Source organism: Streptomyces rishiriensis (assembly GCF_030815485.1).
In the GTDB taxonomy this organism is placed as follows: domain Bacteria; phylum Actinomycetota; class Actinomycetes; order Streptomycetales; family Streptomycetaceae; genus Streptomyces; species Streptomyces rishiriensis_A.
Genome location: NZ_JAUSWV010000001.1, coordinates 170,783 through 401,468 on the forward strand (window position 1 = coordinate 170,783; position 230,686 = coordinate 401,468).

The 230,686-nt window shown below is 67.0% G+C and carries 174 protein-coding genes and 36 pseudogenes (2 of these 210 cut by a window edge); 98 read left to right on the forward strand and 112 right to left on the reverse strand.

Annotation, left to right across the window (positions count from 1 at the left end):
- The 8 genes and pseudogenes from QF030_RS00895 to QF030_RS00930 form a co-directional block, all read left to right on the forward strand.
- Positions 1–661: the 3' portion of a fumarylacetoacetate hydrolase family protein gene (locus QF030_RS00895; RefSeq protein ID WP_307160710.1), read on the forward strand. 299 nt of this gene lie to the left of the window's left edge; the window shows 661 of its 960 coding nt (coding positions 300–960); its start codon lies off the left edge, out of view; it ends in the stop codon at positions 659–661.
- Positions 658–1,422 (forward strand): SDR family NAD(P)-dependent oxidoreductase, encoded by a 765-nt coding sequence (locus tag QF030_RS00900; RefSeq protein ID WP_307160711.1) that lies wholly within the window; start codon positions 658–660, stop codon positions 1,420–1,422. The genes QF030_RS00895 and QF030_RS00900 overlap by 4 nt, the downstream gene beginning before the upstream one ends.
- Positions 1,419–2,198, forward strand: a complete 780-nt coding sequence (locus QF030_RS00905) for an SDR family NAD(P)-dependent oxidoreductase (RefSeq protein WP_307160712.1) — start codon at positions 1,419–1,421, stop codon at positions 2,196–2,198. The genes QF030_RS00900 and QF030_RS00905 overlap by 4 nt, the downstream gene beginning before the upstream one ends.
- Before the next feature lie 65 nt (positions 2,199–2,263).
- Positions 2,264–3,244 carry an ornithine cyclodeaminase family protein gene (locus tag QF030_RS00910; protein WP_307160713.1) on the forward strand — a complete coding sequence of 327 codons (981 nt, stop codon included), beginning with the start codon at positions 2,264–2,266 and terminating at the stop codon, positions 3,242–3,244.
- 8 nt (positions 3,245–3,252) lie between these two features.
- Entirely contained in the window at positions 3,253–4,731 is a 1,479-nt protein-coding gene (locus QF030_RS00915) for an NAD-dependent succinate-semialdehyde dehydrogenase (RefSeq protein WP_307160714.1), read from the forward strand.
- Between the two features lie 47 nt (positions 4,732–4,778).
- A complete protein-coding gene (locus QF030_RS00920; protein ID WP_307160715.1) occupies positions 4,779–5,798 on the forward strand; it encodes a dihydrodipicolinate synthase family protein in 1,020 nt (339 codons plus the stop codon).
- Between the two features lie 95 nt (positions 5,799–5,893).
- Positions 5,894–6,649 (forward strand): EthD domain-containing protein, encoded by a 756-nt coding sequence (locus QF030_RS00925; protein WP_307160716.1) that lies wholly within the window; start codon positions 5,894–5,896, stop codon positions 6,647–6,649.
- 407 nt (positions 6,650–7,056) lie between these two features.
- Positions 7,057–7,580, forward strand: a pseudogene (locus QF030_RS00930) (IS5 family transposase); the annotation flags it as partial.
- Positions 7,581–7,777: 197 nt separating this feature from the next.
- Here the strand turns inward: QF030_RS00930 and QF030_RS00935 are convergent.
- Together QF030_RS00935 and QF030_RS00940 are read right to left on the reverse strand one after the other, a co-directional pair.
- Entirely contained in the window at positions 7,778–8,155 is a 378-nt protein-coding gene (locus QF030_RS00935; protein ID WP_307160717.1) for an STAS domain-containing protein, read from the reverse strand.
- A gap of 328 nt (positions 8,156–8,483) precedes the next feature.
- Positions 8,484–9,290, reverse strand: a complete 807-nt coding sequence (locus QF030_RS00940; protein WP_307160718.1) for an IS5 family transposase — start codon at positions 9,288–9,290, stop codon at positions 8,484–8,486.
- 1,759 nt (positions 9,291–11,049) lie between these two features.
- Here QF030_RS00940 and QF030_RS00945 point away from each other — a divergent pair.
- The 6 genes and pseudogenes from QF030_RS00945 (at position 11,050) to QF030_RS00965 (ending at position 16,380) form a co-directional block, all read left to right on the forward strand.
- Positions 11,050–11,619, forward strand: coding sequence for a hypothetical protein (locus tag QF030_RS00945; RefSeq protein ID WP_307160719.1), 570 nt, complete (start codon positions 11,050–11,052; stop codon positions 11,617–11,619).
- Between the two features lie 154 nt (positions 11,620–11,773).
- The gene (locus QF030_RS00950; protein WP_307160720.1) at positions 11,774–12,235 is read left to right on the forward strand and encodes a DUF4383 domain-containing protein; all 462 of its coding nucleotides are present in this window, start codon (positions 11,774–11,776) and stop codon (positions 12,233–12,235) included.
- Positions 12,236–12,346: 111 nt separating this feature from the next.
- Positions 12,347–12,628, forward strand: a pseudogene (locus QF030_RS40735) (hypothetical protein); the annotation flags it as partial.
- 88 nt (positions 12,629–12,716) lie between these two features.
- Positions 12,717–13,008, forward strand: a pseudogene (locus tag QF030_RS40740) (IS630 family transposase); the annotation flags it as partial.
- 84 nt (positions 13,009–13,092) lie between these two features.
- Positions 13,093–14,196 (forward strand): annotated as a pseudogene (locus QF030_RS00960) (IS630 family transposase); the annotation flags it as partial.
- A 249-nt stretch (positions 14,197–14,445) separates the two neighbouring features.
- A complete protein-coding gene (locus QF030_RS00965; protein ID WP_307160721.1) occupies positions 14,446–16,380 on the forward strand; it encodes a CASTOR/POLLUX-related putative ion channel in 1,935 nt (644 codons plus the stop codon).
- A gap of 249 nt (positions 16,381–16,629) precedes the next feature.
- Here the strand turns inward: QF030_RS00965 and QF030_RS40745 are convergent.
- Positions 16,630–16,951, reverse strand: a pseudogene (locus QF030_RS40745) (hypothetical protein).
- A 411-nt stretch (positions 16,952–17,362) separates the two neighbouring features.
- A complete protein-coding gene (locus tag QF030_RS00970; protein WP_307160722.1) occupies positions 17,363–17,644 on the reverse strand; it encodes an HU family DNA-binding protein in 282 nt (93 codons plus the stop codon).
- Positions 17,645–17,943: 299 nt separating this feature from the next.
- Between QF030_RS00970 and QF030_RS00975 the strand changes: the two genes are divergently transcribed.
- Positions 17,944–19,158, forward strand: coding sequence for an IS110 family transposase (locus tag QF030_RS00975; RefSeq protein ID WP_307160653.1), 1,215 nt, complete (start codon positions 17,944–17,946; stop codon positions 19,156–19,158).
- Positions 19,159–19,422: 264 nt separating this feature from the next.
- Here the strand turns inward: QF030_RS00975 and QF030_RS00980 are convergent.
- A pseudogene (locus tag QF030_RS00980) lies at positions 19,423–19,758 on the reverse strand (lamin tail domain-containing protein).
- Positions 19,759–20,270: 512 nt separating this feature from the next.
- Here QF030_RS00980 and QF030_RS00985 point away from each other — a divergent pair.
- Positions 20,271–21,290, forward strand: a complete 1,020-nt coding sequence (locus QF030_RS00985; RefSeq protein WP_307160723.1) for a DNA-directed RNA polymerase subunit alpha — start codon at positions 20,271–20,273, stop codon at positions 21,288–21,290.
- Positions 21,291–21,478: 188 nt separating this feature from the next.
- Here QF030_RS00985 and QF030_RS00990 read toward each other — a convergent pair whose 3' ends face one another.
- The 3 genes from QF030_RS00990 to QF030_RS01000 form a co-directional block, all read right to left on the reverse strand.
- Positions 21,479–21,952, reverse strand: a complete 474-nt coding sequence (locus tag QF030_RS00990; RefSeq protein ID WP_307160724.1) for a lamin tail domain-containing protein — start codon at positions 21,950–21,952, stop codon at positions 21,479–21,481.
- A 120-nt stretch (positions 21,953–22,072) separates the two neighbouring features.
- Positions 22,073–22,552, reverse strand: coding sequence for a lamin tail domain-containing protein (locus QF030_RS00995; RefSeq protein ID WP_307160725.1), 480 nt, complete (start codon positions 22,550–22,552; stop codon positions 22,073–22,075).
- A gap of 210 nt (positions 22,553–22,762) precedes the next feature.
- On the reverse strand, positions 22,763–23,134 hold the full coding sequence (locus QF030_RS01000; RefSeq protein WP_307160726.1) for a DUF6417 family protein: 372 nt from the start codon (positions 23,132–23,134) through the stop codon (positions 22,763–22,765).
- Positions 23,135–23,583: 449 nt separating this feature from the next.
- On the opposite strand from QF030_RS01000, the gene QF030_RS01005 reads away from it, so the two are divergent.
- Positions 23,584–24,111 carry a hypothetical protein gene (locus QF030_RS01005; RefSeq protein ID WP_307160727.1) on the forward strand — a complete coding sequence of 176 codons (528 nt, stop codon included), beginning with the start codon at positions 23,584–23,586 and terminating at the stop codon, positions 24,109–24,111.
- Positions 24,112–24,657: 546 nt separating this feature from the next.
- Here the strand turns inward: QF030_RS01005 and QF030_RS01010 are convergent.
- Positions 24,658–25,434, reverse strand: coding sequence for a hypothetical protein (locus QF030_RS01010; RefSeq protein WP_307160728.1), 777 nt, complete (start codon positions 25,432–25,434; stop codon positions 24,658–24,660).
- Between the two features lie 703 nt (positions 25,435–26,137).
- Here QF030_RS01010 and QF030_RS01015 point away from each other — a divergent pair.
- Positions 26,138–26,231 (forward strand): annotated as a pseudogene (locus QF030_RS01015) (transposase); the annotation flags it as partial.
- Between the two features lie 638 nt (positions 26,232–26,869).
- Here the strand turns inward: QF030_RS01015 and QF030_RS01020 are convergent.
- Positions 26,870–27,061: pseudogene (locus QF030_RS01020) on the reverse strand (ATP-binding protein); the annotation flags it as partial.
- A 183-nt stretch (positions 27,062–27,244) separates the two neighbouring features.
- Here QF030_RS01020 and QF030_RS01025 point away from each other — a divergent pair.
- Together QF030_RS01025 and QF030_RS01030 are read left to right on the forward strand one after the other, a co-directional pair.
- Positions 27,245–28,243: a YdcF family protein gene (locus QF030_RS01025; RefSeq protein ID WP_307160729.1), complete on the forward strand. Its 999-nt coding sequence runs from the start codon at positions 27,245–27,247 to the stop codon at positions 28,241–28,243.
- A 108-nt stretch (positions 28,244–28,351) separates the two neighbouring features.
- Positions 28,352–28,858, forward strand: a complete 507-nt coding sequence (locus QF030_RS01030) for a GNAT family N-acetyltransferase (RefSeq protein ID WP_307160730.1) — start codon at positions 28,352–28,354, stop codon at positions 28,856–28,858.
- Positions 28,859–29,279: 421 nt separating this feature from the next.
- On the opposite strand, the gene QF030_RS01035 is transcribed toward QF030_RS01030, so the two are convergent.
- The 3 genes from QF030_RS01035 to QF030_RS01045 all read right to left on the reverse strand — a co-directional run bounded on the left by QF030_RS01035 (position 29,280) and on the right by QF030_RS01045 (position 32,524).
- A complete protein-coding gene (locus tag QF030_RS01035; RefSeq protein WP_307160731.1) occupies positions 29,280–31,568 on the reverse strand; it encodes a heavy metal translocating P-type ATPase in 2,289 nt (762 codons plus the stop codon).
- 108 nt (positions 31,569–31,676) lie between these two features.
- Positions 31,677–31,973: a heavy-metal-associated domain-containing protein gene (locus QF030_RS01040; protein WP_307160732.1), complete on the reverse strand. Its 297-nt coding sequence runs from the start codon at positions 31,971–31,973 to the stop codon at positions 31,677–31,679.
- A gap of 323 nt (positions 31,974–32,296) precedes the next feature.
- Positions 32,297–32,524, reverse strand: a complete 228-nt coding sequence (locus QF030_RS01045) for a hypothetical protein (protein ID WP_307160733.1) — start codon at positions 32,522–32,524, stop codon at positions 32,297–32,299.
- Between the two features lie 110 nt (positions 32,525–32,634).
- Here QF030_RS01045 and QF030_RS01050 point away from each other — a divergent pair, with 110 nt between their 5' ends.
- Complete coding sequence (locus QF030_RS01050) at positions 32,635–32,913, forward strand: tyrosinase family protein (RefSeq protein ID WP_307160734.1); 279 nt, start codon at positions 32,635–32,637, stop codon at positions 32,911–32,913.
- 6 nt (positions 32,914–32,919) lie between these two features.
- Here QF030_RS01050 and QF030_RS01055 read toward each other — a convergent pair.
- Positions 32,920–33,755 (reverse strand): annotated as a pseudogene (locus tag QF030_RS01055) (IS5 family transposase).
- 161 nt (positions 33,756–33,916) lie between these two features.
- Here QF030_RS01055 and QF030_RS01060 point away from each other — a divergent pair.
- Complete coding sequence (locus QF030_RS01060) at positions 33,917–34,261, forward strand: tyrosinase family protein (RefSeq protein WP_307160942.1); 345 nt, start codon at positions 33,917–33,919, stop codon at positions 34,259–34,261.
- Between the two features lie 230 nt (positions 34,262–34,491).
- Here the strand turns inward: QF030_RS01060 and QF030_RS01065 are convergent, their stop codons facing one another.
- On the reverse strand, positions 34,492–35,340 hold the full coding sequence (locus QF030_RS01065) for a class I SAM-dependent methyltransferase (RefSeq protein WP_307160735.1): 849 nt from the start codon (positions 35,338–35,340) through the stop codon (positions 34,492–34,494).
- A gap of 137 nt (positions 35,341–35,477) precedes the next feature.
- Here QF030_RS01065 and QF030_RS01070 point away from each other — a divergent pair, with 137 nt between their 5' ends.
- The 7 genes from QF030_RS01070 to QF030_RS01100 all read left to right on the forward strand — a co-directional run bounded on the left by QF030_RS01070 (position 35,478) and on the right by QF030_RS01100 (position 41,422).
- A complete protein-coding gene (locus QF030_RS01070; protein ID WP_307160736.1) occupies positions 35,478–36,062 on the forward strand; it encodes a TetR/AcrR family transcriptional regulator in 585 nt (194 codons plus the stop codon).
- Positions 36,063–36,556: 494 nt separating this feature from the next.
- Positions 36,557–36,802: a hypothetical protein gene (locus QF030_RS01075; protein ID WP_307160737.1), complete on the forward strand. Its 246-nt coding sequence runs from the start codon at positions 36,557–36,559 to the stop codon at positions 36,800–36,802.
- Between the two features lie 100 nt (positions 36,803–36,902).
- Entirely contained in the window at positions 36,903–37,823 is a 921-nt protein-coding gene (locus tag QF030_RS01080) for a hypothetical protein (RefSeq protein WP_307160738.1), read from the forward strand.
- A gap of 274 nt (positions 37,824–38,097) precedes the next feature.
- Positions 38,098–38,739, forward strand: a complete 642-nt coding sequence (locus QF030_RS01085) for a class I SAM-dependent methyltransferase (RefSeq protein ID WP_307160739.1) — start codon at positions 38,098–38,100, stop codon at positions 38,737–38,739.
- A gap of 271 nt (positions 38,740–39,010) precedes the next feature.
- Complete coding sequence (locus QF030_RS01090) at positions 39,011–39,439, forward strand: GntR family transcriptional regulator (RefSeq protein ID WP_307160740.1); 429 nt, start codon at positions 39,011–39,013, stop codon at positions 39,437–39,439.
- Positions 39,432–40,406 carry an ABC transporter ATP-binding protein gene (locus tag QF030_RS01095; protein ID WP_373428710.1) on the forward strand — a complete coding sequence of 325 codons (975 nt, stop codon included), beginning with the start codon at positions 39,432–39,434 and terminating at the stop codon, positions 40,404–40,406. The genes QF030_RS01090 and QF030_RS01095 overlap by 8 nt, the downstream gene beginning before the upstream one ends.
- Positions 40,403–41,422, forward strand: a complete 1,020-nt coding sequence (locus QF030_RS01100; RefSeq protein WP_307160742.1) for an ABC transporter — start codon at positions 40,403–40,405, stop codon at positions 41,420–41,422. The genes QF030_RS01095 and QF030_RS01100 overlap by 4 nt, the downstream gene beginning before the upstream one ends.
- 287 nt (positions 41,423–41,709) lie before the next feature.
- Here the strand turns inward: QF030_RS01100 and QF030_RS01105 are convergent, their stop codons facing one another.
- On the reverse strand, positions 41,710–42,753 hold the full coding sequence (locus tag QF030_RS01105) for a LacI family DNA-binding transcriptional regulator (protein ID WP_307160743.1): 1,044 nt from the start codon (positions 42,751–42,753) through the stop codon (positions 41,710–41,712).
- 162 nt (positions 42,754–42,915) lie between these two features.
- Here QF030_RS01105 and QF030_RS01110 point away from each other — a divergent pair, with 162 nt between their 5' ends.
- A complete protein-coding gene (locus QF030_RS01110) occupies positions 42,916–43,161 on the forward strand; it encodes a hypothetical protein (protein WP_307160744.1) in 246 nt (81 codons plus the stop codon).
- A complete protein-coding gene (locus QF030_RS01115) occupies positions 43,158–44,672 on the forward strand; it encodes a sodium:solute symporter family protein (protein WP_307160745.1) in 1,515 nt (504 codons plus the stop codon). The genes QF030_RS01110 and QF030_RS01115 overlap by 4 nt, the downstream gene beginning before the upstream one ends.
- 87 nt (positions 44,673–44,759) lie before the next feature.
- Here QF030_RS01115 and QF030_RS01120 read toward each other — a convergent pair whose 3' ends face one another.
- The 4 genes from QF030_RS01120 to QF030_RS01135 all read right to left on the reverse strand — a co-directional run bounded on the left by QF030_RS01120 (position 44,760) and on the right by QF030_RS01135 (position 48,621).
- Entirely contained in the window at positions 44,760–45,347 is a 588-nt protein-coding gene (locus tag QF030_RS01120) for a TetR/AcrR family transcriptional regulator (RefSeq protein ID WP_307160746.1), read from the reverse strand.
- Positions 45,348–45,459: 112 nt separating this feature from the next.
- A complete protein-coding gene (locus QF030_RS01125; RefSeq protein WP_307160747.1) occupies positions 45,460–46,500 on the reverse strand; it encodes an NAD(P)-dependent alcohol dehydrogenase in 1,041 nt (346 codons plus the stop codon).
- A gap of 112 nt (positions 46,501–46,612) precedes the next feature.
- Positions 46,613–47,023 carry a nitroreductase family deazaflavin-dependent oxidoreductase gene (locus QF030_RS01130; protein WP_307160748.1) on the reverse strand — a complete coding sequence of 137 codons (411 nt, stop codon included), beginning with the start codon at positions 47,021–47,023 and terminating at the stop codon, positions 46,613–46,615.
- 125 nt (positions 47,024–47,148) lie between these two features.
- Complete coding sequence (locus QF030_RS01135; protein WP_307160749.1) at positions 47,149–48,621, reverse strand: aldehyde dehydrogenase family protein; 1,473 nt, start codon at positions 48,619–48,621, stop codon at positions 47,149–47,151.
- A 672-nt stretch (positions 48,622–49,293) separates the two neighbouring features.
- Here QF030_RS01135 and QF030_RS01140 point away from each other — a divergent pair.
- A complete protein-coding gene (locus QF030_RS01140) occupies positions 49,294–50,181 on the forward strand; it encodes a helix-turn-helix transcriptional regulator (RefSeq protein WP_307160750.1) in 888 nt (295 codons plus the stop codon).
- Between the two features lie 247 nt (positions 50,182–50,428).
- Positions 50,429–51,286 carry a helix-turn-helix domain-containing protein gene (locus QF030_RS01145; protein WP_307160751.1) on the forward strand — a complete coding sequence of 286 codons (858 nt, stop codon included), beginning with the start codon at positions 50,429–50,431 and terminating at the stop codon, positions 51,284–51,286.
- A 32-nt stretch (positions 51,287–51,318) separates the two neighbouring features.
- Here the strand turns inward: QF030_RS01145 and QF030_RS01150 are convergent, their stop codons facing one another.
- Together QF030_RS01150 and QF030_RS01155 are read right to left on the reverse strand one after the other, a co-directional pair.
- On the reverse strand, positions 51,319–53,331 hold the full coding sequence (locus QF030_RS01150) for an ATP-binding protein (protein WP_307160752.1): 2,013 nt from the start codon (positions 53,329–53,331) through the stop codon (positions 51,319–51,321).
- Positions 53,332–53,383: 52 nt separating this feature from the next.
- The gene (locus tag QF030_RS01155) at positions 53,384–54,226 is read right to left on the reverse strand and encodes a helix-turn-helix domain-containing protein (RefSeq protein ID WP_307160753.1); all 843 of its coding nucleotides are present in this window, start codon (positions 54,224–54,226) and stop codon (positions 53,384–53,386) included.
- A 185-nt stretch (positions 54,227–54,411) separates the two neighbouring features.
- On the opposite strand from QF030_RS01155, the gene QF030_RS01160 reads away from it, so the two are divergent.
- From QF030_RS01160 to QF030_RS01195, 8 genes are all read left to right on the forward strand, one after another.
- Positions 54,412–55,446: a LacI family DNA-binding transcriptional regulator gene (locus QF030_RS01160; protein ID WP_307160754.1), complete on the forward strand. Its 1,035-nt coding sequence runs from the start codon at positions 54,412–54,414 to the stop codon at positions 55,444–55,446.
- A gap of 355 nt (positions 55,447–55,801) precedes the next feature.
- On the forward strand, positions 55,802–56,812 hold the full coding sequence (locus QF030_RS01165) for an alcohol dehydrogenase catalytic domain-containing protein (protein WP_307160755.1): 1,011 nt from the start codon (positions 55,802–55,804) through the stop codon (positions 56,810–56,812).
- Between the two features lie 60 nt (positions 56,813–56,872).
- Positions 56,873–57,760 carry an SDR family oxidoreductase gene (locus QF030_RS01170; protein WP_307160756.1) on the forward strand — a complete coding sequence of 296 codons (888 nt, stop codon included), beginning with the start codon at positions 56,873–56,875 and terminating at the stop codon, positions 57,758–57,760.
- Between the two features lie 131 nt (positions 57,761–57,891).
- Positions 57,892–59,367, forward strand: coding sequence for an aldehyde dehydrogenase family protein (locus QF030_RS01175; protein ID WP_307160757.1), 1,476 nt, complete (start codon positions 57,892–57,894; stop codon positions 59,365–59,367).
- Positions 59,368–59,457: 90 nt separating this feature from the next.
- Positions 59,458–60,009: a TetR/AcrR family transcriptional regulator gene (locus tag QF030_RS01180; protein ID WP_307160758.1), complete on the forward strand. Its 552-nt coding sequence runs from the start codon at positions 59,458–59,460 to the stop codon at positions 60,007–60,009.
- A gap of 31 nt (positions 60,010–60,040) precedes the next feature.
- Positions 60,041–61,402: an FUSC family protein gene (locus tag QF030_RS01185; RefSeq protein ID WP_307160759.1), complete on the forward strand. Its 1,362-nt coding sequence runs from the start codon at positions 60,041–60,043 to the stop codon at positions 61,400–61,402.
- 164 nt (positions 61,403–61,566) lie between these two features.
- A complete protein-coding gene (locus tag QF030_RS01190; RefSeq protein ID WP_307160760.1) occupies positions 61,567–61,893 on the forward strand; it encodes a nuclear transport factor 2 family protein in 327 nt (108 codons plus the stop codon).
- Positions 61,894–62,053: 160 nt separating this feature from the next.
- Positions 62,054–62,638, forward strand: coding sequence for a hypothetical protein (locus QF030_RS01195; RefSeq protein ID WP_307160761.1), 585 nt, complete (start codon positions 62,054–62,056; stop codon positions 62,636–62,638).
- Between the two features lie 274 nt (positions 62,639–62,912).
- Here the strand turns inward: QF030_RS01195 and QF030_RS01200 are convergent, their stop codons facing one another.
- From QF030_RS01200 to QF030_RS01220, 5 genes are all read right to left on the reverse strand, one after another.
- The gene (locus QF030_RS01200; protein WP_307160762.1) at positions 62,913–63,776 is read right to left on the reverse strand and encodes a hypothetical protein; all 864 of its coding nucleotides are present in this window, start codon (positions 63,774–63,776) and stop codon (positions 62,913–62,915) included.
- A complete protein-coding gene (locus QF030_RS01205; protein ID WP_307160763.1) occupies positions 63,773–64,678 on the reverse strand; it encodes a sigma-70 family RNA polymerase sigma factor in 906 nt (301 codons plus the stop codon). Before QF030_RS01205 ends, QF030_RS01200 begins: the two co-directional genes overlap by 4 nt.
- Complete coding sequence (locus tag QF030_RS01210; RefSeq protein ID WP_307160764.1) at positions 64,675–64,893, reverse strand: hypothetical protein; 219 nt, start codon at positions 64,891–64,893, stop codon at positions 64,675–64,677. Before QF030_RS01210 ends, QF030_RS01205 begins: the two co-directional genes overlap by 4 nt.
- A 651-nt stretch (positions 64,894–65,544) precedes the next feature.
- A complete protein-coding gene (locus QF030_RS01215) occupies positions 65,545–66,891 on the reverse strand; it encodes a tetratricopeptide repeat protein (protein WP_307160765.1) in 1,347 nt (448 codons plus the stop codon).
- Positions 66,892–67,238: 347 nt separating this feature from the next.
- Positions 67,239–67,880, reverse strand: coding sequence for a DUF6417 family protein (locus QF030_RS01220; RefSeq protein WP_307160766.1), 642 nt, complete (start codon positions 67,878–67,880; stop codon positions 67,239–67,241).
- 188 nt (positions 67,881–68,068) lie between these two features.
- Between QF030_RS01220 and QF030_RS01225 the strand changes: the two genes are divergently transcribed.
- Together QF030_RS01225 and QF030_RS01230 are read left to right on the forward strand one after the other, a co-directional pair.
- Positions 68,069–68,734 carry an HNH endonuclease family protein gene (locus tag QF030_RS01225; RefSeq protein ID WP_307160943.1) on the forward strand — a complete coding sequence of 222 codons (666 nt, stop codon included), beginning with the start codon at positions 68,069–68,071 and terminating at the stop codon, positions 68,732–68,734.
- Between the two features lie 55 nt (positions 68,735–68,789).
- Positions 68,790–69,056: a hypothetical protein gene (locus QF030_RS01230; RefSeq protein WP_307160767.1), complete on the forward strand. Its 267-nt coding sequence runs from the start codon at positions 68,790–68,792 to the stop codon at positions 69,054–69,056.
- On the opposite strand, the pseudogene QF030_RS40415 reads toward QF030_RS01230, so the two are convergent.
- The 5 genes and pseudogenes from QF030_RS40415 to QF030_RS01250 form a co-directional block, all read right to left on the reverse strand.
- Positions 69,034–69,233 (reverse strand): annotated as a pseudogene (locus QF030_RS40415) (telomere-protecting terminal protein Tpg); the annotation flags it as partial. The gene QF030_RS01230 and the pseudogene QF030_RS40415 sit on opposite strands and share 23 nt — an antisense overlap.
- Positions 69,234–69,316: 83 nt before the next feature.
- Entirely contained in the window at positions 69,317–69,718 is a 402-nt protein-coding gene (locus QF030_RS01235; RefSeq protein ID WP_307160768.1) for a DUF6009 family protein, read from the reverse strand.
- Positions 69,715–71,235, reverse strand: coding sequence for a DNA primase family protein (locus QF030_RS01240; protein ID WP_307160769.1), 1,521 nt, complete (start codon positions 71,233–71,235; stop codon positions 69,715–69,717). The genes QF030_RS01235 and QF030_RS01240 overlap by 4 nt, the downstream gene beginning before the upstream one ends.
- Positions 71,232–72,233, reverse strand: a complete 1,002-nt coding sequence (locus QF030_RS01245) for a bifunctional DNA primase/polymerase (protein ID WP_307160770.1) — start codon at positions 72,231–72,233, stop codon at positions 71,232–71,234. Before QF030_RS01245 ends, QF030_RS01240 begins: the two co-directional genes overlap by 4 nt.
- Before the next feature lie 801 nt (positions 72,234–73,034).
- Positions 73,035–74,024 carry a helix-turn-helix transcriptional regulator gene (locus tag QF030_RS01250; protein ID WP_307160771.1) on the reverse strand — a complete coding sequence of 330 codons (990 nt, stop codon included), beginning with the start codon at positions 74,022–74,024 and terminating at the stop codon, positions 73,035–73,037.
- 92 nt (positions 74,025–74,116) lie between these two features.
- On the opposite strand from QF030_RS01250, the gene QF030_RS01255 reads away from it, so the two are divergent.
- Positions 74,117–74,515: a VOC family protein gene (locus QF030_RS01255; RefSeq protein ID WP_307160772.1), complete on the forward strand. Its 399-nt coding sequence runs from the start codon at positions 74,117–74,119 to the stop codon at positions 74,513–74,515.
- A 354-nt stretch (positions 74,516–74,869) separates the two neighbouring features.
- On the opposite strand, the gene QF030_RS01260 is transcribed toward QF030_RS01255, so the two are convergent.
- Entirely contained in the window at positions 74,870–75,976 is a 1,107-nt protein-coding gene (locus QF030_RS01260) for a hypothetical protein (RefSeq protein ID WP_307160773.1), read from the reverse strand.
- 256 nt (positions 75,977–76,232) lie between these two features.
- Here QF030_RS01260 and QF030_RS01265 point away from each other — a divergent pair.
- A pseudogene (locus QF030_RS01265) lies at positions 76,233–76,603 on the forward strand (DNA polymerase III subunit alpha); the annotation flags it as partial.
- Between the two features lie 407 nt (positions 76,604–77,010).
- Positions 77,011–77,277, forward strand: a pseudogene (locus QF030_RS01270) (lamin tail domain-containing protein); the annotation flags it as partial.
- A 486-nt stretch (positions 77,278–77,763) separates the two neighbouring features.
- Here QF030_RS01270 and QF030_RS01275 read toward each other — a convergent pair.
- The 6 genes and pseudogenes from QF030_RS01275 to QF030_RS01300 form a co-directional block, all read right to left on the reverse strand.
- On the reverse strand, positions 77,764–78,210 hold the full coding sequence (locus QF030_RS01275) for a hypothetical protein (RefSeq protein WP_307160774.1): 447 nt from the start codon (positions 78,208–78,210) through the stop codon (positions 77,764–77,766).
- A 64-nt stretch (positions 78,211–78,274) separates the two neighbouring features.
- Positions 78,275–79,163 (reverse strand): annotated as a pseudogene (locus tag QF030_RS01280) (nuclease-related domain-containing protein).
- Between the two features lie 101 nt (positions 79,164–79,264).
- Positions 79,265–79,723 carry an SMI1/KNR4 family protein gene (locus QF030_RS01285; RefSeq protein ID WP_307160775.1) on the reverse strand — a complete coding sequence of 153 codons (459 nt, stop codon included), beginning with the start codon at positions 79,721–79,723 and terminating at the stop codon, positions 79,265–79,267.
- Positions 79,724–79,856: 133 nt separating this feature from the next.
- The gene (locus QF030_RS01290; RefSeq protein WP_307160776.1) at positions 79,857–80,672 is read right to left on the reverse strand and encodes an IS5 family transposase; all 816 of its coding nucleotides are present in this window, start codon (positions 80,670–80,672) and stop codon (positions 79,857–79,859) included.
- 80 nt (positions 80,673–80,752) lie between these two features.
- On the reverse strand, positions 80,753–81,097 hold the full coding sequence (locus QF030_RS01295; RefSeq protein ID WP_307160777.1) for a hypothetical protein: 345 nt from the start codon (positions 81,095–81,097) through the stop codon (positions 80,753–80,755).
- Between the two features lie 33 nt (positions 81,098–81,130).
- A pseudogene (locus QF030_RS01300) lies at positions 81,131–81,437 on the reverse strand (tyrosine-type recombinase/integrase); the annotation flags it as partial.
- A 172-nt stretch (positions 81,438–81,609) separates the two neighbouring features.
- On the opposite strand from QF030_RS01300, the gene QF030_RS01305 reads away from it, so the two are divergent.
- The gene (locus QF030_RS01305) at positions 81,610–82,233 is read left to right on the forward strand and encodes a transposase (protein ID WP_307160778.1); all 624 of its coding nucleotides are present in this window, start codon (positions 81,610–81,612) and stop codon (positions 82,231–82,233) included.
- Between the two features lie 123 nt (positions 82,234–82,356).
- Positions 82,357–82,935, forward strand: coding sequence for an ArsR/SmtB family transcription factor (locus QF030_RS01310; protein WP_307160779.1), 579 nt, complete (start codon positions 82,357–82,359; stop codon positions 82,933–82,935).
- 233 nt (positions 82,936–83,168) lie between these two features.
- On the opposite strand, the gene QF030_RS01315 is transcribed toward QF030_RS01310, so the two are convergent.
- On the reverse strand, positions 83,169–84,182 hold the full coding sequence (locus tag QF030_RS01315) for an NAD(P)H-dependent glycerol-3-phosphate dehydrogenase (protein WP_307160780.1): 1,014 nt from the start codon (positions 84,180–84,182) through the stop codon (positions 83,169–83,171).
- A 530-nt stretch (positions 84,183–84,712) separates the two neighbouring features.
- Between QF030_RS01315 and QF030_RS01320 the strand changes: the two genes are divergently transcribed.
- Positions 84,713–85,876 (forward strand): UDP-N-acetylglucosamine--N-acetylmuramyl-(pentapeptide) pyrophosphoryl-undecaprenol N-acetylglucosamine transferase, encoded by a 1,164-nt coding sequence (locus QF030_RS01320; RefSeq protein WP_307160781.1) that lies wholly within the window; start codon positions 84,713–84,715, stop codon positions 85,874–85,876.
- A 107-nt stretch (positions 85,877–85,983) separates the two neighbouring features.
- Here the strand turns inward: QF030_RS01320 and QF030_RS01325 are convergent, their stop codons facing one another.
- The 5 genes and pseudogenes from QF030_RS01325 to QF030_RS01345 form a co-directional block, all read right to left on the reverse strand.
- A complete protein-coding gene (locus QF030_RS01325; RefSeq protein WP_307160944.1) occupies positions 85,984–86,304 on the reverse strand; it encodes an arsenate reductase/protein-tyrosine-phosphatase family protein in 321 nt (106 codons plus the stop codon).
- Positions 86,301–86,582, reverse strand: coding sequence for a DegT/DnrJ/EryC1/StrS family aminotransferase (locus QF030_RS01330; RefSeq protein WP_307160945.1), 282 nt, complete (start codon positions 86,580–86,582; stop codon positions 86,301–86,303). Before QF030_RS01330 ends, QF030_RS01325 begins: the two co-directional genes overlap by 4 nt.
- Positions 86,545–87,192 (reverse strand): annotated as a pseudogene (locus QF030_RS01335) (dTDP-glucose 4,6-dehydratase); the annotation flags it as partial. The pseudogene QF030_RS01335 and the gene QF030_RS01330, both read right to left, overlap by 38 nt.
- Positions 87,193–87,532: 340 nt before the next feature.
- Positions 87,533–88,440, reverse strand: a protein-coding gene (locus QF030_RS01340; protein WP_373428715.1) for an IS5 family transposase whose coding sequence is annotated in 2 segments (ribosomal slippage) — positions 87,533–88,095 and positions 88,095–88,440 — 909 coding nt in all. Because the reading frame shifts where the segments join, the coding sequence is not laid out codon by codon here.
- A 429-nt stretch (positions 88,441–88,869) separates the two neighbouring features.
- Entirely contained in the window at positions 88,870–89,274 is a 405-nt protein-coding gene (locus QF030_RS01345; protein WP_307160782.1) for a hypothetical protein, read from the reverse strand.
- A 229-nt stretch (positions 89,275–89,503) separates the two neighbouring features.
- Between QF030_RS01345 and QF030_RS01350 the strand changes: the two genes are divergently transcribed.
- Both QF030_RS01350 and QF030_RS01355 read left to right on the forward strand, forming a co-directional pair.
- On the forward strand, positions 89,504–89,728 hold the full coding sequence (locus QF030_RS01350) for a hypothetical protein (RefSeq protein ID WP_307160783.1): 225 nt from the start codon (positions 89,504–89,506) through the stop codon (positions 89,726–89,728).
- A gap of 115 nt (positions 89,729–89,843) precedes the next feature.
- A pseudogene (locus QF030_RS01355) lies at positions 89,844–90,506 on the forward strand (IS701 family transposase); the annotation flags it as partial.
- Positions 90,507–90,840: 334 nt separating this feature from the next.
- Here the strand turns inward: QF030_RS01355 and QF030_RS01360 are convergent.
- Positions 90,841–91,617, reverse strand: a complete 777-nt coding sequence (locus QF030_RS01360) for a WD40 repeat domain-containing protein (RefSeq protein WP_307160785.1) — start codon at positions 91,615–91,617, stop codon at positions 90,841–90,843.
- 10 nt (positions 91,618–91,627) lie between these two features.
- Here QF030_RS01360 and QF030_RS01365 point away from each other — a divergent pair, with 10 nt between their 5' ends.
- Positions 91,628–92,026 (forward strand): hypothetical protein, encoded by a 399-nt coding sequence (locus QF030_RS01365; RefSeq protein ID WP_307160786.1) that lies wholly within the window; start codon positions 91,628–91,630, stop codon positions 92,024–92,026.
- A 494-nt stretch (positions 92,027–92,520) separates the two neighbouring features.
- Here QF030_RS01365 and QF030_RS01370 read toward each other — a convergent pair whose 3' ends face one another.
- The gene (locus tag QF030_RS01370; RefSeq protein ID WP_307160787.1) at positions 92,521–92,748 is read right to left on the reverse strand and encodes a hypothetical protein; all 228 of its coding nucleotides are present in this window, start codon (positions 92,746–92,748) and stop codon (positions 92,521–92,523) included.
- Between the two features lie 89 nt (positions 92,749–92,837).
- Positions 92,838–93,176, reverse strand: a complete 339-nt coding sequence (locus tag QF030_RS01375) for a histone-like nucleoid-structuring protein Lsr2 (protein ID WP_307160946.1) — start codon at positions 93,174–93,176, stop codon at positions 92,838–92,840.
- 386 nt (positions 93,177–93,562) lie between these two features.
- Here QF030_RS01375 and QF030_RS01380 point away from each other — a divergent pair, with 386 nt between their 5' ends.
- The gene (locus QF030_RS01380) at positions 93,563–93,868 is read left to right on the forward strand and encodes a hypothetical protein (protein ID WP_307160788.1); all 306 of its coding nucleotides are present in this window, start codon (positions 93,563–93,565) and stop codon (positions 93,866–93,868) included.
- Positions 93,869–94,304: 436 nt separating this feature from the next.
- A pseudogene (locus QF030_RS01385) lies at positions 94,305–95,767 on the forward strand (ISL3 family transposase); the annotation flags it as partial.
- A gap of 3 nt (positions 95,768–95,770) precedes the next feature.
- Here QF030_RS01385 and QF030_RS01390 read toward each other — a convergent pair.
- Positions 95,771–96,114, reverse strand: a pseudogene (locus QF030_RS01390) (ISAzo13-like element transposase-related protein); the annotation flags it as partial.
- A gap of 338 nt (positions 96,115–96,452) precedes the next feature.
- Between QF030_RS01390 and QF030_RS01395 the strand changes: the two are divergent.
- The 5 genes and pseudogenes from QF030_RS01395 to QF030_RS01415 all read left to right on the forward strand — a co-directional run bounded on the left by QF030_RS01395 (position 96,453) and on the right by QF030_RS01415 (position 99,182).
- Positions 96,453–96,980, forward strand: coding sequence for a hypothetical protein (locus QF030_RS01395; RefSeq protein ID WP_307160789.1), 528 nt, complete (start codon positions 96,453–96,455; stop codon positions 96,978–96,980).
- A gap of 135 nt (positions 96,981–97,115) precedes the next feature.
- Positions 97,116–97,436 (forward strand): transposase, encoded by a 321-nt coding sequence (locus QF030_RS01400; protein WP_307160790.1) that lies wholly within the window; start codon positions 97,116–97,118, stop codon positions 97,434–97,436.
- Positions 97,437–97,724: 288 nt separating this feature from the next.
- Complete coding sequence (locus QF030_RS01405; protein WP_307160792.1) at positions 97,725–98,492, forward strand: hypothetical protein; 768 nt, start codon at positions 97,725–97,727, stop codon at positions 98,490–98,492.
- Positions 98,393–98,662 (forward strand): annotated as a pseudogene (locus QF030_RS01410) (tyrosine-type recombinase/integrase); the annotation flags it as partial. The gene QF030_RS01405 and the pseudogene QF030_RS01410, both read left to right, overlap by 100 nt.
- A gap of 127 nt (positions 98,663–98,789) precedes the next feature.
- On the forward strand, positions 98,790–99,182 hold the full coding sequence (locus QF030_RS01415; RefSeq protein WP_307160793.1) for a hypothetical protein: 393 nt from the start codon (positions 98,790–98,792) through the stop codon (positions 99,180–99,182).
- Positions 99,183–99,399: 217 nt separating this feature from the next.
- Here QF030_RS01415 and QF030_RS40420 read toward each other — a convergent pair.
- A pseudogene (locus QF030_RS40420) lies at positions 99,400–99,573 on the reverse strand (transposase); the annotation flags it as partial.
- A 151-nt stretch (positions 99,574–99,724) separates the two neighbouring features.
- Positions 99,725–99,871, reverse strand: a pseudogene (locus QF030_RS40425) (transposase); the annotation flags it as partial.
- Between the two features lie 421 nt (positions 99,872–100,292).
- Here QF030_RS40425 and QF030_RS01425 point away from each other — a divergent pair.
- Complete coding sequence (locus tag QF030_RS01425; RefSeq protein WP_307160795.1) at positions 100,293–100,775, forward strand: hypothetical protein; 483 nt, start codon at positions 100,293–100,295, stop codon at positions 100,773–100,775.
- A 717-nt stretch (positions 100,776–101,492) separates the two neighbouring features.
- Here QF030_RS01425 and istB read toward each other — a convergent pair.
- The 3 genes and pseudogenes from istB to QF030_RS01440 form a co-directional block, all read right to left on the reverse strand.
- Positions 101,493–102,047 (reverse strand): IS21-like element helper ATPase IstB, encoded by a 555-nt coding sequence (istB, locus tag QF030_RS01430; RefSeq protein ID WP_307160947.1) that lies wholly within the window; start codon positions 102,045–102,047, stop codon positions 101,493–101,495.
- Positions 102,048–102,318: 271 nt separating this feature from the next.
- Positions 102,319–102,492, reverse strand: a pseudogene (cutA, locus tag QF030_RS01435) (divalent cation tolerance protein CutA); the annotation flags it as partial.
- Positions 102,434–103,144 (reverse strand): annotated as a pseudogene (locus QF030_RS01440) (IS701 family transposase); the annotation flags it as partial. The pseudogenes QF030_RS01440 and cutA, both read right to left, overlap by 59 nt.
- A 109-nt stretch (positions 103,145–103,253) precedes the next feature.
- On the opposite strand from QF030_RS01440, the pseudogene QF030_RS01445 reads away from it, so the two are divergent.
- Positions 103,254–104,186: pseudogene (locus tag QF030_RS01445) on the forward strand (transposase family protein).
- A 766-nt stretch (positions 104,187–104,952) separates the two neighbouring features.
- On the opposite strand, the gene QF030_RS01450 reads toward QF030_RS01445, so the two are convergent.
- Entirely contained in the window at positions 104,953–105,792 is an 840-nt protein-coding gene (locus QF030_RS01450; RefSeq protein WP_307160796.1) for an IS5 family transposase, read from the reverse strand.
- Between the two features lie 434 nt (positions 105,793–106,226).
- On the opposite strand from QF030_RS01450, the pseudogene QF030_RS01455 reads away from it, so the two are divergent.
- A pseudogene (locus QF030_RS01455) lies at positions 106,227–107,064 on the forward strand (IS5 family transposase).
- A 1,197-nt stretch (positions 107,065–108,261) separates the two neighbouring features.
- Here QF030_RS01455 and QF030_RS01460 read toward each other — a convergent pair.
- A pseudogene (locus QF030_RS01460) lies at positions 108,262–108,510 on the reverse strand (transposase); the annotation flags it as partial.
- Here QF030_RS01460 and QF030_RS01465 point away from each other — a divergent pair.
- From QF030_RS01465 to QF030_RS01475, 3 genes and pseudogenes are all read left to right on the forward strand, one after another.
- Positions 108,391–109,801: pseudogene (locus QF030_RS01465) on the forward strand (NF041680 family putative transposase). The pseudogenes QF030_RS01460 and QF030_RS01465 sit on opposite strands and share 120 nt — an antisense overlap.
- 383 nt (positions 109,802–110,184) lie before the next feature.
- Positions 110,185–110,928: a hypothetical protein gene (locus tag QF030_RS01470; RefSeq protein ID WP_307160797.1), complete on the forward strand. Its 744-nt coding sequence runs from the start codon at positions 110,185–110,187 to the stop codon at positions 110,926–110,928.
- A gap of 1,586 nt (positions 110,929–112,514) precedes the next feature.
- Positions 112,515–113,323, forward strand: a pseudogene (locus QF030_RS01475) (alpha/beta fold hydrolase).
- A 380-nt stretch (positions 113,324–113,703) separates the two neighbouring features.
- Here the strand turns inward: QF030_RS01475 and QF030_RS01480 are convergent.
- The 5 genes and pseudogenes from QF030_RS01480 to tap form a co-directional block, all read right to left on the reverse strand.
- A pseudogene (locus QF030_RS01480) lies at positions 113,704–113,850 on the reverse strand (IS110 family transposase); the annotation flags it as partial.
- Positions 113,851–113,872: 22 nt separating this feature from the next.
- Positions 113,873–115,099, reverse strand: coding sequence for an IS110 family transposase (locus QF030_RS01485; RefSeq protein ID WP_307160798.1), 1,227 nt, complete (start codon positions 115,097–115,099; stop codon positions 113,873–113,875).
- A gap of 484 nt (positions 115,100–115,583) precedes the next feature.
- Positions 115,584–116,651 (reverse strand): annotated as a pseudogene (locus QF030_RS01490) (IS110 family transposase); the annotation flags it as partial.
- A gap of 681 nt (positions 116,652–117,332) precedes the next feature.
- On the reverse strand, positions 117,333–117,893 hold the full coding sequence (tpg, locus tag QF030_RS01495; RefSeq protein WP_307160799.1) for a telomere-protecting terminal protein Tpg: 561 nt from the start codon (positions 117,891–117,893) through the stop codon (positions 117,333–117,335).
- A gap of 4 nt (positions 117,894–117,897) precedes the next feature.
- A pseudogene (gene tap, locus QF030_RS01500) lies at positions 117,898–120,046 on the reverse strand (telomere-associated protein Tap).
- A gap of 202 nt (positions 120,047–120,248) precedes the next feature.
- On the opposite strand from tap, the gene QF030_RS01505 reads away from it, so the two are divergent.
- From QF030_RS01505 to QF030_RS01540, 9 genes and pseudogenes are all read left to right on the forward strand, one after another.
- Complete coding sequence (locus QF030_RS01505) at positions 120,249–120,560, forward strand: Mu transposase C-terminal domain-containing protein (protein ID WP_307160800.1); 312 nt, start codon at positions 120,249–120,251, stop codon at positions 120,558–120,560.
- 711 nt (positions 120,561–121,271) lie between these two features.
- Positions 121,272–122,150, forward strand: a complete 879-nt coding sequence (locus tag QF030_RS01510; protein ID WP_307160801.1) for an alpha/beta fold hydrolase — start codon at positions 121,272–121,274, stop codon at positions 122,148–122,150.
- Between the two features lie 303 nt (positions 122,151–122,453).
- Positions 122,454–123,335: an MIP/aquaporin family protein gene (locus QF030_RS01515; RefSeq protein ID WP_307160802.1), complete on the forward strand. Its 882-nt coding sequence runs from the start codon at positions 122,454–122,456 to the stop codon at positions 123,333–123,335.
- A 126-nt stretch (positions 123,336–123,461) separates the two neighbouring features.
- Positions 123,462–124,133: pseudogene (gene tal, locus QF030_RS01520) on the forward strand (transaldolase); the annotation flags it as partial.
- Between the two features lie 153 nt (positions 124,134–124,286).
- The gene (locus QF030_RS01525; RefSeq protein ID WP_307160803.1) at positions 124,287–125,156 is read left to right on the forward strand and encodes an alpha/beta fold hydrolase; all 870 of its coding nucleotides are present in this window, start codon (positions 124,287–124,289) and stop codon (positions 125,154–125,156) included.
- Between the two features lie 206 nt (positions 125,157–125,362).
- Positions 125,363–125,833 carry a pirin family protein gene (locus tag QF030_RS40430; protein ID WP_373428718.1) on the forward strand — a complete coding sequence of 157 codons (471 nt, stop codon included), beginning with the start codon at positions 125,363–125,365 and terminating at the stop codon, positions 125,831–125,833.
- Positions 125,716–126,066: a carboxymuconolactone decarboxylase family protein gene (locus QF030_RS01530; protein ID WP_307160804.1), complete on the forward strand. Its 351-nt coding sequence runs from the start codon at positions 125,716–125,718 to the stop codon at positions 126,064–126,066. The genes QF030_RS40430 and QF030_RS01530 overlap by 118 nt, the downstream gene beginning before the upstream one ends.
- A 91-nt stretch (positions 126,067–126,157) precedes the next feature.
- Positions 126,158–126,472, forward strand: a complete 315-nt coding sequence (locus QF030_RS01535; RefSeq protein ID WP_307160805.1) for a GNAT family N-acetyltransferase — start codon at positions 126,158–126,160, stop codon at positions 126,470–126,472.
- Between the two features lie 805 nt (positions 126,473–127,277).
- Positions 127,278–127,772: a hypothetical protein gene (locus QF030_RS01540; RefSeq protein ID WP_307160806.1), complete on the forward strand. Its 495-nt coding sequence runs from the start codon at positions 127,278–127,280 to the stop codon at positions 127,770–127,772.
- Between the two features lie 377 nt (positions 127,773–128,149).
- Here QF030_RS01540 and QF030_RS40435 read toward each other — a convergent pair whose 3' ends face one another.
- From QF030_RS40435 to QF030_RS01550, 3 genes are all read right to left on the reverse strand, one after another.
- Positions 128,150–129,124: a DUF4232 domain-containing protein gene (locus tag QF030_RS40435; RefSeq protein ID WP_373428711.1), complete on the reverse strand. Its 975-nt coding sequence runs from the start codon at positions 129,122–129,124 to the stop codon at positions 128,150–128,152.
- Positions 129,125–130,218: 1,094 nt separating this feature from the next.
- A complete protein-coding gene (locus QF030_RS01545) occupies positions 130,219–130,371 on the reverse strand; it encodes a helix-turn-helix domain-containing protein (protein WP_307160807.1) in 153 nt (50 codons plus the stop codon).
- Between the two features lie 159 nt (positions 130,372–130,530).
- Positions 130,531–131,883 (reverse strand): hypothetical protein, encoded by a 1,353-nt coding sequence (locus QF030_RS01550; protein WP_307160808.1) that lies wholly within the window; start codon positions 131,881–131,883, stop codon positions 130,531–130,533.
- A 629-nt stretch (positions 131,884–132,512) separates the two neighbouring features.
- On the opposite strand from QF030_RS01550, the gene QF030_RS01555 reads away from it, so the two are divergent.
- The gene (locus QF030_RS01555) at positions 132,513–132,671 is read left to right on the forward strand and encodes a DUF6087 family protein (protein WP_307160948.1); all 159 of its coding nucleotides are present in this window, start codon (positions 132,513–132,515) and stop codon (positions 132,669–132,671) included.
- A gap of 329 nt (positions 132,672–133,000) precedes the next feature.
- Here the strand turns inward: QF030_RS01555 and QF030_RS01560 are convergent, their stop codons facing one another.
- Positions 133,001–133,447 carry a transposase gene (locus QF030_RS01560; RefSeq protein ID WP_307160809.1) on the reverse strand — a complete coding sequence of 149 codons (447 nt, stop codon included), beginning with the start codon at positions 133,445–133,447 and terminating at the stop codon, positions 133,001–133,003.
- Between the two features lie 462 nt (positions 133,448–133,909).
- Between QF030_RS01560 and QF030_RS01565 the strand changes: the two genes are divergently transcribed.
- Positions 133,910–134,839, forward strand: a complete 930-nt coding sequence (locus QF030_RS01565; protein ID WP_307160810.1) for a hypothetical protein — start codon at positions 133,910–133,912, stop codon at positions 134,837–134,839.
- Positions 134,840–135,132: 293 nt separating this feature from the next.
- Here the strand turns inward: QF030_RS01565 and QF030_RS01570 are convergent, their stop codons facing one another.
- Entirely contained in the window at positions 135,133–135,930 is a 798-nt protein-coding gene (locus QF030_RS01570; protein ID WP_307160811.1) for an alpha/beta hydrolase, read from the reverse strand.
- A gap of 720 nt (positions 135,931–136,650) precedes the next feature.
- Entirely contained in the window at positions 136,651–137,538 is an 888-nt protein-coding gene (locus tag QF030_RS01575; protein WP_307160812.1) for a 3'-5' exonuclease, read from the reverse strand.
- Between the two features lie 475 nt (positions 137,539–138,013).
- Between QF030_RS01575 and QF030_RS01580 the strand changes: the two genes are divergently transcribed.
- From QF030_RS01580 to ilvC, 5 genes are all read left to right on the forward strand, one after another.
- Positions 138,014–138,877, forward strand: a complete 864-nt coding sequence (locus QF030_RS01580) for an alpha/beta fold hydrolase (RefSeq protein ID WP_307160813.1) — start codon at positions 138,014–138,016, stop codon at positions 138,875–138,877.
- 173 nt (positions 138,878–139,050) lie between these two features.
- Complete coding sequence (locus QF030_RS01585; protein ID WP_307160814.1) at positions 139,051–139,770, forward strand: alpha/beta fold hydrolase; 720 nt, start codon at positions 139,051–139,053, stop codon at positions 139,768–139,770.
- Between the two features lie 119 nt (positions 139,771–139,889).
- The gene (locus QF030_RS01590) at positions 139,890–140,768 is read left to right on the forward strand and encodes an alpha/beta fold hydrolase (RefSeq protein ID WP_307160815.1); all 879 of its coding nucleotides are present in this window, start codon (positions 139,890–139,892) and stop codon (positions 140,766–140,768) included.
- Between the two features lie 325 nt (positions 140,769–141,093).
- Positions 141,094–141,561: a nuclear transport factor 2 family protein gene (locus QF030_RS01595; RefSeq protein WP_307160816.1), complete on the forward strand. Its 468-nt coding sequence runs from the start codon at positions 141,094–141,096 to the stop codon at positions 141,559–141,561.
- Positions 141,562–142,179: 618 nt separating this feature from the next.
- Positions 142,180–143,181 carry a ketol-acid reductoisomerase gene (gene ilvC, locus QF030_RS01605; RefSeq protein ID WP_307160817.1) on the forward strand — a complete coding sequence of 334 codons (1,002 nt, stop codon included), beginning with the start codon at positions 142,180–142,182 and terminating at the stop codon, positions 143,179–143,181.
- Between the two features lie 176 nt (positions 143,182–143,357).
- On the opposite strand, the gene QF030_RS40440 is transcribed toward ilvC, so the two are convergent.
- The 4 genes from QF030_RS40440 to QF030_RS01620 form a co-directional block, all read right to left on the reverse strand.
- Complete coding sequence (locus QF030_RS40440; RefSeq protein WP_373428712.1) at positions 143,358–143,918, reverse strand: 4-hydroxylaminobenzoate lyase; 561 nt, start codon at positions 143,916–143,918, stop codon at positions 143,358–143,360.
- A 655-nt stretch (positions 143,919–144,573) separates the two neighbouring features.
- A complete protein-coding gene (locus QF030_RS01610; protein WP_307160818.1) occupies positions 144,574–145,935 on the reverse strand; it encodes an FAD-dependent oxidoreductase in 1,362 nt (453 codons plus the stop codon).
- 788 nt (positions 145,936–146,723) lie between these two features.
- Positions 146,724–146,969, reverse strand: a complete 246-nt coding sequence (locus QF030_RS01615; RefSeq protein ID WP_307160819.1) for a DUF2630 family protein — start codon at positions 146,967–146,969, stop codon at positions 146,724–146,726.
- Positions 146,970–147,297: 328 nt separating this feature from the next.
- Entirely contained in the window at positions 147,298–148,077 is a 780-nt protein-coding gene (locus tag QF030_RS01620; protein WP_307160820.1) for a pyridoxamine 5'-phosphate oxidase family protein, read from the reverse strand.
- 977 nt (positions 148,078–149,054) lie between these two features.
- On the opposite strand from QF030_RS01620, the gene QF030_RS01625 reads away from it, so the two are divergent.
- The 3 genes from QF030_RS01625 to QF030_RS01635 all read left to right on the forward strand — a co-directional run bounded on the left by QF030_RS01625 (position 149,055) and on the right by QF030_RS01635 (position 152,497).
- Positions 149,055–149,717, forward strand: a complete 663-nt coding sequence (locus QF030_RS01625) for a hydrolase (RefSeq protein WP_307160949.1) — start codon at positions 149,055–149,057, stop codon at positions 149,715–149,717.
- Between the two features lie 201 nt (positions 149,718–149,918).
- Positions 149,919–150,539 (forward strand): YoaK family protein, encoded by a 621-nt coding sequence (locus QF030_RS01630; protein WP_307160821.1) that lies wholly within the window; start codon positions 149,919–149,921, stop codon positions 150,537–150,539.
- 68 nt (positions 150,540–150,607) lie between these two features.
- Entirely contained in the window at positions 150,608–152,497 is a 1,890-nt protein-coding gene (locus tag QF030_RS01635; protein ID WP_307160822.1) for an amidohydrolase, read from the forward strand.
- A 305-nt stretch (positions 152,498–152,802) separates the two neighbouring features.
- On the opposite strand, the gene QF030_RS01640 is transcribed toward QF030_RS01635, so the two are convergent.
- The 5 genes and pseudogenes from QF030_RS01640 to QF030_RS01660 all read right to left on the reverse strand — a co-directional run bounded on the left by QF030_RS01640 (position 152,803) and on the right by QF030_RS01660 (position 156,248).
- Entirely contained in the window at positions 152,803–153,714 is a 912-nt protein-coding gene (locus QF030_RS01640; RefSeq protein WP_307160823.1) for a lytic transglycosylase domain-containing protein, read from the reverse strand.
- Positions 153,715–153,829: 115 nt separating this feature from the next.
- A pseudogene (locus QF030_RS01645) lies at positions 153,830–154,081 on the reverse strand (WhiB family transcriptional regulator); the annotation flags it as partial.
- A 399-nt stretch (positions 154,082–154,480) separates the two neighbouring features.
- Complete coding sequence (locus QF030_RS01650) at positions 154,481–154,639, reverse strand: hypothetical protein (protein ID WP_307160824.1); 159 nt, start codon at positions 154,637–154,639, stop codon at positions 154,481–154,483.
- A 234-nt stretch (positions 154,640–154,873) separates the two neighbouring features.
- The gene (locus QF030_RS01655) at positions 154,874–155,485 is read right to left on the reverse strand and encodes a TetR/AcrR family transcriptional regulator (protein WP_307160825.1); all 612 of its coding nucleotides are present in this window, start codon (positions 155,483–155,485) and stop codon (positions 154,874–154,876) included.
- Positions 155,486–155,489: 4 nt separating this feature from the next.
- Positions 155,490–156,248, reverse strand: a complete 759-nt coding sequence (locus QF030_RS01660) for a tetratricopeptide repeat protein (RefSeq protein ID WP_307160826.1) — start codon at positions 156,246–156,248, stop codon at positions 155,490–155,492.
- 60 nt (positions 156,249–156,308) lie between these two features.
- Here QF030_RS01660 and QF030_RS01665 point away from each other — a divergent pair, with 60 nt between their 5' ends.
- The gene (locus QF030_RS01665; protein WP_307160827.1) at positions 156,309–159,722 is read left to right on the forward strand and encodes an ATP-binding protein; all 3,414 of its coding nucleotides are present in this window, start codon (positions 156,309–156,311) and stop codon (positions 159,720–159,722) included.
- Between the two features lie 132 nt (positions 159,723–159,854).
- Here the strand turns inward: QF030_RS01665 and QF030_RS01670 are convergent, their stop codons facing one another.
- From QF030_RS01670 to QF030_RS01680, 3 genes are all read right to left on the reverse strand, one after another.
- On the reverse strand, positions 159,855–161,150 hold the full coding sequence (locus QF030_RS01670; RefSeq protein ID WP_307160828.1) for a tetratricopeptide repeat protein: 1,296 nt from the start codon (positions 161,148–161,150) through the stop codon (positions 159,855–159,857).
- A gap of 772 nt (positions 161,151–161,922) precedes the next feature.
- Complete coding sequence (locus QF030_RS01675; RefSeq protein ID WP_307160829.1) at positions 161,923–162,939, reverse strand: helix-turn-helix domain-containing protein; 1,017 nt, start codon at positions 162,937–162,939, stop codon at positions 161,923–161,925.
- Positions 162,940–163,390: 451 nt separating this feature from the next.
- A complete protein-coding gene (locus QF030_RS01680; RefSeq protein ID WP_307160830.1) occupies positions 163,391–164,848 on the reverse strand; it encodes a hypothetical protein in 1,458 nt (485 codons plus the stop codon).
- A gap of 2,337 nt (positions 164,849–167,185) precedes the next feature.
- Here QF030_RS01680 and QF030_RS01685 point away from each other — a divergent pair.
- Positions 167,186–167,518 (forward strand): histone-like nucleoid-structuring protein Lsr2, encoded by a 333-nt coding sequence (locus QF030_RS01685; RefSeq protein WP_307160831.1) that lies wholly within the window; start codon positions 167,186–167,188, stop codon positions 167,516–167,518.
- 293 nt (positions 167,519–167,811) lie between these two features.
- Here QF030_RS01685 and QF030_RS01690 read toward each other — a convergent pair whose 3' ends face one another.
- Positions 167,812–168,462 carry a hypothetical protein gene (locus QF030_RS01690; RefSeq protein ID WP_307160832.1) on the reverse strand — a complete coding sequence of 217 codons (651 nt, stop codon included), beginning with the start codon at positions 168,460–168,462 and terminating at the stop codon, positions 167,812–167,814.
- A gap of 236 nt (positions 168,463–168,698) precedes the next feature.
- The gene (locus QF030_RS01695; protein WP_307160950.1) at positions 168,699–169,955 is read right to left on the reverse strand and encodes a glycosyltransferase family 4 protein; all 1,257 of its coding nucleotides are present in this window, start codon (positions 169,953–169,955) and stop codon (positions 168,699–168,701) included.
- Between the two features lie 1,026 nt (positions 169,956–170,981).
- On the opposite strand from QF030_RS01695, the gene QF030_RS01700 reads away from it, so the two are divergent.
- From QF030_RS01700 to QF030_RS01710, 3 genes are all read left to right on the forward strand, one after another.
- Positions 170,982–171,476, forward strand: a complete 495-nt coding sequence (locus QF030_RS01700; protein ID WP_307160833.1) for a peptidase inhibitor family I36 protein — start codon at positions 170,982–170,984, stop codon at positions 171,474–171,476.
- Positions 171,477–171,932: 456 nt separating this feature from the next.
- Positions 171,933–173,177, forward strand: coding sequence for an MFS transporter (locus QF030_RS01705; protein WP_307160834.1), 1,245 nt, complete (start codon positions 171,933–171,935; stop codon positions 173,175–173,177).
- A gap of 1,217 nt (positions 173,178–174,394) precedes the next feature.
- Positions 174,395–174,931, forward strand: a complete 537-nt coding sequence (locus QF030_RS01710; RefSeq protein ID WP_307160835.1) for a sigma-70 family RNA polymerase sigma factor — start codon at positions 174,395–174,397, stop codon at positions 174,929–174,931.
- A gap of 1,222 nt (positions 174,932–176,153) precedes the next feature.
- On the opposite strand, the gene QF030_RS01715 is transcribed toward QF030_RS01710, so the two are convergent.
- From QF030_RS01715 to QF030_RS01760, 10 genes are all read right to left on the reverse strand, one after another.
- Positions 176,154–177,473, reverse strand: coding sequence for a DUF418 domain-containing protein (locus QF030_RS01715; protein ID WP_307160836.1), 1,320 nt, complete (start codon positions 177,471–177,473; stop codon positions 176,154–176,156).
- Between the two features lie 299 nt (positions 177,474–177,772).
- Positions 177,773–178,063: a DUF4913 domain-containing protein gene (locus QF030_RS01720; RefSeq protein WP_307160951.1), complete on the reverse strand. Its 291-nt coding sequence runs from the start codon at positions 178,061–178,063 to the stop codon at positions 177,773–177,775.
- A 514-nt stretch (positions 178,064–178,577) separates the two neighbouring features.
- Entirely contained in the window at positions 178,578–180,338 is a 1,761-nt protein-coding gene (locus QF030_RS01725) for a type IV secretory system conjugative DNA transfer family protein (protein ID WP_307160837.1), read from the reverse strand.
- Positions 180,335–181,855, reverse strand: a complete 1,521-nt coding sequence (locus QF030_RS01730) for an ATP/GTP-binding protein (RefSeq protein WP_373428713.1) — start codon at positions 181,853–181,855, stop codon at positions 180,335–180,337. Before QF030_RS01730 ends, QF030_RS01725 begins: the two co-directional genes overlap by 4 nt.
- Complete coding sequence (locus QF030_RS01735; RefSeq protein WP_307160838.1) at positions 181,852–183,345, reverse strand: SCO6880 family protein; 1,494 nt, start codon at positions 183,343–183,345, stop codon at positions 181,852–181,854. The genes QF030_RS01730 and QF030_RS01735 overlap by 4 nt, the downstream gene beginning before the upstream one ends.
- Before the next feature lie 131 nt (positions 183,346–183,476).
- Positions 183,477–184,649, reverse strand: coding sequence for a hypothetical protein (locus tag QF030_RS01740; protein WP_307160839.1), 1,173 nt, complete (start codon positions 184,647–184,649; stop codon positions 183,477–183,479).
- A 1-nt stretch (position 184,650) separates the two neighbouring features.
- Positions 184,651–185,391 carry a hypothetical protein gene (locus QF030_RS01745; RefSeq protein WP_307160840.1) on the reverse strand — a complete coding sequence of 247 codons (741 nt, stop codon included), beginning with the start codon at positions 185,389–185,391 and terminating at the stop codon, positions 184,651–184,653.
- A gap of 19 nt (positions 185,392–185,410) precedes the next feature.
- A complete protein-coding gene (locus QF030_RS01750) occupies positions 185,411–185,677 on the reverse strand; it encodes a hypothetical protein (protein ID WP_307160841.1) in 267 nt (88 codons plus the stop codon).
- Positions 185,678–185,787: 110 nt separating this feature from the next.
- On the reverse strand, positions 185,788–186,063 hold the full coding sequence (locus tag QF030_RS01755) for a hypothetical protein (protein ID WP_307160842.1): 276 nt from the start codon (positions 186,061–186,063) through the stop codon (positions 185,788–185,790).
- Positions 186,060–186,785, reverse strand: coding sequence for a DUF6668 family protein (locus tag QF030_RS01760; RefSeq protein WP_307160843.1), 726 nt, complete (start codon positions 186,783–186,785; stop codon positions 186,060–186,062). Before QF030_RS01760 ends, QF030_RS01755 begins: the two co-directional genes overlap by 4 nt.
- A 1,819-nt stretch (positions 186,786–188,604) precedes the next feature.
- Here QF030_RS01760 and QF030_RS01765 point away from each other — a divergent pair.
- Complete coding sequence (locus QF030_RS01765) at positions 188,605–189,216, forward strand: hypothetical protein (protein WP_307160844.1); 612 nt, start codon at positions 188,605–188,607, stop codon at positions 189,214–189,216.
- 162 nt (positions 189,217–189,378) lie between these two features.
- Here QF030_RS01765 and QF030_RS01770 read toward each other — a convergent pair whose 3' ends face one another.
- A complete protein-coding gene (locus QF030_RS01770; RefSeq protein WP_307160845.1) occupies positions 189,379–190,143 on the reverse strand; it encodes a type 1 glutamine amidotransferase domain-containing protein in 765 nt (254 codons plus the stop codon).
- Between the two features lie 860 nt (positions 190,144–191,003).
- Here QF030_RS01770 and QF030_RS01775 point away from each other — a divergent pair.
- Positions 191,004–191,540, forward strand: a complete 537-nt coding sequence (locus tag QF030_RS01775; protein ID WP_307160846.1) for a sigma-70 family RNA polymerase sigma factor — start codon at positions 191,004–191,006, stop codon at positions 191,538–191,540.
- A 17-nt stretch (positions 191,541–191,557) separates the two neighbouring features.
- Positions 191,558–191,896, forward strand: coding sequence for a hypothetical protein (locus tag QF030_RS01780; RefSeq protein WP_307160847.1), 339 nt, complete (start codon positions 191,558–191,560; stop codon positions 191,894–191,896).
- Positions 191,897–192,015: 119 nt separating this feature from the next.
- Here QF030_RS01780 and QF030_RS01785 read toward each other — a convergent pair whose 3' ends face one another.
- Positions 192,016–192,726, reverse strand: a complete 711-nt coding sequence (locus QF030_RS01785; protein WP_307160848.1) for an anti-sigma factor family protein — start codon at positions 192,724–192,726, stop codon at positions 192,016–192,018.
- Positions 192,723–193,283 (reverse strand): sigma-70 family RNA polymerase sigma factor, encoded by a 561-nt coding sequence (locus QF030_RS01790; protein ID WP_307160849.1) that lies wholly within the window; start codon positions 193,281–193,283, stop codon positions 192,723–192,725. The genes QF030_RS01785 and QF030_RS01790 overlap by 4 nt, the downstream gene beginning before the upstream one ends.
- Positions 193,284–194,027: 744 nt before the next feature.
- On the opposite strand from QF030_RS01790, the gene QF030_RS01795 reads away from it, so the two are divergent.
- Positions 194,028–195,020, forward strand: coding sequence for a peptidoglycan recognition protein family protein (locus QF030_RS01795; protein ID WP_307160850.1), 993 nt, complete (start codon positions 194,028–194,030; stop codon positions 195,018–195,020).
- A 228-nt stretch (positions 195,021–195,248) separates the two neighbouring features.
- Here the strand turns inward: QF030_RS01795 and QF030_RS01800 are convergent, their stop codons facing one another.
- Positions 195,249–198,188: an AfsR/SARP family transcriptional regulator gene (locus QF030_RS01800; RefSeq protein WP_307160851.1), complete on the reverse strand. Its 2,940-nt coding sequence runs from the start codon at positions 198,186–198,188 to the stop codon at positions 195,249–195,251.
- A 317-nt stretch (positions 198,189–198,505) separates the two neighbouring features.
- On the opposite strand from QF030_RS01800, the gene QF030_RS01805 reads away from it, so the two are divergent.
- Positions 198,506–199,057: a hypothetical protein gene (locus QF030_RS01805; protein ID WP_307160852.1), complete on the forward strand. Its 552-nt coding sequence runs from the start codon at positions 198,506–198,508 to the stop codon at positions 199,055–199,057.
- Positions 199,058–200,468: 1,411 nt separating this feature from the next.
- Here the strand turns inward: QF030_RS01805 and QF030_RS01810 are convergent.
- Positions 200,469–200,797 (reverse strand): annotated as a pseudogene (locus QF030_RS01810) (IS5 family transposase); the annotation flags it as partial.
- A gap of 104 nt (positions 200,798–200,901) precedes the next feature.
- Positions 200,902–203,784 carry an AfsR/SARP family transcriptional regulator gene (locus tag QF030_RS01815; RefSeq protein ID WP_307160853.1) on the reverse strand — a complete coding sequence of 961 codons (2,883 nt, stop codon included), beginning with the start codon at positions 203,782–203,784 and terminating at the stop codon, positions 200,902–200,904.
- 416 nt (positions 203,785–204,200) lie between these two features.
- Here QF030_RS01815 and QF030_RS01820 point away from each other — a divergent pair, with 416 nt between their 5' ends.
- Both QF030_RS01820 and QF030_RS01825 read left to right on the forward strand, forming a co-directional pair.
- A complete protein-coding gene (locus tag QF030_RS01820) occupies positions 204,201–204,761 on the forward strand; it encodes a sigma-70 family RNA polymerase sigma factor (RefSeq protein ID WP_307160849.1) in 561 nt (186 codons plus the stop codon).
- Positions 204,758–205,468 (forward strand): anti-sigma factor family protein, encoded by a 711-nt coding sequence (locus tag QF030_RS01825; RefSeq protein ID WP_307160854.1) that lies wholly within the window; start codon positions 204,758–204,760, stop codon positions 205,466–205,468. Before QF030_RS01820 ends, QF030_RS01825 begins: the two co-directional genes overlap by 4 nt.
- Positions 205,469–206,186: 718 nt before the next feature.
- Here QF030_RS01825 and QF030_RS01830 read toward each other — a convergent pair.
- The 4 genes from QF030_RS01830 to QF030_RS01845 all read right to left on the reverse strand — a co-directional run bounded on the left by QF030_RS01830 (position 206,187) and on the right by QF030_RS01845 (position 209,939).
- Positions 206,187–207,164 carry a trypsin-like serine peptidase gene (locus QF030_RS01830; RefSeq protein WP_307160855.1) on the reverse strand — a complete coding sequence of 326 codons (978 nt, stop codon included), beginning with the start codon at positions 207,162–207,164 and terminating at the stop codon, positions 206,187–206,189.
- A gap of 235 nt (positions 207,165–207,399) precedes the next feature.
- Positions 207,400–208,389 (reverse strand): hypothetical protein, encoded by a 990-nt coding sequence (locus tag QF030_RS01835; RefSeq protein WP_307160856.1) that lies wholly within the window; start codon positions 208,387–208,389, stop codon positions 207,400–207,402.
- 265 nt (positions 208,390–208,654) lie between these two features.
- On the reverse strand, positions 208,655–209,401 hold the full coding sequence (locus tag QF030_RS01840; RefSeq protein ID WP_307160857.1) for a M23 family metallopeptidase: 747 nt from the start codon (positions 209,399–209,401) through the stop codon (positions 208,655–208,657).
- A gap of 289 nt (positions 209,402–209,690) precedes the next feature.
- Positions 209,691–209,939: a hypothetical protein gene (locus QF030_RS01845; protein ID WP_307160858.1), complete on the reverse strand. Its 249-nt coding sequence runs from the start codon at positions 209,937–209,939 to the stop codon at positions 209,691–209,693.
- A gap of 2,371 nt (positions 209,940–212,310) precedes the next feature.
- Between QF030_RS01845 and QF030_RS01850 the strand changes: the two genes are divergently transcribed.
- The gene (locus QF030_RS01850) at positions 212,311–212,508 is read left to right on the forward strand and encodes a hypothetical protein (protein WP_307160958.1); all 198 of its coding nucleotides are present in this window, start codon (positions 212,311–212,313) and stop codon (positions 212,506–212,508) included.
- A 2,693-nt stretch (positions 212,509–215,201) separates the two neighbouring features.
- On the opposite strand, the gene QF030_RS01855 is transcribed toward QF030_RS01850, so the two are convergent.
- From QF030_RS01855 to QF030_RS40445, 9 genes and pseudogenes are all read right to left on the reverse strand, one after another.
- Positions 215,202–217,919, reverse strand: a complete 2,718-nt coding sequence (locus QF030_RS01855) for an AfsR/SARP family transcriptional regulator (RefSeq protein WP_307160859.1) — start codon at positions 217,917–217,919, stop codon at positions 215,202–215,204.
- A 1,095-nt stretch (positions 217,920–219,014) separates the two neighbouring features.
- Positions 219,015–219,341: a hypothetical protein gene (locus QF030_RS01860; protein WP_307160860.1), complete on the reverse strand. Its 327-nt coding sequence runs from the start codon at positions 219,339–219,341 to the stop codon at positions 219,015–219,017.
- 572 nt (positions 219,342–219,913) lie between these two features.
- Positions 219,914–220,066: pseudogene (locus tag QF030_RS40750) on the reverse strand (zinc finger domain-containing protein); the annotation flags it as partial.
- A 12-nt stretch (positions 220,067–220,078) separates the two neighbouring features.
- Entirely contained in the window at positions 220,079–220,339 is a 261-nt protein-coding gene (locus QF030_RS01865) for a hypothetical protein (protein ID WP_307160861.1), read from the reverse strand.
- Positions 220,340–220,696: 357 nt separating this feature from the next.
- Complete coding sequence (locus QF030_RS01870) at positions 220,697–221,743, reverse strand: hypothetical protein (RefSeq protein WP_307160862.1); 1,047 nt, start codon at positions 221,741–221,743, stop codon at positions 220,697–220,699.
- A 996-nt stretch (positions 221,744–222,739) separates the two neighbouring features.
- A complete protein-coding gene (locus QF030_RS01875) occupies positions 222,740–223,129 on the reverse strand; it encodes a DUF6009 family protein (protein ID WP_307160864.1) in 390 nt (129 codons plus the stop codon).
- Positions 223,130–223,262: 133 nt separating this feature from the next.
- On the reverse strand, positions 223,263–224,837 hold the full coding sequence (locus tag QF030_RS01880; protein WP_307160865.1) for a DNA primase family protein: 1,575 nt from the start codon (positions 224,835–224,837) through the stop codon (positions 223,263–223,265).
- 365 nt (positions 224,838–225,202) lie between these two features.
- On the reverse strand, positions 225,203–226,138 hold the full coding sequence (locus tag QF030_RS01885) for a COG4315 family predicted lipoprotein (RefSeq protein WP_307160866.1): 936 nt from the start codon (positions 226,136–226,138) through the stop codon (positions 225,203–225,205).
- Between the two features lie 352 nt (positions 226,139–226,490).
- Positions 226,491–226,683, reverse strand: a pseudogene (locus QF030_RS40445) (ISAzo13-like element transposase-related protein); the annotation flags it as partial.
- 637 nt (positions 226,684–227,320) lie between these two features.
- Between QF030_RS40445 and QF030_RS01890 the strand changes: the two are divergent.
- Positions 227,321–228,463, forward strand: a complete 1,143-nt coding sequence (locus tag QF030_RS01890) for a glycosyltransferase family 4 protein (protein ID WP_307160867.1) — start codon at positions 227,321–227,323, stop codon at positions 228,461–228,463.
- Positions 228,464–228,603: 140 nt separating this feature from the next.
- On the opposite strand, the gene QF030_RS01895 is transcribed toward QF030_RS01890, so the two are convergent.
- Together QF030_RS01895 and QF030_RS01900 are read right to left on the reverse strand one after the other, a co-directional pair.
- Positions 228,604–228,834, reverse strand: coding sequence for a transposase (locus QF030_RS01895; protein WP_307160868.1), 231 nt, complete (start codon positions 228,832–228,834; stop codon positions 228,604–228,606).
- A gap of 1,802 nt (positions 228,835–230,636) precedes the next feature.
- Positions 230,637–230,686, reverse strand: the final stretch of a protein-coding gene (locus QF030_RS01900) for a helix-turn-helix domain-containing protein (protein ID WP_307160869.1). The gene runs 145 nt beyond the window's last position; 50 of the gene's 195 nt are visible here — the last part of the coding sequence; its start codon lies off the right edge, out of view; the stop codon is at positions 230,637–230,639.

Below are 230,686 nucleotides of genomic sequence, written 5' to 3' on the forward strand. Positions count from 1 at the left end.
GGCGCCCACCTTCTACTTCACCAACCCGCACGCCGTCTTCGCCCCGCACGACGACATCCCGATGCCACCCGGCGCCGCCGTCCTCGACTACGAACTCGAGGTCGCCGCCGTCATCGGCCGCGAGGGCCGCGACCTGACGCCCGAGCAGGCACGCGAGCACATCGTCGGCTACACCGTCTTCAACGACTGGTCCGCGCGTGACCTCCAGTCCGCCGAGATGAAGGTCGGCCTCGGACCCTGCAAGGGCAAGGACACCGCCACTACCCTCGGCCCCTGTCTCGTCACCACCGACGAGCTGGAGCCGTACCGCGACGCCGACGGCTTCCTGCGCCTGGCCCTGACGGCCGAGGTCAACGGCCAGGTCATCGGCAAGGACCTGCTCTCCAACATGAGCTGGACCTTCGAGGAGATGGTCGCCTACGCCTCGCGCGGCACCCGCGTCGTCCCCGGCGACGTCCTCGGCTCCGGCACCTGCGGCAACGGCGGCTGCCTCGCCGAACTGTGGGGCCTGCGCGGCGAGCAGACCCCACCGCCGCTCAAGCCCGGCGACACCGTCACCCTCACCGTCGAAGGCATCGGAACCATCTCCAACACCATCGTGCCCGCAGCAGAGCTCGTACCGCTGCCCACCGGCCGTCGCGCCAAGCGGGAGCGGCCGTGAACGTGCCGCATCCCCAGCGACTGCTGGGCAAGGTCGTCGTCGTCACCGGTGCCGCGCGCGGCCAAGGCGCGGCCGAGGCCGAGCTGCTCGCCCGCGAAGGCGCACGCGTGATCGCCACCGACATACGCCCCGACGGCGACCGCTGCCGCCGTCTCGACGTCACGAGCGAGAGCGGATGGGCCGCGCTCGCCGGCGAGCTGCGGGACACCTACGGGCAGGTTCACGGCCTCGTCAACAACGCGGGCATCACCTGGCGTGCCCGCGTCGGCGACGTGCGCCCCGAGGACTTCGACCGGGTCCACGCCGTCAACGTCACCGGCCCGCTCCTCGGCATACAGCACCTGGTCCCGATGATGCCCGCGGGCTCGTCCATCGTGAACGTGGGCTCCTCCGCGGCGCTCACCGCGCACTACCCAGTGGCCTACACGGCCAGCAAGTGGGGTCTGCGCGGCCTGTCGCATGCCGCAGCACTGGAGCTGGGGCCGCGCAATATCCGCGTCAACACCATCCACCCCGGCTACATCGAGACGGAGATGACGGCGTCGGCCGCACCGGCGTTCCGCGAGGCCAACGTCCGAGAGACACCCCTCGGCCGCACCGGCACGGCCGACGAGGTCGCCCCGTTGGTTGCCTTCCTGCTGTCCGACGAGTCCTCGTTCATCACCGGTGCGGAGATTCCTGTCGACGGCGGTATGACCGCCCACGGAGGCACCAAGTCCATCTCGGACGCGCTGCGTCCGCCCGCACAGGAGATGTCGTGAAGAGGCTCGACGGAAAGGTGGCGCTGATCTCTGGGATCGCCCGGGGACAGGGCCGGGCGGCAGCCCTGCGGTTCGCCGCCGAGGGAGCGCTCGTCGTCGGCGGCGACCTGCTGCACACGAAGGCCCTCGAAACCCAGCGCCTCATCGGGCGGAACGGTGGCACCGCGATCGTCCCGGGCCCCCTCGACGTCACCGACGAGGAATCCGTGCGGGCCTGCGTCGAGGAGGCGACAGCCGCCTTCGGCGGCATCGACATCGTGTACGCGAACGCAGGAGCCGTCCGATTCGGGGCAATCGACGAACAGTCCTACGAGGACTTCGCCTTCACCATGCGGGCCGAGCTGGACTCCGTGTGGCTCACCGTCCGCGCGGCCTGGCCCCATCTTGCGACCCGTCGCGGCTGCGTACTCACCGTAGGTTCCACAGCCGGCCTGACCGGCTCCCTCACCAACCGGCGCACCGCGCACTCCGCCTCCAAGGGCGCCGTGATCGCGATGACCCGCCAACTCGCCGCCGAGGGAGCGCCGCTCGGGATCCGGGCCAACTGCGTCAGCCCCGGCATGATCACCACCGAGGGCTCGCGCGACAACCTGCTCGCCGACGACCACCCCATGCGGACCATCGCAGGACACATCCCCCTCGGCCGGGTCGGAACACCGGACGACGTCGTCAACGCGGCCGTCTTCCTCGCGTCCGACGAAGCCGCCTACATCACCGGCGCCAACCTCGTCGTCGACGGCGGCTGGTCCACCGTCCTGCCCGGCGCCGCCACCTGACGTCCCTCCCGGCGCCAGCACCTGAAGGGAAATTCCCCGCACATGACCGAGAACGGCACCCCCCGATGACCCTGTTCCTCACCGATACAGACGTCCGGGCCACCTTCGACTGGGGCGAGGCCATCGCCGCACTCCGCAGCGCGTATTCCGCCCCACCCGACGAAGCCCGTTTCCCCGCACGCTCGATAGCCCGCGGGGAAGGCCTGTGGCTGCGCACGCTGAGCGGAGTGCCGGGCGACGGCAGCCCCATGGGCGCCAAACTGATCGCCGCCTCAACGCGCAACCGCCTCGCCTCGTACCTGATCCCACTGTTCGACCAGGAGACCGTGGAGCTCACGGCTCTCCTGGACGGACACTCGATCACCGGCTACCGCACGGCGGCCACCTCCGCGCTCGCCGCCGACGTGCTGGCACCGCCAGGACCGTTGCGGGCAGCGGTGATCGGCTCCGGTTTCGAGGCGCAGAACCACGTGCGCGCGCTCGCGGCGATCCGCACACTGTCGGCCGTCACGGTATTCAGCCCCAACCCGGCCAGCCGTCTCCGGTTCACCCGCGAACTCGCCGACCTGAACGTGCCGCTGGCCACGGCGGACAGCGCCGAGGCCGCCGTCGACGGCGCGGACCTGGTGATCTGTGCGGCCCGGTCACGGGACGAGCAGCCGACCCTGCGCACCGCACCGCCCGGGACGACGATCGTGTCGATCGGCTCCACGCTGCCCGAGCAGCGCGAGGTCGGCGTCGAGGTGGTCGCCCAGGCCACCGTGATCGTCGCGGACATGCCCGACGAGGTCGACCATGACACCGGCGACCTGATCGCCGCCAAGGACGCGGGCGTCGCCTTCGCCGACAAGCTCGTCCCCCTCGCCGACGTCGTCGCCGGCCGCACCGCCGGGCGTCCGGCCGGCCGGCCGGACGCGGTCGTGCTCTACAAGTCCGTCGGCTCAGCCGTCCAGGACCTCGCCGTCGCCGCCATGTGCGCCCGGCGAGCCGCCGAGCTGTCCATAGGCACGACGCTGCCCGTCACCCTTTCCCCCGTCCCGAAGTGAGCATCACCATGAGCGATCCCGCACGCGCCAAGCTCGACGATCCGGCTCTACTCAAGAGCACCGCCTACGTCGACGGCACCTGGATCACCACGCCCGGCACGCTTCCCGTGCACAACCCGTCCACCGGAGAGCTGCTCGCCACCGTGCCGCTCCTGGACCGCGCGCAGACCGCGGATGCCGTCCAGGCCGCCGACCGCGCGCTGCCCGGCTGGCGGGCCCGCCCCGCCAAGGAACGCTCCAGGCTGCTGCGCCGCTGGTTCGACCTGGTCACCGAGCACGCGGCGGACCTCGCCCGGCTGATCGTTCTGGAGGAGGGCAAACCGTACGCCGAGGCCTTGGGCGAAGTCGCCTACGCCGCCTCGTTCCTCGAGTGGTTCGCCGAGGAGGCCAAGCGGATACGCGGCGACGTGATGGAGGCCCCCGAGGCGTCCCGGCGGATCGTCGTCCTGAAGGAACCTGTCGGTGTCGTCGCGGCGATCACGCCGTGGAACTTCCCCGCCGCAATGATCACCCGTAAGGCGGGGCCCGCGCTGGCCGCGGGCTGCACGATGGTCCTCAAGCCCGCCGAACAGACCCCGCTCACCGCGCTCGCCCTCGCCGTGCTCGCCGAGCGCGCGGGCATTCCCGTCGGTGTCTTCAACGTGGTCACCGGCGACCCCCGCGAGATCGGCCCCGAGCTGACGGGCAACCCGCTCGTCCGCAAGGTGACCTTCACCGGCTCCACCGAGGTCGGCCGGCTGCTGCTCGCCCAGTCGGCGCAGACGGTGAAGAAGACGTCCATGGAGCTCGGCGGCAACGCCCCCGTCCTGGTCTTCGACGACGCCGACCTGGACGAGGCCGTCGAAGGCGTTATCGCCACGAAATACCGCAACACCGGCCAGGCGTGCATCAGCGCCAACCGGGTCTACGTACAGGACGGTGTCCACGACGCGTTCGCCGAGAAGCTCGCCGCGAAGGTCGCCGCGCTCGCCGTCGGAGACGGCTTCGACGAGGGCGTCCAGCAGGGCCCGCTCATCGACGAGGACGCGGTGGCGAAGGTCGAGGCCCACGTGGCGGACGCCGTCGCCCACGGCGCCGTCGTCATGCAGGGCGGCAAGCGCCACGCTCGCGGCGGCCTCTTCTACGAGCCGACCGTGCTCGCCGGAGTGACGGCCGAGGCGGTCATCACCCGCGAGGAGACCTTCGGACCGGTCACCCCGCTGGTGCGCTTCACCGACGAGCAAGAGGCGGTCCGCATGGCCAACGACACAGAATTCGGCCTGGCCGCCTATCTGTTCGCCAAGGACGCCGAGCGCATCTGGCGCGTCGGCGCCGCCCTGGTGGCAGGCATGGTCGGCATCAACACCGGACTGATCTCCAACGAGATCGCGCCCTTCGGTGGGGTCAAGCAGTCCGGACTCGGTCGCGAGGGCTCGGTCTACGGCCTCGACGAGTACCTCGAGCTCAAGTACCTCGCCTGGGAAGGCGCGAAGACCCCGCACCCCTGACCCTCCACGCCGCACTCCCCACCGCATCGCACGTAAGGAGCACCCTCATGGCACGTTACACCCGCGCGGAAGCCCGCGACTGGGCACGCGAGAACCTCGTCGGCGTCGTGAACTGCACCATCCCCTCGTTCACGAACGACCTGCGGCACATCAACGAGGAGGCGATCCGGCACGACACCCGCCTCGCCATCGAGCACGGCTTCGGCGGCACCCTGGCCGTCTCCGAGGTCGCCATCCAGCTTCCCGAATACCTGGACTTCCAGCGGATCATCAAGGACGAGGCCGGTGACCGGCTCCTCCTTGTCCACCACGCGAGCTGGAACAACCTGGAGCAGAACATCGAGGCGGTGAAGGGCGCGGAGGAAGCGGGCGCCGAACTGGTGTTGCTGTCCTACCCGCCGAACTTCTACCCGGAGTCCGAGCAGGACATCTACGACTACACCAAGGCCGTCTGCGACGCGACGAACCTCGGAGTCATGCTCTTCCCGATGTACCTGTGGGGCTTCAGCCCGCGCATCCACCCCTCCGACATACCCGTACCTCTGCTCCGGCGCCTCATCGACGACTGCCCCAACATCGTCGCCATCAAGGCCGAAGGCGGCTTCCCCAGCATCCAGTCCGTCATCGAATGCCACCGCCACTTCGGCGACGAGGTCGTCATCTCCATGCCCATCGAGGGCGAACTGCTGCCCTTGTCGCAGATCATGCCGATCCAGTTCTCCGCCACCAGCGACCATGAGTACTACGGCCCAATGATTCCGCGCGCCTTCCAACTGCTGCGCGAAGGCAAGTACGACGAGGCCACCGAGATCTACTGGCAGCTCCACCCCGCACGCAAGATCAAGTCCGGACTCGCGGCCACCCTGAACGGCGGCGCGTTCATCAACCGCCAAGCCTGGAAGTTCCAGGGCTGGCTCCAGGGCTACAACGGCGGCCCACTGCGAATGCCCACCCAGCGCATCCACGACGCCCAGATGACCTCACTGCGCAAGGGTCTCATCGACGCCGGCCTCAAGCCCAGCATGGACCCGTTCTGCGAATTCTTCACCGGCCGCAACCCGGCCTGACTTCGGCGCCGTGTGGGGCAAGGATCACGGCCAGACCATTTCGCATTTTTTAGTAATCCCATCAACCTGCAACATATGAACGCGAGGAGACCGACATGATCAAGTTGGTGGCCGCCGTCCGGCGACGTCCCGGGATGACCCACGCCGAGTACACCGATTACGTCGAGAACGTGCACGGGGGCATCGCTCTCGACAACAAGCTGACCATCCGCAAGTACGTGCAGAACCACGTCTTCGACGCCGCCTACGGCACGAAGGGTGACATCGGGTACCACCTGACGATGCCGCGTGACTCCGTCACCGAGCTGTACTTCGACGACCCCGCCGCCATGGAGCGGACCTTCTCGGATCCGTACACACGCGACGTGGTGGGGCCGGATGGAGCAAAATTCAGCGACGAGCCCGCGGCGCTCAGCCTCCTCGTCGAGGAGCAGCGGACCGGCGCGCCCGTGCCTGGGAACGGCACGGTGAAGGTGCTGCACTTCGTCAAGGCCGCGGACGGCACCGCGCCGGATGCCTTCCGTCAGGGCTTGCGCCGGGCCCACGAGGACGTGCTCGCGGACTCCTCCGGCCCGGCCCGTCACCTGCTGGGCCACGAGTGGAACGAGGCCCTTCCCGGTGACGGGATGGCCGACTATTTCGGAGGCGACGCGGAGACGGCCTACGAAGGCTACTCGGCACTGTGGTTCGACGAGGCCGAAGCTCTCACGGCGTTCCGCGCCTACGAGGAAGCCCTGGCCGCGCGCGCGGATCAGTACGGCGCCAAGACCGACCCGTCTGGGTCTTTCTTCCTCCTGACTCGCGAAGTCGTGATCTTCGACGACCTGGGAGAGGCGGACACCGCGGCATGAGCTCGTAGGATCGGCGCGTGCCCAGCGACCATGGCCGTACCGCCGAGCACCCCGTCGTACCTCAGGACGGGGTGCTCGGTCTGCTGGGACCTGTGTACGCTCAGAACCTGGGCTACGGGTCCCGACCCGCGCCTTGTCCGTCCTGGGCCGGCTGGACATCTCGGACTCCGCCACCCGCACCACGCTGCACCGCAGGGTCCAACGCGGTCTGCTGGACTCGCACCGGGAACGCCGGAGCCAGGGCGGTTGCAAGTTCCGGGATAGCGCGGCTGGTCGGGTTGCGACCGGTCGGGGCGCATAGCAGAGCTGGCACGGGCTTCGTGATCATTTTAAGCACCTGAATTTGGCTTTTGCCTCGCCCGATCGAGCGATATGCCCGATCGGGAGCCCCGTGCATGAGTATCCCCATGACCACTTCGCAGCAGCGCAAGCCGTACCTGAGTGATCTGTCCGACGCCCGCTGGGAGTGATCGAGCCGACCTTGACGGCCTGGCGGGCCGAGCGACAGAAGACCTCGCTCAACCTCGGCGGCAAGGTCACTGACCTGCGAGAAGTGATGAACGCGATCCTCTTCCTCAACCGGACCGGCGTCCCCTGGCGCTACCTGCCGCACGACTTCCCGCCGCACACCACCGTGTTCAGCTACTTCAGCGCATGGACCGCCGACGGCACCATCGAGAAACTCGGCGTCCGCCTGCACCGAATGGTCCGTGAGCAGGCAGGACGCACCGCCGAGCCCACCGCCTGCGTTCTCGACGCACAGAGCGTGAAGACCGCCACCAGCGTCCCCACCGACACCCAGGGCACCGACGCCGGCAAGAAGATCGTGGGCCGCAAACGCAGCATCGTCGTCGACACCCTCGGCCTGTTACTGCTGGTCATCGTGACCGCAGCCAGCGTCTCCGACAATGAGGCCGGCAAACAGCTCCTGCGTAGCAACCGGATCACGTGGTCCGCAGAAAGGACTGTGTGAGGGCTTCTGCCAGATGTAGATACACGGACCCCTTGCGCATCAGTACTTGACCGGCACCCTCTTGGCCCGTGCGGCTGTCACGGGGCTCGCTGGGCGAGCCGACGGGTGGGAAGGGATGACGACCCTGGTGGTGTCCGTCGGGCGACGGTTGAGGGTCAGACCTGATCCGCCAGATTCCGATCACCGTCTCCCGAAGTGTGGCGGTGCGTACTCAGCGCCTGCGCTAGGGAAGGAACCACGGCAAGGAGTGTGCTGAGCTGGGTGAGGCGCAGCATGCCGCTGATGAACGGGGGTGGTGCGGCCAGGGTGAGCGCGGTGCCTGTGGCCTGGCCCCACTGCCACACGTTCAGCAGCATGGACAGCCCGGAGGAATCGAATGAGTCGATGCGGGACAGGTCCAGCATGAGATGGCGACAGTCGCTCTCGTTCAGCAGCGCCAGAATGCCGACGCGCAGTGCCATGACCGTGTCAAAGTCCACGACATCAGGAAGCCGTGCCACGGTCACACCGTCATCGCGCAACTGAACCGTCACCACGCTCGTCTCCCTCCGTCGAAATCGACTTACGTCTTCCCCATTGCCCGACCAGTACGCCCACCCGCCCGGTTGCCCACCGTCATGCCGCCGATGACGTGGCCGACCAGTTTGCACCGCCCGCGTTTTGAGGACGCCGCCTGTTCCGGTGTGGGGGTAACGCGCGTTGCGGATTAGCGGTGTGGCCCGCGCGTTCGCCCAGGAGCGACTGAGGTGCCGCCACGCCGTGCGGCTGCGTCGCGTACGCGACGACGTGGTGCCTCGCACCAGGATGACTTTCCCGTCGGCACCGAAGACCGGTCGGCAGCCCTCGCGGTGCCGGATCGCGTCACGATTGAAATGCCGCCCGGAGACAGATGATGCCGCAGGCGAGTTGTAGTAGTCCGAGGTGGAGATCAGCACGCATCTCGTAGCGGATCCGGAGTCTCTTGAACTGGTGGAGCCAGGCGAAGGTGCGCTCGACAACCCAGCGGGTCTTGCCCAAGCCGGAGCCGTGAGGGGCACCGCGGCGGGCGATTTTGGGTGCTATGCCTCGGCGCCGGAGAAGTCGCCGGTACTTGTCGAAGTCGTAGCCGCGGTCGGCGTACAGCCGTTGCGGGCGATGGCGCGGCCGTCCGCGTAGTCCACGAATGCGCGGGATGGCATCGATGAGCGGGATAAGCTGGGTGACATCGTGTCGGTTGCCACCGGTGAGTGACACTGCGAGAGGTGTGCCCTTCCGGTCGACGATGATGTGGTGTTTGCTTCCTGGGCGGCCCCTGTCGACCGGCGATGGTCCGGTGTGAGCTCCCCCTTTCAGACTGCGGACGTGTGAGCCGTCGATGGCACAGTCGTCCGTCTCCAGCAGTCCGGCCTTCCGCAGCTCGGCGAGGATCGCAGCATGCAGGCGTGGCCAGACGCCGGCCTCGGTCCAGTCCCGTAGACGACGCCAGGCTGTGATCCCCGAGCAACCCATCTCCTGACGTGGCACGTCACGCCAGGCTGCACCCGTGCGCAGGACGAAGAGGATGCCTGCCAGGGCGGTGCGGTCGTCTGTCCGGCGTCGTCCCGGATGCCGATTCCGCCGCTGCGGAGGGGGTGGCAGAATTGGAGCGATGCGGGCCCACAGGTCGTCGGGCACGAGATCTCTGATCACGTCAAGATCGTGGCGGAAGAAGTCCGACCGGCGGGTCTGTTCACAGCGGACTCGTTTGATGAGTGTGAGCGGACAGCAGGGATTCTGCAGCGCCCCGTGATCTGTAGCCCGGCTTCTTGCCACTTGTTCGTTTCTGAGACTGGAGTGGGCGGACGTGCTCGTGGTTCTTGTTCCGGCAGCCGGGGCTGTCGTGTGGGCGGTAGCGCTGTTGGTGTCTGACGTGCGGAGTCGGCAGCGGCGGATCTCTCTGGAGGTCCCGTGTTCCGGGTATGGGCAGGGCCGGTTCTCCTCGGATGAGACGCGTTACCACTTGGGGCCGGTCGTGCACGAAGGGCGCGTGATAGAGGGCTCGCTGTACGGGAAGAAATTGCGGATCTCAGTCGGCCAGGCCGTGAAGGTGGAGCTCGACCCGCGAGAGCCGTCCCGCATGTATCTGCCGGACACCATGCCACTGTTCGCACACAAGGTGGCAGCCCTTTTGTACGGAGGGCTGGGAATCGCCCTGACTGGGGCTGCGTTGGCGATCGGCATGTGAGCTCATCAGCGTGACGGTGCGCGGGTTGGACCGCGGCGGTGCTCTGGCCATCACCTCCACGTCGCGCTCCTGGCCGACTCCTCAGAGACGGCAGGCTCGGACATGTTTCCACCGAGAGCCACGGAGACCACGTCCGAGCCTGCAGACAACGTCTGACTACGACGCCTCATTGTGAAACGGTCAGTAAATCAACCGGCTACAGCATCGATTGAGCGCCCTCCAGCTTCGTCAGACCCGGCGTGCGCCCCTGACGGATCCCGCCGGGCAGTGCTTGCCCGAGGCCGCGTACGGCAGGAAGTCCAGCAGCCTCTTCGCCTCAAGACGGCGTACGTCGCCCCCCTGCCAGCCTCCGCGTCACCGCGACCTGGAATCGGGGGCCTCGGGGGCAAGGACGCGTGGTTTGGGCGGCCGCAAGACGAGGACGCCAGCGCAGCGTCAGTGGCAACACGAGGGCACCTTGCCCTGGATGCCAGCCGCGAGCGGCATCCGCTCATGGCGCCACCCGCGCGCCGCTTCGAAAGCGCGCCGGCCGGCCCGGAGCGGATCCCCGACGGGCGGTGCACTCTCGGCAAATCCGTTCGGACATGCACGGAACGGCTGAAAAGTCCGGCGTCAGTTGGTGGACGGGCGGAAAGGGATGTCTCGGTCATCACGAAGGGAGAGCGCGTGGCACGACGAGACATCGAAAGAACCGTCGGCGAGCTAGGAGAAATCCGCCGGATGCACGCCGAAGCCGTCACCTCCGCCTCCAGCGCCACAGGGGGCCGGTACGGGGAACCCGGGTCACCCTTATCGTTTGGACGACAGCCCCTTTTTTGAGCCACACGACGGCCAGGGATGACGCGATGGCGGCTGGGGCACACCGGTCCACGTCCCTCCCGTCGGCCCCCACTGCGACGCGGTGTACCCGCTGCCGTGGCAGCGGCTGTACGCGCGGTTCAACGAGTCCAGTCCCGCTCAGAACCCAGGCACAACCTGAGCTCACGCACCCCAACATCCTCCCCCCTTTCTCTCGACCAATCAGCCACACACCAGGCCAGCCGCCTTCCAGTACACCGCCAAGCACCCTTCTCGTCAGCCGGCTCTTTTCTTCCGGCCCCTGGCCTCAAGGTGCACCCGTACGGCCCGCCGTGATGGCGGGGTGTACGCAGCCCGGCAAGAGTCAGACGCGGGCGCCGTCTTCGTCCAGCAGGCCCCTGCGACTGCCACCGAAGGAGTACCAAGATGTCCGAGCGCAACACCGTCATCCGCAGCCTGCACGATGTGGGGCTGGCGGCCTGGTTCGGCGGCTCCCTGATGGGCGCGATCGGCCTCAACGGCGCGGCCAAGGACGAGGGCGGCACGGAGGCGACCCGGGACCGGATCTCTTCCTCGGGCTGGGCGAAGTGGTCACCGGTGAACGCGGCCGCCATCGGCGCCCACCTGTTCGGCGGGGGTGGACTGCTCGCTGTGAATGCCCATCGCGTCGCCGCCCAGCGGGGCGTGGCCGGCTCCACTGGGGCTAAGACGGTTGTCACCGCCGCGGCTCTGGCCGCCACCGCCTACGCCAGGGTCCTGGGCAAGAAGGTGGAGCTGACTGCCTCCCGGGACCCCAAGGACACCGAGAAGGCGGACAAGCACCCGATCGACCTCGACAAGGCGCGGCGGCAGCTGGCCTGCGCGCAATGGGCGGTGCCAGCTCTGACCGGATGCCTGGTCGTGCTGAACGCCCTGCACGGCGAACAGCAGCGTCCGGCGGAGCAGATTCCCGGCATGTGGGAGCGGGCGCGTTCCGCTACCCACCTCATGTCCTAAGGCCTTGCGAGGCAGATGGTGCTGATCATCGGCTCAGTTCGCGTAGAGGTGCCGCGCGCAAGGTGCTGCTGCTGTGGCATGTCTGCGATGGCTGAGGGCATCCGGCGAAAACCATGACAGACCGGGCAACCGGGTCGTGAACAGGAAGTTCCCCGTGTCTACACACGCACGTACTGCCCGCCCTGCCGGTCGGACACCGATCCAGCAGGCCGCCCTGATCACGGGCGTTGTCTTCCTCCTGGTCGGTGTCCTCGGCTTCATCCCGGGTATCACTACGAACTACGACACCATGGAGTTCGCCGCCCACCACTCCGAGGCCAGGCTGTTGGGCATCTTCCAGGTGTCCATCCTGCACAATCTCGTGCATCTCGCCTTCGGCGTCGCCGGTTTGGTACTGTCGCGCACCGCAGCACAAGCACGGCTCTACCTCCTCGTCGGCGGTGCCATCTACCTTGTCCTATGGCTATACGGCATGCTCATCGATCGTGACAGCGCCGCGAACTTCGTCCCCGTCAACACCGCCGACAACTGGCTACACCTGCTGCTGGGTCTGGGGATGATCGCAATTGGTGCCCTGCTCACCCGCGGACGGAGCGCTACACGGACTGCCGTGTGACCGGTGCAGGGATTTGACCACCGAGGGGGCTACAAGAAGTGGCGGCCAGCAGCAGCCGACCGTCGGTAAGGCGATGCGGGCGGCCATGCGGTCCCCTGTCACCCCGCTTGGATGACCAGTGTTGGCAGCCCGTCGATCAGAGTCGGCGGGGTCAGGGACGGGTGTTACGCCCACGATGGGGACAAGGTCACCGTGACCGCGCACATCGCCCCCACCGACGCACCTGAACAGGACGTCGCGGCAAGCCGAGCGCAGGCGCGTGTTGGAGCCCGGGCGCTGGGGCAGGTACGGGAACATGCCGTTGCGGACCGGCTGGGCGTCGAGGCGCACGCGGTGAGCCGGTGGCGGGCCCGGTTCGCGCGGGACCGGTTGGAGGACCTGACCGACGAATCGCGTCCGGGCAGACCGCAGAAGATCACCGACGGCCAGGTCGAGGAAGTGGTCGTCAAGTCGCTGGCGGCCACGCCGAAGGACGCCACGCACTATCGCGCGGATCTGGCGGACCTTGGCCTCAAGCCGCACCTGGTGGGCACCTTCAAGCTTTCGGACCCGCAGTTCATCGAGAAGGTCCGTGACGTGGTCGGGCTCTATCTCGCCCCGCCCGAGCACGCACTGGTCCGTGCGTGGACGAGAAGATACAGATCCAGGCCCTGGACCGGTCAGCACCTGTGCTGCCGATGATGCCGGGCATGCCCGAGCGCCGCGGCGACGTCACCACGTTCGCCGCGCTGAACACGGCCACCGGCGAGGTGATCGGCCAGATCCATCGCCGTGCTGTGACCGGGAAGGTTCGCCGGGGTGGTGATGGCGGCGGTTGGATGTGCGTGTCGTCCGTTGATCCAGCCGTTGGGGGTGTGGTGGCCGAACCTGTCCGTGCGCAGGTTGACCGACCAGGAGGGGCAGAAGCTGCAGCAAATCGTGCGCCGCGGCAGTACCAACTCGGTGCGCTACCGGCGCGCGATGATGCTGCTGGCCTCGGCCGGCGGGAACCGGGTACCAGTGATCGCCCAGCTGGTGCAGGCCGACGTGACACTGTCCGGGGCATGATCCACCGGTTCAATGAGATCGGCTTGGCCTGCTTGGACCCTCGGTGGGCGGAAGGCCGTCCCCGCTTGCTCAGTCCTGACGACGAGGACTTCGAGATCCAGAAGGCCACCACCCGCCCGACCAAGCTCGGCCAGCCCTTCACCCGCTGGTCCACTCGCAAACTCGCCGCCTACCTGCGGAAAGTCCATGGCCGCGTCATATGCATCGGCCGCGAGGCATTACGTTGCCTGCCCGCCCGCCGCGGTATCACCTTCCAGCGCACCAAGACCTGGAAAGAGTCACCGGACCCCGAGCGCGACGCCAAGACCGACCGCATCGAGCACGTCCTGGACCGCTTCCCGGACCGGGTGTTCGCGTTCGATGAGTTCGGGCCCCTGGGCATCCGCCCGACCGCCGGGTCGTGCTGGGCCGAGCAAGGCCGACCCGAGTGGCATCCCGCGACGTACCACCGCACCCACGGGGTGCGCTACTTCCACGGCTGCTACTCGATCGGCGACGACACCCTCTGGGGCGCCAACCGCCGCAAGAAGGGCGCCGCGAACACCCTGGCTGCGCTGAAGTCGATCCGTACCGCCCGGCCCGACGGCGCCCCGATCTACGTGATCCTGGACAACCTGTCCGCCCACACGGGCAGCGACATCGGCCGCTGGGCGAAGAAGAGCAAGGTCGAGTTGTGCTGCACCCCGACCTACGCTTCGTGGGCCAACCCCATCAAGGCGCACTTCGGAGCGCTTCGCCGGTAAACCATCGCGAACTCGCACTACCCCAACCACACTGTGCAGACACGGGCCCTGCACGCCTACCTCCGCTGGCGCAACGCCAACGCCCGCCACCGCGATGTCCTGGCCGCCGCCGAGGCGGTGGAGGAAGCGGAGCGCAAGGCGCCGATCCTGTCGCCTGACGATCACTGGGGGCGAAGCCGTTCCTGCGGGGACAGAGGATCGCCGGCCGCTTCGACAGCGATCTCGCCGGTCACGACGCTCGCTGCCAACCTCCCCCGAAGAAGCTGGCCCCAACCAGAGGCATGCAACGTAACGCAGCACCACCAGCGGCTCTTCGACGGCGTCCCCCGAAGGAAGGAAAGATAGACGGTCAGCCGCGTGTCCGATCCGTCTCGTCTGCACACTTCGATGTGGGGAAACGGGGGGCGAGCCAGAAAGGGCATGGCTGCCGCCGCAGTGACTCCGGCGGAACAGGGGGCAGGCGTGGCACGAAGGGTTTCACTCGCAGACAGGGCACGCTACTGGTTCGACACCACCTTGGCCCGTGGCACCCCCGCGCTCGTCGGCTGGCTGGCTTTGGGCTGCCTTGTCGTCGTCTTCCCCGCGAGCGCCGTGCTGGTGTGGACGGACCCACATGCCCCCGCATCCCATTCGGGGAGGCTGGCAGCGATCTGGCGCCTCACTGGTGAGACGTTGCGGCTTGGCGGGGCGACGGGCCCGCTCGTGCACGTGCTTTTGTCGGTACTACTCGCCCTGGTCGCCCTGGTGTACGTCTCCACCCTCGTCGGCCTGATCACCACCGGACTGACCGAGCGGCTCACCGCGCTGCGCCGGGGCCACTCCACCGTCATCGAGCAGGGGCACGCGGTGGTGTTGGGCTGGTCCGAGCAGGTGTTCACGGTGGTGAGCGAGCTGGTGGCCGCCAACGCCAATCAGCGCTATGGCTCAGTGGCCGTACTGGCGGACCGGGACAAGACCACGATGGAAGAGGCCCTCAGCAGAAAGGTGGGGACCACCGGCCGTACCCGGCTTGTTTGCCGTAGCGGTCCACCCACCGACCCTGACCTGCTCGCCCTGACCAACCCCGGCGAGGCAAGCGCCGTGCTCGTGCTGCCCCAAGACGACCCGTCAGGGGACCCAGAAGTGGTCAAGACGCTTCTGGCACTGCGGTCCGCACTCGGCGAGGAAGTAGGTCCACCCGTCGTCGCCGCCGTCAGGGACGACCAGTACCGGCTGGCGGCCTCCATCGCCGCAGGACCGCGCGGCATCGTACTGGTAAGCGACGCGATCACCGCGCGGCTGATCGTCCAGTCCGCCCGCCGGCCAGGACTCTCCCTGGTGTACCGCGATCTCCTGGACTTCGCCGGAGACGAGTTCTACCTCGCCTTCGACCCGGCCCTGACTGGCCGTTCCTTCGGCGACACACTGCTGGCCTTCGCCACCTCCAGTGTGGTCGGCCTGCTGCGTGATGGCCGGCCGCTGCTGAACCCGCCGCCCCGCACCCTGATCGGCCCCCGCGACCGGCTGATTGTCATCACCCGGGACGACGACACCGCGCGACGCAGCGACTGCTCTGGACTGGTCGACGAGTCGGTGATGACGCCCTGGCAGCTGGCGAGCGCCCGGCCCGAACGGGTCCTGATCCTCGGCTGGAACCGGCGAGCCTCGCTCGTCGTCGGCCAGTTCGGCCGGTATGCCGTGCACGGCTCGGTCATTGCGGTGGTGGCGGACCGGAAAGAAGTGACGGCCGAGGAGGTACAGCAAACCGGTACGGACTTCGCACCACGGCTGACCACGACATTCCGGCCCGGAGACGTCACCCGGCCAGAGACACTCAGGAGTCTTGAGATCGACTCGTACGACAGCATCGTCGTGCTTGGTCCAGACCCCCTTCCGGGACAGCAGCCCAACGAGGCCGATAACCGGACACTCGTCACACTCCTCGTTCTGCACCTGCTGGAACAGGAGAACGGACGGGAACTGCCGGTGGTCACCGAAATGACCGACGACCGCAACCGGACGCTCGCGCCTATCAGTCCCGGAGCCGACGTGATCATCAGCGCAAAGCTTGTCGGCTTGCTGATGGCCCAGATCTCCCAGAACCGGCACCTAGCCGCCGTATTCGAGGAACTGTTCTCCCACACCGGCAGTCAGGTCCAGTTGCGACCGGCAGCGTCGTACGTCCTGCCTGGTTGTGAAGCGTCCTTCGCCACGGTCGTCGCAGCGGCGCAGCAACGAGGCGAATGCGCCATCGGTTACCGCTGCAACGACCGAGCCACAGCTGTTCCCGACCACGGAGTGCGTATCAACCCGGACAAGAGCGAGCGGCGACGCTGGAATGAGCACGATGAGGTCGTGGTGATCACGCAGGACTGACACAGCCCCTCACGACATGTTGGTCACGGGCAGGCGGCCGGGACCAACTCGGCGTTCGGGCCGAGGAAGCCCCTCGAGCCGGCCGAACGCGATCGGGGAGAGGACGCGCCTGGTTCCCCGGAAATCGTGGACCCTGCCCGGTTATGCCACGAGGTGTGCTTGCCACCCGCCGGTGAGGACCAAGGGGGTACGGGACGCCGAGGGCGATCACATCCGCCAGGACCCTCGTGTGCAGCTCCGGCATGTCTGTCACGCGCTCGCCCGGGCCCCGGCAGCCAGCTGAGGGAAGGCGCCCTCCCACAAGGCGCGCAAAGTGCGGCCGACGAGAGTGCACAGGACGGCCACATCTGTATGAGCAGGTCCTTCTGTTGAGGTAGCGCGAGACGTCTTGGCCCAGGCCCTCGTGCAGCACCGTGCGGTACAGGCCCATGCGCTGGCGCGGCTTGTCCAGGTTGTAGACGGTCATACCGGACCACGCCACATGCAACGGCAGTGCCACGTCCCCGTGCTCGGGACCCCGCAATTCCTCGAGCGAGGCCGGCAACCGCTGCCGGAACTTCTCCCGGTACAGCGCAAGGTCCTCGGCGCACGCACCGGTCGGGACCGGTGTCCGCGACGCTGATGGTCAAGCGCTGGCAACCATGACCCCATTGTGACGCCGTGCGCGGCACGGAGGTCGCGCCGCGCACGGTCGAGGGCGCACTCACTCCGAGCCCACCGGCGCACACCTGTCCCAGCGTGCTGCACCGCACCTTGGGCTCCCGTCCTGGGGTAGCCCTGAATGCCTCCTGGGAAGTTGCCCGCCGCGAGGTGCCAGCAGGGTCCGCGCGCGGGCCTGTCCGTGATCGGAAGTCGCTGTCCGTTCTGTCCCATAGACGACGGCGCCGTTACCGGCTATCGCGCCAATCGCTGTGTGCCCGAGGCCGGGCTCTGATGGGGCGGGATGCGGCGCAGGTCTCGGCTGTGTGGCCGCAGCGAGCGGTCACCGCCCCTTGGCGGATTCCTTGAGCTTAGAACCGGCGGAAACCTTCACGCTGTAGCCAGCCGGGATTTCGAGCGGCTCGCCGGTCTGCGGGTTACGTGCGGTGCGGGCGGCTCGATGGGTGCGTTCGAAGCTGAGGAAGCCAGGGATGGTCACCTTCTCGTCACCCTTTGCGACAATGTCGCCTACGGTCTCGGCGAGTGCGGTCAGCACAGCGTCAGCGTCCTTGCGAGTCACCTCGGCTCGCTCGGACAGCGCAGTCACCAGTTCAGAGCGGTTCATGTGAGTTCTCCATGTGCTTGGATCATGCCGGTCCAAGTCCTGGGCAGGACAGGACACCCCATCCTGACACCGGGCACTGACATTGATGCTGATACTCGGGTTCCGGTGGTCGTGACCCGGGCACTGACTGACGCCCTGCTGGACTGTCTTCGCGTTGTTCTGTCCGGCCGCCGGGATCTGTTCTCATGGCCCCGGCCGGGCGGAACATGACCTGATAGGAGCTTGGTCAGAAGCCCCTTCAATGTCCTGTCTGCGCCACCCGGCCGGCGCCTACCTTCGGCTGGGAAGGCTGTATCAGCATGACATCAGAGGGTGCGGCGGACATCGTGGACCAGGATGTGTTCGGCGGGGTCGACTCCCACACCGACACCGTCCACGTCGCTGTCATCAGCGACAACGGAGGCCATCTCGCCGACGCGGAGTTCGCCACCACCACCGCCGGATACGCGGCGGCCCTGGCCTTCCTGACCGCCCACGGGCGGGTGATCGCGGTCGGGGTGGAAGGCACCTCGTCCTACGGGGCCGGCTTCACCCGGACTGCCCGCTCCCACGGACACCAGGTCATCGAGGTCAACCGCCCCGACAAGGCCGAACGTCGCCGCACCGGCAAGTCCGACCCCATCGACGCCTACGCCGCCGCACGCGCCGCCCTGTCCGGACGCGCCACCAGTTCCCCCAAGGACGACACGGTCGGTGGGATACGCGCCTTGCACAACACCGCCCGCTCGGCCGTCAAGGCCCGCACCGCCGCGCTCAACCAGATCGGCCAGGTCCTCGTCACCGCTCCGGAGGCGATCCGCTCGAAGTACGGGCAGCTCAAGGGCACCGACCGCACCGAGGCCCTGGCTCGGCTGCGACCGGCCGGCGACGCCCTGCACACCGCTGTCCTGACCGCGCTGAAAAGCCTCGCCCGCCGCGTCAAGGAACTCACTGCCGAGCACGAGACGCTGACGCGGGCCCTGGATGCCGAAGTCACCACACACAACCCCGGCCTGCGGGCGACCTACGGTGTCGGCCCCGACACCGCCGCGCAGCTGCTGATCACCGCGGGCGGCAATCCCGAACGGATGCGAACCGAGGCGTCCTTCGCGGCTCTGTGCGGAGCCGCCCCGGTCCCCGCATCCAGCGGCCGAACCAACCGCCACCGCCTCTCCAGGGGCGGGGACCGGACCGCCAACTCCGCGCTCTACCGCATCGCCCTGGTCCGTATGTCCGGCGACGTCCGAACTCGCGCCTACGTCACACGGCAAGTCGCCGCCGGACGGACGAAGAAAGAGATTATCCGGATGTTGAAGCGGGCCATCGCCCGGGAGATGTTCCGCTGTCTCACCACCACGCTCAACATTCCAGGCATAGCCGACCTACGGCCTCTGCGGCAGGCCAAGAACATCACCCTCACCACCGTCGCCCAGCACTTCGGCGTCTGGCCCACCACCATCTCCAGACTCGAAAGGGGACTCAGCAGGGACGACGACCTCGCTCACGCCTACCGCGACTGGCTCCGAGCCGCTTGACAGCAATAGGAGCATCAGCGCTGGGGTGGAGGTGGGTCCGGAGACGAGCGCAGGTCGCTTTCAGTCCCGTGGAGGAGATGCTTGCCGCGTGAGTGTGACGTCCCCCGCACGGCGAGATCGGCGGAGATGCCCTTGCCGTGGACGCCTGCCGCCGCAACCCACGACCGCGCGGACTGCCCGGACGCTACCGCCACCTATGAGCAGGCACTGCAGTCCTGTCTGCTGCAGCCGCCGTGGCGCCCATCTGCCAGACGACGCGGCGCATCAGTGGCGGCCGCCGCGGCGGTGGCCCCAGGACTGGTCGTCGACGAAGCGGCCCTGGTCGTCGCGAAGGTCGAGGTGTCGTGGTCGTTGTTCCACACGTAGGCACGGCGGTCCTGGTGGAGGTCGGTGCGGATGTCACGGCCCTCACCGGTGTGGACAGGGACGGTGGCGCGGCCAGCCAGACGGCAATGATCGAAGTGGCTTGTGGCCGGACTCGTCCTTCAATGTCCAACCGTCCAGGTTGACCGCGTTGTGGGTGGTGTTGGTCAGCTCGACCCCCTCGCTGTTCAGCGACCGGTTGGAGCGGGTGTCACGCCCCTAGGAGTCGTACTGCACTTTTCTGCGGCCGAGGCCGAGTGCCTGGTGGTCGACGAAGTGCTGTACCAGCAGGTGTGGTCGTGGAGGGCGGTCGCCTACGCGGTGAAAGGCTCTGCGGGGCTTCAGCCGGACGATCGTCCGCAGGCAATAGGTGAGACCCGGGGACACTGTCCCCTCCACACCCACAACGCCCACAACACGACCCGCCACACCGGCATTCCGCGCCGTCCACCGGCCGGGCGGACTCCCGTCCCGGCTCGGGGAAACACAGGACAGAAGCCCTACCACCACCTTCCCCTCAACGTGGCCGTACGGACGCGTCACGCGCTGCGCGCCTCGCGCCGCCGTCTTCTTCGCCCATTTACCTGGTGGCCTGCGGCGTCTCCGCTGGGGTCGTGCGGCAGTTGAGGTTGCGGAAGCCGTGCACCACGAGGAAGTGCAGCGCAGCCACCGGAGGCCGTATCACCCGTACCCTTCGTGGTGTCTACGGCGTCGCATAGCGGGCGCCAAACCACTGGAGGCAATACCCCGTGCTGATTGCTCAGCGTCCGTCCCTGACCGAAGAGATCGTCGACGAGTTTCGCTCCCGGTTCGTGATCGAGCCGCTGGAGCCGGGCTTCGGTTACACCCTCGGCAACTCCCTGCGCCGGACCCTCCTGTCCTCGATCCCGGGTGCGGCGGTCACGTCCATCCGTATCGACGGCGTGCTGCACGAGTTCACCACCGTGCCGGGCGTCAAGGAGGACGTCACCGACCTGATCCTCAACATCAAGCAGCTGGTCGTCTCCTCGGAGCACGACGAGCCGGTCGTGATGTACCTGCGCAAGCAGGGCCCGGGCCTGGTCACCGCCGCCGACATCGCGCCCCCGGCCGGTGTCGAGGTGCACAACCCCGACCTCGTCCTCGCCACGCTCAACGGCAAGGGCAAGCTGGAGATGGAGCTGACCGTCGAGCGCGGTCGCGGTTACGTCTCCGCCGTGCAGAACAAGCAGCTGGGTCAGGAGATCGGGCGCGTCCCGGTCGACTCGATCTACTCGCCGGTTCTCAAGGTCACGTACAAGGTCGAGGCCACGCGTGTCGAGCAGCGCACCGACTTCGACAAGCTGATCGTCGACGTCGAGACCAAGCAGGCCATGCGTCCCCGTGACGCCATGGCCTCCGCCGGTAAGACGCTGGTCGAGCTGTTCGGTCTCGCCCGCGAGCTGAACATCGACGCCGAGGGCATCGACATGGGCCCGTCCCCCACGGACGCCGCTCTCGCCGCTGATCTCGCCCTGCCGATCGAGGAGCTCCAGCTCACAGTCCGTTCGTACAACTGCCTCAAGCGCGAGGGCGTACACATGGTGGGTGAGCTCCTGGCACGCTCCGAAGCCGACCTGCTGGACATCCGCAACTTCGGTGCGAAGTCCATCGACGAGGTCAAGGCGAAACTGGCCGGCATGGGCCTGGGCCTCAAGGACAGCCCGCCCGGATTCGACCCGACCGCCGCCGCCGACGCCTTCAGCGCCGACGACGCGGACGCGGGCTTCGTGGAGACCGAGCAATACTGAACGCTGCGCTGCGCCGGTCATAGAGACACCTCGCGAATAGGGACAGGCGAACCTCCACGCTGTTCCCTGCTCGCTGGGCGGCCTTCACCGGTCCGCGTTCGCGCGCAAACCCTGGCGAAGGCAGCCGACGATAGGGGTGGGAGTCCAGTGCGCAGCGGTCGCGCGACTCCTGCCGGCCGGCGTGCGGGTCAGTGGCGGCTGCCGCGGTGGTGGGCCCAGGAGTAGTCGTCGACGAAGCGGCCGTGGTCGTCGCGCAGGGTCGCGGTGTCGCGCTCGTTGTCCCAGACATAGGTGCGGCGGTTCTGGTAGAGGTCGCCTCGGGTGTCATGGCCCTCGCCGGTGTGGACGCGGACTGTGGAGCGGGGGGCCAGGCGGTAGTGGTGGAAGGTGTAGGTGTGGCCGTCCTCATCGGCGAGGGTCCAGCCGTCGAGGTTGACCGCGTGGCGGGTGGGGTTGGTCAGCTGCACCCGCTCCTTGTTCAGCGAGCGAGTGGAACGGTCGTCGCGCCCCGGGGAGTCGTACTGCACCGCCGAGATATCCACCGTGGGGCGCTGGGAACGTGTGTGGTCGGCCGCGGCGGCCGGCAACACCGACACCGAGGCCAGGGCACCAGCGGCCAGTGCGGCGGCGGCCAGACGGCGGGCGGTGACAGACGCGGACACGGAAGTCCCCCTGATGGAGCGAGCGCGCTCCCCCGTGCGGGAGCCGCGACGGCTGCCGCACGGGGACGCGAAGGTGGTGACGGCCGGACTGCCGTCTTTCGTTCCGGGCTACCGCACGGGTCAGTGGTGGCCGCTGCGGCGGTGGCCCCAGGACTGGTCGTCGACGAAGCGGCCGTGGTCGTTGCGCAGGGTGGCGGTGTCGTGGTCGTTGTTCCACACGTAGGCGCGGCGGTCCTGGTAGAGGTCGGTGCGGGTGTCGCGTCCCTCACCGGTGTGGATCCTGACCGTGGCGCGGCCGGCCAGGCGGTAGTGGTCGAAGGTGTACGTGTGGCCGGACTCGTCCTTCAAGGTCCAGCCGTCCAGGTTCATGGCATTGCGGGTGGTGTTGGTCAGCTCCACCCACTCGCTGTTCAGCGACCGGTTGGAGCGGGTGTCACGCCCCGGGGAGTCGTACTGCACCTTCGAAATCTCCACCACCGGGCGGCTGGGACGGGCGTGATCGGCGGCCGTCGCCGGCAGCGCCGCCACCGAGACTAGAGCACCAGCAGCGAGAGCGGCAGCGGCCAGACGACGGGCGGTAACAGAAGCAGAAGCGGACAAGGAAGTCCCCCAGATGGTGCGGGCACCCTTCCAGATGAGGCCTTATCGGCCGCCGTGGAAGTCGGTGCGGTGTGCGGGTGGCGACCGGGCCGGCCGCGCACCCACACTCTGTCCACCGTGTGAGGGAGTTGGGATGGAAACATGGGCTGTGTTACCTGTTGCCCGTATTTCTGTGACTCTTGAGTGCATCGTCCATTTATGCCAGTGGCGTCATGTTGACGGCTGGATGGATCCCACAGCCCTTGCAGCAGCTGGTTTTCCCCCGAGATCGTCACCGTGGCCCGGCCGGCCATCACCCGAAAGTGAGTAACAGCGTGCGCCCTCATGGCAGCTGGGCATGGGAGCAGAATTTGTGCCGCCTGCGGCCAGCGCCGTGTCAGCTTTTCGTCGGGATGCGCGCGCGATCTCGCGCGCCAGGCGGTCCGCGTCCCGCGCGGCCGCTCCGCCTTCCTCAGCGGCTGTGCGCAGCACTCTGACCAGCTCATACGCCTCGTCAAGCGTCAGCAGGCGCAACCGCTCGGTGTCGTGCTCCATGGGCGCGAAGCCGATCTCATCGAGGTCAAGGTGTTCGTAACCGTCCATGATCAAGGCAACGTCACAGACCGTTGGCAGGACACGGCCGGACAAGGCCTGCGGCCCCGGCCTGCCGTAGGTAGAGCCCACCCATTCCCGGGCTGCGTACTCGGCCGGCGGCGGCGCTTGCGGACCCGCGGCTGCCAGCGCTGCGGCACCGCCTCATCGACCTTCGACGCGCCTTGGGCGGTGGGTGCTTGCGGACGCCGCGCCGGTAGCGGTTGACGGAGTCGGCGGTGACACCGATCTCCGCCGCCACGGCTTTCGCACTGCCCAACTGGCGGATCAGCAAGCTGATCCGGGCCTTCAGCGTCCTGGGACGCTCCTGAGTGAACGACACGCGAGGGAGGTGGTAGCTGCTCGGCGAACCGCTGCAGCCCCCGGGCCTACGGCCTGCCAGCTCTCCCCCAAGGCGACGGGCCGGTCGGCCCGAGATGCTCGAGTAGGCTGCGCTGGCCATGGATACGCATGCCGACCCCGAGCAGCCACGGCACGACGCGATCGGTATCGGTCCGCCGATCCGACAGCTCTTCCGAGACGTCATCGCCGACCGCCTGCCGGGCCACAGTCCGCCTCAGGCGGCGATGTTGTTCGGCGCCGAGATCGCCCCCTGCTGGGACGACCGGAGCTTCCTCGGCGACTTCTACAACGAGATCCTCCACCAGGACACCTGCCAGCCCGCCACCGCTGACGGCCTCGTCCTGCTCGCGGCCCTCGCCGTCGACGAACGGATCCCCGCCCGACATCGATTCCAAACAGTCAACTTGCTGTTCAGGGCTGCCACCGTCGCCGAGCGTCACCTCGCCGAGACCTGGCCCGCCATCCCGCCACACGCCGATCTCGACAGCGAGGCGCGGGCCCGCAGCACGGTCCAGGACCGCACTCCAGCTCTACTGACCCGCTGGTCGGCCGAATGCCCTGCGGTTGGCTGGCCCTCGCCAGCCTCGCCGTCGTCTTCCCGACGGCCCGCACCCTGCCCGCCCTGAGACCGCGCCTGCAGACCTTCACGAACCAGCACCCCAGGGCACCGACATCGGCGACTACGTGCGGTTCGTCCTCGTGCTGGCATCCCAGGACGAGGACCGAATTCTCGCGGTCACAGAAGAACTCACCGACGCCTACTGGACGGGAACCGTGCGTGGAGTGCCCACACGTGCACGAGCCCTCCACCTCCTCGGCCAGATGTTGACCAAGGTGGAAACCGGACTCACCCGGCCACGCGCCGGGCAGTGACGCCCACAGGCACGACGAGGCGACGCACCGCGCATCGCTCGCGCTGCAATGTCTCGTGAACATTCACTGGCCTCAAGGTTCGCGGCTGCTGCCCAAACCGGCGGACAAAACGCTGCCCCTGGAAGTGAACGAAGCCAGGCGTGCGAGCGAGGGCGGGACCGCCCGCCTGGCCTCCTGTGCTGTCCGGGCAACCGCGATCGTCAGAACGCTCCGGCTCGAGCAGCGGTGTGGCGGAGGCGTTCACGAGCCCACTCCCCCGCATCTTCGCTCGGCTGCAGATGCGGGGGTGCCTTGTGATGTTAGGGGCAGGTCTCTTCGAACTTGACGGCGGTGAATTCGACGGGCTGCCCGCTCAACGCCGCACCCGCAGACGGGTTCTGCGTGCAGACCTTCCAGTTCGACTCGACCAGCACCCACCGGCCATCCGGAAGGGCGTCCTTCACGGTGATGGACGTACCGGAGTCGAGCGCGGCACGAGCCGCCTTCGCCGACTTGCCGGCGAAGTTCGGCATCTTGCCGCCTTCTGCGACCAGGGGCTTTTGCTCTTTTGCCGGGCATGCCTCAGCCAGCTTTACGGCGCCGAAGTCCAGTTGTGTATTCGTGGGCTTGGTGGCGCCGGCCTTCACGTTCTGGCTGCACACCTTCCAGTTCCGGTCGAATGCCTGCATCCGGTCCCGGCCGAGCGCGTCATGCGAGGTGAGCCTATAGAAGCCGGCCTCTTGTGCCGTGTCCTGGGCAGACTGCAGGCCCATCCCTGCGAAGTTGGGAACGGTCGCCTTCTTGTCCTCCTCAGGCACGACCTTGTTGCCGCTTGCCTGCTTCCCGTCTTCATCCGTGGCCGTCTTCGCCGTGGCGGTCTTCGTGACGGTGACAGTGGGCCGCGGCCCGGCTTCGCCGCTGGCGCTGGTCCTTTCCTGGTCGCTGCCGGAGGATCCGATCCCGACCCCGAGGAGAAAGATGACTAGCGCCGCCGGGATGACGATCCGCTTGCGCGCCCACCCCGGCTTGCCGCCCGACTGTCCGGCCGGGGATCCGATGAACGGCGGCTGGACAGGCGGCGGCTGGTTGTACGACATGTGTCCCCCATAGATCAGTTAAGGCCAGATGACCGTAAGGGACGAGATGTGCCGTCAGGACCTTTCTGAGAGGGAAGTGATGCAACTGTGACGGAAATATGAACATTGAACAACAGGGCTTTCGCCGCCACCCATAGTCGCTCGTCACCTTCCTTGGCTGTTACCGCCTTGGCAGGAAGGCAGCCGGTCCGTAGACGCCGCACGGGATGTGCGGTTCGCCCTGGTCCGAACTCTCCTGCCTCACGGACCCGGTGGCGTCCACCCTCCAGCGCATCAGCTGTCGCTCCGGGCTGGTGCCGCCTCAAGACGATGTGATCGCCTCACTCGAAGGAATCGCCCGCGAGTCCCGAGTCGTTGACGACAGGGTGCCGCTACAGCGATAGGGGCGCGTCGACGTACACGGGACAACCCTCATGGCGTCGCCACCGCTACACTCGGCCCCCGCCGTCTCGGCTCGCCCCACGACGACCAGTACTTCGACGCCGCCCGCAGACTAGACGTCGACCACCTCGTAGCCAACGACCAGGGACACCGACCTCGCTGATCTCGGTCTCAGGAAGCTCCAACCCCTCCCGAGCGATAGGGACCCGCGGACTGGCTGCCGGTCGAAGATTTCTGCTGCGAGTAGGCCACCACGTGAGCAGCGACCAAGCTGCGCTGCAGCTGTCGGCGGACCCGGCCGAACGCGACACCCTGCCCCACCCGGCTCTGGGAGAACGCGTGGGAGGAGTTCATGCCCTTCCTCCGATTCGACACCGAGATCCGCCGCAATCGTCTGCGCCACCAACGCGATCGAGGAAGGCGGCCTGACCCTTACCCGGTTCATCGTGGAAGCCGCGGCCGGTGAGCGGGTCCCGTTCCAGCGGGGCGGCCACCGCGGTTAGCTCCCCGCTCAGCAATGGCAGCAGTACCTCGAGGCGAACGGGCCCGCACTGGACGAGAGGGAGCGCCAGCCATCCGTACGACAGGGGGACCGGCGCGACAGGTGCACCGAGGACCGTCCGGCTTCAGAGGTGCGGGCTGAACCGAAGCAGAGACGTGGCAGCCGCGCGATCGTCCTTGAGTCCCGCCCCCGGGAAACCGAGACCGCCAGGGTTCCGGTCGACGCGTCGGGTCAAGCGATCCCACTCTGCCGCTTCGGCTGCGGTCAGCCCGCAAGCCTTCAAGGACCCGAAGGGCTACCCGAACACTTCTCGTGCCGCAGGAAGCATGAGGCGTGATCTATCGGCCACCGCTGACCGCCCTCGCTGCGTCACCTGATGCCAGAGCCCCCTGCCCCGTTCGGGTGGCGGGATGTCATGTTTCCGCCTGACATGTCAGTCTCCGGTGCCACAGGACGACGCCTACCGATCCTCGGCGCGAGGCTGAATACAAGGTCCGCGAGAGGAGCGGTGCGGGCGGCCACCCGGACAGGTGGCCGCCTGCCCGCGCGCTGTCACAAGCTGAGGTAGAAGCGCACGGTCGTGCCGTCGTCGCCGGTGTGCACGCGCACCAGGTCGGCCACGTAGTGGGCCAGCATCAGGCCCCGGCCGCCCAGCTGGCCGCGCTCCGGCGGGCGGCGGCCGGCCAGCGGATCGGCCAGCCGGCCCGTATCGCGGACCCCACACACCAGCTGCCCCTGCGCGGCCGCCGGGCAGCACACGGGCACGACATGCCGGTCCCGCCGAACGCACCACCGCCGCCCGCGTTCGGCGCACCACAGCAGGTCTGGGAGGATGGCCGGCAACCGTCCGTACCGGGTCGAGAACCTGCGGGCGGCGAGAGGCGGGCGGGTACGGGCAGCGGGCGGGAGAGCACAGCGGTGCGGCACATGCCGGAGTACCCGGAGTACCTCGCCGCGGTCGTGTTCGCCGCGGGCGGCGTCGTCAACGCCCTGCTGGCACCGCACCGGTTCTCCACCGCCGTCCTGTTCTGCCTCGCGGTGACCTCTGCCGGACTCGCCGTGGCCAGTCGAAGTGCGGCAGCCCACCCGACCATCGCCACCGTCCTCGCCATCGCCGCCCTGCTCCTGGCGCTCGCGCTGGGCCTGCTGCTGCTGGTCGACGGCGTCCTCCTGGTCCAGCGCTACGGACCGCAGGCAGCCCTGCTGGCGACCGGGGCCGCCGGCTGCGCGGTGCTGGCGGTGCTCGGCCTCGACGCGGTCTTCCACGCGATCGGCGGCGAGACGTTCGGTGCCCTCGTGGTCGCGGTGAACGCGGCTGCGGGATACCTCACTCTGCTCTTCCTCGTCTTCGCCGGCTACGTGTTCGTCCGGGGCCGTAGCACCCCCCTACCGGAAACCACCCATGTCGTCGTCCTGGGCGCCGGGCTCGACGGCGACCGGCCCGGCCCGCTGCTGACCCGCAGGCTGGAGTGCGCCCTCGCGATCGAGGCCGCCCGCACACCGGGCATGCCTCGTGTGGTGTTCGTCGTCTCGGGCGGCCAAGGCGACGACGAGGTCCGCTCCGAGGCGGACGCGATGGCCGACTATCTGCGCGGACGCGGAGTTTCCGCCGACCGGATCGTGCGGGAAGACCGCTCCGTCAACACCGGGCAGAACCTCCGCTTCAGCGCGGCCCTCGTGGACGGCACCACTCACGGCCACCGTGCCACGGTGGTCACCAGCGGCTTCCACGTCTACCGCACGACTTTGCTGGCCCGCCGCGTCGGCGTGCCCGTGCACGTCGTGGGCGCGCCGACCTCCCCCGCCTACTGGGTGGCCGCGACACTGCGCGAATTCGCCGCCATCCTGTGGCTGGACCGCCTCCCCCTGGTCGGACTCAGCCTGCTGCTGGCAGTGCCGGTGGCGACGGCAGTCTTCGAGCACTGAAGCGCCCGCGCCCCGGTCAGGCGCTGGCCCAGTAGTTCGCCGCCGTCGAGGTCCGTCCGCTGCCAGCGTGAGTGCTACGTCCGCGCTGCTGTCCGGAATACTCGGTCCATGCCGCTCATCCGTGACATCGCCCAGGCCGACTACTCGGTGGTGGAGGAGTTGCTTAACTCGAACGATCTGGGAGATGGCAGATTTTACGACCCCGAGGGCTTGGACGTCATTGTGGCCGAACTCCACGGATCCGTCGTCGGGGTCGCCGAGTTCCAGATTCACTGCGACTTCGGACACGATGAAGGCCGGGAGGCTCATCCTGGCGAGCAGACGTTCGTCTTGACCATGGCCGTCGCTGATACCGATCGTCGCAGCGGGGTCGGCCGAGCGCTTCTCACCGAGATCGCCCGCCGGGCCCAGGAAGCCGGCCACACATTCCTGGCCCTGGCCCCCCAGGACGGCGACGATGCGACCAGCCGACAGGCCTTCTTCCAGGCGTGCGGGCTCACGCTCTACGGATCCGACAAACCAGGTGCGGCATGGGGCTGCCCGGTCTCAAAAATCCTCGATGCGGACGCGACCAACTCCCGACCTCTCCCCCACCAGACGTCGCCGTCGCATTGACGCTGGCACGGGCGCGGCGGCTCCGCCGACGCACAACCGGCTGAGCGCCCGCCCCGATTCCCTCGCCCGCCGCCCGGGACCTGTCCCACCCACCCACTTCTCTTTCCTCCTGCTGTGGGCGTGGACTCGGGGGCGTAGAGGGGATGTCGGCTCCCGACCGCGGCCTAACCAGCGTGGTGACCGGTGATCACCCTGACGGTTTCCGCGACGGTCGGACTGGCTCTGCATGCAGTCGCAGTTCCCGCCATCCGGATCCAGATCCGCCGGTGAATCCCGGATGGCCGCAGTCCACGGACTGCGGCCATCCGGCCGTTCCCCTACCCGCCCAAGCGCAGAGCGCGCTGCCCAGATCATGGCTTAGCCGCCTGGCCAATGCCCTCTGGGACACGGGCCAAGCGGCGGGTCGGGTGGTTCGAAGGGTCTACTTGAAGGACCGCAGACGCAGGCTGTTGGTGACGACGAAAACCGACGAGAACGCCATCGCGGCACCGGCGATCATCGGGTTGAGCATGCCGGCGGCGGCGAGCGGCAGGGCCACGACGTTGTACCCGAAGGCCCAGAAGAGGTTGCCCTTGATGGTGGCCAGGGTCTTGCGGGACAGACGGATAGCGTCCGCCGCCACCCGCAGGTCGCCCCTTACGAGGGTCAGGTCGCCCGCTTCGATCGCCGCGTCCGTGCCGGTCCCCATGGCCAGGCCCAGGTCGGCGGTGGCGAGGGCGGCCGCGTCGTTGACGCCGTCGCCGACCATGGCGACCGTCCGGCCCTCGGCCTGCAGCCGCTTGACGACGTCGACCTTGTCTTGAGGCAGGACCTCGGCGATGACTTCGTCGATGCCGACGGCGCGGGCGACCGACTCGGCTACGCGTTGGTTGTCGCCGGTCAGCAGAACCGGCTTCAGACCCAGTCGGCGCAGCTGGGTCACCGCCTCGGCACTGGTCTCCTTCACTGCGTCGGCGACGGTGAGGACACCGCGCGCCTCGCCGTCCCAGGCGACGGCGACGGCCGTACGCCCCTCGGCCTCCGCCGCGGCCTTAGCTTCGGCCAGTTCACGGGGCAGCTCGATGATCCACTCCTTGAGGAGCTTCTCGCGGCCGACGAGTACGGCGTGCCCGTCGACGACGCCCTGGACGCCGAGTCCGGCGATGTTCTCGAAGTTCTCCGGCACGGGCAGGCTTCCTGCCTGCTGTACGGCGCCGGCCGCGATGGCCTGGGCGATCGGGTGCTCGGAGGCGTACTCGAGCGCGCCCGCCAGACGCAGCAGGTCGTCTCTTTCTACGCCCGGTGCGGTGAACACGTCCTGCATCTGCATCCGTCCGGTGGTGACCGTGCCGGTCTTGTCGAGGACGACCGTGTCGACGCGGCGCGTGGACTCCAGCACCTCGGGGCCCTTGATGAGGATGCCGAGCTGGGCGCCCCGCCCCGTGCCGACCATGAGGGCGGTGGGTGTGGCGAGCCCGAGCGCGCACGGGCAGGCGATGATCAGGACGGCCACGGCGGCCGTGAAGGCGGCGGCCACGTCACCAGTGACGGCCAGCCAGCCCCCGAGAGTGGCGGCGGCGATCAGCAGGACCGCGGGGACGAAGATTCCGGAGATCCGGTCGGCGAGGCGCTGCACATCGGTCTTGCCGTTCTGGGCGTCCTCGACGAGCCTCGCCATCCGCGCGAGCTGGGTGTCGGCACCGACGCGTGTGGCCTCGACGACGAGCCGCCCGCCGACGTTGACGGTCGCACCGGTCACGGCGTCCCCGACGCCCACGTCGACCGGGACGGACTCGCCGGTCAGCATGGAGGCGTCCACCGCCGACGCGCCCTCGACGACGGTCCCGTCGGTCGCGATCTTCTCGCCCGGCCGTACGACGAAGCGGTCGCCGATAGCCAACTGCGCGACGGGGATGCTTACCTCCTTGCCGCCCCGCAGTACCGTCACGTCTTTCGCGCCCAGTTCCAGCAACGCCCGCAGCGCCGCACCCGCCTTGCGCTTCGACTTCGCCTCCATGAAGCGTCCGGCGAGGATGAAGCTGGTCACCCCGGCCGCGGCCTCCAGGTAGACGGAGGAGGAGCCGTCCGAACGGGAGATGGTGAATTCGAAGCCGTGCCGCATGCCCGGCATGCCGGCGTGGCCGAAGAGCAGCGCCCACAGCGACCAGCCCAGGGCGGCAAGCGTGCCGATGGACACGAGCGTGTCCATGGTCGCGGCTCCGTGCCGGGCGTTCGTCCACGCGGCCCGGTGGAACGGATAGGCGCCCCAGACGACGACCGGAGCGGCGAGCGTCAGCGACAGCCACTGCCAGTTGTCGAACTGCAAGGCCGGGACCATCGCCATCAGAACGACGGGAACTGAGAGCACGAGCGACACGGACAGGCGCTTGCGCAGGGAGAGCAGTTCCCGGTCCGCGGCGGGCGGCCCTGCCCGGACCTCGCCTTCCTCGCCGGCCGGCGGAGTTGAGGGCGGCGGCTCGGCCGTATAGCCGGTCTTCTCGACGGTGGCGATGAGGTCGGCGATCTCAGTCCCGCCCCCGTACGCGACCTTCGCCTTCTTCGTGGCGAAGTTGACGGTCGCCGTCACCCCGTCCATACGGTTGAGCTTCTTCTCGATGCGGGCCGCGCACGAGGCGCAGGTCATGCCACCTATGGAGAGCTCGGCCTCGGAGGCGGGCGCCGGCTGGGGCGCCTGACGGGGACGTGTCTTCTCGGGAACCGTGCTGGTCATGGAGATTCTCCTGGGGAAGGCCGGGACGTACGGCGTCCGTATCAGCGGAGCGGCACGTCCCGGCTGAGAGGAAAACGCGTGGTCCGGGGCTTGTGGCCCCGGACGGGCTCACGCCGCGCCGACGAGCTCGTAGCCCGCCTCGTCGACAGCGGCGCGGACGGCCTCCTGGTCGAGCGGAGCGGCAGAGGTAACCGTGACCTCACCGGTCTTGGCGACGGCCGTGACCGCGGTGACGCCGTCCAGCTCGGATATCTCCTGCGAGACCGCGCCCTCGCAGTGCCCGCAGGTCATGCCGGACACCTTGTAGACGGTGGTGACAGCGCCGGCCTGGGTGTCGGTTGCCGCGCTGGAGTGGCACGAACCGTCGGTGGAGCAGCAGGAGCCGGAGTTCTTCTGGTCGCTCATGACTATTCATCCTCGGAAGTCGATGCGTGGACGACGCGTTTGGGGGAGCTCATCCCCGCTCCTCCCGAACGCATCAACAATATACCCCCCGGGGGTATTTCCGGGCTGCGGGTGTGCCCATGATTTGCCCGACGCCAGCACGTGCTACTGAGCGCGGCCGACCGCCCTGACCTCGACCAGGACCGACGGATACAAGATGTCTTGGACCCGGCCGAGTCCGGTCCAACCCCCGAACGGACGACGGCCCGTCCTTCCAGCCCGCCCCAGTCGCTGCCCGCCGACGTACCGCGCAGAGTGGGGAAGGGTGCAGCCGGACCGAAGGATCACGGGCTGCCGAGAGCAAGGAGCGAGCAGCGCATGACCACCCAGGAAGTAATGGCGGACCACTTCCCCACCGCCGAAGAGGCCCAGATCGCCGCCTCGAGGTGGGCGCCTGGCCAGATCATCGACAGCGAGGAGCTCGGGCTGCGCCTGAGCCGGATGATGGCGGCGGAACTGCCCGCTGGACCGGCCGGGTTCTTCCCCATGCCCACCCCACCCGGCTCTGTCATGCCTTCCGGGCCGGCGAGGGTGGGAGAAGCCGCGCTGGCCATGGCCGCAGGCACGCAGTCCATGCCGGCGGCGATGCCAGTGGAGCGGCCGTTCCCTGATCACCCAGCTCGTGCGGGCATCGCAGCGGATCCGCAAGGATCACCGGCAGCTGACCGACACCGAGCAGGACCTGTTCAACGACGCCCTGCGACAGGCCCGTGGCCCTCAGGAGTACAAGGAACTCGTGGACTCCCACAAGGACATGAGCCATCGACACCACGGAACCATGCCCAGGATGCCGTCGGAGTCCATCCAGCGTTTCCTGCCCTGGCACCGCGCCTACGGCCTCAAGTTCGAGGACCTGCTGCGCACCGTCCACCCCGCCGTCACGGTTCCCTACTGGGACTAAGAGGTCCTAACAAAGGCGTTGGACGTGGCGGTGTGTGATGAGGCAGGTGGCGAGGCCGAGGAAGGCTTCGTGGATGTCGTTGCGTCGTTCCCAGCGGATCCGCAAGCGGCGGAAGCCGTGAAGCCAGGCGATCGTGCGCTCGACCACGTAACGGAAGATGCCCAGGCCGGAGCCGTGTTCCGTGCCTCGTTCAGCGATCACCGGACGGATGCCGCGGGCCCAGAGCAGGCGCCGGTACTTGTCGTGGTCGTAGCCGCGGTCGGCGAGGAGCGCGTCGGGGCGGTGTCGGGGCCGGCCAACGACGCCGGCCACGGCGGGAATCTTGTCGAGCAGGGGCAGCAACTGCGTGACGTCGTTGCGGTTGCCGCCGGTCAGGGACACCGCGAGTGGGATGCCCTGGCCGTCGGTGAGGACGTGGTGCTTGCTGCCCGGCCGTGCGCGGTCGACCGGGCTGGGTCCGCTTTTGGGCCCCGCCGGGCTGCCCTGACGTGGGAGGAGTCGATCACCGCCCGCGACCAGTCCAGCTTGTTCGCTGCCCGCAGCTTCTTCAGCAGTACCAGGTGCAGTTCGTCCCAGACTCCGGCCTGGTTCCAGGCGGCAAGGCGACGCCAGCAGGTCATGCCCGAGCCGAAGCCCAGTTCCTGGGGTAGGTACTCCCACTGGATGCCGGTGTGCAGCACGAACAGGATCCCGCACAACGCCTGCCGGTCCGGGACTCTAGGTCGCCCCTCCACCAGCTTCGGACCCGGCACGGGCAGCAACGGCTCGATGAGCGACCACAGTTCATCCGACACAATCCAAGGCCGCGACTGTCGTTTCCCCACGACCAGACCAACGACCACCGAAGCCGAAAGTCACATGATCAACAACTTCTGTTAGGACCTCTAAGCCGATGACCACGCCCGTCCCGACTGGGTGCGGCAACCCTCCGGCGTGAACCGTCCGACGCCCGGTATCAGGCCGAACGGAAACGCCGACGCCGGCCCTTCAGACCCAGCCGACCATCGACGGCCTCCCGCAGCGCCCCACCTTCACGGCTTTCACCTATGGACGCGTGATGGGCGGCAGCATCAGAATCGATGGCGTGGAAATTACCGCCCACAACAACGTGCACGACTGGTGCCAGGGAACCCTGGGCAACCCGATGATCTCGGCGGAGGACCCGATCTTCTTCATGCTGCACGCCAACGTGGACCGTACCTGGGACCAGTGGCAGCTGACACACACCGGCAGCCCCAACATCACCGGCGACGACGCCGGACTGGACCCCTGGTGGACGCAGACGGCCGGCGGACTGACGGCCGACGGTGCCAAGGACATCACGGTCCTGGGCTACTCCTACCAATAACTGCGGCCGGGGCAGAAGCTCGCGATCAACACGTCTGTGCAGGCTGTGTGCCGAGGGGGCCACGCGTCACTCGCTGCGCCAGGCAGATGTGCCCATTGAAGACCGTGGCCGCTGCCATGGCGTAGCTGGTGTTCGCCGCCCTCGGCTATCCGCAGTCCAACCGCAATCGCGCCCCGGTCCTCTGCTGCGGTCGCGCAGCCCGGGATTCAGCCTCGGGCGTACGAGCGTGGTCATACCGGGCGGCCCGCCGTGACCAGCCACGACGTGCTGAGCAGCTGGACTGTGCCGTCCCCCACCTCCTGGGCGCGCAGATGGTCCGCCAGGGTGCGACAGGCGCGGGATCGCGTGGCCGCGTCGGCCTGCTCCATCAGATGGCGGCCGGGGCCGGTGCCCAGCAGGAACGCCGCCGCGTCCTCGGCTCCGTGCCCCCATGTCCCGTACGCCTGCACCTGGTGGATGCTGATGCCGGTGAATCCGGCCGCGGCGAGCACTTCGCGGATGCGGTCCGGGGCGGCAAGGGAGAACATGCCGGGCAGACCCGGCCGTCCGAAGTCGCCGACGGGCAGGAAGTCGCGCAGCGACGCGATCGCCGCAACCCAGCCGTTGAGCGTGGCATCGGCCGGGCAGACGAACGCCAGTTGGCCGCCGGGCCGCAGTGCCCGGGCGACGTTACCAAAGGCTGCTGCCGGGTCGGCGAAGAACATCACCCCATAGCGGCTGACCGCTGCGTCGAACGAGCCCTCCTCGAAGGGGTACACCTGGGTGTCGCCTTGCACGAAGGAGGCGTTGGTGATGCCCTCCCGCTCGGCGCGGGCCCGCGCCTCGGCCAGCATCGGGCCGGACAGATCGAGGCCGAGCGCGTGCCCTTGGGGCGCTCTGCGCGCGGCGAGGTGCGTGGTCTGCCCGGAGCCGCAACCAAGGTCGAGGACCCGATGGTCCCCGGTGATCCCGGCGGCATCGAGCAGTGGCTCGTTGAAGCCCTCGTTCACAGCGTTCCAGCGGTCCTGGTTGCGGGCCCAGTGGGAGCCTTCCGGCCCGTTCCATGCCTGTGCCTGCTCGGTGTTGACAACGTCCGGCACGGGGCCTCCTGTGGTGAACGACGGGTAATGGGCATGCGCCCAAACAGTATGGGCGCATGCCCAAACTGGCAATCCCCGCTACTCTCCACTGAGTTGCGGCCCTTGTGGGCGGCGGCACCAGAACGGAAGGAAGGCCCATGTCACCGCGCGGAGTGGCGACGCCGGACGTACGCGAGCGGCTGTTCGCGGCGGCCGAGCGCGTCGTGGAGAGGGACGGGCCCGGCGCGCTCACCAGCCGGGCCATCACCACCGAGGCGGGCTGCGCCAAGGGGCTGCTGCATGCGCACTTCGCGGGGCTCGATGAGTTTGTGGCCGAGCTCTGCCTTGACCGGTTCGCACGGACGGCGGCGAAGGCGCAGGCGCTGTCGCAGCTCACCGGGCAGGGCACGGTGGCGCGGAACCTCAACACCGTCGCCCTCGCGCTGTTCGACTCCGCCGGCCCGTCTCTCTCGGGCCTGGCCATGAGCCGGCCCGCCACCACGCAGCGAATCCGCGAGGCCCTGGAAGGCGGAGCGCCCGGCCTCACCGCGATCGAGGAGGCCATCAGCACCTATCTGGCGGCCGAACAGAGGCTCGGCAGGGTGGCGGAGACCGTCAACCCGAGCACCGTGGCCCTCGCCATCGTCGGCACCGCCCACCACCTCCTTATGACCAGTTGGCCGGGCACACCTGACCCACGGCCCGCCATGACGCGCCTGGTGGCCACACTGGTGGACGGCTAAGGACTGCCCCGTTGTCCTCATCGGAGCCATAGCCGGATCGCGGCGAGGCGACGGCGCCGAGGACGACATACGCTCGCTGCCCCCATCGGACGGACTTGAGTTGGCGAATCTGCGGGACGGTAGTTGGCAACCGGGTAACAGGAATCATGATGTTCATTCCAGGAATGCGGATGGGCCGCAGGAGCTTGCCATCCCGGGCATCAGATACCGGCCGGGGGTATTGTGGGGGCGGCTGCGTCACGCAGGCGCGCCCCAGATGACGTGGAAGGGAACCAGTGGTGGCAGGCACTGGACAGGCGCGCAGGCGGGGCATCGCCCGGCTGCTGGCGCTTTGCGCGGTCCTGCTCGGTCTGTTCCTCATGCACGGCTCACCGGCTACCGCCTCAGAAGGCTGCCACGGTGCGATGCCGGCCGCCGCTCCGATGCCCGAAGGCCATGACTCGGCCGCAATGACCTCCACGCTCCCTGCAGTGGTGATGTCTGCGACTTCAGCGATGGCTCTGCATCCCGGCGCGGAGCACATGTCCGGCACGTCGGCCATGGACGGGACGATGTGCGTCTCGACCCCCGCGCGGCACCGCATGTCGCTGCCGTTGGGCGGCCTGGTGGCCGTGGTCGCGGTCCTGGCGGCCAGTTCGGTCGCGGGCCGTCCTGTGGCGCTGGGCCGGACGGGGCGGCGCGGGCCGCCGCCACCGGGCGGGCGGATTCTGCTGCTGCAGGTGTGTGTCGCGCGGACGTGACAGGACCGTGCCGGCCCCGGCCCCCCCCGGGCCGGCGACGTCGTCCTGCTCGTACCCGCGCGCCAGGGGCGTGGTGCGCCCACCCGGAAAGACCACCTTCATGTTCACTTCTCGTCCCACCGTCCGCCGTCGTGCCCTCGCGGCGGCCGGCACCGCGGCCGCGCTCGCGCTGACCCTGGCCGCCTGCGGTTCCTCAGACGACTCCTCGATGCCGGGCATGGACCACGGCGCCAAGCCGTCCACGTCCGCCTCGGCGAGCACCTCACCGTCGACGGGCGACATGCCTGGCATGGATCACATGGCCAAGGGCAACGGCCTGTCCGACACCAAGGACGGCTACCGCCTCACCAGCCAGGACGCCACCCTCCCCGCGGGCAAGCAGGCCGCCTACCGGTTCGCGGTGACCGTACCGGACGGCAAGCCCGTCACCGGCTTCGCCGTCGACCAGACCAAGCGCATGCACTTTTACGCCATCCGCTCGGACCTGACCGGCTTCCAGCACATTCACCCGGCCATGGCCGCCGACGGAGCCTGGACCGCCGACCTGGCCGCCCTCGCTCCCGGCTCGTGGCGCATGTTCGCCTCCTTCAACCCCGACAGCGGATCCGGCAAGGGCAACGACTTCGTCCTCAGCCGCACCGTCACCGTCCCCGGCACGGCGACGAAGACCCCGCTGCCGGCAGCAGCCACCTCCGTCGACATCGACGGATACACCGTCACCCTCAAGGGCGAGCCGATGGCCGGAATGGCACACCCGCTGACCGTCACCGTCACCAAGGACGGCAAGCCCGTCACCGACCTCCAGCCCTACCTGGACACCTACGCCCACCTCACCGCCTTCCACGAAGGCGACACCGCCTTCGCCCACCTGCACCCCACCACGAAGGTCAACGGCGACCACGGCGGCCCCGACCTGTCCTTCCACGCCGAACTGCCCACGTCCGGGAACTGGCGGCTGTTCCTGCAGTTCCAGACCGGCGGCAAGCTCCACACCGCCGCGCTGACGTTGAACGTCGGCTGAACCCCCTGCGGGGCGCCGCCTACCCGGCGGCGCCCCGCGCCCGCCCGCCACGCGGCACCGCCCAGGTGCGAGGCATCGGTGCGTCCCAGGCCGTGCTCCTCTCGGAAGGCTTCCCGGAGCGGCGAAAATGAACATGTTGCGCCCTGTGGTCAGACACAGGAGCACCAGGATCACGATGGCCACCGTTGACAGCTGCGACTCCACCCGGGGGTGGAGTCCGGTTTCCATCCGCAGGCCGATCACTGCGGGTGCCGCGCGGAGGTACCACTGACTCATGAGCCTTACGCTGCCGCTGGTCCTGCCCAGCCCGGACGGCAAACCGCTGCCGCCCGACGACACAGCACGGGCGTTCCGTTCCTTCGCCCGTGATCTGGCTGCCGGTCGGCGCCAGTGGACCGCCGCGGAAGCCCACTTTCTCGGCGGCCTGTTCGACCAGCTCGCCGCTGGCTGGGACACCACCCAAGCCACCGGCCGCGACGAACCGCTGCGCGATGCCCTCACCCGCGGCGGGCCCCTGCCCTACGGCCCCTGCCTGGAAGTCGGCTCCGGAACAGGCCAGTTCAGCGCGCTCCTGGCCTCCGCCTTCCCAGCCGTGATCAGCTTGGATCTGTCCGAGCAGATGCTCCGCCAGGCCGCCGGACGCTCCCCGGCCCGCGTCCACGCCGATGCCAGCAGCCTGCCCTTGCCCGACGCGTCAATCGCCGCCGTCGCCGCCATCGACATGCTTCTCTTCCCCGCCGAGACCGCCCGTGTCCTGGCTCCGGACGGCGTGCTGCTGTGGATCAACCAACTCGGCCAGGACGGACCGCTGTACCTCCCGGCGGACGACGTCGCCGCAGCCCTGCCCGGCCAGTGGCACGCCACCGATGCCGCCGCGGGCTGGGGAAGCTGGGCCGTCCTGCGACGCACCCACTGACCGGGCGGGCGCAGCTCGCCTGTGCGCTGGTGCTCAGTGGGCGTGCCGCCGGTGGTGGTGCGCGTGCTGCTCCGCCTCGGCCGCTTCTTCATCGGCCTCCCTGGCTACTGGCGGCCTCGGCCACCGGTCCTCAGGGGCCTCGCCGTCCGGTCGCGGCCCTACACGTCGTCAAGGCCCGAGGCCGCTGGAGTGTAGGGCCACGGCCGCGTTTGACAGGTCTCTGGCAGGCCTTCATGATTTCACTAATGTAGTAGCTAATTGGTGGTGAGTCGTGCAGTTCCGTATCGACAGGCGAAGCGCGGTTCCCGCGTACCAGCAGATCGTTCAGCAGACCAAGGACGCTCTGCGGTTGGGCGTTCTGGTGCCGGGGGACCGGCTGCCTACTGCCAAGGAGGTCGCCGAATTCTCCGCGGTCAACCCGAACACCACGCTCAAGGCGTACCGGGAGCTGGAACGTGAAGGGCTGGTGGAACCTCGGCCTGGGCTAGGGACCTTCGTGCTGCAGTCACTGGCCCGGCCACAAGCGGCCGCGGACTCCCCGCTGCGCGGAGATCTGGAGACGTGGATGGAGCGGGCACACGAGGCGGGCTTGGAGCGGGAGGACGTCGCCGCACTGGTCGCCTCGGTTTTGGAGGAGCGGTATGCCGGGACCACGGCTGCCGCGCGAACAGCGGAAACATCGAGGGGAAAAAATGACTAGCTCCATGGACGCCGCGGGCCCGGCGCAGGAGTCGGCGATTGAGGCGTACCGAGTGGGCATGGAGTACCGGCGGGGGTGGGCCCTGCGGGATTGCTCGTTCCGGCTGCCGGCCGGGCGGATATGCGGTCTGGTAGGTCCCAATGGGGCGGGCAAGACCACGTTGCTGGCGATCACCGCCAATCTGCTGAAGCCGACGGACGGCACGCTCAAGGTGTTCGGCATGGCACCGGAGTCCGCTGAGGCCGGACGGCGTACCGCGTTCCTCGCTCAGGAGAAGCCACTGTTTCGCCGCTTCACCGTGGCCGAGACACTGCGTCTGGGCCGCGAGCTGAACCCCGGCTGGGACCAGCGAGCGGCCGAGAACATCGTCCGGTCGGGCAATGTGCCGATAAACGCGAAAATCGGGACGCTCTCCGGAGGACAGCGCACCCGGGTCGCTTTCGCTCTTGCTTTCGGCAAGCGCCCCGACCTGTTGCTGCTCGACGAGCCGATGTCCGATCTCGACCCTCTGGTGCGTCACGAGCTCATGGGCACGCTATTGGCCGAGGCCGCCGAACGCGGCACCACTGTGCTGATGTCCTCCCATATGCTCACCGAGCTGGAGAACGTCTGCGACTTCCTTCTGGTCATCTCCTCGGGCGGCCTGCGCATGGCTGGCGATGTGGACGAACTGCGCAGCGCTCACGTCCTGTTGCAGGGCGCACGGAGCAACGACGGTGAGCCACGGATCCCGGCGGAGCTCGCGGGCCACACGATGGTCGAATACCGCACCAGCGGACGTCAGGCCACCGCGCTCATACGCCCCGACGGCCCGGTCACCGGCCAGTGGCAGGCTGACACCCCGACTCTGGAAGAACTCTTGCTCGCCTACCTGCGATCCCCCGATGCACCACCTCTGATCAGCCCTGAAGCCCATGCCCCGGGCAAGCCCTACGGTTTCGGCGGTTCGGACGCGGTGGCGGCATGAACATCATGACCAACGTTGCCGGACCCGACAAAGCGACTGGATCCCCGCAGTCAGCTGCCCGTGGCCCTCGACTCAGCGGCGTAACGTGGCTCATCTGGCGTCAGCACAGGGCTGCTTACTGGACCCTTTTCGCTGCCACCGCCATCTCGGTAGCGTGGATCGCCCACCAGCGCACCGGCCTGATAGACCACCTGACCGCTCACGGCTGGCCTCGCACGGCACCCGAACAGTGGCTCGACGGAATCGACCCGTACGCCGAAGCAATCGACAAGGTCACCTTCGGTCTGGGCTTCGTCCCCGTCCTCCTCGGCGTCTTCCTCGGCGCTCCGCTGCTCGCGGGCGACCTGGAAAACGGCACCGCCAAACTTGTCGCCTCCCAGTCCGTCAGCCGCGTCCGCTGGCTGGCCACCAAGCTCGGGATCACCGCACTGGTGGTCGTTGTGTGTACGGCGGCGCTCTCCGTCGCCTTCGGCTGGTGGTGGAAGCCCGTGAGGAAAGAGGTCAACGTTCTGGAGTGGAGTAGCGGCGCCGCATTCGACAACAGCGGCCCCGTGCCCATCGCGCTCACGCTGTTCACGGTCGCGGGCGGCGTGGCGATCGGCATGCTCGTGCGCCGGACCTTGCTCGCCATGGTGGTCACCTGCGGCTTCGCAGTGGCCGTGCAGGGCGCGTGGGCCTACTTCCGGCTCGATCTCGGACAGGTCGTCACGGTGACCACGGGCAAGGGCATCGGAGCGGACGCGTTCCCGGCTACTCCCCATGCCGCGTACCAGGTCGACCAGTCGTACATCACAGGTTCAGGTCAGACCCTCCCTTGGAGTACCTGCGCGCATGAGGCGTCCGAGAAGGCCGCCGACGCATGCGTGAAGAAGGCCGACATCGTGGGCTGGTCGGTGGACTACCTGCCGATCTCGCAGATGAGCAGCATGCAGTGGCTGGGCGCCTCGATCCTGTTCGTCCTGACGGCCGCCATCGCGATGTTCATTTTCCTGTGGGGCCGCAAGCGGCTTGTCTGACGTCCGCAGGCCCGTCCCGCCTGGCCGTCTTCCACTGCCCGGTTTCCGCGATCGCCGCGGAGACAGGTAGGGACGGGCTCGAGTGCCACTGACTTTGCCGTGGCGTGCAGCGCGCGACGCCTGCGCGCTACGGGTCACGAGGTAGGGCCGCCTGTCGCCGGCGGGAGGGCGGTGTGCACGCCGTCCGCAAGAAGCCCCGCCGGCCGGTGAGCCAGAGGTCAGCCTCGCTGTTCCCGTTGTTCGGGCGGTCCTACGGCCGCCCGAACAGCCATGTGGGGTGATAGCTGTCAGCAGTCCTGGGGCGTCATGGGCGGCATCGTCTCGGTGGATGTGCGGGTGATGAGTTCGATGGGGTGGTGGCGTTCGGTGGGGGCTTGGGCGGTGCCGGTGAGGAGGTCGGTGAGGAGTTCGACGGCTTGGTGGCCGTAGGGCTGGGGGCGGAGGTTGATGGCGGTGACGGGGGGTGTGCACAGGGTGAGGGCGGGGGAGTCGACGCAGGCGGCGAGGAGGATGTCGCGGCCGATGGTGCGGCCGAGGTTTTGCAGGGTGTGGTGGGCGATCTGGGCGGTGCCGTCGGGTCCGCAGATGAGTGCGTCGGTGTCGGGCCGGCGGGTGAGCATGTCGGTGACGAGGGTGCTGGTGGCGGCGGTGGGGGCGTCGGTGGCGACGGCGCCGATGTGGGGGGTGATGTCGTGCTGGTGGCACCAGTCCTCATAGGTGCGGCGGATGAGGACGGCCCAGTCGGACTGGAAGTCGTCGTCGGTGCCGATGAAGGCGGGGGCGGTGGCGCCGGCCCGGGCGAGGTGGTCCATCAGCTCCCGCATCGCGGCACCGTGATCAGCATGCAACAACCCCGCCGGCGTGGAGCCCGTTGTCTGGAACTGGCCGACGCAGACCAGTGGCAGAGATACGCGGGCGAGGGCGGTGGCGACGGGGTCGGTGGGCATGGGGTCGATGAGGATGATGCCGTCGGCGCGGATCTGGGGGGTGCCGGTGGTGCGGTCGCCGGGCGCGAGGAGGGTGAGGTCCAGGCCGTGGTCCTGGGCCCGGCGGGCCGCGGCGAAGGCGAACTCCATGTAGAAGGTCAGGCCCATCGCACGCTGCGGGATGTGCAGAGCGATGGTGCCGGTGCGGGCGCTGCGCAGATGACGGGCGGCGGCATTGGGCACGTACCCCAGCTCCCCGGCCGCCTCCACGATGCGTCGGCGGGTCCCCTCCGACACCCGCCCCGACCCCGACAACGCATCCGAAGCGGTGGTCTTGGAGACATTGGCACGCCGGGCGACATCGACGATCGTGGCCGAGCGGGCTGGGGACACCGGCTCGTTCATATGCAGCTCCACTCGAAGGGCAAAATCTGCAAACACTTGCCGGAACGTTCCGGCCACCCTTAGATTACTGATGCCGGAACGTTCCGGCCACTTGCGGCCCCATTCTTCACCTAACCTGCCGGTCCGCATTGTGCCGAACCGCCCTGCAAAGGACATCTCAGCATGACTGTTCCAACGGGCAGGGCGGCCGCCCACTTGCCCAGCCTGTTCCGGTACCGCGTACTGTGCGGCCTACTGGTGGCGACCGACTCGGTCATCACCCTCTTTCCCCCGCTGTATTGGAACGTTGACGGGCCGGCAGCCGCACTCATCTACGTGATAGGCGGCAGCGCGCTGGTTGCCGCCTCGATCCCAGCCCTTTACCTCCTCGGCGCCCGCTGCGGCCGTGACCGGTGGGAGTCGATGTGAACGTTCTTGTGGGAGGCGGCGTGCTGGCCGTCTTCGTCGCCGGGCTCGCCGCGGTCCTGGAGCGCAGCAGAAGGGCTGCCGATCTGGACGAGTACACGCTGGCAAGCCGTTCCTTCGGCGCTTGGTACCAGACCATGTCGTTCCTCAACACCTGGATACCGGGCACGGTCTTCATCACGTTCGCAGGGATGGCAGCCTCGGCAGGTGTCATCGGCTTCTACTGGGTGCCTTACAGCCTGCTGACCCTGGTGCTGATGTATCTCATGGCGCATACCGTCCACGCCTGGGGAAAACGGTGGGAACTGCGCACGCAGGCGGATCTGCTCGGCATGAGGTACGGCTCTGCGGCGGTCCGCGTGGTCGCTGCGCTCATCGGAGTGGTTGCGTCGTTCCCATGGATCGTCCTGGGCATGCAGTCGCTCGGGCTGGTGTTCTCCTACCTGTCCTTCGGACATCTCTCGCCGCGCCAGGCTGTCGTGATCGGTATCGTCTTCCTGCTGCTGCGCCAGGCGTGGACGGTACGGATGGGCATGCGCGGCATCGTGGTGAGCGACGTCTACCAGGGCATCTTCGCCTACGGGCTCGGTGGGGTGCTGGTCTGCGGCCTGATCGTCTCCCTGATACGCGGTGGCCACGGCCTGGACGCGCTGCCGTCCAGCCATTTCCTCCTTCCGGGGCCGGGAAGCCCGGAGGGAGCGCTGTATCTCATGTCGCTGATCCTGACGGGTGCGCTGGGCAGCTGGTGCTGGCCCGACATGTTCGTGCGGCTGTTCACCGCACGCAGCGTGCAGGTCATCAAGAAGTCGGCCGTCCAGGCGACTCCCTGGCTTCTGGCGTTCGCCGTGGCTCTGTCGCTGCTGGCCATGCTGGGCGGCTCGCTGCCCGCAGTCGCCCAGGCCCCCGCCGAGGTCTTCTTTCTGATCGCCTCGCGCGGCGGACCGTTCGTCCTGGCCTTGGCCTGCGTGGTCGTTCTCGCGGCGACGATGGGCAACGTCGACTCCAATTTCCAGGCCCTCGGCGTGCAGGTCAGCCAGAACCTTCTGCCGGGCCACCGCGACCCGTCCGCTCAAGTCCGGGCGGCGAAGGCCTGTGTGCTTGTCCTGACCCTGCTGGCTTCCGCAACCGCCGCTCTCACGCTGGACACCACGACAGGCCTGGCCAGTCTGGCCATCGTGTCCTACCAGGGCATCTGCCAGCTGGCACCGGCCCTGTACCTCGGCATGGCATGGCGACGCGGCAACGCGGCCGGTGCCCTGGGCGGCATGGTCGCCGGCTTTGGCACCGCGGCAGCCCTGCAACTGGCGTACCCCACGTCCGTTCCATGGCTGGCAGGTCTGACTTCCGGTGTGGCCGGGCTGGTGGTCAACACCATGGTCTATCTGTTGGCCGCCTTCCTCCTTCCCCACAGGGACGAGGAAGCGGCCCGGCTGAGGACGCTGTTCGCGGCCCGTGCCGCAAAGTCTCAGCCCGCCGGGCTTGTCGGGGCGGCTCTGGAGACGGACCGCTCATGATCAGGGACGCGCAGCGGCCTGCTTCCCTGTGCCGGCGTACTCCGCACCCTCATCGGCCACTGTCCGGTCGCCGAACGTGCAGAGCCGTCAGGGTGCGAAGGCTCGTTGAACGGTGAGTGAGAGGGCGTTGCGGCGGGTGTCGTGAGCGGCCTCGGGCTCGTCTTTGTGGGCGGTGTGCATGGGGCTTGCGGGCGACCATGTCATCGACATGGCGGTGACGAGGGCGAGCACCTCGGCCGGCGCGATGGTGGGGTTGACGATGCCTTTCGCCTGGGCGTCGGCGATCGACTGGAGCTTCTCGCTGTCGTGTCCGGGCATGAAGTGGTAGAGGTCTCCGGCCGGTGTGCGTTCCAGACGGGCCCACGTGGCCAAGCGGACGAGTTCGGGGCGCACGAGGTAGGAGTCGTAGAGACGGACGGCGTAGCCAGGCAGGTCGTCGCCGGTGACCGGAACGGTCTCGACGATCATGTCCAGGTGTTCGGCGAAGACGGCGTCGAAGAGTTCGTCCTTGCTGCGGTAGTACTTGTAGATCTGCGCCTTGTTGACGTTGGCGTTGGCGGAGATCCGGTCGATGCGTGCGCCGGCGATGCCGTAGGCGGCGAACTCGACTGTCGCCGCGTCGAGCAGACGCCGACGCGACGCCTCGCCTGCGCTGGTGATCTGGCCCGTCTTCATGACACCATCCTAAACAAACCAGTTCGTTTATACCGATGGGGTCCGGCCGCCTCCGGTCTCCCTCTGCCGGGGAGGGCCAGGACGGCCGGAGGGTGCGGAGCTCGTATGGGGCTCAGCTTGCGGGGGTGCTCATGTCGAGGACGAAGCGGTACCGGACGTCGTTGCGGGCCAGTCGTGCCAGTGCTTCGTTGACCTGGTGAGAAGGCAGGACCTCGATCTCTGCGGTGATGCCATATTCGGCGCAGAAGTCGAGCATCTCCTGGGTTTCGAGGGTGCCGCCGCTGCCGGCGCCGGCGATGGTCTTGGCGCCCTGGATGAGGCTGAGCGGTTGCACCTCGATGGCGCTCTCGGGGATGCCGACCACGCAGAGCGTTCCGTCCATGGCGAGCGCGGTCATGTACGGCTCGACGGAGTGCGGTGCGCCGACGGTGTCGAGGATGAAGTCGAAACGGCCGGCCTGGGCGGCCATCTGCTTCTCGTCCGTGGAGAGCACCACGTCGTCGGCGCCCAGTGCGCGGGCTTCGTCGGCCTTGTCCATGGTCCTGGTGAACTGCACGACCTCGGCGCCGAGCGCGTGGGCAAACTTGAGGGCGATGTGGCCGAGCCCGCCCATCCCGACGATGCCGACTGTCTTGCCCGGGCCGACACCCCACCGCTTCATGGGCGCGTAGGTGGTTATTCCGGCACACATCAGGGGTGCGACACCGGCCGGGTCCAGGCCCTCGGGCAGGTGGTAGGTGAACTTCGCGGGCAGGACGTACTCCGAGGAGTAGCCGCCACGAGTCATCTGGCCGTCCTTCGGGTCGGTGTTCCCGTAGGTCAGGGTCGGGAACCGCAGGCACCAGTTCTCACGGCCCTTGAGGCAGGGCGGACAAGTTCCGCAGGAGTCGATGATGTTGCCCACGGCTACCTTGTCGCCCACCTCGAACCTGGTGACTGCGCTGCCGACAGCGGTGATCTCGCCTGTCATCTCATGGCCCGGCACGAGGGGGAAGGCGTTGCCGTGGCGGATGGCGGAGATGTCGCTGGCGCAGACTCCGCAGTACTCGACGCGTACGGCGACATCGTCGGGGAGCAGGTCGCGGCGGGTGAAGTCCCACGGGGCCAGCGGGCCGCCCTGGTGGTGTGCGGCCCAGCCGCTGACATTCCTCATGGTGAATTCCTTATCTACGAAGTGCGGGAGCGCAGAGGTGGTCCCCAGCGAGGCGTGCGGGGCGGCGCCGTCACGGCGCGCGCCGCGTCGAGCACCGGCTGGTGACGGGATTTCAGTCGTCGAAGACGATTTCGGCGAGGCGGCTGCCGGCCATCCAGTCCTCCACACGGGTGGGCTGGGCGATGCGGCCCGGGTTGTGGGGCTGGTTGAGGTCGGCGACGAACTGGGTGAAGATCCGTCGACGCTCGCTGTCGTCGGTGATCGGGACGGCGGTGGCGGGCAGATCGGCCCGGATGCCGTGCTTGAGGTGGAAGGTGAGGCGGGGGTTGGCCAAGATGTTGGCGTACCAGCTGGGGCGGGACGGCAGGCCGCTGAGGTAGATCTTGCCGTCGGCCCGGTAGAACCAGATTTCGATCCGCCGTGCTTTTCCGGTCTTGGCGCCGGTGGTGGTGATGTCGATGGTCCGGTCTCGGGCGGGCGACGCGGGAGTGATCGCCAGCGCCCGGCGTACGGCCTCATCCATAACGTTCTCCTTTATTCACGGGCGGGTCATTCGCGCAGGCCCGCCGCTGGGGCCGTCGCGGCCGCGCACCGGTGCGGTGCGTCGGCTGCAACGGTTGTCTTGGCGCGTTGACGCGGGAGGCTGGATCAGAGCTGGATCATGACGGTCTTGGTCTCGGTGAAGGAGTCCAGGACGTCGGTGCCGTGCTCGCGCCCGATGCCGGACTGCTTGAAGCCGCCGAAGGGGACGGTGCCGGCAGTCATCTGCCCGTAGGTGTTGATCCACACGGTGCCTGCTTGGAGGCCGGCGGCGACGCGGTGGGCACGGCTGAGGTCGGAGGTCCACACGGCGGAGGCGAGGCCGTAGTCGGTGTCGTTGGCCAGCCGCAGCAGTTCGGCCTCGTCGGTGAACGACATCAGTGTGGCGACGGGGCCGAAGATCTCTTCCTGGGCGACGCGCATGTCGTTGGTGACGTCGTCGATGACGGTCGGGGGGACGAACAGGCCGGGGTTGTCGGTGAGTTCGCCGCCCTGGCGCAGGCGGGCGCCTTCGCCCCGGGCGATGTCGAAATAGGAGGTGACGGTTTCGAAGTGGCTCCGGGAGGCCAGCGGGCCCATACGGGTGTCCGGGTGGAAGGGGTCGCCCATGGTGTACGTGGCGAGCTCTCCGGCCAGCAGCCGGCCGAACTCCTCGCGCACGGACTCCTCGACGAAGATGCGGGTTCCCGCGACACAGCCCTGGCCGGTGCCGGCGCAGAAGCCGGCGGCGGCACCGGCGGCGGCCTTGAGGTCGGCGTCGGCGAAGATGATGTCCGGGGACTTGCCGCCGAGCTCGAGCGTGACGCGCTTGAGATTGCTGGTGGAGGCTTCCAGGATGTGCTTGCCGACACTGGTGGAGCCGGTGAAGGTGACCTTGTCGATGCCGGGGTGGTTGATGATCGCCTCGCCGGCGATACGCCCGCTGCCGGTGATGACGTTGACCACGCCTGCGGGCAGGTCGGTCCTCTGCAGGAGTTCGCCCAGACGCAGGGCGGTCAGCGGTGACTGCTGCGCGGGCTTGAGGACCACGGTGTTCCCGGTAGCCAGGGCCGGCCCGATCTTCCAGGCCGCCTGGAGCAGCGGACCGTTCCAGGCCGTGATGCCTGCGACGACGCCCAGCGGCTGACGCAGGGTGTAGTGGAACTGGCCCGGCTCCGAGGGCGCAGTCTGCCCGTAGATCTTGGTGGGCCAGCCCGCGTAGTGCCGGATGACCTCGACAGAGTGCGAGACGAACCAGCGGCTCAGGTACAGCGGGGCGCCCATGTCGAGGGATTCCAGCGTGGCGAGTTCCTCGGCGTGGTCCTCCATCACGTCAGCGATCTGCAGCAGGATCTGGCTGCGCCGGTAAGGGGTGATCGCTGCCCAGGAGGGGTCCTCGAACGCCCTGCGGGCAGCCGCAACGGCGAGGTCGACGTCCTCGGCGCCAGCAGCGGCGGTGGAAGCCAGCACCTCTTCGGTCGTCGGGTCGATCGTATCGATGGTCTGACCGGAGCGGGCCGGAACCCACTGACCGTCAATCAGAAGCTGCTTCGGCGCACCCGTCAGGAAGGCCGGCGAGGGGCGTTCGGACGAAGCAAGCATGAGCGGAACAGACACAGAGACCTCCACAGCCAGGAAAACAAACTGGTTTGTTTACGTGTTGAGAAACGTACTCCTCGCTGACTCCAAGGTCAAACGAACTAGTTTGTTTTCTCTGTCTGGTCGAGCCGCCATACGATTTCGTCGTGCAGGACGGCGGCGGCCTTAAGTGCGCTGAGCTGCGGCGATGCCTTCCAGCATGGGGAGTGCGAGATGCCGCGGGTCTCCCCTGCCGGGATGCAGATCGCGGGGAGCCGACACGCCGTGCCCCCGGGAGCCCTTCTGCAACGCGCTGTGCCCACACGTACTGCGAGCCGCTGGCGTGCGGGCTTGCAGCCCGCAGCCGGTACGCCGGCCCCAGCGCCTATCGAGTGAGGCACCGGAGCCATGACACGAGGGCGGGGCCGCGCGTGGCGAACGCGTCCGGTGCGCGCCCGAAGTCCGCAGAACCGGTCTTGTGGCGAGCGAGGTGAGCACGCGTTGAGCATCTGGTGAGCACGCTGGACCTTCCCGCGCTCACGCTTGATCCAGGAGACTGGTGCTGCGCGGCGGACAGTGCCGTCCTATGCACCGGTGGGCAGCAGAACACGGCCCACGGCTGAGGAGGCCCTCTTGCCCATCACGGCCGGATCAAACCGACGTGGGCAGGGGCCGCTGAGAAGCAAAGGGGAGGGCATGGCCACGGACTTCACCGAACTCGGGGCGTTCTTGAAAACCAGGCGGGCACGCGTTTCGCCCCAGGAGGCAGGACTGCCACCAGGGTCACGCCGGCGGGTACCGGGACTGCGCAGGGACGAGGTGGCACGGCTTGCCGACATCTCCGTCGACTACTACATCGAATTGGAGCAGGGGCGCCGCCAGGGCCCCTCGGTGGCTGTACTCAAGGCTCTTGCAGTAGCCCTGCGCCTGGACGCCACGGAGACCGAGTACCTGATGCACCTGGCCGGCCATCCGGCACCGCTGGGCGGTGACACGCTGCGCATGCAGTCCACGCTGCAGCATCTGCTGGAACAGTTGCAGGACACTCCCGCCCTGGTGATCACCGATCTGTACGAAGTCGTCATGCAAAATCGCGCCTGCCAGGTCCTGGTCGGTCCGCATCGAGTGCGCAGCGGCCGAGGCGCCAGCTTCGTCTACCAGTGGTTCACGAACACTGGTGTCCGCCACGTGTACCCACAGGACGATCACGTTTTCCACTCCCGGCGCATGGTGGCCGACCTGCGTACGGCTGCTGCCCGACGCGGCCCGCACGACCAGGCTGTCCAGGCGGTGGTCAAGGCGCTGTTGGTGGAGAGCAGGGAGTTCGCCACGTTGTGGGCGGACCATCAGATAGCGATCTGTCACGAGGGCCGCAAGAGGATCGTGAATCCGGTGCTGGGGGTGGTGGAGGTGCAGTGGAACAGCTTCTTCACCGCGGACGCCGCGCAGCGCCTGATGTGGATGGCTCCGGTGGACAGTACGGTCTCCCAGCGGATCGCCGAGCTGGACCCGTACGAGGTCTGGCAGAAGACGCCGGCCCCTGCTGAGCCCGTATCCACGGTTGCGGCGGTGCAGGCATCCTGAGGCAGGTTCCGGCCGGCCGCCCTTTCACGGACCGCCCGAAGGCGTGCGTGGCTCACGTGCCACGCGGTGCGACAGGGCGGCCATCCCGCCCACGGGCGGGGATCGGGCAGTGGGCGGCCGCCGCAGGCACCACGCTTCACGACGTCGTGGCCTCGCACTGGGCTGCGCCGGACGTGGCACGGACCATGCCTGTGGGGGGTGCGAAGCGCCCCTGGTTGCGCCCCGGGCAGCACGCCAGACTCGCACCATGAATCTTCGACAGCTGGGAGAAATCCTCAAGGCGCACCGGGAGAGGATCCCGCCCGACGCCCTGGGTTTCCCGCTGAAGGCGGGGCCTGACCGCCGGCGCGTGAGCGGACTGCGGCGTGACGAGGTGGCTCGGCTGGCGGGCATTTCCCGGGACTACTACAGCAGCCTGGAACAAGGACGCGGCGCGCGTCCGTCGGCGGCCACTCTGGCGGGTCTTTCCCGAGCGCTGCGCCTGGAATGGGCTCAGCGCGCCGAGTTGTTCGATCTGGCGGGGCATCCACTGCCCGGTGGCGGGGGACTGCAGCATGTGCAGCCGGGAGTGCTTTTCTTGATGGACCGCATGAGCGCGTGGCCTGCCCTGGTGTTTGATGAGGCGGGCGAGGTCCTTGTACAGAACGAGCTGGCAATGGCTCTCCTGGGAGATCTCGTCTCCGGCCGCGGTGCCCGGGGCGGAATCGTGGAACGCTTCTTCACCGACCCCGCCTTCCGCGGCAGATTCGCACAGGCCGGCCACGAGGCAGTGGCACAGTTCCTGGCCGCCATGGTCCGCAGGGCTCAGAGTTCCTGGCCGGCCGAGGGCCCCGCTGCCGGTGCCGTTGCCCGGCTGGCCGCGGCGAGTCCTGAGTTTGCGCGCCTGTGGTCGGCAGCCGGACGCTTAGAGCAGGCCGGCCTGACAAGCGTGGAGTTCGCTCATCCCTCGCTGGGGCCGATCACTTTGAGCTGTTCCTGCATGCTCACTCCCCGGATGCGGCAGTGGCTGGTGTGGTTCACCGCAGCACCGGGCAGCGTCGCTGCGGACCAGCTGGCTCTGCTCGAGGTGATGGGAATACAGTCCATGCCCCCCTCGCAGCCCTGAGGCTGACCACAGGCGCCTGAGGGGGCATGCGGTCAGCCCAGCGTGTCGTACAGATGGTCGCTGATCCGGCTGAGTGCGTGATTGAGGTGCCTGCGGTAGGTGCTGAACGCCATCCCGAGACGGGCGGCCGCTTCCGGCTGGGTCGTGGGGCCCTGGAAGTAGGCGGCCGCCACAACGCGGTGGTATCCGGCGGTGGAGGGCTCGGCCAGCAATGCGTCGACGCCTTCCTCGACCGCCTCGCGCAGCGCGTCGAGTGCGGTAACTCCAGGCCGGGTGCGGACCGCGTTCCTCAGCAGCGGGTTGACGGCGAGCTTGGCCGGTTCCTGGAAGTACTTGACGGCCTCGCGTACGGCCTGGTCGAACTCTGCCCTGCTGAGGGGCATTCCGGGTTCCAGCTGTTCGGACGCCGGTTTGTCCTCGGGCAGCGCCTGGCGGTCGAGCTTGTCCAGCCACCTGTCCAGCGGCATCTTGGTCCAGTCGTGGGCCCACAGCGTATGGGTGCGGTCCCCCACCTGCGCGGTACCTGCCGGATGGTGCTGGGTGTAGGCAGCGACCGGCCCCCAGTACTCGGTGTCCTCGAAGGCGAGGAACGAGTGCGTCATGCCGGAGGCATGCAGCAGCTCGGCTGTATGCCTCACCGAGATCAGGCCCATGACCGGAGAGCGGGGGCTGTAGGCCTCGGGTCCGGCGATGATGAACCGCATCATCCCCAGGTGACGGCCCGCGGGGATGGAGGAGGTGTGCTGCCAGGCCGCGGCAACGACCGGGTCGGCCGTCAGGTGGCCGGCTTCCGGGGCGGTGAGCTGCAGCCAGCAGATGTAGGCGCGGGGGCTGTTGTCGTGCGGGTTGCGGTACACACGGAACCCCTGAGGCTGGTTGTCCATCCAGAACTCGGCGATCTGCGCGCTGTGCCTGCCGGCCTGGCTGGCCGTCAGGTCCAGCAGCGCGGCGCGGTCGGTGTGCCGCAGGGTGTCTTCGAAGATCCCGCCGGGATCGTCCCAGCCCAGGTATTCGGAGACGTCTTCTCCACTGCGGTGCTGGAGGTAGCTGTATTCCAGGGTGCGGTCCATGACGCTGTGCGCCGGCGCTGTGCGGACCTGGCCCAGCAGGTGGGAGCGCAGGCTCTGGTTGAGGGCGCGGTAGGTTCCCGGGTCACGCCAGCGCAGGTCGGTGTCCAGCAGATGACGCACGATGTCGTGCGGGAACAGTCCCTGGGGAGCCGGTTCCACGAAGGGCAGTTCCCTTAGCCAGCGAAAGAGTCTGCCGGCATCGGCGGGCAGGACGACCCTCAGCAGTTCCTCGGTGGTCGTGCGTGCGTGGGCGCAGACTTCCAGGGCGCGCCGGTGCTCGTCGGAGGGCATGTCACCGATGAGCTGGTCCAGGAGGCTGTGCACGATGTCGGCTCCCGGCTGCCAGCGCTGTGGAAGTGCGTTGGCGCCGGAGGCGACAGAGGCGGCCAGGGCGAGAGCGAGCGGGTTGCCGCCGGCGAACGCGAGGATGTCGTCGCGTGTCTTGGCCGGCAGGCGGCGCCGGACCAGGAGCTCCTCGGCATCCGTCCTCGGCAGGTCCGTCAGGCGCATCACCCGCAGCGCGGTCGACCATGCGCCGTCCACGCGCCAGGCGGGACTGGGCGGACGGCGTCCGGCGACCACGGTGATGGTGCCGGAAGGCAGCGTCGGCAGGACGGTTTCGTACAGCCAGCGCTCCAGTCCCTGGCACTGTTCGAACGTATCGAGCATCAGCACCAGGCGTTCTCCCGGAGGCTGATTGCCGACGGCGTCGGTGAGCGAGGCAGGCGAGACAGCCAGGGCGCGGCCGTCGAACCGCAGGACATGGCATCCCGCCGTGCGGGCCTGTTCGGCGATCATGTGCAGCAGCGTGGTTTTGCCCAGGCCTCCCGGCCCGTGCAGGTACAGCACGCACGGTCCGCTGTCGTTCGAGGCCAGCATGGCCTCGAAGGCTGCCAGCTGTTCCGCCCGGCCGACGAAGGTGTGTCGACGCTCCGCGGCGAGCTGGACACCGAGTGCGGGGCCATGGACGTTCATAGCGGTAGATGTCCTTCGTCGTTCTGTGCTCTGGCAGGCGGCAGGTCAGGAGTCAGGCGAAGGCCGGGGCAGCGCTTCGGCGCGCTGCCGTAACGCTCCGGGGAGGCAGCGGCGGCTGGGTCTGGTCGTGAGCGGCGGTGATCCATACCAGACGCTGTCCCGCGCCGGTGACGGTGAAGTGACGGAAGACCACGCCGACCACGCCCGCGTCCGGGTGCATCAGGCGCACCGGGCGGGCGGGCACGGATATCTCGTGGGCCTGCCACAGCCGCGCGAAGCACGGGCTGGCGTTTCGCAGCCTCGCCACGAGGTCGGCGACGGCCGGGTCCCCACGGCGGGTCGCGGCGGCACGGCGCAGGTCGGCCACGTAGGTGCGCGCGTAGTAGTCCCGGTCCTCGTCGATGACGCGGGCCCGGGCAGCGGGGTCGGTGAACCACCGGTAGGACAGGGTGCACGCGCTGCCGGTGCCTGCAGGCAGTTCTCCCAGCAGTTCCTCGGCCAGTTCATTGCGGGCCAGCACTTCGTGCAGGTCGCTCAGGATCATGGCCGGTGTGTGGTGCAGGCGGTGCAGGAGATCGTCGACTGCCGGGTGAATGCTGACTGGCGTGTGACGCGCCGGTGCCATGTGGCCGGCCAGGTTGAAAAGGAACATCCGTTCCTGGGTGCCCAGGCTCATGGCCTGGGCCAGAGCGTCCAGCACTGCGGGAGTCGGGGATCCACTGCGGCCCTGCTCGATGCGCGTGTAGTAGTCCACGGAGATGTCGGCGAGGTGGGCGACCTCGGCCCGGCGCAGGCCGGTCACTCGTCGGCGGGCGCCGGCGGGCAGCCCCAGGCTTGCGGGATTGGTCTGATGGCGGCGGGCGGTGAGGAACTGGCCGAGCTCGGCTGCAGTCATGGACTACCCCTTGGGACGTGGAGTGTTTGGGCTGCGGACTGCGAGCGGGCACTGCTCATTGCCGGAAGGTTCCGGCACGGACAACGCCCACACTGGCCGGAACGTTCCGGCAGCAGATAATCTAGACCGGCCGGAACGTTCCGGCAAGTTGTTCCGAAAGACGAACCCTTTCAGTGGAGCTGCATATGAACGAGCCGGTGTCCCCAGCCCGCTCGGCCACGATCGTCGATGTCGCCCGGCGTGCCAATGTCTCCAAGACCACCGCTTCGGATGCGTTGTCGGGGTCGGGGCGGGTGTCGGAGGGGACCCGCCGGCGCATCGTGGAGGCGGCCGGGGAGCTGGGGTACGTGCCCAATGCCGCCGCCCGTCATCTGCGCAGCGCCCGCACCGGCACCATCGCTCTGCACATCCCGCAGCGTGCGATGGGCCTGACCTTCTACATGGAGTTCGCCTTCGCCGCGGCCCGCCGGGCCCAGGACCACGGCCTGGACCTCACCCTCCTCGCGCCCGGCGACCGCACCACCGGCACCCCCCAGATCCGCGCCGACGGCATCATCCTCATCGACCCCATGCCCACCGACCCCGTCGCCACCGCCCTCGCCCGCGTATCTCTGCCACTGGTCTGCGTCGGCCAGTTCCAGACAACGGGCTCCACGCCGGCGGGGTTGTTGCATGCTGATCACGGTGCCGCGATGCGGGAGCTGATGGACCACCTCGCCCGGGCCGGCGCCACCGCCCCCGCCTTCATCGGCACCGACGACGACTTCCAGTCCGACTGGGCCGTCCTCATCCGCCGCACCTATGAGGACTGGTGCCACCAGCACGACATCACCCCCCACATCGGCGCCGTCGCCACCGACGCCCCCACCGCCGCCACCAGCACCCTCGTCACCGACATGCTCACCCGCCGGCCCGACACCGACGCACTCATCTGCGGACCCGACGGCACCGCCCAGATCGCCCACCACACCCTGCAAAACCTCGGCCGCACCATCGGCCGCGACATCCTCCTCGCCGCCTGCGTCGACTCCCCCGCCCTCACCCTGTGCACACCCCCCGTCACCGCCATCAACCTCCGCCCCCAGCCCTACGGCCACCAAGCCGTCGAACTCCTCACCGACCTCCTCACCGGCACCGCCCAAGCCCCCACCGAACGCCACCACCCCATCGAACTCATCACCCGCACATCCACCAGCCGGACGGCGTCTGCCCTGGCCTGACGCATCGAGGACAGCGCCGTACCAAGGCGACAGGCCGACCCGCCTTGCAAGGAGCGTCGGGCAGGCTCCGCCCGACTGCCGTTTCCAAAGGGGCGTCCGGTCAATCCGCGCTCTGGGCACCCGGGCGCCGCGGCCCCACAGTCAGCCCTCCCAGTGCAGGGGCCGGGTTTCCCGCATCCGAGCCCGCGTCTCCGCCGCGCCCCGCAGCCTCTCCTATCGGACCCTAGGACAGCCAGCCCTAGTCAAACCAGCCCTCTTTCTCCCTCCTGCTGTGGCTGGAAATGTCAGGTCCGACAGAGGAAGGCCGTGGTCAACGGTTATCCCTCGTACCACCTCACCTGCCTGGAGACCCACGATGCGTGCTGCCTTGGCTACTGCCGTCAACGCCCCCCTGTCCGTGATCGACCGTGAGACGCCCGAGCCGAAGGCCGGTGAGGTACTCATCAAGGTCACTGCGTGCGGCGTGTGCTTCTCGGACCTGAACCTGATCCGCGGCCACTACCCCTTCGCCCGCTTCCCGGTCATCCCCGGCCACGAGATCACCGGCACCATCGCCGCGGTCGGCGAGGGCGTCACCGGACTTTCCGTCGGCGACGCCGTGGGCGCCCAGTTCCTGTACGACTCGTGCGGGCACTGCGACTACTGCGTCGCCGGCGAGCAGATCCTGTGCCCGAAGAAGCGCATCACCGGCATCGTCGCGGACGGCGGATACGCCGAGTACGCCGTGTTCAAGGCCGGCTACGTCACCCCGCTCCCGGCCGGCATGGACCCCGTGGCCGCCGCACCGCTGATGTGCGCGGGCATCACCGCCTTCAACGGCCTGCGCAAGGGCGGCGCGAAGGCCGGCTCCCGTGTCGCCATCATCGGCGCCGGCGGTATCGGCGCCCTGGCCATCCGCTACGCCGTCGCCATGGGCGCCCGGGTGGCGGTCATCGGCCGCTCCCGCCGCGGGGAGGACCACGCCAAGTCACTCGGCGCGGAGCTGTTCATCCCCAGCGCCGACACCGACCCGGCGGCCGCGCTCAAGGCATGGGACGGCGGCGCCAACCTGGTGCTCAACGCCGCACCCTCCACCGCCGCCGCGGCCGCCACGCTCGGCGGCCTGGCCCCCGACGGCACGCTCCTGCTGTGCGGCTACGGCTCGGACCCGCTGACCCTGCCCACCCAGCCGATGGTCCTCAACCGGCTGCGTGTCATGGCCTCCCCCTCCGGCTCCCCCCACGACCTGCGCGACACCCTGGCCTTCTCCGCCGCCCACGACATCTTCCCCTCCGTGACGCCCATCAGCCTGGACCAGGCCCCCGACGCCCTGGACGCCCTGGGCTCCGGCGCCGGCGGCGGCCGGTCCGTCATCACCTTCGCCTGAGCCCGTCACGCCCCGCCCCTTCCACTGCTTCACCCCCCTTCCCACCGCAGGAGACATCCCATGAGCACCATCCTCATCACCGGCGCCGGTTCGGGCTTCGGCGCGCTGACCGCCCGCGCACTGGCCGACGCCGGCCACACCGTGTATGCCGCGATGCGCAACACGACCACCCGCAACGCCGAGCGGGTCACCGATGCCAAGAACTACGCCGCGGAGAACGGCGTCGACCTGCGCACCGTCGAACTCGACGTTCTGTCCCAGGAATCCGCGGACGCCGCCATCGCGACCGTCGTCAGCGAGGCCGGCGGCCTCGATGTGATCGTCCACAACGCCGGCCACATGGTGACCGGCCCGACCGAGGCCTTCACCCCGGACGAGATGATCGCCGTCTACGACACCAACGTGCTGGGTACCCAGCGCGTCAACCGCGCCGCCCTGCCTCACCTGCGCAAGCAGCGCAACGGCCTGGTGCTGTGGGTGGGTTCGACGTCCACCAAGGGCGGCACCCCGCCGTACCTGGCCCCCTACTTCGCCGCGAAGGCCGCGATGGACGCCCTCGCCGTCTCCTACGCCGCCGAACTGGCCCGCTTCAACGTCGAGACGTCGATCATCGTCCCGGGTTCCTTCACCCGCGGCACCAACCACTTCGCCACCGGCGGCCACCCCGGCGACCAGACCGTCATCCCCGACTACGAGGCGCACTACGCCGGGATGATGGACCAGGTCTCCCAGCGCCTGGCGGCCCTCGCTCCCGCCGACGCCGATGTCTCCCAGGTGGCCGACGCGATCGTCGAGGTCGTGGGTACCGAGCACGGCAAGCGGCCCTTCCGCGTCCACATCGACCCCGCCAACGACGGCTCCGAGACCGTCAGCGCGGTCGCCGACCACATCCGCGCCGAGTTCCTCACCCGGATCGGCCTGGAAGACCTGCTGCACCCGCACAACTGACGTCCGCCTGTATGGCCCCGCCGGACTCAGCGGGGCTGCCCAGGTGCCCTAGACCGCCGGTGCGGTGCGAAACCCCCGTTGCGCCGCACCGGCTTTTCACCCTGCCTCCTTCCGCCCTTTGGAGTTCCGCCATGCCTGCAAGCACCGCCTCTGCCGCCCGCGGCCTGTTGATCGGCGGCAAGGAGATACCCGCCGTCTCCGGCCGCACCACCGACGACCTCGACCCCCGCACCGGTGAGGTGTTCGTACGCGTGCCCGCCGCCGGGCCGGAGGACGTCACCCTCGCCGTCGACGCGGCCGACGCTGCCTTCGCCTCCTGGGCCGCCACCGCGCCCACCGCCCGCCGTGAACTCCTGCACCGCGCGGCCGACCTGCTGGAGCAGCGGGCCGACGAGTTCACGCAGATCATGCTCGCCGAGACCGGCGGCACCCGGACCTGGGCCGGCTTCAACATCCATATGTCGGCCACCCTCATCCGGCAGGCCGCCACCATGGCGACGGGCCCCGTCGGCAAGCTGCTGGCCAGCGACGTCAGCGGCGAATGGTCCATGGCCGTACGGGAGCCGGCCGGTGTGGTCGCCGCCTTCGTGCCGTGGAACGGGCCGCTGATCCTGTGTGCCCGCGCCGTCGCCGTCGCGCTGGCCACCGGCAACCCGGTCATCATCCGCCCCAGCGAGGACGGCCCCATCACCTCGGGTTACTTCCTGGCCGACATCCTCGCCGAGGCCGGCCTGCCGGCCGGTGTCGTCAACATCGTCACCAACGACCGTGCCGATGCCCCCGCCGTCGTCGAAGCTCTCATCGCCGATCCCCGCGTGCGCCGCGTCAACTTCACCGGCTCCACCCCGGTGGGCCGCATCGTCGGCCGTCTGGCGGGCGAGCACCTGACCCCCGTCATCCTGGAACTGGGCGGCAAGAACCCGATCGTCGTCCTGGACGACGCCGATCTGCAGTACGCCGCAGCCGGTGTCACGGTCGCCAAGTTCATGAACGCCGGCCAGATCTGCATGTGCGTGGACCGCGTCATCATCCAGGACAGCGTCTACGACGCCTTCACCGACGCCTTCCTTGCCAAGGTGAACTCGCTTGGCCAGGGCAACCCCGACGACCCGCACACCCTGGTGGGCCCCCTCATCAACGCCCGTGCCGCCGAACGCGTCGCCGGCCTGGTCGCCGACGCCGTCGCCAAGGGAGCCACCGTCCTGACCGGCGGCGGCGACGCCGACGGCGCCTTCTACCCCGCCACCGTCCTCGCCGACGTCACCGCGGACATGCGGATCTACCACGAGGAAGTCTTCGGCCCCGTCGCCACCCTGTTCCGCGTGAACAGCGCCGAAGACGCCGTCACCCTCGCCAACGACACCCCCTACGGCCTGTCCAGCGCCGTCTACACCGAGAACGCCACCCGCGGCCTCGCCGTCGCCCGCGCCCTGCGCCACGGCGCCGTCCATGTCAACGACCACTCCGTCTCCGACGAGCCGCAGGCCCCCGTCGGCGGCGTCAAGGACAGCGGCTTCGGCCACTTCGGCAGCGAATGGGGAGCGGAATTCTTCACCGAGACTTGCTGGATCACCCTCGCCGACCAGCACAGCACCTACCCCGTGTAACCCGCACCGGATGCGGTGCCGGGCTCACCCGAATCCGGCACCCTCCGGCTGCGCCCCGCATACCAAGTCACCATGCCGTGAGGAACCACCGTGCCCGAAGGCGCACTGCTGGCCGAGCAGATCATCGACGCCGCCGAACAGGCGCTGCGCCGCTTCGGCCCCCGCAAAGCCACCGTCATGGACACCGCCCGCATCCTGGGTGTCTCCCACGGCAGCATCTACCGGCACTTCCCCGACCGCGACGCACTGCGCGAAGCGGTCATCGAGCGCTGGCTCGCCCGGCTGCGTGACACCCTCCCGGCCGGCCAGGGCCCCCATCCGGCCGCCTGGCTGGATGCCCTGTACGCCGCCCACCAAGATGCCGCGCGCACCGATCCGGAACTGCACGCCGCCTACGCCCACCTGTCCGCGTACAGCCTGGTGGTGTCCCGCCACCACCAGGCCCTGGCCGCCACGTTGGCCGGGCTGCTGGACACCCGGCCGGCGCCGGCCTGGGCGCACGACCACCTGCATGCCGCGACGACCGGGCTCACCGCGCTCACCGCGTTCCTCGACCCCCGCCTCGCACCCGCAGCCGGCTCACCGGCTGAGTCCTTCACCGCCGCGCGCGACCTTGTCACCGCCGGCCTGACCGCCAACTGACCCGTCCCCAGGACAGGAGAGGAAAGACCCCGTGCCTGCCCTGGCCAGCAGCCTGCTGCCCCTTAAGCCCAACACGGCCCGCGTCCGGGTCGGTGTCCGCGCCGCCGTATGCGCGGCACTGCCGGTGGCGCTCGGCGCGGCCACCGGTCACACCGTCACCGGCCTGATCGCCAGCACAGGGTCCCTGGCCGCGCTCTACAGCGCAGACGCCGCCCCGCGCCGCGAAGCCTTCACCGTAGGCTCCGCTGCCGCCGTGCTGGTCCTCTCCCTTGCCTGCGGAACACTTGCGGCCCACCACCCGTGGCCGGCCGTCGCCGTAACAGCGCTATGGACCGCCCTGGTCAGTTACGCCTGTACCGCACTCGCCGCACGCCCACCGGGCATGATGATGTTCGTCCTGGTGTGCGCCCTGGGGACGGTCCTGCCCGGCAACGTTCTCCTGCTCGCCGCGGCCACCGCCGCCACCGGCGCCGCAGCCACCCTGCTGTCCGTCCTAGACCAGGCATGGCGCACCCGCCGCGGGCAACCTGAACCAGTGCACAACAACCGAGCGGCCAGGGCGCGAACGGCAGCCCGCCTCGCCGTGGCCTTCAACCCCGCCGGATCGCCCTTCGTTCTCATGGCGCTGCGCAGTGCCGGCGCTGTCGCCACAGCCGGCGCCGTCTCCATCCTCTTGGGCCTTGAACGGCCCTACTGGGCCATGGCCACCGCTGCCGCGGTCCTCAGCCGCGGCAACCAGACCTCCACCGCGGCGAACAGAGCCCTGCAACGGCTCCTGGGTACGCTGGCCGGCTGCCTGCTCGCCGCACTCCTGCTGATGGCGCACCCCCGCGCCTGGGCCGCCGCGCTGGTCCTGGCCGCCCTTACCTTCGCCACCGAACTCTTCGTTTCCCGCAACTACGCCTTGGCCATGGTTTTCGTCACGCCGATGGCGCTGCTGCTGGTCGACGCAGCCGGACCGGCCCAGCCGGTGGGAGCGCTGCTCACCTCCCGGGCCGTGGAGACCTTCTTGGGCTGTGCCGCGGCCCTGGCCGCCTCCTACGCCGTCACCTGGCAGTGGGCCCGCCGTCACCAGAACCAGGCGCTCGTACTCGTCCTGCACACCAGCGCCGACATCCTCGCGGCCGACGAAACGGCCGGCAGCCAGCGGCGGCTGGGTCGGCTGGCCGCCGCCGTACACCGGCTGCAACTGGTCAGCGAGCGCACCCGGGCCGAACGGGCGGCCGTCTCCGCCGCCACCGCACCCTTGCAGAAGGAAACCCTCCAGGCACTGGACCGTGCCGCACGACTTTTGCAGCACAGCGCCCCCGAGCCCGACCCCCACACTGCCCGGGCGCTGCGCGCCACGGCCCGCCAACTCGAGACACAGCCCCTGGTCAGAGGTGCTGCATGAACCGGATCCAGTTGCCCTCCACGGTCCCCGGCTTCAACCGGGCAGGACTGGCGGCCCTGCTCATCCTGACCTTCCTGATCACGTGGACTGTCCACAGCCTTCAGTCACCACCCGCCAGCGACGGTTCGACCACTACTGCCTCTCCGACCACGAAGGACCCCACCATGACCGCCTCCCCGCTGCCCCCCGTCGTCGCGACCGCCCTTGCCGCCGCGAACGCTCACGACACCGACGCATGGCTGGCCACCTTCAGCCCCAACGGCGCAGTCAACGACTGGGGCCGCGGCTTCACCGGCCATGAGGCCATCCGCGCATGGAGTGACGCCGAATTCATCGGCGTCGACGTCACGCTGCACGTCACCCAAGCCCACACCACCGGCGACATCACCACGGTGCTCGCCCAGGTCGGCGGCAACGGCTTCAACGGCCCCTCACACTTCACCTTCACCGTGCAAGGCGACCAGATCATCCTCATGCGGATCACCGCCTGAGGCAGCCCCCCGCCCCGGGCCGCCCGCACGGCCACCGCCCGACCTCGCCCGCCGTCCGCGCCCCGATCAGCGGCCGCGCCGAAACCTGCCCCCAAGCAGATACGCCGTTTTGATGCGCCATGCCCCGCTTCTGCGCCGTCCTCTCCCGCGGAGTACCTTCATGCGTTCCATCCGCTTCATCCTGGCTGGTATCCCGCTGAGCGGTGCCGCCTTTCTCCTCTGCGCGCTCCTGGCCCAGCCTCCCCACCGGGTGTCCGGCGTGGTCGCGGCAGCGATCTTCTGCCCTCTGTGGTTCGCGCTCTGCGCAGCCAACGCCCTGGGCGGGGTTGCCGACGGCCACAGTGCCCGCATCGAAGCAGGCCTGGCGGGGGCGATCTTCGCCGGACCGGCTGCTGTCTCCCTTCTGCTGTGGTGGGCCAGCCGCACCTGGTGGAACGACGGCCCGCTCATCACGGCGTCGCGCACCGCATGGGTCCTGACCGCCGGCATCCTGCTGTGGGCCGGAACAGCACAGCTCACAGCCGTCTGGCGGACAGCAGGTTCCCCGGTACGGGCCATGAGCGCGGCCGCTGCCGTCTTCAGCCCCCTGTGGGCAGCCGTCATGGTGGTCAACCTCCTGCTCGGCCTCAGCGTCGGCTACACGCTGATGGAAGAAATCCCTGTCCTCCTCGTCAACCTCGCAGTCCCCGTCGGCGTCGCACTGATCGCCCGCACCCTGCCGGTGCAGAACCGGATCCGGCGTTGACGGATCAAGGTACGCAGCGCGTGGCGCGCCGCCCCTCGCGCCTTCAACGCCTGGCGGGACGAGCGTAAAGACCACCTCGAGCCGGGTCATCGGTCTGTCACAGGACTGGGTCCCCGGCGCCCCGGGCCCATCGCGGCGGCCGACCAGCGCGAGAACCGGGCGGAGCTGGTCGGCGCCGACACCCCCCTCAAACCGACGGACGCACTGCACTCCGGACCTTCGCGAGTCGGCAGCCGAACCGCGTGAGGCAGATCCCGGGCCACGTGAGGTGATGTCACCCTGACCGTGTTGCGGTTTCTCCGAACTGCGGGTTTACCTCTTCGGCGGGCTTGCCGGCGGCGGGGCGCGGTGCGGGTTGGCCTGTGCCGGGCACGGGGCGTGGGCGGGGTGCTGGGCGGGCGGGGAGGCTGGTGTAGACGTCGGGCCGGTTGGCAGCTGATGCGAGCAGGGTGCTGATCCGGCGGGCGAAGTCGGGTCCTGGCATCGGCAGTTCCGTCTCGGGCTGACGGAGGTAGCCGATGGCGACGGCGCTGGGGACGTAAGTCATGAGTGCTTTGACGGCGGCGGGGCGGGGCCGCGCGGTGTACTTCGCGAGGTGGCGAAGGACGCGCAGGATCGTGGTGGTGGAGGTGCTGGTGACCCGGTGCTCGGCCGCCCTCCAGGGGCCCGGGGGTTCCGGGTTCGGGCGGTGTTCCGAGGCAGGGAGGTCTGGCGGGGGCTGGACGTCGTCGGTCTGGCGGTGCCACCAGTCGGCCGCGTCGCTCTCGCCCAGGGCCAGGTGGTGGAGGTAGAGGCAGTACGCGGCGGCGGCCTGGCCGGCTCCGGCGGCGTACTGCCACCAAAAGCGTGCGCCGTCGCTGGTGTCGGTCAGCTGCAGGACGCAGGCTAGGATCAGGGCGCTGCGGGGTTCGGGGACCTGGTCGGTGACGAAGTTGGCGACGGCGGTGGGCGGGGTGTGGGTGACGAGGGTTTCGCACAGTGCCCGCAGGTCCTCAGCTGCGGCGGTGGAGGTGCTCGCGGCGCCGGGAGGGCGGGCATCGGTGCTCGTCGGCGGTGCGGACGCCGGGACGATGTCGCGGGGCATGGTGCGGTCACGGACCAGCAGGGCCCTGGAAAGGATCTCTTCGATGCAGGTCATTCGGCGTTCCCTTCGGTCTCGGGCGGCGGGCAGATGACGCTCTGCAGGAAGTGGACGGCGTGGCGCTCGTCGGAGCGCACGGTGGCCAGCGGGACGCCGAGGAGTGCGGAGGCGCGCTCGGGAGTGATCCCGCACAGGCGGCGCAGCACCATGACGTCGAGCTGGTGGTCGGGCAGCCGGCTCATCGCCTTGAACAGCTGGAGGCTTTCGGCGATCTGGTCGAGGCGGTCGGCCTCGGTGGTCAGGGACTGGAGGGCGACGGTGTCGAAGGCGGCGCCGCCCAGTTCGGGCCGGCCGTCCAGGTGCAGGGTCCGGGTCATGACGGTGGCGCGCAGGATGTGCCAGGCGAAGCTGCGGGTGTCGGGGCTGGCGAGTGCGTCGTTCCAGCACAGCCAGAGGATGTCGAAGGTGTCGGACACGGCGGTGTCGCGCTGGTCGTCGTCGAGGAAGACCTGGGCGTAGAGGCCGTAGTCGTTCTCCACCAGCTCGCGGAACGCGCGGTGGTCCAGCGGCGGGGCCGTGTGAGAGGTGGTCAGCGCGGCCTTCTGACTGGAGCGTTCCACCCACTCCCGGCTCTTGTGGGCCTCGAACGCGGCCTGCCTCCACAGCCGGTACAGGGGCCAGCCGGGCATCTCAAGTTCCGTGGACAGGCTGAGGACGATTTCCCAGCGCGGATACAGGCCGGTTCCGCGCAGCAGCTCGGAGATCTTCGACTTGGCGAGCAGAACCCGCAGGCTGAGCTCGCTCAGTGTCAGACCGCTGCGCAGATACGTCTCCCGCATAGGCTCCAGCCAGGCGCGGTGGGCGCTGCCCACGTTCTCCGCGATCGGCCCCAGCTTGCGCCCGGGGCGCACGGGGGACGGACTGGCCGGCGGTACCGGCGGTTCGAAGGGCGTCGTCACGGGGCGTCGTCCTCCTTGTCCGGCACCGCCGCCACGCGGTGTCCCGAGGCCGGCGCGGCCTGCGTGCGGGCGGCATGGACGATCTGCTGCACGGCCAGCCCGAGGGCCGGGGCGAGCGTGGCGACCGCTGCCGTCTGGCCGATCGCCACCATCACCACACTCCAGACGAACACCGTGGCCGTCGCCACGATGATCACCGTCTGCTTCCGTTCCATCCAAACTCCTCTGGGGTCGGCCATATCCCGTACGGCCCATCCGGAAGCCGCAGGGCTCCCCGAAGACGGGTGCCGAAGCCGCCGACGGGAAGAGCAACCAGCATGGCCACAGAGGAAGTTGCTACGCCACGTGATCAGTGATTCACGGAACAATGACAGTCATAGGGCGCCGCCGGGCGCGCACGGATGACCGCTCAGGCGCAAAGAACGCCAGGTACGGCATGCAGGAGGGTGGAAGTTCCCGGTTCTCCTTGAAATTGCACGGCGTACCCGCGTCAATGGAACAAGACGCCTTCGGGTGTCGGCCTTCCATCCGGAAGGGCCCGCTCCCGTGCCGAGAACTTAGGGAGCGAGTGTCACCCGCTCCCGCCCGGCCGCTGTCGGAGGCCAGGCGGGAGCGGAGCGGTCCGCCAGGGACCTCCGCGACCGTAGTACAGGCCACTGACAACCGCTTACCGGCCCGCAGTTCACCGGATACCCATCCTGCGCTTTGCCGCCATGGTGCTGGGCAGGAAGCGCCCCGGTCAGGCGGAGGCCCGCCAGCGCGAACTCCTGGCGGAGCTGGCCGCTGAGAACACCCCGCTCAGCCCGGACGGGAGCCGCACTGGCTGCGAGACGACGCCGCAGGGCAACCCGGGCAACGGGCTGGGCTCAGAACGGGGGATCGTCGTGCCAGGGGCCGTCCGGCAGCTTGGGCGGGCTGGGGGCAGGCGGCAGGAGGATGGCCAATGCGTCCTCGACGCGACCGAGGTCGATGAGATAGCCGGCCAGGTCATGGCGATTCGAGGAGGAGTGCTGTTCGAGGACGGCGACGGCCTCCTCGGTACGTCCGGCGCCGGCGAGGAGCTCGGCGATGTACGACGCCGCGTACCAGGTGGCACCCTTGAGGTGGGAGCGCGCCTGTGCGACCGCTTCGTCGACGCCGTCGCGGGCGGCGATCAGCGGCAGCCGTATCCGGTACAGGTTCCACTCCTCCTCGCCCCCGCGGGCGGCGGTCAGGGCGTCGAGGTGTGCCAGGCCTTCCTCGGGGCGGCCCTGGCCGAGGCACAGTTCGGACAGCGTATGGAGGATCCAGTCGTCCCCGTTGCGTGCGTCGGCCTGGACCCGCATCACGTCGATCGCTTCGCTCCCCCGGCCGTGCCGGGCCAGGAGCTGCGCGAGTTCGAACGCCGAGTTGGGGTCGCCGGCCACGGCTTGGTCGGCCTGCCGGTATGCCGCGATCGCCCCTTCCACGTCGTCGGCCTCCTCCAGCAACCGCGCGAGGTGCTGTACTGCGCGCCCTGAGTCGTCAGTTGCCGCCATTGCCCGGAGCTCGTCGAGCCGACCGTGCCGTCCCAGGACCGCGGCCAGTTGCTCACGGTTGTTGAGCAGGCTGGTGCTGTTGGCGCGCAGCAGGGCGATCGCCTCGCCGGGACGGCCCTGGCGCTCGAGGATCGTGGCCAGGTACCCGAATGCCGTGTCGCGATCGAGGCCTCGGCAGCACCACGGGAAGTCGGTACACCGGTGTTCGGTCCGGGCAGCGACCAGCGCGGCGGCTTCCTCGTCACATCCGGCGGCGCCCGCGACGTCGACCAGTGTGCCGAGGGGCAGTTCGCCGATGTGCGCGCGCAGCAGAGTGAACGCCTCCTCGGCGCGGCCGTGCCGCGCCAGCAGGCGCGTGTAGGACTCCAGCGCCATCGGGTGTCCAACCTCCATGCGGACCCGGGTGATCTCGATCGCCTCATCGACGCGCCCCCATCCCTCCAGCAGCTCGGCCGCGGCTGCGACGGCCGTCCACCAGCCGGTCTTCAGATACGGGGCGAGCACGTCCAACGCGTCGGCCTGCCGACCCTGCTCCCCCAGCAACCGCACCCACGCCAACGCACAGAACCACTCCCCGCGTCCGGCGTACAGCTCCACCACGTCGACGTGACCGCGTTCGAGCAGCCGCGAGACCAGCTCCGGCGGAATGCACCCGGACCGCGTCCCGGAACGGTATTCAAGATCAGTAGCGTCCACGGCCACGCACCCTAGCGCTCGCCTCCGACACCCTCTCCGCCGTTACCGCCGCGTCCCAACGGTCCACGTCGACCAGGACCCCTGCTGCCTGACTCGGCCGGGCCAGTCTCCCGAGGCAACGCTGGCGGTTTTGAGGTGTCGACGTAGGACCTCGACGCGCGTGATGGCCATGTCCTCCGAACCCGTTCCGCCCCGGGCCCTTCTCGATCCGTCCCGCCGCGCAACGGCACACAACATGAGACGGCAGGTCCGCACTCGGCGAGCAGCTCCGGGCCTCCACATGGGGTCTCCCTGCCCAGACGGAAGGGGCCGTTCGTCGCAGGCTCGGAAGCGCTGCACCTGCACCGTCACGAGATGGCAGCCGAACCGCTGCTCTTCGGCCCCGGGGCGAACACGACTTTGTATTCACGGCTGAAGCGGTTGGCCTCCGCTGCGGAACCGGTCAGCCGGTGCAGCCAAAATCCGTACGCCGCCGACTCCATCTGCACCTGCGTCAGATGGAGCTGCCACCGCCTCACGCCCCGGTCGTACACGGCTGTACGCACTTGTTCGGCAAGCCCCGGCGCAGGTGGTGACTTCAGCTGGCCTGCCAGTCCGACGAACACCCGCAGCGCTGCCATCTGCGAGGGCGCCAGCTCCACCAGCCGCTCCCCCGGTCCCGGCCCCAGGCGCGTCGGAGCCGGCCGGACCCCGGCGTAGGCGAGCAAGTCGTGACCGGTCGCCGACAAGCGGACCGCCCAGCGCACCGGACGGCCTTCCCACGCCGACAGCTCCGCACGCGTCTCCCGGCCGGCTGTCTCCACCAGCCCCTCCCCCGCCAATGCACGCGCACGCCGCTGAAACGACGGCGCCGCAGCATCCAGTACCCAGCCGTGTTCGGCCTTCTCTTCCCACGCCCACACCGCCTTGAGCGTCTCGAGCGTTCTGTCTCCCTGCACCTCGCCACCCCGTACCGTCATCGACAGCGGCCTTACGGCAGACACGAGCATGCCGCACCGCCCGAAGTGCACGAGGTGTTCGCTGCCTATCTCATGCGATCGTGTGACTTGCCCACCGCGCGGGTGAACCCTGAGCCAAACAGCCGCTACGAAGGCGACGCGGCCAGTACGAAGATCACCAACCGTTTGTGATCTTCGAGAGGACCCGTCTCCGTGCGCACCCCCGCACCGCCGGCGTGATGGCCGCCGCGCTGTCTGCGCTCGCCGTCCTGCTCTCCCCCGCCGCCCACGCTGTCTCTCCCAATCCGGCATCGCTTCGGGCCCCGGGTGACACCATCACGCTTCCCGTCCGCGAGGCCCTGGCCGCGCTCACCGTGCAGGACGAGGACCCCACCGGCTACGAACGCACGAAGTTCAAGCACTGGATCGACGCCGACCGCGACGGCTGCAGCACCCGCAACGAGGTCCTCCTGGAGGAAGCCGTCACCGCGCCAGAACAGGGGGCCAACTGCACACTGAGCGGCGGCACCTGGTACTCGCGCTACGACGACACCGCCTCCACCCAGGCCCGCGCCCTCGACATCGACCACCTCGTCCCCCTCGCCGAATCCTGGGACTCCGGCGCCTCCGCATGGACGCCGGCCGAACGGCAGGCCTACGCCAACGACCTCGACGACCCCCGCGCCCTCATCGCCGTCTCCGCCACCAGCAACCGGTCCAAGGCCGACCAGGACCCGGCCACCTGGCAGCCACCCGCCCAGGGCTACCGCTGCACGTACGCCACCGACTGGACCGCCGTGAAAACCCGTTGGGAGCTTACCGTGGACCCTGCCGAACAGGCCGTGCTTACTGAAGTCCTCGACGGCTGCCCGGACACGGTCATCGAGGTCGTCCGAGCCCGCTGAAAGACGGCCCGAGTGCTGTTGGTGATCTTTTCCACTTGAGAATCGTTGGACGGGCGTGAAACTGTCGCCGAACCTGCCCGGGGTGGAGCACTATGCCGAGATGACGGCCGAGAACGCCTGCCACCGCGCCGATGCCGCAGGGCCGGAGAGCTGGAGCCCGGCGGCCACGGACGACGCCCTGGACGCGATCGACACCCTCACCGAGGCGCTGTCCGCGCTCGGGCCGGACGTCGCGGCGGCCCTCACGCCGGTGACGGCCGCCACCACCAATGCCCGTCGGCAGCTCGGACTTGACGACGACGAGCCCGCGTCTCCACCGTGACGCCGGTGGCGGTGGCGGCCTGCCGGCGGCGACGCTTGCGGACCCGCGGCTGCCAACGCTGCCGCACCGCCTCGTCGACCATCGCCGTAATGTTCGGGGGTTCTCGCGGGCACCGCTCCCATAGCGGTTGATGGAGTCAGCGGTGACCCTGATCTCCTGTGCGACGGCCTTCGCACTGGTGGGGGACCTGATCGAACCGGCGCCCGCCCTTCATCCAGGGCTTCGAAGAGCCAGTCAGGCAAAACGCTTGGGGCCGGGCGTTACAACGGCAGCTGTATGCCGAGTTCCTGCATGGCGAGAGAAGGCGGGCCGCCTTCGGAGCGTTCGGTTTTGTAGCCCTTGACGCGGGGTTCGAGGGTGCGCGGGTCGACAGCTTCGGCCGGGGCGCTTTTTGCGTAGAGGCCATCGGGCTCGGTGTCGCGGTCGTGGGGCAGGACCCAGAAGACTCGGCGGCGGAATGTGCCCGAGGCTCGGGATGCCTTGGCGTTGGGACCGAGGATGGCGTAACCGACCATGCGGCCGTCACGGTGGTAGGCGGGCTTGCCCTTGCGGGTGGGTAGTCGGTCCAGGCTCTGGCGCACGTAGTCGAGCTGGCCGACGTCTTCCAGCCATACGAGGTCGACTTCGTGGCTGATCTCGTCCGCATCGATCAGGGAACTCATGCGCTGGCTTCCCTCTCCTCGTCGGTGAGCAGTCCGATGCCCGGGTAGTACTTGCGCTGGTTGGACAAAATCATGCCCTTGGGTGAGGCCAGCCCGACCAGTTCTCTGGTGCGGGAGGCGAAGGCACGCGAGGACATGACCAGTGCGCCCTCATTGTTGCACCAGGTGGTGTAGGCGGCGTAGAGCGTCGTCTGCTCGACTCGTAGGTCGGGGCCGAGCCGGCAGCATTCCTCGTAGAAGCGGCCGGTGTGGTCCTCGGTTTCGGCGTAGGCGGTCGTGGCGATCCGGACGCGTTCGGGTCCGGTGAGGTCGCGGTCGCCGGCGAGGTAGCGGCGGGCGCCGTCGATGAGCCAGCCGAGGATACCGGGGCCTTCCTCCATGACGAGGAGGTCGGCCAGGTTGTCAATCTTGCGGTCGTCGGGGACGACGCGTTCGAAGGGGATCAGACGCATGCGCCGCCAGAAGGCGAAGCCGCCGGTGCCGACTTCGGGGCGGTGGTTGCCCAGCAGCCAGAGTTTGTGGGTGGGTTCGAAGCTGAAGGGGTCCTGTCGCATGCGGCGGGCTTTGATCCGGTCGCCGCCTGTGAGGTGTTTGACCCGGGCTTCGTCGAACTTGTCGCCGGGTTTGATCTCCGAGCAGACATAGACGCGCCGGCCGTGGAGTTCGGCGAGGTCTGTGGGGTGGCCTTCGAACGGCTTGGCCATCAGGAAGCCGGGAGGGGCCGCGTCCGCGTAGTCGCCGAGCAGCTTCATCATGACGTCCAGGAGGACGGACTTGCCGTTCTTTCCCGTGCCCCAGAGGAAGGGGAGGACCTGGGCTCCGACGTCGCCGGTGATCGAGTATCCGAGCAGCAGCTGCAAATAGTCGATCATTTGCAGGCCTTCGGCGTCGTCGCCGAAGGTGTCGGTCAGGAAGCGCAGCCAGCGCGGGATGGGTGTCTGCTGCGGGCCGACGGTGGTGGAGCGGGAGTGGAAGTCCTTGTTCGGGTCGGGGGCTCTGAGCAGCCCAGTGCGCAGGTCGACGACGCCCTGCGGCGTGCACAGAGCGTAGGGGTCGGCGTCGAGGCGGTCGGCTTTGAGTACCATGCCGGGCGCTGAGCGGGCCTGGGCGAGCATGGCGTTCATGCCTGAGGTCGACATGGCGCGGGTGCGGTGCTTGTGCAGGGCGGTGGTGGTGAACAGGCCGCGGGGGTCGTGGCCGGCGATCGTCTCGGCGAGGTCGCCGGCGGCCCATAGGACGGTTTCGTCTTCGTCGATCTGCCAGCGGGTGGTGTCCCAGCGGTACCAGCCGATGTTGGGGACGTGCCGGTAGTCGTTGGCGTAGAGCTTGACGAACAGTTTCGCGTTGCCGCGGTCGGTCAGCGTGTCCGGGAGAAGGCCGTTGGCGGTCGCTTCGCCGCCTGGCCGCTCGGCGGTTGCTTGGGCGGGCAGCGGCGTGGCGGGGTTCTGCGCGCGGATCTGGGCGGCGACGGCTTCGGGGTCGAACTCGAAGAGTGGCTCGATGCCGGGGGAGGTCACGGGCGCCTCCCTGTGGCGTGGAGGGGTTTCTTCAGGCCTGCGGTGAGGCCGCTGCGGATGATCTGTTCGATGCGCAGTTCCTGGCCTGGGCGGGCTGCGGCGGCGGTGTCTTTGAGTGCCTGTTCGGCTTCCTGTTGGAGGAGGCGACCGGCGGCGATGAGGCCGCCGAGGGTGTAGGCGGCCCGGTTGAGGGTGTCGGAGAAGCCTGCGCCCTGTGCGATCTGGCCGCAGGCTGCAACGGGCGCCAGGATCGCGGCGAGGGTGTGCTCGGTTTGGCTGCGTCGGCCGCCGGCGGCAAGGACAGCCTGCTGGGCGCGGGGCGGGACGGCCCGGGGAGCGGGAACGGCGGGCGCGGGCGAGTGTCCGGTGCGGTCGAGTTCTTGTGCGAGCCACAAGGGAAGGGCCGCTGGCTCGCGGGCTTCACCGATGGGGGTGTAACTGCCGTGGATGGTTGTGGTGCCAGGGGCAATGATGTAGCTGCCGTGGGCTCGGATGTCTACCTGCCAGGCCAGGGCGCGGCCGGGGCTGGAGCCGGCGGAGGACTTCCATTGGCGGTTGCTGGTGGCCCTGTACCAGACGTGGAGGCCTCCGGAGGGGGTGCGCACGCGCAGGGTGGTGGTGTCGTCGGCGGGGCTCTGCTGGCCGCGGAGGGCTGCGAGGACGGCGAGGGTGTGGAAGCCGTTGGCGAGGCCGGAGAGGTCGACTTGGTCGCCGATGGGGATGCCGGGCAGGATCCGGTCTCGCGCCGGGGGCTCGGTGCCGTGAGCGTCGATGTCGATGACGACCAGGCCTGCCGGGCCGCAGGAGACGCCGGTGCCGAACTCCGGGTGCTGCCCCCACCACTGCTGGATGCGGTCTTGGTTGAGGGTGGCCGCGTGGAAGCTGTGGCACCAGCGGCCTGAGCGCAGACAGGGGCAGCCGGTCGCTGCGTGGGCGTTGGCACGGCAGTCGCTGCAGTTCGCGGCCGGTGTCTTGCGGCCTGGGGCGAGGGGGTGCACGGGCCAGCCGCGCCGGGCGCAGGCTTGGGCAGTGGCAAGGGCTGGAGCGACTGAAGAAGCGGGGATGGCTGGGTCGGGAGAGTCGCTGCGGGAAAACTGCAGCTCAGCAGGCATCTGCACCCCCCACTAGCGACCGAAGCGACTCAATGACAGACACAGCCTAGCGAATGGGGGCGGTGGGGTTGTGGAGCACATGCAGAACAACGGTGCTCCTGTGTCGATGATGAGACCGGCTAGCACTCGTCCAGCGACCGGGGGAACAGCACAGCGACCCAGGGCAGTTCGGTCGCTGCATGTCGGCATCAGCAAACTTCCAGCTCAGGCGGGGCAAGAAGACCGAACAGCGACTGAAGCGACTGAAGCTCTCTGTATATAACGCACACGCACACACTCTCTGGAGTCGGTATATGCGTTGTCCGGTCGCTTGAGTCGCTTCGACTCCAAGAAGGACGCGCTGACCTGGCAGTCTGCTGGCTCCCCCAGTCAGTGACTGAAGAGCCGCTCAGTCGCTGACTGTTCAGTCGCTCTCTGCCGAGTACGACGACCTAAGCGACTCAAGCGACTGAAGCGACCGAGGCTCGGTCACCGGGGAACAACGCGTCCCCAGAGCAGGCAAGTTCTCTTCGGATCTACTGCTCGACGAATTGAGCCGCTAACTGGTCCAGCCGTCTGCCCCGATGCCCAGTCCTACCAGCTGACGCGACAGTGCGACGTCGAACCGTCCGGGTGCGCACAGCGACCGAAGCGACTGAAACTCAGGGCTAGCTAGCTGTGCCGTCACATGACATTGGTTCCTCGCTGTCAAGCTTGGCGGGCAGAGGACGTGAGGCGATCGGCGAGCGCGATGACGAGGTCGCGCAGTTCATCTGGGCCCTCAATGACGAACGGCCGGTCGAGTGAGGCGAGTACTGGAGGCAACCAGTCGAGCCGCTCCGCCCGTAGCTCGACGCGCAGCCAGGGCTCGGCCGCCGGGTCCTGGCCGGCCGCAGGCTCGTGCTCCTCCAGGCTCGCGATGCTGGCGGGGAGGTGCGCGCGGATCTGCTCAACTGTCCCGTGGATCCGCAAGGTCACCTCATGTCGGTACTCGGCCGTGGCGAATCCTGACAACACGCGCTGTGCCGGACCGGGACCCGCGGGCGCTTCGAATGAGCCGGGCAGGGCTCTCGCGGTTGCGATGCGATCGAGCCGGAAGGTTCGGTCCTCGCCGGCCTGGGCGTCCTTGCCCGTCACGTACCACCGGCCCGCATGGGCGACGATCCCGTACGCGTGCAGTGTGCGTTCGCTGCGCCGTCCGTCGCGGTCGGTGTAGCGGATCGAGACCGGTCGGCGGTGGCGCACTGCATCGGCGATGGTGAGCAGGAGCCCGGCGTCCGGGTGGTCCAACTCGCCGGGCTGATCCGTGAAGGCGAGAGCTTCCAGGAGTGTGTCGAGCCGGCGGGCGATGTGCTTGGGCAGCACCCGCCGGATCTTCGCTGATGCCGTCTCGTTTGCCGTGCGCTCCGTCGTCGTCAGCTCTGCCCGGCGGCCGGCGACCAGGCCGAGCAGCACGGCCAGCGCCTCGTCGTCGCTGAGCATGAGTGGAGGCAAGCGGTACCCGGGAGCCAGCCGGTACCCGCCGTAACGGCCGCGCACCGACTCCACGGGCACATCCAGCTCGATCAGCTGGGCCACATACCGCCGCACAGTGCGCCCTTCGACGCCGAGACGGTCGGCGAGCTCGGCCACAGTCCGGGTGCCGCCCGACTGCAGCAGCTCCAGGAGTCTCAGCACGCGGCCAGTGGGTCGGGGCATGTTCGCAGCCTAACGCGAATACAGGACCGATTCTGTCCACTATTTCTCCTAGCCTGCGACTGCACGCCTCCAGCACAGCCAAGGAGATTCCCATGGACTTCGTCTCGATCCGCATCATCACCAGCGACGTCGCACGCCTCGTCGAGTTCTACGAGCGAGCTACAGGGATGCAGGCCATATGGGCCACCGAGGACTTCGCCGAACTCAAGACCGCGGGCGCAACCCTCGCGATCGCCGGCACCCGCACCGTCCCGCTGTTCGCCCCGGGCTCTGCCCGCCCGGCGGACAACCACAGCGTGATCACCGAGTTCCTCGTCGACGACGTGGACCGTATTCATCAGAACCTGATCGGCTTCGTCACCGACTTCGTCAACGAGCCCACCACGATGCCCTGGGGCAACCGCTCGCTGCTGTTCCGCGACCCCGACGGCAACCTCGTCAACTTCTTCACCCCCGTCACCCAGAAGGCGATCGAAAAGTTCGCACACTGACGCCACTCACAGCCGCTCACGCGGGAGCCCCGAGATCCCAGGGCTCCCGGGGAACGCGGCCGCCGAGTCCAGGAGCGCCACCAGCAGGGAACATCGGAACGCACTGCTGATCCTCGAAGGACCTCTGCCTGGAGCCGCATCACGTCGATCGCTTCGTTCCCCCGGCCGTGCCGGGCGAGGAGTTGCACGAGCTCGAACGCCGAGTTGGGGACGCCAGCCACGGCTTGGTCGGCATGCCGGTACGCCGCGATAGACCTCCGAGACCTGTGTGGCACCGCGAGGCAGGTGTGAGCCAGCCCTCAGGATCGTAACCAAGTTACTTGGCGCCTTCCTCGAGTTTCGGTCTCGATGGCGCTAGAAAAGGCCGGTGGACATGTACTGCGTGAGGTTCGCAAGGATCTCGCGCAGCCACGGGCTGCGAACGGCTGGTAGCCGGACCAGGGTGTGCTGGAACGTTCCCCGGTCGGCCCGGAACAGGCAATTGGGGCGCGGCGGGAGCGGGTCGTCGCGGAGGACGTCTTGGGGTATGCCGCCCGACGCAGGAACCCGCAAGTGGGGCTGGGGAGAGGCCAACCACAGCCACACCCCCAGGGGCAGCGGCACCGGGTATGCCGATGCAGCCGGGCTGGCCGGGGTCCAGGTCTGACCCGTCTGCGGATGGACCGGCACCAGGAGGATGTCGACGCCCGCGTCGGGAGCGGGCCGTCCCGGTCCAGCCAGGACGGCGCGCCGCATCGGCGGGCCCGCGGGCAGCAGGGCGTCGAGCGCGCGTTGGAACACGTCCCCGGTCAGACCGCCCGGGACCTTCACCGGTTGCCCTTCGGAGGCCGCAAGTAGGTGGGCGAGCGCCTGGCCAGCTGCCGCCTCCCATTGCGGACTCCACGACCAGTAGTGCCTCGACCCGAGCCGTCCTCCCCACGCGGCAATCGGCTCGAACGGGGGCGTGCTCTCCCCCCTCTCCGTCAGCTCGTCCCAGGAAAGCGGCGCAGCGTCGACACCCTCAAAGAGGACGCGGTACACGGCGTCGGAGCTGAGCCGCACTGCCTGCCAGAGCGAGCAGTCGTCGATCCTGGTCGCCACAGGCTGGCCGCACGCCACGCAGGCCAAGTTGGGGCCGTCGGCCCCGTCGAGGCCACAGCAGGCACCGCCGCGATTCTCGGGGATCAGCCGGGTTCCGCGGATATCACCGGGCGCGATGACAATTGCTCCGGGCGCGCTGTCGGACAGGGCATAGACCGGCGCGTAGATGCCGCGTGCCTCCGCCTCGCCCGGATCGATCTCGTTCCACATCCGCCACGGTCGTCCCCAGGGGTCCGGGTCCACGGCGAACGTCCCTGACTCCATGAGCACCGGAAGCTGGACCCCGTTCCCGTAACTCTGACGGGCGTGGGCAGGAAGGGAGACCTGCGACAACGGGACGGTCAGCTCGGCGTCGCACCTCGCACAGACGAAAACGAACAAAGGCCCTCCGCATGGGAAACAGCTGCATCCTCGCACCTCGGTGGCAGTAGACAACGCGTTTTCGCGTCCATCACGGGGCCAGGACCGCCAACGCCCTACTGTTCTCAACGACGTCGATCCTGCACCCGCCACCGCCGCTACGCGATCGCAACTGGTGGCGCTGTCACGTGCGGCCGTCGTGCAACTTCCCTGTTGCTGACACGCACGTGACGCGTCCGCGCAGGTAGCGAACGTCCCGGTCGATCGAGCGGTCGGTAGAGAACGCTTCCTCAGTGAGCGGCGTACGTCGCTGCCGGATCGACCTCGATGTGGAGTCCGAGCGGCGCCTGGAGGTGTACGACGCGCCATCGAGCGGTTCGGGAAGGAGGGGACCGCGGTCACCGGCATGCCCGAGACCCAACGGGCGCGGCACGCCCTGCGCGACACCGAGCTCACCCTCGGCATCCCACCGCAGGTCATCGGGGACGTCGCCAAGAGCTTCCCGCACATCCGCGCCCGCGACATCCGCTCCGCTCTGGCCGGACTGCCGAGCTCCGGCAGCTCTCCGCACAGGCGAAGAAGTTCGGGCCACTGTGGGAGCGCGCCGAAGTCCTGGACGCACTGCCCCGCTGCTACGCCGTGCACCCCAGAAACCTGCGCGCCGCCCATTCTCATCCCCCGCGCTCCTGGGCCGGCAGGAACACACAGGAACAGTCCGAGGCCGCCAGTGGTTCAGGCCATGCATCTCGGGCTGCGTCTGAGGAGACACCCTGGGAGAAGCCCGCAGAACACGCCCGGCTCACCCTGCGAGCTCCTTCCGACCCGCGTGTTTCTCTTACTTCCCAGCAACTCAGCCCGGCCCAGAGCGGTCCACCTTCGGATGGCCGGGGCGGTGGTCTGTCGCCTGCTCTCCGCTCGGGCCAGTCCCTGACCGGCGTGCCGACGGGCACCGGCCTGACCGGGGCCTTCACGATATGTACACGACAGGCGCACTCGTTGATCACTTCCGGTATGCTCCAGGCGCTCCATTCGCACCACTGAGGGGGGATTTCCTCATGCGTATGCGCCACACCATGGCCGCAGTTGCCGCCGCGGGCACGATCGCCGTGCTCACCACCGGACCGGCCCAGGCCACCGAGTACACGTCCGCACTGAAGCTCAAGGGCGTTCAGTACGACGCCCCGGGCAGCGACTCCAACCGGTGCTCCGGCGGCAACACCAAGGACGAATACCTGACGATCAAGAACTACTCCCGCACCGCGACCGTCGACCTCAAGGGCTACGTCGTGAAGGACGCCACGGGCAACAAGTTTGCGGGGCGAAGGCAGGCGCGGCGCTGTCCCTCCCTGCAGGACTCGACAGGAAGAGACAGCATCGTTCTGGTCCACGACGGAGCCGTCCCCTGCGCCAACTCCAGCCATAAGGCGCAGAACGCCACCGCGTGCGGTGCGCACTCCTACCGCCTGCCCTCCGGAGCCGTGTGCGCAGGTTCGAATCCTGCCGGGGGCACCTTGCATGAGGTGCCCAAAGACCCCGCCACCAGCGCTTTCGCTGAGGACGAGGTCTTGGCGTATGTGCAGGCAGATGCAGCCAGAAGCTGCCCCATGTCGCGGTCTGTGGACGAGGCGTGGACGGGATCTTGGAGCATCGCCGCAGGTGACGTCCCCAAGTGACCAAGGACCCGCATCGGCTTCAGACGGCCGCTCCTGAACGATGGCCACGCTGCGGAGGCTGCCCGCGGTACCCGTGGAACGGCCAGCGCCGCGCTAACGACGTTGCTCACCATCGCTTGCGGCGATGCGGGCGGCTCAGGACATGTCGAGTGCGCCCACAGTCGCACGGATGTGGGCCGGCCCGAGACGCGGCCGCCCTCCGGCGCACCACCAGGAGAGCGGCCCCTCCACCTCGCGCGCATGCATGCCCAGGTTGTGTTCGACGCACAGAGGCCACGCCTGCCACAGACGCTCAGCGACGGTATCCTGCGCGGCGTCGGCAACGATCGCCAAGGCATGAGCAAGGTCTTCGGCCACCTTTGGGTACAAGTGACCGCCGTGCCACTCGCCATTGGCCAGCGCAACGTAGACACACTCCGGCTCGCCCGCCTCGTAGGAAGGCTGGGCCACCAGTTGCAGGGGCTCCTGCTCAGGAAGAGTCACTGCCAAATCCCGGTTGAGGAGCGCAAGAGCCTCGTCCCACAAGGGGTACTCGCCCAGCGAGACGCGACGGAGCCCAGGACTGTCGAAGAGAGCATGCATAGGGCCATCCTCCACTACGGACAGCCGACCCCAATCGCGCACCAGGTCGTAATAGGGCGCAGACTCAGGCCTTGCTCCAGGCCTGTCGATGGCGAGCGACGCTGTACACCTGCTCGACCTGCTCGGCCGTCAGCACCCCTGAGAGCGGGGCCAGAGCCGCTACTTGGCGCCCCTGGTACACCCGGACGCTGAGTTGCGTGGCGACCACCTTGAGATCGGTGACACCAACGAAGACGAGTACTGGCTCAACTTGCACGGGAAAGCCGCAGTAGTGCTCAAGCACCCGAACCACGCGCTTGGCCTCCGCTCGACTCTTGCGTGCGTAGGGCGCCGGCTTTCCGTGATCGACTTTCACAGCATCGTCGCCGACCCATACGGCCTTGTTGTGGTGGTGCTTCGTATTGATGCTGAACACCCCGCCAGGCCCGATCAGCAAATGATCGACGTCCACATCGTTGGCCAGCGGGATGGAATGCAGGACGCGCCATCCGCGACGCGCCAAGCGGTTCAGCTCGGCTCCCACTCTCCTCTCCCCCGCCAGGCCCCTACGCCACGAGTCCCACTCCGTAGGACGCCGCAGAAGCCGTGAGACGACTCCGCTCGATCAGACCTGGGCCGGATTTGTCGAGCAGGTCGCGGAGGGACTCACCGGGACGGTTGGCGGAAAGGTCATCGGCCGGTGTCAGAGGCGGCAGCATCAGAAGGGCTTCAGCCTCCGGTGCCCCCTGCGACAACACCGGCTCAGGGTTGTTGCGTAAGTGGGGTGTCAACACGGCGATCACGTCGTCGCGATACTCACCGACCAAGACGGTGATGTCCCCCGTCCTCACGTCCGCCCAGCCGACCGCGGTGCCATCCGGCAGATTCGCGTACCAGCGATCATGTCCGTACCGCTTCCAGCGCGTGACCTTCAGCTCCACGAGTCCCCCTCGTCCGCTCTCAGCCCGAAGCATCGCAGCAGGCAGGGCTCGAAACGAGAGAGGCCCCGGACAATATGCCGGGGCCTCACAGGTGGGCTTACAGCGGCTAACACAATGAAGTGCTGAGAACCCAGCTACAGGCATCCCGGCTCGCCGTTGGCCACGAACCGTGCCAGGGATCGCTCCAGCAGCTCGAGCAACTGCCGCAGGTCATCAGCCACCCGGTCGAGCTCCGGTTCGTCCAGCGACGCCGTTCGCGTCCGGTAGATCACTCCGCCAGGGCTAGCGACGTAGGACAGGCCGCCGCCGTTCGAGCCGATGACCAGACCGTCGGCCTTCCTGTCCGCGCTGACATCGACAGCGCCGTACTGCTTGAACCGTAGAAGGACGTCGCCCGCCGAGTCGACGAAGTAGCCGTTGCCGACGTCCGCCCAGGTGACGTCGCCGATGGTGTCGTAGAAGGTGACCAGGTCGGCAGGGATGATGCCAGCCTGAGCAAGCGTGCGAGCCGCGGCCTGGTCGGCGTGGTCGGCCAGCCGGACCTCATTGGCTCCCGGGGGAAAGCCGTGCCAGCGCTCGAACTCGTCTGTCATTGCCTTCAGGGTCTCCGAGACCCTGCTCGCCCATGAGGCCAGCCAGGTGGGCGAAGGCGAATGGTCACTCATGAGGCCGGATCATGGCACGGCCGCAGACATCCACGGTGCGCCCAACAACCCTGCCCAAAGGTCAGCGCAATGTCCTGAGCTGCCGGTGGGTGATGAGGCAGCAGGCGAGTTTGAGGAAGGCTTCGTGCATGTCGGCCCTGCGTTCCCAGCGGATTCGCAGGCGCCGGAAGCCGTGCAACCAGGCAATCGTCCTCTCGACCACCCAGCGGTAGGTGCCCAGGCCAGTGCCATGCCGTGTTCCTCGCCGAGCGATCGCCGGGACGATGCCGCGAGCCCGGACCTGATCACGGTAGACGTCATGGTCATAGCTGCGGTCTGCGAACAGCGAGTCGGGCTTGCGACGCGGTCGTCCGACGCGGCCACGGACGGGCGGGACCGCGTCGAGCAGGGGCAGGAGCTGGGTCACGTCGTTGCGATTGCCGCCGGTCAACAGGACGGCGAGCGGAGTGCCGTGTCCGTCGGTGATGATGTGGTGCTTCGAGCCGGCCCGCCCACGGTCGACCGGCGACGGGCCCGTCTGTCTCGCTCCCCCTTTTAGCGCCCTGACGTGCGAGGAGTCGACCACGCAGCGGGACCAGTCCAGCCGGGAGCCCGCGTTCAGCTCGGCCAGTAGGTCCTCATGCAAGCGTTGCCAGACCCCGGCCTCGTTCCCGTCCCGCAACCTGCGCCAGCACGTCATGCCGGAGCCGAAGCCCAGCTCTTGAGGGAGATGCTCCCACTGTATTCCGGTGTGCAGCACGTACAGGATCCCGCAGAGCACCTCCCGGTCCGGCAGCGGCTTGCGGCCGGGATACCGGAAGCGTCGCTCGCGCTGCGGCAGCAACGGCTCCAGGCGGTCCCACAGCTCTTCCGACACGATCCACGGTGACGTCCCCACAAGGGGGCGAACGCTCAACTCCCGCCCCGGACACGGCCGACACCGCCTGCCCACCTCATTGTGTTAGCCGCTGTTAGTGATCAGACGTGCATTTCACGGACCAGTGTGTCGTCTCCCTGGTAGAGCTCCAGGGAGTAGCTCAAACCGAGGCGGTGAAGTACGCCGCCGAGTTCGTCGAAGTGTTGAGGGTCGACGACTCCGTTCAGGAGGATGTCTGGACCCTCGATCGGCTCGACCTCCAGCTGGCACCAGCTGGTTTCGACTTCGTAGCTGTGCCAAGAAGACGACCTCGAACTCCACCCCGTTCGCACGAAGTGCTGGGCCACCGCAGAGGCATCCCGGCAACCGCGCAGGACACCGCATACGTTGTTGCCAACCTCCACCCACTCAGGATCGATCTTCTGGTCATCGTCGGATACGTCCACGCCGGAAGTATGAGGCCCAGGTTTCTCGTGCGATCACTCGTATTCGCGCAACAGATCCTCGATACGCCGGTTGGCGACGTTCTGCCGTCCGTCGAGGCACTTCGCGTAGCGGGTCAGCAGGACCTCGACGCTGTTGCCGGCGCGCTCGGCAACCTGGGTGCAATCGACTCCGGCATTGAGCCAAGTCGACAGCGCCGAGTGCCGGGGGTCGTACGGGCGACTCGCAGGCGGTGAGGAGGCGATGGCCGGCGGGAGCGCGAGGATCCGGGCCCTGCCACACGCGGTAGTGGACGACCGAGCCTTTCTCGCTGAAGAAGAGGCGCCCGTCGTCTGCGGTCCCGGGTGGCCAACTTCCGAATTCAGGTGCACATCGGCGGCGACGACGTCAGCGGATCCGTACCGCTGGTGGCCATGAACCCTTCGCGAGTTCATGGCCACCAGCGGTACTCAGGTGCGACCTCGTGGCACCACACTTGACCGGGGCGTGCCCGAGTGGTTAAAGCGCACGGGCGGTGTTGTTCGCGTTGCGCCTCCCACGTCCACCGAACTGCCCGAAGCGCGCTCGCATCGAGCGCTGTCACACGCCGGCTGGGCACCCCTTCACTCTGCCCATCCCGCTTCAGGGCCGCGCCCGGGGAACCGGCCACGGTCGCTCGGAGATCCGCCGGATCAAAGCCGCCACCGTCAACAGCCTCCTCTTCCCCGGAGCTCGCCAGGCTGTCCAGATCAAGCGCCGGCGCACCGACCACAAGACCGGCAGGACCACCGTCAGGACGGTCTATGCCGTCACCAGCCTGACCGCCGAGCAGGCCAACGCGGCCCAGCTCGCCCGACTCGTCCGCGACCACTGGGAGATCGAGGCCCTGCACCACGTCCGCGACACTACTTTCGCCGAGGACGCCTCTCAGCTGCGGACCGGCAACGCGCCCCGTGCGATGGCCACCTGGCGCAACCTCGCCATCGGAGCCCTCCGCATGGCAGGAGTGAGAAACATCGCGGCCAGCCTTCGCCGCAACGCCCGCGACCCTCGTCGCCCCCTCGCACGTGTGGGCCTCGAACCGAACGTCATGCAACTACACCGAAGCCCTGGGACTGACGTGACCATTGGAACGGCATTGCGCCCGGGTTCGCCATGACCTGCTGCTTGCGCACGCACCCGACCCTGTACCCGAACCCCTCCGCGACGCCACCGTCACCGAAGACGCACCTGTCGCCGGACTCCGTGACGCCATCTGCGACTCCTGCGGCAGTACTGGCAGGTGGCCATCGAGCCGGTCTGGCCGCAGATGCGACTGGTACTGGAAGCGGACATGACCTACCGCGCCCGCCAGCTCGCCCTGGGGGGCGCCCGACTGCTGTTCGCCGACATGCACCCGAACCTGCGCTGGCAGGACGGAGAGCTATATATCCGCAAGATGATCAGCAGACACCGGGTTGCGGCATCTGGCCGAGGACTGTTGCTCCTGCCGTCCGTGTTCGCACACAAGCCCGCGCCTCCCGTCAGCCCAGACGAGCCGCCGAGTCTCGTTTATCCCAGCCGGGGAGTAGCCACGCTGTGGGGCTCCGAGACGCCGACCGTCGACACAACCGCTCTGGTGTCTCTGCTCGGTTCATCCCGGACGAAACTGCTCAGCCTCCTGGAAGAGCCGCTGCCCACCGTAGAGCTCGCCCGCCGTCTCAACGTCACCCCCAGCGCCGTCTCCCAGCACCTGCGTGTCCTGCACTCCACAGGAGTGGTCACCCGGACACGTGACGGACGGCATGTGCTGTACCGGAGAAGCATGCTCGGCGACCGACTCACGACCACCGCTGCCAGACCGCGCACTCACGACACCTGAGAAACAGCAATCCGCCCCCGCCCGGCCGGGCGACCATCCACTCCCCCGAGCCCCGTATAGGTTCCCCACCCGCCCCGCCCGCTGACCACTTGAGCTCGCCATCGTTTGCCGACCGGCTGCGAGCATCCACCGAACCCGCGCCACCAGCGGGTTCACGGCGGCTCGAATCCAATCAGATTCGATGGTGATTCATAACAGAACGGGCTCGGCGCGCCCGCACTGGGGCGCCGGGGTCAGCGCTCGGGCTTGGCAGGCCGCTGCATCAGCGCGGCCGCGGCCTGGTCCAGGGTGACCTTCTCGTGCAGCAGGGCGGACATCACTTCCGTGATCGGCATCTCGACACCGTGGGCCTGGGCGAGGGCGAGGATCGCCTCGGCGGACTTGACGCCCTCGGTGGTCTGCCGGGTGGCGGCTGTGGCTTGCCCGACGCTCAGGCCGTGGCCGAGGTGGGTGCCGAAGGTGCGGTTGCGGGAGAGCGGGGAGGTGCAGGTGGCCACGAGGTCACCCAGGCCGGCAAGGCCTGCGAGGGTGGCCGGGTGTGCGCCCATGGCCACAGCCAGCCGGGTGGTCTCCGCCAGCCCGCGGGTGATGAGCAACGCGTCGGCGTTGTCGCCCAGACCCCTGCCCGAGGCGATGCCGACCGCCAGGGCGATGACGTTCTTCACCGCACCGCCCAGCTCGCAGCCGATGACGTCGGTGCTGGTGTAGGGCCTGAAGTAGGAGGTGTGGCAGGCCCGCTGGAAGCACTGGGCGGCGGCCTCGTCGGGGCAGGCGACAGTGGCCGCGGCCGGCTGCCCGGCCATGATCTCAGCGGCGAGGTTCGGGCCGGACAGCACCGCGACCCGGTCCGCGCTCACGCCTGTCACCTCGGTGATGACCTGGCTCGCCCGCAGCCCGCTGCCCAGCTCGATGCCCTTCATCAGCGACACGATCACCGTGGCGGGCCCGATATGGGGTGCCCACGCGGCGAGGTTGGCCCGCAGAGACTGCGCAGGGATGGACAGCACCAGGTAGTCGGCGCCGTCCAGCGCGGAGGCAGGGTCGGTCGTGGCCGTCAGGGAGGCGGGCAGCTCCACGTCCGGGAAGTAGCCGGGGTTGCGGTGACGGGCGTTGATCCCGTCAGTGATCTCAGTCCGGCGGGCGTGGACAATGACGTCGGTGCCGGCGTCGGCCAGGACCTTAGCGACGGCGGTGCCCCAGGACCCGGCCGACAACACCGCCGCGCGGGCGGAACGGTGCCGGCTCAACTCGGGGTCCTCTCGCTGGACGCGGGCCCGTCACCGGGGCGGCGGCCGAGCCCGCACATCGTATCGGCCCCACCTAGCCCGGCCGGAACGCTCACCGTGCGGCGCAGGGTGAGCAGGACGGCGCAGCGGCCCGGAAGGGCCGGGGTCTCGCTTAGCTCGCGCCGCAGTTCGCCGGCGTGGGAGAGCCACCGCAGGTAAAGGCGGTCCCACGTGGCAGGTTCAGCGGGGCGCCCGCCCGTGTGATCCACAGTGAGGCCGGCGGCGCGGGTCTGCTCCCCCAGGCAGGGTGGGTGCGCTGCCGCGAGGCCTGTGTGGGGACCACCAGCCGTCCGGCCAGGACGCGGAGATCTGACGATGCGGCAGTCCGCGCGCCGGACGGCCGCCCGGCGCGCGGAGACGGATGACCCGTGCGGCGTACCCACGAGACACTGAGTCGCGTCGCCCAGCACGCTGTTGTACCGGTCCCGCTTCGACAGGAGGCGCTACTGTGACGGCTCGTCTGATGCCCGCCGAGTCTTGGAGCAGTCCCGATGAGCAGCGCCGCATTCCGTCTCGTCGTCACGGGCGGCGGGACGGGAGGACACACGTATCCCGCCCTCACCGCGGTGGGTACCTTGCGAGCGAGACTCGCGGCTGAGGGGCGGTCGCTTGACGCTCTGTGGATCGGGACAGCCGAGGGCCTGGAGGCGCGTGTGGCGCCGGCCGAGGGCATTCAATTCGTCAGCGTCGTGACGGGCAAGATCCGCCGCTCCAAGAACCCGCTGAAACTCGTGTCCCCGGCGAACGTACGGGACATGGCGCAGGTGCCGCTCGGTGTCCTCCAGGCGCGCAGGGCGATCGAGCAGTTCCAGCCGGACGTGGTGCTGGCGACAGGCGGCTATGTTGCGGTGCCGGCCGGGCTGGCGGCGCGGATGTGCCGCCGCCCGCTGGTGCTGCACGAGCAGACGGTGCGCCTAGGGCTGGCGAACCGGAAGCTGGCATCGGCGGCTGCCCGGATCTGTGTGTCCTCGGAGTCGACGCTGGCGTTGTTGTCGGAGTCGGCACGGCAGATCGCCCTGGTGACGGGCAACCCGGTGCGGCCGGAGGTCCTGTCCGGGCACGCGGCCAAAGCGGTTGAGGCGCTGGGGCTGGTGGGCTTCGCCGGGCAGTTGCCGACGGTTTACGTCACGGGTGGTGCGCAGGGCTCGCAGCAGATCAACGAGCTGGTGGGCGAGGTGCTGCCGTGGCTGCTGCAACAGGCGAACGTGGTCCATCAGTGCGGCCCGGCTCATGTGGAGGGTCTGCGGGTGCGGGCGGCCGGGCTGCCCGGCGAGCTGGCCGGACGGTACTACCTGGCCGGGTACGTCGGTGCGGAGCTGCCGGACGTGCTCGCGCTGGCCGACGTGGTGATCTCGCGCAGCGGTGCGGGGACACTGGCGGAGCTGACGGCACTGGGCAAGCCCGCGGTGTTCGTGCCGCTGGCGTCGGCGGCGGGCAACGAGCAGGCGCACAACGCGCGCCACCTGCAGGAGGCCGGGGCCGCGCTCGCGCTCGAAGGCGAGGTGACGGGGGCCCGGGGGCGGGACGCGTTGGGCCCGCTCCTGGCCGATGCCCACCTGCGGCAGGCGATGGCGGAGCGGGCCCGTGCGCACGGCCGTCCGGACGCGGCCGACCGGCTCGTCGACGAGATCCTGGCCGCCGCAGCGTCCGGCTGAGCGGCGTCAGCCGATGTGCAGGGCCGTCCCCGCCGAGATGAGTACGGCGCACTGATTGAACGCCTCTTGGTCCTGGCCCATCGGTCCGGGACGTCCCGATCGCGCAGCTAGAGGGCGAGCTTGGACTGGTTACTCTCGCCGCACACGTCGATAAGGACATCTCGCACGTGGGTGTCCATCGCCACGATGGTGTCGGCCCAGGCCATCATCTCCAGGGTGATCTGGCGTGCTCGGTGGGTAGTGAGGTCGAGGCCGAGCCGGCCGGCGGCTTTGACCATCGCCATGTGGGCGGGTTCACCCTCCCACTTTCCGATCAGCCCGGCCGAGCGGACCTCCACCTCCGTGCCGCCGCGGTGGGCCAGGGCGAGCGCCGCGAACGGCGACCGGCAGTAGTTGCCGAGGCAGACGATCAGGACGCGGCGCATCATGCGGTTCCGACGCTCGTGAGGACTTCGCCAAGAGTGGTGACGACGTGGTCGATGTCGGTCTCGGCCAGGTGCTGGTGGAAGGGCATGGTCAGGATTTCCCCGGCGACGTGCTCGGTGGCGGGCAGGTCGCGCCGCCACCGGCCGAACGCGGGCTGCAGGTGGTTGGGCCGGTAGTGGACGCCGACGCCGATGCCCCGGGCCTTCAAGCAGCACGAGTTCGATGCCGGCGCAGTTGTCGGCGACGTGCAGCCAGTTCCGCATGTGCTGGCCGCGGTCATGGAGAGTGACCTTCTCCCCGCGCAGCAGTCTCGTGATGAACAGCGGGATGATCTTCTCAGGGTGTTGGCGGGGTCCGTAGTTGTTCGAGGACCTGGTGACGCAGACCGGCGCGCCGTAGGTGTGCCAGTAGCTGAGCGCCATGAGATCGCTGGCCGCTTTGGACGAGGCGTAGGGCACGGTCGGGCGCAGCGGGTACTCCTCGGTGGCCGCACCTTTCGTGAGCGGTCCGTACACCTCGTCCGTCGAGACGTGCACGAAGCGCTCGATGCCATGCCGCATGGCCGCGTCAGCGAGCGTCTGGGTACCGATGACGTTCGTGGTCACGAACCGGGCCGCCGTTTGGAAGGACCGGTCGACGTGAGACTCGGCGGCGAAGTGGACCACGGCGCCATGGCCGACCATGAGGGTGTCGACCAGGGCGCGGTCGTAGATGTCGCCGAGCGCGAATGCGAGTTTCGGGCTGAGGAAGGCCTCCCCGAGGTTCGCCCGGTCGCCCGCATAGGTGAGGGCGTCCAGAACGGTGACCAGCTCGACGTCCTCGGCGTCGAGCATGCCCTTGACGAAGTGCGAGCCGATGAACCCGGCTCCGCCAGTGACGAGCAGCTTCATGGGCACCTCCGCAGTGTGTATCCGGTCGGCGGCACGCACCTGCCGCACGCCTTCGGCGGCGCCGGACCGGTCACGGCCGTCCTGCCGGACGTCGCGTGCAGTCCGCTTGGTAGCCAACGCCGTGTGCGCGCCGGAGCGATCCTGCGCATCCGCCTCACCTCTGCATTCATCGGTCGAACGTTGCTGCGATGAAGGAATGAAAGCTCGGGGAGGCGGCAGCCAGGCAGGCTCACGAGGGTGCTCACGAACGTAAAATCGCGTCCGCCTCAGTACACAGAGCGCTACGTTCAGTGGTCACAACCGGCCCTGCCGGGCGAAGCACCCGGCACGGCCTTGGCCCCTAGGACCTGTCTGACAAATGATCTTGTTGGGGTTCGCGGAGCCAGAGGATGAGTGCCGCGAGGTGGAGTCCGGTCCGGTAGCGGGCGGCGAGTTTGTCGAAGCGGGTCGCGATGGCGCGGAACTGCTTGAGCCGGTTGAAGCAGCGTTCGACGACGTTGCGGGCCTTGTAGAGATCGCGGTCGAAGGCCGGTGGTCTGCCGCCGGCCCGGCCGCGCCGTATCCGGTTGGCTTTCTGGTCCGCTCTCTCCGGGATCACCGCCCGGATGCCGCGGCGCCGCAGCGTCTGGCGGATCGCCCGTGACGAATACGCTTTGTCGGCGATGACCGCGTCGGGCCTGCGGCGCGGCCGACCGACGCCGGTCCGGGGCACTCTCACCGCGTCCAGGACCGCGTCGAAGGCAGTGGAGTCGTTGACGTTGCCCGGCGTGACGAAGACGGCCAGGGGCAGGCCCCGGCCGTCACAGGCGAGGTGGACCTTCGTGGTCAGCCCGCCGCGGGACCGGCCGAGCGCCTGACAATCCGCCGCGCGTTCCGGATCTTCCAGTTCGTCCCTCGACGCCGCCCCTTTTTGCGGGCGCCAGCGGCGTGCTGGTGGGCACGGTTGATCGTGGAGTCGACCGACACGGTCCACTCCACCGCCCCGACCGAGTCGTCGCGGACCTGGACCTCCTCGAGCAGGCGGGCCCAGGTCCCGTCCGCCTCCCACCGGGCGAACCGCTCATACGCCGTCTGCCACGGCCCAAAGCGTTCCGGCAGGTCACGCCACGGAGCACCCGTCCGCAACCGCCACAACACCCCGTTGATCACCTGCCGGTGATCCCGCCACGGACGACCCCGCCCGTCAACACCCGGCAACAGCGGCGCCATCCGCTCCCACGCCGCATCCGTCAGCTCACCACGACCCACCACAAGATCAATTATCAGACAGGACCTAGGAGGCGTCTGTCTGCCATGGCGCTCAACCAGCACCCGAACCAGCTCGCGAACCCCGCCCTCGCCGAGTTGAGCAAGGCTTCCCAGCTCAGCCGCAACGAGCTGGCCCAGCTCGTCAATGCCCGTGCCCAGCAAGCTGGGCACACGCGCTCCTACACCCACACCAGCGTCACGAACTGGATAGTGCGCGGCATGATCCCCAAGCCTCCGGTGCCCGAATTCATCGCCCAGGTGCTGTCCGACCGGCTAGGACGCCCGGTCGGCCCCGCCGAGATAGGCATGCCTGAGGTCTGGGAGACGCCAGGTCAGGTCGGGCTGGACTTTCCCCGGGACACCCAAGAAGCCCTCCATACCGCCACTCGATTCTGGAGCACCGTGCACCGCCGCAAGTTCTTCGCCACCTCAAGCGCCTTCGCTATCAGCGCCTACAGCACACCGGTCACCCGGTGGCTTGCCGTCCCTACCGACCCGGACGCCGCACACCCCGGTGCCCGCCGCGTCGGCCGCCACGACCTGGACGACCTGTGGGCAGCCGCTGCTCACGCCCAGCGCTCGGACTCGAAATTCGGCGGAGGCGCCCGCGCAGCCTCCACGGTCACCCGCATCCTGCGCGAGCACGCCATCCCACTCCTGAACGGCGACTACACCGACGTCGTCGGTAAGGAGCTCTACGCCGGCACCGCCGAACTCGCCCGGGTCGCCGGATGGAGCGCGCTCGACATGGGCCACCACGACCTCGCCCAGCGCCACTTCGTCCAGGCCCTGCGGATGGCCAAAGCCGGAGGCAGCCTCAACGTCGGCGTCCACGTGCTGAGCAATCTGGCCCTCCAGACCACCCTGCGCGGCTACCCCGACCAGGCCGTGGACATGGCCCCGACGCGACACCTACCACCTCGACGACGGCGGCCGAGCCGCGTTCGACGAGATCGTCCGCCACTACCACGACCGGAGTTCGGCCTGACCGGCCCTCGTCCGCTCCGGACGGCTGCGAAGAATGCGCCGGATCTATCGGTGGACACCGGGGTATCCGCACCGCATGTATCTCTCGAAACCGGTGAAGGCTGCCTTACTCGGCGTCGGCGTCTATGCGTTGCTCGTGTTGATGTTCCGGTACTGGCGTGGCGGCATGGCCTGGGACAAGTCACTACTGGTCGCCCTGGTCGCAGCGCCGGTGGCGCTGTTTTGGGGATGGGTGCGGGACCACTGGAACGACCGGGCCCGAGAGGCTGGCGCGAGGTGGCGGCGGAAGAGGCAGAACTGACCCGTACACGACCGACCCGGCTTCCGGTGTGGCATCGGTCTGCGGACGCCAGGCGGAGCATCGTCACGGCCCGGTGCCAGCAGGTACCAGAGCAGGGAGTGTGCCCGCAATTGGCCGGGCGGCGAAGATCCCGGACAGGCGGGGCTTTGCGACCAAGGGTGAACTGGCCCGGGACATCGCCCGCCGGTGCCTCGGTGCGGGTCTGCCCGCCTCTTGGGTCACCGCGGACGAGGCCTACGGGCAGGACTGGAACTTCCGCCGTCTCCTCGAACAACTCGCCATCGGCTATGTGGTGGCGGTGCCCAAGTCCCAGCAGATCAAGTCCCTGGCCGGGATCTGGCGCATTGATGAGCTCATCGACGAAGCACCCGGTGATGCTTGGCAGCGGTTGTCCTGCGGTGATGGGGCGAAGGGCTCACGGGTCTATGACTGGGCCGCAGCCAAGCTGCCCGCCAACCTCATCTTCGAGCCGGAGCCGCCAACCCATCACCGGTGGGTGATGGTCCGCCGCAGTCTGTCCGACCCTGGCCAGGTCGCCTGCCACCTGGCCTACGCGCCCGTCGCAGTGGAGCTTGCCGAGCTCGTCCGCATCGCCGGTTCCCGCTGGGCGATCGAGGAGTGTTTCAAGGCCGCGAAGAACGAGTGCGGCCTGGAGTACGAGGTCCGCCGCTACGTCGGCTGGTATCGGCACATCACCCTGGCCATGCTCGCCCATGCCATCCTGGCCGCACTCGCGGCCCAGGCCGGCGGCGAGGCAGCAAAGGGGGCTGCAGAAACGGATCAACTGAAAATGGTCGGCCTGGCGAAGACACCGCCGGGCCTGCTGCGCCAAGCCGCAGAGGTGGCTTTGGTCAGTCGGCGCAGTATCACCGCGGTCATCACCCAATATTCAGGATGCATGCGGGGGCTTGCGTGCTTTCTGGGGATGTTTTGTAAAGTATGCGATTGTCCTGTGGCGTGTGTCCGGGTGTCCGTCATGGGGGGATCGTCGCGTGAGCCCTCCACAGGGCGATCTGCTCCTGCTGATCGGCGCGGTTCGCTGACCTGCCGAAATGCGGCACACATGACAGGAGTGGTCCCACGAGACGACCTGGTCGAGGCCTTACCCCGTGTCAGGTGAGCAGTTTGAAGAGATACAGCCCCCGCTCGCCTCCCACCGCAAGCTCCTGAGCGACATCCCAGGCACACGAGTACAGCGCCCCTTCAGCTCGTGCGATGGCCGCAACGCATCGTCCCCCGGTATTCCAGATTCGCACTGCGCCGTCGTGATCGGTGGTGGCGAGCCAGGTTCCGTTTGGTGCGATCGCCACCGAATGCACCCGGCTGGTGTGGCCGGTGAGGGTGGCTGTGCAGGTGCCGGTGGCCCGGTCCCACAACCGCAGAGTTCCGTAGTACCTGTCGCAGCTGATGGTGGCGAGCCAGGTGCCGTCCGGCGCGATAGCCACCGACCCCACCGGGCCGATGCGACCGGAGCTCGAGGGAGTTTGAGCAGCGAACGCTCCGTCCCAGATTCGCACTGCCCCGTCATGTTTGGTGGTGGCGAGCCAGGTTCCATTTGGTGCGATCGCCATCGCCATCGCCACCGACCCCACCCGGCCGGTGTGCCTGGTGAGGGTGGCTGTGCAGGTGGCGGTGGCCCGGTCCCACAACCGCACCGTCCAATCGTCGTCGGTGGTGGCGAGCCAGGCACCGTTTGGTGCGATCGCCACTGATCGCACTGACCTGGTGTGTCTGAGGATGGCTGTACAGGTGCAGGTGCCGGTGGCCCAGTCCCACAACCGCCCCGACCAGTAGCGAACCAGGTTCCGCTTGGTGCGATCGCCACCGAATGCACCGGGACGGTGTGGTCGGTGAGAGTGGCTGTGCAGCTTCCGGTGGTCCGATCCCACAACCGCACCGGTGCATTGGGACTGGGACCTGCGGGTGATCTTCTACCCGAAGAGCCACCCGGTGCTGGGCATGCCGGACTGCGTCGTGAACGGCTGCGTGCGCGGTGCCCGGTTCGGCCGGCCTCTGTGCATGGGATGCGAGGCCATCTGGAAGAAGTCGGGGCAGAGCATCGAGGACTTCATCAAGGTCGCCAAAGGGCGCATGCTCGGCGTGCGCCAGCAGCCATGCCAGGTGCCCGAATGCCAACGCCCATGGAAGACATCGAGCGTGGCGCTGTGCGATGCGCACCACCGCCAGCGGGTGGACACACTCAGGCTGCCGCTGGAGGAGTTCCTGCGCCACCCCGCCGTCAAGCCCCGCGAGAGCCTCGGCGAGTGCGAGGTCGAGGTCTGCTACCGACAGCGCTAGTACGCACGGGCCCGCTACTGCCAGGCACACCACCTGCGGTGGAAAGCCGCCAGGCGGCGCGGGGAGACCGCGGACGAGGAGACGTGGCGGCGCGGTGAGTCGGCAGTCAACGCGGACCGGGAAGTCAAGCTGCGGGGATTGCCGGAGAGGGTGGTCGCGGAGATCCTCTACGGCCTGCAGGCCCGCACCGAGGCGGGCTCCAAGACCTGGGACCACTTCCTGCGTCCGCTGTGCGACCGGCTGCGTGCCGACGGCGCACCGAGTCTGGAGGTGTTCGCCGACCCGGCGAAGTTCGAGACGCTCGCCCACACCAAGGCGATGCGCAGCGTGGTCCGGACAATGCTGGTCTGGCTGACCCGGCTGGGGGCAACCCCGGAGTCGGAACGCCAAAAGGACGTCTGGGACCTGCATATCTTCACCGGGTCCAGGGTCACGCTCCCACGCTCCACTACGACACGACTACTGGGACTGGGTCGCATGATCGTGTTACGAGCTCAAAGAGTGTCGACGACAACGAACCCGTACTGGACATCAGCTTCTGGCAAATCGCCGAGTTCCTCGGCAAGCTGCTGGAGCCACAGGAGGCCAACGACCAGGCTGCCCTTCCGGCTGTCGAAGTCGCGGACTTTTACCTGTCCGGCCTGCTGACGTGGATCGTGCAACACACCGGGCGCTCCGGCGAGGATGCTGCGCAACTCATTCTGTCCCAGCTCCTCTGACACAACCCACCACCCCGCATCCTGAAACGAGAGCACCCGCTGCCCGTTCAGGCTGGCGGGGTGCTTCTCATTTCTCGGGTTTGGAGTTGGCGCTACGTGACCTTGCCCTTCGCGTACGCCTCCTTGATTTCCGCCGGAACGCGACCACGGTCGTTCACGTCGTAGCCGTTCTCCTTGGCCCACGCGCGGATCAGGGCGGTGTCGCCGCCGGAGGCAGCTGCCTGCGTTGCACCTCCGCGCCTGCCGCCACGCGTCTGGTTCAGCTTCCTGCCTTTGTCTGCGTACGGGGCCAGCGCCTTGCGTAGTTTGGCTGCGTTCTTCTCGTTCAGGTCGATCTCGTACGTCCTACCGTCGAGGCCGAACACGATCGTCTCGGACGCCTCGGACCCGTCGAGGTCATCAAGCAGCTGGATAATGGTTTGCTGTGCCATCGTCGGTTCGTCCTTGTTCGGGTTCCAGGTGAACAACGTACTGATGTTGCTGAATTTTTATCAGCGCAGCAACCGCATGCGCAACGCGACGAGAAAATCAGTGTGGTGGAAGGCCGTCTGACGGTCGCGAGTTCTTCATTTCTGGGGGCACCGCTTGGAGCTGCTGTACCTTAAGAGCCCCACGCCGTCCGCTACACCCTGCTGACCGGGAGCAGCCTTCTCCTCGCCCAAGACCTCGGCCACGGCCCCGTCGTCGAGCACGGATCCAGCACGACGAACACGTGGGCCCAGTGCCTCCTTGTGCTGATCACCACCCACCTCTACTGGAACAGCGCCTGGCAGAAACTCCGCAGCCCCCAGTTCCGCAGCGGCCTCTACCTCGCCCAGTGGATCCACACCTACGCCCAGATCAGGAACAGCTCCCCTACCGGCGCCAGTACGCCGTCCCAGGCTTCGTCTATCGCAAGGCGGGCAACCTCACCACCCGCGACGTCCGTCTCTGGCGCGTCGTGGCGGCCATCGTCATCACGGCGGAGATCGCGCTGCCACCCACACTGCCCATCCCACAGACGATGCCCTACGCGGCCGTCGCCGGCATCACCATGCACGCCGCCTTCACCTGCCTCAAGCCCCGCCAGCTCATTACCTTCTCCGGCCTCACCCTCGGCACCTACGTCGCCTTTGCCATCTGACCGTTGTCGCCGCGGCCGACCCCGGAAGGGGTCATTTCCCTCCCCTTCTGGAACAGGCCCTGCGGGACGCTACGTCGGTCTCCGCCGAAGTCTGGGAACGCCTCTGCATCGGCCGAGCCAATCCAACTGAGCAGACTTGGTCGCCCTCATGTCGCTGATGCCGCAGGTCAGTCTTCACCGGCAGCTGATCCGAACCGGTCAAGGTGAAGCGGTCTACGGCTTGTTGCTCACAGTGTCGGCGTTTCGGCCATTTCCGGACCACAGCCGATCCAAGCCAGACCAGGGATCCCGCGCCCGCGAAGTTCCCCCGCCCAGAAAATAGGCGGCTCCCCAGCACGATCGAATGACGTGTGTCCACCTGGCAGGGACTGTAAATCGTTCGGCCCTGTCTCGCTTCCGGTGGTGACGGAGAGTTGTGAGGGTCGTTGACGTTCGCGTGAAGGATGTCAACGAGCTTGTGCAGACAGTGTTTTCGGGACTTTCCCCGCTGGTCATTGAGGATCTGGTCGACGAGGGTGAGCGGATCGTGATGCGGGCACGGACTCCGCGGGACACTGCGGTCTGCCCGGTGTGCGAGGCCCGGTCGGAACGCGTGCACGGCTATCACTGGCGGACAGTCGCGGACGTGCCGGTCGATGAGCGCCGGGTGGTGGTCCGCGTGCGGGTGCGGCATCTGGTGTGTCCCACGCGCGACTGCCGCCGCACCTTCCGCGAACAGGTGCCTGGCGTCCTGGACCGGTACCAGCGGCGTACGACCCGCCTGACCAGGCAAGTCAAAGCCGTGGTCAAGGAGTTAGCGGGACGGGCCGGGGCACGTCTGCTGGCGATATTGGCGGTGAGCCTGTCGCGTCACACGGCCCTGCGCGCCCTGCTGCGGATCCCGTTGCCCACCGGGCGGGTGCCCCGCATGATCGGCGTCGACGACTTCGCACTGCGCCGGCGGCACCGCTACGCCACCGTGATCATCGATGCCGAGACTCATGAACGGATCGATGTGCTGCGCGGCCGCACGGCCGACACCCTGGAGGCGTGGCTGCGCGAGCATCCGGGCATCGAGATCGTGTGCCGTGACGGCTCGACGACGTATGCCGAGGCGATCCGGCGCGCCCTGCCTGACGCGGTGCAGGTCGCGGATCGGTGGCATGTGTGGCACAACCTGTGCAAAGCGGCTCTGAGCGAGGTCAAGGCGCACAGTGCCTGTCGGGCCACCGGCCGGACGCGCCCATCTACGACGGGCTCCGCGCCCAGACCACCCTGGAACGCTGGCACCAGGTCCACGGGCTGCTCGACCAGGGCGTCGGCTTGCTCGAGTGCGCCCGCCGTCTCCAGCTGGCCCTAAACACCGTCAAACGCTACGCGCGAGCCGATCGGCCTGAGCTCATGCTCCGCGTCCCCAAGTACCGCGCCAGCCTCGTCGACGCCTACCGCGAGCACCTGCGCAAACGCCGAGCCGATGACCCCGGCGTCCCCGTCAAGCACCTCTTCGAAGAGATCAAAGCCTTCGGCTTCACGGGCTGCCTGAACCTCTTGCACAAGTACATCAACCAGGGCCGCGCGGACGCCGACCGCAACGATATCTCCCCGCGCAGGCTCGCCCGGATGCTGCTGACCAGACCCGACAACCTCAAGGCCGAGCAACACGAGCTCCTAGCCAAGCTCACCACCGCCTGCCCCGAGATGACCCAACTGGCCCCCGGTATAAGGGATTTCGCCCCGCTCCTTACGCCGCACGCCGACAACGCCGACTCGCTCACGCGCTGGATCGCCCAAGTCCGAGCAGCCGACCTGCCCCAACTACATGCCTTCACCCGGGGACTGGACCGGGACGTCGACGCCGTGATCGCCGGGCTCACGCTTCCGTACAGCAACGGCCCCACCGAGGGCGTCAACACCAAGACCACACTTCGAGGTGCCGGGAGGCAGGTGGCAGACGGTGATCGTCAGGCCGGAGGCGGCGAATTGGGCGAGTTCGGTCTTCCAGGTGCGGGTGCGGTAGCCGTTGGAGCCGCCTGCGTCAGCGGTGATCAGCAGCCGCCGGCCGTGGGATAGACGGCCCGCCCGGTTGCATTCCACCAGCGGCGGATGGACTCGACGGCGAACGCGGCGGTGTCATGGTCGGTGCCCACGTTGACCCAGCCGGTGTTCGCGGCGACGTCGTAGATGCCGTAGGGCACTGCCCTGCCCAGCTTGCGGTCGGGGAAGTCGTGGGTGCCGACCCGCACCGGCTCGCCTCGCGGCTCCCATTTGGGAGGCACGGTGTCACTGTACGCCGCCGCTGCTCGGCAGCGGAGCTTGTTTCATCGGAAAGATCCCGCCTGATCCCGACGTGACCATGGCCTGGCGTGTCTTCGACACGCTTTCGCCGCCCATCGGGCCCGCGCCAAGTTCTGGGCGCATGCGCAACTGGCCGGCCCTGGCAGCTGGTCTGGTTTTCCGCATGCGCATGGTCGTGTGCTTACACCGAGCACAGCCGCGCCCCGTCCCCGAATCCGAACTGAACCGGCTGCGTTCTTCGCTCGTAGTAACAAGCGAACCGTGGCGGAAGCCTCCAGCCACTACTACTTGCAATCGGGGAAGGGGAAAAATGGAACCCGATCAGCTCCTTGAGCAGGCAGAGCAAATCTCAGAAGAGCATGCACGAATGAGAGATGCGCTAACGGGAAAACAGATAGAAGAGCAGCTAGAGCTGCTCTCCGCAATGGAAAGAAAGCATGAATCACTTACGCGTCGCCAGGAAAAAGCTAAGGCCCACTCCTTGCCGTCAGCCACTCCTGCAAGATATTCATCTAGGATGATCGCTGATCACCTCGCGATTTACAATATGAGGCTCGCAGGAGATCATTACGACCAGGCCAAAGGGATGCGAGAAAAGTACGAAGCGATGCTGAATCGTCACGCGGAGCAGAGCGCGGCACTGGAAAAGAAAATTATCGACCAAATGGCATCAGGAGGCGACAGGGTGTCTTTTTCGGTGATAGCGAGTTTCCATCCTGTTCCGATCTCTCCGGAGGTAGCAAGTCTGCATTCGTTGCCCAGGCATCCCGATGCTCAGCAGCAGGTAATATCACACTACAGCGCCCCGGTGCTGGCGAGTCGGCCAGGGCATTCGTAGACGCTATTCAGTGGGTGTGAGCTTACGCTAATCGGGTAATTTTTCCCGCGCACGTCGAGTTAGAGGGCGTCTGAAAAGCCTGTCAGCGGGCAAGTGGCCTGGTAGCGGGGCGGCGACGCGCTACCGGGGGCTGGGGTGTGCGGGCTGCGTACCCGTTACTCGACAGATCTGTCCGATCCGGAGTGGGAGATCCTCCGTCCGCTGGTACCAGAGGTCAAGCCCGGTGGGCGGCCCGCGATACATGCGCGGCGGGAGATCCTCAACGCGTTGGCATACTGGCTGCGGGCCGGCTGCGCCTGGCGACTGCTGCCGCACGACCTGCCGCCCTGGCAGACCGTCTACCACTACTGGCGACGCTGGCAGCAAGAAGGCGTGTGGGAGCGGATGTTGACGGCGCTGCGCGAACGCGAGCGGGTACAGCTCGGCCGTGAGCCCGGCGAGCGTCGGCGATCGTGACGGAGTGGCAGTCCTGTTCGCTCGGGCTGCCGATGCCTTCCCGCGCCTTCGGCACGCGTGGGCGGACCAGGGCTACCGCGGCGCCGACTTCCACGCCTGGGCCCGGGAAGCCACCGGCATCACCGTGCAGGTCGTGCAGCGCCGCGACGGCGGATTCCGCTCGACCTGGGCGAAGGTGAGGGAACCGCCTCCGGCAGTACTGAGGCGTCCCCCGGAGTGTGGACACGGGGGTTCATGCCGCGAGCGTGAGTCTATGCTCTGCCCGGTGCTGCTGTTCGAACTCGACGGGTGAGAGGTAGCCGAGGCTGCTGTGGCGCCTGCGAGCGTTGCTCCCTGCTGTCGAAGATCGGACGGTGGCTCGCCGACGAACATCCCGAGATCACCGAGCCGACTCAGTGGACCCGCCAGACCTGCGCGGCCTGGGTCGCCGCGGTGGACAAGCTCCGCGTCGGGGACTACGTCCAACGAGTCGCCAGTCACGAGAAACGGGCAGGTCAGCCGATCACGCCGCACAGCAAGTCGGGCTACCTCACCGCGACCCGCGCCTTCTTCCGCGACCTTCAGGAATGGGAGTGGATACCCCGACGGTTCGACCCCGTACGCGCGCTGTCGACGCCCCGAACCATCGCGGCGATGCTCGGCCCCGACCCGCGGGTGATAGCCGATGACATCTGGGCCAAACTGCTGTGGGCCGGGCTCAACATCGGCCCCGACGATCTGCCGACCAGGCTCAACAGCCTGCGCTATCCGTTCGAGCTCCTCAGAGTGCTGTCCCTGACCTGGCTGTTCAGTGGCCTGCGCAGTGACGAGATCTCGCGACTTCGCGTGGGCTGCGTCCGCTGGCAGCACGAGGGGTTCCCGATCCCCGGCGACTCCGACGAGGTACTGGCGCGAGACGCCGGGACATCCCCACCCACAAGACCGGCACCTCGTTCACCAAGCCCGTCGATCCTCTGCTGGGCAAGGCGATCGAGGCATGGCAGGAACTGCGGCCGCAACAGCCGAAGATGCTGGACCGCAAGACCGGCGAACACGTCGATCTCCTCTTCACTATGAGGGCCCGCCGAGTCGCCAATACCTACGTCAACAAGACGATCATCCCGTCGCTCTGCCAGAAAGCCGGCGTCCCCACTACCGATGTCCGGGGCAACATCACCAGCCACCGGGCCCGCTCCACGATCGCCAGCCAGCTCTACAACGCCAAAGAGCCCATGACACTGTTCGAGCTGCAAGCCTGGCTCGGCCACAGAAGCGCGGAGTCCACTCAGCACTACGCCAAGATCACCCCGAACACGCTGGCCAGGGCCTACAACGACGCCGGGTACTTCGCCCGCAACGTCCGCACCATTCGAAGTGCTCGTCGACCGCGACGCGGTCGCCTCCGGCGCCGCCGCCAATGGCGAGGCATGGCAGTACTACGACCTCGGCCACGGCTGGTGCACCTACTCCTTCTTCGAGCAATGCCAGCACCGCATGGCTTGCGCACGCTGCGACATCTACACCCCGAAGAACTCCAGCAAGGGCCAGCTGCTTGAGGCCAAGGAGAACCTGCAGAAGATGCTCGCCAGCATCCCACTCACCGACGAGGAACGCGCCGCCGTCGACGACGGCCAAGTCGCCCTCGACCAAATGCTGGAACGGCTCGCCGACGTCCCCACTCCCGCCGGACCGACGCCGCAGCAGATCGGAGACCCTGCCACCGCGACGCTGCTGCCGGTCGTCGAGGTTCGCCAAGGCAAGCCTTGAGGCAGCAAGCAACCCCCGACGGCGACCCAAGCTCGATGAGCGAACTTTGAGTGAATGCCGACTCAAGACCCGCCGCAGGGGCGTCCCCTCCTCGCGCGGAAGGAACTTGACAAACCTGATTCCACAGAAGTTTGGGCAGCAGGACGAAGCCTTTGGCGTCCTTGGGCCGGGAGACGACCTTGACGGTGATGCCGAGGGTGCTCTGTGTCCAGGTGGCGAACTCCTCGCCGCCGTAGCCGTTGTCGGCCCAGACCAGCAGGATCTCGGGGTGATCGGTGTGCAGGCGGGTGAGGAGGATGCGGGCGGCATCGCGGTCCTGGACGTCGGCGGGGGTGACGAGGAGGTCGACGAGGAGGCCGTTGGTCGACCAGGAGATGTCTTTTCCTGCCATTGATGTGTTTGTTGGCGTCGTAGCCCCGGGTCGCTTTCGAGACTGTTTCGGCGCCCTTGACGGACTGGGATCGGATCGCTCGGACCTGCCAAGGACACCGCTGTCGCCGGATGCGAAGCCGCTGGCGGAGATGGTCCAGGACGTGCCGCAGGACGCCGGCCTTCGCCCAGCGGGCGAAGTAGCCGAACACGGTCCGCCAGGGGATGCCGAAGTCGGCGGGCAGCGCCCGCCACTTCGCGCCGTTGTTGGTGATGTAGCGGATCGCGTCGACGACGCGCCGGATCCCCCTGGGTGCCAGCTACCTCGTGATCGCCACCGTAGCCGCTCAAGTCCCCTGCGCGACAAGGGGATTCAACGCCAATCCCCCGCCCCGACCACGGCCCCTGCGCACCCGACCACAGACCCAACCATGCAGGTCAACGGGATGTGCAATCGCCACGTCCGAAACACTGCGCAGACTGCGCAATGCGACAGCCCAATGCCCAGCGGCCGAAGCCAGCCACCATAGCGCAACCGCGCAGCACTCCCGGCTGCACGCCCACGGACCGACCGGAAGAAGGCGGCTGCACAATGGTCGCAGCAGCGAATGCACAACCTACGCATACCGGTTACACAGGCACCCCTGGCGGTTCACTGAACCTTTTCATCCTCATGCACGTTGAACTGGTCGTAAGAACATCTACGGCAGAGTACGCAAAGCTGATACAGGAGATGCAATTATGCCTTATCTGGGCATAGACAGAGCAGCAGAAATTCACGCTTGGTATACTTCACATCCTGAACAGTTGGGATATCTTCCACCCGCCACCAGGGCTGCAAACGACCCTCAGTTTAATAATGTGCTGGGTTATTGGCTTTCGTTGGTTGCAAATAAAAGTGGAGGCCTTTCCGATGGCGAAGCAGGCGCCCTAAGAAAGTATGGTTTTGCAGAGCATTTGACCCCAAAGAGTAATCCTCGCGGCGAATTTCAATGGGAACTCAAAAATACTGTTCCGCGAAATTCAGATTTCGTCAGAATGCAGCAAATGAATTCAATTGCGGCTACTGCGCGACGGGGGCCAGACGTCCGTGGAGCGAATCCAGGTCCAACGCTACCCGGCCCTAAAGATCTCTTTCCAGACCTCTTTCCACGGGTGTCTGGACAGGGGCAGGAGCAGGGGCATCTGCCGCAAGGATCGGGGCTTTCCGGACCAGCGCGTTGATGTAGATCGCATCTAAAAGCCAGGCAGGGCGCCTTTACCAATACGCGGAGCAGTGCACGCTCTCGCCGAATTCAGCGTCCATCCGGACCTCGCGGCGCCATCCCGACCCCACGCAAGATCAACAACTGACTCATGCTGCACATGATGATCTGCGGCCCCAAGGATGTGGCTGCTGTTGGCGAAACAGTCCTCGGCGGCACGGCTCACGTCGGGGAGTCCTGGGGTGCGCACGCCTGGAGACCTGGTGTGTAAAGCATGGCGCCGCGGAAATGACAAGGTCCGCCGACTGGGCGAACAAAGTCGTGAAGCTCTGCGCCGGGCAACCGTCAGCACTGGGTCGGGGCCCCGTCGGCCACCTGCTGATCGACCGTGTTGGTCTGGAAGTGCTTCAGGCGGCTTTGAGAACGTGATGGGTGGCCTGGGCCCACTCACGCGTTGAGCAGTCGGCGTGACGTACGTCGAAGTGCTTGAGGAGTTCACTGTCGGCCGTGCCCAGACAGCATGAGTGGGATGATCCGCAGCATCTCTTCGCCAGCCGCTCGGACAGAGTGCGTCCCTCCCGGAAGGTCCCTGGGAGGGACGCCTCCGGGAGGAGTCGGGGTGCGACTCTTCAGTCGTTCAATCCCTCTTGGTCGATGAAGCCTGTCGGCGACGCTTGAAATGTGAGCCGATTCCGGCGGGCGAAAAGTAACCCCCTGCTGTGTCAGTTGATGTTGGTCATTCCCCGGTGTTGGCGGCGGGAACCCGTCCGAGGTCGCGGCCGCGCATGCGATAGCTGTCGCGCTTCAGCGAGATCACCTCGGCATGGTGGACGAGTCGGTCGATCATCGCGGCGGCGACGGTTTCGTCGCCGAAGACCTCGCCCCAGCGCCCGAAGGGCTTGTTACTGGTCAGGATCACCGAGGCTCGTTCGTAGCGGCCCGAGATGAACTGGAAGAACAGGTTCGCGGCCTCGGGCTCGAAGGGGATGTAGCCCACTTCGTCGACCACGATCAGCGGGATCCGTCCCAGCCGGGTCAACTCGTCGCTCAGACGCCCTGCTTGATGGGCCTCGGCGAGGCGGGTGACCCACTGGGCGGCGGTGCCGAAGGCGACCCGGTGGCCGGCCTGGCAGACCCGGATGCCGAGACCGGTGGCGAGGTGGGTCTTGCCGGTGCCGGGCGGCCCCAGGAAGATCACATTCTCCTTTCCGGCGACGAAGTCCACCGTCCCCAGATGAGCGATGACCTCGCGTTTCACGGACCGCTGGTGGTCGAAGTCGAAGTCCTCCAGCGAGCGCTTTTAAGGGACTGCCTGACTCTGGAGTGGCGGTCTCGGGGATCTGGCGTCTGCGCGGCGTCGACGCGGACCGTGGGGTCTACGTCGCGCGGCAATTCGCTGCAGCAGCGGAGTCAAAGCCGAACACCATGGGACGTCAGCGTGCGCAGAGCATCGCTGCCCGGCTCCCCGACACGGAGCGCGATCTGGCCGACCACTTGCTGGCGTTCGCGTCGTGAGCCATCGCGGCGTGCAGGCTCGGTAATGAAGTGCCGGATGGTGTGCCCTACTGCGAGTGAGTCTCCTCGACCACCCAGGACAGGTACGCCTCCGACCCGCCGGTTACGGGCAGCGTGATCCACTGGGGGACGTCATACGGATGCTTCTCGTGCAGCCACGCCTCCAGTACCGGAAGACGGTCCGCCGTAGTCATATACGAGATCCGCCACGTCCGAGCGGACGGCCAGGGCGTAGGCGAGCCCACGCTCGGACATGCGGTCCGCAGGTGTGTGTTGGTGCCGTAGACGGCGTCGGCCACCACGACCGGCGGCCTCATGCCCCAGCCTACGAGCGTGTCCAGGGCAAGACGCCACTTCTCGCGGTGCATGGCGTCCGCCAGGATCCGGGCCAGGGCCCGGCGGGCGGTGACCGACGTCCACTCCTGGGGCAGGAACAGGCGCCGCTGCAGCAGGCAGGAGGCGGCATCGGCGGCGGCGTGGACGCTAACCGCGACCTTGCAGTTCGCCCTCTTTCCCAAGGCCCCGCAGTACTGCGGAGCCACCAGCCGACATCCAGCCGTCCTTGGGCACCGACATATCGTCGATCGCCAACGCCACCAGACCGATCAACGGCAGCATCCGTTCGACGGTCCGCCGTTGCACCGGCACCGGATCCCACGTGGACTGGTTCACGAACTGCTGCAGGTTCTGCTCGTTGCCGTCCAGTAATCGCGAAGCCATGGCCTGGATGGACTTGCGGCGGCCGTCGAGCATCAGTCCGCGCAGGTAGCAGTCGCCCTTGGCCCGCTGGTCCTTCCGCGGCACCGAGGCGAATACATCCGCCACGAACAACACCAACTTCGCCCCAACACGGTTCACTTCATGTGCATCCACCCAACCATGCTCTCGAGCAGGCCGGACAGGAAGACCTAACGGAGTCCTACTAACGACCTCGTGCACGGTTGGCCGTTGCTTGGCACCAGGTGAACTCGTTGAACTGTGCATGATCGGGGTTGGGGCGCGTGAGTTGATCGTGGCGGAGTACCGGATCACCGGGCTGTCGCCGGATGTAATCGGTGAACTCATCGCAGAAGTAGGACCGTTGTGGCACGAACAGCATCAGGAACGCCTGACGGCTCGGCCGCGGCAACGGGCTGTAGGAGCTGGGGCGAAGCACACGTTCGTCTTCGTCGACCGCCTGCTGGCCACCCTCGTAAGCCTGCGCCATGGCACCACCCATGACGTGCTGGCCCGCTGGTTCGGAGTGGACCGCTCCACCATCACCCGCGCTATCGGCGAGGTGCGGCCCCTGCTCGCGCAACGGGGCTGCACCATCGCCCCGGGCGTCCGGTTGTGCACTCTCGCCGAGGTCATCGAGCAACTGGGCGCCGTCGGTCAGACCGGCATCATCGACGGCACGGAGATCCGCGTTCGACGCCCGGTCGCAGGCCGCAAGGACCAGGACAAGTACGTCTCCGGCAAGACCAGGCAGAACGCCGTGAAGTCCATGGTCCTCACGGACATCGAGGGGCGCGTGCTGTTCTGCAGCCCCGTCCGGCCGGGCTGCGCCGACATCACCCAGGCCCAACAGCTCGGACTGGCCCAGCTCCTGGCCGACGGTCCGTTCATGGAGAACCTCGCGGACGCCGGCTACCAGGGCATGGGCGCCGAGACAGGCAGACGAGTGGTGACACCGCCACATCGCAAGTTCTAGCAGACCGCTCCCGCCTGGTAGGAGGAACAGCACGAGCAGCAGCGCAAGGCGCACTCCTCACGGCGCATCCACGTCGAGCACGGCATCGCACACCTGAAAAACTGGCGCTCCCTCGCCCGCCACCACGGCCGCCGTGAGCACATGAGCGGCATCGTCCAGGCAGTCGCCGGATTGCTCTCACACCAGCAGACCGCCACCCGGCCCAGCGGCTCCCAGGCATGAACCGGGGGCGAATCCGCGTCCTTCGACGTGACACTGCCAACCGTGCACGAGGTCGTTAGTCCGTCATTGTCTTCCTATTGACCCCTGCGGGCCCTTGCTGAGGACGTTTCCGCATGCCTGGCTTTAAAATGGGCTGTCGCCTGCGGGTTCGGGTCGACGTCAGAATATTCGGGCGGGTTCACCGCGCTTGCCCTAGCTGCTGCCGCGCGACTGATTGGTCCCTGAGGATTGTGCCTGTAGAGAGTCTCTCTTCCCTGGCGGGGCTCCATATGAATGTCGCCGCTCCTGGTGAGTCCATCGAGGGCGGCCGAGAATTCTCTAATGTGTGCCGGATTAAGGGAAACAGCAGTCCTGATTACGGCACTGGACTGACTGTAAGGATTTTCCTGCAGGAATTTCAAAATATTCTGCTTGTGATCATCGATTGAAGGCATAGCATCCTCTTTTCCATCGTGGCGGGTGCCGCTCGCTGAGCGTTTCCGCAACGTGACGTTAGCGGTAGCCAGATTCTTGCCACGCACATGAGACTTGACCGTGAACGCCTAGCCGGCCAGGACTTCTGATGCTCACGGCGCTTGCAGGCGGGCTAACCAGGAGGGCACATCCCGTCAGACTCGGTAGTGCGAAAGGCTCACTGACTGCAACGGTCACCACAGCTCCCAGGTTCAGTACAGCGACCAAATCGTTTCCCACCCTCGCGGGTGACGATGAACATGTTGACCCCTTAAAGAGTGTTTTGTCCCGCAGAGGTTGTTTGGTTCGAGGTTCAGGTGTCGCGCCAGTTCAGGGTGGATTCGCGAGTGAGTCTGCGGCTTATGAGGTCGATCATCGCCACGTGGATTATCGCTTCGGAACGGTGAGGGTGGGTTTCGTAGTCGCGGGCGAGGCGGCGGTGGTGCATCAGCCAGCCGAAGGTCCGCTCGACGACCCAGCGCCGCGGGATCACCTTGAACCCTTTGACGCCCGGGGCGCGTTGGACGACTTCCACGTCGATGCCCAGGCGGGCGCCGTGTTCAATGGCTTTGGTGCGGTAACCAGTGTCGGCCCATGCCTTGGTCACTCGAGGGTGGGTGGCGGCGATGTGGGACATCAAGTGCATGCCGCCGGCGTTGTCAGAGACGCTTGCCGCGGTGACCCAGACGGCGAGGAGTAGGCCGAGGGTGTCCACTCCGATGTGTCGCTTACGGCCTGCGATTTTCTTGCCGGCATCGATGCCCTGGCTGGTCGCGGGCACGTTCGCGGAGGTCTTCACGCTTTGTGCGTCCAGCACGCAGGCGGTTGGCTCGCTGTCGCGGCCTTCGGCCTCGCGGACCAGGCGCCGCAGGAGGCCGTTGAGCTGGTCGAAGACGCCTTCCTTCTGCCAGGCGGCGAAGTAGCCGTAGACCGTCTCCCAGGGCGGGAAGTCGTGGGGCAGGTAGCGCCAGGCAATGCCGGTGCGGTCGACGTAGAGGATGGCGTCCATGATGCGGCGCAGGTCATGCTCGGGTGGGCGACCGATGTCGAGACCCTTGTTTCTGCGCTCGGCCCGCCAGCTCGTGAGCGTGGGACCGATCAGTTCCCAGCGCGCATCGGAGAGGTCGCTCGGGTACGGGCGGTGTCGCGTCATGTTTCGGTAGTACCGTCGAGCAGGCCGCCTCCCCAGGGCGCAAACGAGGTCAACCGGGGGCGCGTTGTGATCAGACAGGAGCGAACGGAACGAAACGGGTCGCCGAACGACGACACCAAACCCCAGCCCCACATCAGGCACGTCTGCCCCAAGGACCACACACCAGCTCGGTCTGCAAATCAACGCCAAACAACCTCTGCGGGACAAAACGCTCTTTTAGAGGGCTTTTTTTGATCCTAGCTGCGGTGCTTTGGGGTGACATTGGCGTCGGATCGAGTGGGGCCGATGAGGTTGATGTGGGCCGGGTTGGAGGAGGGGCGACCGGGCGGGCGTCTTGGTCTGCCTGCTCCTGTTTCATCCCAAGGTGCCGGATTACGCGCCGTGTGCTTCGAGCGCTGGCACGCGCGCCTGGGCCTGGCGGGTAGTCCCGGATCATGCCTGAACGCCGCCGTTACCCGAGCGATCTGTCCGATGCCCGGTGGGAGTTGGTCGAGCCGGTCCTGACCCCTTGGCGGGCCGAGCGTCGCGGCCGCGGACTGGACATCGGCCGCCCTCCGGACCATGACCTGCGCAGTCTGCTCAATCGGGTCCTCTATGTGAACCGGACCGGGATCCCCTGGCGCTATCTGCCGCACGACTATCCGCACTGGAACACTGTCTATGCCTACTTTGCCCGCTGGCAGGAAGAAGCAGTCTTCGACCAGCTCAACAGCCTCCTTCGCCGCCAAGTCCGCAGACAGGAAGGCTGCGGGGACGAACCAACCGCCTGCGTCATCGACTCGCAGAGCATCAAGACCTCCACCAACGTTCCCGCCTGCGAGCAGGGCATCGACGCGGGCAAGAAGATCGTGGGCCGCAAGCGGAGCATTGTCCGACACCATCGGACTTCTCCTCGGAGTCCTGGTCACGGCCGCGAGCGTGCAGGACTCCATCGCCGGCCAAGCCCTCATCGAGAAGGTCGCCGCCGAGCATCCCAATGTCCGCAAGACCTGGGTCGACGGCGGCTACGGCCAGCACCTCGTCGAGCACGCAGCAACCCTCGGCATCGACATGAACATCGTCCGCCGCGACCCCGCCACCAGGGGCTTCACCGTCCTGCCGCGCCGCTGGACGGTCGAACGCACCCTGGGCTGGCTGATGAACCGCCGCCGGCTGGCACGCGACTACGAGGCCAAACCGCATCGCTCCGAAGCCATGCTCTACCTCGCAATGATCAACCTCATGACGCGCTGGCTGACCGCCGAATCCACCCCGAGCTGGCGCGGCACCTGAATCGCTCTAAATCCGGTAATCCGGGATGAAACGACGGGAGAAAAAGCCCTCTTAGTCTCAATTGCGCAGATACAGCCACGTACGGGTGCGTACCGACGGTCAGGTCGGTGCGTCGGCGATGAAGTCGCAGACGGACTCCTGCTTCCTGCGGGGTTTGGACGGCGACCGCAAGACATCGACCGACGGCCGGCATCGGTACCGCCATCCAAGGCATCCTGCGACCGATGAGAGGCCAGTAAGCCACCCGCATCACGGCCACGAAGTGTTGTCATGGCGGATGAACCCTAGGAGGCGGGGTGCCGTAGAACCGGACAGGGAAGAGACTCGATAAACGTCAGGAGCTAGACGCTTATGATGCCCGAAGAACAAAATGTAGTGCTTTTAGCCCAGTTTTACGACTATGCAATCAACAATGGTGCTGACGAATCTGATGCAGCAACCATCTCCTTCTTGTCAGAAGGCTGCCAAATCGAAGAAGATACAACCGAAAGGCTCGCACGATCCGCTATCAAACTCGCCCTAACGGGCGGGCCGATCCTCGAGAGACACCGGACTTGGATCATGATTGGCGAGGGATACTCGAACCTCATTGGGTATCAGTCATCCGCCTATGACAGCCCCGACAGGCCATCTGCTCCTCATACCCCCTCACCGTCGTCTTGTCCGAACCACCCCATGCCCATCCAACACGCCCGGTCGGACCAGCAGTCCGGCGGTCAGCGACCGAACCCGCCAGGGCCGTTGACCGGAGTGCCTGCTTGCTGGCCTTCTGCTGCGGCCAGTCTGCATGCCGCAGCGCACCATATGCCAGTTACCAGCCAGGCGATATCGACCCGCAGTTCTCCGGCAAGCGGAGCAGAGCCGGGGAACGCACTGCAACTGAATGACCCCAAAGGCGAGCTGGAAAGAGCTCGCGAGCAATGGATGCGTCAGTCAACTATCGCTATTGGTCAGGTCTGTTCGCCCCGCAGCACAGTCCCAGGCCGCTGAGAGCCAATAAAGGGATGGATTTCCTGCACCGTAGGAAATAAGACTCCCAACCTGCACAGCCGCTAGTCTTCTGCGTCAGGAATCCTGTGTAAATAACCGGCGAGGCGTTCGAGGATCTCGTCTGCTGTCTTGGTCCAGATGTGGGGCGGGCCTGTCCAGCCAACGGTGTAACTCGGGTGGTGTGAATTGGCGGCGGCCGATGGAGAGTCGACCGTCAAAGGCGTGGTCGGAGGCCTGGAGTCCGGGCTTCCACCTCACTGTCCAGCGTTTGCGTCCCTGGCCGGTGAGGTCGAGGCTCATGACGGCCATGTAGAAGCATTCGAGGGCCGTGGCTTCGTGCGGGAAGAGCCCGCGTGCGCGGACGGCCCTGCGGATGCGCGCATTGACGCTTTCGATGGCGTTGGTGGTGCAGACGACGCGGCGGATCTCGGTGTCGAACTGGAGGAAGGGCACGAACTCGGGCACGGCAGCCTGCACTCCGCTCTGGCTTCGGGTCGGGTGGACGTGTCCCGGCTGCGGCGGGCCCTAGCCGGGGTTCCCTTGCCGCGGGCGGCCGACGGCCGGCTGGTACTGGCCGCGGACATCACCTGCTGGCTGCGGCCTGACGCGCACACCTCGCCTGAGCGGATCCTGTGCCACACCTACGGTCGTGGCAAAGGCCAGCACATTCCCGTTCCGGGCCGGCCCTACTCGGTGATCTGCGCGCTGGAGACGGGCCGCAGTTCGTGGGACCGCACCGCTGGATGCGCTGCGGCTGGCTCCGGGCGACGGGGGTGCCACGGTGACCGCGCGGCAGATGCGCGAGCTCGTCGAGCAGCTGATCGAGGCCGGACAGTGGGGTCAGGGCGACCTGAACATCCTCATCATGGTCGATGCCGGCTACGACGTCCCTCGCCTGGCCTTCCTTCTCGAGGACCTGCCGGTGCAGGTCCTCGGGCGGATGCGCTCGGACCGCGTTCTGCGCCGGGCCGCCCCGCGGCGCGAGCCGCACACCATGAGCCGCCCGCCGCGGCACGGCGGCGAGTTCGTCTTCGGCGACCCGGCCACCTGGGGCACATCCCAGGCCGAGACGGTGACCGAGACCCGCCTCGACGGGAAGGCCACCGTCCAGGCATGGGACCGGCTCCACCCGCGGCTGACTCACTGCTCTGCCTGGACCGCCAAGTTGGGTGCCCTCCCTGTCATCGAGGGCACCGTGATCCATCTGCGGGCCGAGCGGCTTCCCAGCGGAGCGACACCGAAGCCGGTCTGGCTGTGGTGGTCGGGCACCAGTGCCACCGCCGCGGACGTGGACCGACGCTGGCAGGCATTCCTGCGGCGATTCGACATCGAGCTCACATTCCGGTTCCTCAATCAGACCCTGGGCTGGACCTGCCCGAAGATCCGGACTCCCGAGACGGCCGACCGATAAACCTGGCTGATCCTCGCCGTCTATGCCCAGCTCCGGCTCGCCCGGCCGCCGGCAGCCAATCTTCGACGCCCCTGGGAACGATCCAGCGAACCGCACAAGCTCAATCCCGCCCGCGTCCGCCGCGACTTCCGGCACCTGCGCCCCAAGGCCGCGTGCCCGGCCGGCGCACCGAAACCCACCAGCCCAGGACCGGGACGGCCGCCAGGCCGCAAGAACACTCGCCCCACTCCGCGTCACGACGTCCGCACAGTCCACAAACGGACACTGGACAACGGACCTGTGTCCCTGCCCCGGTGCTGTCCAGATCGCCATCACGACGTGGTCGCCCAATGGTGATCACCGCCCTCCGCTGCCCCGGCTCTGGCTGCGGGCCAGCGCCGGGGCGAGGCACAGCGCGTGAAGGATCCGCTGGTCAGCCGCCGTCAGATGGAGCGAGGGACACGCTGTCGGTATCGGTCCCTCTGCCCCTACCGACGGGAGTGAACCAGTTTGAGCCGCTGCGCGTACCCCATATTGAGGCACCCACTCTTCGAGCCCGAGAAAACGCCGTAAAGATTTCCCTATCCGACAAAGATCAGAAGAGATCGGCACCCGAACCGCCCGAGTCTGCCCACGTACACGAATGGTCACAGGTTCGGGATGAGTACACCCAAGGCGGACACGCAAAAGACGAGATCGCACATGCGATCACATGAATTTCAGCATCAGAAAGTGACGGAATGCTGCAGAGAAAAATTCGCACGATCGCAGGCGCTCTACTGATGGCAGTGCTCGCCCTGTCCGCGTGTGACGCCAAACCGAATGCCGGGCAGACCGAAGAGCGCGGCACGATTTCCAACGCATCACCGCAAATAGGAACAAAGGATGGGGATCAAGAGCAGGATGACATCGCCGTAGTGGTTTGCACAGAGCAATCACTCAATGGCGAGTGTGATCAGCGCCTGCCCCTCGACAGTCCGGATCTCTTCAGGGTTTCCGACGGACGCTTCGTCGACAATATTACGTCGATAAAGACGCTCGATCACGCGATGTGCTTTTATACTGAGCCCCTGCACACCGGCATCCAGTTTACGGTGCCGGCGAACACCGAGGTATCGAATCTCGGTGACGGCAGCTTCGGCGACGTGGACAATCACATCCGATCTTTTGCGCCAGCGCCGTGCTCTACCGTCGTAGTCTGCGACGAGCCGCAACTCGGAGGGCAGTGCTACGAACATCTCCCCATCAGCATGCCTGAACTCTTTTCTTTTGGAATAGACTTCAACGATAAAACCACGTCGCTACAGACCCTCGAAACCGGCATGTGCTTCTACACCGACTTGAACTACAAGGGTCGCGCCTTCGAAGTCCTTCCCGGCAAGGAGATTGCAGACCTAAGCGAGAGTCTGCCCAAGTTCAACGACTCCATCTCGTCTTACGGCCCCGCACCCTGCTCAACCGAATCCGAAATCACCGTAGAGTGACGCCGGATCATCAACTCTGACGTGAGAGTCGGCAGTCGCATCAGAAGACCTGCAGTGATCGGTACCGCTGTCTTTGGCCGTGGCTGCAGTGCTCGGAGGGGTCGTTGATACCCGGCAGCTGCCGACGCGTCCGAGGCTCCCGCGCAACGGCCGGGGCCGTTAGCAGCACAGAAAGAACTGGGCGCCGACACTCTTGCGGTCGGAACCGTTGAACCGTCCTTCGCCTCAGTGCGTTGTAGCAGCAAGCCAGGCGCCCGAGGCCAGGGCAAAATCTCACGGATCCGGCACTTCAATTGCACGTCAAAACAGTGGAAAGAGTTCTCATGACCGATCGCCCTGGAGTGGCATTGATAGCCCTGGCAGCATCCAATACGGCTATTGCAGTCCTCAGTATGAATCGCCATGCTGAGAGCCGCGGCCACGGCGGCGGCGTTGGCGACAGCGAAGGCCGCAGCTACTATGCGACACAACCTGGCCCCACCCAGAAATAGCAGCCCCGGCGTGGGGGGGGCAGCAACCATACAGTACGCGGCCCTCGCTGCAGCGACCGTGCGCAGGGATCCGGTGACAGCGATCGGTGCAGCGGCGGTCAGCGCTACTGCGGCCATCGCGATGTGCGGGAACCCACCGAACCGTCCGGGAATTCAACGCTAGATGCGCCGTCCCCGCGCTCCATTCCGGCGGGGTGGCCCGGTAGTAGGTGTCGTTGTAGTCGCCGTCGCCGTCGCCGGCCAGCACGTACGCCTTCTGGTGCGAGCTGGTGCAACAGGTGGTGCAGGCGTGGCTGAGGTGGTGGTCGACCCGGACGATCCGGGCTGACTCGATTCCGAGGCGGGCAAGGCCATCTCGGTCAGGGTGTGCGGTATGCGGCCGATGCCGCCGACGTTCGCTTCGGCCATGATGAACTCGCCGGGCCCGTCCAGGTTCTGGCTGACTGTTCGGATTCAGCCCCAACGTACTCCCGGCACGCGCGCAGAACATCATCGGTGTACCGCGCACGGATCGACGACTGGGCCGGGCGGTGCATGCAAGCCCAGGCCACGCCGGAGCCGCTCACCCACGTTGCAGCTGCTGCACGGCGGCGTGGACGCCAATGCCTCCGTCGAGGATCACCGTGCCCTTCAGGTGCCCGAAGGCGCCTGCAAGTACTCGTACGCTCTGCGTTGGGGCTGCCGGGCGACCAGAGACAGGGCGGGCCACTTCTCGAAGAAGCGCCCGCCCCGGTCGGCTGGCTCGATGAAGTGGGCCGACAGCTCGACGCGCCGCTGGTGGATCCGGAGCCCGGCCGCCCCCGCCACCGGCCAGCGGTGGGGGCCCTGTGTGCGACGACCGCAGGCGCCCGGCCGTCAGCGCCTGCATCTGGACCCGCGTCACCGCAGGCGAGCCCGACTTCGCACCCTGCCCGCCGCACATCGCCCCCCGCCCCCCAACTACGCGCAGTCCGGACCCGGGAGCGACACAACGTCCTCCCCTGTGGCTTTAGCGGAACTTCCGCTCGCCGTGGAGACGGAAGTCCTGGCGATCGTCGGCCCCGTGACGACATTTGTACAAGACCGAGGACCGGCAGCCCGAGCACCCTCCTGTGCATGGGTACCTACGGCGGTAAGCATGTGCACGGGATACACATGGTCCACGACGGCCCGCGGGAGGCACCGCCGCTCGTGCTCATCCACGGATCGGGGGCCTCGGGCAGCTCCTGGGACCCGGTAGTGCCGGCACTGGCCAGCCGGTACCACGTCATCCGGATCGACCTCCCGGGCCACGGTCAGTCCCCGCCCGCGCCGTCGTACGACGTGCCTGAGCAGGCAGCCGGCCTGGCCGCGGTCCTCGATGAGCTCGGCCTTCGTCGCGTCACCGTGGCCGGGCACTCCAGCGGCGGATACATCGGCACCGCCCTCGCCGAACAGCGCCCGGACCTGGTGGGTGCGCTCGCACTGATCAGCAGTGGCCCGAGTCACGACGCACTCCTTCCGCGGCCCATCCTCCTGCGGGTCCTGATCGGCCCGCCGCTCGGCCCGCTCCTATGGAGAATCCGATCCGACGCGATGCTCCGCCGGGGGGTGACCGCGGTGTGCAACCGCCCGGTGGACGTCCCGGACGACCTGGTCGCCGACGTACGGGGCATTGGCTACCGCACGTTAGGGCGGTGCTGCGCCACAACGGCGCGTACATCGCCGAGAGACGCGTACCCGCGCGCCTGACCGCACTCGGCGTCCCGGTTCTGGTGATCTTCGGCGCTGCCGACCGCCGCTGGGATCCGTCTTCGGCGCACCAGTACGCCACGGTGCTGAACGCGCGAGTCGAGCAGCTGCCCGACGTCGGGCACTTCCCCATGCTCGAAGCGCCGGAGGCGACCGGCGAGTTGCTGCTGCGCTTCGCGGCGAACGGCCGCTGACACCCATCGCCTGGCCTGGTGCTGTGAAGTCCACCGAATCACCACCTGACTGGGCGTCGGTAGAGGTCGCCGTGCCCCGGCAGCCGGGCCGGCTGCCGGGGATCAGCATGGCTGGGTTCCGCCAACGTGCTCCGGCGCGCGTGGATATCGCCATGGTCGCGCACCCCTCGGTCACTCTGTTCGTGGACCTGAGCGACGGAGACAGCCTTGTCTACGACGCCCACGGCCGACGCGAATGCGGCAGCACGATCGTGGGACGGTACCGGGCGACCTTCGGCTCGGAGGCCGGGCGGCCGGGCGGCCGGGGGGGCCGGGGGGGCCGGGGGGGTGTCTCTATGTCCGTCAAGGACGTGGTGCCTGGTGTGCGGGTGTTTGGGGTGTCATGCGGCGAGGGTGATGGCGGGCGTTCTGGACTCGTAGTAGGTGCCGTCACGGAGCATGGCGAACAGGACGCTGATGCGTTGGCGGGCGAGTCGGAGGAGGGCCTGGGTATGGGTCTTTCCGCGTGCTCTTTGCCGGTCGTAGTAGACACCTCACGGTGTCAAGCCATCACGCGGCAACGGCAAGTTGGGTGGGGAAGGCCGTCTGTTCGTCGAACAGCTTGCGATGCTGCAGGCAGTGGTAGAGCTGGCCGATCATGCGGTTGAAGAGGTTGCGCTGCGCGGCTGCGTGCCAGTCGCCCTGCTCGCGTCGTCGCCGGTAGTGGTCGTTGGCTCCGGCGGATGCTCGGAGTGAGGCGAAGGCCCACAGGTATCCGGCGTGGTTGAGCCGATCGTTCTTGACCCAGCGCCGGGTGATGGACGACTTCTTGCCGGAGGCCCTGGTGATGGGCGAGGAGCCGGCGTATGCCTTGAGGCCGCGGGCGTCTGCGAAGCGGGTGTGGTCGTCCCCGATCTCAGCCAGGATCCGGGCGCCGAGTTGGATGCCGAGCCCGGGGAAGCTCAGCAGGATCTCAGCGTCTGGATGTCGAGGGAATGCTTCTTCCACCGCCTCGGCCAGCTGGTCGGCGCCGGCGCAGGCGGCTTCCAGCTGGATCAGCAGGGCGAGCATCTGCTTCCCAAGTGCCTCTTCGATGAGCGGAGCCTGGTGGGCCCAGTCGGCGCGGAGGACGTCACGCAGCCGGTCGGCCTCGGCCTCGATGCCGCGCTTGCGGCCGGCCCGTTTGAGGACGGCCTGGAGCTGGGCCCGTGACAAGTGCGCCGCCCGCGACGGAGTCGGCGCGGTCTTGAGGAGCTCGCGGGCCTCGGGGCGGCATAGTCCGTTTGTCCAGGTGGCGAATGCGTCCAAGGCGGCGGGGTAATACTCGCGCAGCAGGGAGCGGAGCTGGTTGGCGATCTGCTGGCGGTTCCAGGTCGCGTCCTGCTGGGCTCGAGCCAGGACTGCGATCGCCCGGCCAAGGTCTGAGTCCTCGGGCAGTGGCCGATGAGCGTGCATGTCAGTGCGCAGGATGTTCGCCAGCACGAAGGCGTCGCCAGGGTCGGACTTCTTGCGCGAGACCGAGTGGCGATCGCGATAACGGGCGGCGGCCATCGGATTGATCGCGAACACCTTCCGTTGCCCGGTCCTCAACACGGCGACCAAGAGGCCGCGGGAGGTCTCGATCGCGACCGGAATCGGGTTCCCCTCCGTGTCGCCGTACTCGGCGAGCAGGTCCAGTAAGACCTTGTATCCGGCGGCATCATCCGTGATGCGCCGCTTGGCTAACAACTCGCCGGTGTCGTTGACGATGGCAATGTCGTGGGTCCGTTCCGCCCAGTCGATTCCGCAGTAGATCAAGGTTTTCCCCTCCCAGCGTGCTGATGTTTGCGCTGGTCACGAGCGCATGCGGGCCACGCGAGCGACCTAATCCAAGGCCTCGACCATCAAGCGGTCGGGCCGCCACCTCACTAGCCGTTCGTGGCACCAGCGCACCGCACGGGCCCCGGTCTATGCAGGAGCTCAGACAGCTCGGGCCTATCAAGAGGTCACCATGCGGCGGGCTCGCACCACCAACACCAACGAGTGATCAAGCCGGTAGTTGTTGACGGCGGCGACGGCCGTGAAGGTGCCGAGCACTGCGCGATCTACTACTAGGCATCCAAGCCCGGTCCGGGACAGGCATCCACCCGGCGCTGCACGACCGCCACCACCACGAGTGCCAAGACCGCGCACCTGTCTAAAGCGAGGCGTTGCCCGCCCGGCAGCCACTAGATGTCACGATCCGGCACTCGAACATCCTTGGGAACAACCGCCCCAACAGGACGCTCTTAACAATGGATTAGGTGCGGGAGGCCGTGTCGGCGTTCATGCAGGCGAAGGCGGAGAGGAACATCGCGCGTTTGAGCTGCCGGTTTCCGCCTCTGGGTGCGTGTTCGCCGTGGATCGAGGTCCCCGACGACTTCGTCGTGGGGGCGAGGCCGGCGTAAGAGGCGAGGTGGGCGGCACTGGGAAAGGCGGTCCCGTCTCCGACGGTGACCAGTAGGACTGCGGCGGTCCTGACTCCGATGCCCGGCATCGAGGTCAGGACCGGGTGAAGAGGGTGGGCCTCCAGCAGGCTGCTGATCTGGGCTTCCAGTGCCCGGCGCTGGTCGTGGACCGCGGCGAGCGAGGCGGCCAGGGACGGGATCACGATGTCGAGGGTGCCGGTTCCTGGGACCACGACGGTCTGTTCGTCGAGGGCGTCGAAGATGTCGTCGATCAGCCGCGCGGCCATGCGCGGGGCCTTGGGCCTGATGAGTTCGGCGAGTCTGCGGCGGCCGGCTTTCCGCAGAGCTGCCGGGGAACCGTAGCGCTCGAGGAGCCAGGTGACAGCCGGGTGGTCGAGCCGGGGTCCGAGCACGCGCTCGAGGCTGGGGTGGAACTGCGTGAGCAGGCCGCGTATCCGGTTGCTGGTGCGGGTGGCCTCGGCCGCGAGGTCCTGGTCGAAGCCGGTCAGCACCGTGAGCTCGGCGGTGATCTCGTCGGTCAGCTCCAGCGAGCGCAGCGTGTGAGGCATCGTCCGGGCCGCGTCGGCGATCACTGCCGCGTCCTTCGCGTCGGTTTTCGCCTTGCCCGGATAGAGGTCGGCGATCCGCCGCATCGCGAGTCCGGGCAGGTAAGCGACCTCGCATCCGGTGTCGCGGGCGACGGTCAGCGGCAGAGCCCCGATCGAGGCGGGCTGATCCACGATCACCAGGACGGTGCCGAACTTGGCTTTGAGCTTGTCGAAGACGGCCCGCAGCTTCGGCTCGCTGTTGGGCATCGGCTTGTCGAAGACCCTCTTCCCAGCCGGGGTGAGCCCGTGACCGTGGTGAGCGGTCTTGCCGACGTCCATCCCGAGGAAGACGCCCACGCCTTCGATGTCGAACATCGCAGCCTTTCCAGGTCGTTGACCGTGCCGGCCAGGGCGGTGGCACCGTGCTCGCGCATCCACGTTATGCAGACCTGCCGCCCACGTCTGTGCCCGGCATTGCGCCGGACCGGGCGGTGGCCGGGTCTCTCATCAGCGTCTCCGACGGCACCCCACGGCCCGGGCGACACCACCCCCCAGGTCATTCCTTCGACAGAGGGGACACAGTCATACCGGGCCCGGAGGCCAGCAGCCCCATTGCAGGACCGCGAAGAACATAACGGGGGCCGGGGGGCCGGGGGCTCGAGTGCCTCCAGATCCGGCTGTCGCCGGTCCTGGCGGCTGCGGTGTTCGGCGCATCGACCGACCTCAGCGGGACGGTGCGAAGTGAGCTGAGGCCCCACGAGAGACGAGGCATCGCCTCTCAGCATGTGCCCGGATGAGAAGCGGACAGCACAAAACGAGAACGGGTGGGAATCCGACAGGTTCAGCGCGACGGGACACCCGCGAACAAAGCCGAAGGAAGAATCCGCAAGGTCGAGCTGCGAAGCACTGCGAATCTGCCACCTGCATTGCGACGGGACACCCGAGGTCGCACCCACGACGGCCCACGGCCCGACCGGTGACAACAAGCCTGCCTATGTGACAACTGTCGTGCCTCGGCTCAGCGGGGATGGTCAGATCGCTTTCTGTCCGGCGTGATCAGTAGTCCAGGTCGAGGTAGTCGATGTCGTTGATCTCGACGTCACTGAGGCCCCGGGCACGCACACCGCCGTCCTGGAAATAGACGTCCTTGAACCCTTCGGCGATGATCGCGCGCATCTCCTGGTCGCCGGCGCCCTGGTCGCGGGCGTCGAAGAGGCGCTGCGCGTAGGCCGGGGGAAGGTGGACGGTGAGACGGCGGAAGCGGCCGTCGTCGGTGGTGCCGACGGGTGCGGTGTAGCCGAAGCGGGCCCGCGTCTCCACCGTGACGCCTGTGGCGGTGGCGGCCTGCCGGCGGCGGCGCTTGCGAACGCGGGGCTGCCAGCGCTGCCGCACCGCCTCATCGACCTTCGCCGTGACCTCGGGCGGCGGGTGCTTGCGGGCGCCGCGCCGGTAGCGGTTGACCGAGTCGGCGGTGACACCGATCTCCGCCGCCACGGCTTTCGTACTGCCCAACTGCCGGATCAGGAAGCCGATCCGGCCCTTCAGCGTCCTGGGCGGCTCCTGGGTGAACGACTCGCGGTCGGCGCGCTCGATGGCGTCCCCGATCTCTCCCGTCACGGCCCTACTCCCCTTCGTCCAGGACGGCGTCGCCGCCCTTGATGTGACGGGCCGGATTCAGGCCCTGTTCCATCAGGTCGACCGCCCACAGCATCGTCTGCACACCCTCCAGCTTCGCCAGCCCCGGCGTCGGGCCGAGGCGGAACCCGCCGGGCTGCGGCTTGCCGGACGCGGCGTAGGGGAGGAAGTCGAGCGGGCTCTCCCCCGGGCTGGGGTAGACGACGCAGTCGGACAGCACCGCGAGCGGGAACAGGCCCGTCGTCCTGGCCATGTTGGAGAGCTTGCGGTGCATGTTCACCCGCGCCTTGGAGATGACGGCGGCGCGGATGTCGGGGCGCCAGGTCGGGCGTTCCAGCGCCGGCCACCGCTCCCCCGCCTTGTAGGACTTGCCCTGCGGGCGCTCGCGCAGCTTGCCGACGCCGTCTTTGACCGTCGCCTTGATCGCGGCCAGCACGGCGGCCATCACCGGGTCGTTCTGCTTGTGGTCGTGCATTGCGGCGAGAAACTGGCGGTCGTCCAGGTCCTTGGTGACGCCGAGGTCGGCGAGGGTGTCGACGTAGGCGGTCGTGCCACGGGTCCAGGTACGCACCGCTCTCGCGACGCAGGTAGGCCTCGATCGGTGAGACGTTGTAGCCGAGTTCCTGGGCGTAGGCGACGGTGTGCGTCTGATACCAGGCCGGCCCTGTGGGACGGGTGCCGTCAGGGACGAAAGGGCTGGGCAGGCGCGGGTCGAGCTCGACGTGCGAGAGGTCGACCCGCCAGGAGCCGGGGATCTTCGGATTGAAGGCGGGGGCGTGGAAATAGTCCGGGGCGGACAGGCCGACGACCAGGCGGGCCGCGGCCGCGAGGAACGCGGTGTTCAGGTCCAGGCCGACCGCGTACGGCAGCGTGCACTCCTCATCGCTGAGCAGGTCGACGTCGCGCACCCACTGGTAGGCCTCTCGTTGAGGAAGCCGCCGGTCCAGCCGGATTTGACGACGACCGGGTGTTCGGCAGTGGCCTCCGGCGGCGCCGGGTCCACCGGCTCCGACCCCAGACTCCCGGGATTGTGGCCGGACACCCAGTTCCCGGTCGCGCGGTCCTGCACGGCCCGGGTCGGCGGGCGAAGTGCCGTCATCAGCTCAAGGCCGGAAACAGCCGTGGAGCCCCGCGGGGTGATCACCCGCTGGGCATAGACGCCGAGTACACGGGCGATGTCGGCCGGCTCCATGTCCGCGACGCCGGGCCAGGACCGCTCATCGAGAGCGTCCCAGGACAGCAGCGCCAGCTGCACGCACTGCCGATGCCCAGCCTGCGCCTTGCGGTAGATCCGCGCCCACGGGCCGAAACCGCGCTGAGTGAGCTGCCACTTGGCCTTGGCCACCTGCTTGACGACGGCGTGGTCGGTGGGCAGACGCAGGGAGCGGCGCTGCTCGTGACCCTCCAGGCGCTCAGGGAGTCCGAGTTTCACGGCGGCCGCGGCGGTGAGGACGATCAGCGGATCGGAGTCCTTGCCGTTGCGGTGCAGCTTCGGCGCACCGAGGCCTGACTCCTTCAGGGTCCACTCCACCAATTCGGGGATGGTCCGGGCGGGGCAGTCCAGCACGACCCCGTCGACTCCGTAAGCGGAGCCGTCACCGTCCAGCACGGCGAGCGGCCCATGGGGGAACCGCGAGTTCAGGACAGGCCCGGCGGTCTTCTTCGGGGCCGGGCGACGCGACGATATCGCAGGGCGGGCGGCCGGACTCTCAGGTGCGACCGACACGGCAGGCACCTCCACCGCTTCGGTGATCTCCCGCGCGGGATCCACAGGTGCGGTCCGGCCGGTGGACGCCCTGGGAACCGCCGCAGAGGGGGATTCGGCAGCGGGGGCGGGAGTAGGTACGGAAGCGGCGCCGGGCGCCCGGTGCTTCGCGCCGGGCGCCGGGTGCTTACCAGCCCAGCCGTCCAGCAGCCGCCGGTCCGCCGACAGACGCGGCTCCTTCGGCTCGCTCCGGCCGTTCTCCCAGTTCTTGATGCTCTGCGTCGACGTCTTCATCGCGGCTGCCAGGCGGGCCTGCGTAATGCCCGCGGCCTCACGCAGCACGCGCACGCTCCGCAGGGGGCGGAAGCTGCGGCTCCTCCTCGAGCAGCGCGTCGACGGACGCGAACAACTCTTCCTCACTGGTTGCCATACACGCCTCCTCCCCCTGAACACTAGCATTATTTAACCAGTTATTTACCTGCCCGATTAGCCCGATCGGAGCAAGGTGACCGGCGGGCCGGCGGGTGGCTGCCTTGTGCCTCTCCTTGCCGCACCCGGAGCTGCCGCCGCCGGCTGCTCGGCCGACCTCTGTCCTGTCTCTGCGATGTGCAGGCAGTCCCGTTCTTCTGTAGGTGTCCGCGATCGAGCTGCTGCCCCGCTGCCGGCGGCGGATCAACTCCTACGGCATCCGTCTGGGTCACCGCACCTACGACAGCGCGGAGTTAAGCCCGTTGCGCCGCCAGCCGTCCGGTGCCGCCCCGGACGGGCGGAGCTGGGAGCTCCACTATGACCCCTGCGACATCTCCCGCATCCGGGTACGCAACCACCGCGAGGGCAGCTGGATCACCTTGATCTGGCGGCACCTTCGCACTGCCCCGATGCCGATGGGCGAGCCTGGGACCACGCCCGCCGCATCCCGGCCCAGCGCGGCATCGACCCGGTGACCGAGGAGGAGATCGCCCAGGCCGCCATCGTCCTGCTGGACCGCGCTGTCTACGGCCCGGGGAACGAACCCGCGAACTGATCTCCGTAGTGCGACGTGCCGCCGAGTCCTCCGGTACGCCGGATCGCCCTGGCGGCGGTGCGGCCACTCCTGCCCCGCTACGCGAGAGCGGGCATGACGTGCCGATGGCGGCCCCGCCAGGTGCGGCCTTCGAAGTAAGCGAGTCCGAGGACACAGCCCGAGGCCTGCCAGCCGCTGCGGGCCCGCCTCCGGATGGGGCAGCAGATCCTGACCGGTCGGCGATTCGGTCAGAAAGGGCAGCGGACCGGGTCATGAGACGGGCCGGAAGACGGTGGCGGAGCCGATGACGCGCGAGCCGAACCTTTCGCGAACACGGTCGACGGCTGCTACGACGTCCCCTCCGCAGCCCCACATTACCGAACGGAATAGCGAAACACGTGGGCCGGTAAGCCGATCACGAGCGGGGGAGCCATGACGGGGTTCACAGATCAGTCACTAGTCATCCACCGTAGCTGCGTAGTTTCATCCAGGCAGTGGCTTCCAGAAGCCGTCGGCAGGATCCAGCCCCGATGCCGGCCCGCTGTCCAGCAGCGTGCACAAAAACATCAGTACGCCGCTCGATGGTGCACGAGTTCCGACCAATTCGCCTCAAGTGCCAACCGCCACCTGCTCATTCCTCCGAGGAGAAACGATGCCCGATAACAAGCCGGTAGCTCAACACCGCACTGCTACCGTGAAGAATCGGAAGATCTTTTACCGCGAAGCAGGGGACCCGGACGCTCCGGCGATCGTGCTGCTGCACGGCTTTCCCGCTTCGTCCCACATGTTCAGGAATCTTATTCCAGATCTAGCGGACCGCTATCACATCATCGCTCCTGACCACATCGGATTCGGATTCTCCGATGCACCATCAGTCGATGATTTCGAGTACTCGTTCGAGAACCTTACCGCGCACACTCTGGAACTGATTGAACAGCTCGGCCTCCAAAAGTTCGCCCTCTATATCCAGGACTACGGAGCCCCCATCGGGCTGCGCATCGCCAGTCGCAATCCTGACCGAGTCACAGCGCTTCTCGTCCAGTCAGGGAACGCGTACCTGGAAGGCTTCACATCCTTCGCGGACACCCTCGTTGCGTACACGCAAAATCGTCAGGACAACGAGGCAGGCGCCCGTGAGTACCTGACGGCTGCGAAGACTCGGTGGCAGTACACGCACGGTGTCCCTGCCGACCGTATGCACCAAATCGCTCCGGAAACGTGGACTCTCGACCAGGTGTTGATGGACCGCCCCGGCAACAAGGAAGTTCAGCTGCAACTATTCTGGGACTACCAGTTCAACATCTCTCTTTATTCGGAGTTTCAGGAGTACTTCCGCAAGCATCAGCCTTCGACGTTGATCACATGGGGAAAGAACGACGAGATTTTCGGTGCTGCTGGAGCATACGCATACAAGAGAGACCTGCCCGATGCAGAGCTCCATCTTCTCGACGCCGGCCACTTCGCTCTTGAGTCTCATGGGTCCGAGATCGCGGATTTGATCCGAAACTTTCTCCAGCGAGCTTTCGCTTGAAAACGTCGCGACGGTGGTCGAACACTACGGCAATTCAGCGGGTCCCCGGTTGACGACGGTGCCACGGAGCGACCGTCAGCTGTCTGCGGACGGACTGGCTCATCCGGAGGGTGCACCTGAGCAGAGTGGCCGCGAACATGGGAGCAGTTCATACGATTCGGATTCCGACCCGGTGCGAATTACTCAAAGAATAGCGAACCGCCGGGTGTGAGCAGTCGACTCAACCGAGACCCGCGAGCCGCTTCAGAAATCACAGCTCTGCTCGAAGACTTCAAAGCACAACCTCATCCTTCGGAGTTCACGATGCCCGAATCCACAGTGTCGCCTTCTGCGACGGAGGGGTCCACGCGAGAGCGCGCGGAACGGACCCGGACATCTCAAGCATCAGCAGATCTTCGACAGAAAGCCCTCCTGCCTGGCGGTGCATGGCGTTACAGCGCCCTGGAGGGGCTGCTGTCGTTCACTTTGCTGTTCGGAGTCACCACCATTGTTCGATGGCTCGTGGGCCCGTCGTCTCTATCGATCAAGATCGGCGATGGACGCCTGAGCTTCTTGACTGTCGGCGTGACTGTTGGACTGCTCATTTCTGCCCTCATTTTGAGCCGACCTGGCAGAATAAGCGGCGGGCATATGAATCCCGCAATTTCGGTCGCCATGTGGCGTTTCGGAATATTTCCCGGCCGCCTGGTAATTCCTTATGTCGTCGCACAGTTCGCCGGATCCGTAGCGGGAGTGATAGTGGCCCGCCTCGTATGGGGTACGGCTACCGAGGAGCCACCCGTAACTTATGCGGTAATCCACCCCGCAGCAGGGTGGACGGCGACCTGGTTGTTTGCTGCTGAGGCCGTAACTACGGGCATCGTCATCTATGCTGTCGGCTACTTTCTCCAGTCTCCTCGACTTGCTCCTCTAGTTCCGTGGCTGGCGGGGATCCTGATCGGAGCCGCGATCGCGTTGCTGGGAAACGTCACAGGGGCGTCGATGAATCCAGTGCGCCAATTCGGACCGGCACTTCTTTCCGCCGAATATTCGTTCCTGTGGGTCTACCTGGCAGCACCTATGGCGGGTGCTCTTGCCGCCGCACTTCTCCTCGGCTTCACGAGAAGGCGTCGCGCCGTCCTGACGCATCGTCTGTGCGGCACTCAGGAGGACGGATCTGCCGTGCCCATCAGCCATGCGGCGTGAATTGCGGCATCGTGCGTTCTCGCCGCCGCCCAGCGCTGACGCTCACATACGACACGTAGGAGATGTCATTCCATGACAGACTCACTCAAGCGCCTCTGCGAAGAAGGCGTCGCGATCTGGCTGGGCGGCCTGCCGGCGATCACCGAGGTCATCGGCCTCGGCATCAGCGTCAACGTCACGCTGATCTTCTCGCTGGAGCGCTACCGCCAGGTCATGGACGCCTACCTGTCCGGCCTGGAGCATGCCAAGGAGCGCGGCCTGGACCTGTCGAAGATCCACTCCGTGGCGTCCTTCTTCGTGTCCCGGGTGGACACCGAGATCGACAAGCGGCTCGACGCGCTCGGCACCGACGAGGCCAAGGCCGCCCGCGGCAAGGCGGGCCTCGCCAACGCCCGGCTCGCCTACCAGGCGTACGAGGAGGTCTTCGCCGGCGAGCGCTGGGCCGCGCTGGAGAAGGCCGGCGCCAACAAGCAGCGTCCGCTGTGGGCCTCCACCGGTGTGAAGGACCCCGCCTACAAGGACACCCTGTACGTGGACGACCTGGTCGCCCCGAACACGGTGAACACCATGCCGGAGGCGACCCTGTTCGCCGCCGAGGACCACGGCTCAATCACCGGCAACACCGTCGCCGGCACCTACGAGCAGGCCCGCGCCGAGATCGACGCCGTCGAGAAGCTCGGCATCTCCTACGACGAGGTGGTCCAGCTCCTCGAGGACGAGGGCGTGGACAAGTTCGAGGCGTCCTGGAACGACCTGCTCAAGTCGACCGAGGCGGAGCTCCAGCGCCTCGCCCCCTCGATTCCCGAGACTCGCACCATCGGTTCGGTACGGAAACAGCGGGCTGCGTCTGCAGGTCATTCCCACTCAACAAGTCATGCATAAAAGAGTCAGCCCCTTCGCTCAGAATCTCTGGACGTACCGCTTGATCCCCTCAACCTCCCAGGAGCCACGGTGAAGATCTTCCGAGTACGACGAATGCGCACGATCAGCCTTCTCACCCTTGTAGGTGCGCTGGGCGTGACTGGCATATCCGGAACCCAGGCAGCGGACAACGCTGGCGATCGGCAGCCCAGGGCGAATACACAGCGCTCAAGCAGGACAGCGCCCAAGCCCACGGTGGTGCTCGTCCACGGGGCCTGGGCGGACTCCTCCGGGTGGGCGAAGGTCGCCCGTGACCTGCAGGCTCAGGGCTACCAGGTCCTCGCACCGCCCACTCCGCTTCGCGGGCTGAGCGAAGACTCGGAGTACCTGTCGGCGTTCCTCCGCGACCGAACTACCGGCCCGGTTGTCCTGGTCGGTCACTCGTACGGAGGGGCCGTCATCACGAACGCCGCCACGTCGGACAAGGATGTCGAAGCCCTTGTCTTCATCAATGCGTTCGTTCCGGACGCAGGTGACAGTGTCCTCGGACTGCTGGACCCGAATCACCAACTGGACCCGGCCGACCTCTTCGAGTTCATGCGCTACCCGGGTGCTCCGGACGGCGACTACGACCTCTACATGAAGCAGAACGTTTTCCCGGACGCCATCGCGAATGGGATCCCGGCGCGCGACGCGGCCGCGATGGCTGCGGCACAGCGGCCTGTCACTCTGAGCGCACTCACGGACAGGTCCGACACTCCGGCCTGGAAATCGCTGCCGAGCTATTACCTGCTGGGAACCCAGGATCACATCGTTCCCCCCACCCTCCAACGCGCGATGGCCGAGAACGCGGGAGCCAAGATCACTGAAGTGAAAGCCGGCCATCTCCCGATGATCACCAGCCCGCGCGCCGTTGAGAAGCTGATCATCGAGGCAGACCGGTCCACCCCGGCACGCTGAAGTGGATTGCAGGAGTCCGGGCACGCGTCTCCGCTGCAGCCGGCCCCGGTTCCTCTCGTCGCGCCACCTGTAATGACGCGAGGCCATGGCTGGGATCCCATCGGGGGCACCGCGGGAACATCCCGGCTCCATGCCGCCCTGGAGGCTCCACCAGCATCGCAGAATCCGAGACCAGAGCCATGATCCGCCAAAGCGAGGGAAGCCCGATGAGGGGTCCGGTCAGCATCGCGGATGCCTCAGCCGACAGGCCCGGGTTCGGCCATCCCGAACAGCATTGCCTCGAAGTGAGCGAAAGCCGGGACGACACAGCGTGCACCATCCGCGTACGTCGTGCCCTGCCACATCGCGGCCGCCGAACGGTCGGCGCACGGTGTTCTGCCGACCACATGGGTTCAGCGCACGTCACCGAGAACCGTGGCCCGGACGTGGGTCCCCATCCTCACATCGGGCCACAGACCGTCACATGCCTGACTGGTGGCCAGGTGTTGCACCATGACGGGCTGGGCTCAGAGCAGGTCGTCAAGCCCGGACAACTGAATTTGACGACATCCTCACGTGAGTGCGGAACTCGACCTGCACCGTCCAGTGCGGTACCTCTGCGCCGCGACTTCGAGTACGCTCTCGCGCTCCTTGCAATATGTGCATCTCCCAGCTCAATGCCTGCGCCTGCTGCCTGAGCATCCACGTGCGTGACGCCCTGGAGGCCGACAAGACACAGCAGCGCATCGTGGTCCTGCCGGCCTGGCGTGACACCGAGCTCTTCACCGATCAAGAACGCGCCGCCCTCACTCTGGCCGAATCGCTGGTCAGCTTCCTGACAGCCGCCGACAAGACCTCGACTACGGCGAGGCTGCCTGCTTCCTCAGCCCCGAGCAGCTGTCCGTCATCAGCTGGGCCTCGATCGTCATGAACGCTTTCAACCTGGCCTCGATCGTCAGCCGGCATCACACCCCTCCGCGCCACAATCCACCCTCTTCTCACCGTGATGGAGACAGCAGCCAATGAACCGCACTGTCCGCGACAACGCCGAGGCCAGCCGCTACGAGATCTTCGAGGACGGCCGGCTGGCCGGATTCACCGACTACAAGATCACCGGCAAGAAAATTGCGTTCAACCACACCGAGACCCTTGACGGCTTCACCGGACGCGGCGTGGCCGGTCACCTCATCGCCGAGGAACTGGCCGACGCCCGGCGCCGCAATCTGGCCGTCCTGCCCTTCTGTCCTGTGGTCCGCGGGAGAATCGCCCGCCAACCCGAGGAACACCTCGATCTTGTGCTCATCGAGGACCGGCAACGCTTCGACCTCCCCGCCTGACCGTTGACGCTCGCTTTCGCCAAAAGGCATGGTTCGTCGCAGAGGAGTTGGCCTCGAAGCGAAGTGGACAGGCAGGTGCATCCGGAGCGCGTAAGTGACGCCCCGGCGCTCTCAGTTGGGCGGGACCGCGTAGTCCGCGCCGGCTGGCTCCTCCCGTCTGGGGGGAGAGGTCAGGCCGGCGGTGAGGGGGGCGCTTGGGGGGTATGTATCGCCCCCTTGCTCCTCGTCTGTCGCCAATTCCGCCCGTCCTGTCGAGGGCGACGGCCACGGTGCCGTCCTCGATGAAGGAGAATGACCCTCCGTGGGAGACATCAGCGTCAGCCACTGACGCACACACCTCATACACCGTGGATGTGTCTGCGTGAGCCGAAGTCACGGGAATCGCACCAAGGCTGACGTGTTGTCACTCGGCGGCGTCGGCCGGCGTTGACATGAGGTTGGGCCGGAGCCCGCCTGGCAGGCCAGGACCTCTGTCGTTGAGGGACGAAGGCCCTCTCGGCAGTCACGGCGTCACGGGCAGGTCGGCATGCTGGCGTCTGGTCGCGAAGCATGACGATGAGGTCCTCGCGGGTCATGCTTTTGCCCCGGTGACGGGTAGCCGCCAATCGGCTCCGGGTGGCAAGTACCTCTGACCAGCTCTCCTCCTCGTGCCGACTGACCGATCGCGAGTGGCTCCGCGACCACCAGCAGCAGAGCCGGAGAGGTATCCGCGTCGGCTGCTTTCGCCGGATGTCTCGTCCGCCAACTCCATGTGAACCGGAACTCGCCTGCTTCGAGTATCACTGACGAACCTGGAGGTCGACTCATGCCTGACATCACCATGGCCTGTTCGCATGCGCCCGAATCCCCGCTCGCGTTGCTGCTGAGGACGGCCGCCGACGTGAATGGCCCCAGCGCGATCGAGCAGCGCGAGGACGCGGAGACTGCCGCTGCGTACCACGCCTGGGCTGCCTACCCGCGCACCATCGCCCAGGCAGTGGAGCCCGCGGACTGGCAGGGATTGTCGGCCACGGATCACGGCGGCAGGTACTTCAAGCCGTCGGCCGTGGCGTGGCTGGACGGCGGTCTGTGGCTGCACCACACCCTGCGCATCACCGAGCACGGGGCCGCGGCCGACGTCCTCACGCTGATCTTGCCGTGCGCCTGTGGCCGCTACACCGACATCACCGTGGACAGCGAGGGGAGGCTGCTTGAGTTGCTGGCGGAAATGACGGCAGCGGGCGGCCGGTCGGTGCATGACGAGACGAGGGGCGACTGCCACTGCACATCGGCCGTGCCGCGGCCGGACGGACTGCGTTGACATTTTCTCCCTCTCGAAGTGGGAAGGCATTCCTGCCGCGCCATTGAACGCTCCGATGTCGAGTGGGTTTTCCTGCTGTGCTGTGCGGAGCGGGTCCGGATGGCCTTCTTACCGGCGATCCGCCTGGGTCAGGGCCGCGGCTGTTCTCCGCCGTGGCCCGACTCGGCAGACCGCCCGCAGCCTCGCCGGACGCTGTCCACGACAGCAGGCGCCGGTCGAGCACGGCAGCTGAGGTCCTGGCGCATCTTCTGCAGGTATCGGCGCAGCCCCATCTGGGGATGCTGCGGCCGGCCCTGCTTGGAAAGGCAGGACCGACTCAATTAGCCGGCTACGCATGTCAGTCGATCGGGGACCACTCTGACGAAGCTTGGCGGATGTCATCGTTCGGAGTGGACAGCTCCTACGCGCAGGCCGTGTGCGGAGTGGTCGCTGCATTCGTTCGTGCTGAGCGGAATATTGAACTGATCTTTCGAACCCGGTGAGTACACGCGGAGGAAAGCCACACTCTTGATTTGGCATTCAGCTCCGGACAGGCCGGACTGTCCGTTGCGGGCCTGCACCTCCGCGACAGCGTGCCCGTTCGGGACCAGTGTGACCCTTGCCGCCGGGGAGTTCGTATCGCGAGATGCGGCGTCCCCGATCTGCACACCGTCACGTCCTCGAAACGAAACCCCCGGGAATCCGGTGAGTGAGCACGGATTGTCGCCGGTGTTCTGGAAGGAAAGTTGGAAATTTGTCATACCGCCGCCACCCTCACGGTTTTCCATAGCAACCTTCAGATTGCCTGACTCACACTGGGCTACAGCATCTCCATCTCCCTGCGATGTACTGTCAACATCCGAGTCGTCTCGTGCAGAATCTTCACTCGCCCCACTATCCTGTATTTCGTTACGCGGACCATTTGATGCGAGGGAATCCGCACTCGAATCGGCAGCACCGACCCTCGAAGGCTTGGGGGTGCTGCCAGCGTCGTCATTCCCCGGTCCACACGCTGTCAGTGCCATCCCAGCAACGGTGACAACGAGAGCAGATACAACTCGACGACCGGTTGCGATATTCATGCGCGCCTTCTTGTCCATAGAAATCGGTATGGAATTCTTTAAATTATCAGCCCCGGGCGAACGGGAGATGATCTCCCTTGATCGCGCTCCACAATGAGCTGTACGCGGCCCAAAGCGATTGAGTCGCTCCGACGGTTCGAGTGATGGCCGTGCGGTAAATTCGACCTGGATACAGCGGGAAGGGAACGGGCCAGGGTCGGCTCGTGCCAGGCTGCCCCACAGCGGACCTGATGGTTTTTCGGACTTCAAATCAAGTCTTGTCGGACCACACGGTGAACTACTGCGGTACATGTATATTTATCGCATCCGTAGGCCACGTCGTTCACCAGCTCGACCAGGGAGGCCGGGGCCGGAGGATACCGTCCTCTCGCTCTGCGAGACCGGACCCTCGGTGACTGGCTTCAGAATGGCAGCAGCCGCTACGGCGTAGCCGTTCATGGAACTTGCAACACGCATGGGTGTCGCGCCGGTCGGCGGCGTCTGGCCGCGCTCCAGGCAAGCCAGTGCGGCCGCGCGCTCATTATCCCGTCTGGCTGCCTGCGGGTCGGTGATCTGCAGAGAGGCCGGGATGAGTTCGCTGAATGGAGTCGTTCTGATGGGAATGTGGTTCAGCGAGGGAGCTACTGAGCGGAACATTGCATGCCTTCGATTCCCGAACTTGCGATCGAACAAGATCCGGAAGCGATCAATAGAGGCAGCGTCACGGGCGCGATAGGTGTCTGCCGCGCGTTCCGCGCGTGCCGCCTGCACCCTCCTGCTCTCCGGGTCGATCTCCACCTCTGTATGCACAGCAATTTTGATCCTCATAGAAGCCGCATCCTCCTCTGTCATCTTTCTTCTGCCGGCCCTCACGGAGGCTCTTTTCAGCTACTACGGATGCAGCGGCGTTTCGGTTCTCTTCTCACCCGACGATGTTCCACAGTCCGCGGGGCCGTCCTGGTTGTCAGCCACCGAGGTCGATGGTCGGTTCCGCAACGGGAGAAGGGGTCGTCGGCCCCTGAGTGGTCGGACAGGGGCCGGTGGGCGTGCATGTCGGTGCGGAGGATGTCGCCGAGGACCCTGGCATGTCATGGGTCGGACATCTTGACAGGCCTCGACCGCGTCGCGGTCGGGCCGCCACCTCACTAGCCATTCGTGGCACCAGCGCACCCCACGGGCCTCGGTCTATGCGGGAGCTCAAGCGGCTCGGGCGTGTCAAGAGGTCACCGTGCGATGGGCTCGCACCACCAACACCGACGAGTGACCGAGCGGGGAGTCAGTGACGCTCGACGGCGCAGGACGCCATCCGGTCTCAGCCGAGGCCTCGCGAACGGGTCGCACCGGCGTCGGCAGACCAGCGCGACGAGAGCACGCTGTGCGGCCGGAGCGTGCAGCGGTGTTCACCCTCAAGGGTGACGGTGAGCATCGTGCCCACCCGATCGCCAGGTGCGGACCGTGTCCGGAGCGATCCGCAGCCGACGCGACGCCTCCATGATCGAGTGGCCGTCGGCGCACTCCAGCACGATCCGCGACCGCTGAACCAGAGCCTGAGCCGTCACACGGCGGCGTCATCACACAAGGTGACCAGCCCGCCTCGCCCTACGGCACAGCAGGAATGAGACTCACCCGCCGCCGTCCCAAAGCGGCCCACGGTGAGCGGCCCCGCAGCCGATGCCGGAATACGACGACACCGCAGCCGTTGAATACCGCTTCCTGCCTTACCGGCGCTGCTGACCGTAGGAATTTCCTGTGCTGCTGGGCCCGTGGATCGGCATTGCACCCGCTGGCGCACAGGCATATTGCGGCTGGGATGTTCCGGTTCCCGAAGTGGGGGCATGACCCGGGGTCGAGGGGGTTGCCAGCATTGCCGCGTACGAGGCGTAGGCCGACGCCCCGGGAGTCATCGGCTGTTCCTGCCCATGGATATCCTGCTGCCGCGAGCCGGCGGCCTCCCGCCGGGGCGCCTGGCCATATGCCGGGCGCGCCGCACTTCGCTGCTGCTGAATAACCTTCACATAATCCAGCAGCACCTTGTCGGACGCCGCACCGCTCTTCAACTCTTCTCGCCATTCACTGAGCAGTTGCATGGACTGCGGCTGCGTCCAGAGATGCGGCTGCACTTTGCCCCACTCGTGGTAGTGCGGACGCGAAGTGTCCTGCCCAGGAATCCCTGTCGATACATGAAGGCGGGTGTAGTACATTCTTGCCGCAAAACGCATATTACTTTGCATCGCGAGAGCCCACTGCCGCAAAGAATGGTGCTCCGACTGCACGACACCGGAAACAGAGGCCGTGGCGACAGCCGGGGGGACAGGCGTGGGGACAGGCGTGGGGACAGGCCGAGCCACCGGTTCATGTCGTGATGGACCTGCTCCAGCCGTCGCCGTCGGGGAGTGCTGATGGACCGGGGGTACGGGGCGGAATCCCGAGTAGGAGGGCACGAAAGGCTCGGGCCCGACCGGGGCGGAGATGCGGGTTTGAGGCATGGAGGGTTGAGTCACACCTGAAATGCGAGTGGTTGGCATTCCAGACGTAGGTGTGTCCTCTGGCAGCAGTAGTTTGTCCCCGATCGCAATTACGTTGAAATTTCGCTCTCTCAGGGCCTTTGCCGCCTCAGGTAGCAGCGAAACATAATTCGGATCCTTTTTCCCTGCTGCACGCACTTTCGCTCTGTACAGGATCTGTCCGACATCGATGCCATTTACATGATAAGAACTGGGTGGCAGCTTGGGACGCCCGTAGTCGTCCTTAGCAAATGGATAACTCCTAATGAAGGCCGCGACCGCCAGGTCCTTCACGTGGCGCGCATATTCAGACTCCGTCTGCGTATCGTGCGCTAATGCCTGCCTGTCTCCGTGCGCCACGATGGAGAAACCCTTCACTCTAAGGCTTTCCACCTGGTAATGATCAAGATTCCTGTCAACGCTACCCAGGTGGTCGACCCGTGCACCGACCAATAGTCGCGCAAGAGCACCTATGTCATTCGGTGCGCTTGTACTTGGTATGAGAGGACGCCCGTTCGCATCCCTTTCAAATTCGAAATTTTCTATGACTTCCACAAAATCGCGCATCGGTACTCCCTTTTCCGTGATAATGGCGTGCCGGGTTCGGCCCCGCCCCGCTGCCCTGCAGGAGCCCTGCTCATAAGGGATACAGGCTTGTCGAGAGTTTCTGCTGGTACTACGGATGCGGCTCCGCAGAAGTTCGGTGCGACTCGTCTCTATCGCCGCGATGCGGTACGTGACGGCCTGCTGGCTGGGCTTCGCCCAAGGCTGGAAGTCAGCGTGTTTTTCAGTCGGCGGCAATGGTGTTGAGGTCCAGGTTGTGGCTGTGCAGAGGCCGGGTCCGAGTTTGTGGATGAGCCCGGTGTCAGCCCATAGGGACAGCTGCCGCTACATGGTGTGCAGGGTGATGTCGCCGGAGTGGGCGTCGATCTCCGCAGGTCTCCACAGGCGGGTCGGGTCGTCCTGCGGCGGCGCGAGAACGCGGTGCCGTCAGCGCTGGGCCGGGGCGGCGTGGCGGTCGTCGCGTGAGGCCGCGGGCAATGACGGTGGTCCGGGTTCGAGGACGGAGACGGTGAACTCGGCGATCAGCAGGCCCTCAATGAAGCGGCCCGGATCGACTCCGCCCTCGTTGTCTGTCGGCTCAACACACTGCCGGGCGCCGCCCGCCGCTCGACCTCGACCGCCGGCACCCCCCGCTGCACGGCGGCGGCGGTCACCTCCGCCCCGGGGAGCCGAGGGCGCTGGAGGAATGGAACGGATTCTCGTACGAAGCCGCGGGCACCGCCGCAACCCTCGCGGACGCCGAGCGGTGGGTCAACGAACAGACACCCAGTGCCCATCATTGGCAGGCCTGACCTGAGCGACCCACGGGCTGGACGGTGAAGTCGCGGGCCAAACCGGGTCCTGGGCCGGTACAGGCCGCCGCGTACAACGGCGGCTCGTACCGAACCGGGTCCTGGGCCGGTACGGGCCGCCGTACAACGGCGGGCTCGTACCTGCCGACAGGCACAGGCGGGCGTCCCCGGGCTGACCCCCAACCGGGCTATGACCAACAGAATGTCCCGCGAACTGACCGGAGAATCTCATCCGGCAAGGACGAGGTTGTGCAGGCGGGCAGTGGCGAGCATGGCGTGGTGGACGCCGTCGCCTTTCAGGCGGCAGTCTCGGAGGCTCTTCCGGCCCTTCATCCGGGTGAAGACGTGCTCCACGCGGGCACGGGCTTTGGGGTGTGAGGCTTTGTGTTCCTCCTTCCGGGCCGGGAGTTCGGCCTGGCCCTTCTCGCGGCGGTGCGGGATGACCAGGCCGGTGCCCCGGTAGCGCCGTCCGCGATGACCGTGGTCTTGCCGACGGCGTCCTTCGCGCCGGACAGTTCCCACGCCTTGCGGTCGTTGCGGTTGCCCGGCAGCGGTCGGCCTACGGCGACGACGAGCCGGGTGTCGGCGTCGATGACGACCTGGTGGTCGGTGGAGTACCGGTAGCTGGTCGACTGCTCGGCGATGCTGTGGTCCCGGGTGGGAACGAGGGTTCCGTCCACGATCAGCACGGCGTCGCGGCGGAACCGCTTGCGCCGCTGGAGGGCGAGCGTGGGGCCCAGGTGGTCGATGATGCGGTCGGCCGCGGACTTCGACACCCCGGACAACGGGGCGAGCTGGGGCGGGGGGAGGTTGGTGCGCCAGTACGCGGCGGCCGGCAGCCCGGTTCTCCAGCGGCAGGCTCCAGGGCCTGCCCTTGCGGACCGGATCCGCCCCCTTCGCGCCGCAACGCGGTAATCACGTTGTTCGAACTGACGCGGGCTCACCCGGTGAACGGAGCTGTCCAGGACGGCTCCGACGCCGTGATCTGGCAAGGAGGCACGGGAGACCGACGGCCGCTCGCATGTGCTGGAGTACCCCATCCGCGGAGACATCACGCTGATCAGCGCCCGCTGTTCGGCGGTTCTGGCGCTCTTCGGATATGTGAGCCAGGCATACGGCGCTCGGAGCGATGGTGAGGCCTTGAACCCGAAAGGCTCTACAGACGTCTGATGAAGGGACGGACATCCGCCCCCCCCGGATCGGCGTCAGCCGCGCCCCTCAAGAAAAGAATGAGAACAATGCGAAACCTTGAACAGAGGATAGCCGACAACATTCGCGCATGGAAGAATGACCAAAGGATCCGGAAACCACACGAACTCGACGGAAGACCCGTCGACGTGAAGGGAATTATCACAGAACTGACCCATCCCACTCCAATTGATTCATCGATGCCGAACAGCGTGGCCCCACCGATCGAGATGGCGCGAGCAGTAAAGGACTTCGCGCAGTACACGACAGAACTGGCCGCCGCGGTGAGTTCGAAAATCCACAAGGCAGTCGACATGCAGGCAAGTCACTGGCTGCAAGAAAACAAAAAGATTTTCGATGCGGAATATATCGACAAGAAAATTTCCCGCCTACATGGTGCAGCCGGACATGCACCGGAAGAGACGGTGATTTCAGTCATTGAGGGCGTGAGCGATGCACAGAATACGATGGATACCGCAATGAGCACCTTGCAAGTGGTCACCGAGACCGCGCGCAGCAATGTCGTGAAGCAAGCCGAGATTTTTCACAAGCGGCATGAGGACGGGGTCTCCAGGTTGAAGCACTGCAATCTGGAGGCAATGGGAGATCTGCGCGAAAACGCAGAATCGTTCATGACAGTGCTGCACGAAGAGACGCGTACATTGCTGAGCGCCAGAGCCGAGATGGATAATACTCTGAATGGAGTATCAAGGAAACTCAATGGATTGCTGAGCCAAGTGAAGCGATTCGTTCCACGTGTACGGCCCAGGCCCGCAGAAGGCACTGCTCGTTCTGAGAAAATGCCATCGAACAGGCCTCCTAGGCCTGTTATCGCCAGAGACTTCTACGTCCCCAAGGCTGCCGCAATGACCGTGCCCGGCACGGACAGGGACAGGGACAGCGGGCGGGCTGCTCATGCCGGACGGAACGATACGTCGAGAAGTCCTGTGCCCTCGGCCGCTGCACGGCCTCACAGGTGAATGATGTACCCGAGACATCGGGCGAGGACACGGCCCGGACTTCGCGCGGCGCGCACAGTGCGCTCGTACTGACCCTGCCAGGCGTCACAGAGCGGAGCATGCACTCAACGGTCGGCATGGGATTGGTGCCCGCCGGAGCCGTCCTCGTCCAAGGCCGGGCGGGGCTGGACGGCACGATCGGACGCGCTGCGCGGCGCCGGGCGTTGGAATCGTTCCGTCCTGGGTCCCTGATCGTCTCTGTCCGCAGAGTCCTCCGTACCCTGTCTCCGTATCCGGGTGGCTGGTCGGCACGGTCAGGGCTTCAGGTCGTGCTCACCGAGCCAGGCGAGTGTGTCTTCTGCAATTTCGAGCCAGCCATGGTCGAACGGAGCGCTATGACCGCGGTCTTCGTATGTACGCAGGTCGGCCGGCGCGCCTTGGCGGACGTAGAGTTGATGGGCCCCTCGGACGACGACGGACGGCACGGTGTGGTCCTGGCCCGCGGCGATCAGCAGCAGAGGTCCGCGGTCGCCGCGATGGGTATCGACCGCGGTCGGCGAGGTCTTGCGAAAGTTCGCGGTGGACGCCTCGAAGAGCGGCCGCCCTGGGGACGGGATCGTGAGCTCGTTGTACAGCTGTTCGGATTCCTCCGACGAGATTGCGTTGCCGAACGCGTAGGCGAACTGGCGTTCTGTCAGTGCAACGGTTCTGCGCTTGTTGGCGGGGCTTCTGAGTACGGGAAAGCTCGAACGCAGCAGACTCAGCGGCACAGCCCTGACTCCCTTGATGGGTGCGGGCGAGAGGCACACGGCGCCGGCAGCCAGACCACGGTCCAGGAGCTTCTGCGCGATCAGCCCTCCGAAGGAGTGACCGACCACGATCGGAGCGTTGGGCAGGTCCTTGACGACCTGTGCGTAGGAGTCGGTGATCTCGTCGACGCCGACGTCCAGGAGTCGTCCGGTGTCGGCGCGTGTTGCTGCGACGGTGTCTCTGTCACCCGGCCAGTGGGGCGCAAGGGTGTGGTATCCACGGTCCTCGAAGAGCTGGCGCCAGGGCAGCCACGAGACGGAGTGAATCCACAAACCGTGAATGAAGACAACGGACGTAGTCATGGGTTTTCGGCCTCGCTCACTGGGTGGGTACGTGCTGCTTGGGGCAGGACCCTCATGAGTGGAGAATCTAGAAGTGCACGGTGGATGGAGAGTGAAAGAACCCTGAACCGCGACACGTACGAGCGTTGGATGGCCGCGTCCGGAAGCCGTGCTGCCGATGATCGCGGCCTGACCGCTCACACTTAACTGGTCGACGGGCCCGGCGGGCATCGGCAGACGGACGTCGCGGGCTCCGGTGCGGCGGCCACGTCGTCGGCAGCGGTCGCGCTTCATCGATCGCTCGAGTGATGGTGGAACGACAGATACCGAGCACCGGACTCGACGGAAGGTCCGGCGCGAGTACCTCCTGCGCGTGCGTCGCGGTCACGAGCGGTAGGTGGTCTCGGCACAGGCTCCGAACCCGAACCGGAGTCAGCAGCCGGCTTCCCGCCGCCCCCCGGGGTGCACGTCACGCGGCGAGGCCGGTCTCCATTGACCGGGCTCCGCTCGCGTTGACCGTGCCGCCCAGGTTCCTTGGCCGGCCCGTACGCCTCGCCACCGTCATCATCGGCCTCTCACGCCGATCGGGTGACGCCTCGGGTGGTGGCTGGGAGCGACGCGTCCATGAAGAAGGACCGCCTGGCACCCGGAAAAGCACTCACAGAGTCGCTCAGCAGACGCCATTCCTTCGTGCGCTGGCCGTCCACGTGAGACGGAGAAATACCTGCTTCCAGTGGGCTCTTAGCTCACGGGTTCTTGCACGTCAGAAGAGTCAAAAGATCCGTAGGGTTCGCGGAAGGGAGGCGCGGTCATCTCTTTGAGCTTTGCCAGGAGCGATTGACAACCGGCAACTGCTGTTTCACAGTCATGCGACGGCACATTCAGATAAGTTTGATCCTTGTGAGACCACAGTCCGCGCCATATCGCATATTGCTGTATAGCGTCCTCCCACCACGCCTGCCCGAGCCAACCAGCAGCAGCATCGGATGAGCCAAAATGCCGAGTCAACTCCCGCTCAAGATCCCGGCGATCGGATTCCGAGTCGTACGATACCAGCGTGTGACCTTGAAGCACCTTGGAGAGCCGGGGCAAAATCTGTGCGAGTGTTGATTCTGTTGCAGCTCGTACTGATCCTGTGCCGTTCCTGCTGGTGGATGCAGGGTCGTCGACCGACTCAAATCTAATATCTTCATCGAGCAGTATCGTACCGCTTGCAGTTGCAGCAGCGATCTGCATCGTCAGGGCAGCCTTAAAATCAGTGGTCTTCATACTGATAACGACCAGCGAGTTGTCCGCGAGCATATTCGCTGCCCACCGGACAGATTGTGCGCGGTCCTCGCTCCACGATGCCGGGCGACGAAGTGCGCGCACCGCATCGTCCAGAATCCGGAATGACTCTCCAGTGGACTGAACTCGCCATACGGGCTGACCGTCACCCCGCCATATGTGCACTATCCCTATGTATGCTGCACCGTCATAGACAACCCATGTCGGCCGTTCGGTGCCGACTGGCATAACGAACTCCGCTCGCCGGCCGTCAACGTCACGGACGAAGACGTCTTTCATCTCTCCCAGATGTTCGATATCGGCGACAGTCGCCGGAAGCTGCTTTTCGAATGCAACAGGCATAGCCACTCCGAAACTTGGTGTCGGCGGCAAGCCCACCTTGGATCACCGCTTCTCAGGAGTGCAACGTGCCCTGAGCAGTATCAGTTCTTGACGGATCGTCTAATAACGGTGCGCGGCAAGTGAAGTGGCGGGGCCCGGTGCCGAGCGCCGCGGCGCGGGCCCGACCGGCCGGGCCGACAGCACCACGACGGTCGTCGGCAGCGGGTGTCCGCTGCGTGCCCACGAAGGTGGTCAGTGCCGATGTGCAGCGCGTAACGCTCGGTCGAGTCCGCAGGCCGGGCCACATCCCGAGATCCTGGCCGGTCACCTGACCGGGAGGCGACCGTCTCGCGGCCGCGATCCTCGTGGGCTGAGCCGGGAAGCCGCCGTACGGCCGCCGCACTGCCGCACGGTTCCACAATTCGTCCACAGCGGGCCCGTACGTTTTAGTGATCATGCTCGGAAACGGGCACACCGGGCGAAGGCGGCGCAAAGCATGGTCAGGATTCATCATCGGTACGCCGTGGTCAACGGCTACCAGATCTTCTACCGGGAAGCCGGGCCGAGAGACCGTCCCACCGTGCTGCTCCTTCACGGCTTTCCTTCCAGCTCACTGATGTTCCGGCACCTCCTGCCCCGGCTGGCGGACCGCTGGCACCTTGTAGCACCCGACCATGTCGGCTTCGGACTCTCTGATGCGCCGACGGCCGACACGTTCACGTACTCCTTCGACTCGCTCACCGACATCACGGCAACTCTTCTTCGGCAGCTCGGCATCGAGCGGTATTGCCTGTTCGTCCACGACCACGGCGCCCCGATCGGGTGGCGGCTCGCCCTGAGGACACCTGCCGCCGTCACCGCGATCATCACCCAGAACGGCAACGCGTACGACGAGGGCCTGCAGCCGGAGTTCTTCACTGCCGTGCGCGACTACTGGCGCGAGCAGATCCCCCGGACCGAAGCCGGCATTCGTGAGGCGCTCACCCTGGAGCTCACCCGCTGGCGGTACCTGGCGGGCGTGACCGACGAGACCCTGGTGGACCCCACCACCTGGACCCACGACCACGACCTGCTGTCGCGGCCCGACAACGACCGGGCGCAGCTCGCGCTGTTTCGGGACTACGCCACCAACCTGGCGCTCTACCCCGAGGTGCAGCGGTACTTCCGCGAGCGGCAGGCTCCACTGCTCGCCATCTGGGGAAGGGGCGATCCGATCTTCGGGCCGGCTGGGGCGCTCGCGTTCACCACCGACCTGCCGAACGCCGAAGTCCACCTGGTCGACGGTGGTCATTTCCTGCTCGAGAGCGCTCTCGACGAGGTGGTGCCTCTCGTGCGGGGATTTCTGGACAGGCATCTGTGATGGACGCCCTCGCCCGCCTGGGTGGTTCACAGATCAGTCACCGGTCATCCACTGCACTTGTCTAACTTCAGTGATGACACGAGCTCCCGCAAGGAGCACAGACCTCCATCTCACGGATACGCCGGACGGCGTATTTCCCCGACCGCCACCGGCGGTTGAACGAAGGAGAAGCCATGTCCGACACGCCTACCGTGGTACTGGTCCACGGAGCCTTCGCCGACGCCTCCAGCTACGCCCGCGTCGTCCCCGAGCTGCTCGCCGACGGCACCCGGGTAGTGGTTCCCGCCGTACCCAATCGCGGCCTCGCAGGCGACGCGGCGTACGTCGCCTCCATCGTCCGGCAGATCGAGGGGCCAGTGCTCCTCGTCGGGCACTCCTACGGCGGCGCGGTGATCACCGTCGCCGGACGTGAGGACAACGTGGTGGGACTGGTGTACCTGGCCGCCTACGTCCTCGATGAGGGCGAGAGCCTCGGTGAGCTGCAGGGCCGCTTCCCCGACTCGCCACTGGCCGAAGCTCTGGTCTACACGCCCTTCCCTGTCGCGGGCTCTGACGAGCCGGGCATCGATGTCTCGGTGGACGTCGCCAGGTTCCCTGAAATCTTCGCCGCCGATGTGGACACCGCGCTCACGCGTGTCCTGGCCGTCTCGCAGAGGCCGCTCGCCGGGGTCGCCTTCGGCGAGCCGGCCGGCGCGGCCGCCTGGAAGAACCACCCCGCCTGGGGAATCGTCGCGTCCGCCGACACGGCCATCAACCCCGAGGTACAGCGGTTCGGATATGAGCGCGCCCAGGCCAAGGTCACCGAGGTCGACTCTTCCCACCTCGTGATGCACGCCAACCCGGCGGTAGTAGTCAGGGTGATCCGTGAGGCACTCGCCTCCGTGCCCCGGTGACGTCGTCAGAACCCGAAGCAAAGCATGGGAAGAGAGCGAAGCTCCAGCTTACGAGTGGGCGGTTCGAAGAACCGACCCGGAAGAGAAAAAGGCCGATCCATCCCCTCCCAGGAGACGTTATGACCGACAGCAAGCCGGTAGTTCAGCACCGCACCACCACCATAAATGGTGTCAAGGTTTTCTATCGTGAAGCAGGAGATCCAGCCGCTCCGGCCGTGGTGCTTCTGCACGGTTTTCCTGCCTCGTCTCACATGTTCCGGAATCTGATTCCCGAACTTGCGGACCGCTACCATGTCATCGCTCCCGATCACATAGGATACGGGTTCTCCGACGCGCCCCCCGTCGACGAGTTCGAGTACTCGTTTGAGAATCTGACCACCATCACCCTGGCACTGATCGACCAGCTCGGTCTCCAGAATTTCGCCCTGTACATCCAGGACTACGGAGCCCCCATCGGGCTGCGCATCGCCAGCCGCAACCCGGACCGGGTGACGGCCCTCCTGGTTCAGTCGGGCAACGCCTATATGGAAGGCTTCACGCCTTTCTGGGACATTCTCTTCGCACACGCCAAGGACCGACCGGCCAACGAAGCAGCTGTGCGCGAATATCTGACGGCCGAGAAGACACACTGGCAGTACACGCACGGTGTCCCTGCCGACCGCTTGGACCGGATCGCCCCGGACACCTGGACTCTCGACCAGGCGCTGATGGACCGGCCGGGAAACAAGGAAATACAGCTGCAGATGTTCTGGGACTACCAGTTCAATCTCCCTGGGTACCCCGATTTCCAGGAGTACTTCCGTAAGCACCAGCCTCCTACGCTGATCACTTGGGGGAAGAACGACGAGATCTTCGGCGCCGCCGGAGCGCGCGCCTATGAGCGTGACCTGCCCGACGCGGAGATCCACCTTCTCGACGCGGGCCACTTCGCTCTCGAGTCCCACGGGCCCGAGATCGCCGGCCTGATCCGCGACTTCCTGGGGCGAGTCATCGTCTGACGGCATCAAGACAACGGGACACTGCCGACCGCGGTGTACGGATACTTCCCGGCACCTCTTCACCGGTCGAGGCTCAGCCGTCGCCCGGGGCCCTTGCCGACCCAGGTCCCCGGGCATCCTCAGAAACCGACAGAACGGCCGGGGCCTGCTGTATGGCGACCATGGCCATCCGACACGTCGTCCCTGCCAGGCAGCCAATCCGCGGAGGTGCGCCGCCCAGGGGCGCTCCTCCGCGGGACGGGGACTGGCAGGCAGCCGCGCCGCTCACAGCCGCCCCCATCGACGCTGGGCGCGCGGTTCATCATCCAATTCTTCGGAGCCCAATATGCCGAGCAGGCCCCCCGTACCTCCTTTCACACATGAGTCCGCCGTAGAGAAGGTGCTCAAGGCAGAGAATGCCTGGAACTCCCGGGACCCGCAGCAGGTAGCCCTGGCCTACTCACCGAACAGTGAATGGCGAAACCGTGCAAGTTTCCTTCGGGGCCGCGAACAGATCTTCGAGTTCCTGACCCAGAAGTGGAATAAAGAAAGGGATTACCGGTTGCTCAAGGAGCTATGGGCGTTCGACGGCGACCGTATCGCCGTCCGTTTCGCCTATGAATTCCACGACAACTCGGGTAACTGGTACCGCGCATATGGGAATGAAAACTGGGAGTTCGACGAGGACGGGCTGATGCGACGGCGCATAGCCAGCATCAACGATCTGCGAATCAGCGAGTCCGAACGCAAGTTCTTCTGGCCGCAGGGCCCCCGTCCAGCGGATCACCCCGGACTCTCCGAACTCGGCCTGTAGAAGGACCCGCCTCGAGCTGGGCCGGCGGGTGTGGAGCGCCTTCTGCGCAGACTGCACGGCAGCGGCACAACACCGTCCGCAGGTAGGGCGAGCGGGCCGTCCACGACTACGCCAGGATCGCCGTTGAGGCGCGTTGTGCGGAACGAGAAGCAGCACGCACCACCTCTTTCGGAACGCACTTGCACAGCGTGCGAAGTCACGTCCCCGAGAGGCAGCAATACCGCGCGTGTGACGCTGGTCTCTCGCTGTCCCATCTCAGCTGGTGTTGACGACGTCAGGCTTCCAAGAGTGCTGTCCACGGAGGCAGCCCCGCTTCTACGAGTGAAACGTCAATCTCGGTGCCACCCGGCGCCGTAACCGGGTCACGGTAGGGGACGACCGGCGACCCGACAGCCGTGTCAGACAAGGTCCACTCGCTCCAGATCAGGAGGGCCGGCCGGCTCCGCGGGTCGCCAGCGTTTTTGAACCGGCCGGCGGCTGCGGTACGTGTGATGCAGGGAGGGTCGAGCGACTTGGGTGAAGAGGTCCGCACGTCGACTGTCCGCGCCCTTGCCCTCGGACCCGTCTGCCTTCCACCAAGACCCTGAAATGTGCCTTCACTCGAGGAGAGAACCCAAAGTGGCCGAGCTGTTCTACGACGCCGACGCCGACCTGTCCATCATCCAGGGCCGCAAGGTCGCGGTCATCGGATACGGCAGCCAGGGCCACGCCCACGCCCTGTCGCTGCGTGACTCCGGTGTCGACGTCCGGGTCGGTCTGCACGAGGGCTCCAAGTCCAAGTCCAAGGCCAAGGCCGAGGAGCAGGGCCTGCGCGTGGTGACCCCGGCCGAGGCCGCCGCCGAGGCCGACGTCATCATGATCCTCATCCCGGACCCGATCCAGGCCCAGGTCTACGAGGAGTCCATCGCCCCGAACCTGAAGGACGGCGACGCGCTGTTCTTCGCCCACGGACTGAACATTCGCTTCGGCTTCATCCTGCCTCCGGCCGGCGTCGACGTCTGCATGGTCGCCCCGAAAGGTCCTGGCCACCTGGTGCGCCGCCAGTACGAGGAGGGCCGCGGCGTCCCCTGTCTGGCCGCTGTCGAGCAGGACGCGACCGGCAACGCCTTCGCGCTGGCCCTGTCCTACGCCAAGGGCATCGGCGGCACCCGCGCCGGCGTCATCAAGACGACCTTCACCGAGGAGACCGAGACCGACCTGTTCGGTGAGCAGGCCGTCCTCGCGGGCGGCATCAGCGCCTTGGTCAAGGCGGGCTTCGAGACCCTGGTCGAGGCCGGCTACCAGCCGGAGATCGCCTACTTCGAGTGCCTGCACGAGCTGAAGCTGATCGTCGACCTCATGTACGAGGGCGGCCTGGAGAAGATGCGCTGGAGCATCTCTGAGACCGCCGAGTGGGGCGACTACATCACCGGCCCGCGCATCATCACCGACGCCACCAAGGCCGAGATGAAGCAGGTCCTCGCCGAGATCCAGGACGGCACCTTCGCCCAGAACTGGATGGACGAGTACCACGGCGGTCTGAAGAAGTACAACGAGTACAAGGACGCGGACTCCGAGCACCTGCTGGAGACCACCGGCAAGCAACTGCGCAAGCTCATGTCGTGGGTGGAGTCAGCGTGAAGGTGATCGGCATTGTCGGCCCTCTCCCTTCTCGACGTGCGTTGACCGCACCGGTGAGAACGACACACTGAGGCAGCTCGCGGCCGGCTTGGGTATCAGCCGGGATACCGCTGATACCTGGGTCGACGCGGTGGCCGGTCGTCTGGGCGCAGCCGTCCCCGGGCCGACCTGTGCACTCAGGTCCACCCATGCCCGTTACGTGCTGCTGGACGGGATTCTCGCCGAGATCGCCAGGCCGGGTGCATGACCTGACCGCGGCCCGTCGACACCGGATCACCGCCACGTGCACCCCTGGGCATCCCGATACCGTCCCACCACGGCTGCCAGGGAGCCGGTGGCAGGGCGCCGCCGTCGGCCTCGGGATAGTGATGACTGCCAGGTTCGGGGGCGGTCCAGCCTGCGCCGCACCAGCCCCTGGCACCCAGGAGACGTGTCGCCCAGTGCACGACGAGGTGAAGTTCTCCGTAAGGAGACTGGTGGTACTGCCCGCGGTAACGTTCGATGCTTTCCCTGTACACCGCGGTGAGGCTGAAGCAAGGCAGCTTCGGGACCAGACTCGGCGATTCGACTGCGCCGGCACTTGGGGCCGTCGACCTCGACGTCGGCTGCCAGCCGCCCCGCACTCCGCCGGATACCAGGCGTTGCCAGGTCGTCGTAGACGGGTGTGCCCGGTCCGTGTCTGTCGTTGCGCCGATTTCATGGCGGAGGTGGAGCAAGCGCCCGGCCTCATGGAGCAACTGCGCGAGCTCGGCGTGCAGCTCGCCGCGAGGAGCTGCTACTCGCGTTCAGAGCTCTGCAGCGGCGCGGTTCCGTGCGCGTGGACGCCGACGTGTACCTGGTCGTGAGCCTCTGCTTCGGAAGTTGCCTCGCCGACTGTCTCCGAGTCGGTGGTGACGTTCCCGAGAGGTTCGCCGAACGCGTCGTGGCAAGGGTCTGGCCGTGAGGGAATCGATGACCGCACCGTCGCTGCGCTTCGCGCCGTTTCCCCGAGGGTGGAAGTTGAAGCGTCGGATCGTGCCGTGGCCCGGCAGGTCGGACGGCGATGACCGGGCCACGGCCAGATTCGCTCCGACCGTGCACTGCCGGAGCGAGGGGAGGCTCAGGGGTTGCTGCCCTCCGTGACGAGTGGCCCGGCAGGCAACTCACCCCTGTGTATCGTCCTCCAGTCATTAGCTACGTACGACAGGGCGAGTGGGTTCTATCGAATCTGCGGGCATCTTCGGTTCCGTGCCCACGACCGCAGCTCACCCTGACAACTTCGGCCTGGTGCCTGACCCACTGGACGTCCTCGTGCCCCTGCTCGTGAGCCGCTCTGGCTTGAAGGCGTCCGAGCTCAGTGACGGCTCGAAGCGAGCAGCGCGGCACCAGGTTGCCAGACGGCTCGAAGAGCGGTCAGGGAGTGGCCGGTGACGTTGGCAGCGTGCCCAGCCGCAATCGGTTCGCAGACGCCGGTGCCAGCTCCGCCGCGATCGTGAGCGCAGAGTAAAGGGCGCTTTCCTGACTGTCCACATCGAAGACGTGGCTGCCGGCGAACCACAGTCCGTCAGCGCCGTTACGACGCTGCAGTTGCCCCTGTGCCTGGATGAAGTCGGGCGTGATCAAGGGATGACGGAAATCCATGCTGGCCAGGAGCTGCTTCGGCTCCTCGCGCCGGTGCAGCACCCAGCTCTTGTACACGGGGGCATCACCGCGCAGCCGCGCATAGGAGATCGATGCCTCGCAGTACTCACCGTCGCGGGTGATGTTGAAAGAAGACCAGTCCGCTGGAGAAGCGGGCATGTAGATCGGGTCTCGGTGGATAGCGATTCGCGCCGGCATGTAACGGAAACGGCTGTAGGCGCTAAAGAGCGGTTCGGCTTGGGGCAGTTGCGCCACCAGCGCTGCGGCGGGCTCGGGGGGCAGGGCGAGAACGACCTGGTCGGCAAGGTGGACTCGCCCCTGAGAGTCGGTGATTTCATAGCAGTCGCCGCTACGGAGAAGTGCGACGGCCCGCGTGTTGACCCGCGTGGTGACGCTGGTGCATTCGTCAGCCAGAGTCGAAACGACCGCCTGCAGTCCGTCGCGAGCATTGACGTATTCGGTCTTGTCATTGACGAGCGGACGGACGGCGAGCGCCAGCGCCGCCCGCGCCGAAAACTCCTTGGCCTGACTGATCGTGGCGCCGTTCACCGAGGCCACGTACGGATAGACGAAGCTTTCCTTCAGCGTCTCGTCGACCGACATCGCCTCGACGAGGTCGGCGACGGTGGTGCTCCAGTCTCGGCGTGCCTCGAGATCTCTGGCTCTGTCCATCAGTTCCGCCACTGCCTGCAGTGCCGGCAGGTACTGCAGCAGATCGGTGATGGGCCGGTCAGCGCTGGGCGACACCATGAGGGGTGTCGGCACCCCGTACTGGAACACAGTGTTGTCCAGCTGATTCGGCACTGTGGGGACCTGCAGAACCGACGTCACGAGCTTGTTGTAGATCGGATGGGAGTACGGCCCGAAGAACTGTGCTCCGATGTCCACCATCACGTGGTGACCATCGACGTCGACAGGCACGCTGGTCGCGTGACCGCCCAACGAGGGTGCCGCCTCAAGCAGTGTCACGTCGTGCCGGCCGTCGAGCAGCCAGGCGGTCGCAACGCCGGCGATACCGCCTCCGATGACCACGACTCGCTGCCGTGTGGACACTGCCGTCGCGGCATGGGCGGGCTTCGCGCCGACCGCGATGCCTGTCAGCACCGCAGCCGCGCCCAAGCCGGCCGCGGTCACGAGGCTCCGCCTCGAAATCTGAGATCCAACAGCTTCATGAGGCATGAAAGACACCTTTCGTTGTTGTCGCACGGGAGCTCGGCAGCACCGTCAGACGCGACAGCGCGGACACCGCACCGCGGGAAGTCATCTCCCGCTGCCGAGCTCCTGCGCGCGTCGGGGAGGGGACCGGTGCGGCGGTCGCGGGCACGCTGGAGATCGGCCCGCTCCCGGGCATGGACGCGTGCCGCATGACGAGCGCCGACGTAGGTGGGGACTGCCCGCCGCGTGTCACGATCAGCACACTTCCTCGCGGGAACTGGATGAGATGCGGTGTGTGGCGCTTCGGAACAATCCCGTGCATCGCTCTTGGCGTGGTCGCGCCGGCCGCTGCCGCATCGCCTGCTGTCACTTGCTCCTTGCTCGCTGCCGCTGCTGCGACGGCCAGGGTCGCTACTACAACGCATCGCGGCGAAGGAAGGTTCAGGGGTTCAGGCCCCACCTGGGCTGACGGCGCCGGGTGGTGAGAAGGCGGGCCCGAGGTATGGAGCGCACTGGGCCTGGAGTGGAGCCCCGGAGCAGATCGCCACCATCTCAGGACGCGCTGGCTTCATCGTCCCGAGCGGCATCTCCTCTCTGTCACGAGACCATCTGCCGTGCCCACCGCCAAGGCGCCAAGGGCGGCTTGAGCAGGACCTGACCAGGAAGACTCCGCACTGGCCGGCAGCTGAGAAACATCTCCGCCGACCTGATCCGTGCATGCCCCGATTCGTTGCACCCGCCGTCATGGCCCGCCAGTCCTGATCCGTCTACTGCAAGTAGCTCTCGACGGCCGAAGCGGACCTGGGGACGGCGTCGTCGGGGTCTTCTCCGAAGTCCCGCTTCGCGCGTCGTTGCCGGAGGAGATCCCAGCACTGGTCGAGTTCCACCTCGGCCGCGTGCAGTTCCTGGCGCTCGGTGCGTTCGTCCAGAGCGCCGGCCTCCCGGCGGCCGCGCAACGTGTGTTCACGATCGACCAGTGCGGCGATCCGGCTCAAGATGTTGTCTTCGTTCACTGATTCTCCTCAAGACGCCCAGGCTTTCAGGCCGGGGACGAAAGGAAGCTCCCGCGTCGCGGGGCATGGAACAGGGCAATGGACGGGCGGACAAGCTGTTGTCACCGCCCACCGGTTCGAGCGCGGCCTCCCGCAGAGGACGATCTCGGAGGGCGAGCAGTGAGCGGGAGCCAAGGGGGTGCCGCTCAGTCGGGCCGGTTTCGACGGGGGCGTGGCTGCGAAATTGTTGCCAGGCAGGCGAGACTCGCTTCTCGCTTCGCGGGCGTCAGCCTTGCAGACGGCGCGTGAGCGCTCCTCCGCTGGTTGTCGCGGCAGCTGAGGGCAGTATTCAGGAGTCCGGCTGGAGTGCCGCCATCCGGGTACGAAGAACCTCGTTCTCGGCCTCCAGGGCGTCGACGCGGTCCCGAAGGGGCTGCACTGCGGACGCCACTTCCTCAGCCGTGTAGCGCGGAGTGATGTGCTGGGGGCAGTTCCAGTCGAAGGCGGTGATCTGGACGCGCACCTCGCGTTCCACGATCGCCCTGTACCCAGGAATCCCTGATGTTCCTGCTGAGGGTCCTCGGTGGCGTATGTCGTCGATGGTCGCGATGCCGAAGATCTTGAGGCGCGCCTGGCGGGCGTAGTCCATGAAGATGATGGATACGCGCGGGTCGTACGCCACATTGCCCGTGCTGATGTACTGACGATTGCCTCGGAAGTCGGGCCAGGCCAGAGTGTGCTCGTCAGGGGTCGTGACGAAGCCCTGTGGGCCGCCGCGGAACTGGACGTACGGTCGGCCATCGGCGGCGACTGTCGCCAGGTAGAAGCCGTCCTGCTCGGCGATGAAGTCCCGTTCGGCGCTGCCCAGCGGGTCCTTGATCTGGTCGAGCGCCTTGATCTCCGCGGATTCGTTGATCGAGGCTGCGTCTGTTTCCCTGTCCGCCGGACGTCTACCCGTACGCCTCGGGCCGGAAGGCGTCCGGTCTGTGCGCTCGACCGCTCTCCGGCTGCCGTAGTGGTTCTGCGCTTCCACAACCGGCTCGGTGAAAGCAATTGCATAGTAGTTTCGGCTCATTTGTTCCTCCTGGCCGGTGCGAGCTTCGTGCCCGCCGTCTGCTTGGTTCTTCACGTTGTGTCGAGGCGGCGTCCGCCCGCGTTGCCGGAGATGGATGACGGGTCGTCACAGTGACGCGGCTACCAGCGGGAGGGCGTCCAGGCGGGTGAGAGAGTCGGCCGTGCGAAGTCGCCGCACAGGGATGGGTCTGCACGGTGCCTCCTTGGTGGACGACGCGATCAGGCGGTGTGTCCACGAAGTCTGAGCCCGCGGACTTACCCCCTTGTGCATGAACAGTTGAGCGGGAATCACCTCAGGCGGTCTTCCCTCGCCTGAACAGTGCGGGCAAGGGCGGCACTGGGTTCGGGTGCCGCCGATGCCGCCGGCGTGGAAGAAGGCGCCCATGGCCGGCCAAGGCATGGCGCCGGGTGGGGTGGCCGATCAGGTTGTTGCAGTCGGCAGGTTGCGGCCCACGGGGGTGCGGCTGAAGGACCTCTCGGCACTCAGCGGGCCGGGACCAGCGGTGAGCGTGCGGACCATTGCGGCCTCACGGGACGGCTCCGCGGCAGTGGTGGCTGACGCTGATCGGCTACACCGAGGCGGGCCACGACCGGCCACGACCGCATGCCTGCGCCGACGTTCCACAGGGCCGCTGATCAGCTCGTCCGGCACGCGCGCCCGTTCGGGGGACGCGTCTGCCGTTGCGCGACCAGGCCTGGACAGCCGGAGTGAGCTCGCACGCGTTCCAGGATTCCTTCACTCTTCGTCCACCGCGTGCTCCTAGATTCCTCTCGGGAATGAGGGGCCGTGCTCGCCAGGAGGGCTTTGGCACGCACACCGCTGGCGCGATCGACATCGTCGGCCCGCTGTACCCCGCAACCTCCCGCTGTTCTGCGGGAGGTTGCCCGTTCCACGGATGAACCGCCACCCGTACAGACGCCCGGGAAAGCCGCCGCGCGGCCCCTTTGCGCGACCGCTCCCAGCGGCTGTCCGACGGGCCCGCGCCATGTTCGGCTGATCAGCAGCCGAGCCAAAACGAGATGGAATTCGACATGTTCAATATCGCGAATGTCAAGGCAGCTCCGAGCCCGGACCTCCTGAGTCCTGACAACTCGGTGATGATGTTCGTCGATCACCAGCCGCAGATGTTCTTCGGCGCCGGCAACGGGGACCGCACCGCTGTCATCAATGCCACCGTGGGCCTGGCGAAGGCGGCGAAGGTGTTCGACGTACCCGTGGTCCTCACCACCGTGGCCGCCGAGTCGTTCTCCGGTCCGATCATGCCGCAGCTGGTCGAGGTCTTCCCGGGCCACGAGGTCCTCGACCGCACCACGATGAACCCGTGGGAGGAGGGCTCGATCGTCGAAGCGGTCAAGGCAACCGGCCGCAAGAAGATCATCATTGCGGGTCTGTGGACCGAGGTGTGCATCGTGCTTCCGGCTCTGTCCGCACTCAGACAGGGCTACGAGGTCTACGTGGTGGCCGACGCCTGCGCCGGAGTCACTCCGCAGGCCCACGAGCATGCCATTCAGCGCATGATCAGTGCCGGCGCGGTGCCGGTGACCTGGCTTCAGGTCCTGCTCGAGCTGCAGCGTGACTGGGGGCGCGACAAGACGTACGGCCCCGTCACGGACATCGTCAGGGAGCACGGCGGCGCCTACGGCCTTGGACTTGTCTACGCCGACGCCATCACCGGGGCCCACGCAGCGGGCTGAGCTGCCGAGCCGGTGCCGCTCCGGGACCCAGAGCCCGGGGCCGGCGCCGCCTCCGGTGGCGGGCCCGGCCCCAGACGGGCCGGGCCCGGGTTCGAGCACACGAACCGCGCGGGCCTGACCAAGGAAACAACTGTGGATTCCACTCATACCGTTCCTGCGACCTCACCCGCAGACGGTCGCAGGCCGCTCCTGCCGTCGCTGATGACCGTGACCGCTGTGAGCGGTCTGATCGACGCGATCAGTTATCTGGGCCTGGGACATGTCTTCACCGCAAACATGACCGGCAACGTGGTCGTCATAGGGTTCGCGGTCGCAGGTGCCCCCGGCTTCTCGGTTGTCGGCTCACTGGTGTCGCTGGCCGCCTTCCTGACGGGGGCAATGGTCGCCGGGCGGCTGGAAAAGGTCATGCACGCCCATACATCCGTGAGCTTCCTGCGCCGGGTCCTGGGCATCGAAGCGCTCCTGCTGGCCGTGAGCGCAGCCGTCGCTTTCACCACCGGACACGCGGTCCACGCTTTGATCGCCCTGACCGCGCTGGCCATGGGCCTGCGCAACGCGACCGTGCGAAGACTCGCCGTTCCGGATGTGACCACGACGGTACTTACGCTCACCTTGACCGCTCTTGCGTCCGACTCGACCTGGGCCGGTGGCACCAATCCACGTATGGGCCGTCGTCTGGCTTCCGTGCTGGCGATGCTGGCGGGCGCGCTGGGCGGAGCCCTGCTCGTGCGCCACACGGGACTGGGCTGGCCCCTGCTGCTGAGCGCCTTGGGTACCGCTGTCGCGGCTCTGGTCCTGCCGCGGCTCTCGTCTTCTGGTTGAGGTGTCCTGCGCGGACATCTCGGCCCGCTCCTCCTCCCTCACCTCGACCTCCGCCGGAGATGATTCCCATGGCCACCATGCCTGTCGCTGGATTCCCACCTGCCCGTGCCGACCATGTCGCCGATATCGTGGTCCGCAACGCCAAGATCTACACCGGTGATCCGGGGTGTCCGCAGGCCGGCGCCATAGCCGTCAAGGACGGCAGAGTCACCGTGATCGGCGAAGACGCGGATGTCGTCGAACTGATCAGCGCCCGAACGCGAGTGATCGACGCATTGGGCCGACGCGTCATCGCCGGCCTCAACGATTCCCACCTGCACGTGATCCGGGGCGGTCTGAACTACGTGCTGGAATTGCGCTGGGACGGTGTCCCCACACTGCGCCAGGCGCTGGCGATGCTGCGCGAGCAGGCTGCCCGCACTCCGAAAGGCCAATGGGTCCGGGTCGTCGGCGGATGGTCGGCGGAGCAGTTCGCCGAGAAGCGGCTGCCGACCGTCGCCGAGCTCAACGCCGCCGCACCGGACACCCCGGTGTTCGTCCTTCACCTTTACCAGGCGGCCCTCATGAACCGCGCGGCGCTGAAGGCTGCCGCCTATACCAAGGACACTCCCGATCCCAGAGGTGGCCAGATCGTGCGAGGCCGTGATGGGGAGCCGACCGGCATGCTTCTGGCCGCGCCCAGCGCGCTGATTCTGTACTCCACCCTCTCCGCGGCGCCAGTGCTGCAGGGTGCGGACCTGAGGACCTCCACCCGGCACTTCCTGCGCGAACTCAACCGGTTCGGTCTCACGTCAGCCATCGATGCCGCCGGCGGCTTCCAGAACTTCCCGGACAACTACGACACCGTTGTCGGTCTCGCCCGAGATGGCCAATTGTCGCTGCGAATCGCCTACCACCTCTTCCCGCAGACCCCAGGCCAAGAGATCGACGATCTGCGACGCTGGATCGCTATGGTCAAGCCCGGAGACGGCGATGAGTGGCTGCGTCTCAATGGCGCCGGCGAGAGCCTGATCTGGGCGGCTACCGATTTCGAGAACTTTGTCCAGCCCCGGCCCGAGTTGGCCGCGGGCTACGAGGAGAATCTCGAGACGGCGGTGCGGCTGCTTCTGGAAAATGGCTGGGGCTTCCGGCTGCATGCCACCTATGACGAGACCATCCGCCGCGACCTGAACGTTTTCGAGAAGCTCGCCGGCGAGGGTCTTTTCCCCCACGGGAACCGGTGGCTCTTCGACCACGCCGAGACCGTTTCACGACACAGCCTGGACCGCATCGCGGCGCTCGGCGGTGCCGTCTCGGTCCAGAACCGGATGTCCTTCCAGGGCGAGGCGTTCGTGCGACGCTACGGGGCCGCAGCTGCCACCGAGACCCCGCCGATACGCGCCATGCTGGACCGTGGCCTGACAGTCGGCGCCGGAACGGATGCGACGCGTGTGTCCTCCTACAACCCGTGGGTCGCGCTGCACTGGCTGGTCACCGGCCGGACCGTGGGCGACCTGGCGATCTACGCGCCCGAAAACCGCGTCAGCCGAGAGACCGCATTGAGCATGTACACACAAGCTGGCGCACGGCTCACCGGGGAACACGAAGTCAAGGGCGTCCTCAAACCCGGATACTACGGCGACTTCGCCATCCTTTCCGACGACTTCTTCACTGTCCCGGAACACGACATCCCGCACATCGAGTCCCTGCTCACCGTGACCGGCGGCCGCATCGTCTACGCCGCAGCCGAATATGAGGGGCTGGACGAAGCCATACCCGCCGTCCACCCGACATGGAGCCCGGTGGCACACTACGGCGGCTATCAGGCCACCGTGAAGCCCAGCATCGCCGGCGCCCGCCAGGCAGAGCTTATGGCGCACGCCGTATCCGAATCCGAACAGCACCGGCAGTGGCGGATTCAGCGAGGCTTCGCTCCCGATACTCCGACCACGGTCTTCGACACCTGCTTCGTTCTGTAACGCACCACGGCGGGCCCACGTCACCGCTCCGTATCAGGCGAGAGCTTGCGAGAGCTTGATGGACCTGGGACCGCTTCTCCCGCGGCTGGAGTTCGGTCCGCTGCTTACTGGGCCGGCTGGTCCGAGCAGACCACCATCAGGGGTGGGGGCATGGACGCCGACTGCGGTGACCCATACACCGCGGGCGGTGACTCGAGTCGGTGATGATGCCGCGCTGGTGAGCGAGAGCTTCCTCAAGCAGGCCAGCGTCCGATTGATCGGTGTCGCTGCCGGGTGGGGGCGCAATAGGGAGTCCCCAAGGAGTCTCACTGGAGTTCCGGCTCAGGAACTGGCTCTGCTGCAGGTCCGGATTGGCCGCCGTCGTCCCGTAGTCCCGGTACTCCGGCAAGCTTCCGCGGAGGCGGTCCGACACCTTCCATGGTGGCGAACCAGGTTCGAACGCCTGTGATGTAACTCTGGGATTCATTGGTGGCCGGAACAGCTTGTGCTGTCCGAACAGTGCCGATACCTACGTCGTAGGCAGTCAGAGTCAGATCAAGCAAGTTGCCTGTCAATTCGTTGCGCTCCAGCATCTCCCCTATCTGCTTGGAGAGATCGCACAGATATTTTCCCTGCGCAGCAATCGATTCTTTCGGTTCGAATGGATCAGCATCCTCCCCCTGGAACCGCTTGAAGACATCGCCAGGCACCTGCGAAATACCTTTGGCGCCATTTGGGCCCACAAATTTGGAATCGAATCCGGATTCATACTGAATCTGGGCCGCTATGACTACGGGGCCGATTGCGTCACACACTTCACCAGCGCTATTGATTACAGAATACAGGTCAGGAGGAACAGTGCAGGGTTCACCACCAGCGTATTCAGCGCCATTCGAGAGGGTGACCTCCAGTTTCCCGAGACCATCTCCGGTAATGATTCTCGAGGCTCGATCGGCCGCACTCTGCGAATCTGACTCCAGGTTCGCGCGTTCCGAGGTTTCACAACGCTGCTCGGCGTCTGAGAGTCCGCTGTTCAGGTCACCTACACTCCCGAGTCCCGAGAACGAAAGTCCATGAAAGAACATGTAGATGATCACGAGGGGAAACAGAAGCACTCCCAGCCCGCCGACAAGGATCAGAACGCCGGTCACAAGGGCCACCCCCACGGGAGCGGCAAGGCATCCGAACCCGCCGACTGCCGCAACGGCCATTTTGGTCGCGCTTGACTCGCCTGCCACCGCTCTGTTCCCCACTTCCTTCGCAGTTCACCCAACTCGTTCAGCCGAAAAAAGTTCTGCGTCGACCGACATGGTGTATCCACTTGCTCGACACGTTGAAAACAGGTCAAGGAATTGTCGTGAGAATCCGGTGCCAAGAAAGGATGCCTGGACGGCGCCTCAACATGGCACGGCGTTCGCGCTCGGTCTTGCCACCCCATACTCCGAACTCGATGCGCTGGTCCAGGGCATAAGCGAGGCATTCGACGCGTACAGGGCATTGATTGCACACGGCTTTGGCTTCGTGCTGAGATCCAGGCTCGGAAAACAGAGCCTCTGCTTCGGGTAGCCCGCAGACTCCCCTTTCGCTCCAATCAACAATGCCCATTTTACCCACCAAACTCTCCGTAGATTTTCTGAGGTTCTGCCTACACGGAGTGCGGGTCTCAAGATCGATTTCCCGTGCGACTAACCGGCGCCGAATCCCGCAAAGCAGTTCGTCGGGCTGGTTTTATGCATTTTCAAACAAGAAGGACTGGTCCGGAATCTGCAAGAGGGAGAAGGCAATGTCACCAACATCGTTTCCGTTGGCCGTTCACTCTGCTGGTCCACTTCCGGTGGAGTCCCCCCGCAACGATCCGTCGGCCCAGCGTTCCTGCTGCTGCAGAACTCAGGCACTCCACACACGGGCCAGCTCAGCCCATCAGTTCTAAGGAGCGCCATCCGAGACCGATCTGTAACATTCCCACGCCTCGGGGTCCTTGGGCGGTGATGACCTCGTCCGGGGTCAGTGGCGGTGCGCATCGTGCGCCGGCATGACGACCAGGTTGGGCGCGAGGGGCAGGCTGAGCAGCGGACAGCAGGGCTGCAGAAGGCGCGCCCGCCGGATCAGAGCGGCCCCGTCGGGTGCGATCTCGATGTTCGTGAGCCGGTCCCGGTCCCTCATGCTGATCGAGAAGCCCGTAGCGGGGCCGCCCGGACTGTGCCCGGAAACCGATCGGATCGACTGTCACAAGCCTGCGATCCGGATGGATACCCTGCAGATCCGATGCTGTCGCCGGCGCAGCACTCCATCGGCCGGAGCCGCCGGCGTCCTGAAGCGGGACCGCGGAACAAGACCGGCGGGAAGACAGGCGCTCGCTGCGGAGCAGCGGTGAAGAAGTCGTGTCGGAGTCCGGCGTCAGTCCTTGAGAATCGCGGCCGCGACGCGGTCCACGAGCCACCGTTTCGCGCGGTCGACGCCCCATCCGAACGCATCCACGGCAAGGACGAACTGCGGGTTGCGGAAGTGAAAGAAGATGATTCTCGCCGCGTCCTGGACCGTGAGCCCTTCGGCCAGGTCGCCGTTGTCGGCGATCCCCTCGACGATCATCTCCAGCGCCTCTATATGGCGCTGGTCGGCGATGTCGAGGAACTCCTGTGCTGCCGGGGAACTCGGCCCGGCGCGCTCGACGATCCGCATGATGTCGCCGGCCTCTGCGGCGTGCGCCGCGTAGCCCTCGGCCAGGGCCTCGAGTTTGGCCCGGCCTGTGGACTGTGCCGCCGAGTCGCTGATGATCCGCGCCACGGTCGGACTCGTTGTCCAGATGTCCATCAACGTCCGCAGCAGACCCTCTTTGCCTCCGCACTGGGCGTAGACAGTGGCAGGGGAGACACGCGCCTCGCGTGCGATCTTCTCGACCGTGGTCTGCGCGTAGCCCGGATCGGCATAGAGCTTTCGTGCGGCTTTGACGATTTCGTCCCGAGTCATCTTGGCGTACTCGTCGCGACGGCTCGGTGCTTGGGCTGACAACGTCTCACTCCCCGTCCGGGTGGCGGCCGGTGCCGCCCGCCCATGCACGGCCGAATGCTCTCATGACGGTCCAGCCTGCACCAATCACACACTCCGCATCGAACACGTCAAGCCCGAGGGCGTCCTCAACGCGGATCCGGAGCGCGTCCAGCTCCCGTGCGTCATCGGGGTCGGGCACCTGGCCGAGGTCCGCGAAAGCCCGGCCGGTGAGTCCGATCAGCCGCGCGGCCAGCTGCACGTCCCTGTCGGCCGACGCGAGGGCGGCAGCAGCGATTCCCAGGTATGGCAGGAAGTCACGGTAGCCATCTCGAAAGACACGCTCGCGACTCTCCTCGATCAGCCGGCGCGCGCGCTCGACGTTGCCGAGGTGCAACTCGACGAGAGCCAGGTTGTGGTACTCGGAGTGCACGTGTTCATCCTGCCCGAGCTCCCGGTTGAGTCGAACGCTGGCCTCGTAGAGGTCCCGCGCCCGCGCGTAGTCGCCCGACAGCCGGGCCACGGCGGCGAGCACGTGGCGCGGCCGCTCCTCCAAGCGAGGCATGCCCCCTTGCTGGGCGACGGTGAGGGCCCGTTGCGCCAATTCGGCGGCTCGATCCAGCTCCTGGTTGCGCAGGGCAACCCGGGCCAGGCCGTACAACCCCTCCACCTCGCCGGCCGGGTCGCCGGCCGCTTGCGATCGCTCGACCTGCCCTGCGGCCATCCGGCTCACGGCGTTGGTGTCACCGCGCCGGAACGTCGCGCGAAGGTGCTGTCCGTTCGTCACCGTGCCTCATCCGATCGAGAAAACATGTACTGGCTAGAGTGCCACTCTAGTGGTTAGAGTGTGGATGCGGTCACGCTAGCGCAACTCCGATCCACCCCAGAGCGGGCGGCGGGTAGGGCCGAGCCACCGAAAGGGCTGGACATGACAGCAACGCTCGTCGTTCCCGGAAACGCCGCCATCGTGGGAGAGCCTCCCGTCGAGGCCCCTCTGCGCCTTCAGGTACTTGGTCCCCTGCGGCTGTGGCGGGGCGAGTGCGAACTCGAGGCTGGGCCGCGGCAGCAGGCGTACCTGCTCGCTCTGCTCCTCGCTCGCGGAGGCCAGCCGATCGGCGTCGGGGAGCTCATCGACCTGATCTGGGGCGAAGACGCGCCCGCCAGCGCTCTCAACGTGATCCACAAGTACGTCGGCTCGATACGACGCCTGCTGGAGCCCGGCCTGCCCCCGCGTGGAACGGGCGCGTACCTGCTGAGACGGGGCAACGGCTACCTGTGCGCGGCGGGAGCGGACCTTGTCGACCTCCCGAGGTTCCGGCAGAAGGCCGGAACCGCCCGGGCCGTGCTGGCGGAAGGACACAAGGCAGCGGCACTGAATCACTATCTCGACGCGCTACGTCTCTGGAGTGGTCCGGCCGGCGACGGGTGGGTGCATGGGCCCTCGGCGGTTCCGATCTTCGCCGGCCTCAATGACGAGTACTTCGAGGCCTGTATGGCCGCGGCCGAGGTGGCGCTGGTGCTCGGACAGCCCGCGCGAGTGCTGCCGGCTCTGCACCTGGCTGCCACGATGGCTCCGCTGCACGAACCGGTGCAGGCCAGCCTCATCACTGCGCTGGGCAGCGCGGGCCAGCAGGCGGAAGCCCTGGCCATCTACTCGGCCGTGCGCGGACGGCTCGCCGACGATCTCGGAATCGACCCCGGGCAGGCTCTCCAAGCCGCCCATCAGCGGGTGCTCACCCAGACTCCCCCGCCCCACGCTTCCCCGCCCCAGACCTATCCGGTCCAGACCTACCCGGCCCGTACTCCCGAGATCGAAGTCTCAGCAGCCACAGCTCCGAAAGCCTCACCCTCAAGGCTTGCGGCACCACCACTGCCACCGGTCTTGCCGCGTCCGCCGGGCGACGCGGACCGGCTGGTCGGCCGCTCCGACGAACTCTCGGCGCTGCAACGTGCTGTTGAGCCGGCCCTGGGCAGCGGCACGGCGGTGGTCCTGCTGGAGGGCGAGCCCGGAGCCGGGAAGAGCCGGCTCATGGAGGAGCTCGCCGGCCACGCTGAGGACCGGGGCGCTCTGGTGGTCTGGGGTCACTGTCTCGAGGGCGAGGCAAGGCCGACGATGTGGCCGTGGGTCGAGATGGTGTCCAGCCTGTTCGCCGTCGTGTCGCAAGCACGACAGGAGCAGTGGGCGGCCCGCGATCTCGGTCATCTCATCGGCTCACACGTGGAAAGGCCCGCAGTACCCGCGATGCCGGACGGCAACGCCCGGTTCCGCCTGCTGGAACAGGTCGTGGAGTTGATCGCCGAGGCGGCCGGGGAGCGACCGGTCGTACTCATGCTCGACGATCTGCAGTGGGCCGACACGAGTTCGCTGCAGCTCCTGGATCATGTCGTCTCACGCCTCCCCGCCGGCACAGCGGTCGTCGGCGCGCTTCGCAGCCAGGGCCCCTCGTCCGGCATGGAGCTGGTCCGGACGCTGGCGGCCGCCAGTCGCACGACAGGTCACCGGCGGATCCTGGTCGGTCCCTTGAGTCCCACCGAGGTGGCCGAACTCATCCGGGTCGAGACCGGTATACGCCTCACTCCTGACGCGGCCGCATCAGTCCACACACGCACGGCAGGCAACCCGTTCTTCGTCCAGGAATTGGGCCGGCTGTGGGCCGCCGACGGCGAGGTCACCAAGGACACCGTGCTGCACAGCAACGTCCCGGTGACGGTGCGCGATGTCGTACGTGACCGGCTCGCTGTGCTCGACAGCGACGCACACGAGCTGCTCGAGACAGCAGCACTGGTCGGCCGCTGCGTCGAGCTCACCCTGCTTGCCCGGACGGCTTCGCTGGACGTGGCTTCCTGCCTCGAGCGTCTGGAACCCGTCCGCGTCCTGGGGTTGGTCGGCCCGACACCCAACGACCCCTTCTCCTACCGCTTCACCCACGATCTGGTGCGTCAAGTAGTCTCCGAAACGATCCCGCCCGGTCGCGCCGCGGCGCTGCACGGTTCCATCGCGGACGCCATCGAGGAGAACGTCCTGAGTGACGAGTCCGTCGCCGAGCGGTTGGCACACCATCTATGGAGCGCGGGCCCCGTCACGGACCCGATTCGAACCATAACGGCCCTGGTCCGCGCCGGCACACACGCCATGGCGAAGACGGCACTGGGGGCAGCCGAGCGCCATCTCGGGTCAGCCGTGGAGCTGGCACGCAAGGCGTCGCTTCTCGAGCAGGAACTCGGGGCACTCTCACAGCTGATCGCGGTCGTCGGGATGCGCTCGATGTACGGCACAGCGTCGGTCAGCCTGCTGGAGCGAGCGGAACAGGTCGCTCGGCACCTTGGGCGCGACCGCGACGCGGCCGGGTTTCTCTTCTCACGCTGGACCGCCCACGGCCAGGCCCTCGACCTGGACCGAAGCACTCCTCTTGCCCATCGGCTCGACGAACTGGGCAAGACCGCCCAGGACACGGTCGCACGCTGCTACGGCAGGGCCGCAGCGGGCATCCACGAGTGGTGCCTGGGAAACATCGGAGAGTCCTACCAGCGGCTGAGCGCCCTCAGTCCCGACACCTTCTTCGGCCCCGACGATGATGAATACGATCCCGTGCGCAACGGCGTCCAGCTGATGACTGCCGGGATGTTCGCCGAAATAGCGGGCTATCACGGACAGACAGCACAAGCGCGTGCGGTACTCGACGTACTGGCCAAGGCGGCAGGGGACGACCCGTACTCCGTCACCACCGCCACCTCCTTCGAGGCCCGGACAGCCTCGGTGGTAGGCGACCCGGCATGGGCGCTGCGCGCGGCCGAGCGCGGGATCGCCGCCGACCCGCACTTCTCCTTCGCCTCGCTGGGCACTTACCTGCGCCTGGCCCGATGCTGGGCGCTGGCAACCACCGGCGAGAACCCCACCGCCGCCGCGGACGAGGCCGAACGCCTCATTCGCACCCACCTGGCCAGCCCCGCCCGCACCTGCGTCTCGACCTGGTATGCCCTGCTCGGCGAAATGCGCATCGCCGCCGGTTCGTTGGACCAGGCTGCGGCAGCGCTCGACAGCGCCGAGGAATACCTCGAACGCTACGGCCAACGCTCGGCAGAGGCTCTGATCATCCTCGTGCGCGCCCAACTGGAACACGTGGCCGGCGACAACCGTAGTGCGGTGCGCCTGGCCGACCGGGCCCGCACCGTGGCACACCGGCAAGGGGCACTTCTCTTCGTACAACGCGCTGAGGGGCTCCTTGCCCGGATCGAGCGGCGCGGCGGCCACGCCATCTGATCGATGGCTGGCGTGTGTCGTCGCCTGATGGCCGGTGAGCCAGGCTCGGGCCGTTGCCGCCGGACCCGGCTCCGAGACAAGGATGTCGGTGGCGTGATCAGAGGGACCCGCCCGGCGAGCCGGCCGGCCTGATCAGCCTGCAGCCGGCGGAAGCTTTCGATAAGCGGGCTCGGGCTGAGGAACCGAAGCCGAGCCAATTTCTTCGAGTTTCTCTACTTGCATTTGCGCCCAGTGGCGCATCCGCGATCCGAGCGCGTCGGCGACGCGTAGGGCGCCCTTCGCGGAAGAAATAGCAAGTGGGTCAATGCGTAGACTGGCCAGGTAGCTGTCCAGAGCGAGATCCGAGTTACCCGTGATCTCATGACAGTGCCCTACCATGAAGTTGATCAAAGCACCGCCGGGGGGAGCAAGGCGAGCTGCCTCGCGATACGCTTCCAGCGCGTTTTCCGCCTCGCCTCGCTCCAGGTGGACTTCTCCGCAGTTCACCCAGACCCGGGCATCAAATGGATCAGCGTTCCTGTGGTTCACTGCGCGCTCCAGAGCCAAATCCAGGTCACCATTCCAAAGCGACTCCTTGATGAGGCTCTCCCGTACTGGCCATGCGATTTCTCTGGCGTACGCCAGCTGTACGGAATCTCCATAAAATGCGTCTTCCGCATATTTTCTGGCGAGTTCCATCTCTGCTTGCGTACCGGCACTGTCCTGTTTCATCTGAGGAATAAACGCATGGACCCGATGGAATCGACTTCTGGCCATCAGGTAGTCCTGACGGGATATTTCGCTCGAGATTTGTTCGATCTCTACGCCATGGATTCCCTGCCAGAATTCGGCGGCCCGCACATCTCCTTCATGTTTTACACTCTGGACGACCTTCTGGTAAATCGCAGCCAGCTTCCACAACCCGGGCGGGGCAGTGACAGCTATGGCCTCGAACTCGTCTATGCAATATCCGACGTCCTCGCTCTCATTTTGCAGGCGATAGCGCGCGTAGGCTCTTAGCCAGGCCACTCCTGCGCTGGAGTCGTCGGACGGTTCGAGAAACCGGTCATGTGACGTAATGTCTATCGTGCACTTGAACAGCCCCAATCGATTGAGAACGCGAAGTGTCTTCACCTTCTGCTTGACATCCAAATCAGCAAAGTTTTCGACGCTATCAACAAGCACTTGCCAATCAGGAGTTCGGAGTCCGACGTCAAGCTGGCGCGGATCAGTCAACGTGTACTCGTGGAATCCAGTAGCTTGGATCAGCTCCTCCCGAAAGGAGGCGTTCATGGTCTGCCACAGCATCGGGAGATCTGTCGGTGCCGTCAGGTTTCTCCGATCCACGTCGAGCGGAGCTGTATACGCAGGTGAATCATCACAAGGCAATCCAAGATCGAAAAACGGCCTGCTCAGGAATCCTGGCAGCGTCAGACCGATATCACGCATCGCATATATTCCAAACTATCGACTGTGATCGATTATTGGGACTACTCCTATTAGAGCCGACAGAAAAGCGGCTGCCGAGGCGTTTTGTCAGCACGCTCCGGCAGCCGCTTGTCAGGCCCTACTTGAATGTTTCATACACGCCGCCAAAGGGGCGGCAACGGATTCGGCGACACCAGGACGCATGTCCGCCCTTTACACCAAGGTGGTCAGAGGGCGCTTCGGGTTGAAGGTCTGGAAGAGATTATTCGTGTTGCGCTTCATGAATTCTCCATGGCCATTGCATATCATCCGAAGTGAAGGAAATGCCCCGACTCGACGGGCGCCTCCTTCGGTGCTTGACGCCATTTATAGCGCATCGCACACATGGCAAAGATAGAATGTCAGCGCCATTTAGCGCGCCAGGCGAGGTATGACAATCTCTCTCAATTTCCGTATCGTTGCTGGTCAGGTACCTGTTTGACTCGGCAGGGATCTGACGGCCTGTCGGGGGCGAGCACGGGAAGGCCCGGCGTTCAAGGGAGCCCCGCCGGCTCTGTCCGGCCCATTGCGGCCGCGCGCAGAAGCCGTCCGCAGGCCGGAACGGCCATCCGCCCGAGATCCGCGCGCCCGGACGCGTTCACGACGTCCGCCAGGCAGGGGCGGAAGAGCAGGCACCTGCGGCTTCGGCCTGGTCAGGCATCTGGGCGCCGGAGACGTTCGAGGTCAGCGGGAGGGCTGCCTCGTCTCCGGGCGAGAGAGGAGGGACGGACACCGTGGAGCTTCCCAGCTGAATTCAGCGGCTGACGCGAAGTGTCCGCAAGTAGGCAGCGGGCGTGGTTCCGTAGATCTGCTTGAATTGCCGAATGAAGTGGCTTGAGTCCGAAAAGTGCCACTTCGCGGCGAGGTCGGATATGTTGGCCGGCGCGCTGCCGTTGATGATGTCCATTTGAGCCTCCTCGATGCGCCGCCTTCTGACATAGCTCATCACCGAGTCGTCAGCCGCAGCAAAGGAACGGTGAAGCGTTCTCACCGATACGTCCAAGATGTTCGCAATCACCGCAGGATCAAGATCCGCTTTCTCAAGGTTTTCATCTACTATTTTCTTGGCCGCCTCCACGACGACATGCGCGCGTCCGCCAATACCGTGTGCCACGTTTGCAGAAATCAGACCGCACAGAAGGCTTATTGTCGCCTCTTCCATCGCCGCTTCCCCCGATACGGACAGAGACGAAGGGTCGTGATCGTTCAACATGTCGAGATACGAAATCAAAAGTCTCGCTTCGGGAGTTGCGCAAGCGACCATTACGGGATCCTTAGGTGTCCGCGACGAACTCATACGGGTGCGCGGAATCACCAGCCACTGACAAACTGCGCCCGGCCCGTACCAGAACCGCCATTTCCTGCGAGTGTCGCGGACGCACATGTAGCCCGGCTCAACGGTTATGGAGTGATGCGCATCCTCAAATCTGACCCACCCCGAAAGGACTATGTGAACGACTATTGGATCACCGTCGTCCCCTCTCCCGGAAATTCCAGTGACTGCGTCAGAGCGATGCTTCGCGTATATGATGTTTTGCAGTCTGTAACCGTGCGCATCGAACCGGAACTCACGCCATGCGTACTGTGACGGCAGGGCTAGATCCGTCACGTGCGTAAAGATCTTGGAATTCCAATTCTTGACCATATCCTGCATTTCCGGGCCAGAGCGGGGTGGAATTCGAACGGATGCCAGAAGGTTCGGGCGGCGAGAAACGCCGGCATCGGCGGCACCATCTACATATGGGCGGTGCACTGCAAGGTTCTCCGACATGAGTCCTTCTTCCTGGTGGCTTTAACGTAACTGCTGCTGACGCGCCGGTGATCTGTCTGTCGACAGGTGTGATCACGGTGCCCGCGCCATCCTCTAAAAGCCTGTTCACCGGGCTGAGCCGCGTCCTTACGGTCAGCCGGTCCGGCGTCGCAGCAGGCGATCGCGAATCTGGTGTGCAGGGAACAGCCGCAGCGGGGGGTCTGCCGCTACCGACCTGTACAAGAAACGGATAGTCATCGAGGTTCAGTCGAACGCCCGATGACGGTCCCGATGGTCCAACGTCCGCAGCCGAGACGGTGATCCCAGAGAAAGAGTGTGGGGTGACACCACCGCACCACAGGCTCAGGAAGGATGCCCTTCACCGGGACGCCAAAAATTTCTCGAGCGCCGGCACGAGGACCTGGCTTGTCCGGCCATAACCGCGGCGAACACCACACCGCCCTGGTTCCGACTACGGTTGCCGACTTTGGTCTCGGTAGGTCGGTGGAATGTATACACGTAGATCATCGATGCGGTGCGCTTCCCAGGAGCGGGCGTAGCCCGGTGGCTTCGCTCCCGGCGCGACGATGACAGCAACGTGTGTCCATGCCGTGGCTTTCACGATCTCGCCCGGTGTGCTGTTCGCGTTGTGCCCGGAAGTCGCGGCAGAGGAGCAGCCGGCGTAGAAAGCGACAGGGAGGGCCTGATAACCGGTCAGCATGCAGGGAGGGCGCACGCTCAAGTGGTGCAGCTGGTCAGCCGTTCGGTCCCATTCGCGGTGTGCGGCCGTGGTGCGCTGGACGGTTCTTTCGAGAACCACGTACTGCACCACCAGGTGTCCCGAGAGGGCGATCCCCAGCAGCACAGTCACCACCGGCCGCCATCCCCGGCTCACCGTGCCCGGCAGCCGTATGAGCGCGTCCGCGACGGGGATCGCGAGCAGCGCGTAGGCAGGCAGGAGGAAGCGGGGTGCGGCATATCCGATCATGAACAGGTACGGAAGGCCGGCCGTCGCGGCACAGGCGAGCATGAGCGAGGTACTTGCCGCGCGGCCGAGTCTGATCGCAGTGACCAGCCCCAGTGCGGCGAGGAGGGGGAGGAGAAGCCACCAGCCCGTCACCTCCGGACCTGGCATCTGCCCGGTGCAGGGGCGGCAGAGGGTGCGCCCGCCCAGGCTGCGCAGTTGGTCACCCACGGCAATGTTCCATCCCAGACCGCCCTGGATCCGGGATGCCTCGGACAGGCGGTTTCCCAGACCGCCGTAGGAGAGGTACGCCTCCGCAACCCATTGGGCCGCACCGGACAGCAGACCACCGGCGAGTGCGGCGAACGGCCACGGCCGGCGCCACGTTCGCACGGTCGCCATCAGCGCGAACAGCGGAAGGCTGCACCAGACCGCGTCGGTCGGCCGCATCCACGCCATCAGCGCTCCGCCTGCGGCCACCCCCCACAGCGCGGTGCGGTCGACGACGGCGGATCGTGCACGCGCGAAGTAGCCCGCCCCGGCCAGGGCGCCGATCGCGACCCAGTAGTTGGGCATCGCCTGGGGGCCATAGAACAAGGTCACCCAGAGCGTACTGAAAAGTGCCGCCCCCAAAGTCAGCACCTTGATCGGGAACATGTTCCGCCAGGCGCGGAACGCCAGGAAGAGGCCGAGTCCCGACAGAACTGCCAGGTAGGCACGTAATACCGAGGTCGAGGATGACCACGACGTGACAGGCGCGACGAGGAGGGAGATGCCGCGGGCGCGCGGTGCGCTGAAGAATGCCGGCGGAGCATGGGAGCTGACCTGGCTGACGTACACGGTCTCGTCCCAGCCGAGCCCCATCCCCGTTTTCACGAGGCCGAGTTGGGCCAGCGTGAACATGGCTGCCGTCAGCACGAGCGGAAGGGTGCCGAGAGGCCGTCTCCCAGCGCGGATGGACATCATGGGACCGGGACGTCGGGTCACGCTGGTCGTGTCTCTGCTCAGGGTAGTGTCCGTCAAGGTCGGGCCTCTCGTCAGTGGTGCTCGGCCCTGTCGACGTCGTCGGCTGAGTTCCACCTTGAGCAGAACGCCGTAGAGCCCCTCTGCACGGCAGACGGGTGTGGGCGGCGCAGAGTTCAACCGAGATTCCGGACACTGAGGTTGCGGACCACTTCAGCGCTGCAGCCCCAGGGCGCCGGCGGTTCCGGCGGTTCCGGCGAGGAAGCGTCAGGCGGTTCGGACTGCATCGGCAGCCGCGGAACATCTGCCATGCACGCGGGTGGGAATGGCATTCCGGCGCTCGGACGAGAACCGATCCGGCGATAGTGCGGGCGGCTGTCCGCCCAGATCTGCGCGCCAAGCGGGTTCATCACGCGCCGGCGTGGGCCCGTGGGCCGCTGTCTTGGTCACCGGCGCCGAGTGTGACCAGGACAGGCAGAAGATGGCGTCGCCACCACCTTCGTCGGTGGATTCGTGATCCGGACCATGGCAGCGGAATGTGGCGTTCACGCAGCCCGGTGCCGCCCTGGGACGGATCCGGATGACCGTGCTGATCTCCCGGGCGACGACGAGCAGGGTGACCCACTTCACCAGTGCGGGGGACGGATCGAAGGCGGCAGGGCAGGTGGCCAGCGATCCCTTCTGGGCTATGTGGTCGAGGCGCCGGACACCGTGATCGCCAGCCCGAGATCTTGCCCTGCCGTACTTCGTGGACCGTCACCTGATGGGCGGCCGACTCCAGGACGCTCAGCCAACCTGCACCAGGTGATCGGTTCGCTGAATGACTCGTCGGCACTTGGTCACGACGCGCTGAAACGGCTCAGTGTCCCAGCCCCGCCGAGGTACCGCGAGTCGGTCGGTGAGAAAGCGCAACCACGGGTAGCGGTGACTCGACGTGTCGTGGCCCCATTTCAAGATCATCTGCGGGCTCTTGGTTCAGCCGGGACTGAGCAACCTCCAGAGCGTGTCCTGCATGGGCTGCGTGCTCACCAAAATATGTACCCACAGCAACACATGCACGACCCGCCCACAAGATCGAATTCTTCTGTTTGGCATCAGTTACATAAGGAGATACCGCTAGGAGCATTGCCCCTACTGCATTGAATGCCGAACTGGTCGCTGGGGCCACATTTCCAGACTTCACAGATTTCACCACAGCGGGGATGGACGCCAGAGCAGTAGCGACAGCACCAGTGACCGTAAACGCCGGATTGTTGTTGGCCGCTTGAGAACCTGCGGTAATTCCGGCGAGAATGGAACTCGCCGTCGTCATAGCGCTATCGCCGCTAAAACGCGCGTTCTTGTGAGCCAGAATGTGCTCGAGTGCCCATTGTGATGATCCTGTCTTGGGCACTGCCACGGCCACTGCCGCTGGCGCCGTATCTGGCATTGAGCTGGCACCTCTGTAAGAAGCTGGGTGGTAGACAGCGTAAGTGCCGTTCCTCCTCAAAGCAGGGCGTTGGCTAAGAGCAGCTGTGCGGCCCGGAGTCGGATTGAATGAGGCGGCGCGGGAAATGTCAGGGTTAGTCCCAGCGCGCGAAGGAACATCGGACACGGTTTACATCCTTACTCAGTAGGTGAGGCGTCCTCCTGCACTACGCGTCAGCGCAGGGGAAGGTTCAGTGAACCCCGTTCGTCCTGTACCCCAAGTGCGAAGTGGACTGGTCGCGGCCTGACACTGACACGTCGAACTGTCCGGGCTCACCCCCGGGGCAGGCGTCAAGAGACGTTGCCGCATTGCTTGGTGTCGACGCGGCGGCCCCGCCCGAGTCGGTGGTGCGGGACAGCGAACGCCATGGCACCGACGCCGTGGCCCACCCGACAGCCAGACTCCGCACCCTCTATAACCGTGGTTGACCAGGTACTTGCAGCCCTCTCCACCACACCAGTGAAGTCGAGCCCACACGAGGGCAAGACCCTCGGCCTACCCCGTCCCGAGCCATGGCCGTGCAAAGGCCGCACCCGCAGAAAGCGGATTTCTCGTGAGCACGCTTATGGCGACTCATGAACGATCTACGCGGGCGTCACTGGTTGCCGTATGGCGCACCTGGTTCGAATCGGCTCCAGCTGACCGGTCGTTCTTATCGCGGCCGAACTGGCCACTCCCCTGTCCCACCACCAGCGGTGAGCAGCAGAGCGGAACTCTTGCACGCGCCCGTCGACGGATTGCGTGCTGTTCATACTCATTGCACTGGGTGTCGTAGGGGCCACGAATAGATAGCGATACGCAAAATCGGCTTGGGCCGCAAAGGTATCCTGAAGTGGACTGGACACGGGGTCCAGATTATGTAACATAAGGCTATGGCACAGAAGATCGTAACGGTGTATACAGACGACCTTACCGGCACAGAATCTGAGGAGGTACGGACTCACTCTTTTTCCCTGGATGGGGTCCGTTACGAGATCGACCTCGTTTCGGAGAACTATGACAAATTGTTCGAAGCCCTCGAACCTTTCATCAAGAAGGGACGCAAGCTCGGTCGGCTCAAAGGAGCAGGTCGCACGTTCAAGCCTTCCGGGGACGGCCCAAGCGCGGAGGAACTGCGAACCTGGGCTCGGACCCAAAGCCTTCCGGTGAACGACCGCGGCCGTATCCCCGCAAGCATTCGCGAGGCCTACCGACAGGCTCACTGACCTGCGACTACATGACACTGGTCGACCTATGTGACACCAGCGCTCCAACTGGGCCCCGCCGCTACGAACGGAAAGCCGACCGCTCCTGGCCCAGACGTCAGCGTCCGGCGAGCCAGGCCATGGTGCGTTCGATGGCCAAGGGTGGCGGCCGAGTCGTTGCGAGGCCTGGACGCTCTTGCGGGCGATGCGGTGCCGGGCACCTCGGCCGGACAACCATCGCCGCATTGACCGAGTCCATCACGCACCGGGGCCGGTCCAGCGCGCCGGACGGTCCGAACGGCACGGTCGGCAACTCAACTTGGCCGGCCTGCTTGCATGGTGACTTCCACGGCGAGGTCGTTGTCGACCGTGTAATACGGACGGGCCGTGTACCCGCCGACGAGTGCAGTGGCCGGGTAGACGAAGACCGCCTTACGGTCGGCGACGTCGTCCAGCAGCCGGGCCACCCTGATGCCCGGGGCATCGACAGACGGGTGAACGTACACCTCCCATACGACCGGCGCCGCCCCGGCTTCAGGCCCCGCATCGTGCGCCACCAGCTCCTGGTGGCCGATGGTGAACGAGAACTCCTGGCCCTTGTCGGTGCCCAGAGAGATCTGCCGTACGACGGCTTCTGGTCCCTGCCGGCTCAGCGACACTGACGCACCGTCCCCCAGCCAGGTGCCGAACAGCCGTACCTCCACGGTCATCAGGCCACCCGTGACATCGATCCGGCCGGCTTCCGCGTGCGTGTCCCGAAGCCAGGCGCGTACGGCGAGCCTGCCGTCCTTGGTGACGTACGGGATGCGCACCGCCAGTGGCGCCGAGTGGCCGTCGCGCCTGCCGGACACGAGCGCGCGCAGATCGCGCAGGCCGGGCAGCAGGGGTATGCGATTCTCTTCCGACGGACCCATGAGGTAGGCGTCCCAGCGGCCTTCCTCCAGGGCTGGGACTGTCTCCAGCACGCCTCGCCACTCGTCGCGGCCTGCGGGTTCGAGCGCGACGACGCGGCCGGGCCGCGGAGGCTCTCCCTTGTCCGGGCGCTGTCGAAGCAGCAGTCGGGGGCGTGAAGAGCCAGGCTGCGGCGACCGTACGCCTATGACGAATCGCCCTTTCTCGTCCACGGTCACATCCGCGCGGAGCTGTTCTGTCACGCCCGCCACCCTCGCCGATCCGTTCATGCCGTTGCTGTCGCCGCTCCTCATCGCCGTGCCTCCCGTGCGGTTCGCACGACGTTGCTGGCGGCGACAAGCATGGTGTCCTTGAGCGCGTGACCGGCACTCACCAAGGCGTGGCCCGTCCTGCCTGTCGGCGGACGGCCATCACTGCGGGCCGCCAGCAGTTCCTCGAACAGCTGCTCCGCCTGGGTCACGACGGGTGCGGGGGCGTAACGCCGGGAGTTCTCCCGTGCCGCATGCCCCATTCTGCGGCGCAGTTCGTCGTCGCGTACGAGGTCCAGCAGGGCCTGAGCCAGGGCGTCCCGGTCTCCGACGGGCACCAGTCGGCCGTCTTCGCCGGGGGTGATGATTTCGCCGGGGCCGTACGCGCAGTCGGTGCTGACGACGGGCAGACCGCAGCGCATGGCCTCCACGATGGTCATGCCGAACGGCTCGAAGTTGGACGTCGCCACCCCGATCGAGCCCTTGACCCATTCGGCTTCCATCGGGGTCACCGCACCCATCAGGAAGACGTGGTTGTACAGCCCCAGCCGGTCGATGAGCCCGCGCAGCCGCTGCGACTCCTCGCCCTTGCCGTAGATGCGCAGCGTCCAGTCGGGACGCTCGGCCGCGACTGCGGCGAACGCATCGATGAGCAGGTCGAACCGTTTCACCGGCACCAGCCGGCCGGCGGCCATGATCACGCGTTCGCGGCTCTCCGAGGGTGGGAGTACCGGGTCGGGGACGCTGTTGGGCAGTGCCTGTATCCGTACGCCCGGCAGCCGCATCCTGCGCCGGTAGGCGCAGGCGTCGGCCTCTGTGACGGGGGTGATCGCGTCCAGGCGCGGGTATACCCGCCGCAGCGCGTTGCGGAGCCGTGGCGAATGGTTGCCGAGTGTGAGGTGCTCCTGTCCGATGCGCACCGTCCGGGAGGGTGCCTGAAGGGCCAGGTGGACGTTGAGACCCGGGCGAGTGCCCACGACGACGTCGGCGTCGAGTGACGCCAGTGCTTCGCCGATGCGTTCGTCGGTGAGGGCGCTGTACTGCCGGTAGCGGTACTCGGACGAGGGGAAAATCTCGGCCGGTGTCAGGTGCCGGGGGTTGTCCTTCTCATGGCGCAGATCCACCAGGGGCCGAAGACCCACGCGCGGGTCGAGTGTCAGGTTCGGTCGTTCCCGGTGCCGGAGAGCGGAGATGATCTCGACGTCGTGCCGGTCTGCCAGCGCTCGGGCCAGGTTGAACGTGGTGGTTATGGTTCCTCCTATTCCGTAGGCGTTGTGTAGGAGAAACGAGATTTTCATGGCGTGCATTCGGATCGGCTCCTGCGGAAGGCTGCCTGCGTGATCGGGTGGTGAGGAAGGTGGCCGCTGCCGGGCTGTCGGAACGTTTTCCGGGCGGCCGTGGTCGTTGTCCGTAAGGGCTCCCCTCACCTATGGGTGCGGTCCAGGGAGGGCAGCGCGCCGAGGGCTCCCCGAGGCGCTGTCATGGGCTGCCTTCGGCGCCGGTTTGGGTGATGGTGTGCGTCGGATGGCCGCGGCACCTCATGGCGGAGGGCTGGGAGCCGACGGCTCTCGGGGAGGAGTCACCGGGCTGTGTGTCCCCCGCGGCGCAGAGAAGTCGCCCTCGGCCAGGGCAAGTAGCGATAGGCCACCCAACCGTCCTCGTCGTTCTGGTTGACCGCTTCGGGGTCTGTGGCGGACCCGGTCGCTTTCCCTCCATGCGGCGCTGCTGCTGGAACGAGCTGCCCAGCGATGCCCGCTTCTCTCGCGGCGGGCCGTCCGGACGAGTCACCTGCGCTGTCGCTCACCGACCGCACCTTCCCCAGAGGCCGCTTGGGGCCCTTCACCACGGAGTCCGCCGTGCTGTCTCAACGGTCCGGCCCACTGGCGGGACCCGCTCCTGCGCGGTTTGCGGACATGCACGTAGCGGACACGTCGCCCAGGCCTCCGGCAGTTCAATTTTCGGTGACCAAGTTTCACAAGTGACCGAGGGGGGCGTGTCCATCTGCCTGTCGTGCGGAGCATGTGCCGCGGCGGCCCGAGTGGATGTCGGGCGGAGTCGAGCCCTCAGATGCCCTCCCGCCGTCCTCGTATGAGCCCCATCGGGCGGTAGGGCAGATTGCCGCGAGAGCCCGAACAACGCAATCGGCATGTCAGGCAGCTCGGTCAACGGTGTGGGGCCTCACTCGCGCGTCCCGTGAGTCCGCACTTGGCCGGTAGGCACCCTGCAAGAGTCCAGTGAACCCGTTCGCCGAGCTGTCCGTATACCGCTGTAAAAGGACTACAGCCCGACTCGGTATACAGACTTTCCAATTCCTCGGAGCCAAAATGACTCGCATATTCAAGCTCATTTCTGCGGTCGCTGTCGCTTCCGTCTGCCTGATCTTGTCGGCATGCGGAAGCAGAGAAGGGAGCCATGACGTCAAGAGCAGCACCCGTGCCGCCACTGACTCCACCGGCATCACTACAAAAGATGGCTCCACGACTTCGGGAGAACCCGTTGACACCATTGTCATTTGCACTGACAGCACTCTCTTTGGAGAATGCTCGGTGGCGCCCACGATCATCGAGGATCTGGCCGCATACAAGGGAGGGATTTTTAACGACAGCATTTCGTCCGTCATCAACAGTCAGACACAGTTTCAAATATGTTTCTACAGGGACCCCAATTTCAGAGGCCCCAGTTTCGCGGTCGGTCCTGGAGTCGAGGTTGATGACGTGAATGACTTCGACCCCAGGCTCGTCGCAGAGAACTTCAACGACAAGGTTTCATCCTTCAGAATTTTTCAGAACAGGTCGTGCATTGAGCAGGCGCAGCCGTGACGGGATCCGGGGACTCACGGATCCTGCCATTTTCGCACCGTTATGACATTCACCAGACCGTCAGGCCGGCAGGAGCGTTCACAGAGCAGTTTGACGTGATCGCGCTGAACCGCACAGCTGCTCCTGGGATTCTGCGCCTCGTCCGAAGTGCCGCGATGTCGCCGTCGTTCAGGAAAGTGGCACGCACATTCCATAATCTGACGTGACGCAAGTCACCTTGCTATTCCGGCTCGCTTTTGGTGCAATTTTTGACGTCCGTGCGGCTTCTATTCCGTGCGGCTTCTATTGAGGGAGGGGTGACCAGAAATGACCAAGGCTGACTGGTAAATCGACTTGGCCTGGCGTGCGCAGTGGCCCCGCAGAAACTCTGTACGCCAGGCCAGATACCTGGTCGCCAAGCGTGAGATGCAATTTCGGATGACGTCCGGCATGCGGGCGCCGAGGCAGGAGAGACATATGTCGACCTCTACACAGGGTGAGCTCTCCCCGTTTTCGTCGACAGAGTTTCGTGCGACCTGGCTCGCCGAGCTTCTTTCGTACTTCGGCGATCAGCTTGCACGGGTCGCTCTGGCGATTCTGGTTTTTGATCACACGAATTCTGCAGCCTTGACAGGCCTCGCCTACGCGTTGACGTACGTGCCGAGCGTTCTGGGCGCACTGGCACTTTCTGCCATTGCAGACAGACGGCCCCGCCGCTCAGTGATTATCCTCGTGGATGCCTCCCGTGCCGTAGTTGTCGGGGCAATGGCAATTCCCGGCATGTCGCTTCCTGGTTTGTGCGCTCTCGTCTCTGTCATGTCTTTCCTGGGCGGACCTTACAAAGCGGCACAGCTTGCACTGCTACGTGACATCCTGGATTCCAAACAATACCCAGTTGCGATGTCGATCAGGCAGGTCACCACACAGGCCGCTCAGATTCTCGGCTTTGCGGGCGGCGGGTTTATTTCTTCGGTGCTCACGCCGCAAGTGTGCCTCGTTTTTAATTCCGCCACGTTCTTCGCATCATGCTCGCTTTATCTGTGCTTCGTCGTAAAACGGGCATCTCCCGGTGCAGTGAAATCCGCTGGATCCGTGGCGAGCACCACCCGGCTCCTGTGGGAAGAGCCGCGCCGACGCGCTATTTTCTTGACTACGTTTCTAGGATTCTTCTATATAGCTCCCGAAGCTGTCGCGGCTCCGTACGTCAGCGCACTCGGTTACGGAAAAATATGGGTGGGAGCTTTGCTGGCCAGCACCGGCATCGGAGCGGTGGTAGGGCTATGGGCGTTCCATCGCTTTGTGCCGAAGGATCTCTACGCGGCATATCTGCCGATTATATGCTTTACGGCCGGCCTTCCGCTGATTGCCCTGTGCATACAGGGGGGCGGAATATACCTTGCCATGATGGCGTTCGCTCTCAGCAACGCACTGTGGTGCATACAGGTAGTGATATCGGTATCGACTTTGATTGAGCTGCTACCTGACAGCAAGCGGGCCCAGGGTATGGGCGTCTCCTCTGCCATGAATCTCACCGCCCAGGGCCTGGGGACAGCGTTCGCGGGCGGTTTGAGCGAATTGCGCAGCCCTGCCTTCGCATTGGTTTTCGCGGGAACTTCATCAATCTTCTTTGCTCTTTGGCCCGGACTTCTGTGGATCAGAGCAGACAGAGAGCGACTGCCTGACCACCTCCCGGAACCCGTTCCTCTTGATCGGAAGGTGTGAAGGGATCTCGACGGGGCGCTCGGAACGCGACGGGTACGGCAAGAAAGGTCCCGTCCCGCCGGAGCAGCCGGGCGAGGTGCCGGAACCGTGGCTCGTGCGGGGTGCTCCACCTCCGGCGGCCGTCTTCGCTCTCATCGTGTACGCGGTGTCGGCCGGAGCGACCTCCGCTTCCGGCGTTGCCGGATTGCGATGGATCCGCGTCTATCGCAAAGGCGGGTCTCGAACGCGCCGGTGGGCCCGCGCCCGTACGGCTGCTCGACGCGGCTCGGTACCTCGGTGGCTGCCGCCCGCACCCGGGCGATCGCCGGGCTCCTCGGTGTGGGCCGGCGGCCTCGACAAGGTAGTGCGGCAGGACCGTTCCGCCGGCGGCCTGCCGCACGGCACTCCGAATACGACAGGCACTCCGAATGCGACCGCGTCGGCGAGAGCGTTGCCGGCTGCTCCGCCGGACTTCGCGGATCGGAATGCACCTCCCCTCTCACGCGGAGCGGGGTGGCGTCGTGTGAGTCCCTGCAAGCCCCACCCTCGCCCTGACCACGCTCCGTGGCCCGTCGCCCGTGGCCCGCACCCCGCACCCCGCACCCCGCACCCCGCACCAAAGGGATCATCCGGATCTGCGAACGCCGGGGGCTCTGGCCGAACCCGCCTTTCAACGTGCCGGCCCGCGCCGGAAAGAGGCTCGCTGCACGGCGATGATCGAGGCCCGTGGTCACCGTGGGTACGGGCCCGGCATGTCACAGGATCCGCTGTCCGCCGCGGATCCTCCGGTCCCGCCGACAGCGGCCATGGGGACCACCAGCAGCAGGCTCTGCCGTGCACGGAAGCTGCCGCGGAAAAAGGATCCGCCGTGGGTGAACTGGGCTCCAGGGTCGGGCCGTAGACCTGAGCGACGGTGTTTTCGCCGCCGCTTTCCCGTACACGGCATGTCGCATTTTACCGGAGCGCAGCTGACGTCCCGAAAATGACGGATTTCCGCCTCACCCGTCTCTTCCATCTATCACGGCGTGGTGACGGGAATCTATTTTCAAAAATGGACACCCTGCCCGCCACCGCCCGAATCAAAACGGGCTCCCCCTGACCTTTACTTCCCTTTTTGGATCACCGGCCCTTTTCAGTGCCCCATACCGCCCGATTCTGCCGCCGTGTACTCGGGAGGGCGGTAATTCTCCGCAGGGCGCCGGAAACCAGGCTGGATCAGGACACCATTAGGAGTGAGCATGAGTTGGACGTTCATGGGGTCCGACGGATCATCAACGCCGGCCGCCGAGCAAGACCGTGCGGACCACCAGAAGCAGGTGCTCGCTCTGCACGCGTACGTGAGCCGCCTCCTGAGGGGGGACCCTGTCCAGGCCGAGGACATCGTGCAGGAGACTCTGTTGCGATGCTGGCGCACCTACGGCTGCACTGGGAACGCCGTACTGCGTCCATGGCTGTTCCGGGTCGCAAGGAACCTGGTGATCGACGGGTACCGGAGTAGCAGGACCCGGCCGCAGGAAGTCGACGGGGCTCTGTGGATGGAACTTGGGGCGGCCGAACTGGACGCGAGCGAAGAGGTGCTGACCGCGATGGTCGTACGGGACGGGCTGGCCACCTTGTCCGCCGCACACCGCCAGGCGCTGTTCGAGGTGTACTTCCGCGGTCTCACCCTGGAGGAGGCCGCGCACGTGCTGGGTGTGCCGAAGGGCACACTGAAGTCGCGCGTCCACTACGGGCTCCAGGCGCTGCAGAAGGTCCTGAACTACGCTTGCGTGTGACGGCGGGACGGAGTGTGTCCCGACCGGCCCGAGGGCCGTGCGGGACACACTCCGTCCGGTGCCTGCCTCGGGGATCCGTCTTCGGCGCGGCTACCTCCTGCGCGATACTTTGGCAGGCTCGGAGAACGCGGGTCGGCTGCTCGGTCCGGCCTCGGCGACAGCGGCGCTTGTCGTCTCGGCGGTGCCGTGGGAACGCAGCGCGGCAACGCCGGAGATGCCGATCGCAGCGCCCGTGGCGCTCCGTGTGGCCGGTCCCGCCGGGCTGGCGGGAGCCACGCTTTGCGTCTTCTGGGGCTCGGCCGGGGCGGGAGCGGGTGCCGTGACCGTGGCAGAAGCGTCACCGCCGAATTCCCGCATCGCCCTCAGAACGTAGTCGTCGAACTCCCGGTCGAAGACCGGGTTCGGCGCAGGGGCGGGGGCAGGAGCGGCCGTGGGAGCCTGCACGGGCATGGTCTGAGGCGCCGGGGCCTGGGGTGCCATCCGTTCGGCGAAGCGTCGCAGTCCTTCACTCAGACCCAGAGCACCGGCCGACGCCCCCCGGCGTACCGCGTCGACAGCTCCCTTCAGAGGACCGCGCCGTGCCGCCCGGCTTTCCAGCCGGTCGCCCGCGGCGTCCGCCCCGCCGGCCATCGACTTCAACAGACGGGACGTGGCACTGCGGAGCGGTGATGGCGGAGCCTCGTTCCGCGTCGCGGCCGCCCGCAGGACGTCGGCACGGCCCTCCACCCGTTCTCCGAGCCGTGTCAGCTGTCGCGCGACGAAGCGGGCGATCCCTTCGAGCACGGTCCGCTTTTCCACTCGTTCGCCAAGTTCGGCGAATACCCGGGACAACGCGCTCATCACGCGGGTGGGCCGGTTCGTGGAGGCGGAAGGCGCCCAGGAGACCGACGGTTCCTGGGCCGCTGGGGAGGGGAACGAGTCCCGACCGGGTTCGAGGGGCGGGCCTGGAGGCGTGGTCATCGGTGTTCTTCCTTTCGGTCGGACAGTTACGTGGACGTAAAAGTGAACAGAGCGAAGATCAGCGGTGCTGTCCTTCTAGGCAACGTCGTATGCAGAGGGCGAGTTCAGTCGTTCAGTTCCGGTGTCCAGAGAGCTCGTCGCACAGACTTGTCGCGGTTCCCTGCCTGGCGTGGCCGACAGATCGGGCGGCAACCGCCGGGGAAGGGTGTGACGAAAGGGGTGTGCCGCTCGAGGCCGTCACCACCGCGGACGACGCGCACGGTCACCCGACGCGAAATCCTTCAGCCATCCCGTCGCCACGGCACGGAGCTCGGGCCCTTCGCACTTCTCCGTCTGTGTCCGGGTAGGTGGGCCGGCCGGTGGCCCTGGCCGCTCGCAGGACGGTTCGGCCGAGCGTCAGCCGGCGCAGCAGCAGTTCGGCGGGACCGTAGCGGGTGAAGGCCATGAGCCGCGCGGAGAGAGCCAGCTGGACGGCCCACAGTGCCACGCAGGCGCCCGTCAGCACGGCCGGGCCGACCGTGCCGTAGAGCCCGAAGCCGTAGCCGGTGAAGACGAACGCCAGGACGCCCGACTGCAGGAGGTAGTTCGACAGCGACATGCGGCCGGCCGGGGCCAATGTCCTGGCAATCCGCCGGCCGTGCCTGCCGCGCAGGATGAGCAGCAGCGCGGCCGCGTAGGCGGCGGCGAGCGCGGGTGCCGTGAGGATGTCCACGGCCTGGCCGAGGTAGTAGAAGCGGTCGTCGAGCGGGCCGTGGGTGCACATGGCGGTGAGGACGCCGCCCGGCAGGCCGACCAGCAGACCGGTCACCAGCAGACGTCTGTGGACGGCCGATGTCCGGGCGCGGGATGCGCCGGGCGCCTTGAGCAGACCTCGGCGGCCTGCGGCGAGGCCTGCAAGGGCGGCCGCGAGGAGGTGCACCGCGTAGACAATCGCACTGCCGAGTGTCTCGCGGTAGGCCGTGATGTTGGCGTGGACGACAGAGAGGGGACCGCCCCGGTACGCCGCGCCGCGTCCGGCGGTTGCGGCCGTCGACTCCGTGACGCGCCCGGGATCGTCCAGCCATAGAACCGTCACGCCGACGGTGAGGAAGACGGCCGTCAAAAAGACGACCAGCAGGGCCGCCGTGCGCAAGGCTGTCCGCGCTCCCAGCCTGCGTGCGGCAAACAGCGCCACGCTGAGGACCGCGTACGTCATCAGGATGTCGCCCGGGTACAGCAGCGCGGCGTGGGCGAGGCCGATCAGGAACAGACCCAGGAAGCGGCGCCAGTGGCGGCGGGCGAAGCGGATCCTATCCCGGTCGGCCGCCGCTTCCTGGAGGACGAAGCTGTAGCCGAACAGAAACGAGAAGATCAGATAGAACTTGGTCGTGAACAGGGCTGTCACCAGCCATGCGACGGCGCGGTCGGCGGCTGTCGTACCCGGGCCGGATGTCAGGTCCCAGGCTCCGGCCAGAACAGGGGCGTTGACCACGCAGATGCCGAGCAGGGCGAACCCCTTCAAGGCGTCGATCTGCGGTATCCGGGGCGGGCCGCCGGCCGACACACCGATGCCCGAAGCCGCAGGCCGGTGCGCCGCCTTCACCGGAGCGTTCCGTGGGCGCACGGGCCGAAGGCGCCGCAGGCTGCGTGCCCCGAGGTGGAACGGTTGTCGTGACGGCGGAGGGTGGATCCGCCGTGGGCCGGGCGGCTGTCAGGCGCGCGGGCCCCGACGGCCTCCGGGGTCGCCGGGGCCCGTCTTGCGGTGCGCCGGGCCGGTTCCTCGCGATGCTCCATCGTGCGGCCTTCTTCGGGGTCGGTGGGGCTGTCGGCGTGGGGCGGTGACGCCGGGTCGCGCCGCGCGCCTGGTTCCGCCGGCGCGCGGATGCTGTCGAAGGATCGCCGTCACGGTTGGCCGGTCGGGGGCGGTTCCTTCGCCCGGTGCTGTCCGGGCTTGCAGCCCGCGAAGGGACCGGACGGGTCGCGCAGGGAGGCCATCACGGGCATGAGGTAGTCCCGGTGCCAGGCGGCCGGGCCGGTCAGCGGCGCTTTGCTCCCGGTCAGTTCCTGCCAGGCCATCCACAGGCCGTAGAGCTGTGCGACGACTTCCAGGTGCTCCCACCAGCGAGTGCACCAGGGAGCCATGGACGAGACTTCCCTGCCGTAGACCGGAAGCAGCAGTCCATGGACCCACATGGTGAGATCGGCGACGGCCGAATCGAACTCGGCTCCGGCCTTGTAGAGGATGAAGGGCGGGTCCGGGGGAAGCGGGTCCAGGTCCAACAGGTCCGGCAGGTCCAACAGATCCGGCAGGTCACCCGCCGTATCCGTCGTGTCGTCCTCCTCCGGCGGTACTTGTGTGGGGGCTGGAGCCTCGTCCGGCGCCCGTAAGGCGCTGTCCACGGATTCGGGCGTTCCGGCCGGTTCTGTGTCCGTTGCCGACACGGCGGAGACAGGCGGCGAGGGCGGCGTTTCGGACAAGAAGTCACCCGGCCGGGTCGGCACCGGCAGGGACTCCCCCGGCTGCGAGGGCGAAAAGGTCCGGTCGGCAGCCGGCTCGGAGAGGGGAGGACCGGTCTGGCTGGGCGGCGCGAGCGGTGCTGCACGCGTCCAGCCTTCTGCCCCCGACGAAGGGTACGGCGTCGTCATGTCTACGGTTCCCTGGTTCCGGAGGTCGGGCGCCGCACCGTCGGCACCCATGGTGTTGCGGTCAGTGCTCGATGCCATGGCCCGCCCACTTCAGTGCGGCCCGCCGGGTGATCGCTTCGGCCTCCGCGGCTGCCGCGGCTGAGATGGCGCCCGCACCAGGCTCCTTGTACCAGGGCCGCAACCGGATCAGGGCCGGTTTGACCCCCGTGGCCAGGAGCAGCGCGGTCCCCTTGGGCAGGGCGCGGATACGGTCCGGCGGCAGGATGGGGTCGAGGCGGTAGGAGACCGACCGGGAGGTGCCGTCTTTGCTGCGCGAGGTGCTGAGGGTGCTCACCTCGTGCTGGCCGACGAGTTTGGAGACTTTGTCGACGAAGTCCGCGTCGTCGAGACCGGCGCCGAGGAGCTTGATCGTCGCGGCGCTCCACAGGGCGTCCATTCCGGCCTCGCCCCATACGCGGCTGCCCTGCCGGTAACTCTGCAGGAGCGTCACGACGTTGATCCCGCGGGATCCCAGGTGGCTGTAGAGGTCGGGCAGGTCGGAGATACGGCAGACGTTGGCCGCTTCGTCGAGGACGGCGGTCATCGGCGGGTCGAGACGTCCGCCCATGCGTTCGGCAGCCATCACTCCCGCCCGCATCGTGCCGTCGGCCAGTCCGGCGATGACACCGGCGGCGGAGCCGCCGCCGTCCTTGGACAGCAGGTAGAGGGTGTCACGGGTGAGGACGTGGTCGTGCGGGCGGAACTCTGGAAGGTCCGGATCGGGGGTCACCCAGGCCAGGATCTCGGGGTCGAGGAGGCAGGACACGCACTGGCGGGCGGTCTCGTAGATGCCGTCCCGGGTCTCCACCGCGCCGCGGACCGTGCCTTGCAGCTGTTCGGCGAGCGCGTGCATTCCCTTGTCGCGCAGCAGGTCGATCGGGGTACGGTCGGCCGGGTCTGCGAGCCAGGCCAGCAGGTCGGTGATCTGCGCCCGGCCGCCGGACGCGGCGAGGAAGAGCGCGGTGAGGGTGTTCTGCGCCGCAGAGATCCAGAAGTCCTTCTTCGAGGAGTCGTCGTTGACGGAGGCGACGAAGTGGCCGGCCAGGCGGCGGGCGCCCTCGATGGTGACGCAGTCGGCCAGCATGTCCCACCACATCTCCCGGGGTGCGTGCGCGATGCCCTGCGGGTCGAAGGTCCACACTCTGCCCGTCTTGGCGCGTTCGGCCCGGGTGACGGAGTAGACGTCGGATTTGTTGGACGTCAGCAGAACCGCGCCGCGGGCCCGCAGCACACGCGGTATCGCGATGCCCGTGGATTTCCCGGCGCGCGGCGCCATGAGGTCGAGTTCGACGTCCTCGAACGAGGAGCGCAGTTCGGGCCCGCCGGGGGCCAGGTCACCGAGCAGGTTGCCCGTGTCGTCGCCGCTGAGTTCCTTGACCCCCTTGAGCGAGGGGCGCAGATCGCGGGCTCGAGCGGCGATCCCTTCGGGAGCCAGCGAGGCCAGCTCGCGCACGCCCGCCAGCCCCGTGCCTTTACGGGTGCGCCCGATGAGGCGGCTGAGCACCGGGACGGCGAGGACGGCGACGGCGGCGAACGCGGTCACGATGCCCGCGTAGACGGCCCATGGTGCGGCGTGCGGCCACAAGCGGCCGGGTCCCTGGCCCACCAGTCGCGTGAAGGTCGACAGGGCGAACGGCGGCGGGTTCCAGCCCGCCCCGGTCGCGACGGCCCCGAGCGTGCCGCCCAGCCACGTGATCCCGAACATGACGAGGGCGACGCCGGCGACGGCGACGATCGCCCAGGGGGCGAGTTCGTTGCCCGTCGGTCTGGGGCGGGCACTCATGTCGCCTGTCCCGGCGTGTGGCGGGTCGAGGCGGCCCTGTCTCCGGCCGCCCAGCGGCTGTTGGTGTTGTGCAGGTCGCGTTCGGTGTCGGTGATGGCAACTTTGATGGGGATGCCGGGACGGCCGCCGACCTTGATGAGGAAGCGGCCGCGCCCCGGTGGCTCGTCGTGCCCTCCGGTGACGGCCCAGCCGGGCGGGGAGGACCAGGAGGAGACCAGGTCGATCTCCCGTTCGGAGAGACCGACCACGCGGCCCAGTTCCTCCATCTCGGTGCGGGGAAGACCGGCGCAGATGACCATGCCTGCGCGTTCGACGAAGCCTCGGGCCTTGGCCCGGTCGGACTCGCTGCCCAGAGCTTCGGCGTCCTTCAGGGTGTGGGTGATCTTCGCGTCGCCGAGCCCGAGGGATCGGTTGAGGCGGGTCAGGGCGTCGATGCGGTCGACGATGCCGGAAGCGGCGCGCAGCGGTCGCCACAGTTCGTCGAGCACGGTGAAGTACCAGCGCCGCGGGGCGAGTCCGGCGTCGGCGAGGGCGTGTGCGGCCGCGACGGTGCCCAAACCGTCGGACCATGCCGCCAGCATGGCCGCGGCGGTCAGTTGGGTGTCGGACTCTCCGATGCGGGAGATGTCGATGCACACGGCGGGGGCAGCCGGGTCGATGCGGGTGGAGGTCGGCGAGGCGAAGGTGTCACCGAGCGGTCCGTCCAGGATGCCGAGCAAGGACCGGTGCAAGGGGTCGACCGCGGTGCGGTAGCGGGCGTCGTCGCCGCGGTCCAGGGTGACGGCACGGACCCGGTCCGGTCCTTCCTGGAGCACGGCGAGCAGGTCCGGCAGCAGGGGCGCCCTGCCCTCCGGTGTGCGTTCCCTCAAATGGTGCAGGGCGGCCGTGAGTACGGACTGCTCGTGGTCGTCCATCGGTCGGCTGCGGACCACGGAGATGAGGGCGGCGACCATGTTGAGGACCCGGCCGTGCGTCTCGGCGGCCAGGGCCTGCCCGGCGGAGCCGCCAAGGCGCACGGCGGCCGAGCCCATGGCGCCGGGGTCGAGGATGTTGATGCCGCCGACTCCGCGCCCGATGGAGATGACCTGTCCGCCCAGGGCACGCACGGTGTCGGCGTAGTCGGGTTTGAGGTCGCCGAGGACGAGGGGCACCACGCCCGTGGCGGCCAGGCCTATGAGCATGCGGTTGACGAGGGTGGACTTGCCCAGGCCCGGCATGCCGAGCATGAACAGTGAGGGGTTGGAGATGTAGCGGGCTCGGGTGAACCAGGAGATGGGGTCACCGCACACGGTGGCGCCCGTGCCGATGTGCTGTCCGAGAGGTACTCCCGTCATGGGGGAGCCCGAACCGGCGGCGAACGGCCACAGTCCGCACGCCTGGACGGTCGTGGCACGCCACATCGTCGGCGGATCGAGGTGGCCGATCTCTCCGCCGCCGGGGCCCGGCCAGCCGCGGGCCCCGGGCAAGGGCTGTCGGCCGCCGACCGGTCGCCCTGTGCTGCCTCCGGTGTTCTTCACAGCGCCTCCTGGAGTGCTTGCGGGATGAGGGTGTGCTCCCAGGGCAGGACACCCACGGGGAGCGCGCAGGTGAAGGCCGCGGCCTGCATGCGGTCGGCCGGGCGCAGCGAAAGGCGGGCGGCGGCCTGGAGGTTGCGTACGGTTCCGGCGGCGTCGGCCAGTTGTTCCTGGGAGTCGACCGTCACGGTGACCATGAGGGAGAACTCCACGAGTCCTGCGCCGGCTGCCTCCTCGGCGGCGGTCTGCTCGGCCGCGTGCATCTCGGAGGCGGCGCGCGCCTGGACCATGCCTTTGCCCGAGGTGGCCATGAACTGGGCCGCTCGCCGGTCGGCTTCCACGATCCGTGCGGAGGTGGCCGGGTCGATGGGCCGGTAGAGCAGGGCGACCCGCTTGCGGCGGGTGCCGGGGGATGCCTCCAGCAGGCCGCGCAGCACGTTGGACCGTACGGTGCCGCGAGGTGCGAGGGTGAGCAGCCAGGTGCGCGAGACGCCCGAGTCGTGCTGGTAGGAGCTGACGGTCTCGACTGCGGCGGCGGGTCCTGAGTCCTCCCAGACGACGCCGGTGCCGCCGTGCTGGGCTCGGGCGCTGAGGATGTCGCCGGCGACGGCGGGGTCGTAGGCGACGCGCACCGTTTCTGCGATCTGCTCGGCCGACAGCGGTGCGGCTGATCCTGCGCCTGCGCCCACGAGGCCGCCGAGGAGGCCGGGGATGCGGATGGCGAGTTCGGTGATGATCTCGCTCTGTTCGCGCCTCTGCCCCTGGGGTACGCCGTAGGTGAGAGCGATGTAGGTGTGCATCTCGGAGGAGGCGGAGGGATAGCGCTCGACGACCTCTCTCATCACGGCCTGGGCCGCGGTCGGCGCGTCTTCCCTGATCCTCGGCAGGACCTCGTTGGCCAGGCGGGTGCCGGAGTCGGGTGCTGTCTCGATGACGACGGAGGCGCCCCGCAGCTGGGGTTCTTGCGACAGCCGGGCCAGCCATTGTCCCCAGGCCGCGACCCATACGTCCGTCTGATCGGGGTCCACGAGCGACCCGCCGTCGGGTTCGCAGCCGAGCACGATGGTGTAGGTGTTGCGGCCCGGATGGTGCAGCACGCCGAAGGGGCGATCGTAGGCGTCGCGGCCCTCGCTCATGGTGATGCGGCTGAGGAGTCCGGGCGGGCTGAACCGGCCGCCGGGCCGCTGCGACAGCGGGCCGCTGACGTAGGTGTGAGCGCCCTTGGCGCGGCGCCGCAGCCAGCCGACTCGCAAGGCGAGCAGTTGGTAGAGGTTGCGGCCGTCCTGGGTGCGCACCATGAGCGGGGCGATGAGGAAGGCCAGGGGGAAGATGACGAACAGGGCCGCCACCAGGGAGATCAGGGACACGAACAGGGTGAGGACCAGGCCGGCGAACACACCGAACGTACCGATCAGCCCGAGAGGGCCGAGCCCGGGACGCCGGGGACGGCGCCAGTTCCCGTAGGTCGGATGCACGACCGCTTCTGTCGACATGAGCTTTCCTGAATGGGTGAGTGGCCGGCCTGCCGGGTGAGGCGGCCGGCGGATGACGATGGCCGGGGAACGGGTGGTTGCCGGAGGGCGGCCCCGGGCGCTGCGATCCGCCCGGGGCCGGCCCTGCGGTGTCATCGGTTGTGTCCGCGGTCCCCGTCGGCGCCGTCGACCGCTCCGGCGGCCACGTTTCCGACTGTCTGCACGACGGTCATCGCCGCCGCGGCGGCAGCACCGACGGGGCCTGCGGCGGCCGCCGCGCGTGTGGTGGCGGCGCCCGCCCCGCCACCACCGCCTTGGAGGGGCGCTGCTGCACCCGGGACGCCGGATGGAGCGCTCGCACCGCTCGGGCCCGAGGGGCCCGAAGCACCGGCGCCGCCGGATCGGCCGGGCATCGCCCCGCCGCCCCCGCCGCCGGACGGCATCGAGCCGCCGATGGATTTCGCACCCGAGGCGAGCGCACCGACCATGGCGCCGGTGGCGCCCTGTCCGCCGCTGCCGAGCGCGGCCGTGGCCGGCATGACGAGCTTGAGCAGGGCGGGCAGGGCGACCGCAGAGAGCAGCAGGACGCCGATGCCGGCGATCTTCTCGTGAACGCCGTTGTCACCCGTGTTGGAGATCATCGAGGCGCCGGCGAAGATGACGAGCCCCGCCGCGGGCTTGTACAGCAGCCAAGCGATCATCCAGCCGATGTGCTTGCGCCACCAGCCGCTGCCCCAGTTGGTCATGGAAGCCGCAGCGGCCAGGGGAAGGGTGCCGAGGAGAAGGATCATGACTCCGAGCCGGACGTACATCAAAATCGTCTGCACGATGGCCGCGATGAGCAGGAGAAATGCGAGGACCAGCAGCAGCACCGACGGGATGCCGTCGCCGCCGCTGCAGCCGATGGTGGTGAGCTGCTGCTGCGCGCCGGTGGCAAAGAGGTGGTCGGCGTAGCGGTCCGATAGGCTCGCCAGTGCGGTCACGACGGCCGTGGCGGCGCCGGCTACCAGGATCACCCGCAGCAGCCCCTTGAGAGCTGTGGTGCCCGCCTCACCCCGGCGTTCGAGCGCCATCCGCCCAGCGGCGAAGAGCAGCGACGCGACGGCGGCGTACACCACAATCCACTGGGTCTGCTGACTGACCTTCTGCGAGGTGCCGCCCGTGCCCAGAGTGGGCACGTTGGTGGTGAGATCGCCGAAGACCGTGATGGCGGCGGACAGAACCTTGTTGGCGATCACTTCCAGGATCGTTCCGACGGGATCTCCGAGGAAGTCGAAGAAGCCCTTGATGATGTCGCCGGGGCCGCTTCCTGTTTCGCAGGCCATCTCACACCTTCCAGAGAACGAAGCCGTCGGTGCTGCTCGCCGCCGACATCTCGGTGTGCAGGGAACCGTCGTTGCCCGGCATCACCTTCCAGTCACCGCCGCTCCACCGCAGGGAGACCGAGGTGGTGAAGTAGGGCCCCTCGGGACTCTTGATCAACACGCCCACCGTGGCGCGTGTGGTGGTGAACTGCGAGAGCAGGAAGCCGGCGTAGGTGCCGTTCCTGCTGGACTCGAGGCCTCCCTGTGACAGGGAGCCGCGCTGTGAGACGTAGAGGTCGCGTCCGAAGCCCGCGACGACCTGGTCCCGGGTGACGGCGCGCCAGTTCGCTGAGGTCATCTGGGCGGGGATGACGTGGGCCGCCATGACCGCCCCCATCCGGGTGCGGGCGAAGCACCACAGCACCGGCCCCGTCGTACGGGTCGGTCCCGACGACGCCGAGAGCGGTACGCGGGTACCGCCGACCGTCCCCCAGCGGACGTCCACCGGTGGCGCGTCGGAAGCGGCGCGGTCGTGGTCGTCGGTGTCGCATCCCTCCGGTCGGTGAGGGGTGTCCGTCGCGGAGCGGGTGAGGGGTCCGGACGCGACGGTGGTGGTCAGCTGCCCGGGTGTGTCCTCCCGGGTGGCGACGGCGACCAGCGACATCACGAAGGCAACAGCGAGGAAGGCGGCGGCGATCAGGCGCCCGCGCTGCCGCCAGAACGGCGCGGGCCGGTCCTCGCCTTCGTCGACCGAGGTGAACATGGCTTCGGCCTCTTCCTGTTCAGGCGAAGACGAACTGAACAAGGGGGCCGGCGGTGGCGACGAGGACACAGCCTCCCAGGACCATGCCCAGGCGGCTCATGTGCTCGGAACTTTCACCACGCTTCACCGAGATGGCCATCATCGCGCCGGTGACCAGGACACCGGCCACACCGGCCGCGGTTCCCGCCCAGGCCGCAATACCGAGAACGAGGTCGATTTTGTTGGCGAGCGCCGGCGGCGCATTGCGCTGAGGGTTGGGAACAGCGGCAGCGAGAAACGTGAGCATGGTGGCCTCCTGGTAAAAGGGCGAGAGCGAAGAGAGCGGTAAGGAAGGGGGACGGGTGAAGAAGGCGGGCTGCGGCAGGTTGTGTGCCGCGGGAGGCGGGCGTGTGCCGATCACAGCCCCAGGGGGCCGAGAAACTGAATGATGGGTCCGGCGGTCGCCGCGAGCACGCTGCCGGCGAACACGTAGAACAGGCCGCGCATGTGCGAGGCGCCCTCTCCGGGCTCGCCTCGGCGCAGCTGCAGTGCCATGACCGTTCCTGTGAAGATGACGCCGGCGACGCCGGCAGCGGACGCGCACCAGGCCAGAAGGCCAAGGAGGAAGTCGGCGTCGGCGCCGGGGTCGAAGGCGGCCGCGAGAACGTCATGGGCGGCGGTGGGGTTGCTCATTGTCCGTCTTTCGGAGTGGGTCGCACGGGCGGGAGGATCGCGGCAAGTTCCCTGACGGCTTTGGGGACCTTGGCGGCCGGCTCGCCCACCCGCCACTCGGGGATCCACGGTATGTGGAACGTGCGGGCGGCGGAGCGCAGTACACGAACGCGACGGGTCAGTTCGAGCGGCAGGCGGCCCGGCGCGTCGGCCACCAGCACGAGCGCCAGCAGGTCCACCCCCGAGGGGTGCCGGACCGTTCTCAGCGCGTCCAGGGCTTGGGAGGCGGCTCGCAGCCCTGTCGCGTTGGTGCGAGCCAGCAGAAGTACTCGGCCGGGCTGGCCCTGCGCGATGTCGGGCCAGTCCTGTCCGGCGTCCGTTCCGCCCAGCGCCGCCGCGAACGTGGTCGCGCCGGCGCCTCCGTGAGCGCTGACCCAGCTGGCATCGACGGCGGGCGGGGCGGGCGACGCGGTGTCGCCGCCCTGGTCGCGGTCGGCTCGCGGACGGGGTATCGCGGGGACCGTGACAGGTACTGGAGGTGAGGGCCTGACAGGCGCAGCAGCCGGGGCAGGGATCTGGTCCGGGGAGAGAGGCCCCTGGCGGAGCGCTTCGTCCAGCGAGGGATGCTGCGGGTACGGCGCCGCGGGAGCGCGGGACGAGGGCGGTTCCTGAGGGGCGGACACCGGCCCGCGAACCCATACGTCCGACGGGGACGTCGCGGCCGAGGCGCTCATCGTGGGCATCTCCTCTTCTCCGGGCTGTGGTTCAGGGCACGCGGGACACAGGATCGGCAGCGGTGATCCCGAGTGTCGTGAAGGCGAGCGGGGCGGCTGTACGGACGGCGGTTCTCTCCTCGCGGCGTGGCTCTCACCAGGTCGCTGCGGATGGTCCGCGTTCTCCTCGATCTGCGCGTCGCGCTCCCTACGACAGCCACCTACGGCCCATACCTGTTGCGCAGTTCACTCCCGACCGCAATTGATCTGGATTGAACTGCGTGGGCCCGGACGACGTTGCCGACCACGTACGCATCCGCGCGACACAGGTCCGTCACACGGAGCAGGGCTCGCACGGGGAGTCCGTCCGTGGACCACACGGCGGACCTCGTCCGAGAAGGACTCCAGGAGGGGATGAACCGGTGCGTAGAGGCGCTGGAGAAAGCGCGTCGACGCCAGAGGGTCAGGCCCGGCAGAGTCTGTCGCGGCTGACGCCCGGCGCGTTCGACCGCCTGAACGAGGACGGCGACGGCGGGAACGCCTTCCCCCTCGACCGGCCGGACTCGGCCGCGGCCCGGGGCCGCTTGCCGTGGGAACGGGACGGCAGCATGGAGTCCTTGGCCGGCCCGAAGCCGCATGGCAACGCGGTGCGCCTGGCTTCGGCGACCTGTGGGGCGCGGCCCGACGCCGTGCGCGAAGCCGCCTGCGTTTCCCGAGCACCGCGGCCGTTCTCCTGAGCCACCCGAGTCATGTCGCAGGAGGGCCGGGTCTCCGGCTCCGCCGCGTGCGCCTGCCTGTCCCGCAGACACTGAAGAACAGTGAGGTCTCCATGTTCCCGAAGCCGACCGGCCCCACGACGGACACCGGGAAGGACGACGCCCCGCCCCTGCCGCAGTGCAATGTCTTCATCTCGACCGACGGCAACGTGGCAGTCGACGGACAGCGCATCGAGGTGGCGGGCAGCTCCGCCCAGACTGCCGCCCTCGACCACCTGCATCAGCTCGCCATGGCCATGGAAATGCCCGTCGAGGCATCGGTACTCGACCAGCAACGACGCTCAGCCTTGCTGATCAGGGTCCGACCGGACGGCGCGAGCGAACTCATCGACGCCCCCTTGTCCCTGGACGATCCCGAAGCACCCGTCCAGGCACCCCCGGCCCAGCAACCCCCGGCCCAGACACCCGTACCCCAGACACCCCCAGCCCAGACACCCCTGCCCCAAGCACCCGTGCCCCAGGCGCCTCCGCCCCGGCCACCCCTGGCTCCGGCAGCCCCGGCGCAGGTGCCGCAGCCTCACATGCCGCCAGGTCTGACGCCTTCGGCCGGAGTCAGAACCCCGTACGACCGCCCCGCCGAAGCCGATCGCGCTTCGGATCCCGCTCCTTCCGCGACCAACCCGTACCTGTCTCCGCCGAAGAGGGACTACACCGACACCGACACCGCCATGCTGACGCCGGTCACGTCGGCGACCGGGCTCGACCTCCACGACGGTGGTACGGGTGAACACCGACACGGCGCTGAGCAGTGGTCCGCTCCGGTCACGGCCCCCAAGGTTCCGGTCGGCCAGTCCCGTCCGGGGCCGTCCGCTGCAAAAGCCCCCGACCCGACGCCGCGTGCGCCGGCCCTCCACGACACCCGGATGCGCGCCCAAGAGCGGGCACAGACGCCCATGCCCGCTCGGGAACCGGCCCACGCACCGGCATCGCCCCCGCACTCACCGCGCCCGTCGTCTCTCGCGGCACCCTCCGGAGAACCCCGACGAGCGGTGCCGCGTGGCCGGCCGGAAGCAGAATCCCAGGAACCTCACCACACGACCACGCTGCGCCGCGCAGACCTGCCGTCAGCCCGCATGCACGAAGCCGTTGCGCAACAGGTCGCGCCCACCGCACCGGAGCTCGTCCACGCGCCCGGCTCGCCCCCCGCTGGTCCTCACGCTCCCGTCGCCGTTCCCATCCCGCCGAGCCTGGCCGAAGGAGTGGCCCTGGTCTGCGAGGCCGTGACAACCGGCGACCTGGGCCTGGCCAGGAACCGGGCGTCCACGCTGGAGACGCAGGCAGCCCGCGAGTTCGGACCCGAGCACCTCTACGCTGTGGAAACCTGCGCTCTGTCCGCCTACGTGGCCCACCTGAGCGGGGACCACAGCGCGGCCACGGCGCTCTCGTTGCGCGCGGCCGAGCTGAGAAATCGACAGGGCGACCAGCGCGCCCAGGAGGACATCGAACGTGCCGCCGCCACCTGGGAGTTGCTGAACTCCCCCCGCACCGCCGTACCGCTCGGCAGGCAGCTGCTGCACCTGTGGAACTTGATCAGCTCTGACGACGGCACCGGGGGACGCAAGTCGGTCGAGCGACGCCTGTCCGCCTTCTCCCGCGTATCCGCTCCGGCCTTCGCCGCCGCCCTGGCCAGCGGCGAGACCGCGGACCCGTCACGCTCAGAGGAGGGAATCGCACACCACTGGTGAGAGGCGCCGATCGGGGCGACCGCTGCCCCACTCCGGCAGACACCCGGGCGGGCGCCAGGGCGCCAGGGCGCCAGGTTGCGAGGGAGACGCCGGACCGTCTGCCACGGCGTGACGGGGAGTGGACAACCCTCCTCTCGATTACGCTCGCCGTCGTCCCCACGGTCACGAGCCGCGTACTGGCCTCGACTCGAGCAGGTCCTCGAAGCGGCGGGCAAAGAGATAGGCGTCGCCGGGCCAGCGTGCCGACACGTAATTCTCGTCGCGCACGACGAACGCTGCCGAGTCATCGGCCATGGTCCCTCTCTTGGAGAAAATGACATTCCCTCGCCGGAACTGCTCGTCAGGTTTTTCGAGCGCAGCTCTGACTTCGTCCTCAACATAAAGCGGTGATGTCCGGTAGTATTTGCCGAGCCGCCACGATGTCAGAAAGTAGGCGGCTCGTTCCAGATATTTGGGAAGACATGTTGTGTTTCGGAGGGCCAGGACGCTTTTTTGAGTAGCAGGGTCTCTTGTACGCGCGAGGACCAGAACCCCGTGGCAGATCGCACCCACAGGCCGATTCAGCGACCAGAATTTCGAAACCTTCTCCTGCAGCAGTTCGGATTCGAGAAACTGTCGCATACCGGGCGCATGCCCACCGGGCAAGATAAGGCCATCAAATTCGCCGGGTTCGATTTCGTTCCATCCAAGCGTCGAGGCAAATCCTCCGGACCGCACCAAGCGCATATAAATGGATTTGGCATCCGGCTCGGCCCCCATCCGGCCGAACATCACACCTGTCAATAGACGCGGATCAGCTTCAGGTATCGTTCCTGCGGACTCAGTGGCAAAAATTACCTCATGCCCGGCATCCCTGAGGATGTGCCAGGGGACCGCAACTTCAGTCACATCGAAGTCATGGTCGGGAAGCGGTATGAGCACGCGCATGGACTGCTCCTCACAGCGGCTTAAAAATCCATCATGTCTCGCAAAGATAACCGGCCCGGACTGCTGGGTCCATTGGTTCAGCAACTGTTGCTCACGGACTCGCGTGGCCCTTGCCGGGAGTCAGTGGACGCCGACATCAATTGAGTCTCTTCAGATGTATCCGAGACGTCTTACGGAGTTCCAGGCCCAACCGTAAATGGACGGCCTCGGCCAGCGCGACGAACGTGTATTTCAGAAGGGGAGGGGCAGCGGTCGGCTATTACGGGAAATTCACCCGAGCGGGCCGCAGAGCAGCATCGGCACCGCACCCGGCCATAATTGCCTCGGCCCGGTAAACCTGTGCGGCCCGGTGAACCTGTGCGGCCGGCTCTCAGCGCCCTCACCGCAGTCGCCGGCCCAGGGCGCCGAGGATGTCTCCAGTGCCACTGCGCGGACTGAGTGGTCGCGACCGTCCGGGCTCCGACGGTGGTCTCGACGCTGGTGGCGTGCATACCGGCCCCAGGCCGAACGCACTGGTCCACCCTCGGGCGCAACAGCCTCAACTGGCCTGCGCCGTCGGTCACTTGCGGCCGGATCGGCGATCGTCACATCCGCCGCCGGACATGCAATCTCCCTGGTCACAGCCGCCTTCCACACGGTGGGACACCACATGGAGGGCGTGACTGGCGATGGCGTGCAACATCCATAAACTACTCATCAACGGGACGTAAACGATCTGCTGATTGCCTTGGCCGGGAAACGACCCCTGCCGAACTCGACGTGCGCGGTACGGGTTTCCGCCACAAGCCCCGCACGGCCCCTCGCCACGGGATGAGCCGGGTTCCGGCACGCCGACTGTCCGCACCAGAAATCCCAACACCATGAACACACCTGAGACTGCCCTCAAGAGCCCCGCAATCGGCTCCGACCTGCTGGACGCCATGATGGCCGAGCACGCCCCCGCTGTCATCGCCTACGCGGAGAAAATTCTCCGGGATCGACACCTGGCGGAGGACATCGCCCAGGAGGCATTCATCCGGGCGTGGCCGCACACGGAACGGCTCTGTTCCACCGCCGGCTCCATCCGCGGCTGGCTGCTGACCGTGACCCGCAACCTGATCATCGACCGATCACGCAGTTCCATGGCGCGTAAAGAAGTGGTCGGGGCGCAAGGGCAAGAGACGATGCTGCCAGATCACGCCGAATCCATCGCTACCTCGATAGAGATTCTCGCACTGCTGCACGGCCTCACCCATGAACACCGGGAGGTCGTCCTGCATCTCTATGTGTTCGAGCACAGTGTGCGGGAAACCGCCGCACTGATCGGCATACCCGTCGGCACCGTGAAATCTCGCCATCATTACGCGCTCAACGCCCTCAGATCAAGCTTCGCCAGAGAACAAGACCCATCAGTCTGAAGAAGGTACCCGACACGGTGACCCAAATCGGCGCTGGAACCGTTGGTTCTTATATGTACCGCATGGAATGGACCGAACTCGTGGAACTGCTGCTCCGTCGCCGTGTGGCCGCCTTCCAGGACAGCCACCTCACAAACACCGCGTCGATGCACGACTGGCGCCGGGCACGCGCCGCCGCAGAAGCCGCGGTCCAGCACGCGGTGCGGCACGGGGAACGCGTGGTCCTGGTCTCAGACGTGGTGCGACAGGCCGAGGAGCAGTTCACGCTGCGGCTGTCGAATCACATGGCCTCGCTCGTTCTCAAAGAACGGATCGCGTCGCACTGTGGTCTGACGACAGACGCCGTTGACCGCTGAACAACTCCCCCTCCGCCGCAGACCTGACGGCGGCCTGGCCCGAGGACGGGCCAGGCCGGGGAATTCATCGACACGAGACAGACCATGTGCCACGGACGCCCGATGTCACGATCCGCGCGTCAGACTCCTACGTCGACGTAGTGTTTTCCTTGGTCGTTCTCTACGATCAGGGATTTCACGTGGTCGATGGGTATGGCGGCGGAGCCGGAGAGGTTTTGGCTGTCGCCTTGTGTCGTGGGCTGGTGGTCTGCCACTACCCAGCTGCCGGCGATCTCGCGCTCGCCTGTGGTCGACAGGACGATCAGCCGGCATTTCTCGCCGGGCTGGAGTCCGGCGACCGTGGCGTCGACGCGGACCCATCCCGCGGCCGGTGTCAGGGTCGCTTTCATCGTGGCCCGGGTCGCCGGGTCCGTCGCGGAGCCTGTCCAGGTCGCGTCGCCGGGGTCTTCGGCGGACCTGGACGCGAGGGTGTCGGGGGAGGTGTGTGTCTGGCCTGCGAGGTATCCGCCGCTGAGCAGTACGCCGGCCAGGGCCGCGGCGACGAGGCCGGTCACGAGCGTCCTGCGGCGCTGGATGACCGTGTGTTCCTGACGTGCCTGGCGCAGGGTGCGCTGGAGCAGCAGATCGCCGTCCTCGGGCGGCCCGTCCAGGAAGAACTCAGGCGGTACCTCCCCGAGTTCGGCCTCGAGTGCCCTCAGATCGGCCAGCTCCACTTGGCATACCTCGCACGCCTCGATCTGTTCCTCAAGCCTGGCTCGCTCGTCGGCGTCGAGCAGGCCCAGCGCGTGGGCGCCGAGCAGTACGTCATGGGAGTGCTCCTGCGTGGTCACACTGCCACCTTCCGAAGCTGGACGTCGCTGCCGGGCTTGCCCACATACACCTTGCGCAGGGCTTTCAGAGCGTGATGGGCCCGGGACTTGACGGTACCCTCCGGGATGCCGAGCCGTACCGCGGCCTCGGCGGCACTGCGCCCGTGATAGTAGACCTCCATCAAGACGTTCCGCTGGTCGGGCTTGAGCTGGGCGAGAGCATCCATCAAGACGATCGACTCGACGACGTTGTCTGAGTGGTCCTGCTGCACCGGGACCGTCGTCTCGCTCTCCGCCACCTCCGTCGGACGGGCGGCCCTGGCACGGTAGCGGTCCGCGACGAGGTTGCGGGTCACCGTGATCAGCCACCCCCGCAACGACCCCTGCGGGTTGGACACGACCTCCGGATGGCGCCACGCACGGATCAGGGTCTCCTGGACCACGTCCTCCGCTATCAGCCGGTCACCCGTCAGACGCGTCGCGTACGCCAGCAGTGCCCGGCCGTGCTCCGCGTACAGAGCCCTGATGACCGCTTCGTGACTCGTGGCTTTTGTGGCACGCGGCCGCAGGATCGCCATTCACTGTCTCCCCATGTGTCCCCGCTGGTTCGACAGACACATCGAGCAACACACCCCCCAGGTTCACCCACCCCCCGTGACATGCACCACTCGACAACTCCTGCTTCCGAATGGCTGGTTGAGACCGGTCACGTTCTCACAGGGGGCCGGCCTGGAGCAGCCTTCGGAATGGCAAGCCGACGACTCGGGCGGCACCGCGGCCCCGCTCCGCCGGTGAAGGGCGGAGCCGGGCGACGGCCTCCCCGTCCAGGCGCGGGGGCCGGATGCCGAGAGGGCGCACCACCGTCCGCTGCCGAGGCCGAGCCGATGACTCGCCGCGGCAGACCCGGCATCCGCGTGTCACTACGGTGACCAGGCGACGGCGGTTCGATGCACACCAGAGCCGGCCGGAAAAGCGACGGCATGACCGAATCCCGATCAGCATGGCCCACCCGCTCCCGCCTCCGCGAAAAGGAGTGAACTCACTTTCCCCACTGCGCCGTATGTGTCCGTAGACGGCAGCCGATCTTGACGGAGCGCATGGTGAACAACACGTACCCCCTGCACGAGCCGCAGGCAGAGCGCGGGTTTCCTACGTCACGCCGACGCTTCCTCGCGGTCCTCGGGACCGTAACCGCCGGGCTGCCGCTGCTTGGGGCATGCGGGGCGGCCGCGGGCGGACCCGCGGCCTCGGCCCCCCGGGGCTCGATGGATGACGCAACGCCCAGAGTCCGGGTGTCACAGGAGCCCTTCCCGGGAGGGGTGGTGAAGCGGACCTCCTTCCCGATCACAGCGGTCGGCCTCACCTGGACCGGTTCACCGCGCGGGGTGCGGCTGCGGCTGATCGACCGCAGCGGCAGGCCTGGTGCCTGGCAGGACGTCACCGCCGGATGCCCTTGCGGGAAAGACACCGAGATCTTGGGCACGAAATCGACAACCCCGCCGAACCGAGCGCTCGTACCGGCTCACGGCAGCTACGGCTACCAGCTCGACGTCGACCCCGGGGTGAAGGTCGTCGAGGCGATCGCCATCGACGCGGGACGCCTCGGGAGAAAGCAGCGACCCACTCCGTCGGACACCCCGTCGAAAAGCGACCCGGCGAAGACCCCCGGCACCTCGGGCTCGGGCGCTCTCGCCTTCCCGCCGCCCGGCCTGATGCTTCGCGCGGATTGGGGTGCCGACGAGGCGAAGCGCCTGACCGCGGACGGGCGTGAGTCGTCGCCCACCCGCTTCACCCAGATACAGGCGATCACCGTCCATCACACCGCCACGCCCGTGGACGACCCCGACCCCGCCGCCACCGTACGAGCCATCTACGAACAGCACGCCACCTCGAACGACTGGGGCGACATCGGTTACAACTTTCTGATCGACCACCAGGGCACCGTCTACGAAGGCCGATACAGCGGCACGGATGGCATACCCGCACACAACGCGGACGACGAGGTCGTCACCGCATTCCACACCTTCGGTTTCAACCCCGGGAACATTGGCATCGCCCTGCTGGGGGACTTCAACAAGGAACAGCCGCCACCCCGGATGCGTGACGCCCTGGTCCGGCTGACGGCCTCCCTCGCCGCGCGGCACAAGCTGGATCCGCTTGCCGGCATCACCTACCTCAGTCCCACCAGCGGCAAGTCCACCGGCGGACCCGCCCTCGGCGGCCACCAGGACTGGACATCCACCGAATGTCCCGGCTCAGCCGAGTATCTGGACCTCCCGACCGTGCGTGAACGGGTGGCTCAGCTCACCCTGTGACCGCACCCTCGTCAGCGCGCTTGCGCACCCATGCCGTGCGGGGCGGACGAACCAACACCGACCCGGTCCTCTCCAGGATCCGCCGTCCGCCCCCAGACCGGCCGCGGCCGATCTCCCGGCTGACGGTGGAGGAGCTGCGGCCCGGTTCGGCGACGATCGCGCGGGGTCTCGCGATGGGTACCGACCACCGGCCGGATCATGTTCCCGGACAGCACCGCCCACCACGTCTCACATGTTGTTGGGCTGTGGAGGAAGGGCCAACCGTGCCTCGTCGGATGCCGTGTCCGGCTCCGGCAGATCGGCTGATCCACCGAGCCCGTGCAGCCTGGCACGGAGGCCCTCGATATCAGCGTGGTTGAGTTGTTCCAAGATGCAGAGCCCGTCGTTCCACACTGCGCGAGCCGCACGAGGGTCGCCCAGGCTCAGGTGCGTGTCCCCGAGGCGTTTGAGGATGTCGGCGGTCAGCCAGGGGAAGCCGCCCCGCCGGTAGAGACCGAGGGCGCTGCGGTAGGCGGTGACAGCCAGCTCGTATTGGCCGAGGTTGTGGTGGGCGCTGCCGATGCTGTCCCAGGTCTGCGCGGACCCGGTGACGCAGTCGAGCTCCTGGCACAGTACGAGGGCCTGTTGGCTGTGCTCGAGGGCCTGCTGATGCTGTCCGAGCAGTGCGTGGCACCATCCGACCGCGTTGAGCGCTGCGGCCAGTGCGCGTGAGCCACGGCTGTCGTCGGCATCCAGATCGTCGTGCATTCGGAGGAACGCGAGGAACCGCTGAGCGGCGGTGAGTGAGGCTTCGGGCTCGCCTTGCTGCTCAGCAGACCAGGCCAACGTGCGATAGCTCTCGGCGCAGGCATGTGTGTCGCCGGCCTCGACGGACAGTTCGATGGCATGACGGGCATGCGCCTCCGCCTCGTTGAAGCGTCCCAGACCTGCCGTGGCGGTAGCGAGACCGTTGTGGATGTGAGCTTGGGCAACCCGGTCGTCCAGCCGACGCGCTGCGGCCATGGCGGTGTGATGCACGGCCTCCATCTCCTTCGACAATCCCCGCCAGTGCAGTTGGTTGGCCATGGACCAGGCGAGTTGCCAGCAGTGGACGTCGTAGTGGTGGATGGCGGCCAGTTCCACGGCGGCGAGGAGCGCCGCCTGCTCTGCGGCGAACCATCGCGTGGCCTTCACGGTGTCGCCGCCGAAATCCTCGATGCACACCCCATCGACCGCGGGGCCCATCGGGATCAGTGCGCGTTCGGCGGTCAAGGCCAGTGCCGTGCGGGCGGTGTGCAGGTAGTGGTCGAGAAGGCGGTGACGTACGGTCCGCGCCTCGTCGGGTGAATCGAGGGTCTGGGTGAGTTCGGCCGCATAGGCGCGCAGCAGGTCATGGGCCGTGTAGCGGCCGGCGACAGGTTCGCCGAGGAGGTGGGTCTCGAGCAGTTCGGAGAGGAGCTTCCTGGCATGCGACACGGGGACGGCGACCAGGCTGGCGGCGGAAAGGAGAGTGACCTGGGGTCCCGGGTGCAGGGCGAGGAGACGGAACAGGCGAGCTGCCCCGGGGGTGAGAGCGTGGTACGACCAGGAGAAGACGGCACGGATGTCGGCTGCGGTGTCGGTGTCGTGGAAGGCGTCGAGACTCCTGGCGTGTTCCTGCAGTTCCGCTGCGACGACGGCAAGGGGGAAAGGAGTTCGGGTGGCCGCGCGGGCAGCGGTGACGGCCAGGGCCAGGGGAAGCCGGGCACAGCGGGTGACAATCTCGTCGACCGCGTTCGGTTCGGCAGCGATACGGTCATGGCCGAGGCGACTTGCGAGGAGGGCGCGGGCCTCGTGCTTGGTGAGGACATCGAGGTTGACGGGGTGGGCGCCGTTGAGGGCTATGAGTCCGGTGAGCCGGTTGCGGCTGGTGACGATGGCGAGGCAGCCAGATGTTCCGGGCAACAGGGGCCGTATCTGTGCGGCGTCGCGGGCATTGTCCAGCAGCACGAGTACCCGTCTGTCGGCGAGGAGAGTGCGGTACAGCGCGGCGAGCGCGTCCATGTCCCTCGGCAGGGCGCCCGGATCGGCGCCCAGCGATATCAGCAGAGTTCGCAGCGCGGCTTCCGGACCGACCGGCATACCGGCCGGGTCGTAACCGCGTAGGTTCAGATAGAGCTGGCCGCCGGGATAACGGTCGGCGATCCGGCGGGCCCAGTGAACTGCGAAGGCGGTCTTGCCCACGCCGGCCATTCCCGCGACGGCAATGACCGTCGCAGCCCCGTCCGAAGGGAGCCCGGCGATCTCGTCCAACTCCGCAGTCCTGCCGACGAACGTTCCGATACCGAGGGGGAGTTGCGCCGGAACGACTGTGGCGGCGGCGAATTGCGGGGCGGGAGCCCGAGGTGCCGCAGGGGCGGGCCTGGCCGCGGCGGCCGACGGAGTGAGGAGTGCGGGATCGGCACGCAGGACGTGCCGGTACGTAACTTGCAGACCAAGGCTGGGATCGACTCCGAGCTCGTCCGCGAGCAGCGTCTGCGCCTCCCGGTAGGTCTCAAGGGCTGCTGCCTGGCGACCTGACCGGTACAGGGCGAGCATCAGCAACTCCCGGAATCGCTCGTCCAGCGGATACTGGGACACCAGTCCGGTCAGTTCCGCGGCAGCCTTCTCAGGCAATCCGAGGTCCAGTTCGGCAGCGGCAAGAGAGGCCTGCGCGGACAGACGCAACTCACCGAGCCGTTGCCTCTGGGTTTGCGCGTACTCGCCGGCAACTCCGGCCAGCGCCGTCCCTCGCCACAGAGCCAGTGCCTCCCGCATAGCCTCGGCTGCATGCTCGGTGTCTCCCGCCCGTCGGGCTCCTTCGGCTCGGGAGACCAATTCGCGGAAGGCTGCGAGGTCCGACTGGCCGGGAGCTGTCAGGAGCTGGTAGCCGCTCCCCGTGTAGCGGATCACCGACGTTGCCGAGGCTCCGGCAGGCTCCAGCGCCTTGCGCAGCCGGTGAATGTACGTGCGCAACACACCCGCGGCCGACGCCGGCACCCTGACACCCCACACCGCGCTGACCAGTTCACACGAGGGCACCGGTGAACCGTCGGCCAGGAGCAGCGCCGCCACAACCAACCTCTGCTGCGGGGGACCGAGGTCGATCTCGTCCAGACCCCGCCACGCCCTGACGGGCCCTAGCAGCGCAAACCGCAACTCCTCGTTCAACGAGGCTTCCTCCCCAAATTTCCCTGCCCGCAAAGGGTAAGTGCTGGCTCTCAGGAGAAACCAGGTGAACGTCCCGGTTCCCGAACTGGAACATATCGCACAAGGTGGCAGGGGAGAGCTCCTCTCGACGGGGCGCAGTTCAGGACTCGTGACGCCGCCGCTCGTCTGTCATCCCGTGCCGAACGCGGCGTCGACCTGCTTGTTTCACGACAACAGGAAGAGTTGAACCCCATCCGTGTGCGGGCCGTAGAGGTAATCGAGAGCCCGCGTATGTGCGCGCTGTCAGGAAGATGACCGATTTCTTTAAGGAGCTTCAAATGTCTCATGCGCGAATTACGGCATGTGCTGTGATCGCCATGGTCGCGACCCTGACCATGACCGCTTGCGGAGCCGACTCTGAAGGGAGTCCCGCAAAGATCGACAAGAAGGACGCAGTCGCCGGGTCGGACAGTGACACCATTGTCCCTCTCGTTCCCGCTCCGGAAAAGCCGGACAGCGGAGACAACTCTGACGTTCTCGAGAGCATCATCAAGGGCATCGAAAAGGGTGCACCGGCGGTAATTGAAGTTTGCACAGACATCGACCGCAAGGGCCTGTGCAGCGACAGCATCCCGTTCGAGGAGTCGAGCCTCGTCGGCAAGTTCTATGCGGCCAAGAATGAAAGCACCGGCGAGGAGACTTCAGTTCACTTCAACGACAAGATTTCCTACATCGATAATCGGACAGATCATCGAATCTGCTTCTATGAGAACACCGAGTTCGGTGGAGAGAAGCTCACGATCGACGCCCATGAGAAGGTAAATAGCCTCAACCCTTCCGGAGATGACACCGGAGTTAATGATGAGATTTCTTCCCTGAAGCCGTGCTGAATGAGGCGGGAACGGTCGACCGCGAAGGTCTCGGGTCTTTTTTTCTTGTCGGGCGGCTGACAACGGCTGACGTGATGAGGTGGATCGGCCCTGACGGCCCTGACGGCCCTGACGGCCCTGACGGCCCTGACGGCCCTGACGGCCAGCGACTGCCCGAGGCCCTGCTCGCCAGGTTGAACGCGGCCTCGCGCCCGCACCGGTCCCGCCTCGTGCTCATGGCGGATGCCAGGGCATCTGCCTGGAGATTCCGCACCGCCGTGAGCGCGGTCAATTGGCCTCCCGGACTGAAAACAAGGACACAGCCTGCCCCGCAAACAGATCTCCGCCGGCGTCGAGCACGGCTTCGCCCGCATGAAGACCGGAAAGCCCTCTGTGACTGCCGCCGCAAAGGCGACGGCAGTCACACGTCATGTTGGGCATCGGAGGGAGGCACAGCCCCGCCCTCGGCGGACAGGCGGGCGGCCCCGCGCGCAGTCCGACCCTGCCCGGAACGACTCGAATCATTCACGACAGCCCTCTTACTATACAGAGGGGCGCAGAACGGACACGCGAAAAGTGGTTCTTTCGCCACCACACGGGGGCGAAAGAACCACTATTGCATCAACGCCCGAAACGGGTGGGAGGGGTCACATTCCTCGAATTGAGCAAGGAAACGGATGCCCCGTCCTTATCCTTCGCCGGCAGACTTACGGAACTTGGATCAACTGGCCGATAAACCGGTTGCATAGAGGCAGCGTGGGCCACAGGGACCGCCGGAACAGCCTGCGCGGCAGAACTCGATGCAGCTGCACTCTCCGGCGTGGCGTAATTTGACGCTCGCACCCCCACGTAATTGTGGTAATGCGGCGCTTCTTTGGTTACCTGATATAGACCCTTGGCTGAATCTTTCACGCTGATCCACTTTCTGAACCCATTGGCCCCCATTGTATTCTTTTCATTTTCGTTCATTGCCCCCGTGCCCTTCGATATGCCATACAGCCAGCCACCGACCCTTTCGCCTCTCGATGGCAGACAGACTCCCTTGAGGTGGGGATATGTGGCGTAATACTCGTTGATCGCTGACGACATGTCTTCATTTCTGTGCGGCATAAATATCCCTCAAATATTCTCCGGCGAGCCTTGCTTGCTGCCACGCGATTGCATCCCCCGATCGGTGGCCAGCCTGAAAGGCTCAGTTTTTTCTGTCCAATAGCAACAACGTCAGCGCATGCCATTTGGTTCAACCCGCCTTCGACGGATCGACCGCAGGCCGCTGTTCATCGACCGTGGCGTGCCGCTCACCGAGACGGCGATCGCTGGGTGGCGAAGCTGATCAACCGCACCGCGCTGAAGCTGACGGCTGCCGAGCTGCCTTAACGGGCGGCGCGGGCGGGGCCGCGACGCGGTCCCGAGAGGTCGTTGTATCCCTATCTCATACGGGAATTGGTGTTTGTGTCCTGAGAATTGGGTCGCGCCAGGGGTCGCCGGTGAGGCGGCCGCAGGTCGGTCATGGCGAGGTGGATCATGACCTCGGAGCGGGCGGGGAGGGTGTCTCAGTCGTGGGCCAGGCGCAGGTGGCACATCAGCCACCCGTAGGTCCGCTCCACGGTCCAGCGCTTGGGCAGCGGAGTGAATCCCCCGGTCTCAAGGGCGCGTTGGACGACTTACCCGTTGATACCGAGGGCGGCAGCGTGCTCGACGAGGTGCTGACGGAGCCGTCGTCCACCCCCAGACCTTGCGGGCCGACGAGTGGGCAGCGGCCCTTGAGCAGCCAAATGGCCGCCCCACCGGTCAGAAGACCGGGAGCATCGCGTCTGATCAACGGCAGGTCTGGGACTTCGGTCAGGGAAGAACCCGTCGTAACTTCATCGGGACGATTCTTCCGGCGCCGCAGCGGGACGTTCCTCAGGATTGAGTCTCTTTCGGAGGGATTCGGCATCGGTGTGGCCGAGACGGTCCATGATGGCCAAGGCCTCGGTCCAGGCGACGCGGGCCGCTTCCGGAGTGCCCGCACTGAGTCGGGTGTCGCCGAGGTGGGTCAGAGTACTGGCGACGAACCAGGGAAGGTCGCCCTGCAACCGGTAGAGGTCGAGGGCACGCTGGAAGGCATCGACGGCTTCGGCGTGTTGCCCGAGGTGATGGTGGGCGCAGCCGATGGTGTCCCAGGTATGCGCCACGTTGGTGACGTCTCCCAGTTCCTGGCTCAGCGCCAGGGCCTGCCGGCAGTGATCGAGTGCCTCCTGGTGGCGGCCCAGCAGCATCTGGTTCCAGCCGACAGCATTGAGCGCGGACGCGATCGCCGTCCGGCTGCGGATGTCGTCGGCGCCCTTGCCTTCGCAGGCGCGGAACAGCGCGAGGGACCGTTGTGCTGCATCCCTCGCGCCTTCCAAGTCTCCCTGTTGTTCCAGTGACCAGGCCAGAACGCGGTGGCTCTCGGCTGCGGCTCTGAGATCGCCGCTGTCGGTGCACAGTTCGATCGCCCGCCGAGCTTCGGAGGCCGCCCGGTCGAGATGTCCCAGGCCCGCCATGGCAAGGCCGAGGCCGCGATGGGCGTATGCCTCGGCCCTCTGGTCGTCCAGTCGGCGCGCAGCCTCCAGGGCGGCGCGCTGCGCAGCCTCTTCCTCCTGCCACAGGCCACGCAGATGAAGGTAATTGGACACGGCCCAGGCAAGTCGCCAGGTGTGGGTGTCGTATCCGTGCGCGGCCGCCTGCTCCACAGCCGCGATGAGCACCGCCTGTTCGGCAGTGAACCAGGCTGTCGCCTTTCCCGCGTCGCCGTCGAACTCCTCGGGTCGTACGCCTTCGGCCACGGGATCGAGGGGAACGAGAGCGCGGGCCAGGTTGGTGAGCGCGGCGGCCTCGTGGGCGGTGTGAAGGTAGTGGTCGAGCGCGCGGTGGCGAGCGGCCCTCACCCGCGCGGGGGTCTCGAATGTCTGTGTGAGTTCACCTGCGTAGTTGCGGAGCAGGTCGTGGGAGGCGTAGCGGCCGGGGGCCGTCTCGTCGAGGAGGTGTGCTTGCACGAGCTGTGCGAGCAGGCGCCGGGTTTGCGGGAGGGGGTGGCCTACGAGGCTTGCGGCCGCGGGCGCGGTGGTGTCGGGGCCCGGGTGCAGGGCGAGGAGACGGAACAGGCGGGCGGCCTCGGGGGTGAGGGCGTGGTACGACCACGAGAAGACGGCGCGTACGTCGGCGGCGGTGTCGCCGTCGTCCTGGAAGGCGTCGAGGTCGGCGGCGCTGTCGCGGAGCTCAGCCGCGAGGGCGGCGAGTGGGAACCCGGGGCGAGTGGCCGCTCGGGCGGCGGTGACGGCGAGAGCGAGTGGGAGGCGGGCACAGCGGGCGATGATCTCGTCGACGGCGTCCGGTTCGGCGTCCACCCGGGCGGTGCCGAGGCGTCGTGCGAGCAGGGAGCGGGCTTCGGCGGATGTGAGGACATCGAGATGAAGCGGATGGGCGCTGTCGACGGCGATGAGGCCGGTGAGCCGGTCACGGCTGGTGATGATGGCCAGGGTGCCGGGGGTCGCAGGCAGGAGGGGGCGCACCTGGGCCGCGTCGCGGGCGTTGTCGAGGAGCAGGAGCAGCCGACGGCCCGCGATGTGGGTGCGGTAGGTGGCGGCGAGAGCGTCGAGGTCCTGGGGAAGTGCGCGGATGTCGGCGCCGAGGGACTCCAGCAGGGTGCGCAGGGCATGTTCGGGGGTGACGGGCACGCCTACGGGGTCGAAGCCGCGCAGGTTCACATAGAGCTGACCGTCGGGGAAGCGATAGGCGACTTGGTGAGCCCAGTGCACCGCGAACGCGGTCTTACCGACGCCTGCCGTACCGGCGACCGCGCTGACGATCACGGTGCCGCTCGCGGATAATGCGGTCGCCCGTGCCAGTTCAGCCTGTCGGCCGACGAACACCGGCAACACGGGAGGGAGTTGTGCTGGGACGGGAACGGACCGCAGGGTTGCAGGAGCAGGATCGGGCGAAGGCGGCGCACTGAGGAGAGCGGGGTCGGCCTGGAGGACGCGCTGGTACAGCGCCTGTAGCGCCTGACCGGGGTCCACGCCCAGCTCCTCCGCGAGCAGCGCCCGTGTATCGCGGTAGGTGTCCAGTGCCGCGGCCTGCCGGCCCGAGCGGTAATAGGCCAGCATCAGCAGTTCACGGAAGCGCTCGTCCAGGGGATGCCCGGCAACCAGCTCGCCGAGCTCGGCGACGGCCTCCGCAAGGTGGCCGAGATCCAGTTCGGCGGTGAGGCGGTCGGCCGTTGCGGACAGCCACAGTTCGGTCAGACGCATACGTTGCTGCTGTGCGTAGTCGCCCCGGACGTCGGCCAACGGTGTGCCGTGCCACAGACTGTTCGCTTCACGAAAGAGCTTCACCGCCCCCGCGATGTCGCCCTCGCCGCGTGCCCGTTCGGCCTGAGCGCACAGGTCACGGAAGCGGCGTAGGTCCAACTCGAACACGGCACAGAGCTGGTATCCGTCACCGACGGAACGAATCACCGAGTTCGAGTTCGCAGGGGCGCCCACCGGGTCGAGAGCCTTGCGGAGCCGGTGGATGTAACCGCGCAGAATGCCGGAGGCGGAGGCCGGAGTCTCGTTTCCCCACACTGCGGCCGACAGCTTGGTCATCGAGACCTGCGCACCTTCTGCCAGCAGAAGCACAGTCAGCACCGCGCGCTGCTGCGGTGGGCCGAGCGGGACCTCGGTCTCGTCACGCCATGCCCGGACCGGACCCAGCACCGAGAACCGCAACTGCTGCTCCAACATAGACGCCCCTCCCCACAAGCGGTCTCCAGTCTCTCAGAATGGGCGAGTGACCCGGTCGAGCCCGAAGGAGCCGGGGGGCTCGTGCCATCTTTGATCGGGTGGGCCGCTGGTCGGTCGAGAGCTGCCGACAGGGCCGCTGCCGGGGCGCGTGCTCGGACCATGGCATCAAGCGAGACCGACCTGGAGCGCCGTCAGGTACCGGAGCAGCTCAATTCACCTCGGCAGCAAGCTCAGCGAGCGAGTGCCCGGTCATGTACCGCCGGCCGGAGAAGCAGCAACACCTGCAGCGGCTGTCACGCGATCGGTGGCCACGCCGAAGATCCTCAGTGATGCATGTCACGGGGGGTGGGTGAACCTGGGGGGTGTGTTGCTCGATGTGTCTGTCGAACCAGCGGGGACACATGGGGAGACAGTGAATGGCGATCCTGCGGCCGCGTGCCACAAAAGCCACGAGTCACGAAGCGGTCATCAGGGCTCTGTACGCGGAGCACGGCCGGGCACTGCTGGCGTACGCGACGCGTCTGACGGGTGACCGGCTGATAGCGGAGGACGTGGTCCAGGAGACCCTGATCCGTGCGTGGCGCCATCCGGAGGTCGTGTCCAACCCGCAGGGGTCGTTGCGGGGGTGGCTGATCACGGTGACCCGCAACCTCGTCGCGGACCGCTACCGTGCCAGGGCCGCCCGTCCGACGGAGGTGGCGGAGAGCGAGACGACGGTCCCGGTGCAGCAGGACCACTCAGACAACGTCGTCGAGTCGATCGTCTTGATGGATGCTCTCGCCCAGCTCAAGCCCGACCAGCGGAACGTCTTGATGGAGGTCTACTATCACGGGCGCAGTGCCGCCGAGGCCGCGGTACGGCTCGGCATCCCGGAGGGTACCGTCAAGTCCCGGGCCCATCACGCTCTGAAAGCCCTGCGCAAGGTGTATGTGGGCAAGCCCGGCAGCGACGTCCAGCTTCGGAAGGTGGCAGTGTGACCACGCAGGAGCACTCCCATGACGTACTGCTCGGCGCCCACGCGCTGGGCCTGCTCGACGCCGACGAGCGAGCCAGGCTTGAGGAACAGATCGAGGCGTGCGAGGTATGCCAAGTGGAGCTGGCCGATCTGAGGGCACTCGAGGCCGAACTCGGGGAGGTACCGCCTGAGTTCTTCCTGGACGGGCCGCCCGAGGACGGCGATCTGCTGCTCCAGCGCACCCTGCGCCAGGCACGTCAGGAACACACGGTCATCCAGCGCCGCAGGACGCTCGTGACCGGCCTCGTCGCCGCGGCCCTGGCCGGCGTACTGCTCAGCGGCGGATACCTCGCAGGCCAGACACACACCTCCCCCGACACCCTCGCGTCCAGGTCCGCCGAAGACCCCGGCGACGCGACCTGGACAGGCTCCGCGACGGACCCGGCGACCCGGGCCACGATGAAAGCGACCCTGACACCGGCCGCGGGATGGGTCCGCGTCGACGCCACGGTCGCCGGACTCCAGCCCGGCGAGAAATGCCGGCTGATCGTCCTGTCGACCACAGGCGAGCGCGAGATCGCCGGCAGCTGGGTAGTGGCAGACCACCAGCCCACGACACAAGGCGACAGCCAAAACCTCTCCGGCTCCGCCGCCATACCCATCGACCACGTGAAATCCCTGATCGTAGAGAACGACCAAGGAAAACACTACGTCGAAGTGACCGTCTGATCCGGGCCATTGGTCACGGACCACGGACCGACAGATCACCAAGGTATCGCCGAGGCCAACCGACCCAGGGATGAACTCTCAGCCTTGTCCATGTTTTCGCGGGCAAGGCTGCCGTCGCCTCGTCATCCGGCATGCGGAGGCGGTTCAGCGGTCTCTCGCACGGGTCGACGAACCGAGGTGCGCGGCTGCGTGCTTCCTGCGCGGCATTTCTCTGTGGTCCTGACTGGCGACAGCACCGGCGCAGAGCCGACAACAGGACGCCGGAGCCGTATGCGCACGACCTGCTCTCTGGCGGATCACGCAGAGGAACGGGCCATTGACCGGCCGAGCCGCGGTCCCGAGGGACGCTGCGCTCGCAATCACCGTCGTCGGCTCGCCGGCGGTACGTGACGAATGCCGGTGCCCCGTCAGGTGCCGTCGGTGAACACGGTCGGGTCCGCCGCCGGTACCGCACCCGTACAGGTTGCAGGGCCCCATCACGTCTCCTGCTACCACTCCTGGAACATCAGCTGGAGGGCAGTACGAAGAGCGTCGGCTCCAGATGGTGTTCGATCGCCGGGCGCGGCCGGCACGGCCTCTGCGTCGAAGAACCGCAGAACGCGCGGCATGCGGCGCCGCGCACTTCCTGTCGAGTCCGCACACCCGAAGGGCTGACCGCTCCGACGGAGCAGCATGCGGGTCGCCCCCAGGCAGCGGCTTCAGTCCCCGGGTGGCGTACTCAGCCCGTGCCCGTGTCCGCCCCGACGGCGGTGAGCAGTTCCCGTGCTTCGGAACCGAGTCTGGGTCCCGCGAGCCACCGTGCTTCGCTCGGCCCAACCGAGGTGTTACTGACGAGCGCCAGTGTGCCGTCCTGTCTGGCCATGAACCAGCCGCCCCCGGAAGCGCCGCCGTTCATCGTGCAGCCGATCCGGTAGAGGGTGGGGTCCTCCGTCGCGATGGACAGCCTGCCGGGCCGGTCCTGGCAGGAGAACAGCAGATTGCCGTCGAACGGTGTCTCCGCCGGGTATCCCCAGATCTTGAGGGTGGGGATCGCGGTGATGGCCGGCGCGTCGAGCGCCACCGGGATCGCGTACCCGATGGCCTCCTCCAGTGACGCGGTGGGATCCCCGGAGCGGCGGACATGCAGGACGGCGAAGTCATAGGCCGCGCCCGCGCCACCGACCTCCTCACCCTCCCGCGCCCAGCCGGTGGAGACGGCAGCCCGGTCGGCCCACCAGACGCCCAGCGGGGAGATCTGCCGTGTGTCGGTGTCCGCGCTGCTCACGCCGGGCAGCGCCTCGTTGTTGTAGGACGGCACGAAAACGATGTTGCGGTAGAAGGAACCGGTCCGGCCGGTGTGCACGCAGTGGCCCGCGGTCCACACCAGGCTCGAGGCACCGGGGTCCGCGGGATCTGTGACTGCGGTCCCGGAACAGACCCGGCGGCCTTCGGGGGTGTCGAAGAAGACCTTTCCCAGGACGGCCGCGTTCTCGACATACGGTGCCTGCTCGGGCTGTGCCACGACGGGCTTCGGCTCGGGGTCGGAGACGCGCGAGTCGATCTGCGTTCCGTCCTGCATCGCCATGTCGTAAGGGACGGCCTCGGCCATGTCCGACGACGACCAGGTCTTGGGCTCGGTGAACCGGCTGACGGTTTGGGCCTCCTGGGCTGACGGACTCTGGCAGCCGGTGACTGTGAACAGCAGTGAGGCCGTCACCCACAGGAGCATTCCGAACGGTCTTCCCCTCCGGCCACTGCGGCCCTTCATCTCATTACCCATCGCGTGCCGCCGCCCTTTCCTGTGCTGTGAAGCCGTCCGTCATGAGCCGGTGAATCGCCGTCTCTCTGCCGGCTCAACCGCGCGCGGCCACCTCTGCCGAAAGGGAGAGCGTCGCGGCAGAGGTGGCCTGATGCGCGGGCGGTGCCCGCAGAGAACGGGGGTCGCCGAGTGGTCACTGAGTGGCGGTGGCGAATTCCCCGATGAAGACCGAGCGGGTCTTGTTGTCGAAGTTCTGCGCGGCGAGGTTCGCGGAGACACCACTCTCCAGGAGGAGAGACTTCCCGGTGCAGTCGGGGCCGTCCCACAACTTGATCGGCTTGCCGACCGACTGGTCGTCGTCCGGGCTGATCGAGGAGATGGCGCCGCCCAGAGAGGTGTTCTTGCAACCTCGGCCGGAGACGGTGCCGACCGCGCTCTCGGAGTCGTTGGGGTCGTCGGTGAACTTGTAGAGTCCGTCCTGGGAGCGTGCGACCAACTTGGTGCCCTTTGTCTCGCCTCCGGCGGAGCCGTTTCCGCCCGTGGCGCCGCCGTTGCCGGACTCCTCGATCTCGGGCTCGGCCACTTCGCCACCGTCCTCGCCGGACCGCTTGCCGTCAGGGGTCACACCGAACCAGGTGCCGCCGACGCCCTGACCGTTGGTGTCACCGGGCTGCAGATCCTTGCTGAACAGGTACAGCGGCGCCTTGCCGAGGGTGAGCTGAAAGCCCTTGCCCCGCCTGATAAAGCCGACGTCCGACTTCTTGATGCCGTCGATGAAGACCTTGCCGCCCGGCTTCACGAGATACGGCGGCCAGATCTGTTCGCACGCGTCGAAGCAGTTGGACTTGCCTGGCGTGTCCTTGTCGAACCGGTAGAGAACGAAACCGGCAGCGTTCGTCACCACGGGATCCAGATCTCCAGCCGAGGCGGCCGACAGCTGAACCCAGTTGCGAATGACGGGACTCGACTGCTTCTTGGCAGGGGCCGCGTTGGCGGCGAAGTCGCCGGTGCTCAGATCAGCCTTGTTCTGCTTGGCCGTACCGTCCTTGAAGTTGACCTCGTCCGCGGCGACCGACGTCTCCGAATTCTTCGCGGCCTGCTCGTCCCCACCACCACAAGCAGTAAGGAGAAGAGCCCCGGCCATCAAGGTCGCCGCGACGGTGGCAATACGAGTGCGATACATGGGAGAACCCCCGAAAAATGGTGGCATTGACGTTCTGGTCTTTTCAGATCGGCTGGCACACCCGACACGGCTGCCGCGGCGTGTGGAGTTCTAAAAAGGAGCGCACGTTATCCAACTGTGATAAATGGAGGAATGAGACCGCTCCTGGCAGCGCCAGCGGCGGTCAAGCCCGGTCGCCGCGTGCTCCGCCGGCAAGGGGTGCGGGAAGGTGGGGAAGCACGCGGTGACGGGGCGCGGGGTGGAGTTGCGGGACGGACCCGGACGGTCAGAGGCGCACCCCGTGGTCGGCCAGATAGGCGACCGGGTCGATGTCCGAGCCGAAGACCGGTTCGGTCCGTACCTCGAAGTGCAGATGAGGGCCGGTCACATTGCCGGTGGCTCCGGACAGCCCGATCTGCTGCGCTGCCGACACGGTCGCCCCCTGCCGGACGTCCAGGCGGGAGAGATGCGCGTACAGGCTGTACTCGTGTTCGGCGTGCCGGATCAGAATGTAGTGGCCATAGCTGGCGTCGGTGGCCGACATCAGCACCATTCCGGGCAGCACGCTCACGACAGGCGTGCCGACCTGGACCGCCAGATCGACCCCGGTGTGATGACCCGTTGACCAGTTCCCTGCCTGGGCGTACGTCGAGGTGATCACGTATCCCCGGACCGGAGCGGTGGCCGCGCCGGCCGTCCGGCCCTCCTCCGAACCCGCGCCCTGGCGCTGCTCGGCGCTCGGCGACTGCTCGGGCACCTCCGGCACCTCTCCGCCCGGTTCCTCCTCCGGCGGCGCCGCGACCGAGTCGGAGTCCGCGTCGGACCCGGACTCCGAGTCGGACCCGGCGTTCGCGTTCGCGTCCTCGTCCTCGGGCAGCTCCGGTGCCACGATCACTCCGCCATCGGGCTGCTCCTCAGCAGCCGGCGGCATCACGCTCGCGGTCGGAAACGCGGGGAAGGTGGTGACGGTCAACGGCGCCGGGGTGTCCCCGGCGACGTCCCGCTCATTGCCCGAGAAGGCGAACGCTGCCACCGATCCGACGGCGAAAAGAAGACCGACGGCAAGGATTATCCGAGCCTTCCTGTCGAGACCGAAAAGGAGCGAAGAGCGCGCGACGCCAGGTATGCGGGGACCGCTTCGAAGGGGAGGAGTCCGTGCGGTGCGCGGGAGACGGAAGCGCAGGCGAAAGCGTGAGCGTTCCGGTGCCCCGAAATCTGCATCCGGATCAAAATCCGGGTCCCTACCATCGTCTCGGTCGGGTGAAAGTTCGGGCTTGACGGGCTGCCTGAAATACTCCACAGAAAACTCCGGAAGTCGCGGCTTAGTTCGGATACTGCGGTGCGACGTCGCCGCTCGTCTCGGGCTGCCAATAGGAGAACTTTTCTTCGATCCTGCCATCCGGGGCTCCACACCCACGTCCGTCCGGGTTCACACGCGACGAACAGGCCCGCGAGGGCATTTTGAGGGCCGCCTGCTCAATTTCCGCCGCGCGCGCTTCCGTTTGGGCGTACGTCATCGTCACTTCCTCTAGTTTATGGAATTCGCACACGAAGCCCATCTGGTAAATCATCGAAGGCTTCATATCTCGTGGTGGATGGCTGTCCGACGGTTCAGTGAATGCCTCTCAGAGATTCCGCGAATTCGGGTGGAAGCACCGAAGCCAACGCCGTCGGGCCCCCGAGGGGCCCTGGCCTGGATCGCCGGAACGTGCTCTGGACAGGCCACCGGCCAAGGTGCGCGACAACCAAGCAGCACGGCGTCCGCCCCTGCGTCTTCGGCCTTGCGAGGCAGGCTCACCAGGCCACCTCGCGGCGCACCGGCCTTCACGGCAGTCCCCATGCCCTCGCCGCCCGTGGCCTTGAGGGATCACCCGCCCTCTCGCTCACCGCTCTCACCTCTCCCAACAGCCGTCCCACGCGGCTCGCCCGACCGGATCCGGCACACTCCCGTGACTGAGGGGTGGGGCAAGCGATCTGTTCGTTCGTGCTCGGCAACGGCTCCGACCGCCGCGCAGTTCAATTTCGATCGATCGGGATCCAGGAGTGAACTGCCGACGGACTTTCGCCGCAGGTGACCGCCGCAGGGAGCGCACGGAGCCGAACCACCCTCCTGCGCAACCTTCGACACCCCAGCACTACGGCCGATCGTCGCGGGGGGCACAGAAGCCAGGAATCCGGCACCCCATCTGTCGCGGATGGGATGCCGTGCCGTGCATCGACACAGGTGCTCGGGAGCCTCGCCTACCGCCTGGCTGCCCACTCGGCTCCACGGAAGCGAATCTCTTCCCGATCGCCCGGATCTGACCGCTAGAGTCGCATAAATGTGTAAAAAGCTTGATGAAGTGATCCCTGAACCCTTAGGTCAATGCGCACGTTGTAGAGAGCGAATGCAGCACTAAAAAATCAGAGTGACACAGGACGTGACAATATGCCTTACAAGAACGCAGACCAAACCGCTGCAATCAAAAATTACTACCACGGCAGGCCGGAGCGGCATGGGAAATGCCCAGAGCCGGGATACCCGATATACCAATGGTTTATTTCTTTGCGTAATGAGAATGGGTGGATGAATGAGTCAGAAGCCAGCGAGGCCAGGAAATACAGGCTGGGTACATTCCTCCTTCCTCATTCAAACATAGCGGGGCGATACACCCTTAGTCGACTTACCCCGAGTTATTTCGAGGAGGCAGCCCAGCAGTCACCCGCCCCTTCTCACACACCCCCCGAGATCTCCGCTGTTGCGGCGTCCAAGCCAGTTGCAACTGGACCGGGACGCGGCACGGGCATTCTGCTGCCCGTTTTCGATTGGGGAGGCGTTGCTCGCGCGCAGTCAAGTGCGTCGCAGAAGCGCTGATGAACCAGCCGTGCCGTTTTAGTAGGGCGCGGCGATGCACTGGACGGTGCAGTGCCGCATCAAGCAACGTTCGCCTGTGCATGGTTGGCCTGGCTCGTCCCCGAGTGACTCGTTGAACGGGGCATGCCGAGGACTGGGCGCGTGAATGGTCGTGGCGAAGTGCCGTAGACCGTGAAGCGTTTTCAGGGCGGCACCCGTGCTCTACCCGGACTCGGGGGACGGCTCGGCCCTCGCCCATGTCCTCCGGCGCGTCGATCGGGGGACGAGGCTTACCTCCACAACGCAGAGGGCTCCTGAACTGTCGAGAGAGGCGTTCCACGTCTCAACTCATCAGCGCAGGAGCTTCGTTGGCTCCCCATCCCGCAGCTCGTACTCCCGCCGCTCGCAATCCCACCGCTCGTAGGCGGCCAGCGGGAAGGTTTCGCGTACCTGACGGCCGCGGGTGAGGCGCGCGTGCATGCGAGCGAGATCCCCGCAACCACCTGGACTTGCTCGGACTGGCAGCCATCGTGATTCGGACGCGGTCGGCGGACCGTTGGTGCACCGCATCTCCGCCCCCGTACCCCACCGGCCGGGTCGCCGGCAGGTGTGCTGGGACTGCGTATGCGCAGATGCGTGCTGTGCTCTCGGCACTCGGCATTTCCGTAGGCATCGCCACGATGATCCTCGTCACCGGCGTACCGGCCTCCAGCCAGCAGGCACTACTGCACCAGCTGACCGCTGGGCATCGACCGGCTCAGGGCCAAGCCCCTGGTCCCCCAGGGTCAGGAACAGATCAAGTTGCCGCCGCAGGCCGCCGAGATGGCCGCCCGCATCGGGCCCGTCACGGCCACCGGCCCAGTCGCCGACACCCACCAGTCCGTGCGCCTCACCGATCCCGCCGACGCGCTCGCGGCCAAACGCGCCATCCAAAGCGCCTCTTCGACGCTGTTCCTGTCGCTGGCCGGCATCGCGCTCGCAGGGGGCGGGATGGGTGTGGCCAACACCATGTACATTTCGGTCCTCGAGCGGCGCCGTGAGGTCGGCCTGCGGCGGAGCCTGGGCGCCGGCCGCGGACAATCCGGGGGCGGTTCCTCACCGAGTCGGAGGTGTTGTCGCTGCTGGGCGCGTCCGGAGGCGCCGTCGTCGGGGCGCTGTGCACCGCGGGTTACGCCGTGCTGCGGGACTGGCCAGTCGTCATCCCTCTCGACACGCTCAGCCTGGGCGTCATCGCCTCCTTCGCGGTCGGCGTGCCGGCGGGGATCAACTCGGAATGCACAGTGAAGGCTTTCGGGTCCCATTCCTGAGCTTGCTGTGCCGCGAGGTGGCGGTCACCCCGTGCGACCGTCAGGGCGCGTGGTCCTGCCGCGGCCCCGCGGATGTGACCGACACCACAGGAGCCCCCAGTCAGCCAGGGGCAGGCGGACGGCGGCGGCGGTGTCCTTGGCGACCCGGTCGGTCAGGATGATGTCCGCGTCCTTGTCCCTGGTGTTCGCAGCAAGGACAACCACCGCGTTGACCAGCCCAGACTGCCTCCGAGAGGCAGGTGTGCGCGGCCTTGCTCCATATCGCCAGGGGCCGTTCGTCAAGACCGGGCGGACACCAGAGCCGCTGGACGGCAAACTGCCGTGACTCAGCCGTCAGTTGATCCGTCTCGGCCGACTGTGCGTAGTAGGACTGAGCGACAGGCGGCGTCTGTTGCCACACATTTGCTCAAACTGAGGAGCTTCGATGAAGGACGATGAGATGGCATCCGCCTTGTACGCGGCAGATTTCGACATCGACCCGGAGACCAAACGCGCGATCCTTCCGCCGCAGCAGACATCCGTTCCCCTATCTATCCGCTTGCACAGTTCCACAATCAGGTCAGGCAAACTCAACAGCGCGTTGGGGCCTCGCTCAAAAACCGCTGCAGAATTTAAGGGTTTCCGAACGCAGCAGGACGCGACAGGCAGATGGGGGTTGGCGCAGGACACGCCCAGGACGGAGCAGGGCATATCCGATCGTAATTTCGCTGATGCCGTGAGGGCGGCAGACTTCATGATCGATCCGGCGACAGGCCGTCCAGTCCTTCCAACAGCAAGATCATCATCTCTGGCCGCACATTTGCATTCCGCACTGCCGGGAGCGAACGGAATCAAAACCGGGCTCAAACCACACACAATTCAAGCGCTGAGGGATCAGGGATTCCACATCCAGCCATCCGGTGGCAAATGGGGGCTGGCGGATGACACGCCCAGGTGGGGGGACGGAAAGCAGTGGATAACGCGCGCTGAATTTATGCGCAGGCAATCGACGACCGAATCAGGCATAACAATTCCCGTAGATATCGCTACGGGTAGGATTCAAGCACTGGCCGCGGCTGCCCTGTCGGCCGAGAATTCCCGTGCGCTTGCTGCACCGCGGGAGCGGCAGGCGCCGGGACCAGGGCAGGGCAGTTATGGCCCTGCCGCGCCACGACGGGAGTCAGGGGTGCCGCTGCCGAGCATCGCAGCACTCGAACGGTCTGGCCACCTCCCGTTTCGGGATTTCACTGCAGCGGCCGCGGCTCAGGTCGCGGGCGTAACTCCCCGCTCCACACAGTCACAGCATCCCACGGCGGAGAGCGGCCCGTACCCCAATTACCCCAGCCAGACACAGCGGGCTCCCGGTCAGCAGCGTTGATCACAGGGGCTCTGACCCAATGCCGAGCGTTCTCCTCATGGGTGATACAGCAACTTCGGCGAGGACCGTGACTTCCCGACAGCAAGCGCAAGAATCACCGCAAGAGGCAGAGCTCGCTGGATGCCTTGTCAACTGCGGCTACGATGTGCGTTTTGCTGCGACTGAAGCGACTGGTAAGCGGTAGGGTTGGTCGACGTGCTCGAATTCTCCAGGTGAGATTCCCGTGAACCAGCAGGGGAGCCCCCTAGTTCAGCAGCTCGAGCAATTCTCTCCTGCTGCAGCCGCTGCACCTCCTGCTCTGCCATATGCCTTTTACCTTCTCGAAGCGCAGGTGCAACCCAGGGGGCCTTGATGGCCTGCAAGCCTATAGACAGGCCACGGACATCACGATTCGCCTCCGCGGTAAGCATGGCCGAATTCAGAGCACTCACGTCTGCAGTTCTCAGGCCGGACACCTTGCGACTGCGAGGAGGGGGAGGGAACTCGTTTTTCGCTACCTCCCGCCAAGCCGTAGAAGCAAGGTGCTCGATATGCCCAAGAATCTCCCTTCCAGAAGAATTATAGGTACCTATATTGGCCTTGCACCACGCATCCCTCCAGGAACTAAAATCTTGCTCGCCAGTCATTATCTTTCCATGAATTCCCGGCCAACTATTTTCAAATGACATAGCCCCGGGTCGCCGTGCCCACTGCGCGTACGCTCGAGGATCTCCGTTGTGTATCTTATTCAAAACCGACGCTCGGGCGATATTGCGGTAACACAGCAGACCTTGCTCCAGGCCCGGCGATTCAGGATGAATCGCCATTCTCGCGAACTTCGCAGCCTCTGCAGCCACACCATCTACAGTAGCAGCCATAACTTACCCCTAAACAATACCGGAGGAATTCTCTGGTGGACCGGAAGATTGTTCATCCGTTCCCACCACGTGTGCAAAGCGACTACGTGCTGACGATAGAAATGGTTCACCGGGCCGCGTTCGAGGGAGGTGGCGGGCCGGGGCCCGCCACCTCTTCAGATGGGCGATGCCGTGTCCAGCCTGGATGCGGCCCGAGGAGTGCGCCCTGCGCCGGCGTTCGTGCACCTCCTCGTACCAGTCCGGGGCGTTCCTACGTGCGATGCGGTGGTGTGATCACCCGGCCGCCGGGTCTGCGCGCCCAGGCCCGAGTCCGGCAGCAGTCTCCCGATGTGGCGTCGCATAGCGCGACCCCACCGACTTCCTCCGCGACGGACCGACGGCCGGCTGTTCGGCTTGGACGGTCTGGGCGGTCTGGTTCTCTTCGGCCGCTGATGCACCCGGCGGTACAGCGCCACTCGCGGTTATGGAGCGAAGGCAGACTACGAGTCGGTGAGATCCGCGCCCGTGCCTGGAGGGTCACTCGGCTCGCCGAGCCGGCGCCATCGGTCACGGAGGGGTTCGGCAAGTTGCTCGGCGTCGGCGTCGCCGAGTTCGTCCATGGCGTCCAGTGCCTCGGTCCACGCGGCGCGGGCCGCCTCGGGGTGGCCGGCGCTGAGGTGGGTGTCCCCCAGGTGCATGAGAGTGATAGCTCTGAGTCGGGGAGCATCGAGCTGCCGGTAGAGGGCGAGGGCGTTGCCATAGGCGGCTACGGCTTCGTCGTACTGTCCGAGGTGATGGAGCGCATGGCCGATGCTGTCCCAGGTGTCCGCCGTGCCGGCGTCGTGGCCGAGTTCTTGTTGCAGGGCCAGTGCTTGCCGGCAGTAGTCGAGGGCTTGTTGGTGCTGCCCGAGGAGGGTGTGGCACCAGCCGACCGCGTTGAGCGCGGTCGCTATGGCCCGCTGGCCGCGGCGGTCGTCGCCAGAGCGGCTGGCACAGGCCCGGAAGAGCATGAGGGACTGATGAACGGCGCCGAGCGCGGCTTCCGGATCGCCCTGGCGAACCCTTACCCAGGCCAGGTTGTAGTAGCTGTCCGCGTAGGCTCTCATGTCGCCCGATTGTGTGAACAGTTCGACGGCCCGTTCGGCATGCATGCGTGCGTCGTCGAGGCGGCCCAAGTTCCCCGTGGCAAGGGTCAGACCGTTGTGCACATGGGCTTGGGCGGTCCGGTCGCCCAGCCGGCAGGCCACTTCTATGGCGGCACGGTGTACAGCCTCTTGCTCGCGCCATAGGCCTCGTAGGTGCAGGTGATGGCCGATGGCCCAGGCGAGTTGCCACGTGTGGGTGTCGTATCGGCGGTTGGCGGCCTCTTCACGGACTGCCAGCAGCACCGCCTCCTCTGCGGCGAACCAGGCCGTCGCCTTCCCTGTGTCTTCGGTGAGCTGTTCGGGGTGCACCCCCTCGGCTGCGGGCGCCAGGGAGATCAGTGCACGTGAGGTCGTCAGTGCGGCGGCCTCGTGGGCGGTGTGGAGGTAGTGGTCGAACATCCTCAGTCGGGCAGCTTGCACCTGTTGGGGTGGTTCGACGGTGTCGATCAGCTCGGTGGCGTAGGCGCGCAGCAGGTCGTGCGAGACATAGCGGCCGGGGACGGCCTCGTCCACGAGGTGAGCCTGGGTGAGTTCGCCGAGCAGCTGTCGGGTGCGGGGGACGGTGAGGCCCGCCAGGCTGGTGGCGGCGGGCAGGGTGACGTCGGGGCCCGGGTGCAGTGCGAGCAGCCGGAACAGGCGGGCGGCGTCGGGGGTCAGGGTGTGGTAGGACCAGGAGAAGACGGCACGCACGTCGGCCGCGGTGTCGCCGCCGTTGAATACGTCCAGGCCGTCGGCGCTGTCGCGCAGTTCGTCCGCGATCGATGCCAGGAAGACTGCCGGCCGGGTCGCGGCGCGGGCCGCGGTGATGGCCAGAGCCAGCGGCAGCCGGGCGCACTGGGCGATGATCTCGTGGACCGCGTCCGGTTCGGCTGTCACGCGTTGCTGTCCCAGGCGGCGGGCGAGCAGTTCGCGGGCCTCCGACGGGGAGAGCACGTCGAGGTTCAAGGCGTAGGCGCCATCGACAGCGACCAGTCCGGCAAGCCGGTTGCGGCTGGTGACGATGACCAGACAGCCGGGCGCACCGGGCAGCAGCGGCCGCACCTGGGCGGCATCGCGAGCGTTGTCCAGCAGCAGAAGTATCCGCTTGCCGGCGAGCTGGGTGCGATACCGGACCGCGAGCGTGTGGATGTCCTGCGTCATACCGTTCGTGTCCGTGCCAAGCGACTCCAGCAGTGTCCGCAGGGCGTGCTGGGGCGGGACCGGAAGACCGATCGGGTCGAAGCCGCGCAGATTCAGGTACAGCTGACCGTCGGGGAAGCGGTCGGCGACCTGCCGCGCCCAGTGCACCGCGAAGGTGGTCTTGCCGACGCCCGCCATGCCCGCGATGGCGCTGATCACGACGGCGCCGGCTGCAGGCAGTCGGGCCACTTCGGCCAGTTCCGCTTCCCTGCCGACGAAGGCCGCCAGATCGGCGGGGAGTTGGGCTGGGGCAGCTGGAGCCAGGGCAGAAGCCAGGACAGGAGCCGGGGCGGGCGCAGCGTGGGCGGGCCCAGCGTGGGCGGGCCCAGCGTGGGCGGACGGAGCCAGCAGCCCAGCGTCGGCTCGCAGGACGCGCTGGTACATCGTCTGCAGCTCCGGGCCGGGATCGACCCCCAGCTCATCCGCGAGCAGTATCTGTGCCTCGCGGTAGACGGCGAGAGCCGCCGCCTGCCGCCCTGACCGGTACAGGGCAAGCATCAGCAGTGCCCTGAGCCGCTCGTCCAGCGGGTCCTCGGCAACCAGCCCGGCCAGCTCTCCAGTTATCGGCGCGTGGGCGCCCAGGTCGAGTTCGGCCGTGAAGCGGGCCACCTGAGCGGACCGGCGCAGCTCCCCCAGCCGCTGCCGCTGGCTCTGCGCGTACGCGCCCCGGATGCCGGCCAGTGCTGCCCCTTGCCACAGACCGAGGGCATCACGCAGGTACCTCAGCATGTCCTTGGTGTCCCCGGCGCTGCGTGCCCGCTCGGCCTGAACCAGCTGTTCCTGGAAGGCGCCTAAATCCAGCTCCTCCGGCGTCACACGAAGCTGATAGCCGTCACCGGTGGAGCGGATCATGGACGACGAGGCGTTCCCGCCGGACTCGAGCGACTTCCTCAACCGGTGGACATAGCCCCGCAGAATTGTGGACGCCGAGGCCGGTGCCGCGGTCCCCCACACCGCATCGACCAACCGAACGGCCTGGCACCTGCGAACCCTCCGCCAGCAGCAGCACGGCCAGTACCGCACGCTGCTGAGGGGGCCCGAGTTCGACCTCGGCTTCATCACGCCACGCCCTGACCGGCCCCAGAACCGAGAACCACAACCGCTCTTCCACCGGCCTCCTCCTCAGGGAACTTGCAGCCAAGGCGACAACGGGGGCCACTTGCCGGGTTAGCCACGCGGACGGCTTCCAGAGTCTAACGGCGGGGTCTGTCGAACGACGCTGTCCTCAAAGTGGTTGGGGCTACTGGCAGATCGGGAAGTGCCGGCGGCCGAGGTGGCATCCAGGGCGTGAGGGCGGTTCGCCACGAACGCCCCCGACCGGCCGACGTCGGCCACTGGCCCTGGGGCACTGGAGCCTTCGATCTCCTGCCGACGACGACGGCTGAAGGGCCCAGTACTGGTGCACTTTGGCCGGCTCGCCGAGTCGGACAGGGAGGAGTGTGGGCCGAGATCCGTCGGCTTCACCAAGCCGAGCAGATGTCGATTCGAACAATTGAACGGATGCTGCGGATCGCAAGGCGCTCCATCCGTAGTGCGACGGCGGACGACGCACTACGCATGAACCAGCGGGCAGCGAACGGCTCGAACGCGAACGCGGACGCGGTCGGGTCGGGTCGGGTCGGGTCGGGTCGGGTCGCAGAAGCGTGCGCTGCTCGAGCAGTTGCCGAAGCTGCCGACAAAGGTGATTGCAGGGACTGGCTGATACCAAGGTCTGACGGTGCTCGACGATCGGGTCCAGGACCTCGGCCTTGGGTACAGCGGTACAGCGGTAGGCCGCACGTCGGGCAGGTGCCGGAACCAGGCCGACTTGCACGCGGTCGAGCAGTACCGGCGCAGCGGTCGGTCCTTCGTGGCTCGGCGCATCGCGGGCGTCAGGCGCGGGAGCCGTCCGGTGCCGGGTCTGAGGTCAGCGGCTCGTGGCACATCGGGCAGCGCCGCGTGTCAGCCATACCTCCGTCTACGCCCATCGCCGCCCGCGCGCCACCGCCCTCAGTCCGCCGGTGTCTTATCGCTGACGAGCCGGAGAGCGGGGCGCTTGGGGGCGAACTCACGGAGTTCCAGTGCTGCCTCGCGCCAGTTCGCGGCGAGGTGGAGCAGGCGTTCGCTGTCGTGGCGGTAGCCGGGCGGCGGGGTGTTCGGGACGGTCGGCCAGAGGATGGTGGCGGCGAAGCGGACTGCGTGCATGGCGGCGGTCGCGTGGCCGTCGACGCTCCCGCCTTCCAGGCGCCGCAGCATGTCGAGCGGTGCAGCGGCAGCGAGGAGTTCGTCGTACACCTTCGCGTATTCCTGCGCTCGTACGGCCTGGAGGTCATCCACGGTGCGCGCCTGCTGCGTTCGGGGTGGGGCTGGGCCTGGAGCCGTTCGCGCAGGTCGATCTCTTCGGGGCTGAGCGGGTCCTCGGGCCGGCGGATGCGGACGGGTTTGGGCCGCAGCAGCAGGCCGTCGTCCTCGTCGGCCTGCTCGGCTTCGGCGAGGGCCCGGTACAGCGAGGCGACCGAGGGGTTCTTGCCCGCGTGAGGAGTTCGAGCTGGATGCCGCTGGCCTGGAGCTCGGCGGACAGCGTCATCAGCTCGGCCGCGTTCTGCGCGAGCCGCTTCAGCTCGTGCACCGTGAAGATGACCGGTGCCTCGGGTGCGGCTTCCTTGAACTGGTGGGCCAGGCCAGCGCCTTCTCCAGCTCGGGCCGGACCTTGACCTTGAAGACCTTGTGACACTCCGCCCGGTGGAGGGCTTCGAGCTGGCTCGCCAGCTCCTGGCGGGCGGCGTCCTGGCGTACCCGATCCGCACCGGCCGTTCGGTGCGGGGCGCGGGGACGACGGCGAGCGCCGGACCCTGCTTCCACGCGCGGCCCGGGTGCCGGTCGGCGGGCACCGGGATCTCCAGTTCCTCGCGGAGCGCGGGGACGAGGACGAAGCGGGGGGTGTGGTACTTCGCGGCGGTCTTCCCGCCCCGGGTGCGGCAGGCGCTGCCAGCGGGCGCGTCACAGTTCAGGCAGTCGTGACGTTCTGCCGCCAATGCGGCCTGATCGGGCGTCAAATCCATGGCGGCAGTCCCTCAGAAGCACCTCGCACAACCCAGGCCAGTGCCCTGAGGCCGCCCCGCCTTCGCGATGACGGGACGGATCCCACGCTGGCAGAACAGGCGCCGGTACTTGTCGTGCTCGTAGCCGTGGTCGGTCAGCAGCGCGTCCGGGCACAGCCGCGGTCTTCCGACCCGGCCCGCGACGGCGCGGATCTCGTCGAGCGGCGGCAGGAGCTGGGTGCACGCGGTGAGAGCCGGTAAGGCGACCAGGCGGGGCCAGCTTGTGGGCGGCATGACGTCGACCGGCCGTCCCAGCAGACTCGGGCTTCCCAGGTGCTGGCCCGGGGAGTTCTCGCGCAGGCGGCAAGAGACCGAAGGGATCGACGATGCCGCCTTGGCTGGATGGTCCGGACACGTGTCACGGGGCGTAAAGAGCTCCTTCATCGTGGGGTGGTGCCTGCTTCGTTGCGAGAAAGCCACCGCTGAGCTGGCCGTCCGCCACCGGACCGAGCATCATGCCATCACCCCGGAGCCTTTACCGACAATGCCGTGAGCGACCCCGGAAAGAAGCCAGCTGCTTCGTGTGCCGCCGCGCTGGACAACTTCAGGAGTGTGCGGGAATGTCCGCCGGAGTACCGATGAGTAATTCGGTCACCTCCGTTGACGATGAGACCGTTGCCCCTGAGGCCGCGCGGGTGCCGCGGTGCTGCTGCCCGCCGAATGACTCGGAGTTTCAGCCGCCGGCTTCATGCGAGCAAGTTCTCTCGTCGAGAGTGCACCTTCCGGCTTCAAAGCGTTCACCCTTTCCGACGACCCCCCCCTCCCATCGAGCGAGAGCATTTGCGCTTGCGGTGCGAAAGTGGACGATTTTCTCGGCTGGAGTCCCGCAGCATCGCGGACGCTCAGCCCATTTATTGTTGACTGCGCAGCATGCGGCCGCCGCACCAAAGCATCTTCGCCAATGAGTTGACGGTAATTTGTACCCAGCTCTGCAATTTTGCTCTGCGCATTCTTGGTGGCCGCCTCAAGGTCATTGGTTACCTGCGAAACAAAATCCGCCACCCTTTTCATGCCGTCGTGCATATTTTCGGAAGTGTCCGGACTCCCGTAGGGAGTGCGATCCATTTCGATGGCCCGCACCCTTTCTAGTGCCGAGTATGCGCTATCGATTTTCTGTCGCGCCCGGCTGGCCGTCTCTTCCAACTGGTAGACAGTGTCATTGACCGCGTCCGAGTAACTGGCGAATGCCACCTGCGAGAATTGATCGCTCCCGCGACCTGACGGAGAAGTTGCCGCAGCGCTTCTTTCATGATCGAACTGTGACGCAACGAATTCGGCACGCTTCGCGTCAGCTCGCTCCCACCCCTTGAAGACTGCATGCAATTTATTGATTTTATCGCCAGTTACGTCGTAAACCTCTTGCCGACTTCGCTCGTACAGAGCGATGGCCTCTTTGGCCTTTCCAGCACCTCTTGACGCTGACAAATTTTTAGCCTTGAATACATTACGCACCGAGGCAAACAGCCCGCCCTGATTCTCCTTCCGGTACATCTCGGCCAGCTTGCTAGCGACTATCCCTGCATGTTGGCCGTTCGGGAGATCGAATCGAGCCGCCGACCCGCGCTTCTGCGACTTACCGGAGGCCTGAGCGCGAGCGAAGTCGTAGATGTCCTTGGCAATTTCGTCGAGATTATCCATCCAGCACGTCCCCTATAGGTTGTTCTCGAGTTCGTTGTTTGCCGACGCATCCAGGCACGCAGCGACCGATCTCGCCACGTGCACAAAAGGTAAATTCCTTGTCACATATTCCGGCAGAAAAAGCTGTCGTCGGGGCTGATTGGGCCGATTCGCGCTTTCTCAGTCGCCCGAAGCCGCCCGTCCGCTTGAGGGCGCCGGGTCTCTGACTGGTGTCGTGTGGCCGAAGCAACCTCGGCGGAAGTACACCGTGCTGCCGCGTAATCTGGTGGTGGCCGGCGAGGTCTGTGGGGCCGGCGATGTTCCTTCGGTGGTGGCACATTCTTGCCGGCTGTGCCGTGCCTCCATCGCGTATGCGTCGACCGCGGCCTCCTGCTGTCTTGAGATCTTCCGATGAAGATGGGAACGTCGGGTGGAACCCTGGTGCGGTCTCCGCGCTGATTGAGAGACCGGAGTGCGGCGAGACACCCCTGCCTCAACCGCGGACATTGAGGCAGGGGTGAACGCCGTGTGGAGCCGCTGCCCATTGCGGGGGCGCGGCAGCAGCTCCGCATGCCTACCGGCATCCAACCGCTAATACGGCGGTGGGTGGGTTGCAGTTCAACCCACTGGAGCTGATCCGAAAGCCAGCTGACCAGCAGGGTGAGCCGTCCCGCTTTCTGAAGGAGCGGCCGGCCGATTCACCTCGTAAGGGCGTCCTGTTGACTGGGCATTTCTGAGGTCATCGCGACGGGGACTGCCCCCACGGCGGCGGTCGCGTTACTGTCACCCCGTCATGCTTGTTCCGGCGCACCTCGGCTACCCCTTCGATGCAGCCGAGGAATCTGCACTCGTCACCATGTCCCGCCTGCGACTGCTTTGCGCAGAGGCCGGGTCATCGTGCAAAGCAGTCGCCGCCTCTGGTGACCCATGGGGCCATGGCGCGCGTCCTGGGGCACGGCTACCGCCGGTAAGGCATCACATGGTGCTTCGGCCCTCACCAGGCGACACGCACCGTGCTCAAGATCCCGCGGGCACCGAATCCGGAGTGCCTTGTGAACGAGCGGTCTTCCGTCCGACCTGCCCTGCCCCCACAGTCCTGGGGTCGACTGCTTCAAGGGGGGATCCCACGTTGTACGGGCAATCAGGGTCACTAGGGCGGTTGGGCCGGTCGTGGGGCAGTAGATAGAAGATGCGCCGGGCAAACAGGCCACTGTCGATACGCCGAGGCGCCTCGGGTTCGAGGTTGCTGTAGCCGATCAGCCGGCCGTCACGCTCGTAACGGGGCTTTCCCCTGCGTGTGTTGACCTTGTCGAGAGCCTGCCGGACGTAGTCGAGGCGCATGGGGTCTTCGAGCCAGACGATCTCGGTCTCCTGGGCGAGATCGCCTTTCTGCGGCATCGCGCTCATCGGGTCTCCTGTATGCCGCCGGCCTCGCCGGGACCGGTCATTGCGTTGGCTGGCTTGCCGCACCTCGACCGGTGGGGGGCGAAGCATGATCCATCGTACGGTCGCTCGATCAGCTTTTCCTGGGAGCATGTCGTCATACGCTCCTCCCCCCGTCCGGGACGGCTCCGTCGGGAAGCAGGCCCAAGCCGGGATAGAACTTGGTCGCATTGCTTTTGATCATGTCCGAGGGTGAGGACAGCCCGAGTTCCTGGCGGATTCGGCTGGCGAAGGCGCGCGGTGTGGAGGCGCGGATGCCTTCGTCGGAGCACCAGTGGCCATAGGCTTCGTAGAGCAACTTCTGTTCGACCCGCAGATCCGGGTCGGTGCGGCCGGCCTCGTTCCTGACGCAGCGTTCTGTGATGAAGCGACCTATGTGATCCTCCGTGGTCTCGTATGCGGCGGTGGCGATACGGACGGAAGCCGGACCGGTGAGCGGGTCCCGGGTGGACAGGTATTGCATTGCTCCCTCGATGAGCCATTGCAGAATCCCGGGGCCTTCGTCGGTCACGAGTTCGGCTGCCAGGTTGTCGACCTTGCGTTCGTCGGGCACACGTCGTTCGAAGGGGATGATGCGCATACGACGCCAGAAGGCGTATCCACCGGTTCCCACTTCGGGGCGATGGTTGCCTAGCAGCCAGAGCTTGTGCGTGGGTGCGAAGGTAAAGAAGTTCTGCCTCATGCGCCGGGCAGTAATGGTGTCACCGCCGGTGAGAAGCTTCACACGGCCTTCGTTGAACTTGTCGTTCGGCTTCAGTTCACTGCACACCACGATGCGTCTGCCGTGGAGTTCGGTGAGTTCGGTGGAGTGCTCAGTGAACTTTCCCTTTTCCATGAGGAATCCGGGAGGGGCGGCGTTCGCGTAGTCTCCCAGAATCTGCATGGTGACTTCGAGCAGAACGGACTTGCCGTTGGCACCGGAGCCATAGAGGAACGGCATCACTTGGGCGCCGACGTCACCGGTGATGGAGTAGCCGAGCAGCAGGTGCAAAAACCGGATGGTCTCCAGTCCTCTGTGGTCGTCTCCGAAGGTGTCACGCAGGAAGCTGTTCCACCGAGGGATGGGAATCTTCTGCGGTGCGACGGTGGTGGCGCGGGAGTGCATGTCGGTGAGAGGGTCGGGCTTGCGCAGCTCCCCAGTGCGCAGGTCGACGACTCCGGAGGGAGTGCACAGAGCGTAGATATCACCGTCGAGAATGTCGGGGGCCAGGCGCAATGCAGGGGATGCCTGCGCTTGGTACAGAAGTGCCTTTATTCCGGAGGATGATTCGGAGTGTCGGCGGTGTGATGCGAGCTGGCGGTCGGTGAAGCGGCCTTCGGGATCGCGCTCGGGGATCTGCTCGGCAAGTTCTCCGGCTGCCCATCGGGCGGCTTCGTCGCCACCTGTGAGTTTCCAACGATAGGCGTCCCACGAGTGCCAGCCCATGCCGATCACATATCGGAACTGATCGTTGTAGAGGCGGGCGAACAGCTTCGCGTTGCCGCGGTCGGTGAGTGAGTCCGGAAGGAAGCGTGTCAACGGCTCAGCGGCGCGCGGTGGGCGGCGAAGGCTGGTCTGCTGTATGGGCAGACTTGGGCCAGGAACCGGCTTGGACGGTGCAAAGCCAAACGCCTGCTGACGAATCTGCGCGGCGACGGCTGCGGCGTCGAAGCGGACAGGTTCGGCGCTCATGAACCTCCTCGGGTGTGGAGCGGGCGTTACGTGCCGGCGAACGGGCCGACATGTGCGGAACGCCTTCGCCTCCGTTCAGGAGTGTGTTTCCGGGTACGGAAGGGTCTGTGAGCCCTCGTGTGCTCAGCCGTCTGCCCTTCTGCCGATACCTGGCCGGAATCTTCCAGGTATTCCGGGCGCTTACGGCGGCGCAGGCAGGCCTGGAGTGTCCGCAGGCCGCTTGATGCATGGAGAGCACGTAGATCCTGAGCGGATGATTGGGAACGCAAAGCTACTCCTGCCAGAAGATCGTGAAATCTGGCAGGAGTGGCAGTTCGGTCGCCATACCGGCGCAATGTTTCTGTCGCTCAAAGGCAGGGGTCCTACTAACTGGCGTCCTTGAACTCTCCGATGAAGATGGAGCGGGTCTTGTTGTCGAAGTTCATGTCTGCAAGGTCTGCAGCGTTTCCGTTCCGGAGCAGAAGGGATTCGCCGGTGCAGTCGCGTCCGGACCACAGCTTGATGGGCTTTCCACCCGATGCCGCATCCTCGGGACCGATAGTGGAGATTGCTCCGCCCAGCGAGGGAACATTCTGGCAACCAGTGCCCTTGACGGTCCCCACCGCACTTTCGCTGTCCGTGGCGTCCTCGGCGTACTTGTAGAAGCCTTCAACCGAACGCTTGACCAGCTCGGATGCGGTCGAGTTGCTGTCGCCATCGCCTGACCCGGCCGCGGGCTCCTCGACATCGGGCTCAGGTGCGTCGGCGTCCGTGCCCGCCCTCTGGCCGTCGGGCGTGACACCGAACCAGGTACCGCCAACACCCTGGCCGTTGGTGTCGCCCGGGGCGAGATCCTTGCTGAACAGGTACACCGGAGCCTTTCCGATGGTCACCTGGAACCCCTTGCCCCGCTTGATGAAGCCCACATCAGCCTTGTTGATTCCGTCAATGAAAACCTTGCCGCCAGGCTTCACGACATACGGCGGCCATGTCTTTTCACACTGATCGAAGCAGTTGGACTGGGAGGGCGCATCCTTGTCGAACCGGTACAGGACAAACCCCGCAGCGTTTGTCACAACGGGGTCCAGGTCCCCGGCCGCACCTGCCGAAAGCTGAACCCAGTTGCGGATCACTGGCCCGGATTCCTTGGCCTGCTTCGCGGGGGCTGCGTTGGCTGCAAAGTCGCCGGTACTCAGATCGGCCTTATTCTGTTCAGCAGTACCGCTCTTGAAGCTGACTTCCTCGGATGCAGCGGCAGCATCCGAGGCTCCGTTGCTGTTTTCGTCACCACCACAAGCGGTAAGCGTCAGAGCACCGGCCACGACGACCGCTGCGAAAAGGGTGCTACGAGTGCGAGACACTGAACCTCCGAAGAAGATGCCGCCCTGGTAGTACCCAGAACGTTTTGACACCCCGGACACGGCTCTGCTCTCTTCTGGAGTTCTAAATCTCGCAGTCCGTTACTCGAACGTTATCTCGACGGCCGCGAATAGATGTCTACGGCACTGTCACGCAGGGTGTCGACCTCATGCTTTTTGGTGATGCCGTCAAGTCGCCAAAAAGCATGCGGATACCGCCGCGCCGAGCCTGGTACTCCCGTCGCAGTTCGCTATCGCTGCTGGTCAGAGCCGTGCTTCTGAGGGTACTCGGCTGACGTCACGTCAGGTTGTGGAAGTTGTGGGCGATGTCGTAGATCCCGAAAGGGATGACCACCGGTTGGTCTCAAGGTGTGGCAGTCCACTTCGACCGGGCTTCCGCCCGGTCGCCAGGTGCGGCCGGGCCGGTCGCGGTTGCCGGGCCACTCCTTGGCTGCCGGCTGTTCTTCCGGCCCACCGGACCGATCAGGCCGTGCACGTGGGCGCGCATCCTCCGCCGCGGATTCACCCGACGAACCGGTGGCCGACCCGCACGAGTACTTCTTCCCACTCCGCGGACCAGACATCGCCGCCTACGGCCAGGAATGGCGATTGCGCCGGAAATGCCCGCGGCGTCGCGACGCCTGGCACGCCCGCTCACCACGCCCATATGTCAGACACCCCCTAGACGCGGCCGCGCGGCTCGCGGACGAACTCAAGGGCGCGGTGCTGCGGTGCCCGGCGAAATCCGCTCCTGGAACTTCGCTTTGCCCAGTCTCAACGGGCTCCTACAGCCTGCCTCACCGGCGCTGGGCATGTCTCGGGCAGCTCTAGAGTGGCCTTCGTGAGCGCAGTCTCCGACGGCCCCGAGTGCGCCCGATCACCTTGCGCGCCGTAAATATCGCAGAGAGCGACAGCGATTGAGGAGGTACCTGGCAGGTTCGTCCGAGTTTCCAAGTCCCTGCCCGGGGATGGCCGCTTGCGCTACGCCCTCTCCAGCCCACGTTTCTTGCAGTTCAGGAACGGGTCAACATCGCGTGTCCCGTCTCATTGGACTTTGGGCGATCTCACCGAAGTTTGACCAAGATCACCATGATGGCAACGGTACCCATACGCTCTGTAACAACAAAGGTGAAGGAGTAAGCAAGGGTGACTGCTGTGTACTTCGTCGTACCAGCCGGGTTGAACGACGAACGCCGCCCGTCGGGCGGCAACCGGTACGACCGTGAGCTGGCCCGGGAGTTGAGCGATGGGCTTGGCTGGAACGTGCAGGTGCGGCCCGTGGCCGGCTCCTGGCCCCGCGCGGCTCCCGACAGCCTGCGCGAGCTGTCCTCCATTCTGGAGGCGATACCCGATCACTCGGTGGTGCTGTTGGACGGGTTGATCGCCTGCGGGGTCCCGGACATCATGGCCACCCACTGTGAGCGGCAGCGCCTGGTGGTCCTGGTCCATCTGCCGCTCGCCGACGAGACCGGGTTGGACCCACAGGTGGCCAGAGCCCTCGATCGCGCCGAGCGCGAGGCACTGGGATACGCGTCTGCGGCTGTCGCGACCAGCCACTGGACGGCCTTACAACTCACCGAGCGCCATGGCTTGCCGGGTGCTCGCGTGCATGTCGCCGTGCCTGGCGTTCATCCCTCTCCCCTCGCGTCGGGCGGCACCCTCAGCGGTGGCCGACATCTGCTCTGCGTGGCCAGTACCACCGAGCGCAAGGGACACACCACGCTCGTGAGCGCGCTCGCCACCCTTCCGCGTGATCTGCCGTGGCACCTGAAGGTGGCCGGTGCGGAGCCGGACCCCGCATACGCCGCTCGGCTGCGGGCCTCGATTGCCGAGACCGGACTCGTCGACCGGATTTCCCTGCTCGGCCCACTGACCAGCACCGAACTGGACGCCGAGTACACATGGGCCGGTCTGCTGGTGCTGGCGTCCGACAACGAGCCGTACGGCATGTGCATCACCGAGGCACTCGCGCATGGACTGCCCGTCTACGCGTCAGATGTCGGTGGGATTCCGGAAGCGATGGGCCACGCCGTCTTCCCCGGCGAGAGCGAGCCGAAGCGCCCTGGACGTCTCATTCCGCAGAGCGACACCACGGCCTGGGGTGACGCGCTCGGCGAGTGGATGCGAGAGCCGGTGCTACGCGACCGGCTGAGAATCCTGGCCAAGCAGCGGCAGCGCACCCTGCCCAGCTGGCATTCAACAGCCCTGAAAGTCCAAGGCGCTTTGCAGGGCAGGCCGTCCACACCGTTGCGCAACCAACCAGAACGGCTCCCACTCAAACTACGGTGAGATAGTTCACGGTTCAGGAAAACAGGGCATCACGCGGGCGCCGCCTGCGCGGCCGTCCGCCGATCACCTCGGTCGTCCAGCGAAAGGCCTCATGCGCGGTTGGCCGTGTCGCGTCGAAGGACGCGGATCCGCCACCCGGTTCACACCCGAGAGCTGCTGGGCCGGGTGACGGTCCGGTGGTGTGAGAGCGGTCCGGCGACTGCCTGGACGATGTCGATGCGCCGTGAGGGGTGCACTGCGGCCTGGAACTCGCGCCGTTCCCCGTACCAGGTGTGAGCGCTCTTCTTGAACTTGCGATGTGGTGGTGTCATCACGCGGCCGCCGCTCCGAGCGCGCACGGCCCGGTAGCAGGCGTCCGTAAAGATCTCCATCTCCATGAACGGGCCGTCGGCCAGGAACCGGGCATGTCCGGACTGTCGGTCTGGGTGATGTCGGCGCAACTGCTCGGCCGGGCCGGGCCGGCCCGGGCTGCAGAGCAACACGTGCCCCTCGGCGTCGCCTCATGCGGCCGAAATCACCCAGGTCCAGGCCGACTCCGCCTACGCTGGCCAGCTCACCGCCTGGTCCGGCGACTCTCTGCACATGCCTGTCAGAAGGTCCGCCAACCACGCGTACCCAAGGATCTCGTCGTCCTGCCACGGAGACGGTAAGCCGAACGCACCCTGGGCCGGATCACGAACGCCGACGAAACGTCCCGGACCTCGAATGCCTTCCCCAACGCTCCGAGGCACAACTCGCTCATGTCCCCAGACTCAGCCGGCGAGGACCCGATCCCGATCCCTAGTGGACGAAGAACGACCGACCGTCCTGCGCCTGCCAGGCAGAGCTGGTACCGACACGGTCACGGTACAGGCCCCATTGGCAGAATTCGATCAAATGTTCACATCGACTGGCCCTGCGGTCTCGACTTCCGTAGGACGTTGGGTACATGGGCTACCTCCATCGACTCTGTACTCCAGCGAGAGCCCGGCCTTGTCCCTGGAACTCTCATACGTGCCGCAGCCGCAAGCGAAGCGTTCTGCATGTCACTCAGCCGGTTTCGGAGCCCACTCTCATAGCTGCCCGGCGTGGCAGGCAGGTCGTCCAGGCTCCTGATAGGAGTCGGTCGCGCAGCCACTGCTGTGGCGTCGAGACTGAGAGACGGTGGGATCGGAGCGGCACGTGGTGGTTGCTCAAAAGCGGTCGTCCACCATTCAAGATCTTCGCGAGACGCATCCGCGGGTTGGCTTTGGCTTCGGTCAGTGGGCACAGGTACCTACCTCTTGTCTTGTTTCATCTCCTTTCTGAAAGACGCCGCTTGCCCGGCAAAGCGTTCAAGATCCACCTGAACTTCCGGGAGTGCAGGTCAAGCCCACGATGTCGCGACTGACGGGACCTCGGCACCCTTGAGAGAGACTCCGTGCCCTGGCAGACCCGAGAAACCCCACAACAGGCTGCCGATCAGGGGGACAGCGGTCAGGCAATCGCGGCGAGAGGTGGCGATACCCTGGGCGCTGCGGGAAAGGACCGGCCGGCCAGGACACAGAGATGATCTCCCGCTACGCAACCTGCAGCCCACTGTCCGTCTGCATGCCGACAGCACCCCCGACGCGGGAGTCCCTGCGACGGGCGGCGCGAAGGTCGACAGCGGTACGTCTGCACAACGACGGCCGCCTCCGCCGGTGGCGATTGCCGACCCGATGACGAATCGTCCACGGATCTCAAAAAAACTAGAACCATCCAGGGCAGCCCCACGTAGCTATGAGTGGGTGCAGCGTGAGCGACCGACTATACGATCCCCCGTCAGACAGGAGGCAGCTCATGCGGCATCCCGCTGGCCTCGGTGCCCATGGTCGAGACCAGTAGGTGGCGTGGCCCGGTATCCCCCCAAGAGCCCCGGGCCACGCCAGTGCACACACGGCTATTCGTACCTTCAGCCGCACGGCCGCGGCCTGCGAATCCTGGATTCCGCCGGAGGGGAGCGAGGACTGGCCGGGTGGGACGCACCGCTGCCGACTTCGAGATCTGGTGGGCCGACAGCGCCAACAGATGCGGCTGAGGCCGTCCGAGTTTCGCCAGCTGCGCAACGGCTTCAGATATTTGGTTGAACGCTGGCGTCGTACCTGGTGCTGGATTCCTCAAACGAGGTACACGTTTTCGGCGCCGCAGGGACCGGTCGGCGGTGCTGTTGGGTCTACAGTGGCCTGCGACCGGCCGACGGCGTCCACTCGGCGGGTCCCGACT

Bases quoted from the DNA above. Each gene is read 5' to 3' on its own strand.
- QF030_RS00910 (WP_307160713.1), top strand. From the start codon at position 2,264: ATGACCCTGTTCCTCACCGATACAGACGTCCGGGCCACCTTCGACTGG.
- QF030_RS00915 (WP_307160714.1), top strand. From the start codon at position 3,253: ATGAGCGATCCCGCACGCGCCAAGCTCGACGATCCGGCTCTACTCAAG.
- QF030_RS00920 (WP_307160715.1), top strand. From the start codon at position 4,779: ATGGCACGTTACACCCGCGCGGAAGCCCGCGACTGGGCACGCGAGAAC.
- QF030_RS00925 (WP_307160716.1), top strand. From the start codon at position 5,894: ATGATCAAGTTGGTGGCCGCCGTCCGGCGACGTCCCGGGATGACCCAC.
- QF030_RS00945 (WP_307160719.1), top strand. From the start codon at position 11,050: ATGTCCGAGCGCAACACCGTCATCCGCAGCCTGCACGATGTGGGGCTG.
- QF030_RS00965 (WP_307160721.1), top strand. From the start codon at position 14,446: ATGGCTGCCGCCGCAGTGACTCCGGCGGAACAGGGGGCAGGCGTGGCA.
- QF030_RS00970 (WP_307160722.1), bottom strand. From the start codon at position 17,644: ATGAACCGCTCTGAACTGGTGACTGCGCTGTCCGAGCGAGCCGAGGTG.
- QF030_RS00975 (WP_307160653.1), top strand. From the start codon at position 17,944: ATGACATCAGAGGGTGCGGCGGACATCGTGGACCAGGATGTGTTCGGC.
- QF030_RS01000 (WP_307160726.1), bottom strand. From the start codon at position 23,134: ATGGACGGTTACGAACACCTTGACCTCGATGAGATCGGCTTCGCGCCC.
- QF030_RS01005 (WP_307160727.1), top strand. From the start codon at position 23,584: ATGGATACGCATGCCGACCCCGAGCAGCCACGGCACGACGCGATCGGT.
- QF030_RS01010 (WP_307160728.1), bottom strand. From the start codon at position 25,434: ATGTCGTACAACCAGCCGCCGCCTGTCCAGCCGCCGTTCATCGGATCC.
- QF030_RS01025 (WP_307160729.1), top strand. From the start codon at position 27,245: ATGCCGGAGTACCCGGAGTACCTCGCCGCGGTCGTGTTCGCCGCGGGC.
- QF030_RS01030 (WP_307160730.1), top strand. From the start codon at position 28,352: ATGCCGCTCATCCGTGACATCGCCCAGGCCGACTACTCGGTGGTGGAG.
- QF030_RS01035 (WP_307160731.1), bottom strand. From the start codon at position 31,568: ATGACCAGCACGGTTCCCGAGAAGACACGTCCCCGTCAGGCGCCCCAG.
- QF030_RS01040 (WP_307160732.1), bottom strand. From the start codon at position 31,973: ATGAGCGACCAGAAGAACTCCGGCTCCTGCTGCTCCACCGACGGTTCG.
- QF030_RS01045 (WP_307160733.1), bottom strand. From the start codon at position 32,524: ATGACAGAGCCGGGTGGGGTGGGCATGGGGAAGAACCCGGCCGGTCCA.
- QF030_RS01070 (WP_307160736.1), top strand. From the start codon at position 35,478: ATGTCACCGCGCGGAGTGGCGACGCCGGACGTACGCGAGCGGCTGTTC.
- QF030_RS01075 (WP_307160737.1), top strand. From the start codon at position 36,557: ATGGCTCTGCATCCCGGCGCGGAGCACATGTCCGGCACGTCGGCCATG.
- QF030_RS01080 (WP_307160738.1), top strand. From the start codon at position 36,903: ATGTTCACTTCTCGTCCCACCGTCCGCCGTCGTGCCCTCGCGGCGGCC.
- QF030_RS01085 (WP_307160739.1), top strand. From the start codon at position 38,098: ATGAGCCTTACGCTGCCGCTGGTCCTGCCCAGCCCGGACGGCAAACCG.
- QF030_RS01095 (WP_373428710.1), top strand. From the start codon at position 39,432: ATGACTAGCTCCATGGACGCCGCGGGCCCGGCGCAGGAGTCGGCGATT.
- QF030_RS01100 (WP_307160742.1), top strand. From the start codon at position 40,403: ATGAACATCATGACCAACGTTGCCGGACCCGACAAAGCGACTGGATCC.
- QF030_RS01105 (WP_307160743.1), bottom strand. From the start codon at position 42,753: ATGAACGAGCCGGTGTCCCCAGCCCGCTCGGCCACGATCGTCGATGTC.
- QF030_RS01110 (WP_307160744.1), top strand. From the start codon at position 42,916: ATGACTGTTCCAACGGGCAGGGCGGCCGCCCACTTGCCCAGCCTGTTC.
- QF030_RS01120 (WP_307160746.1), bottom strand. From the start codon at position 45,347: ATGAAGACGGGCCAGATCACCAGCGCAGGCGAGGCGTCGCGTCGGCGT.
- QF030_RS01125 (WP_307160747.1), bottom strand. From the start codon at position 46,500: ATGAGGAATGTCAGCGGCTGGGCCGCACACCACCAGGGCGGCCCGCTG.
- QF030_RS01130 (WP_307160748.1), bottom strand. From the start codon at position 47,023: ATGGATGAGGCCGTACGCCGGGCGCTGGCGATCACTCCCGCGTCGCCC.
- QF030_RS01135 (WP_307160749.1), bottom strand. From the start codon at position 48,621: ATGCTTGCTTCGTCCGAACGCCCCTCGCCGGCCTTCCTGACGGGTGCG.
- QF030_RS01140 (WP_307160750.1), top strand. From the start codon at position 49,294: ATGGCCACGGACTTCACCGAACTCGGGGCGTTCTTGAAAACCAGGCGG.
- QF030_RS01145 (WP_307160751.1), top strand. From the start codon at position 50,429: ATGAATCTTCGACAGCTGGGAGAAATCCTCAAGGCGCACCGGGAGAGG.
- QF030_RS01150 (WP_307160752.1), bottom strand. From the start codon at position 53,331: ATGAACGTCCATGGCCCCGCACTCGGTGTCCAGCTCGCCGCGGAGCGT.
- QF030_RS01155 (WP_307160753.1), bottom strand. From the start codon at position 54,226: ATGACTGCAGCCGAGCTCGGCCAGTTCCTCACCGCCCGCCGCCATCAG.
- QF030_RS01160 (WP_307160754.1), top strand. From the start codon at position 54,412: ATGAACGAGCCGGTGTCCCCAGCCCGCTCGGCCACGATCGTCGATGTC.
- QF030_RS01165 (WP_307160755.1), top strand. From the start codon at position 55,802: ATGCGTGCTGCCTTGGCTACTGCCGTCAACGCCCCCCTGTCCGTGATC.
- QF030_RS01170 (WP_307160756.1), top strand. From the start codon at position 56,873: ATGAGCACCATCCTCATCACCGGCGCCGGTTCGGGCTTCGGCGCGCTG.
- QF030_RS01175 (WP_307160757.1), top strand. From the start codon at position 57,892: ATGCCTGCAAGCACCGCCTCTGCCGCCCGCGGCCTGTTGATCGGCGGC.
- QF030_RS01190 (WP_307160760.1), top strand. From the start codon at position 61,567: ATGACCGCCTCCCCGCTGCCCCCCGTCGTCGCGACCGCCCTTGCCGCC.
- QF030_RS01195 (WP_307160761.1), top strand. From the start codon at position 62,054: ATGCGTTCCATCCGCTTCATCCTGGCTGGTATCCCGCTGAGCGGTGCC.
- QF030_RS01200 (WP_307160762.1), bottom strand. From the start codon at position 63,776: ATGACCTGCATCGAAGAGATCCTTTCCAGGGCCCTGCTGGTCCGTGAC.
- QF030_RS01210 (WP_307160764.1), bottom strand. From the start codon at position 64,893: ATGGAACGGAAGCAGACGGTGATCATCGTGGCGACGGCCACGGTGTTC.
- QF030_RS01220 (WP_307160766.1), bottom strand. From the start codon at position 67,880: ATGCTCGTGTCTGCCGTAAGGCCGCTGTCGATGACGGTACGGGGTGGC.
- QF030_RS01225 (WP_307160943.1), top strand. From the start codon at position 68,069: ATGGCCGCCGCGCTGTCTGCGCTCGCCGTCCTGCTCTCCCCCGCCGCC.
- QF030_RS01235 (WP_307160768.1), bottom strand. From the start codon at position 69,718: ATGAGTTCCCTGATCGATGCGGACGAGATCAGCCACGAAGTCGACCTC.
- QF030_RS01250 (WP_307160771.1), bottom strand. From the start codon at position 74,024: ATGCCCCGACCCACTGGCCGCGTGCTGAGACTCCTGGAGCTGCTGCAG.
- QF030_RS01255 (WP_307160772.1), top strand. From the start codon at position 74,117: ATGGACTTCGTCTCGATCCGCATCATCACCAGCGACGTCGCACGCCTC.
- QF030_RS01275 (WP_307160774.1), bottom strand. From the start codon at position 78,210: ATGCATGCTCTCTTCGACAGTCCTGGGCTCCGTCGCGTCTCGCTGGGC.
- QF030_RS01285 (WP_307160775.1), bottom strand. From the start codon at position 79,723: ATGACAGACGAGTTCGAGCGCTGGCACGGCTTTCCCCCGGGAGCCAAT.
- QF030_RS01320 (WP_307160781.1), top strand. From the start codon at position 84,713: ATGAGCAGCGCCGCATTCCGTCTCGTCGTCACGGGCGGCGGGACGGGA.
- QF030_RS01325 (WP_307160944.1), bottom strand. From the start codon at position 86,304: ATGATGCGCCGCGTCCTGATCGTCTGCCTCGGCAACTACTGCCGGTCG.
- QF030_RS01330 (WP_307160945.1), bottom strand. From the start codon at position 86,582: ATGACCGCGGCCAGCACATGCGGAACTGGCTGCACGTCGCCGACAACT.
- QF030_RS01350 (WP_307160783.1), top strand. From the start codon at position 89,504: ATGTATCTCTCGAAACCGGTGAAGGCTGCCTTACTCGGCGTCGGCGTC.
- QF030_RS01375 (WP_307160946.1), bottom strand. From the start codon at position 93,176: ATGGCACAGCAAACCATTATCCAGCTGCTTGATGACCTCGACGGGTCC.
- QF030_RS01395 (WP_307160789.1), top strand. From the start codon at position 96,453: ATGGAACCCGATCAGCTCCTTGAGCAGGCAGAGCAAATCTCAGAAGAG.
- QF030_RS01425 (WP_307160795.1), top strand. From the start codon at position 100,293: ATGCCTTATCTGGGCATAGACAGAGCAGCAGAAATTCACGCTTGGTAT.
- QF030_RS01450 (WP_307160796.1), bottom strand. From the start codon at position 105,792: ATGACGCGACACCGCCCGTACCCGAGCGACCTCTCCGATGCGCGCTGG.
- QF030_RS01470 (WP_307160797.1), top strand. From the start codon at position 110,185: ATGCTGCAGAGAAAAATTCGCACGATCGCAGGCGCTCTACTGATGGCA.
- QF030_RS01510 (WP_307160801.1), top strand. From the start codon at position 121,272: ATGCCCGATAACAAGCCGGTAGCTCAACACCGCACTGCTACCGTGAAG.
- QF030_RS01515 (WP_307160802.1), top strand. From the start codon at position 122,454: ATGCCCGAATCCACAGTGTCGCCTTCTGCGACGGAGGGGTCCACGCGA.
- QF030_RS40430 (WP_373428718.1), top strand. From the start codon at position 125,363: ATGAGGGGTCCGGTCAGCATCGCGGATGCCTCAGCCGACAGGCCCGGG.
- QF030_RS01535 (WP_307160805.1), top strand. From the start codon at position 126,158: ATGAACCGCACTGTCCGCGACAACGCCGAGGCCAGCCGCTACGAGATC.
- QF030_RS01540 (WP_307160806.1), top strand. From the start codon at position 127,278: ATGCCTGACATCACCATGGCCTGTTCGCATGCGCCCGAATCCCCGCTC.
- QF030_RS40435 (WP_373428711.1), bottom strand. From the start codon at position 129,124: ATGTACCGCAGTAGTTCACCGTGTGGTCCGACAAGACTTGATTTGAAG.
- QF030_RS01550 (WP_307160808.1), bottom strand. From the start codon at position 131,883: ATGCGCGATTTTGTGGAAGTCATAGAAAATTTCGAATTTGAAAGGGAT.
- QF030_RS01565 (WP_307160810.1), top strand. From the start codon at position 133,910: ATGCGAAACCTTGAACAGAGGATAGCCGACAACATTCGCGCATGGAAG.
- QF030_RS01570 (WP_307160811.1), bottom strand. From the start codon at position 135,930: ATGACTACGTCCGTTGTCTTCATTCACGGTTTGTGGATTCACTCCGTC.
- QF030_RS01575 (WP_307160812.1), bottom strand. From the start codon at position 137,538: ATGCCTGTTGCATTCGAAAAGCAGCTTCCGGCGACTGTCGCCGATATC.
- QF030_RS01580 (WP_307160813.1), top strand. From the start codon at position 138,014: ATGGTCAGGATTCATCATCGGTACGCCGTGGTCAACGGCTACCAGATC.
- QF030_RS01585 (WP_307160814.1), top strand. From the start codon at position 139,051: ATGTCCGACACGCCTACCGTGGTACTGGTCCACGGAGCCTTCGCCGAC.
- QF030_RS01590 (WP_307160815.1), top strand. From the start codon at position 139,890: ATGACCGACAGCAAGCCGGTAGTTCAGCACCGCACCACCACCATAAAT.
- QF030_RS01595 (WP_307160816.1), top strand. From the start codon at position 141,094: ATGCCGAGCAGGCCCCCCGTACCTCCTTTCACACATGAGTCCGCCGTA.
- QF030_RS01625 (WP_307160949.1), top strand. From the start codon at position 149,055: ATGTTCAATATCGCGAATGTCAAGGCAGCTCCGAGCCCGGACCTCCTG.
- QF030_RS01630 (WP_307160821.1), top strand. From the start codon at position 149,919: ATGACCGTGACCGCTGTGAGCGGTCTGATCGACGCGATCAGTTATCTG.
- QF030_RS01635 (WP_307160822.1), top strand. From the start codon at position 150,608: ATGGCCACCATGCCTGTCGCTGGATTCCCACCTGCCCGTGCCGACCAT.
- QF030_RS01650 (WP_307160824.1), bottom strand. From the start codon at position 154,639: ATGAGGGACCGGGACCGGCTCACGAACATCGAGATCGCACCCGACGGG.
- QF030_RS01670 (WP_307160828.1), bottom strand. From the start codon at position 161,150: ATGCGTGATATCGGTCTGACGCTGCCAGGATTCCTGAGCAGGCCGTTT.
- QF030_RS01675 (WP_307160829.1), bottom strand. From the start codon at position 162,939: ATGTCGGAGAACCTTGCAGTGCACCGCCCATATGTAGATGGTGCCGCC.
- QF030_RS01680 (WP_307160830.1), bottom strand. From the start codon at position 164,848: ATGATGTCCATCCGCGCTGGGAGACGGCCTCTCGGCACCCTTCCGCTC.
- QF030_RS01685 (WP_307160831.1), top strand. From the start codon at position 167,186: ATGGCACAGAAGATCGTAACGGTGTATACAGACGACCTTACCGGCACA.
- QF030_RS01695 (WP_307160950.1), bottom strand. From the start codon at position 169,955: ATGAAAATCTCGTTTCTCCTACACAACGCCTACGGAATAGGAGGAACC.
- QF030_RS01700 (WP_307160833.1), top strand. From the start codon at position 170,982: ATGACTCGCATATTCAAGCTCATTTCTGCGGTCGCTGTCGCTTCCGTC.
- QF030_RS01705 (WP_307160834.1), top strand. From the start codon at position 171,933: ATGTCGACCTCTACACAGGGTGAGCTCTCCCCGTTTTCGTCGACAGAG.
- QF030_RS01710 (WP_307160835.1), top strand. From the start codon at position 174,395: ATGAGTTGGACGTTCATGGGGTCCGACGGATCATCAACGCCGGCCGCC.
- QF030_RS01720 (WP_307160951.1), bottom strand. From the start codon at position 178,063: ATGTGGGTCCATGGACTGCTGCTTCCGGTCTACGGCAGGGAAGTCTCG.
- QF030_RS01725 (WP_307160837.1), bottom strand. From the start codon at position 180,338: ATGAGTGCCCGCCCCAGACCGACGGGCAACGAACTCGCCCCCTGGGCG.
- QF030_RS01735 (WP_307160838.1), bottom strand. From the start codon at position 183,345: ATGTCGACAGAAGCGGTCGTGCATCCGACCTACGGGAACTGGCGCCGT.
- QF030_RS01740 (WP_307160839.1), bottom strand. From the start codon at position 184,649: ATGGCCTGCGAAACAGGAAGCGGCCCCGGCGACATCATCAAGGGCTTC.
- QF030_RS01745 (WP_307160840.1), bottom strand. From the start codon at position 185,391: ATGTTCACCTCGGTCGACGAAGGCGAGGACCGGCCCGCGCCGTTCTGG.
- QF030_RS01750 (WP_307160841.1), bottom strand. From the start codon at position 185,677: ATGCTCACGTTTCTCGCTGCCGCTGTTCCCAACCCTCAGCGCAATGCG.
- QF030_RS01755 (WP_307160842.1), bottom strand. From the start codon at position 186,063: ATGAGCAACCCCACCGCCGCCCATGACGTTCTCGCGGCCGCCTTCGAC.
- QF030_RS01760 (WP_307160843.1), bottom strand. From the start codon at position 186,785: ATGCCCACGATGAGCGCCTCGGCCGCGACGTCCCCGTCGGACGTATGG.
- QF030_RS01765 (WP_307160844.1), top strand. From the start codon at position 188,605: ATGCACGAAGCCGTTGCGCAACAGGTCGCGCCCACCGCACCGGAGCTC.
- QF030_RS01770 (WP_307160845.1), bottom strand. From the start codon at position 190,143: ATGCGCGTGCTCATACCGCTTCCCGACCATGACTTCGATGTGACTGAA.
- QF030_RS01775 (WP_307160846.1), top strand. From the start codon at position 191,004: ATGAACACACCTGAGACTGCCCTCAAGAGCCCCGCAATCGGCTCCGAC.
- QF030_RS01790 (WP_307160849.1), bottom strand. From the start codon at position 193,283: ATGGCGATCCTGCGGCCGCGTGCCACAAAAGCCACGAGTCACGAAGCG.
- QF030_RS01805 (WP_307160852.1), top strand. From the start codon at position 198,506: ATGTCTCATGCGCGAATTACGGCATGTGCTGTGATCGCCATGGTCGCG.
- QF030_RS01815 (WP_307160853.1), bottom strand. From the start codon at position 203,784: ATGTTGGAGCAGCAGTTGCGGTTCTCGGTGCTGGGTCCGGTCCGGGCA.
- QF030_RS01820 (WP_307160849.1), top strand. From the start codon at position 204,201: ATGGCGATCCTGCGGCCGCGTGCCACAAAAGCCACGAGTCACGAAGCG.
- QF030_RS01835 (WP_307160856.1), bottom strand. From the start codon at position 208,389: ATGTATCGCACTCGTATTGCCACCGTCGCGGCGACCTTGATGGCCGGG.
- QF030_RS01845 (WP_307160858.1), bottom strand. From the start codon at position 209,939: ATGATTTACCAGATGGGCTTCGTGTGCGAATTCCATAAACTAGAGGAA.
- QF030_RS01865 (WP_307160861.1), bottom strand. From the start codon at position 220,339: ATGCCGCCCACAAGCTGGCCCCGCCTGGTCGCCTTACCGGCTCTCACC.
- QF030_RS01870 (WP_307160862.1), bottom strand. From the start codon at position 221,743: ATGGATAATCTCGACGAAATTGCCAAGGACATCTACGACTTCGCTCGC.
- QF030_RS01875 (WP_307160864.1), bottom strand. From the start codon at position 223,129: ATGAGCGCGATGCCGCAGAAAGGCGATCTCGCCCAGGAGACCGAGATC.
- QF030_RS01880 (WP_307160865.1), bottom strand. From the start codon at position 224,837: ATGAGCGCCGAACCTGTCCGCTTCGACGCCGCAGCCGTCGCCGCGCAG.
- QF030_RS01895 (WP_307160868.1), bottom strand. From the start codon at position 228,834: ATGGAGATCTTTACGGACGCCTGCTACCGGGCCGTGCGCGCTCGGAGC.